The sequence below is a fragment of the Stenotrophomonas sp. YJH_SMC_21 genome (assembly GCF_059369555.1).
Genome location: NZ_JCAFSU010000001.1, coordinates 226,823 through 449,847, shown reverse-complemented (window position 1 = coordinate 449,847; position 223,025 = coordinate 226,823). Strand labels below are relative to the sequence as shown.

General features: G+C 66.7%; 211 protein-coding genes, 1 tRNA gene, 1 pseudogene and 2 riboswitches (2 of these 215 running past the window's edge). Of the genes and pseudogenes, 132 read left to right on the top strand and 81 right to left on the bottom strand.

Features of this window, described 5'->3' with window-relative positions; all coding sequences use genetic code 11:
- The 6 genes in view from AC5P67_RS02045 to AC5P67_RS02020 are tightly spaced (at most 34 nt apart) and all read left to right on the top strand, a layout consistent with a single transcriptional unit that may run on beyond the window.
- Positions 1-151: the final stretch of a CDP-alcohol phosphatidyltransferase family protein gene (locus AC5P67_RS02045; protein ID WP_005411264.1), read on the top strand. 467 nt of this gene lie to the left of the window's left edge; the window shows 151 of its 618 coding nt (coding positions 468-618); the start codon falls outside the window, past its left edge; it ends in the stop codon at positions 149-151.
- Positions 152-185: 34 nt separating this feature from the next.
- On the top strand, positions 186-1,937 hold the full coding sequence (locus tag AC5P67_RS02040; RefSeq protein ID WP_049459115.1) for a bifunctional alpha/beta hydrolase/class I SAM-dependent methyltransferase: 1,752 nt from the start codon (positions 186-188) through the stop codon (positions 1,935-1,937).
- Entirely contained in the window at positions 1,937-3,265 is a 1,329-nt protein-coding gene (locus tag AC5P67_RS02035) for a phosphatase PAP2/dual specificity phosphatase family protein (RefSeq protein WP_111174143.1), read from the top strand. Before AC5P67_RS02040 ends, AC5P67_RS02035 begins: the two co-directional genes overlap by 1 nt.
- Positions 3,262-3,699, top strand: a complete 438-nt coding sequence (locus AC5P67_RS02030) for a hypothetical protein (protein ID WP_033834060.1) — start codon at positions 3,262-3,264, stop codon at positions 3,697-3,699. Before AC5P67_RS02035 ends, AC5P67_RS02030 begins: the two co-directional genes overlap by 4 nt.
- A 13-nt stretch (positions 3,700-3,712) precedes the next feature.
- Entirely contained in the window at positions 3,713-4,342 is a 630-nt protein-coding gene (locus AC5P67_RS02025; protein WP_049459113.1) for a lysophospholipid acyltransferase family protein, read from the top strand.
- Positions 4,339-5,334 (top strand): phosphatidate cytidylyltransferase, encoded by a 996-nt coding sequence (locus tag AC5P67_RS02020; protein ID WP_005414654.1) that lies wholly within the window; start codon positions 4,339-4,341, stop codon positions 5,332-5,334. Before AC5P67_RS02025 ends, AC5P67_RS02020 begins: the two co-directional genes overlap by 4 nt.
- A 126-nt stretch (positions 5,335-5,460) precedes the next feature.
- Here AC5P67_RS02020 and fis read toward each other — a convergent pair whose 3' ends face one another.
- The 3 genes from fis to prmA all read right to left on the bottom strand — a co-directional run bounded on the left by fis (position 5,461) and on the right by prmA (position 7,584).
- Entirely contained in the window at positions 5,461-5,736 is a 276-nt protein-coding gene (fis, locus tag AC5P67_RS02015; protein WP_005419706.1) for a DNA-binding transcriptional regulator Fis, read from the bottom strand.
- 114 nt (positions 5,737-5,850) lie between these two features.
- Positions 5,851-6,621, bottom strand: coding sequence for a DUF3426 domain-containing protein (locus AC5P67_RS02010; RefSeq protein ID WP_308310015.1), 771 nt, complete (start codon positions 6,619-6,621; stop codon positions 5,851-5,853).
- A gap of 42 nt (positions 6,622-6,663) precedes the next feature.
- The gene (gene prmA / locus AC5P67_RS02005) at positions 6,664-7,584 is read right to left on the bottom strand and encodes a 50S ribosomal protein L11 methyltransferase (RefSeq protein ID WP_308310025.1); all 921 of its coding nucleotides are present in this window, start codon (positions 7,582-7,584) and stop codon (positions 6,664-6,666) included.
- A 164-nt stretch (positions 7,585-7,748) separates the two neighbouring features.
- Here prmA and AC5P67_RS02000 point away from each other — a divergent pair, with 164 nt between their 5' ends.
- Both AC5P67_RS02000 and AC5P67_RS01995 read left to right on the top strand, forming a co-directional pair.
- Positions 7,749-8,714: a hypothetical protein gene (locus tag AC5P67_RS02000; protein WP_032967023.1), complete on the top strand. Its 966-nt coding sequence runs from the start codon at positions 7,749-7,751 to the stop codon at positions 8,712-8,714.
- Positions 8,711-9,085 carry a hypothetical protein gene (locus tag AC5P67_RS01995; protein WP_005411254.1) on the top strand — a complete coding sequence of 125 codons (375 nt, stop codon included), beginning with the start codon at positions 8,711-8,713 and terminating at the stop codon, positions 9,083-9,085. The genes AC5P67_RS02000 and AC5P67_RS01995 overlap by 4 nt, the downstream gene beginning before the upstream one ends.
- A gap of 97 nt (positions 9,086-9,182) precedes the next feature.
- On the opposite strand, the gene accC is transcribed toward AC5P67_RS01995, so the two are convergent.
- The 4 genes from accC to AC5P67_RS01975 form a co-directional block, all read right to left on the bottom strand.
- Complete coding sequence (gene accC, locus AC5P67_RS01990) at positions 9,183-10,550, bottom strand: acetyl-CoA carboxylase biotin carboxylase subunit (RefSeq protein ID WP_005411253.1); 1,368 nt, start codon at positions 10,548-10,550, stop codon at positions 9,183-9,185.
- Between the two features lie 10 nt (positions 10,551-10,560).
- Positions 10,561-11,040: an acetyl-CoA carboxylase biotin carboxyl carrier protein gene (gene accB / locus AC5P67_RS01985; RefSeq protein ID WP_005411252.1), complete on the bottom strand. Its 480-nt coding sequence runs from the start codon at positions 11,038-11,040 to the stop codon at positions 10,561-10,563.
- 59 nt (positions 11,041-11,099) lie between these two features.
- Positions 11,100-11,543: a type II 3-dehydroquinate dehydratase gene (gene aroQ, locus AC5P67_RS01980; protein WP_005411251.1), complete on the bottom strand. Its 444-nt coding sequence runs from the start codon at positions 11,541-11,543 to the stop codon at positions 11,100-11,102.
- A 380-nt stretch (positions 11,544-11,923) separates the two neighbouring features.
- A complete protein-coding gene (locus AC5P67_RS01975; RefSeq protein WP_033834056.1) occupies positions 11,924-12,652 on the bottom strand; it encodes a DOPA 4,5-dioxygenase family protein in 729 nt (242 codons plus the stop codon).
- 166 nt (positions 12,653-12,818) lie between these two features.
- Between AC5P67_RS01975 and AC5P67_RS01970 the strand changes: the two genes are divergently transcribed.
- Positions 12,819-13,646 (top strand): isocitrate lyase/PEP mutase family protein, encoded by an 828-nt coding sequence (locus AC5P67_RS01970; RefSeq protein WP_495214274.1) that lies wholly within the window; start codon positions 12,819-12,821, stop codon positions 13,644-13,646.
- Positions 13,647-13,679: 33 nt separating this feature from the next.
- Here the strand turns inward: AC5P67_RS01970 and AC5P67_RS01965 are convergent, their stop codons facing one another.
- Entirely contained in the window at positions 13,680-14,216 is a 537-nt protein-coding gene (locus AC5P67_RS01965) for a hypothetical protein (RefSeq protein ID WP_005414649.1), read from the bottom strand.
- A 125-nt stretch (positions 14,217-14,341) separates the two neighbouring features.
- Here AC5P67_RS01965 and AC5P67_RS01960 point away from each other — a divergent pair, with 125 nt between their 5' ends.
- Together AC5P67_RS01960 and AC5P67_RS01955 are read left to right on the top strand one after the other, a co-directional pair.
- Positions 14,342-14,938: an NAD(P)H-dependent oxidoreductase gene (locus AC5P67_RS01960; RefSeq protein ID WP_099474004.1), complete on the top strand. Its 597-nt coding sequence runs from the start codon at positions 14,342-14,344 to the stop codon at positions 14,936-14,938.
- Between the two features lie 16 nt (positions 14,939-14,954).
- Complete coding sequence (locus AC5P67_RS01955; RefSeq protein ID WP_308310017.1) at positions 14,955-15,548, top strand: TetR/AcrR family transcriptional regulator; 594 nt, start codon at positions 14,955-14,957, stop codon at positions 15,546-15,548.
- A gap of 13 nt (positions 15,549-15,561) precedes the next feature.
- Here the strand turns inward: AC5P67_RS01955 and AC5P67_RS01950 are convergent, their stop codons facing one another.
- Entirely contained in the window at positions 15,562-16,356 is a 795-nt protein-coding gene (locus AC5P67_RS01950) for a D-alanyl-D-alanine carboxypeptidase family protein (protein WP_308310018.1), read from the bottom strand.
- A gap of 121 nt (positions 16,357-16,477) precedes the next feature.
- Here AC5P67_RS01950 and AC5P67_RS01945 point away from each other — a divergent pair, with 121 nt between their 5' ends.
- Together AC5P67_RS01945 and AC5P67_RS01940 are read left to right on the top strand one after the other, a co-directional pair.
- Positions 16,478-18,031, top strand: coding sequence for an alkaline phosphatase (locus tag AC5P67_RS01945; RefSeq protein WP_308310019.1), 1,554 nt, complete (start codon positions 16,478-16,480; stop codon positions 18,029-18,031).
- A 42-nt stretch (positions 18,032-18,073) separates the two neighbouring features.
- Positions 18,074-18,640 (top strand): GIY-YIG nuclease family protein, encoded by a 567-nt coding sequence (locus tag AC5P67_RS01940; protein ID WP_308310020.1) that lies wholly within the window; start codon positions 18,074-18,076, stop codon positions 18,638-18,640.
- 7 nt (positions 18,641-18,647) lie between these two features.
- Here the strand turns inward: AC5P67_RS01940 and AC5P67_RS01935 are convergent, their stop codons facing one another.
- Positions 18,648-18,791, bottom strand: coding sequence for a hypothetical protein (locus tag AC5P67_RS01935; RefSeq protein ID WP_308310021.1), 144 nt, complete (start codon positions 18,789-18,791; stop codon positions 18,648-18,650).
- Between the two features lie 98 nt (positions 18,792-18,889).
- Here AC5P67_RS01935 and AC5P67_RS01930 point away from each other — a divergent pair, with 98 nt between their 5' ends.
- Entirely contained in the window at positions 18,890-19,789 is a 900-nt protein-coding gene (locus AC5P67_RS01930) for a LysR substrate-binding domain-containing protein (protein WP_049460170.1), read from the top strand.
- 31 nt (positions 19,790-19,820) lie between these two features.
- On the opposite strand, the gene AC5P67_RS01925 is transcribed toward AC5P67_RS01930, so the two are convergent.
- The 3 genes from AC5P67_RS01925 to AC5P67_RS01915 all read right to left on the bottom strand — a co-directional run bounded on the left by AC5P67_RS01925 (position 19,821) and on the right by AC5P67_RS01915 (position 22,571).
- On the bottom strand, positions 19,821-20,537 hold the full coding sequence (locus AC5P67_RS01925; protein WP_049460169.1) for an ABC transporter substrate-binding protein: 717 nt from the start codon (positions 20,535-20,537) through the stop codon (positions 19,821-19,823).
- A gap of 62 nt (positions 20,538-20,599) precedes the next feature.
- Positions 20,600-22,123, bottom strand: a complete 1,524-nt coding sequence (locus tag AC5P67_RS01920; RefSeq protein ID WP_049460168.1) for a carotenoid oxygenase family protein — start codon at positions 22,121-22,123, stop codon at positions 20,600-20,602.
- Between the two features lie 25 nt (positions 22,124-22,148).
- Entirely contained in the window at positions 22,149-22,571 is a 423-nt protein-coding gene (locus AC5P67_RS01915) for a DUF2141 domain-containing protein (RefSeq protein ID WP_049460167.1), read from the bottom strand.
- 156 nt (positions 22,572-22,727) lie between these two features.
- Between AC5P67_RS01915 and AC5P67_RS01910 the strand changes: the two genes are divergently transcribed.
- Genes AC5P67_RS01910 through AC5P67_RS01900 form a run of 3 tightly spaced genes read left to right on the top strand, consistent with a single transcriptional unit; the run spans position 22,728 to position 24,857 of the window.
- Positions 22,728-23,828: a sensor histidine kinase gene (locus AC5P67_RS01910; protein ID WP_049448487.1), complete on the top strand. Its 1,101-nt coding sequence runs from the start codon at positions 22,728-22,730 to the stop codon at positions 23,826-23,828.
- Positions 23,825-24,463 (top strand): response regulator transcription factor, encoded by a 639-nt coding sequence (locus AC5P67_RS01905; protein WP_308310022.1) that lies wholly within the window; start codon positions 23,825-23,827, stop codon positions 24,461-24,463. The genes AC5P67_RS01910 and AC5P67_RS01905 overlap by 4 nt, the downstream gene beginning before the upstream one ends.
- 22 nt (positions 24,464-24,485) lie before the next feature.
- Positions 24,486-24,857 carry a VOC family protein gene (locus AC5P67_RS01900; protein ID WP_005411235.1) on the top strand — a complete coding sequence of 124 codons (372 nt, stop codon included), beginning with the start codon at positions 24,486-24,488 and terminating at the stop codon, positions 24,855-24,857.
- A gap of 65 nt (positions 24,858-24,922) precedes the next feature.
- Here the strand turns inward: AC5P67_RS01900 and AC5P67_RS01895 are convergent, their stop codons facing one another.
- Complete coding sequence (locus AC5P67_RS01895) at positions 24,923-25,762, bottom strand: arylamine N-acetyltransferase family protein (RefSeq protein ID WP_308310023.1); 840 nt, start codon at positions 25,760-25,762, stop codon at positions 24,923-24,925.
- A gap of 203 nt (positions 25,763-25,965) precedes the next feature.
- On the opposite strand from AC5P67_RS01895, the gene AC5P67_RS01890 reads away from it, so the two are divergent.
- Positions 25,966-28,503 carry a methyl-accepting chemotaxis protein gene (locus AC5P67_RS01890; RefSeq protein WP_005414634.1) on the top strand — a complete coding sequence of 846 codons (2,538 nt, stop codon included), beginning with the start codon at positions 25,966-25,968 and terminating at the stop codon, positions 28,501-28,503.
- Positions 28,504-28,579: 76 nt separating this feature from the next.
- Here the strand turns inward: AC5P67_RS01890 and AC5P67_RS01885 are convergent, their stop codons facing one another.
- The 5 genes from AC5P67_RS01885 to AC5P67_RS01865 all read right to left on the bottom strand — a co-directional run bounded on the left by AC5P67_RS01885 (position 28,580) and on the right by AC5P67_RS01865 (position 36,940).
- Entirely contained in the window at positions 28,580-31,099 is a 2,520-nt protein-coding gene (locus AC5P67_RS01885; RefSeq protein WP_308310024.1) for a sulfite reductase flavoprotein subunit alpha, read from the bottom strand.
- A gap of 714 nt (positions 31,100-31,813) precedes the next feature.
- Positions 31,814-32,377 carry a TlpA family protein disulfide reductase gene (locus AC5P67_RS01880; RefSeq protein WP_114618277.1) on the bottom strand — a complete coding sequence of 188 codons (564 nt, stop codon included), beginning with the start codon at positions 32,375-32,377 and terminating at the stop codon, positions 31,814-31,816.
- Positions 32,374-34,746, bottom strand: coding sequence for a protein-disulfide reductase DsbD family protein (locus AC5P67_RS01875; RefSeq protein ID WP_114618276.1), 2,373 nt, complete (start codon positions 34,744-34,746; stop codon positions 32,374-32,376). The genes AC5P67_RS01880 and AC5P67_RS01875 overlap by 4 nt, the downstream gene beginning before the upstream one ends.
- Positions 34,743-35,081, bottom strand: a complete 339-nt coding sequence (cutA, locus tag AC5P67_RS01870) for a divalent-cation tolerance protein CutA (protein ID WP_049396392.1) — start codon at positions 35,079-35,081, stop codon at positions 34,743-34,745. The genes AC5P67_RS01875 and cutA overlap by 4 nt, the downstream gene beginning before the upstream one ends.
- 68 nt (positions 35,082-35,149) lie before the next feature.
- Complete coding sequence (locus tag AC5P67_RS01865) at positions 35,150-36,940, bottom strand: endonuclease (protein WP_114618275.1); 1,791 nt, start codon at positions 36,938-36,940, stop codon at positions 35,150-35,152.
- A 312-nt stretch (positions 36,941-37,252) separates the two neighbouring features.
- On the opposite strand from AC5P67_RS01865, the gene AC5P67_RS01860 reads away from it, so the two are divergent.
- From AC5P67_RS01860 to AC5P67_RS01850, 3 genes are all read left to right on the top strand, one after another.
- Entirely contained in the window at positions 37,253-37,540 is a 288-nt protein-coding gene (locus tag AC5P67_RS01860) for a co-chaperone GroES (RefSeq protein WP_005411227.1), read from the top strand.
- An 81-nt stretch (positions 37,541-37,621) separates the two neighbouring features.
- Complete coding sequence (gene groL, locus AC5P67_RS01855; RefSeq protein ID WP_005411226.1) at positions 37,622-39,271, top strand: chaperonin GroEL; 1,650 nt, start codon at positions 37,622-37,624, stop codon at positions 39,269-39,271.
- Between the two features lie 134 nt (positions 39,272-39,405).
- Positions 39,406-40,017 carry a DUF6445 family protein gene (locus tag AC5P67_RS01850; RefSeq protein WP_005411225.1) on the top strand — a complete coding sequence of 204 codons (612 nt, stop codon included), beginning with the start codon at positions 39,406-39,408 and terminating at the stop codon, positions 40,015-40,017.
- A 43-nt stretch (positions 40,018-40,060) separates the two neighbouring features.
- On the opposite strand, the gene AC5P67_RS01845 is transcribed toward AC5P67_RS01850, so the two are convergent.
- Both AC5P67_RS01845 and AC5P67_RS01840 read right to left on the bottom strand, forming a co-directional pair.
- Positions 40,061-41,224: a serine hydrolase domain-containing protein gene (locus AC5P67_RS01845; protein WP_065183218.1), complete on the bottom strand. Its 1,164-nt coding sequence runs from the start codon at positions 41,222-41,224 to the stop codon at positions 40,061-40,063.
- Between the two features lie 67 nt (positions 41,225-41,291).
- Positions 41,292-42,221: a pepsin/retropepsin-like aspartic protease family protein gene (locus tag AC5P67_RS01840; protein WP_049396396.1), complete on the bottom strand. Its 930-nt coding sequence runs from the start codon at positions 42,219-42,221 to the stop codon at positions 41,292-41,294.
- 106 nt (positions 42,222-42,327) lie between these two features.
- Here AC5P67_RS01840 and AC5P67_RS01835 point away from each other — a divergent pair, with 106 nt between their 5' ends.
- The 7 genes from AC5P67_RS01835 to AC5P67_RS01805 all read left to right on the top strand — a co-directional run bounded on the left by AC5P67_RS01835 (position 42,328) and on the right by AC5P67_RS01805 (position 47,800).
- Positions 42,328-43,035, top strand: coding sequence for a response regulator (locus AC5P67_RS01835; protein ID WP_049396398.1), 708 nt, complete (start codon positions 42,328-42,330; stop codon positions 43,033-43,035).
- Positions 43,036-43,067: 32 nt separating this feature from the next.
- On the top strand, positions 43,068-44,366 hold the full coding sequence (locus tag AC5P67_RS01830) for a sensor histidine kinase (protein ID WP_114618307.1): 1,299 nt from the start codon (positions 43,068-43,070) through the stop codon (positions 44,364-44,366).
- 72 nt (positions 44,367-44,438) lie between these two features.
- On the top strand, positions 44,439-44,939 hold the full coding sequence (locus tag AC5P67_RS01825; RefSeq protein WP_005414623.1) for a MarR family winged helix-turn-helix transcriptional regulator: 501 nt from the start codon (positions 44,439-44,441) through the stop codon (positions 44,937-44,939).
- Positions 44,936-45,676, top strand: coding sequence for a DNA alkylation repair protein (locus tag AC5P67_RS01820; RefSeq protein ID WP_495214273.1), 741 nt, complete (start codon positions 44,936-44,938; stop codon positions 45,674-45,676). Before AC5P67_RS01825 ends, AC5P67_RS01820 begins: the two co-directional genes overlap by 4 nt.
- Positions 45,677-45,723: 47 nt before the next feature.
- Positions 45,724-46,062, top strand: a complete 339-nt coding sequence (locus tag AC5P67_RS01815) for a DUF6616 family protein (protein ID WP_111174075.1) — start codon at positions 45,724-45,726, stop codon at positions 46,060-46,062.
- 111 nt (positions 46,063-46,173) lie between these two features.
- Positions 46,174-46,431 carry a hypothetical protein gene (locus AC5P67_RS01810; protein ID WP_005411217.1) on the top strand — a complete coding sequence of 86 codons (258 nt, stop codon included), beginning with the start codon at positions 46,174-46,176 and terminating at the stop codon, positions 46,429-46,431.
- Between the two features lie 295 nt (positions 46,432-46,726).
- Entirely contained in the window at positions 46,727-47,800 is a 1,074-nt protein-coding gene (locus tag AC5P67_RS01805) for a 3-deoxy-7-phosphoheptulonate synthase (protein ID WP_049460250.1), read from the top strand.
- A 168-nt stretch (positions 47,801-47,968) separates the two neighbouring features.
- Here AC5P67_RS01805 and AC5P67_RS01800 read toward each other — a convergent pair whose 3' ends face one another.
- Positions 47,969-48,586 (bottom strand): trimeric intracellular cation channel family protein, encoded by a 618-nt coding sequence (locus AC5P67_RS01800; protein ID WP_005411215.1) that lies wholly within the window; start codon positions 48,584-48,586, stop codon positions 47,969-47,971.
- A gap of 82 nt (positions 48,587-48,668) precedes the next feature.
- Positions 48,669-48,774, bottom strand: a riboswitch (glycine riboswitch).
- A gap of 13 nt (positions 48,775-48,787) precedes the next feature.
- Positions 48,788-48,877: riboswitch (glycine riboswitch) on the bottom strand.
- 40 nt (positions 48,878-48,917) lie between these two features.
- Between AC5P67_RS01800 and AC5P67_RS01795 the strand changes: the two genes are divergently transcribed.
- From AC5P67_RS01795 to AC5P67_RS01780, 4 genes are all read left to right on the top strand, one after another.
- Complete coding sequence (locus tag AC5P67_RS01795; protein WP_114618274.1) at positions 48,918-49,193, top strand: GIY-YIG nuclease family protein; 276 nt, start codon at positions 48,918-48,920, stop codon at positions 49,191-49,193.
- Between the two features lie 21 nt (positions 49,194-49,214).
- A complete protein-coding gene (locus AC5P67_RS01790) occupies positions 49,215-49,757 on the top strand; it encodes a hypothetical protein (RefSeq protein ID WP_231347378.1) in 543 nt (180 codons plus the stop codon).
- Positions 49,758-49,825: 68 nt separating this feature from the next.
- Positions 49,826-50,257: a nuclear transport factor 2 family protein gene (locus AC5P67_RS01785; RefSeq protein WP_005411213.1), complete on the top strand. Its 432-nt coding sequence runs from the start codon at positions 49,826-49,828 to the stop codon at positions 50,255-50,257.
- 5 nt (positions 50,258-50,262) lie between these two features.
- Positions 50,263-50,718, top strand: coding sequence for a hypothetical protein (locus tag AC5P67_RS01780; protein WP_049450292.1), 456 nt, complete (start codon positions 50,263-50,265; stop codon positions 50,716-50,718).
- A 91-nt stretch (positions 50,719-50,809) separates the two neighbouring features.
- Here AC5P67_RS01780 and AC5P67_RS01775 read toward each other — a convergent pair whose 3' ends face one another.
- On the bottom strand, positions 50,810-52,090 hold the full coding sequence (locus AC5P67_RS01775; RefSeq protein ID WP_099473981.1) for an NAD(P)/FAD-dependent oxidoreductase: 1,281 nt from the start codon (positions 52,088-52,090) through the stop codon (positions 50,810-50,812).
- Between the two features lie 123 nt (positions 52,091-52,213).
- Here AC5P67_RS01775 and AC5P67_RS01770 point away from each other — a divergent pair, with 123 nt between their 5' ends.
- Complete coding sequence (locus AC5P67_RS01770) at positions 52,214-52,993, top strand: NYN domain-containing protein (protein ID WP_005411210.1); 780 nt, start codon at positions 52,214-52,216, stop codon at positions 52,991-52,993.
- A 142-nt stretch (positions 52,994-53,135) separates the two neighbouring features.
- Entirely contained in the window at positions 53,136-53,756 is a 621-nt protein-coding gene (locus AC5P67_RS01765; RefSeq protein ID WP_005414615.1) for a glutathione S-transferase family protein, read from the top strand.
- Positions 53,757-53,852: 96 nt separating this feature from the next.
- Here AC5P67_RS01765 and AC5P67_RS01760 read toward each other — a convergent pair whose 3' ends face one another.
- Positions 53,853-56,030 carry a primosomal protein N' gene (locus tag AC5P67_RS01760; protein ID WP_088611291.1) on the bottom strand — a complete coding sequence of 726 codons (2,178 nt, stop codon included), beginning with the start codon at positions 56,028-56,030 and terminating at the stop codon, positions 53,853-53,855.
- A gap of 413 nt (positions 56,031-56,443) precedes the next feature.
- On the opposite strand from AC5P67_RS01760, the gene AC5P67_RS01755 reads away from it, so the two are divergent.
- From AC5P67_RS01755 to sppA, 4 genes are all read left to right on the top strand, one after another.
- A complete protein-coding gene (locus tag AC5P67_RS01755) occupies positions 56,444-57,448 on the top strand; it encodes a hypothetical protein (RefSeq protein WP_049460254.1) in 1,005 nt (334 codons plus the stop codon).
- Entirely contained in the window at positions 57,441-58,025 is a 585-nt protein-coding gene (locus AC5P67_RS01750) for a DUF3106 domain-containing protein (protein WP_414491502.1), read from the top strand. The genes AC5P67_RS01755 and AC5P67_RS01750 overlap by 8 nt, the downstream gene beginning before the upstream one ends.
- Positions 58,026-58,260: 235 nt before the next feature.
- Complete coding sequence (locus AC5P67_RS01745) at positions 58,261-59,625, top strand: MATE family efflux transporter (protein WP_005414611.1); 1,365 nt, start codon at positions 58,261-58,263, stop codon at positions 59,623-59,625.
- 115 nt (positions 59,626-59,740) lie between these two features.
- A complete protein-coding gene (gene sppA, locus AC5P67_RS01740) occupies positions 59,741-61,663 on the top strand; it encodes a signal peptide peptidase SppA (RefSeq protein WP_049450300.1) in 1,923 nt (640 codons plus the stop codon).
- Between the two features lie 99 nt (positions 61,664-61,762).
- Here the strand turns inward: sppA and AC5P67_RS01735 are convergent, their stop codons facing one another.
- Complete coding sequence (locus AC5P67_RS01735) at positions 61,763-61,975, bottom strand: hypothetical protein (RefSeq protein ID WP_033835254.1); 213 nt, start codon at positions 61,973-61,975, stop codon at positions 61,763-61,765.
- Between the two features lie 111 nt (positions 61,976-62,086).
- Here AC5P67_RS01735 and AC5P67_RS01730 point away from each other — a divergent pair, with 111 nt between their 5' ends.
- On the top strand, positions 62,087-62,863 hold the full coding sequence (locus AC5P67_RS01730) for an SDR family oxidoreductase (RefSeq protein WP_005411202.1): 777 nt from the start codon (positions 62,087-62,089) through the stop codon (positions 62,861-62,863).
- A gap of 94 nt (positions 62,864-62,957) precedes the next feature.
- Here the strand turns inward: AC5P67_RS01730 and AC5P67_RS01725 are convergent, their stop codons facing one another.
- The 9 genes from AC5P67_RS01725 to AC5P67_RS01685 form a co-directional block, all read right to left on the bottom strand.
- Positions 62,958-63,704: a hypothetical protein gene (locus AC5P67_RS01725; protein WP_099527343.1), complete on the bottom strand. Its 747-nt coding sequence runs from the start codon at positions 63,702-63,704 to the stop codon at positions 62,958-62,960.
- A 22-nt stretch (positions 63,705-63,726) separates the two neighbouring features.
- Positions 63,727-64,416 (bottom strand): DUF4124 domain-containing protein, encoded by a 690-nt coding sequence (locus tag AC5P67_RS01720; RefSeq protein ID WP_099527342.1) that lies wholly within the window; start codon positions 64,414-64,416, stop codon positions 63,727-63,729.
- A 43-nt stretch (positions 64,417-64,459) separates the two neighbouring features.
- Complete coding sequence (tsaC, locus tag AC5P67_RS01715; protein WP_005411199.1) at positions 64,460-65,050, bottom strand: L-threonylcarbamoyladenylate synthase type 1 TsaC; 591 nt, start codon at positions 65,048-65,050, stop codon at positions 64,460-64,462.
- A gap of 129 nt (positions 65,051-65,179) precedes the next feature.
- Positions 65,180-67,672 (bottom strand): DNA topoisomerase I, encoded by a 2,493-nt coding sequence (locus tag AC5P67_RS01710; protein ID WP_154329621.1) that lies wholly within the window; start codon positions 67,670-67,672, stop codon positions 65,180-65,182.
- A 193-nt stretch (positions 67,673-67,865) separates the two neighbouring features.
- Entirely contained in the window at positions 67,866-68,798 is a 933-nt protein-coding gene (locus AC5P67_RS01705; RefSeq protein WP_012481369.1) for an RDD family protein, read from the bottom strand.
- Between the two features lie 49 nt (positions 68,799-68,847).
- Positions 68,848-69,600 carry a pilin gene (locus AC5P67_RS01700; RefSeq protein WP_476470820.1) on the bottom strand — a complete coding sequence of 251 codons (753 nt, stop codon included), beginning with the start codon at positions 69,598-69,600 and terminating at the stop codon, positions 68,848-68,850.
- A 39-nt stretch (positions 69,601-69,639) separates the two neighbouring features.
- On the bottom strand, positions 69,640-70,113 hold the full coding sequence (locus AC5P67_RS01695) for a DUF494 family protein (RefSeq protein WP_005411195.1): 474 nt from the start codon (positions 70,111-70,113) through the stop codon (positions 69,640-69,642).
- A gap of 43 nt (positions 70,114-70,156) precedes the next feature.
- Entirely contained in the window at positions 70,157-71,284 is a 1,128-nt protein-coding gene (gene dprA / locus AC5P67_RS01690; RefSeq protein WP_049419090.1) for a DNA-processing protein DprA, read from the bottom strand.
- Positions 71,285-71,451: 167 nt separating this feature from the next.
- Entirely contained in the window at positions 71,452-72,585 is a 1,134-nt protein-coding gene (locus AC5P67_RS01685; protein ID WP_164225333.1) for a LysM peptidoglycan-binding domain-containing protein, read from the bottom strand.
- Positions 72,586-72,711: 126 nt separating this feature from the next.
- On the opposite strand from AC5P67_RS01685, the gene def reads away from it, so the two are divergent.
- The 5 genes from def (at position 72,712) to AC5P67_RS01660 (ending at position 78,756) form a co-directional block, all read left to right on the top strand.
- Positions 72,712-73,224, top strand: coding sequence for a peptide deformylase (def, locus tag AC5P67_RS01680; protein ID WP_005411192.1), 513 nt, complete (start codon positions 72,712-72,714; stop codon positions 73,222-73,224).
- A 120-nt stretch (positions 73,225-73,344) separates the two neighbouring features.
- Entirely contained in the window at positions 73,345-74,268 is a 924-nt protein-coding gene (fmt, locus tag AC5P67_RS01675) for a methionyl-tRNA formyltransferase (RefSeq protein ID WP_024957899.1), read from the top strand.
- A gap of 3 nt (positions 74,269-74,271) precedes the next feature.
- Complete coding sequence (gene rsmB, locus AC5P67_RS01670) at positions 74,272-75,603, top strand: 16S rRNA (cytosine(967)-C(5))-methyltransferase RsmB (protein WP_059035547.1); 1,332 nt, start codon at positions 74,272-74,274, stop codon at positions 75,601-75,603.
- A gap of 24 nt (positions 75,604-75,627) precedes the next feature.
- Positions 75,628-77,349, top strand: coding sequence for an ArnT family glycosyltransferase (locus AC5P67_RS01665; RefSeq protein WP_164225332.1), 1,722 nt, complete (start codon positions 75,628-75,630; stop codon positions 77,347-77,349).
- Between the two features lie 117 nt (positions 77,350-77,466).
- On the top strand, positions 77,467-78,756 hold the full coding sequence (locus AC5P67_RS01660) for an O-antigen ligase family protein (protein ID WP_005411188.1): 1,290 nt from the start codon (positions 77,467-77,469) through the stop codon (positions 78,754-78,756).
- Here AC5P67_RS01660 and AC5P67_RS01655 read toward each other — a convergent pair.
- Together AC5P67_RS01655 and AC5P67_RS01650 are read right to left on the bottom strand one after the other, a co-directional pair.
- Positions 78,729-79,850, bottom strand: a complete 1,122-nt coding sequence (locus AC5P67_RS01655) for a glycosyltransferase family 4 protein (protein ID WP_111118258.1) — start codon at positions 79,848-79,850, stop codon at positions 78,729-78,731. The two genes, AC5P67_RS01660 and AC5P67_RS01655, sit on opposite strands and share 28 nt — an antisense overlap.
- A gap of 43 nt (positions 79,851-79,893) precedes the next feature.
- Entirely contained in the window at positions 79,894-80,712 is an 819-nt protein-coding gene (locus tag AC5P67_RS01650; RefSeq protein ID WP_111118257.1) for a glycosyltransferase family 2 protein, read from the bottom strand.
- Here AC5P67_RS01650 and AC5P67_RS01645 point away from each other — a divergent pair.
- Positions 80,711-81,769, top strand: a complete 1,059-nt coding sequence (locus AC5P67_RS01645) for a CDP-glycerol glycerophosphotransferase family protein (RefSeq protein ID WP_114618269.1) — start codon at positions 80,711-80,713, stop codon at positions 81,767-81,769. The two genes, AC5P67_RS01650 and AC5P67_RS01645, sit on opposite strands and share 2 nt — an antisense overlap.
- Positions 81,770-81,883: 114 nt before the next feature.
- Here the strand turns inward: AC5P67_RS01645 and AC5P67_RS01640 are convergent, their stop codons facing one another.
- The 4 genes from AC5P67_RS01640 to AC5P67_RS01625 all read right to left on the bottom strand — a co-directional run bounded on the left by AC5P67_RS01640 (position 81,884) and on the right by AC5P67_RS01625 (position 86,117).
- Positions 81,884-83,422, bottom strand: a complete 1,539-nt coding sequence (locus AC5P67_RS01640) for a PH domain-containing protein (protein ID WP_114618268.1) — start codon at positions 83,420-83,422, stop codon at positions 81,884-81,886.
- Positions 83,419-83,919 carry a PH domain-containing protein gene (locus AC5P67_RS01635; RefSeq protein ID WP_005411183.1) on the bottom strand — a complete coding sequence of 167 codons (501 nt, stop codon included), beginning with the start codon at positions 83,917-83,919 and terminating at the stop codon, positions 83,419-83,421. Before AC5P67_RS01635 ends, AC5P67_RS01640 begins: the two co-directional genes overlap by 4 nt.
- A 75-nt stretch (positions 83,920-83,994) precedes the next feature.
- Entirely contained in the window at positions 83,995-85,131 is a 1,137-nt protein-coding gene (gene ribA, locus AC5P67_RS01630; RefSeq protein WP_495214272.1) for a GTP cyclohydrolase II RibA, read from the bottom strand.
- A gap of 65 nt (positions 85,132-85,196) precedes the next feature.
- Entirely contained in the window at positions 85,197-86,117 is a 921-nt protein-coding gene (locus AC5P67_RS01625; RefSeq protein WP_308310051.1) for a lauroyl acyltransferase, read from the bottom strand.
- Positions 86,118-86,178: 61 nt separating this feature from the next.
- On the opposite strand from AC5P67_RS01625, the gene dtd reads away from it, so the two are divergent.
- The 17 genes from dtd (at position 86,179) to AC5P67_RS01540 (ending at position 101,640) form a co-directional block, all read left to right on the top strand.
- Positions 86,179-86,619 (top strand): D-aminoacyl-tRNA deacylase, encoded by a 441-nt coding sequence (gene dtd, locus AC5P67_RS01620; protein WP_005411180.1) that lies wholly within the window; start codon positions 86,179-86,181, stop codon positions 86,617-86,619.
- Between the two features lie 89 nt (positions 86,620-86,708).
- Positions 86,709-88,562, top strand: a complete 1,854-nt coding sequence (gene rpoD / locus AC5P67_RS01615; RefSeq protein WP_005411179.1) for an RNA polymerase sigma factor RpoD — start codon at positions 86,709-86,711, stop codon at positions 88,560-88,562.
- 590 nt (positions 88,563-89,152) lie between these two features.
- Positions 89,153-89,482 (top strand): hypothetical protein, encoded by a 330-nt coding sequence (locus AC5P67_RS01610; RefSeq protein WP_227843410.1) that lies wholly within the window; start codon positions 89,153-89,155, stop codon positions 89,480-89,482.
- Between the two features lie 40 nt (positions 89,483-89,522).
- Positions 89,523-89,598 (top strand) — tRNA-Ile (locus AC5P67_RS01605).
- A gap of 181 nt (positions 89,599-89,779) precedes the next feature.
- Positions 89,780-90,970, top strand: coding sequence for a tyrosine-type recombinase/integrase (locus AC5P67_RS01600; RefSeq protein ID WP_227860004.1), 1,191 nt, complete (start codon positions 89,780-89,782; stop codon positions 90,968-90,970).
- A 622-nt stretch (positions 90,971-91,592) separates the two neighbouring features.
- Positions 91,593-91,865 carry a helix-turn-helix transcriptional regulator gene (locus tag AC5P67_RS01595; RefSeq protein ID WP_227860005.1) on the top strand — a complete coding sequence of 91 codons (273 nt, stop codon included), beginning with the start codon at positions 91,593-91,595 and terminating at the stop codon, positions 91,863-91,865.
- A complete protein-coding gene (locus tag AC5P67_RS01590) occupies positions 91,862-92,065 on the top strand; it encodes a hypothetical protein (RefSeq protein WP_227860006.1) in 204 nt (67 codons plus the stop codon). Before AC5P67_RS01595 ends, AC5P67_RS01590 begins: the two co-directional genes overlap by 4 nt.
- Before the next feature lie 9 nt (positions 92,066-92,074).
- The gene (locus tag AC5P67_RS01585) at positions 92,075-92,359 is read left to right on the top strand and encodes an Ogr/Delta-like zinc finger protein (protein ID WP_088476048.1); all 285 of its coding nucleotides are present in this window, start codon (positions 92,075-92,077) and stop codon (positions 92,357-92,359) included.
- Positions 92,360-92,652: 293 nt separating this feature from the next.
- Positions 92,653-92,862, top strand: a complete 210-nt coding sequence (locus AC5P67_RS01580; protein WP_227860007.1) for a hypothetical protein — start codon at positions 92,653-92,655, stop codon at positions 92,860-92,862.
- The gene (locus AC5P67_RS01575; protein ID WP_227860008.1) at positions 92,859-93,074 is read left to right on the top strand and encodes a hypothetical protein; all 216 of its coding nucleotides are present in this window, start codon (positions 92,859-92,861) and stop codon (positions 93,072-93,074) included. The genes AC5P67_RS01580 and AC5P67_RS01575 overlap by 4 nt, the downstream gene beginning before the upstream one ends.
- Entirely contained in the window at positions 93,071-93,709 is a 639-nt protein-coding gene (locus AC5P67_RS01570; RefSeq protein WP_227860009.1) for a hypothetical protein, read from the top strand. Before AC5P67_RS01575 ends, AC5P67_RS01570 begins: the two co-directional genes overlap by 4 nt.
- Positions 93,696-94,538 (top strand): toprim domain-containing protein, encoded by an 843-nt coding sequence (locus AC5P67_RS01565; protein WP_227860010.1) that lies wholly within the window; start codon positions 93,696-93,698, stop codon positions 94,536-94,538. The genes AC5P67_RS01570 and AC5P67_RS01565 overlap by 14 nt, the downstream gene beginning before the upstream one ends.
- 58 nt (positions 94,539-94,596) lie before the next feature.
- Complete coding sequence (locus AC5P67_RS01560; protein WP_227860011.1) at positions 94,597-96,453, top strand: DUF927 domain-containing protein; 1,857 nt, start codon at positions 94,597-94,599, stop codon at positions 96,451-96,453.
- Positions 96,454-96,534: 81 nt separating this feature from the next.
- Positions 96,535-97,284: a hypothetical protein gene (locus tag AC5P67_RS01555; protein ID WP_227860012.1), complete on the top strand. Its 750-nt coding sequence runs from the start codon at positions 96,535-96,537 to the stop codon at positions 97,282-97,284.
- A gap of 385 nt (positions 97,285-97,669) precedes the next feature.
- Positions 97,670-98,722: a hypothetical protein gene (locus AC5P67_RS01550; RefSeq protein WP_227860013.1), complete on the top strand. Its 1,053-nt coding sequence runs from the start codon at positions 97,670-97,672 to the stop codon at positions 98,720-98,722.
- 1,272 nt (positions 98,723-99,994) lie between these two features.
- The gene (locus AC5P67_RS01545; protein WP_099539917.1) at positions 99,995-101,173 is read left to right on the top strand and encodes an ImmA/IrrE family metallo-endopeptidase; all 1,179 of its coding nucleotides are present in this window, start codon (positions 99,995-99,997) and stop codon (positions 101,171-101,173) included.
- Entirely contained in the window at positions 101,173-101,640 is a 468-nt protein-coding gene (locus tag AC5P67_RS01540; protein ID WP_099539916.1) for a PIN domain-containing protein, read from the top strand. The genes AC5P67_RS01545 and AC5P67_RS01540 overlap by 1 nt, the downstream gene beginning before the upstream one ends.
- 223 nt (positions 101,641-101,863) lie before the next feature.
- Here the strand turns inward: AC5P67_RS01540 and AC5P67_RS01535 are convergent, their stop codons facing one another.
- The gene (locus tag AC5P67_RS01535; RefSeq protein WP_099539930.1) at positions 101,864-102,085 is read right to left on the bottom strand and encodes a hypothetical protein; all 222 of its coding nucleotides are present in this window, start codon (positions 102,083-102,085) and stop codon (positions 101,864-101,866) included.
- Between the two features lie 237 nt (positions 102,086-102,322).
- On the opposite strand from AC5P67_RS01535, the gene AC5P67_RS01530 reads away from it, so the two are divergent.
- Together AC5P67_RS01530 and AC5P67_RS01525 are read left to right on the top strand one after the other, a co-directional pair.
- Positions 102,323-102,964, top strand: coding sequence for a hypothetical protein (locus AC5P67_RS01530; protein ID WP_308310027.1), 642 nt, complete (start codon positions 102,323-102,325; stop codon positions 102,962-102,964).
- A 61-nt stretch (positions 102,965-103,025) separates the two neighbouring features.
- The gene (locus tag AC5P67_RS01525) at positions 103,026-104,801 is read left to right on the top strand and encodes a serine hydrolase domain-containing protein (RefSeq protein WP_308310026.1); all 1,776 of its coding nucleotides are present in this window, start codon (positions 103,026-103,028) and stop codon (positions 104,799-104,801) included.
- A 16-nt stretch (positions 104,802-104,817) separates the two neighbouring features.
- Here AC5P67_RS01525 and AC5P67_RS01520 read toward each other — a convergent pair whose 3' ends face one another.
- Positions 104,818-105,210: a DoxX family protein gene (locus tag AC5P67_RS01520; RefSeq protein ID WP_012481352.1), complete on the bottom strand. Its 393-nt coding sequence runs from the start codon at positions 105,208-105,210 to the stop codon at positions 104,818-104,820.
- A 118-nt stretch (positions 105,211-105,328) separates the two neighbouring features.
- Between AC5P67_RS01520 and AC5P67_RS01515 the strand changes: the two genes are divergently transcribed.
- Both AC5P67_RS01515 and AC5P67_RS01510 read left to right on the top strand, forming a co-directional pair.
- Positions 105,329-105,748, top strand: a complete 420-nt coding sequence (locus tag AC5P67_RS01515) for an H-NS histone family protein (protein WP_099561662.1) — start codon at positions 105,329-105,331, stop codon at positions 105,746-105,748.
- 49 nt (positions 105,749-105,797) lie between these two features.
- Positions 105,798-106,205, top strand: coding sequence for a hypothetical protein (locus AC5P67_RS01510; protein WP_005411174.1), 408 nt, complete (start codon positions 105,798-105,800; stop codon positions 106,203-106,205).
- 23 nt (positions 106,206-106,228) lie between these two features.
- Here the strand turns inward: AC5P67_RS01510 and AC5P67_RS01505 are convergent, their stop codons facing one another.
- A complete protein-coding gene (locus tag AC5P67_RS01505; RefSeq protein ID WP_024957910.1) occupies positions 106,229-106,870 on the bottom strand; it encodes a glutathione S-transferase family protein in 642 nt (213 codons plus the stop codon).
- Positions 106,871-106,955: 85 nt separating this feature from the next.
- Entirely contained in the window at positions 106,956-107,759 is an 804-nt protein-coding gene (locus AC5P67_RS01500) for an AraC family transcriptional regulator (protein WP_099561696.1), read from the bottom strand.
- Between the two features lie 7 nt (positions 107,760-107,766).
- Here AC5P67_RS01500 and AC5P67_RS01495 point away from each other — a divergent pair, with 7 nt between their 5' ends.
- The gene (locus AC5P67_RS01495; protein WP_174522844.1) at positions 107,767-108,717 is read left to right on the top strand and encodes a DMT family transporter; all 951 of its coding nucleotides are present in this window, start codon (positions 107,767-107,769) and stop codon (positions 108,715-108,717) included.
- Between the two features lie 27 nt (positions 108,718-108,744).
- Here the strand turns inward: AC5P67_RS01495 and AC5P67_RS01490 are convergent, their stop codons facing one another.
- Positions 108,745-109,773, bottom strand: coding sequence for a hypothetical protein (locus AC5P67_RS01490; protein WP_308310173.1), 1,029 nt, complete (start codon positions 109,771-109,773; stop codon positions 108,745-108,747).
- Positions 109,774-110,033: 260 nt separating this feature from the next.
- Complete coding sequence (locus AC5P67_RS01485) at positions 110,034-112,868, bottom strand: TonB-dependent receptor (RefSeq protein ID WP_308310172.1); 2,835 nt, start codon at positions 112,866-112,868, stop codon at positions 110,034-110,036.
- Between the two features lie 554 nt (positions 112,869-113,422).
- On the opposite strand from AC5P67_RS01485, the gene AC5P67_RS01480 reads away from it, so the two are divergent.
- The 4 genes from AC5P67_RS01480 (at position 113,423) to AC5P67_RS01465 (ending at position 117,556) form a co-directional block, all read left to right on the top strand.
- Positions 113,423-113,875: a PA2169 family four-helix-bundle protein gene (locus AC5P67_RS01480; protein ID WP_005411167.1), complete on the top strand. Its 453-nt coding sequence runs from the start codon at positions 113,423-113,425 to the stop codon at positions 113,873-113,875.
- A gap of 317 nt (positions 113,876-114,192) precedes the next feature.
- Entirely contained in the window at positions 114,193-116,721 is a 2,529-nt protein-coding gene (locus tag AC5P67_RS01475) for an RHS repeat domain-containing protein (protein ID WP_111118250.1), read from the top strand.
- Positions 116,722-116,788: 67 nt separating this feature from the next.
- Positions 116,789-117,169, top strand: coding sequence for a hypothetical protein (locus AC5P67_RS01470; protein WP_005411165.1), 381 nt, complete (start codon positions 116,789-116,791; stop codon positions 117,167-117,169).
- Positions 117,170-117,193: 24 nt separating this feature from the next.
- Positions 117,194-117,556, top strand: coding sequence for a hypothetical protein (locus AC5P67_RS01465; protein ID WP_099484406.1), 363 nt, complete (start codon positions 117,194-117,196; stop codon positions 117,554-117,556).
- 77 nt (positions 117,557-117,633) lie between these two features.
- Here AC5P67_RS01465 and AC5P67_RS01460 read toward each other — a convergent pair whose 3' ends face one another.
- Together AC5P67_RS01460 and AC5P67_RS01455 are read right to left on the bottom strand one after the other, a co-directional pair.
- Positions 117,634-118,836, bottom strand: coding sequence for an ISL3 family transposase (locus AC5P67_RS01460; RefSeq protein ID WP_414491508.1), 1,203 nt, complete (start codon positions 118,834-118,836; stop codon positions 117,634-117,636).
- A 151-nt stretch (positions 118,837-118,987) separates the two neighbouring features.
- The gene (locus AC5P67_RS01455) at positions 118,988-122,350 is read right to left on the bottom strand and encodes an autotransporter domain-containing protein (RefSeq protein WP_308310171.1); all 3,363 of its coding nucleotides are present in this window, start codon (positions 122,348-122,350) and stop codon (positions 118,988-118,990) included.
- A gap of 188 nt (positions 122,351-122,538) precedes the next feature.
- Between AC5P67_RS01455 and AC5P67_RS01450 the strand changes: the two genes are divergently transcribed.
- Complete coding sequence (locus AC5P67_RS01450; protein WP_005411162.1) at positions 122,539-122,739, top strand: hypothetical protein; 201 nt, start codon at positions 122,539-122,541, stop codon at positions 122,737-122,739.
- A 156-nt stretch (positions 122,740-122,895) separates the two neighbouring features.
- Positions 122,896-123,246: a VOC family protein gene (locus AC5P67_RS01445; RefSeq protein ID WP_005411161.1), complete on the top strand. Its 351-nt coding sequence runs from the start codon at positions 122,896-122,898 to the stop codon at positions 123,244-123,246.
- Between the two features lie 15 nt (positions 123,247-123,261).
- Here the strand turns inward: AC5P67_RS01445 and AC5P67_RS01440 are convergent, their stop codons facing one another.
- A complete protein-coding gene (locus tag AC5P67_RS01440) occupies positions 123,262-123,891 on the bottom strand; it encodes a TetR/AcrR family transcriptional regulator (RefSeq protein ID WP_005414565.1) in 630 nt (209 codons plus the stop codon).
- A gap of 126 nt (positions 123,892-124,017) precedes the next feature.
- Here AC5P67_RS01440 and AC5P67_RS01435 point away from each other — a divergent pair, with 126 nt between their 5' ends.
- The gene (locus tag AC5P67_RS01435) at positions 124,018-125,490 is read left to right on the top strand and encodes an MFS transporter (protein WP_495214271.1); all 1,473 of its coding nucleotides are present in this window, start codon (positions 124,018-124,020) and stop codon (positions 125,488-125,490) included.
- Between the two features lie 10 nt (positions 125,491-125,500).
- On the opposite strand, the gene AC5P67_RS01430 is transcribed toward AC5P67_RS01435, so the two are convergent.
- Positions 125,501-125,806 carry a KGG domain-containing protein gene (locus tag AC5P67_RS01430; protein ID WP_308310170.1) on the bottom strand — a complete coding sequence of 102 codons (306 nt, stop codon included), beginning with the start codon at positions 125,804-125,806 and terminating at the stop codon, positions 125,501-125,503.
- 121 nt (positions 125,807-125,927) lie between these two features.
- Between AC5P67_RS01430 and AC5P67_RS01425 the strand changes: the two are divergent.
- From AC5P67_RS01425 to AC5P67_RS01415, 3 genes and pseudogenes are all read left to right on the top strand, one after another.
- A pseudogene (locus AC5P67_RS01425) lies at positions 125,928-126,208 on the top strand (S41 family peptidase); the annotation flags it as partial.
- 98 nt (positions 126,209-126,306) lie between these two features.
- Entirely contained in the window at positions 126,307-127,200 is an 894-nt protein-coding gene (locus tag AC5P67_RS01420; RefSeq protein WP_005414561.1) for an NAD-dependent epimerase/dehydratase family protein, read from the top strand.
- Positions 127,201-127,408: 208 nt separating this feature from the next.
- Positions 127,409-129,940: a methyl-accepting chemotaxis protein gene (locus AC5P67_RS01415; protein WP_043034588.1), complete on the top strand. Its 2,532-nt coding sequence runs from the start codon at positions 127,409-127,411 to the stop codon at positions 129,938-129,940.
- A 77-nt stretch (positions 129,941-130,017) separates the two neighbouring features.
- On the opposite strand, the gene AC5P67_RS01410 is transcribed toward AC5P67_RS01415, so the two are convergent.
- A complete protein-coding gene (locus AC5P67_RS01410; protein ID WP_024957921.1) occupies positions 130,018-130,404 on the bottom strand; it encodes a DUF2628 domain-containing protein in 387 nt (128 codons plus the stop codon).
- A gap of 216 nt (positions 130,405-130,620) precedes the next feature.
- Here AC5P67_RS01410 and AC5P67_RS01405 point away from each other — a divergent pair, with 216 nt between their 5' ends.
- On the top strand, positions 130,621-130,794 hold the full coding sequence (locus AC5P67_RS01405) for a hypothetical protein (protein ID WP_005411154.1): 174 nt from the start codon (positions 130,621-130,623) through the stop codon (positions 130,792-130,794).
- 60 nt (positions 130,795-130,854) lie between these two features.
- Here AC5P67_RS01405 and AC5P67_RS01400 read toward each other — a convergent pair whose 3' ends face one another.
- Positions 130,855-132,900: a TonB-dependent receptor domain-containing protein gene (locus tag AC5P67_RS01400; protein WP_049406997.1), complete on the bottom strand. Its 2,046-nt coding sequence runs from the start codon at positions 132,898-132,900 to the stop codon at positions 130,855-130,857.
- A gap of 496 nt (positions 132,901-133,396) precedes the next feature.
- Between AC5P67_RS01400 and mdoH the strand changes: the two genes are divergently transcribed.
- From mdoH to hemC, 5 genes are all read left to right on the top strand, one after another.
- Positions 133,397-135,322 carry a glucans biosynthesis glucosyltransferase MdoH gene (gene mdoH, locus AC5P67_RS01395; RefSeq protein ID WP_049395441.1) on the top strand — a complete coding sequence of 642 codons (1,926 nt, stop codon included), beginning with the start codon at positions 133,397-133,399 and terminating at the stop codon, positions 135,320-135,322.
- Between the two features lie 50 nt (positions 135,323-135,372).
- Positions 135,373-136,032 carry an alpha/beta hydrolase gene (locus AC5P67_RS01390; protein ID WP_043034590.1) on the top strand — a complete coding sequence of 220 codons (660 nt, stop codon included), beginning with the start codon at positions 135,373-135,375 and terminating at the stop codon, positions 136,030-136,032.
- 3 nt (positions 136,033-136,035) lie between these two features.
- Complete coding sequence (locus AC5P67_RS01385; protein WP_199556897.1) at positions 136,036-137,079, top strand: sensor histidine kinase; 1,044 nt, start codon at positions 136,036-136,038, stop codon at positions 137,077-137,079.
- Between the two features lie 10 nt (positions 137,080-137,089).
- Complete coding sequence (locus tag AC5P67_RS01380; RefSeq protein ID WP_012481330.1) at positions 137,090-137,821, top strand: LytR/AlgR family response regulator transcription factor; 732 nt, start codon at positions 137,090-137,092, stop codon at positions 137,819-137,821.
- Positions 137,822-138,389: 568 nt separating this feature from the next.
- Positions 138,390-139,301, top strand: coding sequence for a hydroxymethylbilane synthase (gene hemC, locus AC5P67_RS01375; protein WP_099527399.1), 912 nt, complete (start codon positions 138,390-138,392; stop codon positions 139,299-139,301).
- A 116-nt stretch (positions 139,302-139,417) separates the two neighbouring features.
- Here hemC and AC5P67_RS01370 read toward each other — a convergent pair whose 3' ends face one another.
- Both AC5P67_RS01370 and AC5P67_RS01365 read right to left on the bottom strand, forming a co-directional pair.
- On the bottom strand, positions 139,418-140,194 hold the full coding sequence (locus AC5P67_RS01370) for a DUF481 domain-containing protein (protein ID WP_005411146.1): 777 nt from the start codon (positions 140,192-140,194) through the stop codon (positions 139,418-139,420).
- Positions 140,195-140,300: 106 nt separating this feature from the next.
- On the bottom strand, positions 140,301-140,903 hold the full coding sequence (locus AC5P67_RS01365) for a LolA-like protein (protein ID WP_308310429.1): 603 nt from the start codon (positions 140,901-140,903) through the stop codon (positions 140,301-140,303).
- An 81-nt stretch (positions 140,904-140,984) separates the two neighbouring features.
- On the opposite strand from AC5P67_RS01365, the gene AC5P67_RS01360 reads away from it, so the two are divergent.
- Complete coding sequence (locus tag AC5P67_RS01360; RefSeq protein WP_005411144.1) at positions 140,985-141,956, top strand: helix-turn-helix transcriptional regulator; 972 nt, start codon at positions 140,985-140,987, stop codon at positions 141,954-141,956.
- Positions 141,957-141,982: 26 nt separating this feature from the next.
- Positions 141,983-142,777, top strand: coding sequence for a MetQ/NlpA family ABC transporter substrate-binding protein (locus tag AC5P67_RS01355; protein ID WP_012481327.1), 795 nt, complete (start codon positions 141,983-141,985; stop codon positions 142,775-142,777).
- A gap of 106 nt (positions 142,778-142,883) precedes the next feature.
- On the opposite strand, the gene glpK is transcribed toward AC5P67_RS01355, so the two are convergent.
- The 3 genes from glpK to AC5P67_RS01340 all read right to left on the bottom strand — a co-directional run bounded on the left by glpK (position 142,884) and on the right by AC5P67_RS01340 (position 146,819).
- The gene (gene glpK / locus AC5P67_RS01350; RefSeq protein WP_005414549.1) at positions 142,884-144,383 is read right to left on the bottom strand and encodes a glycerol kinase GlpK; all 1,500 of its coding nucleotides are present in this window, start codon (positions 144,381-144,383) and stop codon (positions 142,884-142,886) included.
- A 105-nt stretch (positions 144,384-144,488) separates the two neighbouring features.
- A complete protein-coding gene (glpD, locus tag AC5P67_RS01345; protein ID WP_495214270.1) occupies positions 144,489-145,994 on the bottom strand; it encodes a glycerol-3-phosphate dehydrogenase in 1,506 nt (501 codons plus the stop codon).
- A gap of 189 nt (positions 145,995-146,183) precedes the next feature.
- Entirely contained in the window at positions 146,184-146,819 is a 636-nt protein-coding gene (locus AC5P67_RS01340) for an OmpW/AlkL family protein (RefSeq protein ID WP_005411140.1), read from the bottom strand.
- A gap of 186 nt (positions 146,820-147,005) precedes the next feature.
- Between AC5P67_RS01340 and AC5P67_RS01335 the strand changes: the two genes are divergently transcribed.
- From AC5P67_RS01335 to lpdA, 3 genes are all read left to right on the top strand, one after another.
- A complete protein-coding gene (locus tag AC5P67_RS01335) occupies positions 147,006-147,521 on the top strand; it encodes a DNA-deoxyinosine glycosylase (RefSeq protein WP_005411139.1) in 516 nt (171 codons plus the stop codon).
- Positions 147,522-147,688: 167 nt separating this feature from the next.
- Positions 147,689-149,407, top strand: a complete 1,719-nt coding sequence (gene aceF / locus AC5P67_RS01330) for a dihydrolipoyllysine-residue acetyltransferase (protein ID WP_005414546.1) — start codon at positions 147,689-147,691, stop codon at positions 149,405-149,407.
- A gap of 108 nt (positions 149,408-149,515) precedes the next feature.
- On the top strand, positions 149,516-151,324 hold the full coding sequence (gene lpdA / locus AC5P67_RS01325; protein ID WP_495214269.1) for a dihydrolipoyl dehydrogenase: 1,809 nt from the start codon (positions 149,516-149,518) through the stop codon (positions 151,322-151,324).
- Positions 151,325-151,778: 454 nt separating this feature from the next.
- On the opposite strand, the gene AC5P67_RS01320 is transcribed toward lpdA, so the two are convergent.
- Entirely contained in the window at positions 151,779-152,597 is an 819-nt protein-coding gene (locus AC5P67_RS01320; protein WP_032967007.1) for a hypothetical protein, read from the bottom strand.
- A gap of 457 nt (positions 152,598-153,054) precedes the next feature.
- Here AC5P67_RS01320 and AC5P67_RS01315 point away from each other — a divergent pair, with 457 nt between their 5' ends.
- The 9 genes from AC5P67_RS01315 (at position 153,055) to AC5P67_RS01275 (ending at position 160,271) form a co-directional block, all read left to right on the top strand.
- The gene (locus AC5P67_RS01315) at positions 153,055-153,420 is read left to right on the top strand and encodes a hypothetical protein (RefSeq protein ID WP_006394654.1); all 366 of its coding nucleotides are present in this window, start codon (positions 153,055-153,057) and stop codon (positions 153,418-153,420) included.
- 31 nt (positions 153,421-153,451) lie between these two features.
- A complete protein-coding gene (gene atpB, locus AC5P67_RS01310; protein ID WP_005411134.1) occupies positions 153,452-154,252 on the top strand; it encodes a F0F1 ATP synthase subunit A in 801 nt (266 codons plus the stop codon).
- A 73-nt stretch (positions 154,253-154,325) separates the two neighbouring features.
- Positions 154,326-154,631, top strand: coding sequence for a F0F1 ATP synthase subunit C (gene atpE, locus AC5P67_RS01305; protein ID WP_005411133.1), 306 nt, complete (start codon positions 154,326-154,328; stop codon positions 154,629-154,631).
- 106 nt (positions 154,632-154,737) lie between these two features.
- The gene (locus tag AC5P67_RS01300; RefSeq protein ID WP_005419512.1) at positions 154,738-155,208 is read left to right on the top strand and encodes a F0F1 ATP synthase subunit B; all 471 of its coding nucleotides are present in this window, start codon (positions 154,738-154,740) and stop codon (positions 155,206-155,208) included.
- A 2-nt stretch (positions 155,209-155,210) separates the two neighbouring features.
- On the top strand, positions 155,211-155,738 hold the full coding sequence (locus AC5P67_RS01295) for a F0F1 ATP synthase subunit delta (RefSeq protein ID WP_005411131.1): 528 nt from the start codon (positions 155,211-155,213) through the stop codon (positions 155,736-155,738).
- A gap of 44 nt (positions 155,739-155,782) precedes the next feature.
- A complete protein-coding gene (gene atpA, locus AC5P67_RS01290) occupies positions 155,783-157,330 on the top strand; it encodes a F0F1 ATP synthase subunit alpha (RefSeq protein WP_005411130.1) in 1,548 nt (515 codons plus the stop codon).
- A 97-nt stretch (positions 157,331-157,427) separates the two neighbouring features.
- Complete coding sequence (atpG, locus tag AC5P67_RS01285) at positions 157,428-158,291, top strand: F0F1 ATP synthase subunit gamma (protein WP_005411129.1); 864 nt, start codon at positions 157,428-157,430, stop codon at positions 158,289-158,291.
- 37 nt (positions 158,292-158,328) lie between these two features.
- Positions 158,329-159,735: a F0F1 ATP synthase subunit beta gene (atpD, locus tag AC5P67_RS01280; protein ID WP_005411128.1), complete on the top strand. Its 1,407-nt coding sequence runs from the start codon at positions 158,329-158,331 to the stop codon at positions 159,733-159,735.
- Positions 159,736-159,848: 113 nt separating this feature from the next.
- The gene (locus tag AC5P67_RS01275; RefSeq protein WP_005411127.1) at positions 159,849-160,271 is read left to right on the top strand and encodes a F0F1 ATP synthase subunit epsilon; all 423 of its coding nucleotides are present in this window, start codon (positions 159,849-159,851) and stop codon (positions 160,269-160,271) included.
- A gap of 262 nt (positions 160,272-160,533) precedes the next feature.
- Here AC5P67_RS01275 and AC5P67_RS01270 read toward each other — a convergent pair whose 3' ends face one another.
- On the bottom strand, positions 160,534-160,917 hold the full coding sequence (locus AC5P67_RS01270; RefSeq protein ID WP_114618233.1) for a GtrA family protein: 384 nt from the start codon (positions 160,915-160,917) through the stop codon (positions 160,534-160,536).
- A gap of 84 nt (positions 160,918-161,001) precedes the next feature.
- Here AC5P67_RS01270 and glmU point away from each other — a divergent pair, with 84 nt between their 5' ends.
- Both glmU and AC5P67_RS01260 read left to right on the top strand, forming a co-directional pair.
- Positions 161,002-162,369 carry a bifunctional UDP-N-acetylglucosamine diphosphorylase/glucosamine-1-phosphate N-acetyltransferase GlmU gene (glmU, locus tag AC5P67_RS01265; RefSeq protein ID WP_111150955.1) on the top strand — a complete coding sequence of 456 codons (1,368 nt, stop codon included), beginning with the start codon at positions 161,002-161,004 and terminating at the stop codon, positions 162,367-162,369.
- The gene (locus AC5P67_RS01260) at positions 162,338-162,871 is read left to right on the top strand and encodes a GNAT family N-acetyltransferase (RefSeq protein WP_111196809.1); all 534 of its coding nucleotides are present in this window, start codon (positions 162,338-162,340) and stop codon (positions 162,869-162,871) included. Before glmU ends, AC5P67_RS01260 begins: the two co-directional genes overlap by 32 nt.
- Before the next feature lie 56 nt (positions 162,872-162,927).
- On the opposite strand, the gene AC5P67_RS01255 is transcribed toward AC5P67_RS01260, so the two are convergent.
- The 7 genes from AC5P67_RS01255 to AC5P67_RS01225 form a co-directional block, all read right to left on the bottom strand.
- Positions 162,928-164,280, bottom strand: a complete 1,353-nt coding sequence (locus AC5P67_RS01255) for a sensor histidine kinase (RefSeq protein ID WP_005414539.1) — start codon at positions 164,278-164,280, stop codon at positions 162,928-162,930.
- The gene (locus AC5P67_RS01250; RefSeq protein WP_111196812.1) at positions 164,277-165,623 is read right to left on the bottom strand and encodes a sigma-54-dependent transcriptional regulator; all 1,347 of its coding nucleotides are present in this window, start codon (positions 165,621-165,623) and stop codon (positions 164,277-164,279) included. The genes AC5P67_RS01255 and AC5P67_RS01250 overlap by 4 nt, the downstream gene beginning before the upstream one ends.
- 123 nt (positions 165,624-165,746) lie before the next feature.
- Positions 165,747-166,124, bottom strand: coding sequence for a PDZ domain-containing protein (locus tag AC5P67_RS01245; protein ID WP_024957071.1), 378 nt, complete (start codon positions 166,122-166,124; stop codon positions 165,747-165,749).
- A 16-nt stretch (positions 166,125-166,140) separates the two neighbouring features.
- Positions 166,141-167,358 carry an ABC transporter permease gene (locus tag AC5P67_RS01240; RefSeq protein ID WP_495214268.1) on the bottom strand — a complete coding sequence of 406 codons (1,218 nt, stop codon included), beginning with the start codon at positions 167,356-167,358 and terminating at the stop codon, positions 166,141-166,143.
- 20 nt (positions 167,359-167,378) lie between these two features.
- The gene (locus AC5P67_RS01235) at positions 167,379-168,677 is read right to left on the bottom strand and encodes an ABC transporter permease (RefSeq protein WP_043035642.1); all 1,299 of its coding nucleotides are present in this window, start codon (positions 168,675-168,677) and stop codon (positions 167,379-167,381) included.
- 10 nt (positions 168,678-168,687) lie between these two features.
- Positions 168,688-169,413 (bottom strand): ABC transporter ATP-binding protein, encoded by a 726-nt coding sequence (locus AC5P67_RS01230; RefSeq protein ID WP_005411118.1) that lies wholly within the window; start codon positions 169,411-169,413, stop codon positions 168,688-168,690.
- Positions 169,414-169,448: 35 nt separating this feature from the next.
- A complete protein-coding gene (locus AC5P67_RS01225) occupies positions 169,449-170,726 on the bottom strand; it encodes an efflux RND transporter periplasmic adaptor subunit (protein WP_005414536.1) in 1,278 nt (425 codons plus the stop codon).
- A 203-nt stretch (positions 170,727-170,929) separates the two neighbouring features.
- Here AC5P67_RS01225 and glmS point away from each other — a divergent pair, with 203 nt between their 5' ends.
- Together glmS and AC5P67_RS01215 are read left to right on the top strand one after the other, a co-directional pair.
- Positions 170,930-172,768 (top strand): glutamine--fructose-6-phosphate transaminase (isomerizing), encoded by a 1,839-nt coding sequence (glmS, locus tag AC5P67_RS01220; protein ID WP_012481313.1) that lies wholly within the window; start codon positions 170,930-170,932, stop codon positions 172,766-172,768.
- 446 nt (positions 172,769-173,214) lie between these two features.
- Positions 173,215-173,646, top strand: a complete 432-nt coding sequence (locus tag AC5P67_RS01215) for a CBS domain-containing protein (protein ID WP_005411115.1) — start codon at positions 173,215-173,217, stop codon at positions 173,644-173,646.
- A gap of 67 nt (positions 173,647-173,713) precedes the next feature.
- Here the strand turns inward: AC5P67_RS01215 and AC5P67_RS01210 are convergent, their stop codons facing one another.
- On the bottom strand, positions 173,714-174,142 hold the full coding sequence (locus tag AC5P67_RS01210) for a VOC family protein (protein WP_099524328.1): 429 nt from the start codon (positions 174,140-174,142) through the stop codon (positions 173,714-173,716).
- Between the two features lie 94 nt (positions 174,143-174,236).
- Positions 174,237-174,755: a lactoylglutathione lyase gene (gene gloA, locus AC5P67_RS01205; RefSeq protein ID WP_005414533.1), complete on the bottom strand. Its 519-nt coding sequence runs from the start codon at positions 174,753-174,755 to the stop codon at positions 174,237-174,239.
- A gap of 126 nt (positions 174,756-174,881) precedes the next feature.
- Between gloA and AC5P67_RS01200 the strand changes: the two genes are divergently transcribed.
- Complete coding sequence (locus AC5P67_RS01200) at positions 174,882-175,994, top strand: PLP-dependent cysteine synthase family protein (protein ID WP_005411112.1); 1,113 nt, start codon at positions 174,882-174,884, stop codon at positions 175,992-175,994.
- 138 nt (positions 175,995-176,132) lie between these two features.
- Here the strand turns inward: AC5P67_RS01200 and AC5P67_RS01195 are convergent, their stop codons facing one another.
- A complete protein-coding gene (locus AC5P67_RS01195; protein WP_049461475.1) occupies positions 176,133-176,537 on the bottom strand; it encodes a hypothetical protein in 405 nt (134 codons plus the stop codon).
- Positions 176,538-176,707: 170 nt separating this feature from the next.
- Between AC5P67_RS01195 and AC5P67_RS01190 the strand changes: the two genes are divergently transcribed.
- Complete coding sequence (locus tag AC5P67_RS01190) at positions 176,708-178,738, top strand: M3 family metallopeptidase (protein WP_495214267.1); 2,031 nt, start codon at positions 176,708-176,710, stop codon at positions 178,736-178,738.
- 103 nt (positions 178,739-178,841) lie between these two features.
- On the opposite strand, the gene AC5P67_RS01185 is transcribed toward AC5P67_RS01190, so the two are convergent.
- From AC5P67_RS01185 to AC5P67_RS01175, 3 genes are all read right to left on the bottom strand, one after another.
- The gene (locus AC5P67_RS01185) at positions 178,842-179,645 is read right to left on the bottom strand and encodes an SDR family oxidoreductase (RefSeq protein ID WP_012481308.1); all 804 of its coding nucleotides are present in this window, start codon (positions 179,643-179,645) and stop codon (positions 178,842-178,844) included.
- Positions 179,642-180,208, bottom strand: coding sequence for a DUF1415 domain-containing protein (locus AC5P67_RS01180; protein ID WP_043035533.1), 567 nt, complete (start codon positions 180,206-180,208; stop codon positions 179,642-179,644). Before AC5P67_RS01180 ends, AC5P67_RS01185 begins: the two co-directional genes overlap by 4 nt.
- A gap of 101 nt (positions 180,209-180,309) precedes the next feature.
- A complete protein-coding gene (locus AC5P67_RS01175) occupies positions 180,310-180,792 on the bottom strand; it encodes a YajQ family cyclic di-GMP-binding protein (RefSeq protein ID WP_005411107.1) in 483 nt (160 codons plus the stop codon).
- A gap of 126 nt (positions 180,793-180,918) precedes the next feature.
- Here AC5P67_RS01175 and AC5P67_RS01170 point away from each other — a divergent pair, with 126 nt between their 5' ends.
- The 3 genes from AC5P67_RS01170 to AC5P67_RS01160 all read left to right on the top strand — a co-directional run bounded on the left by AC5P67_RS01170 (position 180,919) and on the right by AC5P67_RS01160 (position 183,710).
- Positions 180,919-181,815, top strand: a complete 897-nt coding sequence (locus tag AC5P67_RS01170) for a DMT family transporter (protein WP_005411106.1) — start codon at positions 180,919-180,921, stop codon at positions 181,813-181,815.
- Between the two features lie 201 nt (positions 181,816-182,016).
- On the top strand, positions 182,017-183,024 hold the full coding sequence (locus AC5P67_RS01165; RefSeq protein WP_005411105.1) for a methionine ABC transporter ATP-binding protein: 1,008 nt from the start codon (positions 182,017-182,019) through the stop codon (positions 183,022-183,024).
- Positions 183,021-183,710 (top strand): methionine ABC transporter permease, encoded by a 690-nt coding sequence (locus AC5P67_RS01160; RefSeq protein ID WP_005411104.1) that lies wholly within the window; start codon positions 183,021-183,023, stop codon positions 183,708-183,710. Before AC5P67_RS01165 ends, AC5P67_RS01160 begins: the two co-directional genes overlap by 4 nt.
- A gap of 70 nt (positions 183,711-183,780) precedes the next feature.
- Here the strand turns inward: AC5P67_RS01160 and AC5P67_RS01155 are convergent, their stop codons facing one another.
- Entirely contained in the window at positions 183,781-184,383 is a 603-nt protein-coding gene (locus AC5P67_RS01155; protein ID WP_005411103.1) for a lipocalin family protein, read from the bottom strand.
- 128 nt (positions 184,384-184,511) lie between these two features.
- Here AC5P67_RS01155 and AC5P67_RS01150 point away from each other — a divergent pair, with 128 nt between their 5' ends.
- Positions 184,512-184,838, top strand: a complete 327-nt coding sequence (locus tag AC5P67_RS01150) for a hypothetical protein (protein ID WP_005414528.1) — start codon at positions 184,512-184,514, stop codon at positions 184,836-184,838.
- Positions 184,839-184,907: 69 nt separating this feature from the next.
- Entirely contained in the window at positions 184,908-187,004 is a 2,097-nt protein-coding gene (locus AC5P67_RS01145) for a prolyl oligopeptidase family serine peptidase (RefSeq protein WP_024957061.1), read from the top strand.
- Positions 187,005-187,131: 127 nt separating this feature from the next.
- On the opposite strand, the gene AC5P67_RS01140 is transcribed toward AC5P67_RS01145, so the two are convergent.
- Positions 187,132-188,325 carry a pyridoxal phosphate-dependent aminotransferase gene (locus AC5P67_RS01140; protein WP_172798044.1) on the bottom strand — a complete coding sequence of 398 codons (1,194 nt, stop codon included), beginning with the start codon at positions 188,323-188,325 and terminating at the stop codon, positions 187,132-187,134.
- A gap of 220 nt (positions 188,326-188,545) precedes the next feature.
- Here AC5P67_RS01140 and AC5P67_RS01135 point away from each other — a divergent pair, with 220 nt between their 5' ends.
- From AC5P67_RS01135 to hslU, 8 genes are all read left to right on the top strand, one after another.
- Positions 188,546-190,657 (top strand): S9 family peptidase, encoded by a 2,112-nt coding sequence (locus tag AC5P67_RS01135; RefSeq protein ID WP_111189692.1) that lies wholly within the window; start codon positions 188,546-188,548, stop codon positions 190,655-190,657.
- A gap of 54 nt (positions 190,658-190,711) precedes the next feature.
- Positions 190,712-191,137 carry a YbaN family protein gene (locus tag AC5P67_RS01130; protein WP_005414523.1) on the top strand — a complete coding sequence of 142 codons (426 nt, stop codon included), beginning with the start codon at positions 190,712-190,714 and terminating at the stop codon, positions 191,135-191,137.
- Between the two features lie 82 nt (positions 191,138-191,219).
- Positions 191,220-191,492: an LPS translocon maturation chaperone LptM gene (gene lptM / locus AC5P67_RS01125; protein WP_005411097.1), complete on the top strand. Its 273-nt coding sequence runs from the start codon at positions 191,220-191,222 to the stop codon at positions 191,490-191,492.
- A complete protein-coding gene (dapF, locus tag AC5P67_RS01120) occupies positions 191,485-192,336 on the top strand; it encodes a diaminopimelate epimerase (protein WP_033834522.1) in 852 nt (283 codons plus the stop codon). The genes lptM and dapF overlap by 8 nt, the downstream gene beginning before the upstream one ends.
- Complete coding sequence (locus AC5P67_RS01115; RefSeq protein WP_005411095.1) at positions 192,333-193,007, top strand: DUF484 family protein; 675 nt, start codon at positions 192,333-192,335, stop codon at positions 193,005-193,007. Before dapF ends, AC5P67_RS01115 begins: the two co-directional genes overlap by 4 nt.
- 13 nt (positions 193,008-193,020) lie before the next feature.
- Positions 193,021-193,917, top strand: coding sequence for a tyrosine recombinase XerC (gene xerC, locus AC5P67_RS01110; RefSeq protein ID WP_005411094.1), 897 nt, complete (start codon positions 193,021-193,023; stop codon positions 193,915-193,917).
- Between the two features lie 85 nt (positions 193,918-194,002).
- Positions 194,003-194,554, top strand: a complete 552-nt coding sequence (gene hslV, locus AC5P67_RS01105; RefSeq protein ID WP_005411093.1) for an ATP-dependent protease subunit HslV — start codon at positions 194,003-194,005, stop codon at positions 194,552-194,554.
- 103 nt (positions 194,555-194,657) lie between these two features.
- The gene (gene hslU / locus AC5P67_RS01100; RefSeq protein ID WP_005414521.1) at positions 194,658-196,031 is read left to right on the top strand and encodes an ATP-dependent protease ATPase subunit HslU; all 1,374 of its coding nucleotides are present in this window, start codon (positions 194,658-194,660) and stop codon (positions 196,029-196,031) included.
- A gap of 96 nt (positions 196,032-196,127) precedes the next feature.
- On the opposite strand, the gene AC5P67_RS01095 is transcribed toward hslU, so the two are convergent.
- Both AC5P67_RS01095 and smeT read right to left on the bottom strand, forming a co-directional pair.
- Positions 196,128-197,120, bottom strand: a complete 993-nt coding sequence (locus AC5P67_RS01095; RefSeq protein WP_065183237.1) for a Gfo/Idh/MocA family protein — start codon at positions 197,118-197,120, stop codon at positions 196,128-196,130.
- 45 nt (positions 197,121-197,165) lie between these two features.
- The gene (gene smeT, locus AC5P67_RS01090; protein ID WP_005411090.1) at positions 197,166-197,825 is read right to left on the bottom strand and encodes an efflux transporter SmeDEF transcriptional repressor SmeT; all 660 of its coding nucleotides are present in this window, start codon (positions 197,823-197,825) and stop codon (positions 197,166-197,168) included.
- A 224-nt stretch (positions 197,826-198,049) separates the two neighbouring features.
- Between smeT and smeD the strand changes: the two genes are divergently transcribed.
- The 3 genes from smeD to smeF all read left to right on the top strand — a co-directional run bounded on the left by smeD (position 198,050) and on the right by smeF (position 203,862).
- Positions 198,050-199,234 (top strand): multidrug efflux RND transporter periplasmic adaptor subunit SmeD, encoded by a 1,185-nt coding sequence (smeD, locus tag AC5P67_RS01085; protein ID WP_005411089.1) that lies wholly within the window; start codon positions 198,050-198,052, stop codon positions 199,232-199,234.
- Between the two features lie 12 nt (positions 199,235-199,246).
- Entirely contained in the window at positions 199,247-202,369 is a 3,123-nt protein-coding gene (gene smeE / locus AC5P67_RS01080; RefSeq protein ID WP_005411088.1) for a multidrug efflux RND transporter permease subunit SmeE, read from the top strand.
- Positions 202,370-202,461: 92 nt separating this feature from the next.
- Positions 202,462-203,862 (top strand): multidrug efflux RND transporter outer membrane subunit SmeF, encoded by a 1,401-nt coding sequence (gene smeF, locus AC5P67_RS01075; RefSeq protein WP_012481298.1) that lies wholly within the window; start codon positions 202,462-202,464, stop codon positions 203,860-203,862.
- A gap of 83 nt (positions 203,863-203,945) precedes the next feature.
- On the opposite strand, the gene AC5P67_RS01070 is transcribed toward smeF, so the two are convergent.
- From AC5P67_RS01070 to AC5P67_RS01055, 4 genes are all read right to left on the bottom strand, one after another.
- Entirely contained in the window at positions 203,946-204,368 is a 423-nt protein-coding gene (locus tag AC5P67_RS01070) for a low affinity iron permease family protein (protein WP_005411086.1), read from the bottom strand.
- A gap of 67 nt (positions 204,369-204,435) precedes the next feature.
- The gene (locus AC5P67_RS01065; RefSeq protein ID WP_005411085.1) at positions 204,436-204,771 is read right to left on the bottom strand and encodes a hypothetical protein; all 336 of its coding nucleotides are present in this window, start codon (positions 204,769-204,771) and stop codon (positions 204,436-204,438) included.
- Between the two features lie 75 nt (positions 204,772-204,846).
- Positions 204,847-205,107: a hypothetical protein gene (locus tag AC5P67_RS01060; RefSeq protein WP_005414515.1), complete on the bottom strand. Its 261-nt coding sequence runs from the start codon at positions 205,105-205,107 to the stop codon at positions 204,847-204,849.
- 198 nt (positions 205,108-205,305) lie between these two features.
- The gene (locus tag AC5P67_RS01055; protein WP_005411083.1) at positions 205,306-205,758 is read right to left on the bottom strand and encodes a nucleoside deaminase; all 453 of its coding nucleotides are present in this window, start codon (positions 205,756-205,758) and stop codon (positions 205,306-205,308) included.
- A gap of 80 nt (positions 205,759-205,838) precedes the next feature.
- Between AC5P67_RS01055 and ubiE the strand changes: the two genes are divergently transcribed.
- The 4 genes from ubiE (at position 205,839) to AC5P67_RS01035 (ending at position 210,281) form a co-directional block, all read left to right on the top strand.
- Entirely contained in the window at positions 205,839-206,600 is a 762-nt protein-coding gene (ubiE, locus tag AC5P67_RS01050; RefSeq protein ID WP_005411082.1) for a bifunctional demethylmenaquinone methyltransferase/2-methoxy-6-polyprenyl-1,4-benzoquinol methylase UbiE, read from the top strand.
- A 270-nt stretch (positions 206,601-206,870) separates the two neighbouring features.
- Positions 206,871-208,799 (top strand): M1 family metallopeptidase, encoded by a 1,929-nt coding sequence (locus tag AC5P67_RS01045; protein ID WP_049397127.1) that lies wholly within the window; start codon positions 206,871-206,873, stop codon positions 208,797-208,799.
- 127 nt (positions 208,800-208,926) lie between these two features.
- On the top strand, positions 208,927-209,658 hold the full coding sequence (locus tag AC5P67_RS01040) for a hypothetical protein (protein WP_005411080.1): 732 nt from the start codon (positions 208,927-208,929) through the stop codon (positions 209,656-209,658).
- Entirely contained in the window at positions 209,646-210,281 is a 636-nt protein-coding gene (locus AC5P67_RS01035) for an HAD family hydrolase (RefSeq protein WP_012481295.1), read from the top strand. The genes AC5P67_RS01040 and AC5P67_RS01035 overlap by 13 nt, the downstream gene beginning before the upstream one ends.
- Positions 210,282-210,599: 318 nt before the next feature.
- Here the strand turns inward: AC5P67_RS01035 and AC5P67_RS01030 are convergent, their stop codons facing one another.
- A complete protein-coding gene (locus AC5P67_RS01030) occupies positions 210,600-211,538 on the bottom strand; it encodes a carbohydrate kinase family protein (RefSeq protein ID WP_005411078.1) in 939 nt (312 codons plus the stop codon).
- 283 nt (positions 211,539-211,821) lie between these two features.
- On the opposite strand from AC5P67_RS01030, the gene AC5P67_RS01025 reads away from it, so the two are divergent.
- The 9 genes from AC5P67_RS01025 to AC5P67_RS00985 form a co-directional block, all read left to right on the top strand.
- Positions 211,822-212,868 carry a rod shape-determining protein gene (locus AC5P67_RS01025; protein WP_005411077.1) on the top strand — a complete coding sequence of 349 codons (1,047 nt, stop codon included), beginning with the start codon at positions 211,822-211,824 and terminating at the stop codon, positions 212,866-212,868.
- A gap of 121 nt (positions 212,869-212,989) precedes the next feature.
- Complete coding sequence (gene mreC / locus AC5P67_RS01020; RefSeq protein WP_495214266.1) at positions 212,990-214,255, top strand: rod shape-determining protein MreC; 1,266 nt, start codon at positions 212,990-212,992, stop codon at positions 214,253-214,255.
- Positions 214,252-214,737, top strand: coding sequence for a rod shape-determining protein MreD (mreD, locus tag AC5P67_RS01015; protein WP_005411075.1), 486 nt, complete (start codon positions 214,252-214,254; stop codon positions 214,735-214,737). The genes mreC and mreD overlap by 4 nt, the downstream gene beginning before the upstream one ends.
- A gap of 3 nt (positions 214,738-214,740) precedes the next feature.
- Entirely contained in the window at positions 214,741-216,816 is a 2,076-nt protein-coding gene (gene mrdA, locus AC5P67_RS01010; protein ID WP_308309943.1) for a penicillin-binding protein 2, read from the top strand.
- Entirely contained in the window at positions 216,813-217,925 is a 1,113-nt protein-coding gene (rodA, locus tag AC5P67_RS01005) for a rod shape-determining protein RodA (RefSeq protein WP_005411073.1), read from the top strand. Before mrdA ends, rodA (AC5P67_RS01005) begins: the two co-directional genes overlap by 4 nt.
- Positions 217,926-218,061: 136 nt before the next feature.
- Positions 218,062-219,156, top strand: coding sequence for a rod shape-determining protein RodA (gene rodA / locus AC5P67_RS01000; protein ID WP_033834551.1), 1,095 nt, complete (start codon positions 218,062-218,064; stop codon positions 219,154-219,156).
- Between the two features lie 989 nt (positions 219,157-220,145).
- Positions 220,146-221,291, top strand: coding sequence for a lytic murein transglycosylase B (mltB, locus tag AC5P67_RS00995; protein ID WP_012481291.1), 1,146 nt, complete (start codon positions 220,146-220,148; stop codon positions 221,289-221,291).
- Positions 221,288-222,559 (top strand): septal ring lytic transglycosylase RlpA family protein, encoded by a 1,272-nt coding sequence (locus AC5P67_RS00990; RefSeq protein ID WP_111117669.1) that lies wholly within the window; start codon positions 221,288-221,290, stop codon positions 222,557-222,559. The genes mltB and AC5P67_RS00990 overlap by 4 nt, the downstream gene beginning before the upstream one ends.
- Positions 222,560-222,659: 100 nt before the next feature.
- Positions 222,660-223,025, top strand: the 5' end (the start) of a protein-coding gene (locus AC5P67_RS00985) for a D-alanyl-D-alanine carboxypeptidase family protein (protein WP_005411069.1). 852 nt of this gene lie beyond the right edge of the window; only the first 366 of its 1,218 coding nucleotides appear in the window; the start codon lies at positions 222,660-222,662; the stop codon falls past the right edge of the window.

Here is a 223,025-nt window from a genome sequence, read left to right as displayed (position 1 = left end):
GATCGGTGCGCTGGGCCTGCTGCTGGCGTTCGAGTGGGTTGGCGCGATGACGGTCACTGGCGTGGCCGCGGTCATGGCGGTGCTGTGCGTGCTGACGATGGTCAACCGCGTCCGTCGGGGACTGCGGGAAGCAGCGGTTTCGCCGAATTAATCAAGCAGATACAAGAAGACAATCAGGAGATTGCATGCGTCAGGCGCAGGAACGGGAATTCCACAGCTTCGACCAGGTACCGCTGTTCTACCGGTACTGGGCGGGCACCACCGCAACGCCGGCCACCAAGGCCATCGTGCTGCTGCACCGCGGCCATGAGCACTCCGGCCGGGTCACCCACCTGGTCGATGAGCTGGGCCTGCCCGACACCGCCTTCTTCGCCTGGGACGCGCGCGGCAATGGCCGTTCGCCGGGCGCACGGGGCGATGCACCGGGCTTCCCGGCGCTGGTGCGTGATCTGGACAGTTTCATCGCCCACATCGGCGCCGAGCACGGCATTGCGGTGGAAGACATCGTGGTGATCGCGCAGAGCGTAGGGGCGGTGGTCGCCGCCACCTGGGTGCACGACTACGCACCACGCCTGCGCGCGCTGGTGATGGCTTCGCCGGCGTTCAAGGTGAAGCTGTACGTGCCGTTCGCACGCCCGGGCCTGGCGCTGATGCAGAAGCTGCGCGGCAATTTCTTCGTCAACAGCTACGTCAAGCCGCAGTGGCTGACCCATGACCCGGCGCGGGTGGAAAGCTATCGCACCGACCCGCTGATCACCCGGCCGATTTCGGTGCGCGTGCTGCTGGGCCTGTACGAGGCGGCCGACCGCATCGTGGCCGATGCGCAGGCGATCAGCGTACCGGTGCAGCTGCTGGTGTCCGGCTCGGATTTCGTCGTGCACCGTGGCCCGCAGGACCGCTTTTACGAGCGCCTGTCCAGCCCGATCAAGGAGCGTGTGCATCTGCCGGGCTTCTTCCACGACACGCTGGGCGAGCGCGATCGTGCACCAACACTGGCGCGCATCCGCAGCTTCATCCAGGCGCGTTTTGCCGAGCCGCTGCGCGAGCTGTCACGGCGCGACGCGCACCGTCACGGGCCAACCTTCGAAGAATCCGAGATCCTGGCCTGGCCACCGGAGCGCAACAGCCTGGCCGACCTGCGCTGGCGCGTGGTGCGTGGCGGCCTGCGCTTCGGCGGCACGCTGTCCGAAGGCATCGCGCTGGGCCTGCGGACCGGTTTCGATTCCGGTAGCACGCTGGACTACATCTACCGGAATGAGGCGCGCGGCAAGGGCCCATTGGGGCGGATGGTCGACCGCAACTACCTGGATGCAATCGGCTGGCGTGGCATCCGCGTGCGCGGCCAGCACCTGCAGGAACTGCTGCGCGACGCTGCCCAGCGCCTGCGCGGGCAGGGCACGCCGGTGCGTGTGCTGGACGTGGCCGCCGGCCATGGCCGGTATGTGCTGGAAGCGCTGGGCCAGGGCGAACAGCGCGCCGACCGTATCGTGCTGCGTGATTTCAGCGATCTGAACGTGACCCAGGGCCAAGCGTTGATCGAGCGCCTCGGTGCGGCCGACATCGCCCGCTTCGAGCAGGGCGATGCGTTCGATCCGGCGCAACTGGCCAAGGTCGATCCAGTACCGACACTGGCGGTGGTCTCGGGCCTGTACGAACTGTTCCCCGACAACGACGCCGTGCTGCGCTCGCTGCAGGGCATTGCCGCAACGGTGCCGGTGGGCGGCTACCTGGCCTACACCGGCCAACCCTGGCACCCGCAGCTGGAATTCATCGCCCGCGCCTTGACCAGCCATCGCGGTGGCGCGGCGTGGGTGATGCGTCGCCGTACCCAGCAGGAGATGGATGAGCTGGTGCGCCTGGCCGGTTTCGAGAAGGTGGCGCAGCGCATCGACGACTTCGGCATCTTCACCGTGTCGCTGGCGCGCCGGACCGCGTGATGGCGACGCTCGCCGCAACCCCGCTGGCCGCGGAAGGGCGCCCCTGGCGGCGCGCCCTGCTGTGGCTGGCCCTGCTGGGTCCGTTCTTCTTCGCAAGCTACGGCTTCGCCAACTGGATGGCCGGCCGCCACGCCACCCTGCCGGTGATGGCGTTCGCGTGGGAGACACGCATCCCGTTCGTGCCGTGGACGATCGTGCCGTACTGGTCGATCGATCTGTTCTACGCAATCTCGTTCTTCCTGTGCCGGCATCGCTTGGAACTGGACCGGCATGCGCTGCGACTGTTCAGTGCGCAGGTCATCGCGGTCACCTGTTTTCTGCTGTGGCCGCTGCGCTTCAGCTTCGAACGGCCGGAGATCGGCGGCGTGTTCGGTTGGTTGTTCGATGTGCTGCTGGGCTTCGACAAGCCGTTCAACCAGGCGCCGTCGCTGCACATCGTGCTGTTGATCGTGCTGTGGGTGAAGTTCGCGCAGTACCTGCATGGCGCGTGGCGCGGGCTACTGCATGTGTGGGCACTGCTGATCGGCGTCTCGGTGCTGACCACGTTCCAGCACCATTTCATCGATATCCCGACCGGCCTGCTGGCCGGTTGGCTGTGCGTCTGGCTGTGGCCGGAGCAGGGCACGCCACCGTTGCGGGCCTGGCACACCGCGCGTGATGCGAGGCGTTGGCGATTGGCAGCGTTGTACCTGCTGGGGGCCGCTGTATTGCTGGTGCCGGTGGTGCTTCTGCGTGGCGCCGCATTGTGGCTGCTGTGGCCGGTGGCGTCGTTGCTGCTGGTGGCGCTGGCCTATGCCGGGCTGGGTACAGCGGTGTTCCAGAAGCGCGCCGATGGCCGCCTGACGATGGCCGCGCGATGGCTGCTGGCACCGTACCTGGGCGCTGCCTGGATCAACTCGCGGCTGTGGACGCGGCGTGCGCCGCAGCCGGTGCCGGTGCTGGACGGCGTGTGGCTGGGCCGCATTCCCAACGGCGCGTTGCCGTCGCCACTGGGGGGCGTGGTGGATGCCTGCGCCGAGCTGTCCTGTCGCGCGCAGGGCGCCGCGTATGCCAGCGTGCCGATGCTGGACCTGGTGGTCCCTGCACCGGAACAGCTGCGCGAAGCGGCCGAGGCCATCGAGCGCCTGCATGCGCACGGACCGTTGCTGGTGTGCTGTGCGCTGGGCTATTCGCGCAGCGCCGCCAGCGTGGCCACCTGGCTGCTGTGCAGTGGTCGTGCGTCCGATGCGGACGCGGCGGTGGCGATCGTGCGTGCTGCGCGCCCTGGCATCGTGCTGGGTACGGCCCATCTGCGTGCCATCACCGACGCGGCAGGAGTGCGCGCATGAGCACGGTTCCCGATCTGGCGACCATGCAGCTGCTGCTGCGGCAGGGGCGTTGGCCGGCATGCCTGTCGCTGGGGCTGCTGCTGGTGGCATTGCTGCTGCTCGGCACCGAGCCGGGCCTGGCGATGATCGCTGCAGGGTTGCTGCTGGCCAGCATGTCTGCAGGGGTGGCCCAGACGTACCACGCGTGGCGGGTTGCGCTGGACGCCAGCCTGCTGCAGCTGCTGCGCGATGAGCGCCTGGACGGCGATGCCGCCGCGCGCCGCACTGATCAGCTGCTGCACGACAGTGGCCTGCGCCGCGCGTCGCCCGATGCGCCCCTGCGGGGCTGGGACGCGCGCTGGGCCGGCATGCGTCGCCTGCTGCTGCGCCAGTACCTGCTGACAGCGGTGCAGTTCGCACTGCTGGTGCTGGCCGTGTTGTGGCCGCAGACGTGAACGGGAGGGACCAATGTTCGCCGAACTGATTGCCCGCGCCTGCAGTGGTGCGATCCATGTAGTGACCGGTGCCCGCGCGTTGTGGATCGGTTGCGCGCCGTCCAGCGAGCGCCGTGTGTACTACGGCAACCACGCCAGCCATGGCGACTTCGTGCTGATCTGGTCGTCGATGCCGCCTGCGTTGCGGCGCCAGGTGCGGCCAGTTGCCGCGGCCGAATACTGGCAGCGCGACGGCTTGCGTCGCTACCTGATCGATGCGGTGTTCAACGGCGTGCTGGTCGAGCGCGAGGCCGGCCATCGCCAGCAGGATCCGCTGCAGGCCCTGCGTGACGCGGTGGACGAAGACTGCTCGCTGATCCTGTTTCCGGAAGGTACCCGCAACGTGGGCGATGAGCCGCTGCTGCCGTTCAAGAGCGGCATCTATCACCTGGCACGGCAACGGCCGGAGCTGGAATTCGTGCCGGTGTGGATCGACAACCTGAAGCGGGTGATGCCCAAGGGCCGGTTCCTGCCGCTGCCGCTGCTGTGCACGGCCACCTTCGGTACGCCGCTGCGGCTGCAGGCCGACGAGGACAAGGCGGCCTTCCTGGCCCGCAGCCGGCAGGCGCTGCTGGGCCTGGCGCCGAACGGGGGGCGCGCATGAGTTTCCTGATCGATGTGTCCGGCGATCTGGCAGCGCAGAGCGTGGGCCAGCAGACCGGCCTGCTGTTCGCTGGCGTCGGTGCGGTGCTGGTACTGGCCACGCTGGTGGCCGAAACGCTGCGATGGCGCCAGCGCGGCCGGCCCAGCGCGGTCATCGCCAACCTGGTGTCGCGCATCCGCGCCTGGTGGGTAATGGCGATCGTGGTCGGGCTGGCGCTGTTCTTCGGCCGCGCCGGGGTGATCGTGCTGTTCGCGATCATCTCGCTGTTCGCACTGCGCGAGTTCATCACCCTGGCGCCGACCCGCTCAGGCGATTACTACGCGCTGCTGGCCGCGTTCTACATCGTGCTGCCGTGGCAGTACTACCTGGTGTGGATCGACTGGTACGGCATGTACACGCTGCTGATTCCGGTCTACGCGTTCCTGTTCCTGCCGATCCTGTCGACCATCGGCGGCGATACCACGCACTACCTGGAGCGCACGGCGAAGGTGCAGTGGGGGCTGATGATCTGCGTGTTCTGCATCTCGCACGTGCCGCTGCTGCTGAACCTGCACGTGCCGGGCCATGACCCCTCGCGCAACGTGCTGCTGTTTGCTTTCCTGGTGATCGTGGTGCAGTCCTCGGACGTGCTGCAGTACATCTGGGGCAAGTTGTTGGGCAAGCACCTGATCGCGCCGAAGCTGTCGCCGTCGAAGACGGTGGAGGGCTTCGTCGGCGGCGTGCTGAGTGCCAGCGCACTGGGCGCGGCGCTGTGGTGGATCACCCCGTTCACGCCGCTGCAGGCGTTCGGCCTGTCGCTGCTGATCAACCTGATGGGGTTCTGGGGCGGCCTGGTGATGTCGGCGATCAAGCGTGACCGGGGCATCAAGGACTGGGGCCACATGATCGAGGGCCATGGCGGCATGCTCGACCGGCTGGATTCGGTGTGCTTCGCCGCGCCGGTGTTCTTCCACGTGGTGCGGTATTACTGGAAGGCGGGCGGCGGCGGTTGATTCTGCCGGGCTTCCATCCACGCATGGCGCGGTTCTACCGGTAGTGCCGGCCGCTGGCCGGCAACTGCAACATCCTGCCACCGTTCGTGGGGTTGCCGGCCAGCGGCCGGCACTACCCGTGCGCGCTTACGCGCTGATGCCGTATTCCTTCAGCTTCTTGCGCAGGGTGGCACGGTGGATGCCCAGCATCGCGGCGGCGCGGCTCTGGTTGCCTTCGCAGTGGTTGAGCACTTCCACGAACAGCGGGATCTCCATCTCGCGCAGCACGATCTCGTAGACATCGTCCGCGTCGCAGCCATCGAGGTCACGCAGGTAACGGCGCACGGATTGGGCGACATGTTCACGCAGCGGTGGCCGGGGAGCGCCACGACTGTTGTCAGGACGAGAGAGGACAGCGTTCAAGGGGGTTCCCGATTCGGTGGGCCCGTGCGCGCGGTGCGCGCGGCCGGACGAGGTGGTGGCGGCCAGTCTAGCGCGAGCGTGCCCGGCCTGCCACGGCCGGTCGCCTTTTCACGTTCAGAGGAAGTCGAAGGTGAATGCGACGGTGGATGCGGCGGGCTCCTGCACACGGAAGGCGACGCGCGCGCTCTGGCCCGGTTCCAGCAGCGCGGCGCCGGGGTTCTCGCCAAGGTACTGCGCAGGCGTGAACACACCGCTGCCGATCACCCGGCCATCAGCATCGGACAGTGACAGGCGCAGGTCCGGCCAGGCCTGTGCCCAGCGAGCGTCGTTGCGGATGCTGGCCTGCACCTGCAGCACGCCGGCCCGGCCGGGCAGCGGCCGGATCTCGCGGCTGGTCATGGTAAAGGCAGTGGGTTCATGCCAGGCCGGCAGGCTGCAGCGCAGGACGCCGCAGAGCGTGCCCAGCCATGCACGGTTGCCGGCGTCGGCGGCCAGCCGCGCACGGTCGGCAAGCACGCTCTGCAACAGCAGCAGCAGCGCCAGCCCCGCAACCAGCAGCCAGTGCCAGCGGGGTGCCGGCAGGTTACGGGGACGCGCACTGCCAAGGAAACTCGGCGCATCAGCGGCAGCCACCGGTGCCGGCACTGCAACCGGTGCCGGCGCTACGGCCGCAGTTTCATCAACGATGACAGGCGCATCGTCGTGCCGCATCTCTGCCGCCGCCACATGCGCCGCTTCGGCAGGCCCGGTTGGCGTCTGCATGACAGGCGGCGCGTGTTCGTCCGGGGCCTGCGTGCGCGCATCGGTCGCAGGCACAGGCTCACCTTCCGGCGCGGTGCGCAGGAAGGTCGCCAGGGGGCGTCGCGGTGGGTTCGGCTCGGACATGCTCAGGGTGCGGGCTCGGATCCAGCAGTCATTCAACCACGATCAGGCGCGGCGCACGCCGGTGATGCGCATCCAGTCGCCATCCTGGGTGGCCTGCAGGTCATCGAACCATGCGGCATAGCGCTGCAGCAGTTCACCTTCCTGGCCGTGCAGGATGCCGGACAGGGCAATGCGGCCACCGGCAGCGACGCGCGCGGCCAGCAGCTCGGCCAACGCGTCCAGTGCCGAGGCAAGGATGTTGGCGACCACGATCGGGTAGGTGGCGACTGGTTCGTCCTGCGGCAGGTACACGTGCATGCGCGCCTGCTCGCCGTTGCGCTCGGCATTGTCGGCGGTGGCGACCAGCGCCTGCGGATCGTTGTCCACGCCGATGGCCTCAGCGGCGCCCAGCTTCAGCGCGGCAAGCGCAAGGATGCCGGAGCCGCAGCCGAAGTCGAGCACGCGCTGGCCCTGCAGCAGGCCATCCACGGCCAGCTGGTCCAGCCAGCGCAGGCAGAGCGCGGTGGTCGGGTGGGTGCCCGAGCCGAACGCCAGGCCCGGGTCCAGCCGCACCACGGCGGCGTCGGCAGCCTGTGCGGCCTCCGGCAGTTCATGGTTCCACGGCACGATCCAGGTGCGGCTGCCGAAAGCCATCGGCTGGAACTGGTCCAGCCAGGCGCGTTCCCAGTCCTCGTCCTCGACCGCGCGGAAACTGCCGCTGCTCCAGTCCAGTTCCGGGTCGAATGCTTCCAGCGCGGCCAGCAGCAGCAACGCGTTGCTGTCGGCGGGAAACAGCGCGCTCAGCACCAGGGTGTCCCATAGCGGGGTCTCGCCCACGCCCGGCTCGAGAATGGCCTGTTCGTTGCTGGTATCGGCCTCGGCATCAAGCAGCGTGACGGCCAGTGCGCCGACATCCTCCAGCGCATTCTCATAGCGGGGCTGGGTAGCTTCGGTGCAACGCAGGGTCAGTTCCAGGAACGGCATGGCGGTGGGGGCAATCGCGGGAAAGGGGGCCATGCTAGACCATCGGAGCGTCTCCGTATTGCCTGAGATGCCGCTTGGAGATGAACGGAACCGATTCAGACAGGCCTGGCGGGCCTTGCTAAACTTGCTGCTTTCCTGTGCGCCATGAACGCTCACTGCCGCCAATGGCCTTTGCTCCGACCCTGAAAACCTGGTTGCTCGTGCTGCCGGCGGTGGCCGTGCTGGGCGTGGCCGGGTATCGGGCCAGCGGCCATGCCGGGTCGGTACCGGTGACCGCAGGCGAACTGCCGACGGCGCAGGTTGCGGCGGACGATGCGGCGCCCCTGCCGGTCGTGCCGGAAGCGTTGGCGCGTCGCCTGGCGGCGTTCGAGCGCGGCAACGCGCTGCCTTCGGGCCTGCCGCTGGACCTGCGCGCGGACATTGAGGATGCCACCGATCTGTACGCCTATGCGCAGCGCCTGCGCGTGCAGGCCGACGACGGCAATCACGAGGCGCGCTGGATGCTCAGCCGGGTCTACGACTACTGCGCGCAGTACGCCATCGATCCAGGCGGTTATCGGTTGGACAACAATGTGCTGGCCGGACTGGGCCTGACCGCTGCACCGGCGATGGTGCAGGCGCGCGAGCGCGTGGCGCAGCGCTGTGGCGGCTTCGTGCCGGGCGACAAGCTGGGGTCCGCGCTGGTGCTGGCCGAGCGCCGCAAGGCAGCCACGCAGGGCAACCTCGCAGCGGAAGCATCGCTGTTTGCCGAAGGCGAGCCGCTGAATGACAGCCCCGAGTACCGCCGTGACCTGGTCGAGCGGGTGCGCACATCGCGCGATCCGGAGGCCTTCATGGCCATTGCACCGGGCATGGGCGTGCGCGCGGCGGGCGACCAGGCGCTCACTGGCCTGGTGGCGGGAGAACAGCTCAGTGAACTGGCGTGGCGGGTTGCGGCCTGCGAGCTCGGTCTACCGTGTGGTGCCGACAGCGTGCTGGTCAACAGTTTTTGCGCGAATGGAGGGATCTGTTCGCAGGATGGGACGCAGGATTTCCGGGATTTCGTGTATGACGCTGCGGTTTCGCGGCAAGGTGCGGGGAAAATGAAGCAGTGGATCAAGCGATTGGTTGGAAAGAGGGGCGGGCAATGAACTACCGTCGATTCCTGCATGGGGCCAAGTTCTGGTTCTGGGTGGCGCTGTTCGTGGCCTATTCGGCCGGCGCGGTCGGGCTGTTGATGATCGACACCTATGAAGATCGTTACCGGCATCTGTCGAAAGTGGAACTGACCACGGTGAAGGCGCAGGAAGATGTGCGCCGCGTGGGTGCCAGCCAGGTCGCTGCGGTCTATCGCGCGCAGAGCGGCATGCCGTTCGCTTCGTTGCCGGCAGGCAGTACCTTCCAGGTGGTGTGGCCCGATGGGTCCACCGAGACGATGGTGATCGTCGACCCGAGCTCGCCCAATGGTGTACGCCCGCTGGCGAATTCGCAGATTCCGGCCGAAGCTGCCGACAAGCGCTGATGCACCTGCTGCAGAGCCGAGCCCACGCTCGGCTCTACGGCAATGGAAAAAGGGCGGGGATATCCCCGCCCTTTTCATGTCCAGTACCTGCTGCCGATCAGGTCAGTGCGATCGGCTTGTTCTTGCGCTCGGCAAGACGCTTTTCCAGGTAGTGGATGTTCTGGCCACCGGCCTGGAAGCCCTTGTCGCGCATGATCCGCTGCTGCAGGGCGATGTTGGTCTTGATGCCGTCGACCACCATCTCGCTCAGCGCCACCCGCATGCGGGCGATGGCGGTTTCGCGGTCCGGGCCGTGCACGATCAGCTTGCCGATCATCGAGTCGTAGTTCGACGGCACGCGGTAGCCACTGTAGATGTGGGTATCCACGCGCACGCCGGGGCCACCCGGCGGATGGAAGCCGGTGATGGTGCCCGGGCTGGGCACGAAGGTCTCGGCGTCTTCGGCGTTGATGCGGCACTCGATCGCGTGGCCGGTCAGCACCACGTCGCTCTGCTTGATCGACAGCTTCTGGCCGGCGGCGATCTTCAGCTGCTCGGCCACCAGGTCGATGCCGGTGACCATTTCGGTGACCGGATGTTCCACCTGGATGCGGGTGTTCATCTCGATGAAGTAGAAGCGGCCGTCTTCGTACAGGAACTCGAAGGTGCCGGCGCCGCGGTAGCCGATGCGCACGCAGGCTTCGGTGCAGACCTTGCCGATCTGCTCGCGCTGTTCGGCGGTGATGCCCGGTGCCGGCGCTTCTTCCACCACCTTCTGGTGGCGGCGCTGCATCGAGCAGTCGCGCTCACCCAGGTGGATGGCGTTGCCCTGGCCGTCGGCCAGCACCTGGATTTCCACGTGGCGCGGGTTCTCCAGGAACTTCTCCATGTAGACCTCGCCATTGCCGAACGCGGCCTTGGCCTCGCTCTTGGTGGTTTCGATCGAGGTCTTCAACGAGGCCTCGGCATGCACCACGCGCATGCCGCGACCGCCACCGCCACCGGCCGCCTTGATGATGACCGGGTAGCCGATCTCACGGGCGATCTTGGTGTTGGCGACGATGTCATCGCCCAGCGGGCCGCCCGAACCGGGCACGCACGGCACGCCGGCCGACTTCATCGCGCGGATGGCTTCGACCTTGTCGCCCATCATGCGGATGGTGTCAGCCTTGGGGCCGATGAAGATGAAGCCGGATTCTTCCACGCGCTCGGCGAAGTCGGCGTTCTCCGACAGGAAGCCGTAACCGGGATGGATCGCCTGCGCGTCAGTGACTTCAGCGGCGGCGATCAGCGCCGGAATGTTGAGGTAGCTCTGCGGCGACGGCGCCGGGCCGATGCAGACCGACTCGTCGGCCATGGCCACATGCTTGAGGTTGCGGTCGACCGTGGAATGCACGGCCACCGTGCGGATGCCGAGGGTGTGGCACGCGCGCAGGATGCGCAGCGCGATCTCCCCTCGGTTGGCGATGACGACTTTGTCGAGCATGGCGTGCCCCTCAGCCGATCACGAACAGCGGCTGGTCGAATTCCACCGGCTGGCCGTTCTCGCCGAGGATGGCGACGATGGTGCCGGACGTGTCGGCTTCGATCGGGTTGAACATCTTCATTGCTTCGATGATGGCCAGGGTCTCGCCTTCCTTGACCTGCTGCCCCACGGTGACGAAGGCCGGCTTGTCCGGTGCGGACGACGCGTAGAAGGTGCCGACCATCGGCGAGCGCAGCACGTGGCCTTCCGGCAGTGCCGGGCCCGGCTTGGCGGTGCCGCCGGTGGAGGCTTCGGTCGGCGACTGCATCGGCATCGCCTGCGGTGCCGGGGCGGCCGGAGCGGCGTACACCGGGGCGGCGACCGGGGCGGCATAGCCGGCCACCGGGGCACGCGACAGGCGCACCGACTCTTCGCCTTCCTTGATTTCGATTTCAGCCAGGTTCGACTCTTCCAGCAGGTCGATCAGCTTCTTGATTTTGCGCAGATCCATGAGGGCCTCTTTGGTTTCTATCTAGGTGAGGAGAGCGCCGTGGGCGCCCGGGTCGACAATCAGGTGGCGGATACCCGCAGCAGCGCCGCGTCCATCGCGTAGCGGTAGCTGTCGGCACCGAAGCCGCACACCACGCCCACCGCCTTATCACTGAAGTAGCTGTGCTGGCGGAACGGTTCGCGGGTATGCGGGTTGGACAGGTGGATCTCGATGAACGGCACCGCCACCGCGGCCAGCGCATCGCGCAGGGCGACCGAGGTGTGGGTGAAGGCGGCGGGGTTGATCAGGATGAAAGCGGTTCCGTCGTCGCGCGCGGCCTGCACGCGGTCCACCAGCACATGCTCGGCGTTGGACTGCAGGCTCTCCACCGCGTGCCCGGCGGCCGATGCCTGGCTGGCCAGGGCCTGGTCGATGTCGGCCAGCGTGGTGTGGCCGTAGACCTCCGGCTCGCGTGTGCCGAGCAGGTTGAGGTTGGGGCCGTGCAGGACCAGCAGCTTCGCCATGGGATCCGGAAGACGGGAAAGGGCGGCAGTCTGGCGGAACCGGCGGATGCTGTCCAGTTCGGCGAAGTTTGCAGCGTTTCAATCGAACGTTTGAAATCTGCCGGAGCGCTTGTGGCCGTATGGCGGGCGCTGGATCAAGGCGCGCTGAATGGCTCGCAGGCCGGGGATGCATGCACGTAGGCCGACGATGGCGGCAGGCATGGGCAGGGGCTGTCATGGGTGGTGCTGCAGTAGATCCACGCCACGCGCGGATGAGGCCACCATTCAATAGATCCACGCGATGCGTGGATGGAGGACGTTCGGTACGCAGCACGCTACGCACCCACCGAGGGGCAGCCCAAGGTGCGCCGCACGCCTACTGCCCCCCGCCACGCCCCCGCTCACGTCTCCAGCGGCACCGTCGGCACCACGTTCGGGAACACCTCTTCCAGCGGTTCCCGTTCTCCAGGCTTCGGTGCCGGCCAGTTGTAGGCATTCACCGGCTGCGCGCGGTTTACCCACAACGCGTAATACAGGTGGTCGGCGCGGCCATCACCGGTATTGGGGTGGATCAGGATGGTCAGGCCCAGGCTGTTGAGCTGCAGCCAGGGCACCAGCACCGGCAGCAGGTCGTTGGTGAAGCCGAAGTAGAACGACGGGGTGACGTGCGGCCCGCGTGGTTCCAGGTTCCAGTTGCCCAGCTCCACCGGGAAGCGCTCGGCCGCCCAGCGCCGCAGCAGCGCAGCCTTCTCGAAGCTGTCCTCGTCGAAGTAGATGTGCGCGTGATAGCTCTTGATGTCGGTGTAGGCGCGTGGGGTCACGGGCAGGGTGGCCTCGCCGGGACGCACGCTGGCCGGGCGCGGGGTCGGTTCGCTGGCCGTGGCCTGGCCCCAGGGGCTGCGCCCTTCCGGTGCTGGCGGCACGATGGCACGGAAGCCGGGGCGGCCAGGCTCGGTGGTATTCACCGCGTCGTTGCCGCGCGGTGCTGCGGCGGCGGTCGAGGCACTGGCCAGGCCGCCAGCGGCCAGACCCGCCGAAGCGATCAGGCGGCGCCGTGCCGGCGAAAGCAGGTCGGCCCAGTGGGCGTCATCATCGCCGGCGTCGGTGAGGGTCTGCGGGTCCGGGTGCATGAAGGGCTCCGTGGCGGCATCGTGTGGGCAGGCAAGCACGCTCGGGCACCCGCATCCACAGCGTCCAATAAGCAGGGGGCATCACCTCATGCAGGTGCGCCCCGTTGTCGTTGAGCGTGGCCGCTGGGCGGGCTAGGGTGCAGGTCTGCCGCCCCGGAGCCCTTCCATGATCTCGCCCGATGCCGACACACAGCAAAAGCGCGCGTTCTTCCGCCAGCTGCACGCGCAGGGTTGCTTCGTGCTGCCCAACCCATGGGATGTGGGCAGTGCCCGCTACCTGCAGCGGCAGGGCTTCCAGGCACTGGCCACCACCAGTGCCGGCTGCGCCTGGAGCGAAGGACGGCCGGACGGAGCGGTTTCGCTGCAGGCCACGCTGGCGCATCTGCGCGTGATGGTGGCAGCGACCCCATTGCCGTTGAATGCCGACTTCGGTGATGGCTTCGGCGTCACGCCGCAGGCGGTGCAGGAGGCGGTGGCCGCGGCGATCGACACCGGCATTGCGGCATTGTCGATCGAGGATGCCAGCGGCGTGGCCGATGCACCGCTGCGTCCGATCGACCAGGCGGTCGAGCGCCTGCGCGCTGCCCGTGCAGCCATCGACCGCGCGGGTGGCGACGTGCTGCTGGTCGGCCGCGCCGAGAACTTCTTCGTTGGCGTGCCGGATCTGCAGGACACCCTGCAGCGCCTGCGTGCCTACGCAGAGGCCGGTGCCGACGTGCTGTATGCACCTGGCATCAGCACGCGCGAGCAGATCAGCGCGGTGGTCGCCGCTGCCGGGTCGAAGCCGGTGAACCTGCTGGTCGGTGGACCGACGTCGCTGAGCCTGCAGGACATCGCCGCGCTCGGCGTGCGCCGGGTCAGCCTGGGCGGCGCGCTGGCCCGTGCTGCGTGGGGCGGGTTGATGCAGGCGGCACAGCCGATCGTGCAGGACGGACGCTTCGATGGCCTGCAGCAGGCGGCCTCCGGGGCTGCCTTGAACGCGCTGTTCCGCTAGATCCACGCCGTGCAAGGCGGGAGGGGCCGGCGACTACAGCGCCTCGATCTCCCGCTTGGGTAAGGTCACGTCGGGTTCCAGCGCTGGCAGCAGTTGGCGAAGCAGGTTTGGATTGCCCTGCAGCCCGGTGCCATCCAGATACGTCCAGCCGGAACCACCAACGCGGCGCACGGCCACCATGAACGTGGTGCTGCGCATTGGGGTTTCACGCACCCGTATCAGGGATTGGCGTGGCACGAAGCAGACTTCTTCCTCTCCGGCAGCATAGGTCCGGGTCGGCACACCTACATCTTCGCTGATGATCACTACACCGGCGTTGTGCTGCTTCTTCAACGCATCACGGGTGATCGCCTGGAAGGCGTCATCGCCGCCGGCCAGTCGCTTGAGGCTGGGATGGGTACGTTCGATGAGGAAGTCCGCATCGCCGCGGGCGTATGCAGCCATCATGGCGCGCACATCTTCGCGCAGAGCCTTCGCATCACTGGGACTGAGTTCACCTGCGAAGGCGGATGGCAGCAACAGCAACAGCGACAGCAGCATCAGCATCGTCAGGGGCAGGCGTCGATCCATGTTCGGGTGTCTCACAGGGCACCGCCGCACTATACGGTGGATGCGAAAACAGCGTCCCATCGATGGCGCTGGTATCCCGAAAATCACTACTTACTATTGGTAGGTATTGATTTCTGGAGACCCCCATGCACAGCCTCATTGTCATCGCCCACCCTGAACCCGGTTCGCTGACCCATGCGATGGCGCATCGCATCGGCGATGCCATCACTGCTGCCCACGCCCGCAACACCGTGGCCTACGCCGATCTGATGGCCGAAGGCTTCGATCCGCGCTTCAACGCTCAGGACCAGGCCTTGTTCCGCAGCACCGGCGCGGTACCGGCCGACATCGCCGCCGAGCACGCACGGCTGGAGGCCACCGATACGCTGGTGCTGGTGTTCCCGTTGTACTGGTGGTCGTTCCCGGCACTGCTGAAGGGCTGGATCGACCGTGTCTTCACCAACGAATGGGCCTACGCACAGGATGCGCAGGGCAAGCTGGTGAAGAAGCTGCAGCGCCTGAACGTGCATCTGGTGGGGCTGGGCGGTGCCGATGCAGCGATGGTCGAACGACGCGGCTACGATGCGGCGATGAAGACGCAGATCGACATGGGCATCTTCGACTACTGTGGCGCACGCGTGCTGACGTCCGACCTGCTGCTGGATGCCGATACCGGTGCGGCTGGAGCGCATCTGCAGACCGCGCTGGCGATCGGCCGTAAAATAGGCACTCCGATGCGCTGATCGCCGTGTTCCGCCGATGCCCGCCAACGCCGCTCCCACGCGCCGCCGATTGACCCGCGAGCAACGCGCCCGCCAGTTGCTGGACGTGGCCTGGGCGCTGGTTGGTGCAGAAGGCACCGACGCGTTGACGCTGGGACGGCTGGCCGAGGCGGCGGGCGTGACCAAGCCGGTGGCCTACGATCACTTCGTGACCCGCAACGGCCTGCTGGCCGCGCTCTACGATGACTATGACGGGCGGCAGACGGTGGTCTTCCACGAGCGTATCGGCCGCGCCCGCGCGCAGCTGGCCGACCGTGCGGCGGCCATCGCCTCCGGCTACATCGACTGCATCCTCAGCCAGGGCAGTGAAGTGCAGGGCATCCTCGCCGCGCTGGTGGGAGCGCCGGAACTGCACGAGGTGCGGCGGCGTTACCAGCAGGACTTCATCGACAACTGCGACGTATGGCTGGGTCCGTTTGCCGCCGATGGCACGGTGCCACTTGCTGGGCGCTGGGCGATTCTCGGTGCGGCTGAAGCCCTGTCCGAAGCCGTGGCGGCAGGCGCGCTGGACAAGACCAACGCCGAGGCCGAGCTGCAGCGGCTGATCGTGGCGACGGTCAAGCGGCGCTGAGCGGCTTCGGGAGTCAGGCCCCGGCGGTGGTGCTGGCCAGCGTGGCGAATCCTGCCGCCAGCTGATCGCGCACTAGGGCATCGCGCGCGTCGCGGCTTTCAGAACCCAGCACCACGGTGATCAGGCGTACCGGCTGATCCCGCCCGGGCACCGCCCGGCATGCGGTGGCGGCCAGACAGAAGCCTGCTGCCTGGGTGTAGCCGGTCTTCAATCCATCCACGCCGTCATCGCCAAGCAGCGCATTCTGGTTGTTGCGGCTGAAGCTGCCATGCACGAACGCGCGCTGCGCGGTGATTGCCAGTATCTGCGGATGGTCATTCAGCAGGCAGGCGGCCAGCACCGCCATGTCGCGCGCGCTGGACGCATGGTGCGGCGTGGTGATGCCGGAGACGCTGGCGAACCAGCTGCTGCGCAGGCCGAGCTGGCGTGCGTGCCGGTTCATGCGCTCCAGGAACGCAGGCTGCGATCCGTCCAGGTGGCGCGCGATGGCCAGCGCCGCGTCATTGCCGGAGACGATCATCAACCCTTCCAGCAGGCGCGCGAGCGTGACCGTTTCGCCGGGCACCAGGCCCATGCGCGTTTCATCGTCGGCGACCGCATGCACGTCGTCGGCGGCGATGGTGACTTCGGCGCCCCACGAGCGCCCGCGCTCCTCGACACATTCGTAAGCCGCGTAGGCGGTCATCAGCTTGGTCAGCGAGGCCGGCTGCCTGGCGATATCCGCATTGTGCTGGTGAATCACCACGAAAGTTGCCGCATCGAGGGTGATGGACGACAGCGGTGCACGCGCAGGAGCAGGAGACGGCATGGAAGCGACGATGGCAGTGGGGACCCAGGAGGATAGTGTGCGGCGGCTGCACGAAGCTGAAATAATGCAACGATATAACGTATCGCCATTGTGGGCCGCCGATGGCCCGACGGGACATCCGATGACTGCACGCATTCCACGCCGCTGGCTTCATTCTTCGTTGCTGCTCGCGCTGGCCGCACTTGGCGGCTGCCAGCCCAGCCTGCGCGCCGAGGCTGTTTCCACCGCCGAAGCCGGTCCGCTCAATGTGATCGTGATGATCAACGACGGTGCCGGCTGGGGTACCTGGGACGCCGCCGCCTACTGGCAGTACGGCAGCCGTGACGGCGCACCCTATGCGGATTTCCCACTGCGCCTGGCGGTGACCACCTTTCCGTTGAACGCGAGCAGCCAGCCGACCGGTGACAACGCGCAGACGCTTGGCTACGACCCGGGCAAGGCCTGGGATGACGCGCCGGTTCCTGCGCAGGACCTGCCCTTTGCGGGCTACCAGTACCTGGCCGCGGTGGCTACCGACAGTGCGGCGGCGGGCACTGCGCTGTCCTCGGGGATCAAGACCTACAACAACGCCATCAACTTCAACAACGATGGCCAGCCGGTCGAGTTCAATACGCTGCGCGCCAAGCGCCTGGGCATGGCCACCGGCGTGGTCACCTCGGTGCCGTTCGCGCATGCCACGCCGGCCGCGTTTGCGGCGCAGAACGAATCGCGCAGCAACTATCACGCCATCGCACACCAGATGCTGGCGCAGGGCCACATGGACCTGGTGATGGGCACGGGTGGCCCGGGCTACAGCGTCGACGGCCGCGCCTGCCATGAAGGTACGGACGCCGCGAAGGCGGAGGGCTGTGCGAATCCATGGGAGTGGGTGTCGCAGCAGGATTGGCAGCAGCTGGAAGCGGGCAGCACCATCGGCGGCAATCCGGCGGGACCGTGGCGCCTGATCCGCAGCAAGGAAGCGTTCGCCGCACTGGCGCAGGGACGGTTGCCGGTCGACCGGCCGCTGATCGGTGTACCGCGCGTGGCCAACACACTGCAGCAGGCGCGCCAGCTGCAGGTGCTGGGCAAGGATGCAGGCACGCCTTCGGGAGTGAGGAAGATCGACAGCGTGCCCGATCTGGCGACCATGACGCGTGGCGCACTGCAGTTCCTGCAGCAGCGCTCGTCCAAGGGGCTGTTCCTGATGGTGGAAGGCGGCGCCACCGACTGGGCCGCACATACCAGTGCGTGCGGCACCGAATGGCACTACGGCCAGTGCAGCGATCAGCCGCAGCATGGCCGGCTGATCGAAGAAACCGTGGAGTTCAATGACGCGGTGGCGGCGGTGGTCGACTGGATCGAGCGCAACGGTGGCTGGGAGCGCAACCTGTTGATCGTCACCACCGATCACGACAACAGCATGCCGATGGGCCCGGATGCACAGGACGTGGCTTTCGCGCCGGTACGCAACAACGGTCGCGGCCGCATGCCCGGATTCAGCTTCCGCCCCACCGGCAACCACTCCAACGCGCTGGTGCCGCTGTGGGCCAGGGGCGCCGGCGCGGAGCTGCTGGGCAAGCGCGTGCGGGGCGTCGATGCCGGCTACCGTCAGCACGTGCGCTGGAACGACGGCAGCTACATCGACAATACCGACGTGGCTGCCGCAGTGCAGGAAGCGCTGCAGCGTCCACGGTAACGCCCGGTTGCACGCGGGCTGTTGTCGAGGCAGCCTGCGTACATGCAGTCGGATATCCGCATCGACGGTCGTGTCTTCGCCTACGTCTTCCCCTGTGCGTGGGAAGACTACGCGAAGATTGGTTTCTCACGTGATCCGCTTGGGCGCATCAGCGCATTGCACCGGCGTTGGTTCGAGTTCTTCGATCTCGACGCCGGTGCACTGGTGGAAGCGGAAAGCGAGCGCGATGCGCGGGATCTGGAGCTGCAGCTGCGTTCGCCGTTCAAGGCGCACCGCGCGCCGGCGCCGATGACGGTCCAGGACAAGGCTGGAGGCCGCACCGAATGGGTACGTGGTGCCAACCACGCTTTGTCGCTTGTGGTTGCCGGCCTGGGCGAACAGGGCTATCGCTGCTATCCACTGAAGGGGTGGCTGCGAGCCGCGCTTCGCCTGCGCATGGACCGGTTGCACGACTGGGCGGCGGTGCAGCTTCCCGAAGACGAAGGCCTGCGGATCCCCGGTGGCCCCGGCGAAAGAGCGCTGCGTGACACCCTCGACGGTTGTCAGGCATTGGACATCGATCCGATGCCGTGGCTGCCTGAACACGTCCAACGCTGGTATGCAAGTTGAGGAGCGTTCAACGGACTCGCGGCGGCTGAACCGGCGCGGCCGGTTGCCGCGTGCACTGCGGGGCAGGTGTGGACGGGCTGGCCAGCTGGCGTGCCAGCTCGGCGCTGGCCACGTGGCCCTGCAGGAACAACAAGCCGCCGAAGATGTTCATGAGCGTGCCTCCACTTGAGTGGATTGCACGATACGGGCAGCATGGACGGGCAAAAAGCGACATTTCCGCAAGCATGACTTGAGAGAATTTCAAGCCTTATGTCCCGCCCTCCGCTCCATGCCCTCCAGGGCTTCGTGGCTGCCGCCCGGCTTGGCAACCTGTCGCGCGCGGCGGCGTCGATGAACCTGACCGTCAGCGCGCTCAGCCACCAGATGCGGCAGCTGGAAGAACGGCTCGGGCAGCCGCTGCTGATCCGCCAGCCGCGTGGTATCACCCTTACCCTTGAGGGGCAGCGCCTGCTCGAGCAGGTGGGGCCGCATCTGGATGCGATAAACGAAGCCTTCCAGCCCTATGCCGCGCGTGCCGAGCACGTGCTGACGATCAGTGCGGTGCCATCGATGGCATCGGCCTGGCTGGTGCCGCGCCTGGGTCACTTCGTGGCTGAGCATCCGCAGATCGAGATCAACCTGCAGTCGAGTGAGCGCCTGATTGATTTCGAGCGGCAGCGCCAGTTCGACGCCGCGCTGCGGCTGGGCAGCGGGCAATGGCCGGGCCTGGTGGTGGAACCGCTGTTCGACGAGTGGCTGGTGCCGATGGCGAGCCCCGCGCTGATCGAGCGCATGGGGGGCATCGACCGTGTACCGCTGACCCAGTGGCCGCTGCTCGGTGATCCCGACGGCGCGTGGGGCGCCTGGTTCGCGTTGAGCGGGCAGAGCCCGCCATCGCGCTTCGTGGCGGTGCTGGATGATTCGGAGGCGCACCATCGCGCCGCACTGGATGGCGTAGGCGTGGCCCTTGGCCGGGTGACCCGGGCACGCCTGCTGCTGGAATCCGGCCAGCTGGTCGCGCTGTCCAGCCAGCGCCTGAAGACGGCGTGGCCGCATTGGCTGGTGTACCCGCAGCGCTCGGCCAGCCATCCCGGCTTCCTCGCGTTCCGCGACTGGCTGCATGCGCAGGCCGCCGAGCATGTGCAGCACATGGCGGACGCGCATCTGTAACGCCGCGCGGTGCTCGATCTCGACTCTACAGTCACTGCACCAGGGTGACCGCCTGCCCGGCACGCGCGAACGCTTCCTCCAGCAACGGGCCCGCCTTGATCGCTTCCACTTCCTCAAACAGCGCCCGCAGCGCATCGGCGGGGCGTGAGGCCGGTGCCGCCACTGCCTGCTGGATCGCGGTGAAGCGATCGGCCAGCACCCGATGGCCGGGATGTGCCTTCGCCCAGGCCGCCAGCGGCTGGCGTACACCGGCGGCGGCATCCAGGCGGTGCTGGTCGAACAGGGCGATGGCCGCTGCCGAGGTGTCCGCCCGCTCGATCGTGGCATGGCGCAGTTCCCGGCTCAGGAACAGGTCATAGGCCGCGCCACGCCCCACCGCGATGCGCAGTCCGTCGCGGTCGAGGTCGGCCACTTGCTGCGCTGGGCTGTCTTCGCGCACCAGGTAAGTGCCTTCGATCTCCACATACGGAGCGCTGAAGGCGATGCGGTCGGCACGCGCCGGATCGATCGCCAGGAAGGCCAGATCCCAGCCGTCTTCGCCCGCTGCGGCGACCACCGAGGCTGCGGCACCGTGGCAGGTGAAGCGTGCCTGCACCCCCATCCGTTGCGCCAACGCGGTAGCCAGTTCCAGCGAGGGGCCGCGCGGTGAGCGCGCATCGCCCTGTGCCAGCACCGGGTTGCCCAGGTTGATCGCCACGCGCAGGAAACCGTGCGGTGCCAGCGTACGTCGGTGGTCGGCCAGGGACATGCAGGACTCCACGGGGCAGGGGAGACCCAGCATGCCAACAACGCTGTCCGCGTGGCGTGGACTCAGCCGCGCGCGGCGAAGGTGCCGTGGAAGCCCAGTGGCACCGCATACGGCAGCCACGCCTGGGCCAGCGGACCGTCATCCACATGGCGCGCATCCAGCACGGCCAGACCGCTGCGCTGGTTCACCGGATCGAGCAGGGTGCCGATCAGCCAGCCGTCATCGGCGTTGCGGCTGCCCGGGCGCGGTACGAACACATGCTCTTCGGCCATGATGTCCGCCCCGTAGTTCCAGAGTTGGCGGCGCCCGTGCTCGATCTCGAACGCGGCCACCGCGTTGAAGTACGGCGCAGTGGCCGTGCCGTCGATGGTCGGCGCATACAGCCGTGCGCCACGTGTGTTCGCCGAGCGCGGGTCGAACAACGGGAACTCCACCGCGCTGATGCCCAACGTCTGCCAGCGGGCCTGTCCACGACGCAGGTCCAGATGCAGCTCGACCAGGCTGGCGCCACTGTTGGCCGCGTGTGCGCCATCACCGGCCATCGCTTCCTTCATCGGCGAGCGCGCCTCGTTGATGTCGTCGTGGCGCACTGCGCGCAGCACGATGCCGCCATCGCGGGTGAACGCGTCGCCGAAGTGGTAGATCGCCGCGAACGGGGCCTCGAACCATTGCGCCTTGTCCGGGGCATACTTGGCGACCACCGCGATGCGCACCGGACGCTGCGGTGCGAACTGCATGCGCTCGAAGAAGCTGCCACCTGCGCCGGTGAAATCGAACGGCATCATCACGAACACCAGGTGCTGGTCGGTCATCGCGAAGGCATGCAGGTAGCCATGCTCGGGTGTTTCGATCACATTGGCGCTGCGCAGCTGGCCGTCCGCACCGATGTGCCAGACCAGCAGGCCATGGCCCCCCATCAGGCTGATCGAGCCGAAGTTCCAGAGGCTGCCGTCGTGGTCGGTCAGCGGGTGCGCCGAGAACGGCAGCGCCGCCAGGTCCGGACGCCAGGTGACCGGGCCAAGCGTCTGCAGCGAATCCGGGTCCACTTCGAACGCCGAACCGGATTCGCACAGGGCGAACAGGCGGCCATTGATCATCGTCACCGAGGTGTTGGCCACGTTGGCATCATCGTTGTTGCGTACCGCCAGCGCACCGGGAATGCTGGTGCCGGCGGCCGGATACTGGAAGCGGCCGGCCTTCTGTTCACGGGTGAATTTCGGCGTGGCAACCATGCGCCCGTGATGGGTCAGGCTGCCATCACCATTGAAGCGCCAGCCATGCACCATGCCGTCGCCGTCGAACCAGTGGTCGTAGCGGAAGCCATCGCGCTCGGTCCACGCCGGACCGTTGCGGTACAGCGTGCCGGCCAGGCCTGACGGCAGCTTTCCCTGCAACTGCACGGTGGCCGGACCGAGGCTTTCGCTGCCGACGCTGCGCCAGCCGAGCAGCCATGGGTGTTCCTGCATGCCCTGCGCGAACCGCGTCGGGTCGCCGGCGAAGGCGGGAGCGCTGCGCAGCGCGGTGGCGCCCAGGGCCAGGCAGGCACTGCTGCTGAGCAGGGTACGAAGGAAGCGGCGACGGTCCATGGTGGCCTCGGGTCTGGATGCGGAATCAGCGCAGGGTGATGTCGATGGCGGTGCCAGCGACCGGCACGTCGACGCGTGCTTCGTCGAAGGTCGGCTTGCGCATCACCTGCGGGTTGTTGCTGAAGCCGTAGCCTTCCACCGGCATGCCGACCAGGTTGGTGTCGAGCTTGCCGTTGTCGTTCTCGTCGTGGGTGAGCAGCACGGCATAGCTGCCGGCCGGCACGCCCTTGAACGTGAAGTGGGCGCTGTCGCCGTTGGGCGCCGCCTGCTGGGCCTGCACGGGCCTGGCCTTGCCGTCCCAGGCGGCAGCGCTGTCGACCAGCGCAACGCGCAGGGTGCCGGTCTGCGCGCGGACGTCATGCACGGTCACGGCCAGGTCGGCGGCGTGGGCACTGCCGGCCAGGGCCAGGGTAGTCAGGGCGGTGCTGAGCAGGGCGGTACGGATCATGGCAGTGGCTCCGGAAGTGTGTGTGGCGGTGTGGAGCCAGTCTGCGTGGGGCGCTGCACTGGGTTCAGGGCCAGTGGTCATCGATTCGACGTGCCAGAAGTCACTTTCTGCGCCGGACCCATTGCCGCCGGCGTGCGCGGCGGTCAGCATCTGGCCATGCCCAGCCTGTTCCGCCATCTGTTGCGTCCCCTCAGCCTCGCCGGCCTGGCCACCGTGCTGGTGGTGGGCCTGTCATTCGCGGTGCAGCGCAACGGTGCCGGGCTGAGCCTGCTGCTGCTTGCCGTGTTCCTGCTGCTGTTCGTGGTGCACGGCTGGGCGTCGGTGCCATCCCGCGTGCGCGCTGTCGCGGCGGTGTTGCAGGCGTTGCTGGCGGTCGTGCTGGTTGCGCTGCAGCCGCGTACCGGCACCGCACCGGTACTGCTGGTGGTGCTGGTGGCGCAGCTGGCCGAGCATTGGCCACCGCGCTTCGTGCTGGCTGTTGCACTGCTGGCCAATCTCGCCATGTATCTCGTGCTGCGCTACAGCGGCTTCAGCCAGCCGCTGCTGGTGGTGCTGCTCTATGGCGGCTTCCAGGCCTTTGCTGCACTGACCGCACACTATGCCCGCAGCACGGCGCTGGCCCGCGATGACCTGGCCCGCGTCAATGCCGACCTGCTGGCCACCCGCGCGCTGCTGGCCGACAGCGCACGCGATGCCGAGCGCCTGCGCCTGGCGCGCGAACTGCACGATGTGGCCGGGCACAAGCTCACCGCGATGCGCTTGAACCTGCGTGCCCTTGCGGCCGACCCTGTGTTGGCCAGGCGCGAAGGATTGGTGCTGGCCGAGCAGCTGTCCGGCGAGTTGCTGACCGACATCCGCCAGGTGGTGCAATCGATGCGCGATGATCGCGGCCTCGATCTGGCCACCGCATTGCACGCGCTGGCCGCGCCGTTCCCGCGCCCGAAGCTGCAGCTGCAGATCGGCGAGTGCGTGCGCATAGTTGACCCGCTGATGGCCGAGACCGTGCTGCGCCTGGTACAGGAAGCGCTGACCAATGCCGCCCGGCATGGCAACGCAGACACTGTATGGCTGACGATCAACGAGGAGGATTCCCGGTTGCGTATCGACATCCGTGACGACGGCCAGCGCGCCGAGCGTATCCGCGAGGGCAACGGCATCGCCGGCATGCGTGAGCGCCTGGCCGCAGTGCGTGGCCAGTTGGAACTGGCCCGCACCGCACAGGGCGGCATGCACCTGACCGCCTGGGTGCCGGCATGAACGGCAGCGCGATCCGTGTTGCCCTGGCCGACGACCAGGCGCTGGTCCGCGCCGGGCTGCGTGCGTTGTTGCAGGGGTTGGGCGTGGACGTGGCGCTGGAGGCCGAGGAGGGCCAGGCGTTGCTGGACGCGCTGTCCACCCAGCGCGTGGATGTTGTGCTCAGTGACATCCGCATGCCCGGGATGGACGGCATCGAGGCAGTGCGCCAGCTGCGCGCGCGCGGCGATGCCACGCCGTGGCTGCTGCTGACGACCTTTGATGAAGGTGACCTGCTGCTGCGCGCCAGCGAGGCCGGCGCACAGGGCTTCCTGCTCAAGGACGCCGCACCCGCAGACCTGCGCGAGGCGATCGAGCGCGTCGCCGCTGGCGAAACCCTGCTGCTGCCGGTCAGCACCGAGCCGGTACGCGCCCGCTACCGCTTCCACGATGAAGCACCGCCCACCGATACCTTCGGGGAACGCGAGGTGGCGATCCTGCGCTTGCTGGCCGGTGGCTACAGCAACAAGGAGATCGCGCGCAGCCTGTTCCTGGCCGAGGGCACGGTGAAGAACTACGTGTCCGCCATACTCGACAAGCTGGGCACCCGCGATCGCACCCGTGCGGTGCTGAAGGCGATTACCCTGCGCATCATCTGAGTGGACCGAGCAAGGAGTGCCAGTGAACCCGATCCTGCATGTGGAAATCCCGGCCAGTGACCTGGACCGTGCCATCACGTTCTACCAGCGGTGGCTGCAGGTCGCGGTGGACGAACCTGTCGTGCTGCACGACTGCCGGATGGCCTACCTGCCGTTCTCCGATGAGGCCGCCGGTGCCAGCATTGCGCTGGTGCTCGGCGCGGACTACCGGCCTTCCGAACAGGGGGCGCGCGTCTACATCGGCGTCGATGACCTGGATGCGAGCCTGGAGCGAGCACTGCAAGCGGGCGCCGAGCTGTGCTTCGGACCCGCCGATGCGGGCGACTGGCGCGTGGCCGAGATCCGCGACAGCGAAGGCAATCGCATTGCGCTGCAGGCGCGCGCTGCTCTGTAGAGCCGAGACCACGCTCGGCTGCTGTTGGCCCAGCCGCTCCAGCTCAGCCGAGCATGGGCTCGGCCCTACAAGGTCGCGGCGCGCGAGCGCTGCAGCCAGTCATTGATGGCCGGGTCCAGTCGCGGGTCGTCCGGTAGCTGCATGCCGAAGCGCTGTTGCAGCACGGCACGCACATCACCCACATCATGCAGCGGGCGCTTGTCCGGTGCCTGCCCGGGGCGATACTCGGTGTAGTTGCCGCTGCCGATGGTGCGGCGCCAGTCCGGCCCGGTCAGCGACGCGCGCAGCTGCCCGGGGAAACTGGAATCGGGATGGGTGCACACGTACCAGTTGCCCACCACGTTGTCGATCGGTGCCGGCGCCTGCAGGTCGAACCGATACATCGCCCGCCAACCATCGTTGGACTCGGCCGACAGCACGAAATCACCCTCGTCGGGCAGGCGCTGCAGCAGATAGCGTTCGTGCGGCGTGGCCTGCGGCTGCGGATCATGCAGGCGCAGCGGCACGGTCGGGGTCAGGCTGCCGAAACCGGCATCCACCAGCCAATCGTCGCTGTCTACGTTCACGCGCAGCAGCAGGTGGGTACGCGGGGTCAGTTCGCCGTCCTGGGCGGCCAGCAGTACCCGCGCGCTCAATGGCTGCGCATCGAAGCCCAATGCCTGCAGCAGCGCCAGCAACCCGCCATTGAGTTCGAAGCAGTAACCACCGCGGCGCTCGTCGAGCAGCTTGCGCTGCACGCTGTCCAGGTCGATCGGCACCGCATCGCGCAGCAGGCAGCTGAGGGTCTCGAAGGGCAGCAGTGCGTTGTGGCGCTGCTGCAGCAGGGTCAGGCCGGCCAGGGTCCGCGGTGGCGGTGCATCCAGCTGCAGGCGCTGCAGGTAGCGGGGGACATCGAGCGTCGTCATGGAGACACCGGGCGGGGGAGGGGCGTCCACTGTGTTCCCCAAACCGGGGTTGAGGTCAAGCGCGGTGGCCGTGTCATGCCTCCGTCGCCTGCACCCGGTACAAAGGCCGCGTCCACCAGCGATGGGGGGACGCAGACGAAGAAAGCGCTAAAGTTGTCCTGAGTCAGGCCGATACAGGTGCGTCTTTCCGCCTGGAGTCTGTCATGTCGGCCGTTGTCCCCCACCTCCGGTCCCTGCGCACGCGCCTTGCTGCGTTGCACTCGGCGTCCCCCGGGCTGCTGCGCTGGCTGCAGCCACATCGGCTCAGCGTGGCCAACAAGCTCAAGGCCACACTGTGGATCTGCGGCCTGGGCCTGGTGGCGATCGCTGCTGTCTACGCCTGGACTGGCCATGCCAACGCACTGGCTGCGCGCAGCCAGGCCAGCTACCAGCGCGGCAGCGATCTGGCTGCCAGCCTGTCCACGCGGGTGGCCGAAGCGCGTCGCCTGCAGACCCAGTATGCACGCAGTTTCGATGATGCCGACCGCGCGCAGCTGTTGGCCACGCAGAAGGCGTTGCAGACCGATCTGCAGGCGCTGCGCGCGATGCCGATGGATGCGGGCCGGCGCAAGGCCCTGCAGGCGCTGACCGAAGCCGCCGACGCGTTCTCGCAGGGTGTGGCCGCCCTGTTCGAACGGGTCGACGAGATGGGCCGTGGTGATGCCGGCCTCGCCGCGCAGCTGCAGCAGGCAGCCGACACCCTGCAGGCGCAGGTGGATGTGCAGCAGCGGCCCGCGCTGGCGCTGTCCCTGCAGAAGATGCGAAGGCAGGAGGCACTGCTGCTGCTCGACGGTGATTCCACCCACGCCGACCGCGCCAGCGAGGAGAAGCTGCCGTTCGACCTCGCGCTGGCGGGCCTGCCTGCGGATGTGCAGGACACCCTGCGCACCGGGATGGAGGCGTATCAGGCCGCACTGCTGGGGTATACCGCTGCCCGCGTCGGCCTGGATGTGGAAGCGCAGTCGCTGCTGGATACCGCCACGGGCGTAGCGCCGGCGTTGGCCGCATTCCAGCAGGCACAGGTGGCGGCGCTGGCCAGGGCGCAGGCACGCCAGCAGGCCGGCGCGCGCACCATGAGCGTGGTGTTCGCACTGACCCTGCTGCTGGTGGCCGGCGTGCTGATCACCAGCCTGGTGCTGGTGCTGCGTGCGGTGCGCCAGCCGATCCAGGACACCCTGCGTTTCGCCAGCGACATCGCCGACGACCGCCTCGACACCACCCTGCGCGTCTACAACGCCAACGATGAAATCGGCCAGCTGGCCCAGCGCCTGGTCGACATGCAGCAGCGCCTGCGCGCGCGCATCGAGACCGAGCGTGCGGTGGCCCGCGGCAACACCCGCGTGCGCCAGGCATTGGACAGCGCACAGGCCGGCTTGATGGTGATCGATGCCGAAGGCCTGGTGGCGTACGCCAATCCGGCGCTGCTGGAGCAGCTTGCACTCCGGCTTGAAGATCTGGTGGGGAGCGATGCGGTACGCCTGCATCCGGCACTGGCCAGCCTGGCTGGCGTGCGCCAGCGCGAGGAGCGCGAGATCGGTCATGCCGGCGTCCGCTACCAGTTGATCGCCAATGCCATCACCGACGAAGGGCATTTCCTCGGCGTGGCAGTGGAGTGGCGCAGCCGCGCGCTGGAAACGCTGCTGGAAACCGAAGTGGCAGCACTGGTCGACGCCGCCGCACATGGCGACCTGCACGGCCGCATCGCGCTGGAGGGAAAACAGGGCTTCGTGCGCACGTTGTCGACCAGCATCAACCGCCTGCTGGCGACCTTCGAGACCAACCTCGGCGATCTGCAGGCGCTTCTGGCGGCGCTGGCCCGTGGTGACCTCAGCGTGCGCATGGAAGGTGAGCTGCAGGGCGTGTTCGCACGAATGCGCGACGATGCCAACGCCACGGTCGCGCAACTGGGCCGCATCGTCACCCGCATCCAGCAGGCGACGTCCAGCCTCGACACCGGCGTTGGTGAGATCGTTGCCGGGCACCATGATCTGTCGCAGCGTACCGAACAGCAGGCGGCCAACCTGGAAGAGACGGCAGCGTCGATGCACGAGTTGACCGACACCGTTGGCCGCAATGCCGATGCCGCGGGCCGCGCCGATGCCCTGGTGCAGGGGGCGGCCGCGGTGGCCCAGCGCGGTGGCGAGGCCGTCGGCCAGGTGGTCGCGACCATGCATGGCATCAGCGAGGCGTCGCGGCGGATCGGCGACATCACCCAGCTGATCGATGGCATCGCTTTCCAGACCAACATCCTCGCGCTGAATGCCGCGGTGGAAGCCGCGCGTGCAGGTGAGCAGGGCCGCAGCTTCGCCGTGGTGGCTGCGGAAGTGCGCCTGCTGGCCCAGCGCAGTGCCGAAGCGGCCAAGCAGATCAAAGGACTGATCGAGGATTCGGTGGCGCGTGTTGGCCAGGGCAACCAGCAGGCCGAGCAGGCGGGCATCACGATGGGCGAGATCGTTGGCAGCGTGCAGCAGCTGGCCGAGCTGCTGGCCGGTATCCGCAGTGCATCGCAGGACCAGCATGCCGGCATCGCGCAGGTGAAGCAGACCGTCGTGCAGATGGAAGCCAGCACCCAGCGCAACGCCAGCCTGGTGGAAGAGGCTGGTGCCTCCACCGCGCAGATGCAGGCGCAGGTACACGCGCTGGCCGAAGCGGTGGGCGCGTTCCAGTTGCAGTCGATGCCACAGGCGCGCGCTGCGGCCTGATCGTGCTCCGGTATGCCGGCCGCTGGCCGGCACGCCCCTGATCATGCCGGCCGGCGGCCGGTACTACCCTTGTGGCTCAATACACGTCGCGACGGTAGCGCCCGGTCTCCAGCAGCGTTTCCACTTCTTCATCACCCAGTGCTTCGCGCAGCACCTGGCCCACGCCTTCGGCCATGCCCAGCAGCGAACCGCAGACGTGGATGACCGCACCACGCTGCATCCAGTCGCGCAGGGCATCGGCTGCTGCACGCAGGCGATCCTGCACATAGCCGCCCTCACCATCGCGCGAGAACGCCAGGTCCACCCGCGCGAGATGGCCATCGGCCTGCCACGCTTCGATCTCATCGGCGAACAGGAAGTCGTGCGCGCGCTGGCGTTCGCCGAACAGCAGCCAGTGCCCGTGCTCACCTGCATGCGCGGCTTCGCGCAGCAGGCTGCGCAGGCCCGCGATGCCGGTGCCATTGCCGATCAGCACCATCGGCGCACCGCCAACGCGATGGAAACCGGGGTTGCGGTGCACGCGGGCCACGATGCTGGCACCGACCGGCGCATGCAGCGACAGCCAGCCCGAACCCAGGCCGGTGCGTCCGGTTTCGTCATGGACCAGCCGCACCACCAGCTCGACCGCACCGTCATCCGTACAGGATGCGATGGAGTACTCGCGCCCCGGCAGCAGTGGCAGCCCTGCCAGCCAGAGGCACGCATCCTGCACCGCCAGCGCAGCATCGGCATCGGGCAGCTCGCGCTCGCTGGCCAGCGCCAACAGCGTGCGCGGCTGGCCGTCAATCAGCAACGGCTGCTGGGGATCCAGCCCATGTGCCTTCAGCACCGCAGCGGCGTGCCGCGCGTTGTGGCGGGGCGCGACGTGCAGGATGTCGCCCGCCTGCCACTGCACATCGGCCGGTGGCGCAAGACGGATGCGCCAGATGGCGCCGCCCATGCTGCCTGGATTGAGGCGGTCACGGCCGAGCAGGCGCCACTCGTGCATCTGCGTCGCGGCCGGCAACACGCTGTCATCGGTGGCGATGCCGGTCAGCGCGCCGAGATGTTGCTGCCACTGGCGCAGCGCCGGTATCGCGGCGGCATCGACATCGATGCGCTCGAACAGCGCACGTGCGCCGTTGCCCAGCAGCCAGCCATCGAACTGGCGGCCAAAGCCGCAGTAATTCGGGTACTGGCGGTCACCCAGGGCGAGCAGGCCGAACTGCAGGCCCGACAGATCGGGCGCTTGTGCCAGCAGCCGTCGCGCAGCGCCCCGTGCCGCATCCGGCGGTTCGCCATCGCCGAAGGTGCTCAGCACGAACAATGCCTGCGCAGTGCGCGCGAGCTGCGGGGCATCGACCCGGGCCAATGGCAGTACCTGCACGCCATGGCCAGCGGCCTGCAGCTGCGCGGCGGCACGCCAGGCCAGCTGCTCGCCCAGCCCGCTCTGGCTGGCATGCACGACCAGCCAAGGTGCGTGGCCATCATCGGTGGCAACCGGCAGCGACCGGCGCAGCCCGCGCGCGGCACGCTGGCTGCGGCGGCGGTCCAGGTACAGCATCCAGCCGGTGATGAAGAACAGGCACATGACCAGACTGCTGAGCATCACCACCACACGCCCGGGCATGCCGAAGTAGCTGCCCGAGTGCAATGCGAACACGCTGGTGGCCAGCTGCGCGCCGGCGCCCTGGCGCGCGTAGGGGCGCGAATCGAGGATTGCCCCGCTGGCCGGATCCAGCTGCAGCAGATCATGTGCACGGTCATGGTGGCCACCGCGCTGTGACGGATCGCCAGCCATCACCCGCACGTTGAGCGCCTGGCCAGGCTTTTCCGGCAGGCGCAGGTCGATGTAGCCGGTGTGCACGCCGGGCAGGGCATACAGCGTGGCTTCGATGCGCTCCAGGTTCAGGGCGGCGCCGGTGGCGACCTTGTGCTTGGCGGCCGGTGCGACGCCCAGCAGCGTATTGGCGGCACTGCGATACCAGTCGAAGGACCACCACAGGCCGGTCAGCGCACTCATCAGATAGATCAGCAGCACCCAGGTGCCGACCACGGAGTGCAGGCTCCACAGGAAGCCACGGCCGCTGCGTTTCCATTCCACCGCCAGCCAGCTGCGCCAGTGCCACCAGCGGCGCGGCCAGCGCAGGTAAAGACCGGACAGGGTGAAGAACAGCAGCGCGATCGCACAGCTGCCGGTGATCCACTTGCCGCGCTCGCCCGCGGCGAGGTGGCGGTGCAGGTCCTCGACGAAGTCGAAGAACGCCTGCCCACGCAAGGCACTGAAGCGCTCGCCGCTGTACGGGTCGAAGTAGACCCAGTGTTCCTTGCCACCAGCGAAGCGTGCCACCGAGGGCCGCTGCCCGGTGGCGTCCACGCGCAGGCGCTGCAGGGGGCGATCACTGCCGGCCTGCAGCAGCGGCACCAGTTCGCTGAGTTGAAGCGGAAGCTGGCCGTCGGCATGGTGCTCGGCTATTTCGGCGAAGCCGGGGTTGGCCGCGCGCAGCAGTTCGTCCTCGAAGGACAGCACGGCGCCGCTGAGGCCCATCACGGCCAATACGGCACCGGCGGTGATGCCCAGCAGCCAGTGCAGTTGGAACAGGACGTTCTTGAACATGGAAGGAGGAGGGCCTGGAAGGCTGCCGCCCGCATCCTGCGCAACAGCAAATGAGAATTAGTCGCGGAATTCTCCGTGGCGGACGGGCTACGGTCAAGGAGGGTTTTGTTGCAGGGCTTTGCAGCCCTGCACCCGCTACAAGCCGGAGCAACGTCAACGTCAAAAGCTGGCTTCCCGTGGGTTGGCGGGGTGGGTCCGGTTGAGGGGGACGCTGCAAGTCCCCCTCCGGGGCCCGGCCCAGCCGCTGGCGGCTGTGCGTTCGGGCGCTTGCGAAGCAGTGCTTCGCAAGCAAAGCGCCCTCACCCATGTAAGCTCGGTCGCCGCATCCATGCGGCTCACGCCCCCTCAACCGGACCCACCCCGCCTTCGACAGTTTCCTGCGATCTGTCGGAACGGCGTTCTGCTTTGGTAGGTGCCGACCGTTGGTCGGCACGGGGTCTGATTCCGTTCTGAATATCGATATCTGACAGATGTGTCGACCAAGGTCGACACCTACCAACAGCCGCCGGAATCTGTCGAAGGTGGGGCGGTGTGGCTGTGCAGGACCGTTGGCGCCATGGATGGCGCCATCGAGCCCCCACGGACGGGTTTACGGCGTGTCCTGCACAGCCACAGCGCCCCGCCATCCCACGGGAAGCCCGCTTTGGCTTTGGCTCTGGCTGTTGCCGTTGCATTGAGCAGGGTGCAGGGCTGCAAGCCCTGCAAAAAACACCCTCACTTCACCCAGCTGTCGATCTCGCCGTGGGCGAACGGTCCCAGCTTGGCCTTCACCAGCCGCCCCTGCGCATCGAACAGCACGCTGTAGGGCAGCAGGCCCTGGGTATTGCCCAGCTGCACGCTGGCATCGCGCGGCCCCGGGGTCTCGATCACGATCGGATAATCCACCGGTACCCGCTGCAGGAAACCGCGCACGTCCTCCGGCGTATCCAGCGCCAGTCCCAGCACCTGTACACCGTGCTCGCCCTGGACATGTGCGAAACGCGCCAGTTCGGGCATTTCTTCCACGCAGGGCGCGCACCAGCTGGCCCAGACATTGATCAACAGCGGGCGACCGCCAGCGTGCTGGCGCAGGTCCAGCGGCCGGCCTTCAAGATCGGGCAGCGACAGCGCGGGCAGGCTGTCGCCGACCTGCAGGGCCGGTGCCGCAGCCGCCACAGCAGGCGCCGCTGGCATGGCCTCAGGCCCAACCGGCGCAGGAGCCAATCGATGCCCGGCCCACAGGCCAAGGCCGGCGGCCAGCACCGCTGTCCACAGCAGCGCTGGCCGTTGCCACTTCATCGTGCGGTGCGCAGCAGCGCTTCCTCCACCACCGCCTGGGTCAGCAGGGTCGGCAGCACGGTCGGCGGTGCGCCGGGGCCGTACACCACGTACAGCGGCACGCCGACGGCTTTGTGCTCTTCCAGGAACGTGGTGATCTGCGGATCGACGTTGGTGTAGTCACCGCGCATGTACACCGCGTTGGTGCGCTTGAGCAGGTCCTTGAACTCCGGCCGCGACAGCACGGCACGCTCGTTGGCCTTGCAGCTCACGCACCAGTCGGCGGTCATGTTGACGAACACCACGCGGTTGTCGGCGCGCAGGCGGTCCAGCAACTGCGGCGAATACTCCACCACGTTGTCGCTGGCGGCCTGTGCGGCGCGTGCCGGCGCTGCCAGCTGGGTCACGCCCCAGGCCGGTACCAATGCGCCGATCGCCAGCAGTACGCCGAGCAGCGTCACTGCACGCGAGCCGGTCCAGCGGTTGCGCTCGAACAGCCACAGGCCGAAGGCGAACAGCAACAGGCCACCCAGCACCAGCGCCATGCCGTCCACGCCGCGCTGCTTGCCCAGCACCCACAGCAGCCACAGCGCGGTGGCGTACATCGGGAAGGCCAGCACGTGCTTGAGCGTTTCCATCCACGGGCCGGGCTTGGGCAGGCGGCGCGCCAGCGCCGGCACGAAGCCGATCAGCAGGAACGGCAGCGCCAGGCCCAGGCCGAGGAACAGGAACACGGTCATCGCCTTCAGCGGCGGGGCAATGAACGCGTAGGCAATCGCGCCACCCATGAACGGGCCGACGCAGGCACTGCCGACCACGCAGGCCAGCGCACCGGTGAAGAAGTCACCGGCCGGGCCGCTGCGGCTGGCCAGCGACTGGCCCAGGTTGCCGATGCCGCCGCCCAGGGTGAACACGCCGGACAGGCTCAGGCCTACCGCGAACATGATGTAGGCCAGCGCCGCCACCACGCCCGGGTGCTGCAGCTGGAAGCCGATGCCGACGGCGTTGCCGATTGCGCGCAGGCCCACCATCAACGCACCGATCACCGCGAATGCGACCAGCACGCCCAAGGTGTACCAGAGCGCGTGGCTGCGTGCGCGCTGCGGGCTTTCGCCACTCTGCGCCAGGCTCAGGACCTTCAGCGACAGGATCGGCAGCACGCAGGGCATCAGGTTCAACACCAGGCCGCCGGCCAGCGCCAGCAGCAGCACCCAGACGAACGAACGGTCCGGGTTCGGTGTGGTCGCCGGCGGGCGCGTACGCAGCGCGTTGTCACCGCGCGCATCGGCGGCGAATTCATTGCCGTCCACGGTGCCTGCGACGGCCGGGGGGGCGGCATCCGTATTGGGCACCGTCGGCAGCAGGCGCAGGGGGGCGCCGTTGGCGCCTTCGCGTGGCGCCACAGCCAACGGGCTGATTACCTCGTTGCGCGGCGGTGCCTGGTCGGCGCTGGCGCTGACCTTGCCGGCCGGGATCGACAGCTTCACCCGGCGGGTCATTGGCGGGTAGCAGATGCCATCGGTCTGGCAGCCCTGGAAGGTCACCACGAGGGTGCCGTCAACCGCGTCGGCAACCGTGCGCCGCAACGGCAGCGGCACTTCCACCTGGTTGAAGTACACCGAGACATCGCCGAAGTGCTCGTCGCGATGCGACTGCGCGGCTGGCCAGCGCGGCGTGCCGGCCTGCACGCCGGTGCTGCCTTCCAGCTTCAGCGAGGTGCGGTCGCGATACAGGTAGTAGCCCGGTGCCGGGCTGAAGCGCAGCAGCAGGGTGTTGCCGTCGCTGGCGATGGCATCGAAGCCGAACGCCTGCTCCGACGGCAGCGGCAGCGCCTGGCTGTTGCTGGCCGCACCTGGCAGGCGCAGGCCGCCGCTGTTGCCGGCACCGGCCAGCGGGTTGTTGAACGGACTGGCCGCACCGGCGCGCGCGGCAGGGGCCGCGGCCTGTGCACCGCTGCCGGGCAGGGTGACCTGCACCACGCGCTTCTGCGGCGGGTAACAGACACCGGCATCTGCGCAGCCCTGGTAACGCACTTCCAGGCTGATGGTGCTGGCGGCCTCGGTCGGCGTGCCGGGCAGGGTGGCCTGCAGGCGCTCGCGATAGGTTTCGACCTCGCCGAAGAAATCGTCGTGGTGCTTGTCGCCCTTGGGCATCTGCAGCGCGCCGGCATTGAAGGCCGGGTCGGCCTTGACGCTGGTGCGGTGGCGATACAGGTAATAGCCGGGCGCGATCTTGAACTGCAGTTGCACCTGGCCACGTTCGGGGGCGGTGGCGGTCAGCGCGAATGCCTGGTCCACCGGCAGCAGGTCTTTCTCATCCAGGGCGAACGCCGGCAGCGAGAGCCACATCAGGGCGCACAGGGCGGCGCCACGCGCAAACAGAGTCTTCAATCAGTGTCCTCCCGGGTCTGTGCCCGGATCCAGTCCAGATACGCCGGCAGGCCGGCCCGGGTTTCGACCGCGATGCACTCCGGGAGTTCATACGGATGCAGTTCGACGATCCGGGCGATTGCGTCATTGACGCGACTCGCGGTGGTCTTCACCAGCAGCTGCAGCTCGGCGTCGGTGGTCACCTCGCCCTGCCAGCGGTAGGTCGACTGCGCGCCATCGAGGCGGGTCACGCACGCGGCCAGGCGCTCGCCAACCAGCGCGTGCGCGATGCGCTCGGCACTGGCCCGGTCCGGGCAGGTGGTCAACAGCAGCAGGACGGGATCGACGGTCGACATGACCGTCGAGTATAGGGCCGCCGCCGGGTCAGGACCCGGCGGCGGCCGTGGACCGCTGCGTTGCGCGGTCAGTTGGCCAGCTGGCAGGTGGTCGGCTTGGCCGAGGTGAACAGGCCAGGGGTCGCCCACTCGGGGTGGTCGATGAACGGGTTGCGGTTGCCCTGGAAGCTGTAGATCACGTCATTGCGCGCACGCTCGGCATCATCCGGCGGGTCGGACAGGTGCCAGTCGATCAGCGTCGACAGCAGGCCCATGTAGGCCGGCGAGCTGCTGGTCTTGACGATCCTGCTGCGGTCGTCGGTCAGCTCCAGGTCCGGCTCGGACTGGCCAGTGGCTGCATCCTTGCCGCCCTCGTAGCGGATCGCCATGTACATCACCGCACGCGCCATGTCGCCCTTGCGCTTGCCCCACACCTCGAACGTGCCGGTGTTGCCGTCCGGCGTGCGCACCCAGTTGGAGTTGCCCGGATAGCCACCACTGCCGCCACCCTGGCCGTTGTTGGCCTCGGTGGCGCGCTCGCCGCAGCTGGCGTCGCACTTGCCGAACGGCTTGTTGCCACGGTCGGCGTTCCACTGTGCATCGGTCAGGTACAGCATGTGGGTGTCGGTATACGGCGCGTACGGCAGGCCCTTGTCACCCGTGGTGGTGGCAAAACCCAGCGAGTTCGGCCAGGTGTGCTCGCGGTTGTACTTCAGGCCACTGCCGCTGCCGGCGCGATCGGTCACCTTGGCGTAGCTGCGGTTGCGATACGCGTCGAGGATGCGGTTCGGGTTGTTCGGGTCCTCGTCTGCGATCTCCAGGATGGTCCAGGTACTGGTGCCCGAGCCGCTGTACGGGTAGGCGGTGTGGCCCTTGATTGTCGCGTGCAGCGAGCAGCGCAGCTGGCTCGGGCTGCTGGTGTTGACCTTGGAGTAGTAGCCGGCCGGCACGCCAGGGTTGCCCGGGTCCGGATTGCCGCCGGTGCTGGCCACGGTGAAGGCGATGCGGCTGTCGGCCGCCGGGTGTGCGCCCTGCAGGTCGGTGATGCGCGCGGCGCGGATGTCGAAGCGGCAGGCTTCACCGGCCACCAGCGCGGTGTTGGTGGACAGCTTCACGCTGCGCCCGCTGGCCGGGAAGGTCAGCGGCACGCTGCCGGAGGTACCGCAGCTCAGCGCGAAGGCGCCGCTGGCGAGGTTCACGGTTTCGCTGAACACCACTTCCAGATCGGCGGCGGCCGGGAAGGTGCTGCTGCCCTGCGCCGGGGTGGTAGTGGACACCGACGGCGGCGTGTTCGGGCCGGGGGTGGTGCCGCCGCTGAAGGTCTGGCCGTTGTTGCAGCTGCCGAAGGTCTGCCTGGCCGACTCGGCCCAGGTGAAGTGGGCGTACTGGCTGCCGCTGCCGGTCAGCTGCAGCGAGGTGCCGGGGGCCGTGCTGTTGGTCTCGGCCACCGGAATGTTCTGGCTGGTCAGGCCGGCGGCAGGGCCACCGGAGGCGGTGATGGCGCCCTCGTAGCTGAGGAACTGGACCACCTTGCCGCTGGCGTCGACCAAGGCGATGCCGTCGTTCGGGCCGTTCTGGATGCCGTTGGTCGGGTAGTTGACCACGGCGATGCTGGCGCTGCCGCAACCGGCGGCGGTGCCGGCCGGGACCGGGTTGTTGGCGTAGACCGTGGCGGCCGAAGGATTGCTGCCGTTGTAGAGGTAGAGGCGGTAGCCGGACAGGTCTTCACCAGCGGTAGCGACCACTTCGATGGCTTCGCCGACGTCACCGGCGGCGGTGCTGTCGTCGTAGTGCAGTTCATTGATGAAGACCTCGGCCTGGGCCGGCGCCGCGGCCAGTGCCAGCAGGCAGGCGGCGGCAAGCGGGGACAGCAATCGCATCGACTACTCCTTGTGATTGGGAATGCGTGACCGAGCCTAAGGCCGATCCAGTGACACTTTGTCGTAAATGAACGTCAGATATCTGACAGTGCGACGCTTGTCACCGAAATTGTCCAGGACCGACGCCTTGGCCGAGGCGCGCGGGTGGAAAAATTTTTTTCATTCCGCCCTTGAAAGGGGGCGGCGGGGCTCCATCTCTGCCCTGCTCCCGACGTTGTCGGGTTTCTTCACGTGCGGTTCTGGCACTCGCCTGGGGTGAGTGCTAACATCGCCGGACTTTTTTAGACCAATCAATCACTTAAGAGGTCTCCTATGAGCATCAAGCCGCTGCACGACCGCGTTGTGGTCAAGCCGATCGAAGCCGACGAAATCTCCGCCGGTGGCATCGTCATCCCCGACTCGGCCAAGGAAAAGTCCACCAAGGGTGAGGTCGTGGCCGTCGGCCCGGGCAAGCCGCTGGACAACGGCAACGTGCGCGCGCCGTCGCTGAAGGTCGGCGACAAGGTCATCTATGGCCAGTACGCCGGCAGCTCGTACAAGAGCGAAGGCGTCGAATACAAGGTCCTGCGCGAAGACGACGTGCTCGCCGTCATCGGCTGAGCCTCGGCGCGACCTGTTTCAACCTGATCCCAAACTCCCAGCCGCCGGGCATCGTCCGGCGCTACCAATGAGGTAAATGCAATGGCTGCCAAGGATATTCGTTTCGGTGAAGACGCCCGTTCGCGCATGGTGCGCGGCGTCAACGTTCTCGCCAATGCCGTCAAGGCCACCCTGGGCCCGAAGGGCCGCAACGTCGTGCTGGAAAAGAGCTTCGGCGCCCCGACCATCACCAAGGACGGCGTCTCCGTCGCCAAGGAAATCGAACTGGCTGACAAGTTCGAGAACATGGGCGCGCAGATGGTGAAGGAAGTTGCTTCGCGCACCAACGACGATGCCGGCGACGGCACCACCACCGCCACCGTGCTGGCCCAGGCCCTGATCCGCGAAGGCGCCAAGGCCGTTGCCGCCGGCATGAACCCGATGGACCTCAAGCGCGGTATCGACAAGGCCGTTTCGGCCGCCGTCGCCGAGCTGAAGAACATCTCCAAGCCGACCGCCGACGACAAGGCGATCGCCCAGGTCGGTACCATCTCGGCCAACTCGGACGAGTCGATCGGCCAGATCATCGCTGACGCGATGAAGGAAGTCGGCAAGGAAGGCGTCATCACCGTTGAAGAAGGCTCGGGCCTGGACAACGAGCTGGACGTGGTCAAGGGCATGCAGTTCGACCGCGGCTACCTGTCGCCGTACTTCATCAACAACCAGCAGTCGCAGACCGCTGACCTGGATGACCCGTTCATCCTGCTGCACGACAAGAAGATCTCCAACGTCCGTGACCTGCTGCCGGTGCTGGAAGGCGTCGCCAAGGCCGGCAAGCCGCTGCTGATCGTGGCCGAGGAAGTTGAAGGCGAAGCGCTGGCCACCCTGGTCGTCAACACCATCCGTGGCATCGTCAAGGTCGTGGCCGTCAAGGCTCCGGGCTTCGGCGACCGTCGCAAGGCGATGCTGGAAGACATGGCCGTGCTGACCGGCGGCACCGTGATCTCCGAAGAAGTCGGCCTGTCGCTGGAGAAGGCCACCATCAAGGACCTGGGCCGCGCCAAGAAGGTGCAGGTCTCCAAGGAGAACACCACCATCATCGACGGCGTCGGCGACAAGGCCAACGTTGATGCACGCGTGGCGCAGATCAAGACCCAGATCCAGGACACCTCCTCGGATTACGACCGCGAGAAGCTGCAGGAACGCGTGGCCAAGCTGGCCGGCGGTGTTGCCGTGATCAAGGTCGGCGCCTCGACCGAAATCGAAATGAAGGAAAAGAAGGATCGCGTCGACGACGCCCTGCACGCCACCCGTGCGGCCGTTGAAGAAGGCGTGGTTCCGGGCGGCGGCGTTGCCCTGGTCCGCGCGATCACCGCGCTGGCCGGCCTGAAGGGCGCCAACGAAGACCAGAACCACGGCATCCAGATCGCCCTGCGTGCGATGGAAGCCCCGCTGCGCGAGATCGTTGCCAACGCCGGTGACGAGCCGTCGGTCATCATCAACAAGGTCAAGGAAGGCACCGGCAGCTTCGGCTACAACGCCGCTACCGGCGAGTTCGGCGACATGCTGCAGTTCGGCATCCTGGACCCGACCAAGGTGACCCGTTCGGCGCTGCAGAACGCGGCCTCGATCGCTGGCCTGATGATCACCACCGAAGCCATGGTTGCCGAAGCTCCGAAGAAGGACGAGCCGGCCATGGGCGGCGCCGGTGGCATGGGCGGCATGGGTGGCATGGGCGGCATGGACTTCTAAGGCCCACGCCCGCGTCGGACGTTGCCGGCCCTGGTCGGCGCGTCTCCCCGATGCAAGGAAAAACCCCGCCGCGAGGCGGGGTTTTTTTGTTGTCCGGTTGCCGCCATGGCGCCGCGTCGCTACGCTCGCAGACCATGCCTACCTCGTTCATCGTCGTCGACGACTTCCTCTCTCCAGCCGATGCACACGGCCTGCGCCAGGCCGGCCTGGGCCTGACCTATCCGGCGCAGGAGGGGGCATTCCCCGGGCGTAATTCGCTCGAACGGCTGGAGCTGGACGGCCTGTCCGAGGCCGCGTCGCGGTTGGTCAACGAGCCGCTGCGGCCGGTCAATCCGTTGCAGTCGCACGGCAAGTTCCGGCTGACCCTGGCCAGCGATGTGGGTCGCGCCAAGGTGCACACCGACCATTCGCACTGGTCCGGCATCCTCTACCTCAGCGCCCCGGAGCACTGCGAAGGGGGTACCGAGTTCTTCCGCCATCGCCGCACCAACACCGAGCGCATGGCGCTGAACGCCCACGAGCTGGCTGCGCTGGGCTACGCCAACGGCGGCGACATGCATCGGGACATCATCGAGCGCGACAGCGTCGACGACAGCCAGTGGGAAATGACCATGCGCATCCCGATGCGCTTCAACCGCCTGGTGCTGCTGCGCCCGTGGTTCTGGCATACCGCCGGCCCGGCCTTCGGCGACCGGCCGGAGAATGGGCGGCTGGTCTACCTGATGTTCTTCGAGCAGGCGCGTTGAAGGGAGGTCATCCACGCATCGCGTGGATCTACTTCACGAATGCCTACTTCACGAATGCCTTCGCTGCGCCGTACTCCCACTGCCACGGTACGCCGATGTCGCCGAGCACGAAGGCCACCAGCGCCGGGAAGGTCGCCTCGGCGCGCACATCGTTGCCCAGGATCACCACGCAGCGCTGCTGCTGCTCGACGCACACCAGCGTATTACCGACCGCATCATCGTGGCCGCCCTTGTAGAAGCCCGCGCCTTGCGGGCCACGGAACGTCACCACTCCCAGGCCGGCCGCCAGGTCCTTGCGCTGCAGCGCCTTCGGCAGCTCCGGCTGCAGGGTGGGGAACTGGCTGGCGGTGGTGATCGGCAGCTGCGGCCGCACCAGCTCCTTGCGCATCGTCGCTGACAGCCCATCGCCGCGCACGTAGCCGGCGGCGAAACGGGCCATGTCGGCGATGGTGGTATCCATCGAACCGGCCGCGCGCACGCGGCTGCGCTCATCGTGCGGCTCGGCGGTGCCCTCCATGGTCCAGCCGTCGGCCAGGTTGGCGGCGAAGTCCCCGCGCCACATCATGCTGGTGCGGGTCATGCCGAAGCGGTCGAATACCCGCTGCTGCATCAACGCACCCACATCCTCGCCCAGCCGTCCGCGTTCGATCACGAACTGCAGCAGGATCAGCCCTTCGCCGGAATAGCCGTAGCGGCTGCCTGGATCGAAGTGGAACTTCAGCCGGCCGTCCGGTTCAAGAAACCCGAAGTTGGCAAAGCCACTGGCGTGGTTGAGCAGCAGGCGTGGGGTGAGCTGGCGCCAGCGCGCATCATCGGCCAGCACGCGGTAGTCGGCGTACTTCTTCGTTTCGGGCGGATAGTCCGGCAACGGCTTGTCCAGCGCTGTGGCGATGCTGGCATCCAGATCGATCCTGCGGTCCTGCGCCAGCTGCGCGACCAGATGGCCGAATGCCATCTTGGTCAGCGAGGCGGCGTACATCACCGTATCGGTGCGCAGTGGCTCGCCTGCGGTATTGCGCTCGCCGTAGGCGGCGACGTGCACCACCTTGCCGCCGTCGATCACCGCCAGTGCCATGCCGCGCGCCTGTGCGGCCTGCATCAACCGCTGCGCTTCGGCATCGATGCGGGCCGGCGAGGGTACCGGGGGAGGTGCAGCCAGCACGGCCAGCGGGAACAGCGTCAGCAACATCAGGGCAGCACGGCACATGCGTGGAATTCCTGGTGGGGCGCACGGTGATGCTACGCCAGGCTGCCGCTGGCGTCATTGCCGGATGTCAGCTGGCCTGCGGCTGGCGCAGGCAGATCCGGGACGCGCCGGCACCGATGTCCACCTGGCCGCCGCGCATTGCATCCGCACCAAGGATCAGCGCCGGCCGGCCCTCCAGGCCGATCGCCTTGAACACTGGCAGTTCGCTGATGCGGACCTCCATCGATGGGTGCTGCCAGCCGTTGCCGGTCATGCCGGGCAGGGTGTAGAGCCAGGTTGCCTGCTTTCCGCCGCCCAGGCCTTCGGTGCCCTTTTCACGCACCCGCACCCGTGCGTCGCTGCCGTCGGTGCGCAGCCCCAGTGCGCGGGCTGCTTCGGCGTTGAGGACGGTCTGCGCGGCACCGGTGTCGACCACGGCGATGGCGTCCACCGCGGGCGCGCCCAGTGCAAGCATGATGAAGCCGAACTGGCGCAGGCCGTCAGTGCGTCCGGGCAGCGCATTGGGCTGGCAACCCGGTCCTTCCAGGTTCAATCCGCCGGGTGTCCACAGCGCCAGTTGATTGCGGCCGAAGTCCCAACGGGTGTCCCAGCGTCCGGTCAGATCGTTGCCGATCAAGCCGTCAATGGCCGGATCATCGTCCTTCGGCAACGACGACAGATCGACCTTCATGGCTTGGGCCTGCAGCTGCCAACTGCCCAGCTGCCAGGACGTTCTGCGTATGCGCTGCAGCCGCGCGGAGGCTGCACTTGCCCCTTGGGCCTGTGATACCTCCGCATCCGCATCTCCCAGACCGTAGCGCCGCACGACGCGGTCATCGACCAGCGTGGCGCCTGCCGCGCTGTCGACCACGAAGCGCAGCGGTTCGGCACGCCCGTCCAGCGACACGGCCACGGCCGGATGACCGCCCTGCATCCACATCGGCAGGATGTGTTCGGGGGAATCGGACGCCAGCGCAGCCAGCGGGGCAGCAAGCAGGACGAATGGGATGAGGCGCAAGGCAGGTCTCCGCAGTGATCATGGGTGACCATTGGCGCGCAGCGGCGTATCGCGGGAACATCGGCGTTGATACCGTCCTGATACAGACCTGCCTGATACTGCCTGCATGACGACTCCCGCCCGTGTCATCGTTGTCGATGACGACGCCAGCATCCGTGATGCCATCGCCGATTGCCTGTTGCTGCATGGCTACCAGGTACGGGTGGCAGCGGACGCGACGGCGCTGGACGTGCTGCTGCAGGTCGATCGCCCGGACGTGATCATCCTCGACTGGATGATGCCCGGTGAGGATGGCCTGTCGGTCTGCCGCCGGCTGCAGGCACGGGCCATTCCGATCCTGATGCTGTCGGCGATGGGCAGCGCACCGGACAGGGTGATCGGCCTGGAGATGGGCGCGGACGACTATCTGGCCAAGCCGTTCGATCCGCGCGAGCTGCTGGCGCGGGTACGCGCGCTGCTGCGCCGGCAGGACAAGCTGCGCGCGCAGGTAGCCAGTGAACTGCGCTTTTCTGGTTGGCGGTTGCTGCCGGAACAACGTCGCCTGCTGGCGCCGGATGGGAACGAGCTGGTGCTCAGCCGTGGTGAATTCAGCCTGTTGCTGGCGCTGGCCGAACGCCCCGGGCGGGTGCTGGGGCGCGAGCAGCTGCTGCAGCTGAGCCGTGGCGAACCAAGTGACAGCGTCGACCGCGCGATCGACCTGGCGATCAGCCGCCTGCGCCGCAAGCTCGGGCAGGCCTCACCCGGTGCGGAAGCCCTGGTGCAGACATCGCGTGGCGAAGGCTATCGCTTCCACGCCGAGGTACAGGTGCTGTGAACAGCCGGTGGCCGACCGCGCGTTGGATCACGATGCTGGCCCTGGCCAGCCTGCTGCTGGCGACACTGGTCAGCGTGGCCGTGGTTGGCTGGATGCCTCGGCCCGCGCCGCCACCGATGCGGTTGGACCAGGCCGTGCAGGTGCTGCGGGGGGAGCAGGCCGCGGCACCACTGGGCCTGCATCTGGCGACGCAGGATGCGCCACCACAGGGCAGTGCCAGTGACTGGCTCACCCAGTTGGCGGCGCTGCAGCTGGGTTTGCCGGCGAAGGAGGTGCGCCTGGTCTGGAGCGGACAGGGCAAGGCGCCTGATGTGCAGGTCATCGAAGGCGGCGCTGTGCTCGACGGCACGGCGCGGGTCGGTGTACTGAAGGCGCAGGCCGCGCTGCTGACCGCGATGCAATGGCCGCCGTTTGAACTGGGCGTGCGCCAGGCCGATGGCCGATGGCAGGTGGTCGGCAGCGATCACAGTGATCTGGCAGCTTGGCGGCGACAGGTGATACTGGCGCTGCTGGGCGGTGCCGTGTTGCTGGCGCCGCTGGCGGCGTGGGCATCGATCCGGCTGGGGCGTCCACTACGACGCTTGGCCGATGCCAGTGCACGTGTGGACCTGCAAGCCGACACGCCCCTGCCGGATGATGGCCCGCGCGAGGTACAGATGCTGGCCGCCGCGATCGGCACCGGTCGAGAGCGCCTGCGTGCGCAGGCCCAGGACATGACCCATATGCTGGCTGCAGTGGCGCACGACCTGCGCACACCATTGACCGGCCTGCGACTGCGCGCCGAGTTCGCGCCCACACCACAGGCGGCCCGGATGGTGGCGGACATCGAGCGCATGGACACGATGATCGAGCAGGTGCTCGATTACGCACGCGGCGAATTGCAGCCGTTGCAGATGCGCCCGCTGGATCTGGCCGCGCTGCTGGAGGAGTGCGTGCAGGCAGCGTTGCTGCGCGGTGTCGAGATCTCCATCCAGGGGCCGGACAGTCTGCCCTGGCACGGCGACGCGCTGCTGCTTCGGCGCGCGTTCGACAACCTTATCGACAATGCCGATCGCTATGCCGGGGCGATGGAACTGCGGCTTGCCGTGGTTGAGCGAGGGGTCCAGCTGGAGGTGATGGATCGGGGCCCAGGTATCGCCGAGGGCGACCGAGTACGCCTGCTGCAACCGTTCCAGCGCAGCGAGCGTTCTCGTAGTCGCACCACCGGTGGAGCGGGACTTGGGCTGGCAGTGGCCGCCAATGTGGCGAGGCGGCACGCGGGCGAACTGCAGCTGCTGCACCGGGAGGGCGGCGGGCTGATTGCGTGCCTGCTGCTGGGAAAGTTCACCTGATATCGGCTGTGGTTTACAGGCAGCGGCTGTTTTGCTGTATGATTAGGCGCCTAACCATATCACGTGCGTGAGATGATCGAAGCCAAGCACCATGCCCTGATCGAGGAAGCGCAGCGACGCGGTCACGCCAACATCGCGCCGCTGCGCCTGTGTTTCCAGCTGCTCTCGCTGTCCTCGTCGATCGATCGCGACTGCGCCGCGCGGCTGGCACCGCATGGGCTCAGCGAGGGTCGCTTCATCGTGCTGTTCCTGTTGCACGGGGCCGGTGGCGCACTGCCGCCGCATGTGCTGGCCGAGCGCGCCGGCGTGACCCGCGCCACCATCAGCGGCCTGCTCGATGGCCTGCAGCGCGAAGGCCTGCTGCAGCGTCGCAACGATGACGGGGATGGCCGCCGCCTGCAGATCGTGCTGACCGCACCGGGAAAGCGTTTGGCCGAATCGCTGTTCGAGCAGCACACGCAATGGATCGGTGGGCTGTTCAACGGCCTGGATGCTGATGAACAGCAGCAGCTGTCACAGCTGCTGCACAAGGTCTGGCAGCACACGGACGCCGGGCGGGAATCCGCAGCATGAGCACGGCCATTCCTGCGGAACGCCGGCAAGCACTCAACACCGGCCGCGTCCCCGCCACCCATCTGGCAGAATGCCTGGCAGTGGATTTTGCCGCGCTGCTGCAGGTGGTGGCGCCTGTGCTTGCACCGGAGGCGCAGCAACGCATGCGGGACGCCTCAGGCAAGGGCATCACGCTGCGCATGGCCCTGGCTGCGCAACTGCTGCGTGAGGCGGGGCAGGGGGCGCCTGCGCTTTGGCAGCATCACAGCTCCGATACCGTGCGTGGCTGGGCCTGCTACCTGATCGGCAGCGATGCCCGCGCAACGCTGGCAGGGAAACTGCAGCAGATGCGCACACTGGCCGATGACCCCCATTTCGGTGTGCGCGAATGGGCGTGGCTGGCACTACGCACGGACATCGTTGCCGCACCACTGCAGGCGCTGGAGCACCTGCAACCGTGGTCACAGGAAACATCGCCGTACCTGCGCCGCTTCGCCTGCGAAGCACTGCGTCCGCGCGGTGTCTGGGCCACGCATATCGCACTGTTCAAGCAGCGCCCGGAACATGCATCCGCGCTGCTGGAAGCACTGGCCGACGATCCGGAACGCTATGTGCAGGATTCGGTCGGAAACTGGCTCAACGATGCCGGCAAGACTCAGCCGCAGTGGCTGCGCCAGCTGTGTACGCGTTGGCAGCATGAGCGCCACAGCGACGCCAACGCCTACATCCGCAAACGCGCGCTGCGCTCGCTCCGGTAGTGCCGGCCGCTGGCCGGCAACCCCCGAACCCTCAAGGAAGAACCACCATGTCGCACACCCTCATCGAGCTCTACACCGCCACCCCTGCCTGGACCACACTTCCGCCCGAGCAGCGGAACGCCTTCTTCGCCCGTATCGGCGCCGGCATGCAGCAGTTCGATCCGGTCCGCATCACGCCGCTGGCGATGGGCCGCATTGCCTCGGGCGTACCGCACGGCAGCGATGAGCAGTTCTATGCGGTCTGGCGCTGCGCAAGTCGCGAGGAGGTCGATGCGTTGATGGCCGGCATTGCCGCTACCGGCTGGCATGAGTACTTCACCACCACCCAGGCGGTAGGCGCGATGGACAGCATGGCCCAGCACCTTGCCGACCTGGCCGCCTTGTAGCGGCGCGGCAGACGCCGGCAGATTCCGTGCTGGGCATGGGTGGCACATGCGCCTGTCACCCAGACGCGGTAAACAGGACATTGCCCATGCCCATCCGCAGGAAAGTCGATCATGCAGAGCACGCTCCAGGTCACGCTGTTCGGCCCTCTTGGCGACAGCCCGGCGTTGCAGTTGCCGGGGCTGGAGGGGCCGTCGGTGGCCATCCAGGAATCGGCCCTGCGGCGCTTGGTTTCCGATCTTTACACCGCGCGTTCCCTGCTCAACCCCGAGCAGCTGGACGAGGCCCGGCAGGAACTGGATCGCGTGCTGGAACGCTGGGCCGACATCCATGAGGGCCTGCTGCTGGACGTGGAAGTGCATGGCAAATGAGCGACGTTGCGTGGTTGCCGCCGCGTGGGCAGGGCCGGCGCGCATCTCGCTGAACCGCGTCCCCAGTTGCGGATGAAACATTTTGCACTGCGCAAAAGCTGTGCTATCAATACAACCCATGAACGCAGCCGCCACCCGCTTTTACTGGTATTACTTTCCGAAGCCACTGGCGGAGGAAGGACTGCGCTCACCCTGAAGAAAGCTTCAGACGCATTCCCGAAAGCCGCCAGCGAACCTGGCGGCTTTTTTCATGCTGCCACGCTGGGGACCCCCAACGTTCCGGAGACCTCCCCCAATGCCCCCGCACACCGACGACCTGCGTATCCGCACCATCGAACCGCTGACACCGCCTGCCCAGCTGCTGGCGATGCTGCCGTGTGACGATGAAGCCTCCGACACCGTCAGCGCCTCGCGCGCGGCCCTGCACCAGATCCTGCATGGCCGTGACGACCGCCTGGCAGTGGTGGTTGGCCCATGCTCGATCCACGACCCGAAGGCCGCCATCGAGTACGCCCAGCGCCTGAAGCCGCTGCGTGACGCGCTGGCCGGGGAACTTGAAATCGTGATGCGCGTGTACTTCGAGAAGCCGCGCACCACGGTGGGCTGGAAGGGCCTGATCAACGATCCGGACCTGGACGGCAGCTTCAGGATCGACAAGGGCCTGCGCATCGCCCGTGGCCTGCTGCGCGACATCAACAAGCTCGGCCTGCCGGCCGGCGTCGAGTTCCTCGACGTGATCTCGCCGCAATACATCGCAGATCTGGTGGCCTGGGGCGCCATTGGTGCGCGCACCACCGAAAGCCAGGTGCACCGCGAACTGGCCTCGGGGCTGTCGTGCCCGGTCGGCTTCAAGAACGGCACCGATGGCAACGTGAAGATCGCCGCTGACGCGGTGGGTGCGGCGTCCAATCCGCATCACTTCCTGTCGGTCACCAAGCAGGGTGGCACCGCCATCGTGTCGACCACCGGCAACCCGGACTGCCATGTGATCCTGCGCGGCGGCAAGCAGCCGAACTACGATGCAGGCAGTGTCGCCGAGGCCTGCCAGGCGCTGGCCAAGGCCAAGCTGCCGACGCGCCTGATGATCGACGCCAGCCATGCCAACAGCCTGAAGAACCCGGACAACCAGCCGAAGGTGATCGAGGACATCGCCGTTCAGTTGGAAGACGGTGAACAGCGCATCGTCGGTGTGATGATCGAGAGCCATCTGGTCGGTGGTCGCCAGGAACTGGTGGAAGGCCAACCGCTGGTCTACGGGCAGAGCATCACCGATGGCTGCATCGACTGGGACACCACCGTGACGGTGCTGGAGCGACTGGCCGCGGCCGTGCGCGCCCGTCGCGAAGTGAAGGTGTCCGAAGCCGCTTGAGTGCGGCACGTGTGTGGATGGCGGCCAGCGCCTGCGGGGGTGCGGCCGCGATCAGGGCCGGTCGGAGTTGGAGACCGGCCCATCTGCACCGGCGATGCGCCTGGCGCTGCGCATGAGCGACAGCGCCAGGTACATCGCCGGGGTGGTGCGGATTCCGCCGCGCGAACCTCAATGCACTTCGTCGTGGTACACGAACTTCGGCATTTCCCAGCGGTAGTGGATCGCCAGCAGGCGCAGCGCGAAGCCGCCGCCGAGGCAGCACAGGATCGCGGTGGCGTCGGCCACGCCCCAGTGCAGCAGCAACAGGTAGGCCGCGCCGGTCAGCAGCGCGATGATCGCGTACAGCTCCTTCTGGAAGATCAGCGGCACCTCGTTGCAGAGGATGTCGCGCAGCACGCCGCCGAACGCGCCGGTCAGCATGCCGGCGATCAGCACGATCGGCATCGCATGGCCGGCTTCGCGCGCGATCGAGCAGCCGATCAGGGTGAAGGCGATCAGGCCCAGGCCATCGAGCACCAGGAAGGTGCGGCGGAAGTGGTGCATCCAGCGCGCCACCCAGGTGGCGATCAGCGCCGCGCACACGGTGAAGCCCAGGTACTCGGGATGCTTCACCCAGCCCAGCGGGTAGTGACCGAGCAGGATGTCGCGCAGTGAACCACCACCGAGGGCGGTGACGCAGGCGATCATGACCACGCCGAACAGGTCCATGCGGCGGCGGCCGGCGGACAGCGCGCCGGTCATGGCTTCGGCGGAAATGGCGATCAGGTAGATGATGGACAGCAGCATTGGGCAGGCTCCGGGCGCGGTGGGGCCGGCCATGCGCGACTACCGCCACTGCCTGCGCAATGACGGGATGACGATGACCGGTGCCGCTCCCGCTGTCCTTTTGCCTGAGAGTTCAGCGGCATGGGCCGCGTGCCCCTTCGGCGGATCGTCCCGGGCATGCCCGGTGACCTCTCTCCAGCTCGGCGAGTCGAATGCATGGTTGGTGGGATTCCAGCCCACCGGCCTGAGCGATCATGGGAGCCTGCGCCTTCGGCGGGCGCCAGCGCGGCGCCTCTCTCCTGCATTCGGGCGCCAGTATATCCGCTGCAGTGCAGCACGGCATAATCCGGGCATGGCCCCGTCCCTCCGCCCGTGGTTCCTGTACCTGCTCGAATGTCGCGATGGCAGCTATTACGCCGGCATCAGCACCGACGTGGACGCGCGTTTCGCCACCCATCAGGCTGGCAAGGGCGCGCGCTACACCCGGGCCCGGCCGCCGCTGCGGGTGCTGGCCGTGCGCGAGTACCCGGACCGGGCCGCCGCCTCGCGGGCCGAATGGCAGCTCAAGCAGCAGCCGCGCGAACGCAAGCTGGCCTGGCTGCAGGCGCCGGATCCTGCGCTTCTGTAAAGCCGAGCCCACGCTCGGCTGTTGTTGCTGCTGCCTGATGGTGAAGCCGAGCATGGACCCGGCTCTACAGTAGATCCACGCCATGCGTGGATGGGCGCTTCCAGTCATGCCATGATCGCCACACCCATCGACACATGGATCCGTCCGATGAAGAACTGCGGGATACTGCTGTTGACTGCCTGCGCGGCCCTTCTGGCCTGCACCCAAGCACCGTCGCCACCGCCACTGCAGCATGGGCAGATCGGCACCGCTGCTGAGCTGGCTGCGTATGGCCCGAGGACACCCGAACTGATCCACCTGCGTCGTGACCGGGTCCCTCCCGATCTGGTCGATCTGATCCCGTTCGCGGAAAAGTGGGGGATCGGCGATGACGTGCTTCGCAATGAAATGCGGGAGCGCGCCACTGACGCGGAAAAGCAGGCATTGATGGATGCGCTGGCGGGGCGCCATGCGCGCATCACCGCCTGGTTGGACAGCTTCCCGCAGGGGCAGCCCATGTCTGAAGAAGCCGCTGCGTTCATGTACATGCAGCTGGGCACCGACGAAATGGGCCTGATGCCGTAGATCCACGCCATGCGTGGATGCGGCTTGCATATGCCATGATCGCCCAGCCCTCAGCGCTGGAGACCCGGATGTCCACCGTCGCCCTGTTGTTCGCTCTCTCCGCGTCAACCAGTCCCGCTGCCGACCCGGCCACCCTCGCGGCCATCGAAGCCACCTGCCATGACTACGTCGACGGCCAGCTGGAGGCCGACCCGCAGCGCGTCGCCCGCTCCCTGCACCCGGACCTGGCCAAGCGCGCGGTCCTCGGCGATACGCCCGACGAGCGGCTGGGCCTGCGCCGCATGTCGAAGGAAGAACTGGTCGCGCTGACGAAGCAGGGCGCGCTGAAAACCCCGAAGGATCAATGGGACCGCCGCTGCACGGTGCTGGACGTGACCGGCAATGCCGCCTCGGTGCGATTGGAAACGCCGTGGTTCGTCGATTACTTCCACATGGGGCGCTTTGACCAGCGCTGGGTCATCGTCAACGCGTTGTGGTACCCGAAACCGAAGGCGAAGTGAGCACGATGCGTGCCGCCGGTAAGGCATGGGTCTCCGTCGTCGTACTGGCCGCCGGCATCGCACTGCTGCCTGGCCTGCTGTACCTGCTCGGGCTTGCCCTGGTGGGCGGTTGGCCGAAGCCAGCAGACCGTGCGCCCAGTGGTGTGGCTGCGTGCAGCAGTGAACCACGAACAGGATTTCAGCCGATGAATCCCTGGAGTTTCGCTGCGCAGTTCTTCGACGACGACGCGATGAAGAAGAAGGTGCCAGAGGTGGAACGGGAGGCGTTCTGGATTGCCCGCCGCCATCTTTGGCGGCAGCCACGGCACGACATGCTGCGCTGGCATCTGAGCAGCACGGCACTGACGATCTGGATTACCCGCAACTGGAGTGCCGCGCAGATTGCCGACACCGCAAGGAAGGAGGACTTCTGCCGCGCATGGTCGAAACGGCGGGTGCCCGGCGGCCCGATGAAGCGGTAGATCCACGCCATGCATGGATGATGTTGACGGAGTCAGAGCCCTTTCCTGCGGAGAGGGGACGGACCGCGCGGCAGCCGGCCAGCGGCCGGCACTACCGTCGGGGTCGCCGGTCTTCCTGGTCATCACCGAAGATGATGCGCGCGCTGCGCTGGTAGCTCCAGTACGCCACGGCCCAGTTCAGCAGCACTACGATGCGGTTGCGGAAGCCGATCAGGAAGAACACGTGCGCGGCCAGCCAGAACCACCAGGCCAGCACGCCCGACAGCTGCAGCCGGCCCAAGTGCACGATCGCGGCCATGCGACCGATGGTGGCCAGGTTGCCGTAGTCGGCGTACTTGAACGGGCCGGGCTCGGGCTTGCCGTGCAGGCGTGCGCGGATCACCTCGGCCACGTATTTGCCCATCTGCTTGGCAGCGGGTGCCACGCCGGGTACCGGCTTGCCGTCGGCCTGGGTCAGTGCGGCCAGGTCACCGGCCACGAACAGCTCCGGGTGATCGGGCAGGGTCAGGTCCGGTTGCACCGGCACGCGGCCGGCGCGGTCCAGCGGCACGTCCAGCGTGCGCGCCAGCGGTGAAGCGGCCACGCCGGCGGCCCAGACCACGGTGCGGGCCGGTACGAACTGGTCACCGAGCGTGAAGCCCTGGCTGTCGATGTCGCTCACCGGGGTACCGGTCAGCACTTCCACGCCCAGCTTTTCCAGCTGGCGGCGTGCTTTCAGCGAAAGTACTTCCGGGAACGAGGACAGCACGCGCGGGCCGGCCTCGACCAGCCGCACCTTGGCGCTGGCCGGGTCGATGTGGCGGAATTCGTTGCGCAACGTATGCCGCGCGATCTCGGCCAGGGTGCCGGCCAGTTCAACACCAGTGGGACCGCCACCGACCACCGCGAAGCTCAGCCATGCGGCCTTCTTCGTCGGGTCCGGTTCTGCTTCGGCACGCTCGAACGCCAGCAGCAGCTTGCGGCGCAGCGCGATCGCATCGTCCAGCGTCTTCAGGCCGGGCGCATCATCGGCCCACTGGTCGTTGCCGAAGTAGGCGTGGGTGGCGCCGGTGGCCAGCAGCAGGCTGTCGTAGTCCAGCGTGCTGCCATCGGCCATGCGGATCTGCCGGGCCTGCTTGTCGATGGCGACCACTTCGCCGAGGCGGACTTCCACGTTGCGCTGGTGGCCGAGGATATGGCGCAGTGGTGCAGCGATATCCGGCGCGGACAGGCCGGCGGTGGCCACCTGGTACAGCAGCGGCTGGAACAGATGATGGTTGCGGCGGTCGACCAGGGTGATGCGTATGCGCTCGCGGGCCAGGGCACGGGTGGCCCAGAGACCGGCGAAACCGCCGCCGACAACAACCAGGTGGGGAACGCGCTCGCGACTCATCGACTCACTCCAGTGGGGGCATTGGGGGAAGCGCCTGGCATCTTCGCACGGCGGCCGCCTGTCACGTCAGCGCCCGCGTGGATCGGCGATACTCGGGTTCAGGCAACCGCCCGCGAGGAGTCCATGAGCGAACCGGAAAAGCGCATCGCCCTGTTGATCGACGCCGACAATGCGCCGGCCTCGAAGATCGACGAGGTGTTGGCCGAAGTGGCCCGCTATGGGGTGGCCAACGTGCGCCGCGCCTATGGCAACTGGAAGAGCCCGCGACTGAAGGGGTGGGAAGCGGTGCTGCATGAGTATGCGATCCGTCCCATCCAGCAGTTCGCCTACAGCAAGGGCAAGAATGCCTCGGACATGGCGATGGTGATCGATGCCATGGACCTGCTGTACGCGCGCAACCTGGATGGCTTTGCCATCGTCTCCAGCGATGCGGACTTCACCCCGATGGTGATGCGCCTGTTGACCGATGGCGTGAAGGTGTACGGTTTCGGCGAGAAGAAAACACCCGAGCCGTTCGTCAACGCGTGCTCGAAATTCACCTACCTGGAAGCACTGGGCCAGACCCACGCCAGCGTGCCGGATACCGAACAGGCATCCAGCGAACAGGCCTCGAACGAACCGGTGGCCAACGACGATGCGCGCCCGCGCAAGAGCGGTGCGGAAATGCGCAGCGACACGCGGCTGGTGAAGATGCTGCGCCGCGCGGTGTCCGCGGCCGAGGGCGAGGATGGCTGGTCGCACCTCGGCCCGGTCGGCAGCCAGATCGGCAACCAGGCGTCGTTCGACCCGCGCAACTACGGCTACGGCAAGCTCAGCGATCTGCTGGCGGCGATCGGCCTGTTCGAACTGAAGAAGGATGGCAAGTCGTCCTACGTGCGCGCGCTGCCGAAAAAGAATCGGTAATGCCGGCCGCTGGCCAGCAAGGAACCGGTAGTGCCGGCCGCTGGCCGGCAATCCCCGGATGCCAGATCCCGCATCCGGCATGCACACACCCCGCCCGATCAGGGGTATCGTTGCCGCTCGCATTGCCAGCAAGGAATACCGCATGTTGAAGATCTGGGGCCGTCGCAATTCCAGCAACGTCCGCAAGGTGCTGTGGTGTGCCGAGGAAATCGGCCTGCCGTACGAGTCCATCGAGGTCGGTGGCAGCCACGGCGGCACGCAGACGCCGGAATACCAGGCGATGAATCCCAATGGCCTGGTACCGGTGATCGAAGACCACGGCCTGCCGCTGTGGGAATCGAACGCCATCGTGCGCTACCTGAGTGCGCGCTACGCGCTGGGCACGCTGTACGCCGAAGACCCGATGGAACGCGCCCAGGCCGAGAAGTGGATGGACTGGAGCACCTCGCGCATGGCGCCGCTGTACACCGACCTGATCTGGGGCATCATGCGCACCGCTCCGGCCGACCGCGACGAAGCGCGGATCAATGCCGCCATCGTGCGCGCCGGCGACTACCTGGCGATGGCCGATGCCACCCTGGCCAAGCAGCCGTGGCTGTCCGGCGAGACATTCGCGATGGGTGACATCCCGCTGGGCTCGCTGATCTATGCCTGGTTCGAACTGCCGATCCAGCGTCCGGAACTGCCGCACCTGGCCGACTGGTACGCCCGTCTTCGCGAGCGCCCCGCCTACCAGCGCGGCGTGATGTCGCCGCTGACGTAAGCGAAAGCGTCCGGGGTCAGAGCCCTTTTCTGCGAAAAGGGATCCGACCCCAGGGCATCGGGGTCGGATCCCACCCGACGGGTAGGCTCTGACCCCTCAATAAAGATCCGTCGGATCCACATCCAGCGACCAGCGGACCTTGCGTGCTTCCGGCAGCGCATACAGCTGCGGTACCAGTTGCGAAAGCACCCCGTGCAGCGGTGGCCGCTGCGCGGCAGACAGCAGCAGCTGGGCGCGCTGGTAACCGGCGCGCCGTGGCATCGGCGCCGGCATGGGTCCATAGGCTTCCACCACGTCCTGCTCGCCCAGCAGCTGTCGCGCTGCCAGCAGGAATGCATTGGCATGCTCCACCTGCTGCGCTTCGGCGCGCATCAGCGCCAGATGCGCGAACGGCGGGAATCCTGCGGCCTGGCGCTGGTTCAACTCGGCCTGCGCGAACGGGTGGTAGCCACCGCTGACCAGGGTCTCCAGCAGTGGGTGCCCCGGGTGATGCGTCTGCAGCCAGACTTCGCCCGGGTCGCGCGCGCGTCCGGCGCGACCGGCGACCTGGATCAGCTGCTGCGCCAGTTTCTCGCTGGCGCGGAAGTCGGCCGAGAACAGGCCCTCGTCGATGCCGACCACCACCACCAGGGTCAGCTTGGGCAGGTCGTGGCCCTTGGCCAGGATCTGCGTGCCGACCAGGATGCCGGGCTGGTCGCCCAGTTTCGCCAGCTGTTGTTCCAGTGCATCGCGTCGCGAGGTGGTGCTGCGGTCGATGCGCACCACCGGGAAGTCGGCGAAGGCGGCGGTGAGATGTTCTTCCAGGCGCTCGGTGCCGATGCCCTGCGGTTGCAGCGCCAGACTCCCGCACGCGGGGCATGCCAGCGGCGCCGGTTGCCGCGCACCGCAGTGATGGCACTGCAGGCGACGACCGCCGCCATGCACGGTCATCGGTGCATCGCAGCGGTTGCATGGCGCGGTCCAGCCGCAGTCGTGGCACAGCAGTACCGGCGCATAGCCACGGCGGTTCTTGAACACCAGCACCTGCTGGCCGCGCTGCAGGTGCTCGCCAATGCCGGCCAGCACGTCGGCCGAGAGGCCGTCATGCAATGGTCGCTTGCGCACATCAAGGATGCGCACGCGCGGTGGCCGCGCATCACCGGCACGCTGCTTCAGGCGCAGGTGGGTGTAGCGCCCGGCATAGGCGTTGTGCAGCGTCTCCAGTGAAGGCGTAGCGCTGCCCAGCAGAACCGGAACGCCCAGCGCCTTGCCCCGGACCAGAGCGAAATCGCGTGCGTGGTAGCGGATGCCGTCCTGCTGCTTGTAGCTGCCGTCATGCTCCTCGTCGACGATCAGCAGGCCGGCCTGCGGCAGCGGCGTGAACACCGCCGAGCGGGTGCCGACGATCACCCGTGCCTCGCCGCGCGAAGCCGCCGCCCAGACCCGGGCGCGCTCGTTGTCGTTCAACCCCGAATGCAGTGCATGCACGGCGATGCCGAGGCGGCCGCGGAAGCGTGCCAGGGTCTGCGGGGTGAGGCCGATTTCCGGCACCAGCACCAGCGCCTGCTTGCCTTGGGCCAAGCAGTGGATGATGGCCTGCAGGTAGACCTCGGTCTTGCCGCTGCCGGTTACGCCATCCAGCAGGAACGGTTGGAAGCCCTCGACTGCGTTGATCGCCGCCACGGCCTCTGCCTGCTCCGTGTTGAGGGTGGGGCCAGGCAGTGGCTGCGCGTGCTGCGGAGCGACGCGCAGCGCCACGCGTTCGGCCAGCTCGCGCTTGGCCAGGCTGCGCGCGGCGGTGCGCCAGTCGTCCATGCGTTCGCCCAGCACGTCCTCATCGACGATGGCGTCGGCCAGCAGCTCGGCCAGCTGCCGGGGGCGGCTGCCGGCGCGCAGTTTTTCGCGCTGGGCGCGGCCTTCGGCGGTCAGCTGCCAGCCCCAGTGATGGGTGTCGGGCAGGGCGTCGCCATGGCGCAGCGGGCCCGGCAGGGCGGTGCTCAGCACCTCGCCCAGTGGCGCATGGGTGTAGCGCGCCAGCCACTGCAGGCTGTGCCACAGCTCGCCCTGGAGCAGCGGTTGCGGGTCGCACCAGGCCAAGGCCTGGCGCAGTCCCTGGCCGTCATCGGTCTGGCCGTGCCCCACCACTACGCCGACCAGCTCGCGGTTGCCGAACGGCACCTTCAGGCGGCAGCCGACCGCGACCGTGGGGCCATCGCCCTCTGGTGACAGGTAGTCGAACAGGCGCGGCAGCGGGACGGGCAGGGCGACCTGCAGGGTCGGAATGGGTGAAAGCATCGGGCCAGTGTAACGGGCCATGCGCGCGCGGATGGCAGGGGCCAGAGACTGCCGGGGGGCCCTCGTCGAATCATAAATGTCACCTAAATATCGGTGTCCATTGGAGATTCAGTCTTATCCACATGTTCTGTGGATAACGTTGTGCGTTACCGGTCGACGGGAACGCAGGAGGCCGATGGCGACGAGCTCACGCTTGGGTTGGTCAAAAAATCGCCACACTTCAAAGTCATTCAAAATCAACAACTTGAGTGTGAAACATTGCTGAAACAGAGTGAATTCAGCTGGATGCCGCAGTTTTCCCCGAGGCGGGCGTGGTGCTGTGCACAACCTGCAGCACGAAGTGCCTGCGCGCGCAAGTCCTACGGGTGCCGATGGGCTGCCGCTATCATGCCGGCAGACCTTTGGAGTGACCGATGACGGCTGTGCCCGCCCCTGTTTCCTCGACCGCGGCCGGCGCGCTGTCGGCGTTCCTGCGCGGCGTCGAGCGCCGTGCCCTGGTGGTGGCTGAGCTGCAGTGCGGCGATGCCGCGCGAGCCGAGCAGACCCTGGTGGCGGTGATGCGCGCCTTCGCCGCGGTCGCCAGCGACCTGCCGATGGCGCAGTGGCCGATCCGCTTCTGGACCCTGCTGGGCCAGCGCCAGGCGCTGCGCGAGCCGGTGGGCGGCCAGTGGCTGCCGCCGTTGGCCGCGCTGGGCGAAATGGGGCCGCTGCCGCGCTTGGCACTCCTGCTGCGGGTGGGCGGCAGTCTGGACGAGGGTATCGCCATGCGCGTGCTCGACCAGGACGAAGCGGGCTACCAGCACCTGCTGGCCGATGCCTGCCCCCGTGATGCGCACGGCCAGCCCGATGCGTCGGCATGGCGCCAGCTGGCCGAACAGGTGCAGCTGCGCATCCGCGACCTGCCGGCCAAGCGCCTGCAGCAGCTTCAGCAGCCGGCTGCGCCGGCCGCCAGCAATGAAGCTCCCGCGACCGGCTGGCGCGCACCGCAGCGCGATGATCGTGCGGCCGCCCAGGGCAAGCGGCGGCGTCCCAATGCCAGGCCGCGCTGGCGCGGCCCGGTGATCCTGCTGGTGACGGTCGCGGTGCTGTTGGCCGCGGCACTGGGCTGGCGCTACTGGCAAGGACATTCATCCGGTAGCGACGCTCCACTGCCGGAAGGGGTAGTGGGCGAAGCTGGCCCGGTCACGGTGGAAGCTCTTCCGCCGAGCAAGGTCAATGCCACGCCGGATGCGACCCCGGCCCAAGCCTCCGACGACGCCATGATGCTGGCCGACCGCGACTATCCGCTGGTGGCCGATGCCGATCTGTATGCCTGGACCGCCGCCGGCGGCCCGTTGCCGGTGGACGAATCGCAATCCAGGCCGAGCCGGCCCGAGCCCGCCAGCGCCACGCTGGAAACCGCTGCCGCCGATGAATAAGACCCTGTTCGCCAGCCTGCTGCTGGCCCTGCCGTTGTCGCTGTCCGCCGCGCCGCAGACCTTGAGCGTGCCGCTGCCGCCGCCAGTGCCGGGCAGTTCACCGGCGGCTCCCGCTCCGGCCACCACAAACACGACGCCCGCTGCGTTCACCCAGCTCGACGCCCAGCAGCAGCGTCAGCGCCGTGCCGACTACGCGGCCTGGCGCGCCCTGCCGGAGAGCGAGCGGGAGCGCATCCGGCAGGCTGCGGCGCGGTTCAATGCGCTGCCGGCGGACCAGCAGCAGCGCCTGCGCGAGCAGTTCCAGGCGCAGGACCAGGCCTTCCGCGAGGGCTGGCGGCTGGGCCCGCAGCTGGGACTGGCGTTCCCCAAGCTGCACGGCCTGTTCGGCTTCGTGCCACCGGAACAGCGCGAGGCCGCGCTGGCCGTGCTGCGCCAGCTCAGCCCGGCGCAGCTGGCCCAGCTGACCCTGGTCGCGCAGCGCACGCCACCGCAGGAGCGTGACACGGTGCGAGGCGCGTTCCTCGCCGTGCCGGCCGCCGAGCGCGACGCCTGGCTCAAGCGCCAGGCGGGCCAGTAAACAAAGGGGACGGAGGGGATTAAGCCGTGTTCGGCACGGTCGTGCTTGAAACGACTTAATCCCCTCCGTCCCCTTTTCTGTTCGTAACGCGATCGCAACGCGTGATGCCGGGGCCTGCCGGAACCCAGCATTCACGCCATGTCATGGGAATGCGCGCGCTGCGCGCGTAAGATGACCGGTCGCAACCCGGTGCCTGTGCCCTTCGCGCGCAACCGTAGTTCGCGTCAAGCACCTTATGTCTACTGCAACCTCCACGCCGCGCTTCAGCAAGGAAGTCGGCGCCACCGGTCTGCTCGCCCTGCCGCTTGTGCTCGGGCATGTGTCCACCGGTCTGATCTCCTTCGTCGACAACGTCATTGCCGGCCACCACGCCACCGCGACCCTGGCCGCGGTGACCATCGGCACGGCGCTGTTGTGGCTGCCGATGCTGATCCCGATCGGCACCCTGATCTCGCTCACCGCCTCGGTATCGCAGCTGCACGGCGCCGGCCGCGAGCGCGAGATCGGCCCGCTGTTCCGCCAGGCACTGTGGCTGGCGCTGGGACTGGGGCTGATCATGTTCACCTTCCTCACGGTGGTGCCGCCGCTGCTGCCATCGTTCGGCATCGCGCCGGACATCGTGCCGGGGGCGACCGCGTTCCTGCACGCGGTGCGCTGGGGTGGGCCCGCGCTGACCCTGTACTTCTGCATGCGTTACCTGAGCGAAGGCATGCACTGGACGTTGCCGACCATGCTGCTCGGCTTCGGCGGCCTGCTGGTGCTGGCGCCGATGGGCTACGTGCTGGCCAACGGCAAGCTCGGTTTCCCGGAACTGGGTGCTGAAGGCCTGGGCATCGCTTCGGCGGTGATGATGTGGCTGCAGGCCACGGCGTTTGCCCTCTACCTGTGGCGCACCAAGCGCTTCGCCCACCTGCAGCTGTTCTCGCACTTCGAAGGACCGCGCTGGAAGGCGATCTGGGACCTGCTGCGCACCGGCCTGCCGATCGGCATTACCGTGCTGATGGAAGGCGGCCTGTTCATCGTCACCGCGCTGCTGATCGGCCGCCTGGGTGCGAATGAAGCGGCCGCGCACCAGATCGCGATCAACGTGGCGCAGCTGTGCTTCATGATCCCGATGGGCGTGGCCGAGGCCACCACCGTGCGCGTCGGCCATGCGGTTGGCCGTGGCGATGGCTTCGGCGTACGGCGTGCGGCCTGGGCCGGCTACGCGATCATCATGGGCACGCAGACGCTGTCGGCGGCGGTGCTGCTGTTCGGCCACGATGCCATCGTCGGTGTCTACACCAACGACCTGGCGGTGGCCGGCCTGGCCTCGACGCTGCTGCTGTACGCGGCCACCTTCCAGTTCCCGGATGGCATCCAGGTACTATCGGCCGGCGCGCTGCGCGGCCTGAAAGACACCCGCGTGCCGATGTTCATCGCCATGTTCGCGTACTGGGGCCTGGGCATGCCGCTCGGCGCCGGGCTCGGCCTGGGCCTGGGCATGGGCCCGCAGGGCATGTGGATCGGCCTGATCGTTGGCCTGACCGCCGCTGCCATCCTGATGGGCTGGCGCCTGCGCCGCAGCAGCCTGCGCATCGGCCAGTCGATGTTGTCCTGACCTTTGCGCCCGTCATGCCGACCCATGGCGGGCGATCCCCTGACTTGTGTCCGATGCCGCATCACGCGGCACCGGCTATGCTGGTACCACGGCAAGAAGCCATCCGGAGCGTTCCATGAATCAACCCGTGCCCCCGCTGCCCCCGGCGCGTCGCAACCCCGTCGCCAGTTTCTTCATCGGGCTGTGGGACGTCATGAACTTCACCCGCCGGTTGATCCTCAACCTGCTGTTCTTCGGCCTGCTGTTCCTGCTGCTGGTGATGTTCGTCATCGCGGCGGGCATGGGCGCCGGTGCCAGCAAGTCGCTGCAGGACCGCACCACCCTGGTGATTGCCCCGGAAGGCCGCCTGGTCGAGCAGTTCAGCGCCGACCCGGTCAGCCGCGCACTGGCCAAGGCGGTGGGCGACAACGGCGCCGAAGAGATCCAGCTGCGCGACCTGCTGCGGGTGATCGAGTCGGCCAAGGAAGACAAGAAGATCGAGCGCGTGGTGCTGGAGCTGGACAAGCTGCAGCCGTCCGGCTTCGCCTCGCTGCGTGAAGTGGCCACCGCGCTGCAGGACCTGCGTGCCTCCGGCAAGCAGCTGGTGGCCTACAGCGAGAGCATGGGCCAGTCGCAGTACCTGCTGGCCGCACAGGCCGACGAGGTCTACCTGGATCCGATGGGGTCGGTGGTGCTCGAGGGCCTGGGCCGCTACCGCCAGTACTTCCGCACCGGCCTGCAGGACAAGCTGGGCGTGGACGTGCACCTGTTCAAGGTGGGCGAGTACAAGTCCGCGGCCGAGCCGTACGTGCTCGATGCGGCCTCGCCGGCCTCCAAGGAAGCCGACCTGTTCTGGATGAACGACGTGTGGCAGCGCTATCTGGCGGACATCGCCAAGGCGCGTCGCCTGGACCCGGCACAGCTGGCCGCCGGCATCGACACGCTGCCGGAAGGCATCGCCGCCGCCGGTGGCGACCTGGCCAAGTTCGCGCTGCAGCAGAAGCTGGTGACCGCGCTGAAGACCCGCGAGGAGTTCGAGGATCTGATGATTGAGCGCGGCGTGGCCGACGACGATGCTGACGGTGGTTTCCGCAACGTCGACTTCGGCACCTACCTGGGCCAGCTCGATGCGCGCCGCAACCCGGTGGACAACCGTCCGCAGGTAGCGGTGGTTGTGGCCGCCGGCGAAATCAGCGGCGGCGATCTCCCGGCCGGCCGCATCGGTGGCGAATCGACCTCGGCGCTGCTGCGTGCCGCGCGTGACGACGAGAACGTGAAGGCGGTCGTGCTGCGCGTGGATTCGCCGGGCGGTGAAGTGTTCGCCTCCGAGCAGATCCGCCGCGAAGTGGTGGCCCTGCAGGCCGCCGGCAAGCCGGTGGTGGTGTCGATGGGCGACCTGGCCGCCTCCGGTGGCTACTGGATCAGCATGAATGCCGATCGCATCTATGCCGATCCGTCGACCATCACCGGTTCGATCGGCATCTTCGGCATGGTGCCGAACTTCAGCCGCGCGCTGGACAAGATCGGCGTGCACACCGATGGTGTCGGCACCACCCGTTTCGCGGGTGCGTTCGATGTCACCCGCCCGATGGATCCGGCCGTGGGCCAGGTCATCCAGTCGGTGATCAACAAGGGTTACGCCGACTTCACCGGTCGCGTCGCCGACGCCCGCAAGAAGCCGGTCGAGGCCGTCGACGAAGTGGCGCGTGGCCGCGTGTGGAGCGGTGCGCAGGCCAAGGAACGTGGCCTGGTCGATGCCTTCGGTGGCCTGAAGGATGCCGTGGCCGATGCCGCCAGCCGTGCCAAGCTGGGCAAGGCTGATGCCTACCGCGTGCGCTACATCGAGAAGGCGGCGACGCCGTTCGCGCAGTTCGTCAGCGGTTTCGCCGGCAGCCGCGCCGGCGCCTGGATGCTGTCCGACTCGGGCATGGCGCGGATGGTGCTGGCGCGCGCGATGCCGGAAGTGGATACGCAGCTGCGCTTTGTCGAGAACGCGGCGCGCGAGAAGGGCAACGGCACGCCGGTGAAGGCGCTGGCCTACTGCTTCTGCGGGTTCTGATCGGCAACGGTGACGAATGAAAACGCCCGGCCCTGGCCGGGCGTTTTCGTTGGTGGGGGTCGGATCCCTTTGCCCCGCAAAGGGCTCTGACCCCACAGGTCACTGCGTCGCGTCGGCCTCGGCCTTGCGTTCGCGTGCGGCGGCTTCTTCCACTGCTTTCTGCGCGCCCTTGGCGCGGTCCAGCGGTTCCTGCATCGCACGCGACATCGCTTTGGGCACCGGTGGCTTCTCCGGGTTCGGCGTCGGCGGCCGCTGGCAGGCCACCAGCAGCACGCCGGCCAGCAGGGACGAGAACAGGGTCGGGATGCGCATGGCGGCTCTCCGCAGTGGGCGTACGTGCAGTGTCGCATCCTCGGCAGAGGGCCGCCGTGAGCGCGTATCCTTGCCGCATCGAAATGCAGCGGGCGCGGCCCCGGAGGACACATGACCCAGCAACGGTGGCGCCTGGACGGGCAGACCGCCCTGATCACCGGTGCCAGCGCCGGTATCGGCCTGGCCATCGCGCACGAACTGGCCGGCTTCGGCGCGGACCTGATGATCGTCGGGCGCGATATCGACATGCTGGAGACCGCGCGCGACGAGCTGCTGGATGTGTATCCGCAGATGCAGGTGCACGCGCTGGCCGCCGATGTCTCCGACGACGAGGACCGCCGGCAGATCCTGGACTGGGTGGAAGACCACAGTGATGGCCTGCACATCCTGGTCAACAACGCTGGCGGCAACGTCACCAAGGCGGCCACGGAGTATTCAGAGGACGAATGGCGGAAGATCTTCGAGACCAACCTGTTCTCGGCGTTCGAGCTGTCGCGCTACGCGCATCCGCTGCTGGCTCGCCACGCATCGTCGTCGATCGTCAACGTCGGCAGCGTGTCCGGCCTGACCCATGTGCGCAGCGGCGTGGTCTACGGCATGAGCAAGGCCGCGATGCACCAGATGACCCGCAACCTGGCCGTCGAGTGGGCCGAGGATGGCATCCGGGTCAATGCAGTGGCGCCGTGGTACATCCGCACGCGGCGGACCTCCGGTCCGTTGTCGGACCCGGACTACTACGAGGAAGTGATCAACCGCACGCCGATGCGTCGTATCGGCGAGCCGGAGGAAGTGGCCGCCGCGGTGGGCTTCCTGTGCCTGCCGGCAGCCAGCTATGTCACCGGTGAGTGCATCGCGGTGGATGGCGGCTTCCTGCGCTACGGGTTCTGATCTTTCAGGGGGTAGTGCCGGGCGCTGGCCGGCAACTGCAGGATCTTCAGATGATTGCAGTTGCCGGCCAGCGGCCGGCACTACCGGGTGGCGGTCACCCCGGTACCGGGCAGTTGCTGGCCTCCAACACCGCCTGCAGCCGCTCGCGTTCACCGCGCGCGGTATCGCGGTTTTCCGGTGCGGCGAAGCGTTCACGGCCGCGGGCATCGCGGAAGCGCTGCTGCCAGCTGCCGCATCGCTGTGCTTCGGGAAGTTCCTCGCAGCGGTCGCGTACGACTTCGCAGCCGGCCGCGTTCATCGGCGTGACCCCGCCCAGGCCCTGCACCGTCATCGGTTCGCAGCGACCAGGTGATGCTTCGTACTCGTGCAGATAACCACCGCCCTGTCCGTTGGTGCACTGGAAGATCGGGGGAAGCGGCGGCTTTGGTGGACCGTTGCCTGCTTCGGCACGGGCATCGGCATCACGGCGCAGGGTCGCACTGTCGAGAATCTGGTTGGCACCTTCGCGTTCAACCATTCCCGCTTCCATGATGGTGCGTCCTTCGTCCGCGCGTCGTGGTTTCGCTGGGGCCGCAGGGGCAACGGCCGGTCCGGCCGGCACCGGCGCGGGTGTTTCGACGGGGGCGGGTGCAGGTTCCGCAGCCACAGGTGCAGCGGCAGCCGGCTGCGGGTTGGCCGGGCCGGGCACGCGCAGCACCTGCTGCCTGCTGCCGGTGGGGCACGGCGTGCGCTGCAGGGTAGGGACGTCACTACTGCTGGAGGTACAGCGGTAGATCACGCCCTCTTCGGCCAACGCGCTTCCGGGCAGCAGCGCCAGAAGCAACCAGATCAGTCTGTTCATGCTCACAGCGTACAGGCTGCGCTCAACGCTGGCAGTCGCGTGACAGGCGCGCGTCGATGCCACGCTGTTCGTTGTTGATGGCGGTGCGCTCGCTCTGCAATGCGCTGTTGTAGCGACGGTCCAGTTCCCAGCGGCGGTCGCGCAGGCGCGCACAGACCTCCTGTGGCGGCAGCGCGTGGCAGCTGTCGCGCACCAGCACGCTGCCGGCCGGGACCTGCACGCCTACGCCGACGGCGGGCGGCCGGTAACCGGGACCCTCGCCGACGGGCGGACCGATCGGTGTGCCGATGGCCGTGCGCGGACCCGGGTACGATGGGCCCCGATGCCCGTGTGGCAGCCAGACGCTGGTCCACAACGGCACCCAACGCGGATTGCCCTCGTTGCTGTCGCTGGTATAGCGCTGGCCATCGTCGCGCACGCATTCGTAAAGCGGCTGGGGCGGCTGGATGTAGACGTGGCGGACCTCGCGGTCACGCATCACCGGAGATTCGTCCGGCGGTGCGGGCGGCGCATCGCTGCGCACCACCCGCGGCGCTGGATCGCGCGGGCGCTGCAGGTCGCGGACTTCCTGGCGGCCGCTGTTGCAGGGCCTGTCCTGCAGGGCCACGGCGCCGTTGCTGGCGACGCAGCGGTAGACCCGCACATCCTCGGCCGCCGGTGCCGTCGATGGCAGCAGCAGGCACAGGCCCAAAGCGGTGCGCAGCAGGTTCATGACGGCAGGGTGCGCGATTGTCCGGGGCAGCGCAATCGGCCGCTCAGGAGCGCAGCACGTTGCCGCTGAGCGCGTCGCGGATCGGGGTGGGCTGGGCCAGGCCGCCGGTTTCGCCATCCAGGATGCCATCAAGCAGGCGCAGCAGGCGTGGATCCAGTTCTTCGCGGCGGCGCGCCGGTGGTTCGCCGGCCAGGTTGGCGCTGGTGGAGACCAGCGGGCCTCCCCAAGCACGGCAGAGTTCGGCCACCAGCGGGTGGGCGCTGATGCGCACGGCGATGCCGCTGTGCTCCCCGGTGACCCACGGCTGGGCACGGGGTCCGGCCGGCAGGATCCAGGTGTTGGCGCCGGGCCAGCTGGCCAGCACCGCGCGCTGGCGTGCGTCCGGCAGGGCCTGCAGGCGCACCCAGCCTTCCAGCTGCGCCAGATCGGCCGCGACCAGAATCATGCCTTTTTCGATCGGGCGTTGTTTCAGTCGCAGCACCATGTGCACCGCCGCCTCGTGCGAAGGGTCACAGCCCAGGCCCCAGACCGCTTCGGTCGGGTAGGCGATCACGCCGCCCGCGCGGAGCGTGGCGACAGCAGAGTCCAGGGTGAGTTCTTTCATGGCGGCGACCGGCCCGGCGTGGGCCTTCATTATCCCCCTGCTGCGTGCAGAAGGGGTGGACCCTGGCACCCGGTAGTGCCGGCCGCTGGCCGGCATCTGATGCTTCTGGGGTTGCCGGCCAGCGGCCGGCACTACCCCTCATCCACCTATGGCGTGGAGTTACTTCGCGGCCTTCTTGACGGCCTTCTTCGCGGGGGCCTTCTTCGCGGCGGCTTTCTTTACTGCTTTCTTTGCAGCGGCCTTCTTGGCAGGCGCTTTCTTTGCAGCGGCCTTCTTCGGCGCGGCTTCCTTCTTCACTGCCGCCTTCTTGGCCGGGGCTTTCTTCGCGGCGGCCTTCTTGGCACCGAAGCCCTTGCGCACCGGCTTGCCGGTTTCTTCCATCAACTGCTGCACTTCAGCCAGGGTCAGCGACGCCGGTTCGCGATCCTTGGGGATCTTGCCGTTCATCCTGCCGTCGCTGATGTACGGGCCGAAGCGGCCGTTCAACACCTGGATGTCGCTGCCCTCGAACTCCTTGATGATCCGGTTGCGCGCGATCTCTTCCTTCTCTTCGATCAGGAACACGGCGCGCGCCAGGTCGATGGTGTACGGGTCGTCCTCCTTCTTCAGCGAGGCATAGGTGCTGCCGCGCTTGGCGAACGGGCCGAAGCGGCCGATGCCGACGCTGACCGGCTCGCCGTTGTCCTCGCCCAGTGCGCGCGGCATCAGGAACAGTTCCAGCGCGTCTTCCAGGGAAATGGTGTGCATCGACTGGCCGGGGCGCAGCGAAGCGAACTTCGGCTTCTCCTCGGCATCTTCGGCGGTGCTGCCGATGGCGGCATAGGGCCCGAAACGGCCCAACCGCACGCTGACCGGCTTGCCGGTCTTGGGGTCGGTGCCGAGCTCGCGCGCGCCACTGGCCTCGGCGCGGTCGACCGATTCCTTCTTGTCTTCGACCAGTTCCTTGAACGGTTCCCAGAAGCGCGACATCAGCGGGATCCAGTCTTCTTCGCCACGCGAGACGGCATCGAGCTCGTCTTCAAGCTTGGCGGTGAAGTCGTAATCCACGTACTGGGTGAAGTGGCTGGACAGGAACTTGGACACCGCGCGGCCCACATCGGACGGGCGGAAGCTGCGGCCTTCCATTTCCACGTACTTGCGGAACAACAGGGTCTGGATGATCGAGGCGTAGGTCGAGGGACGGCCGATGCCGTACTCTTCCAGCGCCTTCACCAGCGCCGCTTCGGTGTAGCGCGGTGGCGGCTGGGTGAAATGCTGTTCGGCCTGGATGCGTTCCAGCGGTACGCGGTCGCCGGGCTTCATCGCCGGCAGCTTGCGGCCTTCGTCCTCGTCCTCGGCACTCTTGTTGTCCTTGCCTTCCTCGTACACGGCCAGGAAGCCGGGCACGACCACGGTGGTGCCGCTGGCGCGGAACACGTGTTCGCTGCCGGCCGACAGGTCGACGCTGACCGTGTTGAGCGTGGCCGGAATCATCTGGCAGGCCACTGCACGCTTCCAGATCAGTTCGTACAGGCGGCGCTCGTCGTCGGTGAGGAAGCGGGCGACCTGGGCCGGGGTGCGCAGGGCCGAGGTCGGGCGCACCGCTTCGTGCGCCTCCTGGGCGTTCTTCGACTTGGTCTGGTAGGTGTTGGGCTGGTCGGGCAGCGAGGCGATGCCGTAGTCACGGGCGATCACGTCGCGGATCTCGGCCAGCGCATCCTGCGACAGGTTCACCGAGTCGGTACGCATGTACGAGATCAGGCCGACGGTGCCTTCGTCACCAATCGCCACGCCTTCATACAGCTTCTGCGCCACCTGCATGGTCTTGCGGGTGGTGAAGCCGAGCTTGCGCGAGGCTTCCTGCTGCAGGGTGGAGGTGGTGAACGGCGGCGCCGGGCGGCGCTTGCGCTCCTTGCTGGCCACGTCGGTGACGTGCAGCGTGCCCTGCGCGGCCTGCTGGATGCGCATCCGCGCCGCTTCAGCGGTGTCGCCATCGGTGATGGTGAACTGCTCGAACTTCTGCCCGTCCAGCTTGATCAGCTTGGCGTTGAAGTGCTGCGACGGGTGCGCGCACTCGGCGGCGATCGACCAGTACTCGCGGGCGATGAAGGCTTCGATCTCTTCCTCGCGCTCGACGATCATGCGCAGCGCCGGGCTCTGCACGCGGCCGGCGGACAGGCCGCGCTGGACCTTGCGCCACAGCACCGGCGACAGGTTGAAACCGACCAGGTAATCCAGCGCGCGGCGCGCCTGCTGGGCATCGACCAGGTCGCTGGCGATCGCGCGCGGCTGGCTGATGGCTTCCTTGATGGCGCGCGGGGTGATCTCGGTGAACACCACGCGCTGCATGGGCTTGTCCTTGACCAGCCCGCGTTCCTTCAGGATCTCGGCGATATGCCAGCTGATCGCTTCACCCTCGCGATCCGGGTCGGTCGCCAGCAGGATGTCGTCGGCGCCCTTGGCGGCCTTGGCGATCGCATCGACGTGCTTCTCGTTCTTGTCGATCACGTCGTAGTGCATGGCGAACCCGTTGTCTGGGTCGACCGCGCCTTCCTTCGGAATCAGGTCACGCACATGCCCATACGAGGCCAGGACGGTGTAGTCCTTGCCGAGGTATTTGTTGATCGTCTTGGCCTTGGCCGGCGATTCGACGATGAGCAGGTGCTTGGGCATGGCAGCAGGGTCTGTGGGGCGAACCGTGGGGAAGGGGCCGCTAGGGTGGAGCAAATGGCCGCATTAGTGAAGCGGCCACGCGCAAATCCATAAACTGAACGCCCGGTAATGTGCCGGGCGTTCAGGTTTCACCTTATTAGAGGAATCACGCCCGGCCAGCCCGTGTCAAGCAGCCAGCCGTGAGGATGGCCGTTCAGGAGGCCATCTTGGCGATGAAGCCGACCGCGAACACCAGCAGCGCCAGGCCCACCAGCGACAGTACCGCGGTCAACACCAGTACCAGCACGGTGACGGTGCCCAGCTCGCGGCGCTGCAGGTGGGGCTGGTCGGTATAGGCCCAGCGGTCGACCACCAGAGTGTCGCAGATCATGTCGTGCAGGCCCTGCTTGCGTTCGGTGAAGGCCGCCATCAGGAAGCCGATGCCGAGGGTGAAGCTGCTCAGCAGCATGGCCCAGTAACGACCGAACGCGCGGGCCTTGGTCAGGCGCTCGCCGTTGCCGCGGACGACCTTGATGCCGACCGCCATCTTGCCCAGCGTGGCGCCGCCCTTCGAGGCATGGAACCAGGTGTAGTACGCCATGCCGATGCAGAGGTTGATCAGGGCACTGGCCAGCTGGGCCACGATCTCGATGGCCGATTCGCCACTGCCCACCGCGCCCATGCTGGCGCCCAGGATCGCACCGAGGATGGCCCCGATGATGCTGCCGGGGATGACCAGCACGAAGTAGTCGATCATGTAGGCCGCCACGCGCTTCCAGAAGCCTGCGTAGACCACTTCACCGCCAACCACAGGCTGTGCGTGGCCACCGCTGCCGACGGCGGCTGGAGCGCTGTATGGCGAGCTGCTGAGCGCGCCGGTGCCGGGCAGCGGTGCGGTGCCGCTGTCGATGGCGGCATAGTCGCTGCGCAGGTCGAACCCGCCGCTGCTGGTGGCAGTGGTGGCATCGGCCAGCGTCTGCAGGCCGAGCTCGTCGACCACCTGGCGCAGTGCAGCCCACTGGGCCATGCCCTCGCGCCAGACCAGGGTGTCCAGGTTCAACTGGCCGCGCTGGAAGCGCTGGCGGATCTCCTGGACCGGCAGCGGGCCCTGGCGTTGCTGTCCTTCGGCGTAGTACCACTCAGTCATTGCATGTTCCCTGTTGAATCATCCTTGGAGGTGCTGGCGTGCGCGTGGCTCAGCCGCGGCACGTCGGCGGCAGGTACTTGTCGTTGCTTTCGCCACTGCATTCCCAGCGGCCGCTGTCGCGATCGTATTCCAGCCACAGCAGGTCGCCGTCGATGCCCTTGCCTGGTACCGCCAGCGTTGCTTCGATGCCGCAGTGACCGTTGTTGAAGCGGCCGATGTTCACCGCCGACAGGCCCGCGTTGGCGAAGTCGCCCGGGGCCGGGAAGCCGGCGTCATTGGCACCCGGGCAGCGGCCTTCGTCATCGGCGAAATGCTGCACCTGGTCCTTCAGCGGCTGCAGCGCGGCCACGGCGCCGGCGACTTTGCTGCGCACGGTGTAGTCGTTGTAGGCCGGCAGCGCGATGGCGGCCAGGATGGCCACGATCGGGACCAGTACCAGCAACAGGGCACCACCGATGATGGCGGTCAGCGCACAGCCGGACAGCTTCTTTTTCGGTGCAGGCAGGACGGTGGCCGATGCACTGGCGGCGTAGGGCGTGGACGCCGGCAGTACCGGCGGCTGCGGCGGAGGCGGTGCGACGGGTTCCGGTTCGGGTTCGACCGGCGGTACGGCGGCGTCCAGCGCCGGCACGATCAGGCCGAGTTCGTCCACGACGGTGCGCAACGGCTGCCATTGCGGCAGTCCGTCGCGCCAGACCAGGGTGTCCAGGGTGATCTGGTTGTTTCGGAACAGCTCGACCAACTGTTCCGCCGGCAGCGGACCTTGCTGCCGGTTGCCTTCTGCATGGAACCACTCGCTCACGGGGACGCTCCTGAATGCGCTATGCCCCCAAGTGTACGGTCAGTGCAGGGGTTCTGGCTCGTCCATGAACATCTGCGTCTCCATCCAGGCATAGGCCGCTTCGGAGCCAGGCTGGTTGAACAGCACCATCAGTACGACCCATTTCAGGTCGTCCAGGTCCAGTTCGTCCTGGTCCAGAGCCATCGCCCGGTCCAGCACCAGTTCGCGCTGGTCGGCGTCGAGGATGCCGTGCTGTTCCAGGTACAGCAGGAAGCCGCGGCATTCCACGTCCAGCTTGTCCAGCTCGGGGCCGTGGTAGACGCGCACGGGGCCGTCGACCCGTGCTTGGGCCACGCTCGGCCGCTGCGCGGCCAGGGCGTCGAGCCAGTCGAACGCCTTGTTGATCTCGGTTGGGCTGAAACCGGCCTGGATCAGGCCGTTCTGGAGCGAATCGCGGTCACGGATCAGGTCCGCGTCTTCGCTGAAATAGTGTTCAAACAGGTACAGCAGTACGTCCAGGATGCTCTCTTTCATTGCCCCTCGGCCTGCGTCGCGCGACGCTGTGGAGGTGAAGAAACTAGGGAGTTCGACAGTAGCGGCCGTGTACGCACACCACGATTCCCGCCAGTTCCATGGCCAGCAGCATGGAGGACACCTGGGGCGCCGTCAATCCACAGCGCGTGATCAGTGAATCCATACTGCTTGGGTTGTGGTCCAGGGCCCGCCACAAGCACTGGTAGTCAGGGTCGTCGGCCCAGCGCGCCGGCAGGAGTACCGGCGGTGCCTGTTCAGTGGGGGTGGCCAACCGTGATTGCAAGCCCGGCAGCTGCTGGCGAAGGGCGGGGGCCAGCAGCTCAAGGACTTCCTCCGGGCGCTCGACCAGTGCGGCACCCTCGCGGATCAGCCGATGGCAGCCCGCCGCGCGTGGATTGAGCACCGAGCCGGGCAGGGCGCAGACCTCGCGGCCGGCCTCGGCGGCCAGGCGTGCGGTGATCAGGGCACCCGAGCGCTGGGCGGCCTCGACCACCACCGTTGCCAGTGCCAGCCCGGCCACCAGCCGGTTGCGCGCGGGGAAGTGGCCCGGGCGTGCCGGTGTGCCGGGCAGGTACTCGCTGAGCACCGCGCCCTCGGCGGCGATCCGCCCCTGCAACCGTTGGTGGCTGTCCGGATAGGCCCGATCAGGGCCGGTTCCGATCACCGCCACGGTGCAGCCGCCTGCCTCCAGTGTGGCCAGGTGGGCGGCCGCGTCGATGCCGGCCGCCAGGCCACTGGTTACGGCCAGTCCGGCCTCGACGAAGCAGCCGGCAAAGCGCGCGGCCAGCGCGCGTCCTCCCGGGGTTGGCGAGCGGCTGCCGACCAGCGCCACCGAGGGGCGCCAGGCCAGGCTCGGATCGCCCGCCACGAACAGCGCCAATGGCGGGTTCGGGACGTCCAGCAGGGGCGGCGGAAAGGCCGCATCGGCGAAGGACAGCAGATGGTGGTCGTCGTCTTCCAGCCAGTGCCGCGCCACGGTCCAGGCGCGGGCGTCGGGGTGTTCCAGTGCAGCGCACTGCTCTGGCGTGCAACCGTGCGCGCGCCAGTTCGCGGCGCCCTGCGCGATCGCGGCCTCCGCGCTGCCCGCGGCCCGCAGCAGGGTCCGCCGTGGCGCCAGCGCGCCGCCTGCCATCACCAGGCGCAGCAGCGCCTCATCAGCTTGCTTGGTCATTCCCCCACTATCGAGCGCATGCAACAAAGGCGCCCTAGGGCGCCTTCGCATGTGGTTGTCAGGTTTTGCCGGAGACCGCCCCTGTAGAGTCGACTGTCAGTCGACTACCGCGCGCAGCGCGGGCGCTTTCGGGGGGGCGGTGAAGAGCAGTCGACCAACAGTCGACTCTACCGCGCATCCGGGTGCAGGGCGTTGTACCCCACGCGCACCTGCTTCACGCCCTGCATCACCAGCGCGTAGCTGACATTGTCGAAGGTGCGGAACACCATGGCATGCGCCGCGTACTCGTCCGGCAGCGAGACCCGGCCGGCGCCGGTGCTGAGCGAATCGTCCGTGCGCGACGAGTTCGGGTACTTCATGCGGTGCGCCACATGGCGGCCCGGGCGCCACAGCGAGAACACGGTTCCATTGTCCACGCCCTGCGTGCGACCAGCCGAGATCGCGATCACGTCGCGGGGGCCGCCGGCGGTGAACATGTCGGTGACGGCCAGCACGCGTACGTCGACGCCCTCGACGCCTGCGGCGGGGACATGGGGCACGAACTGCAGGTCGTACGGCCTGGCCTCGATCGGCACCAGGCGGTCGCCGGCACGCACCTCACGGCCGCCTTCGTTCTTGTCCAGCACCAGGGTGGACGCCTCGACCTTGCCTCCGGCGACATGGGTGATGGTGCCGGTGGCGACCTGGGCCAGCTCATAGCCGAGCACGCCGCGGCGGTGGTTGGGTGCGCTGTAGGCGCGCCACAGGTTGCCGCTGCCCGGGGTGACGTCGCCGTTGGCGGTCAGGTCCTCGGTCGGCTTGGGCTGGGCGTAGCGCACGGTCGGGCGAACAACCGCCCAGCGCTGGCCCACCTGGGCGTCGGCCAGGCGCACATAGACGGCGTGGCCGCTGGTGGCGCGCAGGCGTTCCTCTTCCAGGCCGGCCACGTAGGGCAGCTGCTCGATGCTGTCGACTACGCTCAGCTGCTTCAGGAACGGCTCGACCTGGGCCAGCGGAATGGCGTCGATCGGGGCCTCCTGGCGCGGGCCGGGCCGGGCCGCCACGGTCACCCGGTCCAGGTAGGCCAGGCTCAGGACGTCACCGGGATAGATCAGGTGCGGATTGGCGATCTGCGGATTGGCCTGCCAGATCTCCGGCCACAGCCACGGCTTCTGCAGGAAACGTGCGGCGATATCCCACAACGTATCCCCTTTTCGGACCACATAGGTGTCCGGGTGCCCGCCATTCACTTCCACGGCGGTAGCATAGGCAGCCACGGTCAGCATCGCCGCGGCGACGACCGTACGAAAACGAAGCAACATAGGTGTGAAGCCCTGATTCCCCAACAGGTCCGCGCACTATAGTCCAGAAACCGGGGCGCAAGGCAAGCGTTGGAGCTAGAATCTGCGACGTATGCCGGCGTGCCGGCCCCCTATCCGGAAACAGCCATGGCCCTTCTCCCCATTCTCGAGTTCCCCGATCCGCGCCTGCGTACCAAGGCCGCGTTGATCGAAGCTGCCGAAGTCACCACGCCGGCCTTCCAGGAACTGATCGACAACATGTTCCTGACCATGTACGACGCCCCGGGCATCGGCCTTGCCGCCACCCAGGTGGACGTGCACAAGCGCTTCATGGTCATCGACGTCAGCGAAGAAAAGAATGAACCGCATGTGTTCATCAATCCGGAAATCGTCGCCAAGGACGGGGGCCGGGTGTACCAGGAGGGCTGCCTGTCGGTTCCGGGCATCTTCGCCGACGTGACCCGTGCCGACACCATCACCGTCAAGTACCTGGATCGCAACGGCCAGGAACAGCAGATGGAGGCTGGTGACGTGCTGGCCACCTGCATCCAGCACGAGATGGATCACCTGGACGGCAAGCTGTTCATCGACTATCTGTCGCCGCTCAAGCGCGAGATGGTGCGCAAGAAGCTGGCCAAGCAGCGCAAGCACGTGGCGTGATCGCCAATCCGGGCCACCCTTCGGGTGGCCCGTGCCTGCGCGGCTCGCGCGGGCTCTACGGCGCCGGCCGACGGCGCCGTTTTCTTTCCTGCACGAATCCATCCTGCAAGTGGGGTAGCCATGAGGATTGTCTTTGCCGGTACGCCGGAGTTCGCGGTGTCGTCGCTGCGCGCGGCTGCGCGCCACCATGAGGTCGTGGCCGTCTATACCCAGCCTGATCGCCCGGCCGGCCGAGGCCGTGGCCTGGCGCCTTCGCCGGTCAAGCTCGAAGCCGTGGCCCGTGGCATTCCGGTCTACCAGCCGGAGTCGCTGAAGGACGCGGCTGCCCAGCAGCAGTTGCGCGACCTGCAGCCGGACCTGATGGTGGTGGTGGCCTATGGCCTGATCCTGCCCAAGGCGGTACTGGCCATCCCGACCCATGGCTGCTGGAACGTGCATGCCTCGCTGCTGCCGCGCTGGCGCGGCGCTGCGCCGATCCAGCGTGCGATCCAGGCTGGTGACGCGAAGACCGGGGTGTGCCTGATGCAGATGGAGGCTGGCCTGGATACCGGCCCGGTGCTGCTGCACCAGGAGCTGCCGATCGCCGCCACCGATACCGGCGGCCAGCTGCACGACAAGCTGGCCGAGCTTGGTGCCCAGGTGTTGTCTGATGGCCTGGGCCTGCTGCGCGCGGGCATCAAGCCGATCGCGCGACCGCAGCCGGAACAGGGCGTGACGTACGCGCACAAGCTGGACAAGGCCGAAGCCAGGCTGGACTGGGCGCAGGACGCCGACGCGCTGGCGCGTACCGTGCGCGCGTTCAATCCGTGGCCGATCGCCGAGGCAACGCTGGCTGGCGAACGCGTGCGCATCCATGGTGCGGTGGCACTGGAGGCAGACCACGGCCAGGCGCCGGGCACCGTGCTGGCCGCCGGCCGCGACGGCATCGACATTGCCTGTGGCCAGGGCGCGCTGCGCCTGCGCGTGCTGCAGCGTGAAGGCGGCAAGGCGATCACCGCTGCCGATTACCTCAACGCTCGCCGCGACCTGCGCGTGGGGGCATAAGCGGTGTCCAAGCAGAACGATTTCTCCGTCGCCAAGGCGGCACCGGGCGCGGCCACGCGCATGCTGGCCGCACGCGTGCTGGCACAGGTGTTCACCCGTGGCCGTTCGCTGAAGGCCGAACTGGCCTGGGCGCTGCCGAAGCTGGCCGACAGCCGCGACCGCGCGCTGCTGGAAGCCCTGTGTTTCGCTGTGCTGCGCCGTCGCAGCACCTATGACGCGGCCTTGCAGGCCTGGATGCAGAAGCCGCTGTCGGCGCGCGATGCCGACCTGCGCACGCTGCTGATGGTCGGTTTCGCCCAGCTGGACGTGCTCGAACTGCCTGCGCACGCAGCGCTTTCGGCTACGGTCGATGCGGCGCGCGCGCTGGGCCGTGAGCGCCAGGCAGGCCTGGTCAACGCGATCCTGCGCCGCGCCCAGCGCGAGGGGTTCCCCGAACAGCCTGCGCGCGACGCCTTCCCGGAATGGTTGGCTGATGCGATCGAGCGCGACTGGCCGGCGCAGGCCGAAGCGATCTTCAGCGCCAGCCTGCAACCCGCGCCCTTGTGGCTGCGTGCCAACCGCCAGCATGGCGGTCGCGACAAGGCCCTGGCGACGCTGGCCGAGGCCGGCATTGCCGCTGAAGCCACTGCACTGTGCGCCGATGCGTTGCGCCTGGCGACCCCCGTTGCCGTGAACCAGCTGCCGGGCTTCGGCGATGGTGCACTGTCGGTGCAGGACCTGTCGGCGCAATGCGCGGCCGATGCGCTGGCACCCGCGACCGGTGCCCGCGTGCTGGATGCCTGCGCGGCACCCGGCGGCAAATCGGCGCATCTGCTGGAGCGTGACCCGAGCCTGCGCCTGCTGGCGCTGGATATCGACGCGCGCCGTCTGGCCCGGGCACGTGACACTTACACCCGCACCGGTGTGGGCGAGCATGCGCAGACCCTGGTCGCCGATGCCAGCGATCCCGGTTCGTGGTGGGACGGCGTGCCGTTCGACGCGATCCTGCTGGATGCGCCATGTTCGGCCACGGGCGTGATCCGCCGCCAGCCGGATGTGATGTTCCACCGTCGCGCCGAGGACGTCGATGCACTGGTGGGCGTGCAGGCGCGCCTGCTGGAAGCCTGCTGGTCGATGCTGCGCCCGGGCGGGGTGCTGCTGTACGCCACCTGCTCGATCCTGCGCGCCGAGAACATCGATCAGGTGCGTGCGTTCCTGAAGTGGCATCCGGACGCGGTGGCGCAGCCGCTGGGCGATGCGTTCGGCGTGGATTGCGAAGGCGTGGCACGCCAGCGACTGCCTGGTGACAACGATGCTGACGGTTTCTTCTACGCGCGTCTGATAAAAGCAGCCTGACCCCCCGCTGCCGTTTCGAGTCCCATGCTGAAGACCCACGCGTCGCGCCAGACGTGGTTGTTCGTGGTGGTGGCCCTGCTGGTGCTGGGGGCCGGGCTCGGTCTCCGCGATCCGTGGCCCTCTGACGAACCACGCTTCGCGCTGGTGGCCAGGCAGATGGTCGACAGCGGTTACTGGTTGTTCCCGCATCGCGGTAACGAGCTGTATTCGGACAAGCCGCCGATGCTGATGTGGTGGCAGGCCTCGCTGTATGGCCTGGTTGGCCACTGGCGCGTGGCCTTCCTGCTGCCCTCGCTGCTGGCCGCATTGGGCACGCTGTGGTGCGTGGTCGATCTGGGGCGCCGGCTGTGGACGCGGCAGGTCGGGCTCTGCGCGGGGTGGGCACTGCTGTTCGCGCTGCAGTTCACCTTCCAGGCGAAAAAGGCGCAGATCGATCCGCTGCTGGTGCTGTTCATCACCCTGGCCAACTATGGCCTGCTGCGCCACCTGCTGCTGGGCCCGGCCTGGCGCTGGTGGTGGCTGGGCTGGTTCTTTGCCGGTATCGGGGTGATCACCAAGGGCGTGGGCATGCTGGCGCTGCTGATGATCGTGCCGGCGGCCATCGCTGCAGCCCTGCAGTGGCCCCGCGTTTCCCTGCACGCACACGATGGCCGCTTCTGGCTGGCACCGCTGGCCTTCCTGCTGGCCATATCGCTGTGGCTGGCGCCGATGCTGCTGGCCGCGCTGGGCACCGGATCGGACGAGTACCGCGGCTACATCAACGACATCCTGGTGCGGCAGACGGCCCGCCGCTACACGCAGTCCTGGGACCATCACCAGCCGTGGTGGTACTTCTTCGGTGTCATGCCAACGATGTGGATACCCGCGTTCCTGCTGCTGCCGTGGGCGCTTCCGGCGTGGCGGCGGCGCCTGCGCCGACGTGACCCTCGCTACCTGCTGCCGCTGGCCTGGTGGTTGCTGGTCGTGCTGTTCTTCTCGATTCCCCAGGGCAAGCGTGATGTCTACATCCTGCCGGCGCTGCCGATGTTCTGCCTGGCGCTGGCGCCGCTGCTGCCCGGGCTGCTGAAGCGGCGCGATGTGCAGCGCGTGCTGGGAGGGTTTGCCGCGTTGCTGGCACTGGGATTGAGCCTGGTCGGGGCGCTCGCGTTGCTGGGTGATCCGCGCTTCGAGGTGAACCTTGCCCATGGACGCGGATTGCCGCCGGGCGCGACCGATGCATTGGCGTGGACGATCCTGGCGATGGGGCTCTGGGGTGGCTTGAGCCTGGTGGTGACCGGCTGGCGTCGAAGCCACCTGGCGCTGCTATCGACCCTGGCCGTGGCCTGGGTGCTTTACGGCCTGTTCGGCTACCCGTTGCTGAATGATTCAAGCTCTGCGCGTGGTCTGATGCGTGACGTCGGCGCGCGTCTCGGGCCCGGCGCGGAACTGGGGCTGGTGGCCTGGAAGGAACAGAATCTGCTGATGGCGGACCGCCGCGCGGCGACCTTTGGATTCGAGAACCGCTGGCATGAACAGCTGCAGGCGGCCGTGCGCTGGCAGCGCTTGTCCCCCCGGCACCGCTGGTTGCTGGTGAATGACGATGCCATGCAGGAGTGCATTGATCGTTCGCAGGCGCAGATGGCCGGCATATCCAACCGCCGTCGCTGGTGGCTGGTTCCCGCCGGGGCGGTGTCCGGGGCCTGCGTGCCTGACCTGAAGGAGCTCGAGCGCGAGTACCGGCTGCAGGGGCCACCGGATGCGGACTGAACGAATGAGCGACGGACATGGCCAATCTGCGTCAACCAGCGGCCTGCTCTGTCCTAGAATGAGGGCCGCTCCCGGCACCGTGCCGGTCTATCGCCATCGACCTGCCGACCGCACCACGTGACTCCGCTTTCCTTGCCTACTTCCCGCACGACGGGCTTCCTGGCCGGCGCCTACGCCGTGGTGCTGGGGGCGTTGCCGACGCTGCTGATGATCACCATGGAGGGCGGCAGCGCGGGGTTCTACCTGGCGATCCTGCTGTCGATCGTCCTGCTGCTGGTGCCCTCGGCCGCTCCGCGCCTGCTGCCCGGTTCCGCCCGGCGCTATGCGTGGATGGGCATCGGCATGGGCGTGATGCTGGTCGGCGTGCTGATCAGCCTGGGCGTGCATGGCATCTGGAAGGGATCGGAGGTCGAAAAGGCCGCACGCCTGTTGTCGATGCTGCTGATCCTGTTCGCCGCGCTGCGGGTGCCGCGCAGGATCCTTGCGCGGGCGATGCTGGGCACCCTGCCTGCGGTGTGGTCGGCAGCAGCCATCATTGGCTGGTTGGCGCTGGAAACCGGCGTGCGGCCTGCCACCCAGCAGTTCAATGCGGTGACCTACGGCGACCTGACCCTGTTGTTCGGTGTGCTGAGCCTGATGTCGCTGGGCCTGCCGGTGACCCGTTTCACCCGCATCGAAGCCACGCTGAAGCTGCTGACCGGCATCCTTGGCCTGGTCGCATTCCTGTGGACGCAGACCCGCGGTGGCCTGCTGGCGATTCCCTGCTTCCTGCTGATCGGCCTGCTGGTGATGGGGCGCCGGCTTGGCCGGATGAAGATCCTGCTGGGCCTGGTACTCGCGGCCGGCGTCGGCATCGTCGCCACCCATGATGGTGCGTTGCGCGATCGCATCGATGCGGGCGTGAGCGAGTATGGCGATTGCAGTGCCGACCACCTGGCAGATACCTCGGTCTGCATCCGCCTTCAGTTGTGGACCGCGGCTGGCTACATGATCCGCGAGCAGCCGGTGTTCGGTGTCGGTGGTGGCGACCGCTTCCGCCAGGAGCTGGAACGACTTGCCGGACAGGGAAAGGTGTCGGCGATGGTCGCGCGTGATTTCGGCGAGACCCACAACGACCTGCTGTATTTCCTGGCCACCTACGGCGTGCTGGGGGGACTTGGCCTGGTGCTGGTGTACGTGGCCCCGGCGCTGGTGTTCGTGCCACGCCTGTGGCGTGGCGACGAACGGTCGCGGTTGCATGCCGCGGCAGGGTTGAGCATCTGCGTGGCATTCGCCGTCTTCGGGGTCACCGAAATGATGCTGCGTGACATGCGGACCGCCTCGTTCTATGCCGCCTGGGTTGCCCTGCTGCTGGCCCTGTCCGAGCCGCGCCGGTCAGATCAGGCTGAGGCCAGCACCGCTTCGTAGCTGGCCAGGGTCGCCCCGGCGAAGGTCTGCAGGCCGAACTCACGCTCTGCATGGCGGCGGGCGGCCATGCCCATCGCCGGCAGCGCCTGGCGTTGTTCATACATCGCCTGCACCTGTGCGGCGATGGCGGCCACGTTGCGGGTGGGCACGACCCAGCCGTCGACTCCCTGCTCGATGTTTTCCGGCAGCCCCGCGTAGTCGCTGACCAGCATCGGCCTGGCGCTGGCCATCATTTCGCGGCAGGCGAAGGAAATTGTCTCGATGTCGTTGGACAGCACGAAGCCGACGTCGCCGGCGGCGATCAGTGGGCGCGTATCGGCCAGCAGTCCGGTGAAGTGGACCTGCGTGGCGACATCGCCGAGGGCCTGCACCTGCGCGCGTTGCTGCGCGTTGGGCAGGTGACCTGCGACCGCCATGTGTACGTGCGGCCGGATCGCGTCGGGGAGCAGGGCAATGGCCTGCGCGAGGTCGATCCAGCCCTTGTAGTCATCGGTGCCGGCGTTGCTGACCAGCAGCAGCGCATCCGGGTCCTGCGTCCATTGCTGCCGCATTGCCTGGCCGGCGTCGGCCGGCAGCGGCGCGAAGCGGTCCAGGTCGACGCCGTTGCGGACCACATCGATCGGGCAGCGCCGGTACGGGCCCTGCTCCAGCAGGCGCCCGGTGTGTGCCGAAACCGCAATCACGCGGTCGGTGGCCCAGCGGGCCCTGAAGGCATTGCCAAGCGTACGGGTGGGCTTGCTGTTGTGCTTGGTCAGGATGATCGGCGGGCGGCGCATGCCGAGCAGTCCCTGCATCACGAAGCGGTGATCACGAGCACCGTTGACGTGGACCAGGTCGATGCCCTCGTCCCGCACCAGCCGGCGCAGCGCATGCTGTTCGGCCAGTTGTCGTGGCAAGGTCGGCAGGCCGCTGCCAAAGGCCATCGGCAGCGGGGTGGCGATTCCTTCCTCGGCCACCGTGCGCAGCAGGCGGCTGTCGGCGGGGGCTGCGACATGGAGCGTGTGCTGGCCATGCAGGGCGCGCGCCAGGGACACGATGTACGTGGTGTGGCCGCCACCGTCGCCATAGTGGAAGTTGGTGTACAGGATTTTCATGGGGGATCTTCAGGCAACGCGCGGCAAGTGTGACACAGCCGGCTCAGGGCCGTTCCGCAGGGGCTGGAGGATCGGCCACCGCCTGGCCGTTGCCCAGCATCCACAGCATGATGGTCTTCTGCCGTACGTAGTTGGCACGCACATAGGCATAGACCAGGCCGTGCCAGCCGTCGCGGAAGCCGCCGCGGAACAGGAAGCCACGCCAGAACCGCCAGGCCGGCGCCAGCACCAGCTTGCCCAGCGTGGCGCGCTTGCCACGCGCGAACTCGTGCTCGGCCATCATCCGCGCATACTTCTCGGTCTTGGCCAGCTGCTGCTGCAACGATCGATAGGGATAGTGGATGAGATCGCCGCGCAGGGTGCCGACGCTGCCATCGACGCTGGCCGCCTCGTGGATCTCGCGCTTGCCGCGCCAGCCGCCCTGGCGGCGGTCGAACAGGCGCATCACCCGGTCCGGGTAGGCATTGCCGTGGCGCAGGAACCTGCCAAAGTATTCGGACAGGCGGGCGAAGCGGTAGCCGGCGTGGCCGGCGAAGCCGCCGTCACGGGCCTTTTCGATGGCCGCACGCAGCTCGGGGCTGATGCGCTCGTCTGCATCCAAACACAGTACCCAGTCGTGGCTGGCCTGCTCGACGCAGAACGCCTTCTGGCTGCGGAAGCCCTCGAACCGACGCTGCAGCACGCGGGCACCGGCAGCCTCGGCGATGGCCACGGTCGCATCGGTGGACTGCGAGTCCACCACCACGATCTCATCGCAGAAGGCCAGCGAGGCCAGGCAGTCGCCGATGCGCCCGGCCTCGTTGAACGCGATAATGCACGCCGAGATGCGAGGCCGTTCGATGGGAGCGGTCGTGGAGGACATGATGGCCGGGTACCTGTTGTTTGCGACGGAGCGCTATGCGCTGCCTATTCTCGCCCCGTTGGCGCAGGCGTTGCACGCGTCCGGGCAGGAGGTTGCGGCCTGGTTCGAAGGCGGCGCGGCCGGCAGCAGCCTGCCGGGGGTGGCCAACGTCGGCCTGAAGCAGGCCCTGGCAATGCGCCCGCGGGCGGTGTTCAGCGCGGCCAACTGGGTGCCGACCTTCCTTTCGGGGGCCAAGGTGCAGCTGTTCCATGGCTTCAACGTGGAAAAGCGCGACAGCGCGCGCGGCCACTTCCGGGTGCGCGGCATGTTCGACCTGTACTGCACGCAGGGGCCGGCCACCACGACGCCGTTCCGCGAGATCGCGGCCCAGCAGGGCCACTTCGCGGTGGCCGAGACCGGCTGGCCGAAGCTGGACCCGCTGTTCCGCGATGACGGTGGCGAGAGCGCCGCACTGCGCGCGCCGGCCGGCGATCGCCCGGTGATGCTGTTTGGTTCCACCTTCACCGAGCGGCTGAGTGCGGCACCGCACCTGCATGCGCAGATCGCCGCCGATATCGCTGCCGGTGGGCGCTACTGGCTGCTGACCCTGCATCCCAAATGTCCGCCGGAACTGTTCGAGCGCTACCGCGCGCTGGCCGGTGCCAATGCCCGCTTCATCGAGCCGGAGCAGGTGATGGCCGCGCAGCGCGCCGCCGATGTGCTGGTGTCGGACACCTCGTCGATCGTTTCGGAGTTCATCGTCCAGCACAAGCCGGTGGTGACCTTCCGCAACCGCGTGCCGAAGCCGCACATGATTGATTTCGACGACCCGGCGCAGCTGCCGGCGATGCTGCAGCGCGCGCTGCAGCCAGACGCCGCGCTCCAGGCGGAAATCGTGCGTTACGCCGATGCCATCCATCCGTACCGCGACGGCCTGTCCAGCGAGCGGGTGATCGCGGCCACCGAGGATTTCCTGTCCGGTGAAATGGGTGCGCTGCGCCGCAAGCCTCTCGGCAGCTGGGTGCGCGATCTGCAGATCCGAAGGGACCTGGGCTATTGGGGCCCCTCGCAGCGATGATGCCTCGCTGACCCTGCTCGCGGTAATGCCGGCCGCTGGCCGGCAACCTGGGGGATGTGCAGTTGCCGGCCAGCGGCCGGCACTACCTGATTCAGGCCGGGACCCGACCCCGCATCACCAGCGCAGTTTGCGCCGCGCCAGCGCGGCCGCCAGTTGATCCATCGCCTGCTGTGCCTGTGCCTGCGGCAGATGGTGCAGGGTGAGTGCCACGTCGCCATGCGCACCGGCGGTATCCAGTTGCAGGCTGCTGGTGCCCAGCACCTTGTCCAGCGGTGAACGCTGCAGGCGCAGGCCCTGCACCTTGTCCAGCTCGGCCCAGCGCCACCAGCGTTTCCACCAGCCGCCGCGCACGGCCACATAGTGCTCGTCCAGATACCAGCCCATGCGTGCCATCTGCCGGTGTGCGACCAACAACGCGACCGGCAGCCAGGCCAGCACGACCAGACCCCATGGGCCCCAGCGCCAGTACGCGGCGGCGGCCAGCAGCGGCACCAGCAGCAGCGCGCCCAGGCACAGCCGCCACCAGCCACGCTGCGGGATGGACTGCCATTGCGCCGGTGGCCAGTGCAGCTGGGGGAGCAGGTGCTGCACCAGTTGCGTGCAATGCTCGCGGGTTGCCAGCGGCGCCAGTTCGCGCAGGGCGCGGTCCTCATCACGCGAAGGGCCACCGGCGGCACTGTCGATGCGCAGCTGGCGCAGCCCGAACCAGCGCGGCAGGGTGCCTTCGCGCAGCGTCCAGGCCTGGATGCGGCGACGTGCCACGCTGCTGCGGGTGCGGCTGAGCATCCCGGCCGACACCGTCAGGCGGCGGTCCTGCTCGACGAGGGTGAAGCCGTGGTAACGCAACAGGGTCAGCACCACCGACAGCACGCGCAGCGCCAGCCAGCCCAGCAGCAGGGCCGCCGCCGCCAGCAGCAACGCGCCGGTCACGCCGGGATGCAGGTGGCTGGCATAGCCGAAGGCCTCGCGGCCGCCGCGCTGGATGGCATCGTCCATCACCGGCCGCGGCACTGTCTGGAACAGGACGCCGAACGCGGCCACCGCCAGTGCCCAGCCGCGGTTGGAGAGCAGTCCCATGCGCACCACGTCCCAGCTGGACAGTCGCAGCAGTACGCGTTCGCTGTCGACGTCGGCAATGGGCGGTGCATCGACGGCGTCGTTGGCCTGCCGCGCCTGCCCGCGCTGGCGGACCAGCCGTTCCAGCGCCAGTGCCTGGTCCAGCTTCAGTACCCGCATCTCCGCTTCAGGGCGCACACCGCCGGCCGATTCCAGGCGCAGTTCGGCCACGCCGAACAGGCGGTGCAGCGGGTTCTGCCGCACTTCCACGTTGTGGATGCGGGCGAACGGGATCTCGCGGCGGTTGCGCGCCAACAGGCCACTGCGCACGGTGATCGCATCGCTGCCGATGCGGTAGCGGTAGCTGAGGTACTGCATCACCGACACCAGGACCAGGGCGGCAATTGCCGTCAGCGGAATCAGCTGCGCCCACATCGGATCGCGGTCGCCGCGCTGGCCGAACACCAGCAGCGCGACCAGTGGCAGGAAGTAGTGGCGCAGCTGCATCAGCAGCACGAACAGCCACGACCACGGGTGCAGGCGGTGGTCCTCGGTACCGGTGGGCGGCGGTGCAGGCAGGGGCGGCGGCAGGCTCACAGGGCGTCGGCGTCCTGGTCGAGCTGGTGGGACAGGGTGTCGCGCAGGCGCTCGGCATCCGCCTCGTCCAGGCCGCTCACGGTCACCGCGCTCATGCGGGTGCCGGCGGTGTGCACGATCAGCGTGGCCAGGCCGGCACGGCGCTCCAGCGGGCCCCGGCGCAGATCGAGATGCTGCACTCGCGAAAGCGGGATGCGCGTCTCCAGCTGCCACATGAGGTCGCGGCGCAGGCCCAGGCCCTGTGCGTCCAGCCGCCAACGGGTGCGGACCAGGCGTCGACGGCCCAGCCACGCACCAAAAGCCACACCCATCAGCAGCCCGGCTGCAGCGGTCCACAGGCCACCGGGCAGATCGAAGAACCACGCCGCCGCCGCCAGTGGCAGGCCCGGGACGAACAGGCCGCCAAAGGCACCTTCCAGTGCGGCCAGGCGGGCTGCGCGTTGCGGCAGTGACTGCCAGTCGGTGGCGGGTGGTGCAGGAATCGTGGCGTCGGTCACGCGGGCTCCGTCAGGCAGCAGGGCGGGCGGTAGCGGCCGTGGCCGCACCGCGCAGACGGTAGCAGGTCGGCTGCGTTACTGGGCAGCCTGGATCAGCGCATCGACATCCAGCAGGTGGCCGGCACGGTCGGCCTTGGTGCGCAGGTAGTTCTCGTTCTCGGCAGTGATCTCGCCGGTGACCGGAATGCAGTCCAGCACTTCGATGCCGGCATTGCGCAGGCGCTGTGCCTTGGTCGGGTTGTTGCTGAGCAGCGCCACGCGCGAAATGCCCAGGCCACGCAGCATCGCCACCGCGCTGCCGTAGCGCCGCTCGTCGGCACCGAAGCCCAGCTGCGCATCGGCGTCGATGGTATCCAGGCCGTCGTGCTGGTAGCCATAGGCGCGCATCTTGGCGGCGATGCCGGTGCCGCGGCCTTCCTGGTCCAGGTACAGCAGCACGCCACCGCCCAGGTCCTTCAGCTTGCGCAGGCCACGCCGCAGCTGGTCGCCGCAGTCGCACTTGAGTGAACCGAACAGATCGCCGGTCAGGCACGAAGAATGCACGCGTACCGGCACCACTGCCGACAGGTCCGGCTCGCCGACGATGATCGCGACCTGGTCGCGCTGCGCCACGCCGCCGCGGAAGACTGCAAAGGTGGTCATGCCGACGTCGCGCAGCGGAACCGGCGAACGCGCCACCAGTTCGTAGTCGTGGGCCGCATGTGCTGCGCCTTCGGCCAGGTCGCACAGGGCCACCTCGGCCGCACCGTCGAAAGTGTGGTCATCGAGGTCCAGGCGCACCGCGACCATCGCTGGCAGCAGCAGACCCAGGCGGGCAAGCTCCACCGCGCCGGCATCGAAAGCGTCGCCGGCGCTCCAGCTTTCGGGCATCGGCCCGGGTTCGCGCAGGTAGCCCAGCGAGGGCAGGGCCTCGAAGGCCACGCCGCTCAGCGGCAGGCGCGCGCCCAGTGGTGCCTCCACGCCGAGCACGCGGGCGCGGGTGGCGGTCAGGAACAGGTAATGGCGCTCGCGGGCGGCAGCGGCGAAGACGGCGAAGCTGCTGGTCGTGGCGCTGTCCAGCGCGATCACCGCCAGGCGCTGGCCCTGGCCATCGTGGAGCAGCACCGGACGACCGGCGCGCAGTTCGGCCACCGCGCGTTCGCAGCGGATCGCGGCCGGATCGCCGAACAGGGAAGAAGCAGCAGGCATGGCAGGACCGGGGGAGGCGGACATCGCAGTCTCTATGGGGGCGCCGGCGTCGTATTCAACGTGGTGCGGCCAGTGGTCGCAGGCGGCCGTCAGTGGGGGTGTTCCTCAGTTGCGTACGGGTCTTCCTCGCTACTGCCCGGTGGCCGCAGCGTATAGCGCTTGTAGGTCCACTGGTACTGCGCCGGGTCGCGGCGGGCGATGCGTTCGATGCCGGCGTTGAGGGCGGTGGCCGCCACCAGCGGGTCCGGATCGGCCACGGCCGGGTCGGTCGGCTCGATGTGCAGCGCGAACTCCATGTCCGGCCCGATGCGTTCGCACCAGCCATAGAGCACGGTGGCACCCGTGCGTTCGGCCAGCCGGTTGACCAGGGTCATGGTCAGCGCCTGCACGCCGAAGAACGGCACGAACACGCCATCGCCGGCCTTGGGCTGCTGGTCGGGCAGGATGCCGGTGGCGCCGCCGTCCTTGAGCACCTTGAACAGCTGGCGCACGGCCGGGCCTTCGGCGCGCACCTGCTGTACGTTCTGGCCGCCGCGCACCAGCTGCAGGAAGGCATCGCTGGCCTCGTCCTCCGGCGGCTTGTAGACGATGGCGATCTGCCCGCGCGAGGCCAGCCACTGGTTCAGCAGCTCCCAGTTGCCGAAGTGCGGCGCGGCCACGATCACGCCCTTGCCGCTGGCCAGGGCGGCGTCGTACAGGGCCTCGCCATGGCGCTGCTTCAGGTGCCGGCGCAGGTTGTCGGCCGGCGCCTGGCTCCACAGCCGCAGGGTTTCGATGGCCTGCAGCGCGGTGGAGCGCAGCAGATCACGGTGCAGGCGGTCGCGCGCGGCGCCATCCAGCTCCGGGTAGGCCAGTTCCAGGTTGCGCCGGGTGACGCGGCTCTCACGGGCATCGAGGGCGATCCACGCCCACGCCAGGGCGCGCGCGAACGCCCGCAGCAGCGGCCAGGGCAGGCGGGCGAACAGGGTGGTGGCGCGGTAGACCAGCCGGGCTTTGCGTTGCGGATTCATCGGCGCCAGTTTAGCCAAGGGCGCTGCTATCGTGGCCGGCCCTGTTCATTGGAAGCCCACGATGCTCGTCCTGATCCAGCGTGTCAGCCAGGCCGCCGTCCATGTCGACGATGAGGCCGTGGGGCAGATCGGCCCTGGCCTGTTGGCCCTGGTCGGCATGGAGCCGGGCGATACCGAGGCCCAGTTGCGGCGGATGGCCGAGCGCCTGCTGGGCTACCGGGTATTCGCCGACGAGGCCGGGAAGATGAACCGCTCGCTGCGCGATACCGGCGGCGGCCTGCTGCTGGTCAGCCAGTTCACCCTGGCCGCCGACACCCGTTCGGGCATGCGGCCGAGCTTCACCACGGCCGCGCCGCCGGAAGAGGCTGAACGCGGGTTCAACCGTTTTGTTGAGATCTGTCGTGAAAATCACGCGCCAGGGGTGGAAACGGGCCGATTTGGTGCCCATATGGTCGTCAGCCTGGTCAATGACGGTCCCGTGACCTTCCTTCTCCGGCCCTGAGCCTGCGGGACCACCGCCCGGCAGGCAGGGCCCCGGGCTGGTATAATGCTACGTTCCCTATTTCTCCCTGCCGGTGGCGCGAGCACTACATGGCCAACGAACGTCCTGCCCAATCCGAAATCAAGCAACTGATCAGCAAGGGCCTGGAACAGGGCTACCTGACCTACGCCGAAGTCAATGACCATCTGCCGGACGACATGGTCGACCCGGAACAGATCGAAGACATCATCGGCATGATCAACGGCATGGGCATCGATGTCCATGAAGTTGCGCCGGATGTGGAAACCCTGCTTCTCAACGATGGCAACACCGGCAACCGCGAAGTCGATGACACCGCGGCTGAAGAAGCTGCCGCCGCGCTGAGCGCGCTCGACACCGAAGGTGGCCGTACCACCGACCCGGTGCGCATGTACATGCGCGAAATGGGCACCGTCGAGCTGCTGACCCGCGAAGGCGAAATCGCCATCGCCAAGCGCATCGAGGAAGGCCTTTCGCAGGTCCAGGCGGCCCTGGGCCAGTTCCCGGTTTCGGTCGAGTCGCTGCTGAACGACTACGAAGCCCACAAGGAAGGCAAGAAGCGCCTGGCCGAAGTGATCGTCGGCTTCAACGACCTGGTCGACGAAGAGCCGGCGCCGCCGGCGGTCGCTGCCGATGACAGCGCCGATGCGGACGCCGAAGGCGACGAGGACGAGGACGACGATGTCGACGGTGGCGATGAAGAAGCCGCACCGACCGGTCCGGATCCGGAGGAAGTCGCCGCGCGCATGCAGGCGCTGAGCGATGCCTTCAACGCCTTCAAGAAGGCCGCGACCAAGGGCGACAAGAAGAACCTGCCGCGCCTGCGCGAAGAAATGTCGGCGGTGTTCGTCACCCTGAAGCTGCCGCTGCCGCTGACCGATGTGCTGACCAAGCAGCTGCGCGACACCATGGCGTCGATCAAGGCCCATGAGCGCCGCGTGCTGAACCTGGCGACCGTTACCGCCCGCATGCCGCGCAAGGACTTCATCCGTTCCTGGGAAGGCAACCAGACCAACCTGGAGTGGGTGGAAGACGCACTGAAGCGCAAGCAGAAGTGGTCCTCGGCGCTGCGCGAAGTGAAGGACCAGATCATTGCCGAACAGCAGGCGACGATCGACATCGAGACGCTGACCCAGCTGGACCTGGAAGAGCTGAAGGAAATCAGCCGTGCCATGGCCTACGGTGAAGCCAAGGCGCGCAAGGCCAAGAAGGAAATGGTCGAGGCCAACCTGCGCCTGGTGATCTCGATCGCCAAGAAGTACACCAACCGTGGCCTGCAGTTCCTCGACCTGATCCAGGAAGGCAACATCGGCCTGATGAAGGCCGTGGACAAGTTCGAGTACCGCCGCGGTTACAAGTTCTCGACCTACGCCACCTGGTGGATCCGCCAGGCGATCACCCGCTCGATCGCCGACCAGGCGCGCACCATCCGTATTCCGGTGCACATGATCGAGACGATCAACAAGTTGAACCGCATTTCCCGCCAGATGCTCCAGCAGTACGGCCGCGAGGCTACGCCGGAGGAGCTGGCCAAGGAAATGGACATGCCGGAAGACAAGATCCGCAAGGTGATGAAGATCGCCAAGGAGCCGATCTCGATGGAAACCCCGATCGGCGACGACGAGGATTCCCATCTGGGCGACTTCATCGAGGACACCAACGTGGAGTCCCCGATCGAGAACACCACCAACATCAATCTGTCTGAAACCGTGCGCGACGTGCTGGCCGGCCTCACCCCGAGGGAAGCCAAGGTGCTGCGCATGCGCTTCGGCATCGACATGAACACCGACCACACGCTGGAAGAGGTCGGCAAGCAGTTCGACGTTACCCGCGAGCGCATCCGCCAGATCGAAGCGAAGGCCCTGCGCAAGCTGCGTCACCCGAGCCGCTCGGAGCAGCTGCGCAGCTTCCTGGATATCGATTGATTTCCAGCGGCTGTTGAAGCGTTGAGAGGAACCCCGCCTGGTGCGGGGTTTTTCTTTTTGGGCGTTGCGCGTGCCTTTCCTGCTTATCTGTAGAGCCGAGCCATGCTCGGCTGCTGTTCGCGATGACGTATCCGGCAGATCTTCTCAACAGGTGTCGGTTGCTTGCCGCACCTTGTGACGCAACTGGCCTGAGAATTGTTGAACCCTTCGCTGCGATTCATCGTCGCAGGAGACCGTCATCCGGCCGAAGTCCAAGTGGCTCAACGATCCAAGTACCCAGCTTCGAGTGCTGCGCGCAGACGGTGTCGCAATCGCCAATTGAAGCCACTACCTTCTCTTCCACACAGTCCTACGCAGGTGCTCAACACACCGTCGTAGGCGGACTGTCTGCCGCAACAGCAGGCAATCCAAGGTCAATCCGCAACACTCTCCATTCCGGTGAGCCCAAGGGTTTCTGGCCGGGTGGCGCGCAGCCATACAAGACCCTGCAAGGGGAAAAGCTGCGGGCGGCCCTACGACCGTGTTGAAGCACCCGGTCGCCTCTCTCAACAGGAGGCGGAAGAGGTTCGACGAATCGTAGGAGAGTGACTATGGAGCTGAAGGAGATTGCTGCCGGGCACGGTAGGCGTGAATCGGACGCGCATGACTGCGCGTTTGCGCCGCTACTGGATTGGGAAGATGTGATGCGCGACGAGCGCGAGGATTCACTGGGATTCGCCCGAAGAGCAACATTGACGTTGCTGACGCAGTCGGGTGCTGGGTTGCTTGCGGGCTTCGGCGGCGACAAGCAGAAGGGGCTGGAAGAGGCCAGGAGGACGGTGGCGCTGTTCCACGCACACCTGCGGCGGCAGGTGTGGTTTGCGGAAGTGGCGGAGAAGCGGTTGGGTCGTGTTGCTGAGGCTCTTGCTGCTGCCGGGTAGCCGATCGAGCGCGGCCTCCACTACACTGTGACGCTGCGCCGGGCCTATAGCTCAACGGTTAGAGCAGGGGACTCATAATCCCTTGGTTCCAGGTTCGAATCCTGGTGGGCCCACCAACTGATAATCCTATGTTGTCCGATGAAGGCTGAAATATCCTGAAAAATCAGGTGTTTCGGCCTTTTTTGCGTCTGATTGCGTCCTATGCGATCCAGCAGAATCCAGACTTCTCTGGCGGTATCTTTGGCGGTAACCTCCACCCGCTCCACACTTGTTACCGCCAAGTCAGTTACCGCCAACATGCCATTGACCGACACCGCCATTCGCAAGACCAAGCCCACCGCTGTCGTGCAGAAGCTGCGAGACGGCGGAGGCCTGTACCTCCTGCTGAAACCTGATGGCGCCAGATGGTGGCGCTGGGACTATCGGCGTCCTGTGACCGGCAAACGCAACACGCTGTCTCTCGGCACCTATCCAGAGGTGAGCTTGGCATCTGCGCGCGAGCGCCATGCTGCTGTGCGAAAGCTGTTGGCTGAAGGTGTTGATCCCGGTGAGCAGCGCAAGGCGCAGAAGGTGGCCAGCCTGGAACTGGCCACCAACACGTTTGAGGCGCTGGCACGTGAGCATCTGGCGATGAGAGCCAAGAAGCTGTCTGCCGGGTCGGTGAAGCGAGAGACGCGCTTGATCGAAAAGGATCTGACGCCGTACATCGGCCAACGACCCATTGCAGCGATCACAGCACGTGAACTGTTGGAGACGCTGCGCAAGATCGAAGGGCGAGGGGCTGTCGAGACCGCACATCGGGCGCGGCTGTTGGTCAGCCAGGTATTCCGATACGCGATAGCGACGGGCCGTGCCGACAGGAACGTGGCGGAAGATCTGAAAGGGGCCCTTGCTCCACCCGAGGGGCGTCACTTCGCCAGCATGACGGAGCCCAAGCTGATTGCTGACCTGTTGCGTTCAATGGACGGCTACCAAGGTTCGCCGATTGTCATGGCTGCGTTGCGTCTGGCGCCCTTGGTCTTCGTGCGCCCCGGTGAGCTTCGTCGTGCGCGATGGGCGGATATCGACCTTGAAAGTTGCGAATGGCGTTTTACGGCGAGCAAGACTGGCCAATCGCACGTTGTTCCTCTGGCTTCCCAGTCTGTGGCGATTCTTAGATCGGTGCACCCGCTGACGGGACGGAAAGAGTTCGTGTTCCCCAGTGTTCGCGGCAAGGGGCGCCCGATGAGCGAGAACACGATCAACGCAGCGCTACGTCGCCTTGGCTACGACTCTGACACGATGACCGGGCACGGCTTCCGCGCGATGGCACGAACGGTGCTGGATGAGGTGCTGGGTTTCCGTCCGGACTACATCGAGCACCAGCTCGCACACGCTGTGCGTGATCCAAACGGACGGGCATACAACCGTACGGCTCACTTGGTCGAACGGGCGAAAATGATGCAGGCCTGGGCGGACTATCTGGACGGCCTTAGAAGCACCCACTGACCTCCCGTTCTTCCATCTATCATTTCTGACTTGCTGTTTTTGCTGGTTACAGTGGTAACGCTGGTTACACCGCCGCCAAAAGTCTTCTAAATCAGTCGGTTGCGTCCATTTTCGGAGCGCCGCATTCACTGGTTACAGCTGGTTACGCTGGTTACAGTGGTGCCCTATCGATCCACATTGGACGTATGTGGATCGATGGCGCGCGCCGATTGAATTGCTCTGCCGCAGCCTTTCCGGCCAGCGGGCGGCTTTGAGGGCCGCCGAGTTGTCGCCATGACGCCCGATTACCAGACTCAACCCGCCGGTAATCGATAGTTCGCTCGCCGCACATTCTGCGCCGTTGGCCTGCAGCAGCAGGTTGCCAGGGCGCGTCCGTTTGTCCTGCGCAACCAGTCGTGGCGGCCTGACTGCTGCGCTCGCTTGTCAGCTCCCGCCAGTTGTCTGGAACGTCGCAAGGTTGAGGTGTCAAGGGGAATTGGTCATGTGTAATTTTACAAAATACTGTAAAAATTTTCCCTACACACCGAGCTGCGTGAGTTGAGCGGCAGCTGTCTCTAGCCTTCTAACCAAGCCCACAACACAGGGCGGCGGTTGACGAAACGTCAGCCCCGCGACCTCTCACATGCTTGGTTCCCCCGCCGCTCCCGCGACCGCACCTGGTCAGCCTGCCGATCATTCCCGGCCTGACGCCGTACGCGGTGAACGCTTCCTGCGCAAGCCCGAAGTACTCAGCCGCACCGGCATTTCCCGCTCGCACCTGTACTGGCTGATGAAGCGCGGCCGGTTCCCCGCATCGATCCCCCTTTCCCCGCGCGTGACTGTCTGGTTGGAGTCGGACGTGGACGCGTGGATTGCCACCCACATCCCCGACACCCATCTGCGAGTGCAGCCATGAAAGACACCATCGTCCTGACCATCTCCAACCAGAAGTTCAGCCTCAGCCCGGCAGAGGCCAAGTTCCTCGCCGAGCATCTGCGCACGGCTGTGGCGCAACCGAATCTGGCGCTGAATTTCTCCCAGAGCCGGACTGAGCAAGGCGGCCGCATCGCACTGACGCGTGGTGTCGCGGGCAGCCGTTCCATCACTGACTGCTGAGGCGCTGCGATGACCAGTTCAAGAGCCTTCCTGCGCTGCCCGCATTGCGATACGGCCGCCATCGTGCGTACCAGCGTGCTGCATTCCAAACTGCTGCGCGAGTCGCTGCTCCAGTGCCGCAACGCGCTGTGTGGTCATACGTTCTCGGCCTACACAGAGATCGTGCGTACGCACGCACAGAGTGCCTGCCCGAGCGGCGACATCTGCCTGCCCATCAGCAGCCCCGCAGAGCGTGCCGCGCTCAGTGCACAGGTCGCGCAAGAGCCCGTGACGCCTGGCAAGGCACGGCGATGACTCACCTATTGACAGCGCCAGCGAAACCGGCGCAGCATTGCCCTGTCGCCGCACAATCGGCGACCGGGATTGGCGTCCCGAATCACAAGGCGCACCAGCGCCCATCGACCGATGCACGGCGCTTTTTTATTGCTCGCTGTGTTGTCGCGGGCGATTGCTTGCCACTTCTACGGCGGGCGGTGCGCGGGGGGCTTCGGCCCCACCGGTCCTTGTGCCGGCACGCCAACCGCGTACCGTCCGTCACCCCAATTGGCGTTGGGGCGGCGGATTCCAACTTACACAAGGAATCAGCCATGTCTCATGACACTCTGGCCGCGCCGTCGCGCTTTGCCACCCGTCTCGCTCACCACCTCGGCGAAATCGCCGACACCCTCGACTGGGATCATTCTCATTGGCTTGCGCTGACTGCGCGCCTGGACGCCATCGGCAAAGCGCCCGAGGCGTTGACGCTGGGCGAGGTGCAGCTCGCCATTGCCGCCACCGTCCAGGAGGCCGCGCGATGAACGTCTCTGCCATGAATGTCGCCGTCGCCAATGACGATGCGGCCACGCATGACCTGTTTAGCGCTGCGCGCCAGTTGCAGCGCATCCACACGATGCCGATGGCTGCACTGTCGCAGCTGGTAGCCGCCTTGGAATGCCGCCCTGGTGCACTGGAAGCACTCTCCGTGGGCCAGCTGCTGGCTATGGTCCGAGACGCGGAGGTGGCTGCATGAACACGGAAACCGTGAGTGTGTCCGGCGTGCCGGGCGTCGCCGATGGCGTGCTCAGTGCCACCATCACCGATACCTGGTTCGATGCCGAGCGTACCGTCCATATTGTTGAGGTGGCCCGTCGCGTAGAGCGCCTCCACAACAAGGCCTCACGTCGTCTGGCCATCCTCAGTGGCGAACTGGATGAGGCGCTGGAAGGCCATCCGTTGGAGGACCGCCTGCGCGAACGTCTGCTGTGGCCGCTGGAGCGCGATTGCGTGGAGCTGGCCACCGTTGCGGCGCGGGTGCGCGTGCGCCTGTCGTTGTTTGCACCTGCGCAGTCGCAGGAGCAGTTTGATCGAGGCATGGCCTTGCAGCTGGAGGATCTGCAAGCAAAGCCGGCTGCTGCCGAGCCGCCGCAAGCGCCCGCGCCCAGGGCCGCACGCATGCCCTTTGGCTACTGGATCAGCGAGGACAGCTTCAATCGCCTGGAGCGCGCGCGTTCGGCCGCGCTGCTGCTGGCCAGCGTTGATGAGCGCATGGCTGTGCCGTTTGACGCTGTAGCGTTCAGCGCCGCCTATGTGCATGAGGATCTGGCCACTGTGGTGGCCAGCGCCAAGCACCGCAGCCAGCTGGAGGCCGACGATGATGCGGCCTGACAGCTTCCTGGCCACCCTGCGCTCGGCGGGGCTGATGCTGGATACGGCGGTGGCAGATGGCCGTCTGCGGCGTGTACGGGCCGAGGGCGATGGCAACGGTCAGCGCAGCGGCTGGTATGTGCTGCACGCAGGCCCGCCGCAGGCTGGTGCTTATGGCAACTGGAAGACCGGACTTAATGAGTCCTGGTGCGAAGTCGGAAGCGAGGCGCTGAGCGAGGCCGATCGCGCGACGCTTCGCGAGGCCGTGGTGCGCGCACAGCGGCAGCAGCAGGCCGAGCGTGCCCAACGCCAGGCTGTGGCTCGGCAGCAGGCGCGAGAGCGCTGGCAGCGCGCCACCGCCGCTGCCCCCGATCATCCCTACCTGGTGGCCAAGGGCGTGGGCACTCACGGTCTGCGGCAGCTGGATAGCCTGCTCTTGGTGCCCTTGCGCGATGCACAGGGACGGCTGTGGAGCCTGCAAACCATCGCCACCGATGGCAGCAAGCGCTTCCTGGCCGGTGGCCGTAAGCGCGGCTTGTACTACGCCGTGGGCCGCACGATTAGCGACGTGGTGTGTATCGCCGAAGGCTATGCCACCGCCGCCAGCATCCATGAGGCCACTGGTCACCCCACCGCTGTGGCCTTCGATGCCGGGAACCTCGAGCCGGTGGCCTGTGCGTTGCGCGCCAAGTTCCCCACGGCAGTGATCGTGGTGTGCGCCGATGACGATGCGGCCACTGCCGCGCGGCTTGGTATCAATCCGGGCGTGGCCAACGCCCAGCGCGCCGCCGATGCCGTGGGCGGGGTGGTGGCCATGCCGCCGCGGCCACGCCATGAGGCTACTTCCTGATGATTTTCCTCTTTATCCCGAAGGCGCGTAACGCCGACGCGGCACCGGAGCCCCGTGCATGAACAACGTCACTTCCGTCGATTTCAATGATGCCGCCAAGAGCGCCGGTACCGGTGCCGTACGCGGATCTATTCAACGCGCCGTGCGCAAAGGCACAAAGGGCAAGACCAAGGGTGAAAAGCGCGTCGCCGACAACGACAGTGGCAGCGCTGTGCGCGCCCACTACCAACTTAACGAGACCGGCGTGTACTACGTCGGAGTCACCGAGGACGGTGACCTGGCCGAGCCGGTGTTTGTGTGCTCGCCGTTGAAGGTCGAGGCCAAGACCCGCAACGGTCAGAGCGAGGAATGGGGGCGGTTGCTGACCTGGACCGATGCCGATGGACATCCCCACCAGTGGGCGGCACCTGCGGAAATGCTGGTAGGCGATCCGCGCGAGTTCGTACGACAGCTGGCCGCTGGTGGCGTGGAAATGTCGGCCCACCGCAACACCATGCAACGCCTGTTGGCCTACATCATTCAAGAGCGCATCGACACCCGCGCCCGCAACGTCGCCGTGCCAGGCTGGCATGAGGGCCGGTACGTGCTGCCCAACGGAGAGAGCTACGGTAGCGGTGACGAACGGCTGGTTTACCAGCACAGCGGCGGATTGCAGCATCACTATGCAGCCGTTGGCTCGCTGGAGGACTGGCGACGCGACGTGGCCCGGCGCTGCCAGGACAATTCGCGCTTGGTGCTGGCGGTGTCGGCCATGTTCGCTGGGCCGCTCCTGCACTTCACTGGTGCTACGGGCGGTGGCTTCCACCTGGTAGGTGGCAGCAGCAGCGGCAAGAGTACGGCGCTGCGCGTGGCGGCCAGCGTGGTAGGTCCGCCGGAATATGCCCGCGAGTGGCGTAGCACGGCCAACGGGCTGGAAGGCGTGGCGGTGCTGCACAACGATGCCACGCTTATCCTGGATGAGCTGGCGCAGATCGATCCCAAGCAGGCCGGCGATGCGGCCTATCTCCTGGCCAATGGCAACGGTAAAAGCCGCGCCAACCGGGCCGGCGAGGCCCGTGCGGCGGCACGATGGCGGGTGCTGATCTTGTCGGCCGGGGAGGTCGGGTTGGCCCAGCACATGGCCGAGGTGGGCAAGCAGGCACGGGCGGGCCAGTCCGTGCGCCTGGCCGACGTACCAGCCGAGGCCGAGGGCGGGCACGGCGTGTTTGAGCGCCTACACGATGCCAGCGATGGAGCGGCGCTGTCGGCTCTACTCAAGGACGCCGCCGCACGCACCTACGGCGCACCATGGCCGCTCTGGATGGGTTACCTCACCCAGCAGGACAGCCCGACGCTGACCGCCCAGCTGCGCGAATCCACCGACCGATTCCTGGCCACCTACGTACCCGAAGATGCCTCCGGGGAGGTGCGCCGGGTGGCCGAGCGCTTTGCTGTTGTCGCCTTTGCCGGGGAATTGGCCAGCAGCTGCCGTCACCGCATCACCGGCTGGCCAAAGGGTGAGGCCACACGCAGTGTCGCCGCGTGCTTCCAGGCTTGGCTGCAACGTCGGGGCGGTTCCGGCAGCGCCGACACCGACGAACTGCTCTCGCGCGTGCGTGCGTTCTTTGAGGCCCACGGCGAAAGCCGTCTTGAGCCGCTGCGCAGCCCTGAAGGCACTGTGCCGGTGCGCGATCGCGTAGGTTTCCGGCGCTTCGATGAAGTTGGATTGACGGAATACCTGGTGCTGCAGGAAGCGTTCAGACGGGAGCTATGTGCGGGCTTCGATGTGCGCTTGGCCGCACGCACGCTGGCTGAGGCCGGATGGCTTAAGCGCAGCGCTGACGGCAGGCCCTCCCAAACCGTACGTGTCCCAGGCTTGGGCGCCATCCGCGTCTTCGTCTTCGACCCTCGCAAGGTTCACGACAGCGGCCTGTGAGCGGCGCTGTTTTTCATACAGCTCGCCGACACAGTGTCGGGTGAGCCTACCCCCGCCAGATCTTTTCAATGGAGATTCAACATGAGCGACAACCAGAGCATCAACACCACTACTTCCGAGCCGGCCATTCGATTCAGTGAAGGGAGCGAGGTTGCGCCGGTATCGGAGAACAGGCAGCGGTTGAACGAGCTGGCACAGCAGTTGGCCAGTGCAGTGCAGCGCAAGCGCGCACTGGTGGCCAAGGTCGATACGCTGCAGCGCGCCAAGCTGGCAGCACAGGGCGATGCCGTCGCTGCTCGCCAGCAATGGAGTGCAAAGCTGCGTGATGCCGATGGGAACCTTACCCGCGATATTCAGAAGCTGCGCGCCAACGAGAGCTCTGCGCTCTCGCTGGCTGAGGAATATGTGGCGATGGAGGACGAGATTGCGGCCGAGCTGCCGAAGCTGGAGCTGGAATTGGCCGAGGTGGCTGACCGTTACCTCAGCACGGCAGAGGGTGTCACCAGCGATGCTGCTGGCCAAGCGTATGAGCAATTGCTTGCGCAAGCCGGCGATAGCCTAGCGGTGGCCTTCGCTCTGTTCTCGAAGGCAGAGAATGGGGGCGTGCACTATCGGCAGTCGGCGAGTGCCGATGAATTGGCCAGCAAGTTCTTTGGTCGCCTTGGCTACGCGGTGCGCCATCGCCTGAATGATTCCTCGGTGACCGATCTGGTGGCGCAGCGGCTGGCATTGCCCCTGTTGGATTTGAGCGCGGTGGATATGGGGCTGGTTCGTAGCCCGGCACGCCGTTCACAGTTGCAGGCACAAATCAGTGCCGGGGGCGCGGTGTAATGGATACCTATGCGGATGCCGCTACCGGGGAAGTTGTGCCCCGCCTCGAGCGGGCACTGCCAGGTCGGTCAGTGCTTTCTCCTTATGCAGACGGTGCCGAACATCCTCCGCTTACAGGTTCCAATAGGCCCATCGATTCGGCGCTACGGCCTTCTCAATCCGTTAGGCGCGGAGAATTCTGCCAATGGCTTTACGGCTGGCTGCTGTGCCCTCCCGCATCCCGTCCTGTTCCTCGCCTATCGAGTAGCCTCTCGGTACTGGGAAAGAGCCACTGCGGACGTTGAGGCAGATCTTGTTTCACGGACCCTCCGGGCACAGTACTGTTAGAGATGAGCGATACCATTTAGCACCTAACTGGGATGCGTCCGGCCAAAAAGGAGTTGCCATGATGGCGATAGATGGAGCAAGAGGGGATTACACCCCACTGCGTCAGATGCTGTACGACCACATCGATCAACTCGATCTGGCGTTGGATCAGCTGGCGTTGAAGGACAGGAATTTTGACCGCTTTGCAATCATGCTGGTGGATAATGTGGTTGAGCTAACGTTGCATAGGCATGCACAAGAGCAGAAAGCCTATGTAAATATGTGGAACGCAACGGGAAAGCCTCCCGTCAATCCTAGGGTTCTCGCCTCTGCATTGGAGCAAAAGTTTGACGCAAAAGTGTCGCTCGCATTGCAGACCGGCCTTCTAACGAAGCCGATGAGTCAGTCTATAAATTGGCTGCACTCCTTCCGCAATAGCTCATACCACGCAGGGTTGAGACATGAGGGTATTCTTCATTCACTAGCCAACTTTTACCTGCGTACCTGCTGCGATCTTCTCGCTCGGTATAGACCCACGTCCTGGTCATCCGGTGGCGAAAAGATGTCTCATCGCGTGGCGAAGTATCTTGGGGAGAGCGAATCGTCATGGTCGCCATGGACCAAGGACAATGCATTCGACCACGCTTGGGGGAGGTTGAAGATCGTTGCCTCCGGCATGAGATGCAACTTGATCGATGATCTGTACCGAGACATGGAGAGCGTGATCGATTCAGTTGATGGGCAGATAGCGTTCTACGTCGATAACGCACCAATGACCAAATGCCACACTAGGGACGCTGCGATCATTGAGGCTCAAATTTGGCCTCTGGCCTTCTCTGATAAAGGCGTGCAGTACGCGCAGCAGAACGGGTGTAAGGGCCCAGTTCGTATCGGGCCACGTTTGGCTGAATGGCTTAGGGGCAATTACAGGCCTCCTGTCGCCTCGGATCCAGTCCCTAAGTGGAGGGATCGGCTGCAGTCGCTTCGACAGGAGCAAGACGAGCATCGTGCCCTGGAGAAGTACTGCAACTTCCTCAAACAGACGCTCAGTATTCGGGGGGAGGTGCTCCGACAGAATGATTCGTTGTGGCAGCACATCGAAGAGATAAGCGACCGGGCTAGAGAAAGGTAAGGCGCGGCGCCGTGATAGCTTAGCGGCTAGATGATGGTCAGCCTGATTGCGCGCCACGCCCCAACTCAAGCGAAGTGGTGAGGCCGGATGACCCACTGAGGGTGTGGGTCGCCTTGCGGACCAGCCAGGCGGTGCCGTCAATCTCCGGCTTGAAGCCGTTGACGGTCAGCTCTGCTCGGGGTAAAGAACCGCCCTGTCTGGCGCAAGGGTGTAGGACTGCGCGACGGTTCCGTGATCAAGCTGCTTCAAGTCAGACTCCGCGTGCTGCTTGGCTTTGCCCCCGGTCGCGTTGGCGGCCTTGCATCTTCTCATCGTTCTCTGCGGTGCTAACGAGCGCGCCCTTGCGCTGCGCATCGTTGCGGTTGGCCCAGTGCCCGGCTGGCAGTGCGATGCCTAGTGACCATTCCGCAGATCGGCGCGATGTGCAAGGGCTACCGTTCGCGCGTGGAGACATGGTGCCGCTGGCCAACCCGCTGTCGCCCGATTTGGGGGTCATGCGGCGCCAGTGCGCCATGCGCCTCTGCGGTCTTGGCTGTAACCAGTGTAACCAGTGGTTCCCAGCGGCTGGTACGCATCCGGATCAATCATAAGTAATTGATATATATGGGGTTGATCAAGGGTGTAACCAGCGTGCCGTTGTAACCAGTAAAAACAGTGGGTCGAAATCGAGAACAGGAAATGGTAGACAGCAAAACAGCAGGTAAAACGGCGAAACCATTGTGAGACTGGGGTGGCGCTGGGAGATAGGGGAAGTAGTGCCTGCACAGGGCTGTAACCAAAGAAGTGTTCCACGGCCTCATTTCGTAGCCTTCCTGAAACACCGTAAGTAGTGGGCGCTTTCTTCTTGGACTCTATTGGATGCCCTCTCTCTCCCTCCCCTGATCACTGCGCGTCTGGCTTCAATTTGATCGCTCACGACCCCGCCGGTGACCCCTTTGGGTGCAGGGATTCGCAGGGAGTCGCAAGACTTCTCAATGCCGTCGGGAGCCTTGCTGGGTCTTTTCTGGCCTGTGTGCAGGCAGTGCAGAAAAGGCAGGCTATGAAGTGCACAGGCGTGGCGGGGAGACGAGTGCGCTCGCCGGGGGAGCTGGGGCGGCTCCCATCACTGCCCCCTCCGGGCGTGCTAGCGCAGCCGGGAGGCAGTCTGACTGGCCCGCATCGGCCCGGTCCTTGGCTGGCGCGGTCTGGCAGAATCGTCCGAGAAGGCCCTGGGGAGGCACTGGCGCGGCGTACCCAGAGCCGCGATACTTCGCCCGCTAGGAAGGAGTAACAATGAGAGGCGAGCCAGTTGTGGGCATCCAGCCCAGCGTGATGCGCTGGGCTCGAGAGAGCGCCGGAATGTCAGTGGATGATGTGGCGACCAGGCTCAAGCGGCAGCTGGCCGAGGTGGAGTCGTGGGAGTCCGGCGACGGTGCGCCCACTTACCCGCAGCTTGAGCGGCTTGCCTATGAGCTTTACAAAAGGCCGTTGGCCGTCTTCTTCCTGCCAGAGCCGCCGCAGGAGGTCAGCCCAAGGCAACAGTTTCGTACTCTGCCGGCCGAGGAGCTGGCGAGTCTGTCGCGGGATACGTATCTGCACCTACGAAAGGCGCGCGCCTATCAGGTAGGTCTGGAAGACCTGTACAGCGAGACCAATCCTGCTCCGAGGAAGATCTGGCATCACGTGTCGCTGCAGCGTAACCAGGACGTTGCCGCTCAGGCTATGAACATTCGTCGCGAACTCGGAATAGATAGCCCAACCCAGGCGCAGTGGGGGGGCGACGATCAAGCCTTGAAGGCTTGGCGATCGGCGATAGAGAGGATGGGTGTATTCGTCTTCAAGGACAGCTTTAAACAGAAGACCATCTCTGGGTTCTGCCTGCGAGATCACGAGTTTCCACTGATCTATATCAACAACAGCACCACGAAGACCCGTCAAATCTTCTCGCTGCTACATGAGCTTGCGCATATTCTTTTCGACGTGAGTGGCATTTCAAAGTTCGACACCTCTTACATCAGGGAATTGCCAGTCCGAGAGCAAGAGTTGGAAGTGTTCTGCAACGCAGTGGCTGCTGAGGTGCTGATCCCATTTGACGAGTTCTCGCGTGTAACCGCTGGCGTTCCTTCCAATGTAGACGCATTGGACGATGCCTACTTTTCTGGTGTAGCTCGGCATTTTGGTGTGAGTCGTGAGGCCATCTTGCGACGCTTCTTGGATGCGGGACGAGCAACGCGGAATTTTTACGAGAGCAAGGCCAGGGAGTGGACGGATCAGATGGTTGAACGTGACGGGGGCGGGGGCAGCTGGTATGCCAGTAAAGGAGCGTATCTTAGCGATACGCTTCTGCAGGAGGTCTTTGCTCGGCGCCTGCGAGGACAGCTCTCTTCTGAGCGTGCCGCTGAGTATCTTGGAGTGAAGCCCGCGAACCTGCCTGGTCTGGAAGACCTGGTTTTGCATAGGACGCGCAACTGATGTATGTCTTCGATACAGGCTCTTATAGCAAGCTAAAACACTACTACCCGCAGGTTTTTGGGTCGTTGTGGCGCCACCTTGGGGCTCTCGCTCAAAGTGGCTCTATAGTCTCCACCCGCGAGGTGCGACGGGAGTTGGGCAATGGGTCTCCTGTGCCATACGTCACGGAGTGGCTTGATGCCAACGCTCAGATGTTTACGACACCGAGTGCGGGGGAGCTTCAGTTCGTCGCTAGGATCCTCGCTATTCCTCACTTTCAGAGCATCATCGGTGAGCAGCAGCGTCTAACCGGTACTCCTGTTGCCGATCCTTTTGTAATCGCGGCTGGCGCCGTCCGCAGCTTCACAGTGGTGACGGAGGAGCACTTCAAGCCCAACTCCGCGAAAATTCCCAACGTTTGCCAGCATTTCAGTGTTCCCTGCATCAACTTGGAACAATTTATGGCTCAGGAGCGGCTCAGCTTCTGATGCGGTGGCTTGCGCGCCATCCAAGCCCCCTCCCATCTAGGTAGCCACCAGGGGCGTGCCCGAGCCAGCGAACGGATTCAAGATCCGCCCGCGTTGCAGATCCTCCCCTCGCGCATCAACCAGGTCGGCTTGCTGGTCATATCGTGCGTGTCGGCCAAAGATCCGTGCCACGGTCGAGTCACATCGGTGGGTTTCACCAAATCGCACACATGCTGTAAGTGCATCAGATGAGGTCGATTAGATACTGTTCGTCTTCTCTTGCTGCGTGCAGACCCAATGCAGCATTCAGAGCGTCGATGGTTGTCCATATCCCACCTTGGCCATCGTACTTGTACCGAATGCCTTGTGATTGGGCCCAACGCTCCACCGTAGACAATCGTGGCGACGGACCATTAGGCGCACACAGTTTGCGTAGATCCTCGAATGTCAGCACTTGTGTGCTCATACTCCCCTGTTCACGGGCCCGCATTGTCGTCTCCTAAAGGAACTCTTGATGGCGGTAACTTTGGCGGTAACAGGAGTGAAGGCTAGTCGCGAAAGCATTGCAGGGCAATGAATGACGTGCGGTATATCAGTCCTGGTGGGCCCACCAACCGACCTCGCCTGACCGGTCGCAGGTCTCATCGCTCCCCAGCGCGACCTGCAGCGTCGGTACCATCTGATCCGCACACAGGGATCGACCATGGCCAGCACCGATACGCCGGTGGAAGACTTCACCAACGAAATCGAAGACAGCCGGCACCTGTTTGCCTGGTGCCTGGTCCACTATGGACAGGTGCCCGAGGCGCTGGCACTTGAACAGGCACGCCAACGCTATCCCGACCAGAGCCCCGGCCGCGATTACGAACACGCGCTGATCTTCCACGACGAGCCCTGGCATTGGGCGATGCTGCAGGTGGAAGGGGAAGGTTATTGGCACCGGCGCCCGGAACTGGCGCAGCCATCGCTGGACTATGAAGCCGAATCGGACGCACTGTGCCTGGCCCGCGGTGAGCGGGTGCCACTGCTGGATGAGGACGAGTACCTTGGCGCGCTCGCGCATGCGCGCCACATGCGTGCATGGACGCTGGTCCATCAGACAGGTCGTTCGCCGGATGAAGCGCGCCAGGAGGCGCTCGGCCACTACGCGTATCATCCGCGCCATCATCGCGGTCGATTTCAGGTTCATGATCCGCGTGATGGCTGGCGTCATGTGATGAGCGTATTGCATGGCAACGATTACTGGGCGCGACCAGAGTTGCGGGAACCGCCACAGGCCTATTGGAGCGAGTCCCGCGCCTTTGTTTCGGCGCAGGGAATCCGCTTGCCGGACCCTCCGGGCTGAGGCCTGCTCGGCCGGCGAAGGCGCAGCACCGTCGATCACCGCACTCTGTGCCGAATGACACATGCCCCGCCATTTCTGCTGGCGGGAAGATGGCGGCATCCCGAAGTGGAGTGATCTGATGCCTGGTACGCTCAGTCGTCGCGCCTTCCTGGCCAATGTCGCGGCTGTTCCGGCGGCCACGCTCATGCCCACCGGTGTTGCCACGGCGGCGCAGCCCACCGTCACCACCGGGAACCTGATCGAAGCGGAGCGCGGCGTGATCCGCTCGGCCATGCAAGGCAGCGGCATCGGTGCCGCTGCCGTCTGCCTGGTCGAAGGCGGGCTGGTGCGCTGGACTGAAGGCTTCGGTCACGTATCAGGCCAGGGTAGCGCGGCCGCGGACGCCAGCACGATGTTCAGCATCCAGTCCACCTCGAAGAATTTCGCGGCGGTGGCGGTGCTGTTGGCCGTGCAGGACGGCATTCTTGATCTGGATGCGCCCATTACCCGCTATCTGCCGTCGTTCACCGTGCGCAGTCGCTTCGAGCATTCCCCGCAGGAGCGCATCACCCTGCGCCTGCTGCTTGCCAACCGCGCGGGATTCACGCACGAGGCGCCGCTGGGCAACAATTACGAACCGGCGTCACCGGGCTTTGATGCGCACGTCCGCAGCATCTCGCAGACATGGCTGCGCTTTCCGGTGGGTACGCGCTATCGCTATTCCAACCTGGGCTTCGACCTTGCCGGTCATGTCCTTGAGCAGGTTGCGGGCATTGGCTATCCGGCATGGCTGCAACGCCGGATCTTCGAGCCGCTGGGAATGCACGACAGTACGGCCGATGCGTCGGTCTACCTGGCAAGCAAGGGTCGGGCACTGGGAACCCAGGAGGGCTATGCGCAGGTGCCGCCAGTGACACCGCTGGTGGTGTCGGGAGGCGTCTGGACCAGTGCCGCCGACATGGCGAAGTATCTTGGCTTCCTGCTCGGTGGCGGCCAAGCCGGCGCGCAGCAGCTGCTCGAGCCCCATCTCTGGGACGAGATGCATGGCTTCGGCCTGGGTGGTGACTACGGGCTCGGCGTAATGCGCAGCGAACGTCTCTACGGCAGTACGCCGGTGCGGCTGCTTCACCATCGCGGTGGAGGCTTCGGATTCGGGTGCGTGTTCACCTACTGCAGGCAGGCCAACGCTGGATTCGCCGCGATGTTCAACCGCGCGACGTCCGCGGGGTACGGCATCGGCGAGCGTCTGCTCGACCAATTGCTGTCGGCGCGTTTCGGGCCCCGTCAGCCGCGTGTGCCGCTATCGTCCCTGGCGCCGATCAGGTTGAACCAGGACCAGATGCAGCGGATGGCGGGAGACTGGATAGGGCGCAGCGGCAAGGCGAAGATCGTGGTTGCCGGAAGCGGTGAACTGCAACTGCATCGTGGGGCGCAAGCTGTGGGCAGACGGTTTGCGGCCATCGACAGCGACCAGCTGTTCACCGCGGACACCGATGGAGAGGTTGCGACGTACCGTTACCATGCGGCGACGGAGAGGCTGCCGGCGCACCTGGAATGTACGAACGGCGAGGATGGCCTGGACCAGAACGATCCCATCGATGGGGCCACAGGGCCGCAGGCGTCCCATTGGCGACCCTGGCTGGGGCGCTATCGCATCGACCAATGGGGGAAACCGGCGATGTCCGTTGTGCTGGAGCAGCGACAGGGCTGGCTGTACATCGATGGCATCCGCCTGGTCACTGAAGTGGAGCCAGGCCTGCTGTTCACCAGCGATGGCGAAGCGGTGGATTTCCGCAGCTCCCAGCCGACATGGCGCAACCTGCGTCTGCAGCGCGTCCAGCCCGTGGGCCGGGGATGATGGCGGCATGCCGCCATCATCCGCGCCGCCCACGCCCATCGATGCTGTAGCGCCCCGCCCCGGTGCAGGCCAGCAGCAGGAAGCCACCGGCAAGCCCCAGGTTCTTCAGGAACATGATCTGCTGGGTCGGGTCGGCAACGTTGTGGTGGAAGATGAAGGCGGTGACCAGGCTGAAGCCTGCCAGCACGATCGATACCAGCCGGGTCTGGAAGCCCAGCAGGATGCACAGGCCGCTGCCGATCTCGAAAGCAATGGTAGGCCACAGCAGGATGCCGGGTACCCCCATCGCTTCCATGTAGCCCTGGGTACCGCTGAGGTCGCCGAGCTTGCCGATGCCGGACACCAGGAACAGTGCCATCAGCAGGATGCGCGCAAGCAGGTAGGCGAGCGAATGCGATGAGTTGCTCACGTCGAAGTCCTCGGAGATGGCTGCCGAAGGCGATCGGAGCCCACCGGCAGTGAAGCCCGTGTCTACGTACCGGGCAAGGCGGCTTGACAGCTGGCCGGCCGCAGGACACCTTTCCACCATGACGATCGATATTGAATCGCTCAGCCTTCGGGAGCTGGGCGCCTTGGTGGTTGCCGCTGAACAGCGGAGACAGCTCATTTCCAGCCGCCGTCCGGCCAGCGCGGTGCGGCGGATGTTGAAGGCTGCCGCGGCCGAAGCCGGCTACACCCTCGAAGAACTCTTCGGTGGCGAAGCCTCGGAAACACCTGCGCCCGCCCGCAAACCCACCCGCCGTAAATCCGGCAAAGTCGCGCCCAAGTATCGCGACCCGGAATACAAGCGCCTGACCTGGACCGGTCGCGGGCGCATGCCGCGCTGGTTGGCGTCCAAGGTGTCGATGGGCCACAAGGCCACCGATTTCCTGATTCCTGGCTTGGCCAGGCCGACCGCTGGCAAGACCAGCACCATCGGCAAGCGGACTGTCATCAAGAAGGGATGAGGCTGCAGCACTGCTACCCTGCCCGGGTCTTTCAACCAAGGAGCACCGGATGGCACACGAGGGTGGCATGACGATCACGCCGAAAGTCCTGTACACAGCCGCAGGCGTGGCCGTGCTGGTCAGCCTGTTGGCCTGGGCGGTGGAGTGGAGCGGGATGGCCTATGTCTGCCCATACTGCCGCGTACAACGCACTGTCATCGGTGTGCTGGGCGTGCTGACATTGTTCGCGCGGCCGGGGAGCCTCATCGTGCCCTGGTTGTCGTACACAGCGGGCGGCTTCGCGTTCGTGGTTGCAGCGATGCAGCACTTCAACGGCTGGAAGCGCATTTCCGCCGGTGATTTCAGTTTCAACGCGCAGTGGTACATCGACCCGTGGCTGCTGTCAGGCGGCGCGATGCTGATCCTGGTAGCGCAGCTGATGCTGGTGCAGGCTGCCTGCCGGCGCAGCCTGCGCTGAGTGTTTCCACCCATGGCGTGGAACTACCCGTTCTGGAATACCGCCAACTGCGCAGCAAACGCGCGCTGATAGGCGGGACGCTGCGTCGCCCGTGCCACATAGGCCACCAGCAGCGGGTACTCGTCGAGCAGGCCACTGCTCTTCAGGCGCAGCAGCACCGAGACCATCATCAGGTCGCCCACGCTGAACCCGCCGTCCAGCCACGCCGCCGCGCCCAACCACGCGGACAGTTGTGAGAGACGCATCCGCACGCGCTCGTCCAGCATCACCAATCGCCGTGCATACCAGGGCTGTTCGCGCTCCAGCACCCAGGCCATCGAGCGCTCGACGATGGGTGGCTCCACCGTATTCAACGCGGCGAACACCCACATGACTGCGCGCATGCGCGCATCCGGACCGACGGGGAGCAGGCCGGCATGCTGTTCGGCCAGGTGCAGGACGATCGCGCCGGATTCGAACAGGACCTGGTCGCCCTCCTGCCAGGTGGGAATCTGTCCGAAGGGATTCCGCGCCAGGTGGGCAGGTTGCTTCATTTCGGCGAAGGTCAGCAGCTGCACGTCATAGGGCACGCCCAGTTCCTCCAGCGCCCAGCGCACGCGCATGTCACGGGCCAGGCCCTGGCCGCGGTCGGGGGAGGTGGCAAAGGCGGTGAGGATGGGGGACATCGCGGCGCTCCTGCAGGCGGGAAGGCCTGGCTCTTCTGTTCCGACGAACGACGAGGGCGGAAATCGACATCCCTCGATGCGCTCTTCACCCCGCCCGATGCAGTTTCCGGTACTGGTCCGGCGTGCAGTGCGCGTGCCGCTTGAACATCTCTGCGAAGGCGCTGACGCCGGAGTAGCCCAGCTCCTCGGCAATCCGGCTGATCGGCCGGCGTGTGCACAGCGCTTCGGTGGCGCGCACGAACTTAACCCGACCGCGCCAGTCACCAAGTGACATGCCCAGCTCGCTGCGTGCCATGCGCTCCAGCTTGCGTACGCTCATGTGGTGCCGCTGCGCGATATCGGCGACCGACTCGGCTGCGGACAGGTGCTTCTCGATGTACGCCATCACCTGTTTCAGGGCATCGCTGCTGGCGATCGGCAGGAAGCTGGGCAGCACTGCGGCATTGAGGATCTGGTCGATCACCACGGCGGCCATGCGCCGCTGGGCCGGCGTCCGCGGATCGGTCACGCCCTGTCGCGCCAGCTCGTGCAGCAGCTCGCGCAGCAATGGGCTGACTTCCAGCGCACTGCAACGCTCGGGCAGGCGGCGTGACAACGCCGGCGACAGGTAGGCCGAGCGATAGGCCAACCGCGACCGGTTGCGCGAATAGTGGGGCATTCCCGGTGGGATCCAGATCGCGTAATGGGGCGGGGACACCATCCACTCGCCGTCGATCTTCATCTCCATCACCCCTTGTGCGACGAAGTTGAACTGGCCCCAAGGATGGCTGTGCGTGCCCCAGTCGGTGGGCTCCATCGCACCCTGCCGGAAGTAGACCGGACCGGGCAGCTGGCGGAAGATGGGGATGGGCTCCATCGGTTGCCGCAACCCGGGGTCGGAGTGACGCATTTTCAGGATGTCCTCGATATGCGCCAAGCGTACGCTGGCCATTCCCCCACGTACACCCACGCTCTTGAACTACCTCTTCCCAATCCTTGCCTGCCTGCTGTGGGGCGCGAATACCATCGTGACCAAGCTGGCCTCGGGCGCGGTCGGTCCCATCGATATTGGTTTCTTCCGCTGGCTGGTGGCGGCCATTGTCCTGTTGCCCTTCGCGCTGCCGCGGCTGCGCAACAACCTGCAGACCGTGCGTGCCAACCTTGGCCGCTTCCTGCTGCTGGGGTGCCTGGGCGGGGTGATGTACCAGTGCCTTGCTTACTATGCGGCGCACTTCACCTCGGCCACCAACATGGGCGTGATCCAGGCATTGATTCCACTGCTCGCATTGGCGTTGTCACGCGTGTTCATGGGCCATCCGGTGCGCGGTACCTCCATTGCCGGTGCGGTGATTTCCACTGTCGGGGTGGTGGCGGTGGTCTCGCAGGGCGACCTGGCACGATTGGCCGCTCAGGGCGTGAACCGCGGTGATGCGATCATGCTGATCGGTGCGTTGGCCTTTGCCGCCTACAACGTGCTGATGCAGCGCTGGAAGATCCCGCTGACGGTGCTGGAATCGTTGTTCCTGCAGGCCACCGCCGCGTCGCTGATCCTGTTGCCGGCGCAGCTGCTGGTCGGTACCGGGGTGAACAATCTCACCGCGGTCGGCTGCATCGGGTTTGCGGCAGTATGCGCGTCGATCCTGGCCCCACTGACCTGGATGACCGGATTGTCACGGTTGGGCGCAGCGCGTGTCTCCGGCTTCTTCAACCTGGTGCCGATCGTGACCGCCGCACTGGCCGTGCTGCTGCTGGGCGAATCGCTCAGTGGCTGGGTACTGGCAGGGGGCGTGCTGGCGGTATCCGGTGTGGTCTTCGCCGAGTACGCAGCGAAGCGCGCGACGATGGCGAGTGGGGGCGAAGCGTCCTGACGCGGTCGGGCCGGACCCGCGCGGACCTCAGCCGCGGCGTGTCGTCCCGCATAGCGCCTGCTCCACCTCCTGTTCCAGCGCGTCGGCGTCGTAGCCGCGCTTGCCCTGCAGGCTCAGGTACAGCGACAGCGGGTCCACGCGGTCACCGCTACCGGTGAAGGCAGGCGGATACGACCATATCTGCAACGTTCCACTGCGCGTGCAGTCGGGGCCGGCTGCAGGCAGTGCCCCCAGCTTCCGCCAGGCATCGATGTACAGGGCGCGCGTGATGCCGTGGTCTTTCGACGGCACCGCAAGCATTGCTTCCGTCCCTGCCTGGGGGGCGGATTGAGCATGTCGGGCCAGAACGTCGGCGACCTGTTCCCAGCAGACCTCCACTTCCTTCAGCACGGGGGAGCGCAGGAACGGCTGCGCTCTCGCCCAGACCTCGCCGCGGCTGCCGGCGAGTCTCAGGAAGCGTTCGCGTCCGCCGGTGGAGCGTTCGGCCAGTCCGCGACCGACCAGTTCAGCGGAGAGCCTCGACGCGGTCATCGAGGTGTATCCGGCAGCACGGCTGACCTCACGCGGTGACCACCAGCGTGCCTGGCCGGACAGGAGTACGTGGATGAGCATGGCCTGCGCCGAAGGCAGCAGCGAAATCGCCTTCTTCTCGTGGTCGGGCGCATCGCGGAACTCGATCGCCAGGCTGGGGGCGTACAGCTGGTTGTGCGGTACCACGAAGTCGATATGGTTCTCGACCAGGAACCTGCGCTGGGTGGGGGTGAGGTACGGCGAGACATACAGCACCATGGCCTTTGCCGCTGAGCGCAGCACTTTCACATCCTGGATGACGCGGCTGCTGGATTCGCCCGGGACGCGTGGAACTGCCAGCATCGCCGGCGTTTCACCATAGAGGGTCAGCTCGGCGATGTGATAGCGCGAGGCCATGGTCTGCGGGATGAAGCGTGCCGCAGCCACGGGGCCGACCACCGAGGCCAGGCCGGGCAGGATCCGGCGCAGGTAGCGCTGCGCATCCATGACCAGATCGGTCAAGCCACTGTGTACTGCCGTTGTCATCGCTTGCTTCCCTTGGACCAGCCTCATCCCCGCAGCGGGGAGGGGGTGGTCCATCGCATTCAGTGGTGAATCCGGAGAGGTCGGGCGAGGTGGATGCCGCGCGGGCGATCCTCGCTTGCCTGCTCCATCTGCTGCCGTTGCGCCAGTGTTGCCGGGGATGTTGGAGATTGGGTCGAAGTAGCGTGGAGATTGGGTGGAGGTTGTGTGCGGCGTGGCCGGCGGAACTCCCCTTCCGCCGGCCACGTGCACGGACGCTACGGTCAGAAGCGCTGCGAGTACTTCACGTACACCGTGCGGCCGATATCGAAGCCGCCGTAGTAGGGGAAGGAACTCTGCGGCTTGGAGAACATGATCGGGCCGCGATGGTCGAACACATTGTTCGAGCCCACTGCCACGGTGCCATCCCAGGGCAGCCTGTAGCTGACCTGGATGTCGTGGAACGCATTCGAGCCGACCCTGCGCACGGCATCCGGTTCGCCGTTGGCGATGCGTTCGGGCGCGGTGCAGGGCCGGTTTGGCATGCAGCCTTCCATCATCCCGGAGTAGTAGCGCACCGTGTACTGGGCCGAGAGGTTGCCCAGCTGCCAGTTGACGCCGAGATTGGACCGCAGGCGGAACACCCCCGGGCGTCCAATACGACCGTCCATGATGGTGTCACCGGCCGAGTTCTGCTTCTCCTCGTCGTACTTGGAGACGTAGCTGTTCTGCAGGTCAAGGGTGAAGCGACCGAACGCGTACTCCGGCAGGCGGTAACGGATGCCCAGGTCCCACCCCTCGGTCTTCATCGCGCCGAGGTTGGTCAGGCCGTAGAACATGCTGGTGATGTGGCCATCAGCGGCACGCTTGACGCTGCCGCAGCGCGAGGCATTGCCCAGCACGTAGCAGTCACGGAGGATGCGATCGACGTTGTCCTCGATGATCATGTTGGTGATCTTGTAGCTGTACCAGTCCAGGTTGATGTCCAGACCGTTGACCCAGCGCGGGCTCCAGACCACACCGACGGTCTTGCTCTTGGACTCTTCCGGGCGCAGGTTCGGGTTCGAGCCCGTGGTGAACTCGTTCGGGGTGGCGCACGGGTAGCTGGTGCAGGGCTTCAGGCCCTGGGCCAGCTGCTCGTAGCCACGCGGAACACCGGCGGCGTTGCAGGCCGCGTTGCCGTTGACGCTGTTGGTGGCGCCGATGCCGCAGGGGTCCACGTAGGTTTCGAAGCTGGTGCCCAGGCCGCCATACAGGTCGGAGATGCTGGGAGCACGGAAGCCCTCGGCGAAGGTGCCGCGGACCATCAGCTCCTCGACCGGGCGCCAGGCGAAGCTGGCCTTGGTGTTGGTGGTGCTGCCGAAGTTGCTGTAGTCGGAATAGCGTGCCGCAACGTTGACGGTCAGCTCCTTGGCGAACGGAAGGTCACGCAGCACCGGCACATTCACTTCGGCGAAGACTTCATTGAGGCTGTAACCGCCTGCAGTGGTCTGTGCCCCCAGTGCAGTGCTCTGGCGCGACTGGGCAAAGGCGTCGGGAACGTAGCGTCCTTCTTCCTTGCGGTACTGGTAGCCCATCGCCACCGAGAGCTCGCCCGCCGGCAGTTCCAGCACCGGGCCGGAGATGTTGGCGAAGTAGCTTCGGGTCTTGGTGATGCCGGTATCGGTGAACGTGGGGAACAGGAAGCGCTGCAGTTCCGGGTCGGCAAGCGAGCCGGCGCCAGCAACGCCGTACGGCAGCAGCGGATTCCAGGCCAGGCAGCCGGCGATCGGTGCACCTGCGCTGCCACAGCGTGCTACACCGTTGCCATCAACAAAGGACTGTCCCAGCGCTTGGCGCGAGGCGATCAGGCTCATGTCACCACGGCCGGTCTTGGTCACCTCGTTGCGGTTGAACAGCGCGCCCACCTCCCAGTCGAACGTTTTGCTGGCCAGTTCGAAGTAGCCCGACAGCGTCGGTGCCATGCGCAGCGACTTCAGCTTGCTTTCGGTCGTGCGCGGAAGCTCCCACAGGCGGCGGTTGAAGGCGATGTCATGGCCGACCGGATTGAACGCACTGTTGCCGGCCAGCGGCGTCCCGAACTTGGTCGATTCGTAGGGGTAGCCGGCAATCTGCTGGTCCGAGATGCGCTCGTTGTAGCCGATATCGGTGGTGAAGGTGATCTGGTCACTCAGTGCATAGTCGGAGCTGAGGAACAGCGACCGGCGCTCGATGCCGGTCTGCACATGCATCTGCTCGTTGCCGTTGGAATACTCGGCCGGCGTGATCGGATGGTAGTCGTTCGGGTTCTTCGGGTCGCCACCACGATTGAGTGTCTTGAACACGGAATTTCCGGTGGCACAGTCGTAAAGCGCCGGGTCACACCAGGAGCCGTTCTGGCTGAGGTCGCTCCAGCCCGCGCGCGGATAACCCGGCCCCGAACCACCATGCTTGGAGAACCAGCGGTCGCGGGCGAACACCGGGTCGGCCTTCTGGTATTCCAGGGCCAAGGTGTAGCCACCTCGCTCGCCGCGCGCGCCGGTAACGAGCGAGAACGTGCTGTCCTTGCCGTCGCCCTGGCTGAACTGGCCATGCTGCGCCGAAAGCTCCAGCCCCTCGACGCTCTTGCGGGTAATGATGTTGATGACACCGGCGATGGCGTCGGATCCGTAGAGCACCGAGGCGCCATCCTTGAGCACGTCGATGCGCTCGACCGCGCTCATCGGAATCTGGCTCAGGTCCTGCAGGCCGCTGGTGCTGGCGCCCAGGCGCTTGCCGTTCACCAGCACCAGGGTGCGGGTGGCCCCGAGGTTGCGGATGTTTGCGTAGCTGCCGCCGACGTCTTCGCCGGACGACAGCGTGCGCGAACGCGAGAGCGCTGGTGCGCCGGCCGACGTGAGGTTCTGCAGGACGTCGGCGATGGTGGTGAAGCCCTGCTGCTCGATCATCTTGCGCGAGATGGCAAGCACCGGCTGCTGGGTTTCCACATCCACGCTGCGTATCGCCGATCCCGTCACCTGGATGCGGTCCAGGTTCTTCGGAGACTTCGCAGCATCGTCCTGTGCATTGGCAGCCGGCGAGAAAACGGCAGCCAACACGGCGCCGATCCCTGCCGAAAGCAGAGTGTATTTGTAGTGCATTGTTTCTCTCTCCAAATCCGTTGTGTGGTCGCAATGCGCGCGGCGCTACGACCGGTCTGCATTCCGTTACCCGGAATCGAGAGGAACCTAACATCCCGCTCACATTTGAACTGCGTTATGGACGCGTTATCTTCGCGCGCCTTTGGCCGCTGTCCTGCACGGGGAGTGCACGTCGCGTCGACGTTGTGCAATGTCGTTTCGCTTCAGTCTGGCAGCTCCTTTCCCGGCATACACAGGAGGCCGCCGATGAATACGCCTGGCAAGCCGAAACCCAGCTGGAAGCAATGGCATGTGCTGCTGGTGATTCTGGCAATTGCGCTGCTGATCAGCCTGATCATCGTCATCGCGCCATGGTGAGGCAGGCATCGCATGCGTCTTTTCCGTGAACATTCAATGATGACGGCAATGAAGAAGTCAGCACGTGTTCCGCATGGTGATGTGTACATCAATTCGTACTCACCCGGCCGGCACACGAGGACGATGATAGTGAGGTCGAAGGCAGTGCCGACGCGCTGCCATTCTCCACTGACTTTCGAGCACACAGGAGCGACGCCATGAGCACCCAGTCCACCATCGAACATCGCCTCAACGACCTGATCGAGATCGCCCGTGATGGCAAGTCCTTCTATGAGGAAGCCGCAACGAAGGTAAAGGATGCCGAACTGTCGGCACTGTTCACCCGTATCGCCGGGGTCAAGGCGCGGATCGTCGCGGCGCTGAGTGGTTCGGTTGCCGCCAGCGGCGGCAAGCCGGCCGAGCACGGCACCATGGTCGGTTCGATGCAGCAGTTCTACGGCAAGGTGCGCGCCGCGTTTGGTGATACCAACTACGGCTACGTGGCCGAACTGGAAGAATCCGAAGACCGCCTGCTGGGCGCGTTCAAGGATGTGCTGCAGGACAACGATCTGCCGCCGGCGGTGCGCCAGGAAGTGACCCAGCTGCTGCCGGATGTGCAGGAGTGCCACAACGTCATGCGGGCACGCAAGCACGCCATGAAGGCCGCCTGACGTCCCGCGCCGGGCGGCCGATCGCGGCCGTCGAGCCCCGGGGGCGCGTCATGGCCCGGGAACCTTCGCAGCCCGGCAGGGCCGCGAAGGACCGGGCGTCCGGCCCCGTTTCCATGGTTATACTTGGCCGAGTCCAGGGAACAGGCGCGGCATGACGAAGGGGGCTTCGTCCAGCATCAACGTCAATCGCCAACCGGATGCAGCCGCGTCCGGTTCTGTGCGTGTGCGCGGTTTGCTGTGATGTGCGCTTCGCCGGTCTTTCCGTTGCCTGGTCCTGGTTGTCCCATCGCCATCCATTGCGAACAGGCCCACTGACGATGCGTCGAGTCAATGCACTTTCCGCGATGATGTTGCTGGGCACGGTTGTGGGAAGTGCGGGGGCGCAGTCCTACAGCAAGACCAACGTCATCACCTATCACGATGATCTGTCGAAGTGGGTGCTTGGCCAGGTCCGGACGTCGGTCAACCAGGACACGGGCCGGACCGAGTCCCAGGTGGATTATGACCCGGCCACCGCGAAGCCCCAGCGGATCCATGCCTTCGGCCAGCTCCAGCAGACCATTCACTACAACAGCGACGGTACCGTTCGCGCCGTGGTGGATGGGCGTGGCAATACGGTGAGCCTGTCCGGCTGGAAGCGCGGCATCCCCGGGAACATCCAGTATGCGGATGGTTCGACCCAGTCTGCCGGCGTGGATGACAATGGCTGGATACGCTGGATCACCGATGGCCGGGGCAACACCACGCGTTACGACTACGACGCGATGGGGCGCATGTCGCTGGTCGACTACCCCGACGGCGATACGGTGGACTGGGCGTCCACCACGACACAGTTTGCCCAGGTGGGCGGCGCCGAGTACGGCATTCCTGCCGGTCATTGGCGGCAGACGGTCAGCACCGGCAATGCGCGCAAGGTCACCTACTACGATGCGCTGTGGCGCCCATTGCTGGTGCGCGAGTACGACGCGGGCAATGAAGCCGGCACGCAGCGGGCCTCGGTGACCGCCTATGACACGGAGGGGCGGGTCACCTTCCAGTCCTATCCTGTCGCGGGGGTCGGTACGGTCCAGGACGCCGGAACTGGCGTCCGTACGACGTACGACGCACTTGGGCGGGTGGTCCAGGTCAGCCAGGATTCCGAGATTGGCGCGCTGGTCAGCACAACCGAGTACCTGCCGGGGCGGCGCGTGCGCACGACCAATGCCAGGGGTATCCCGACCGTCGTGACCTACACCGGTGCAGATGCCGCGAAGCTTGACTGGCCGGTACGTATCGAACTGGCAGAGGGAGCCGTGCTGGATATCCCGCGGGACGTCTTCGGCAAGCCGACGTCGATCACCCGCAGGGCCAGCAATGGCTCGGTGACGTCGACCCGGCGCTATGTCTACGATGCGGCGCAGCGGTTGTGCAAGACGATCGAACCGGAAACCGGCGCCACCGTAATTGACTACGACGCCGCATCGAACCCGGTTGGAAGCGCGCAGGGGTTGGACCTGTCCGATGCAGGCAACTGCAACCAGGACATTGCCGCGGCGAGCGGGCGCCGGGTGGTGCGTTCCTATGACGCACGCAACCGGCTCGCATCACTGCAGTTCCCCGACGGCAATGGCAACCAGCGCTGGAGCTACTGGCCCGATGGCCTGGTCAAGCAGGTCACCACGTTGAACGCCGGGGTGGAGACGCACAACAGCTATGCGTACAACCGTCGCGGGTTGCTCATCGGTGAGGTGCAGAGCCCTACCGATGGCGAAGCGCTGGCGATGGGGTATGCCTACGACGCACTGGGCAACCTGTCCGCGCATCGCTATCCCTCCGGCAACGTGGTCGCGTATGCGCCCAACGCACTGGGACAGGCCGGGCAGGCGGGCTCCTACGCCGCTGGCGTGGTCTATTACCCCAACGGGGCGATTCGTCGGTTCACCTATGGCAACGGTATTGTCCACACGATGGTGCAGAACGCGCGCCAGTTGCCGGATGAAAGCCAGGACACCCTTGGCGCAACCCGGATCCTCAGCGACGGCTACGACTACGATGCGGTCGGCAATGTGATGGCAATCACTGACGGTGCCACGGGCCGCAACCAACGTGGCAACCGCAATCTGGGCTATGACGCGCTGGATCGGCTCGTTTCGGCTTCCTCGCCCATGTTCGGCTCGGCGAGCTACAGCTATGACGCGTTGGACAACCTCACGCGGGTGACGATTCTCGGCCGTGACCATCACTACTGCTATGACAACGCCTGGCGCTTGACCAACGTGAAGATCAACGGGTGCGGAGGGTCAACCGTGGTCGGCCTGGCCTACGATGCGCAGGGCAATCTGCGGGCGAAGAACGGACAGCCGTTCGCCTTCGACTTCGGCAACCGGCTGCGTGCGGCGGCAGGTTCCGAGAGCTACCGTTACGATGCTGACGGTCGCCGCACACAGACAGACTCATCGTTCGGACGGATCACCTCGATGTACGACCACGCCGGCGTCCTCCGCTACCAGGCGAGCGAGCGCGAGGACAAACGGACCGACTACATCACGCTGGGCGGAAGCCTGGTCGCCAAGGCAGCGGTGCCGATGCGGCGTTCGCCGGCCGCGAAGGACTTCGTTGGGTGGTCGCCTGTGGCCTCTGCCGTCCGCTACGTCGTCGAGGAAAGCGTGGACGGGGTGACCTGGACCACGGTCTACGAAGGCAACGCCGCGAACTGGACGTCGGCCGCACGCCCTGCCACCAGCTATGCGTATCGCGTGCTTGCCTGTGGCGCCACGGGGAGCTGCACGCCGGTGTCCGATGTCTCGCATGTCCAGCGTCCGCAGGGTGACATCGTGCCCCTGCTGTACCAGCTGCTGCTGGGCTGAGCGTAGCGGACTGCACGGGGCGCAGTGCACCGTCAACCGGTTGTTCATGACAGGGGAAAGGAAGAACATGGCTGGAGTACGTGCTGTATCGCGCCCGCGTGGCGCCATCGGCGGCAAGGTCCTGCTGGCGGTGGTGGCAGTGCTGGGAACTGGCCTGGCCTCAACGGCAAATGCTGAGCCTTACAATCTGGAAGGCCATCGGATCGTATCCGTCGCAACTGGCTGGGGCGGGGAAGGGTTCTACCTGGTGACGCAAGGTGTGCTTCCAGCGGGCTCGGATTGTGGGGGTGGCAATCGCTTCATTCTCCTCAATGATCATCCGATGCAGAGGGAGATGGTCTCGATGCTGCTCATCGCCTGGCAGAACAAGCTGCGTGTCGGATTGCGTGTCGACGGCTGCACCTCCGGGGTAATGCAGCTGAGGGCCGTGACGATGCCTGAGGCCTGATGTCTGAATCCACAGGGGAACTACATGATGATGAGTGACGCGACGCCGGGCTTCCGCAGGAGGTTGGGAGCGGGGTTGGCCTTGACGTTGGCCTTGTGCCTGTCTGCACCACTGAAGGCGGAGCCGTCCGGCGACAATCTGACGATCCTTTCGCTGCGTCCGTACATTGGGGGCACCGCGGGAGTCGTGTACGTGCACGTTTCGAGCATGGACCTCTGCAGTACGGACATCTTCACCATCGATATGTCCATGCCGGGCGCAAAGGAAGCGTATGCGGCGGCACTGGCGGCGCTGACATCGGGGAAGAAGGTCCGGCTTGAGGTCTTGAATTCCACCGGTTGCAATGGTTGGGCGACCGGGCTTCAGTCGGTCACCATTCGCGCTTGATCTGCCACGGATGGATCCAGGACGCGATGATCCTGGGGTATCGCGCACAGCCCTGGGGCGTGGATAAAAAAGGTTCTTCACCCAACTCCGGGGAAGGCTGCACGGATTTTGAGGAAGAAATAGGCGTCGTCTCGGTATCCGTAGGCGACGCGCTTGATGACCTTGATCTTGTTGTTGATTCCCTCGACCAGCTTCGTTCCAAGGGGCCATCGGCAATGAGCCAGGATGCCTGGCAGATAGGGCTGTAGGCGACGGACAAACGTTCGCAGGGGCTCCAGGCGGCTACGCAATGCGCGCTGTCGCCAGCTCTTCCACGCTTTTGCTGCCCAGGCCTGGCTACGGTAGCGCCAGAGCTGCTTCAAGTCGTCTTTCAGCACATAGCTCGTCAATAGGGCCTTGTTGGCAGCCAGCAGCTCCTTGAGCTTCACTCGTTGATCGGCCGGGACGTTCTGCCGGTTGCGAAGCAAGAGCCAGCGAGAGGTCTTCACCACACGCCGGGCAGGTTTGTCCTGACGCAGCCTGTTGGCTTCATCCACGCGGACCCGGTCGATGACCTCCCGACCGTATTTGGCCACCACATGGAACAGGTCGTAGACCACTTCGGCGTTTGGGCATTGGGCTTTCACTTCCAGGTCGAATGCCGAATTCATGTCCATAGCAACCGCCTGGATGCGTTCGCAGCCGTCCTTTCCGAGTAGCTCAAAGAAGGGACGTACGTCTGCGCGGCTGCGTCCTCGACCGACCCAAAGCACGCGCTTGCGTGATGGTTCGACCACCACCGTGGCGTAGCGATGCCCCTTTTGGATCGCAAACTCATCCATCGCGATCACCCGGACGTTCGATAGGTCCACCGGACCCAGCGTCCGCACCAGATGCCTGAAATCAAGCGCCTTGACCGTCTTCCAGTCCAGGCTATGCCACTTTGCGGTGGCATGGATGGAGGCCGTGGCACACATGCGTGCCACGCTCTGCGCCAGCCGTTGTGTTACCCGGGCATGTCGCTCCAGCCAATCCAGATGCTCAAGTTTTGGCCCGCAGCGAGGACAGGCCAGCCGCTGGCGCTGGACTTCCAGCTCGACCGGCTCATCGAACACGGGTAGATCACGGACCCGCCGGAGCGTCTGGTCATGGATGGCCACCACCCACTTGCCACATCCGCTACAGCGTCGGCGGCGGCGTGAATCAGGCAGCAGCGAAAGCACCAGCCAAGTGGCTCCGCCACGCGCCTCCCGCCGCCATCCATCCAGGCGATATCCCGCCCAGCATCCCAGCAACGGCATACAATCCAGCTTGGCCACGGCCGGCCCCAGTTTGTAGTCTCGACAACCACAATCTAGCGGGTCGGCCGTGAGCCTCTCCCCTCAGATGGGAGAAGAACCATAAAAAAGGGGCGGCCCTGAGGCCGCCCCAAACCGTCAGGAGAACACGCGTCTAGAAGCGAACCGACCAGCGCATGTTGGCGCTGTGGTCGCGGCTTTCACTGCCGTACTGGCCGCTGTAACCCAGCTCCAGCTGCTGGCGCGGGGTCAGCCAGGCCGACAGCCCCAGCTCGGCCACAACGGCGCTGTCGGCAATCGGGGCGCCTTCGACCGCGAAGGTGGTGGTGCTGTTGGCGAATGCGAGGTCGGCCAGCTGGCTGCGGTCACCCGAGGCACGGCGATAGCCCACGCCACCACGAAGGTGCAGCCAGCTGTCCTGCTGGAACGATGCCTTCAGGCCCTTGTCGAAGCGCAGGCCCGCGGTGGCGATCGTGGTGCCGGTGTCATCCACCTTGCCGTGCAGGGCGGCTGCACCACCGCGCTCGTTGATCGGCTTGAGGTCCACCTCCACGCGCGCGACCTGCAGGTAGGGTTCCAGCCCGGCCTCCGGGCCACCAAAGCGGTAGCCGGCTTCGATGAAGGCCTGGCGGGTATGCGCGTTGTAGCGGGCGCTCAGGCTGTCGCTGAACCCTGCGAAGTCGACATCGCGGGTGCTCTTCACCTTGTGCTTGCTCCAGGCGACGCCGCCACGCAGGCCGAGGCCGCCCCAGTTGTGACTGGCATATGCACCGAAGTGGGTGTTGTCGATCTTCGACTTGGCACGAAGCGCCTGCTGCTTGACGTCGGCGCGGCCGGTGCCAGCCAGCACGCCGACCTGCCAGCCAGAGAACTCGTGGTCGATACCGGCCAGCAGGCCGTTGCTGTTGGCTTCGGTGCGGGCGGTATTGCTGTTGCCGTCCAGCCTGCTGTTGCCGCCCAGAGCCTGCACCCAGGCGCCGGTGGCGTCGCCCGCATCGGCGCTTGGCGCGACTGCACCTGCACGGCGGGACAGCGCGGCATCGCGAACGTAGCGGCTGCCTTCCACCAGTGCGAGCGGCGTGGCTGCGTGCAGTTCGCCGCTGAGGCCGTCGAGCACGCCGCCGACCTGCTGCGGGAACAGCTGGGTCAGCGGTTTGGGCAGGCCCTGGTTGATTGCCAGCAGGTCCGCCGCGGCGGCCACCGCGCGCTGGTTCGGGGTGGCGGCGGCGCTGGCCAGCGAGGCACCACGTGCCACGTCGATGCGGGTGCCATTGGTGCCGTAGGCGAGGCTGAACTGCAGGAACGGCGAGAACGCGCTGAAGTCGGTTTTCGCGAACTGGCCGTTGATGCCACCGTCGGCGCGGATGAAGTTGAACTGCTCGCCGAGATAGTAGATGCCTGGTTCCGGCAACGCGACCAGCGTGCCGCCGAGGGTGGCGGTACCGGTCACGTGCAACTGGTCGCTGCGCCCGCCAGGCGCGAGTTCGGCGGCGTAGACGCCGGTCGCGCCCTGCACGTAGTCGCCGTTGATGGTCAGCGTGCCGATCGAATTGCCGGGCGCGATGGTGCCGTCCACTCGGGTGCTGCCCAACGTGCCGATACCCTTCAGCAGGCCGTTGCTGCCGACCGTGGTGGTGCCGCCGGTCTGCATGCCATTGAAGGACACCACGCCGCCATTGACGGTCAGGTTCCCGTCCTTCAGAACGCCGCTGGCGCTGACCGTGCTGACGCCACCGGTGGTGGTGAGTGCGGTGGAGACCAGGCTGCCGTTGAGCAGGAACCGGCCGCCTTGCACATCGACCGCCGAGGTGAGGGTGTTGCTGCCGTTCAACTCCAGCGTGCCCTCGCGCAGCACCGCGCCGTTGAAGCTGTTGTCGCCGCTCAGGCGCAGCCAACCGATGCCGGATTTGGTCAGCGTGCCGGGGCCGCCGATGTCATTGGTCCAGTCGTCCCAGGCATCGCCCTCCCACACCTTCAGGCCGCCGGCCCTCTGGTTCATCACCACGTTGGTATCCACGCGCAGCGAGCCATAGCCCTCGATGGCCCTGCGCAGGTCAACCATGCCCCAGCCGTAGATCGGGTCGACGCCTGCCGCACCGAGATCGCGCGCGGTGGTCAGCAGGACGTCGCGCACCTGGGCGTTGTCCAGGTAGGGGAAGCGCTCCATCAACAGGCCGAGTGCGCCGGTGATATGGGGGGCGGCCATGGACGTGCCGGTCTTCAGGCCGTAGTCGTACGTGGGATTCTGGCTGTCGATGAGAAGACGGACGTAGTCTGCGGTCTTCTCCAGCCGCCCCTGGATGTCACCGGAAACGATGGTGCTGAGGATTGCCGTGCCGGGTGCGGAAATGCACCAGTTGGCGGCAGCGCCACAGATGCTCGAGCCTGCGTTGATCACGTAGTCGGTTTCACCATTGGCTGTATTGGGCTGGCGAACGTTGGCGACGGCCAGCCAGTAGGGCTCGATCTCCGGCTTCCAGCGCGGCAGGGCCGCGGTGATACCGGCGACGGCGCCGCTGCCATTGCCGGCCGACCAGACCTGGATCAACTGCGAAGCGGGGGCGTTCGCACTGTCCTTGTAGATGCTTCCGTATACGTCGTAGCCGGCACCGATGCGTGCGTACTGGGCATCCAGTGCGGCCACGGTCATGTTCCGGGTGGAGATGCCCCAGCTGTGATTGATGGCACGCACGCCTTGTGCCTGCAGCTGCGCGTACATGTCCAGCCTTGCGGCCCCATCGGGATCCGTCCGTTCCACGGCTTCAGGCAGGTAGCCTCCGCTCGCCTGGCGCCTCCATTCGTAGTAAGTGTCACCAAATACACGGGCGGTCGTCAGATCGGCACCGAAGGCGACGCCGTGCATCCCCGTGCCATTGCGGTTGGCGCCAATGGTTCCGAGGACATGCGTGCCGTGATCGGCATAGCGGAAACCCCATTCACGGCCTGCGGCAATGATGTTGGCCTGCAGGGAAGCAGGCACGCCCGCGCCGAGCGTGTAGTAGTTGATACCCGGTTGATCACCCTGTGTCTGGCTGCACGCGCCGGTACCGCCGACGGTTCCCGGTGACGCACAGTTCGGGCCGATGGTGATGCTGGAGGTGTTGCGGCCGGCGAATTCGGGGTGAGCCAGTGCCGAGCCGGTGTCGAACAGCGCCAGGCGCACGCCCTTGCCGGTCAGGCCGCGGGCATACGCGTGGTCGGCCCCCATGGCACCCAGGCCCCAGTCGGCGTTGAATTCATCGCTGCGCCAGCTGGCGGCATCGCCCGGATTGCCGAGCAGGGCGGTGCCGGTTGCCGCGGGCGTGGCGGCCGTCGATGCTGCAGGCGCGCTGACGGCGGGCTGTGCCCACGCCGCCTGCAGCTGGCGCTGTTGCTGCCATGCGTCCAGCGCCTCGCCGGCCATGGCGGGCGCGGCAGCGGCAAGCAACAGGGAGCTGGACACGGCCAGCGCGAGGCGGCTGTGCAGCGGGGAGCGGGAGCGGGAGTGGGACGAACGGCCGTGCAGCGGGTGATTCATCGGGCAACTTCCTTGGTGGACGGGCAACAAGGCCGTTAACGCCAATCCGTGGCGACATCCCCCATGCATGTGAAAGGAAAATTGTGAACAGGTTAAGTGTGCGTGACAGTGGGCTTCACTTCGTCTCCCCGTGTCCTCGCTAACGTGGGCCGGCCTGGGCTCACCAGGCTTATCAAGGAGTGATGGCGATGCGTGTTGTCAGGAAGGTGATCGCAGTGGCGGTGTTCGCGTTGGCGTGTACCGGTTCGGTGGCGGTGGCAGGGCCGGTCGAGCCCTGCGACCAGCCGTGCTGGCGGGCCTATCAGATGTGCCTGGCCAGTGGCACCGATGCCGGTGAATGCCAGCAGGCGTACAACACCTGCGTGGTCGATCTGTGCATGGGCGTGTGAGTCGCGCCGTTTGAGCCGTACGCGGAGCCCCGTCATCGACGGGGCTCTTCTGTTCCAGCGATCGCCTCAGATGGCGATGCGGGCATCTGGCCTGAGCCCGCTTGCGGGCCATGCATGCAGCGGCGAGGATGGGAAATCGCACCGGAGCCGCTGCACATGGCCGTCAAACGCATTGTCGCCAACATCGCCACGCCCGACCCGGCGCGTGCCGCAGCGTTCTATGGCGGGCTGCTGGGCATGCCGGTGGTGATGGATCATGGCTGGATCGTCACCCATGGCGGGCAGGGCAGTGCGCTGGCGCAGGTGAGCTTTGCCAGCGAAGGGGGTTCCGGCACCGCGGTGCCCGATCTGTCGATCGAAGTGGACGACCTGCAGCAGGTGCTGGAGCGCATGCACGCGGCCGGCATCCCGCTGGAGTATGGCCCTGCCGACGAGCCTTGGGGAGTGCGTCGTTTCTTCGTCCGCGACCCGTTCGGGCGGCTGTTGAACATTCTCGCCCACACCTGAGCGGGAAGCGTTCCTTCAGCGGCGTCTGCCGCTGCGCGTCGGCGCTGCCGGAACGCCGACCATGCGCAGGCAATCCGCTTCCACAGCGGCGATGAAGGCATCGGCATCCTGTGCGGGTGTGGCAATCAGGTCGTCGGTGGCACCGTGCACGCCGGCATAGATCAACGAGGCGGTGACCTGTGGAGCAGGCAGCTGCCACAGTCCGGCTGCGTTGCCCGCTTCGAGGATGCCCAGCAGCTGCTGCTGGATCGCATTGCGCTCGGCATTGCCCCGCTGGTGGTGGTGATGGTTGGCGTACACCACGTCATGCAACGCGTGGGTGCGCGCGTAGATCTCGATGTTGGCGCGGATCCAGGCGCGCAGGCGCGCTGCGCCATCACCGGCAGGGTGCTGCTGCACTGCCTGCTCGACCTCGTCCATGAACTGCCGCGTGTAGCGCTGCGCCAGCGCCTGCAGGATCTCGGTGCGGGAGGCGAAATAGGTATAGAAAGTGCCCTTGGCCACGTCGGCTGCGGCGACGATGTCGCTGATGGTGGTGGCGTCCACACCCTGCGAAAGGAACAACGCCTGCGCGGCGTCCATCAGTTCCTCCTGGCGGGTTTCGGCGGGCTTGGTGCGAGGCCTGGCGACAGCTGGGGTCTGCATGGTGGGCGGTATCCGGGTGTGACGGACGCCATTCTAGCTGCCCCTTCGCACTGACTGACCGCCAGTCATTGACCGACGGTCAGTCAGTCGATAGGATGCGCGCACATCCTCCCCCCGGATCCACGCATGAGACGCCTCCAACGGCCCGCCCTGGTGCTGGCGGCCTACCTCGGTACATTCCTCGCTTCGCTGGACATCAGCATCGTCAACGTGGCCCTGCCAACCCTGCAGCAGGCGCTGCAGACCGACATGGCGGGCCTGCAATGGGTGATCAACGCCTATGCGATCGCACTGTCGGCGCTGATGCTGTCGGCCGGTCCGTTGGGGGATCGCTACGGTCATCGGCGGATGTGGCTGCTGAGCGTCGCCACCTTCACCATGGGCTCGCTGCTGTGCGCCTGCGCCAACGACCTTTCGACCCTGGTCGCCGGGCGCGCGGTGCAGGGCGTGGCAGGTGCGCTGTTGATTCCCAGTGCGATGCCGATCCTGAGTCACGCATTTCCCGATCCGGGCCAGCGTGCACGCGTGATCGGTGGCTGGTCCGCCTTCAGCGCGCTGGGCCTGGTGCTTGGCCCGTTGCTCGGCGGTGCGCTGGTGCAGCGGGCCGGCTGGCCCAGCATCTTCCTGATCAACCTGCCTTTGGGGTTGCTGGCGTTTGTGCTTGGCGCCTGGGGCATCGCCGAGCGACGGCACCCGCAGCACGCCGCGCTGGATCCGGCCGGGCAGCTGCTCAGTATCGGCGCGCTGGGCGCGCTGTGCTATGGCCTGATCGCGATCGGCGAGCAGGGCCTGCTGGCCCCGGTGACGCTTCTGGCGCTGGGCGCCGCAACTGCGGGGCTGATCCTGTTCGGCATCGTCGAGCGGCGGGTGGCACGGCCACTGCTGCCGCTGGACCTGTTCGCCGACGGTCGCTTCCGCATGCTCAACCTGGCCTCGTTCGTGCTGGGCTTCACCGGCTACGCGAGCCTGTTCTTCCTGTCGCTGTTCTTCCAGCAGGCACAGGGGCACAGCGCCGCGCTGGCAGGCTCGCAGCTGGCTCCCCAGTTCCTGTTGATGGGTGTTGTCTCGCTGTTGTTCGGGCGCCTGGTTGCCCGCCTCGGGCTGCATGCCGCGCTGGTGCTGGGCTACGTCCTGGCCGGTGTGGCGCTGTGCGCAATGGCCACGTTCGAACCGGCTACTTCGCGCGCTCATGCCACTGCCGTGCTGATGCTGCTTGGCATTGGAATGGGGCTGGCGGTGCCGGCGACCGGCATGGCGATCATGGCCAACGCACCGGCCGAACGTGCAGGTATCGCGTCAGCCACGATGAACGCGCTGCGCCAGGCAGGCATGAGCCTGGGCATCGCGCTGATGGGCAGCCTGATGGGCCAGCGTGCCGTACAGCAGTTCACCGCCTGCGCACAGGCCGCAGGGCAGCAGCGGCTTGTTGCGCAGGCGCGTGAACTGATCCTGCACCCGGGCTCGATGCACGCCACGCCGCAGGTGCTGACCTGGTACCGCAGTGCGATGGCCAGCGGGTTCGGTTGGGCGATGGCGGTGGCGGGTGCGCTGGCCCTGCTTGCGGCGCTTGGGCTGCATCGGCAGCGTGCATCGGCTTGACGCGCAGCATTCAGCTCTGCTGGCGTTGCGGGTCCCCTGCCGTGCGTTCGATCGCCTGAGGCTGTTGTTGCTGCTGGCGCGCGTTGGCGTGGCGTGCGTGTCCACCTTCGCGTCCGATCGTGGCCATGTGCTGGCGGTCGCGGCTGATCGCTTCGCCGCCCTTGCGGCCTGCGACACGTGCTTCGGCCGGACTGAATTCGTGCGCATTGCCGGAGGCATGTGCCGCGCGCCCGCCCTTGGCGGCGATCGCGCGCTGTTTGTCCTGGTCCATCGAGGCGAAGCCCCGGTTGGAGCTGCGCGGTTTCTGCTCAGTCATGTGAAATCTCCTGCAGTGTGGACGCCGCCTTCGTGGACGACGGCGTCCATGCTTGGCCATCGCACGCTAAGTCCAGGTCGCCATCTTCGCCCCGGTTTTCACGCGCCCTGCGCACCGGGATGATCACGCAGCCGGCCCGGCGGCCGCATTCGTCGCGTATTCACTGCCGGCCCTCGGATGCGCGGCAAGGCCGGCGGCCGCAGTGGCGGTGCCGCACATATGTTCGATGATCCTGTGCTGCTGCCCGATGGCTATCAGATCAGCGTTCCGGACCGGCAACCGATCAAACTGCGGACCGGTGTCAACTGCGAACGGACCGGTGTCGCGCCCGACGCGGCAGGCGGCGACGATCCACTCTCCATCGCACGTCAACTGCTGGCTCCGCCGAAGTCGTCAAGATGAACGCACAGTTGCGCGGTCGTCCTATCGCAGATGTTCCGTTGCATGCCTAGAATCGAAGCATCCCGGTAGTTCCCGGGCGCTTCGAGTGAATGGACTCAATGAAGATTCTGTTGACCGGCAGTTCCGGGCGGATCGGGCGCGCGATCTTCGGCGCGCTGGCGGCTGCCCATGAAGTGGTGGGTCTGGACCGCAGTCCGTTTGCCACCACGCGCATCATTGCCGATGTCACCGATCATCAAGCCGTCGTGCGCGCGGTGCAGGGCGTCGACGCGGTCATCCATACCGCGGCCCTGCATGCGCCACACGTCGGCCTGGTACCGGACGCGGTGTTCCAGCAGATCAACGTGGACGCGACTGCGCACCTGCTGCAGGCGGCGCGCGAGGCAGGCGCACGACGGTTCGTGTTGACCAGTACCACCGCGCTGTACGGCCACGCGGTGGTGGCAGGGGGATGCCGCTGGATCGATGAGGATACCGAGCCGCTGCCGCGAACGATCTACCACCGCAGCAAGCTGCAGGCCGAGGCCCTGGCTGAAGCTGCCGCCGCACCGGACTTCGGGGTGCGCGTGCTGCGGATGGGGCGCTGCTTCCCGGAACCGCCGGAACGGATGGCGATGTTCCGGTTGCATCGTGGGATCGACGCCCGTGACGTGGCCAGTGCCCATGCCGCGCTGCTGCTGGATGAGGGGCCGGCCTTCGCCCGCTACATCGCCTGCGCCGCGACCCCGTTCCGGCGCGAGGATTGCCTGGAACTGGCCACCCAGCCGCGCAATGTACTGGCCCGGCGCGTACCGCAGCTGCTGGCCGAGTTCGAGCGCCGCGGCTGGCCGTTGCCGCTGAGCGTCGACCGCGTCTACGACAGCGCCCGCATCCGCAGGGAGCTGGGGTGGCAGCCGCGTTTCGGGCCGGACGCCGTGCTGCAGCAGTACGCCGCAGGCAGCATCGAGGTGTTGCCACGCGCGGAGTGGATCAAGGATCGGGTGGCCGAATAGGGGACGCGGGGACGGATCCCTCCCCGTCCCTGAGTGGATTCAGGAATGTGTAGGCCGGTCGCCTCAACCTCGTTGGCAGGCGGCCGCTAACCCGGTGCGCTTCCTGCGCCGGGCGGGTCCCGGCGGCCGGTGGCCTGCGCGACGGATCGCGCGCCTGCGCGGTGCCCTCCCGGCGCCGGTCGTCCTGAACTGCCTTGCGGACCCCTCCATGCCTTCTTCCCGTTCCGCCGCTGCCCGCCGCCCGGGCAGCATCGCCCACAAGCTGATGCTGGGCACCGCCGTCATCGCGCTGCTGTGCTTCGGCCTGACGGCGTTCCTGATCTATCGCCAGGCCAGTGCCAGCCTGATCGATGCCTCGCGCCAGACCATGACCAGCGAGGCCAATGCCGAAGCGCGCCAGGTCGCCGCCGACCTGGGCACGGCGTTCGCCAGCAACGATGCCATGGTCGAAGCCGTGCTCGCCCAGCGTGCGCGGGGCGACGTGCCCGATCGCGCCAGCCTGGCTGCCGTGCTGGGCGAGCAGCTGCGCACCCACCCGGAGTGGCTCGGCAAGAGCACCATGTGGGAGGCCGATGCCTTCGATGGCAAGGATGCCGAGTTCGCCAATACCGCGATGCACGATGCCAGCGGCCGCTACATGAGCTACTGGGCCTGGCATGACGGCAAGCCGCAGCAGTCGACCATGACCGACTACACCGAAGCCGCCGACGGCTCGGCCGACTGGTATGTGGTACCCAGCCGCGACAAGCTGCCCAAGGTCAGCGAGCCCTATGCCTACGACATCGCCGGCCAGCAGGTGCTGATGAGCACGTTGAGCTCGCCGATCGTCGAAAACGGTACCTTCCTCGGCGTGTTCACCGTCGACTTCTCGCTGGCGGCGCTGCAGAAGCACCTGGCGACGCTGACGCCGATGGGCGCAGGCCGCGTCGAGCTGCTTTCGCCCAACGGCGTGGTGCTGGCCTCGGCGAATGCCGCCGAGATCGGCAAGCCGCGCACCGACGCATTGACCCGCAGCATGCTGGCCGACATCGCCGCCGACCGCCGGTTCGAAGCCTTCACGCCCGATGCAGCCGGCAACGTGCGCGTCTACGTGCCGCTACGCGTGGGCAATGCCCCGCAGCGCTTCGCGCTGGGCGTGGTGATGCCGCACGCGGTGATCGTGGCCGAGGCGCGCCAGCTGCTGTGGTTGACGCTGCTGGTGGGCGTGGTGGCCGCGCTGACGCTGAGTGCCGGTGTCTATGTGCTGCTGCGCCGCCTGGCGATCCGCCCGTTGGCCGAAGCGGTGCGGGTGGCGGGTGACGTCGCCGCCGGCAAGCTCGACAGCACCTTGCCTGCGCGCAGCAACGATGAAGTGGGCCGCCTGCTGGACGCGATGCAGGGCATGCGCGGGCAGCTGCAGGCGGTGATGGCGGCGCAGGCGGAAATGGCGCGCCGCCACGATGCTGGCGAGCTGAGCTACCGCATGGACGCCACTGCCTTCCCCGGCGAGTACGGCCGCATGGTGGCCGACAGCAACCAGCTGGTGGCTTCCAGCAATGCGGTCACCCAGCGTCTGGTCGAGGTGATGCAGCGTTACGCGGTGGGTGACCTCAGCGTGGACATGGAAGCGCTGCCGGGCGAGAAGGCGGTGTTCACCGCAGCGATGGCCACCACCAAGAGCAACCTGGCCGCGATCAACGAGCAGATCCAGCAGCTGGCCGCCGCCGCGGCGGCCGGCGACTTCGCTGTACGCGGTGATGCCCAGCGCTTCGACCACGATTTCCGCCGCATGGTGGAGACCCTCAACATCATGATGCAGGTCAGCGATCACAACCTGGCTGAGCTTTCGACGCTGCTTCGCGCGATTGCCGCCGGCGACCTCAGCGCACGCATGCGCGGTGATTTCCATGGCGTGTTCGCGGTGATGCGCGACGATGCCAACAGCACCGTGCAGCAGTTGACCCAGATCGTCGGCCAGATCCAGCAGTCGGCCGCCAGCATCCGCCTGGCGGCGGGTGAGATCGCTGCGGGCAACAGCGATCTCTCGCGTCGTACCGAGCAGCAGGCCGCCAACCTGGAAGAAACCGCCGCCTCGATGGAGGAGCTGACCTCCACCGTGCGCCAGAACGCCGACCACGCGCTGCAGGCCAATACCCTGGCAGGATCCGCCGCTGACGTTGCCAGCGAGGGCGGGGAAGTGGTCAACCAGGTGGTGCAGACCATGGAGCAGATCGAGGCTTCCTCGCAGCGCATCGCCGAGATCATATCGGTGATCGACGGCATCGCCTTCCAGACCAACATCCTGGCGTTGAATGCGGCGGTGGAAGCGGCGCGGGCCGGTGAGCAGGGCCGCGGCTTCGCGGTGGTCGCCAGCGAAGTGCGCGCGCTGGCGCAACGCTCGGCGGGCGCAGCGAAGGAGATCAAGGAGCTGATCGACGCATCCGTGGCGCAGGTCGGTGCCGGTGCGCAGCTGGTGCACGGTGCGGGCCGTACCATGCAGGCCATCGTCGGCCAGGTGGGGCGCGTCAACGAGATCATGGCCGAGATCTCGGCTGCGTCGCGTGAACAGTCCGCCGGCATCGAGCAGGTCAACCAGACCGTGGTGCAGATGGATGAGACCACCCAGCAGAATGCCGCGCTGGTGGAGGAAGCCAGCGCCGCGGCGCGGGCTATGGAGGAGCAGGCCGAGCAGCTGGCCGTGGCGGTCTCGCGCTTCCGCCTGCAGGCCGAACCGGAGGCCATGGCCCGCCGCGCGGCCTGATCCCGGAAACGAAGACGCCCGGCGGGGGCCGGGCGTCGGTTGCATCCTTGCCGCGCATCCTGCGCAGGTCTGATGGCTCAGAACATTCCTTCAAACGGGTTCCAGCTGGTACGTCCTTCCACCTTCTCCAGGTAGTAGCTGTAGTTGGTGCTGGAGGCGACCAGCAGGTTCATGGCGATGAACAGCATGCGCCCGACGACGTCCGGAAGGAACATGGTGATGATGGCCAGCGCGATGTTGATGCCGATCACCACCAGTGCCTTGCGCCACATGCCAAGAATCAGCAGGTAGATGGCACCGAAGAACAACGCGAAGAAGTTCAGGTTGATCTTCAGGCGGTCACCAAAGGACAGCGCCTTCCAGGCCTGCTTGAAGCCGGGGTTCTTGGGGGCGCCGTGCTGGCGGAAGAAGTTGAAGCGGAACTGCCACTTCGGGCTGAACTGGGACAGGTCAGTGGTATTCATTGGGGGAGACATCCCTGTGAGAAAACGTTTTCATGATAGGACAAGTCCTATTCAGGATCCAAGCGTCACCGTCAAAAATGTGACGCCGGCCTTGTTCCGGCTGCTGCGGCAGGGGCGCGCACCGTCACCCGCCCGCCTTGTTTTTAGGATAGGGTGCGCAGTTCCGCTGCCGCACCAGCTGAATCCGTGCGGCGGCGGGATGTCCATGGAGGTTGCATGACCACACCTGCTACACCGGAAAACGCACCGGGACCGGTGCTCCTGCCGACACCTGAAGTGGTGCAGGCACAACAGCTGCTCGCACGCCAGCAACTGGCGGTGGCGATGGACCGTGCACGCACGGCGGCTACGCAGAGCGCGGCGCCTGCCGCCGCATTGGAAAGCGAGTAATCCGCAACACCGCCGATCGCGCTGGCCCGTCGCCAGCGCGATCGCGGCGGACGCTCTTGGTCAGAACCGCGCGGTCATGCTGAGGAAGTAGCTGCGCCCGGCCACGAAGTAATCGGTGGAGCCTTCCGCATACAGCTTCTTGTCGGCCAGGTTGCTGACGCCGCCACGCAGGGTCAGTACCTCATTGACGTTCCAGGCCGCAGTCAGGTCATACAGCGTGTAGGCCTTGAGGAAGGTCGTCGCCGTGCCGGCCTGCCTGCCGGTGTACTGCGCCGACAGGCTGCTGGAAAACACCGCGTCGGGCGTCCAGTCCAGCGACGAATAGCCCGAGAATTCAGGGGTATCGATCAGGTTGCGGCCGGTGGTCAGGTTCCTGGCTTCCTTCATCCACGTCGCCGAGGTGCGCCAGCGCCAGTGCTCGCCGAAGCGGACATTGAAGTTGCCTTCCATGCCGCTGGTGCGTGCGCGCTGCACGTTGCTCATCCGCGTCCACCAGATGCCGTTGAACCTGCCCAGCGGTGCGTACTCGATCTTGTTCCTGAAGTCGGTGTGGAAGTAGGTCAGGCCTGCATCCACCAGATCGTTGTCGAAGCTGATGCCGATCTCGCGGTTGGTGCTGGTTTCCGGGTCCAGGTCCGGGTTGCCGGCCATGTAGCAGCCGCCGCGGGTATAGCCCAGCGGAATCAGCGAGGTGCAGCCACGGCCACCGGACTGGGTGGCGGCGCTGGCGGAGTTCTCGGTCAGGCTGGGGGCGCGGAAGCCCTTGGAAACGCCACCGCGGATGGTCCATTGCTCGGCCGGATGCCAGACCAGGTAGGCGCGCGGGCTGACGTGGCCACCGAACTTCTCATGGTGATCCAGGCGCGCGCCCAGGGTCAGTGCCAGAGTGCGGTGCAGCTTCAGTTCGTCTTCGACGAACAGGGCCCAGGTATCCACTTCCAGATCGGAGCCGCTGACGGCATTGCCGGCATAGTCGATCGGCGCGCGGCCGATGGTGTCGGTGTTGGTCAGCTCCTGGCGCTTCCACTGGCCGCCCACGGCGAACTGGTGTTCAACGCCGAGGGTGAACGGCGTGGTCAGGCTGCCCTCGATGATCGTATCGGTGGCTTCGGAACGGCCGGTAGCACCGATGTCGTTCCTGTACTCGGTCCAGTACGCACTGATCTTCGAATTGCCGAAGCTCCACTTGCCATCGTGGTTGAGCGCCAGCGAGCTGCGCTTGAGTTCGCTGGCACCCCAGGCGCCTTCATCCTGCTTTTCCAGCGAAGCGTCGATGAAGGCCTGCTGCACGCCATGGCCGGCTTCGAGCGACAGTTCCTGCGCGTCGCTCAGTTTCCACTGCAGCAGCGCATCGACATTGCGGTCCTTCTCGCCTGCATACGCGTTGCCGTAGACACCACCATTGGAGCGATCCGAATCGCGGCGCATGCTGTTGGCACCGATGCGCAGGCCGAAGCGCTCGCCGAGCGGGCCGGAGAACGTCGCACCGATCTGCTGGGTGTCGCCGCGCTTGCCGTCGCCCGGGCGGGTATAGCTGTGGGTGGCGCTGCCGCTCCAGTCATCACCGATGCGCCGGGTGATGATGTTGATCACGCCGCCCATGGCGTCGGAGCCATACAGCGACGACATCGGTCCGCGCACCACTTCGATGCGCTCGATCTGGTCGGGCGAGATCCAGTTCAGGTCCTGGCGGCCCAGGTCCGGCCGGTAGTTGGTCGAGGCCGAGCTGCCCATGCGCTTGCCGTCCACCAGCACCAGCGTGTAGTTCGACGGCATGCCGCGCAGCTTGATCTTGGACTGCTCGCCAACCGCACTGAGGCCACCGGTCACGCCGGGCACGCGGCTGAGCAGGGTGGCCAGGTCGTGCACCGGCTGGCGCGCGATGTCCTCGCGGCTGATCACGCTGATGCTGGCCGGCGCATCCTTGATCCATTGCTGGTTGCCCGAGGCGGTGACCACCACGGTATCCAGGTCCTTGGTGGAGGCATCGGCGCTGGCCTCTGCAGCGGCCACGCCGGGCAGGGCCAGCAGGCAGGCGGTGGCCAGGGCACTGGCCAGGCGGGTGCGCGGCAGGCGCGCGGAACGGGAGCGGAACGGCTGGGACATGACGGCTTCCATCGAATGAGGGGGGACCGGATGGAAGCAGCGGGCACACGCAGACAAGCAGGCAGGCCCCCCTTCCATGGGTCGTAGGGCGCACGGTTCGGGCCGGCGCAGCTGGGTGGGTCTCGGCCGTACGGAAGACGGCGACCTGCCTGGTTAATGAAATGATAACTGTTCGCGTTTGTTACGATCCAGTACCCGGCGCCACGAAGCGACATTCCGCTGCGCGGTCCACCATCGCCTGCTGTTTGCTGAATGGGGATAAATCCCGGCGTAGACCTTCGCACTCGGCTTACATCCGGCGCCCTAGACTGGGCCGCATTTTCGATTCCGCCCCGTTGGAGATCGTGTGGGTTCCGGTAGTGACAGACAGCGACTGTGCGGCCAAGGGCCGGTACAGCCAGGACAAGTGCGGGCGCCGGGAAGGCGCGCCGGGAACCTTCGCGCATGCAGCCCGGCCGGGACGGCCGGCCATGCCGATCGTGGGGAGTAAGCGGTGATGGGGGGTCACACCATCCACGCGGAAGCGGATGCGCCCCGGCTCGACGCCGGCTGGGCGCTGCTGCCGGCCGAATCTCCGCTGCCGATGCCCGAACAGACCCTGCGCGAAGGCAAGCTGAAGGTCCGTCGGCACCGTACCTCGCCACGCCTGATCGGTCTGCGCCGGTTCTACATCTTCGGCGGCACCCTGGCCATGACCGCCATCGCCACCCGCATGATGTGGCGGGTGCTGTCGGCCAATGGCATCAGCGTGCTGGAAGCCTGCCTGCTGGTGCTGTTCGTCGGCCTGTTCGCCTGGATCGCGCTGTCCTTCGCCAGCGCCGTGGCCGGCTTCCTGACCGCCGTGTTCGACCGTGGCTATCGCCTTGGCATCGACCCGGACAAGCCGCTGCCGACCGTGCACAGCCGCACCGCGCTGCTGATGCCGACCTACAACGAGGATCCGCGCCGACTGCTGGCGGGCCTGCAGGCGATCTACGAGTCGGTGGCCGCCACCGGCCAGCTCGAACGCTTCGACTTCTTCGTGCTCAGCGATACCCGGCGCGAGGACATCGCACGCGCCGAGGAGCAGGTATTCGCCGAACTGCGCGAGCGCGTGCCGGACGGCCAGACGCGGCTGTTCTACCGCCGCCGTGGCGACAACAGCGGGCGCAAGGCCGGCAACATCGCCGACTGGGTGCGCCGCTTCGGTGGCGCTTACCCGCAGATGCTGATCCTGGACGCCGACAGCCTGATGACCGGCGACAGCATCGTGCGCCTGGTGGCCGGCATGGAACACAACGCCGATGTCGGCCTGATCCAGACACTGCCCTCGGTGATCGGTGGCCGCACCCTGTTCGCACGCATGCAGCAGTTCGGCGGTCGCGTGTACGGCCCGGTGATCGCCCGTGGCGTGGCCTGGTGGCATGGCGCCGAGAGCAACTACTGGGGCCACAACGCCATCATCCGCACCCGTGCCTTCGCCGACCACGCCGGCTTGCCAGCGCTGCCGGGGCGCAAGCCTTTCGGCGGCCACGTGCTCAGCCACGATTTCGTCGAAGCGGCGCTGATGCGCCGTGGCGGCTGGGCCGCGCACATGGTGCCGTACCTGGGGGGCAGCTACGAAGAAGGCCCGCCGACCCTGACCGACCTGCTGGTGCGCGACCGTCGCTGGTGCCAGGGCAACCTGCAGCACGGCAAGGTGGTCGGCAGCCGTGGCCTGCACTGGATCAGCCGCACCCACATGCTGATCGGCATCGGCCATTACTTCACCGCGCCGATGTGGGCGATGCTGATGCTGATCGGCATTGCGATCCCGCTGTTCCAGGAAGGCATCGATTTCAATGCCCTGCTGCACCTGTCACCCAGCGTGTACTGGCGGGCCCAGGACGAGGAGCAGGTGGTGCGCCTGTTCGCCGCCACCATGGCGGTGCTGCTGCTGCCCAAGGTGCTGGGCTATCTGGCGATGCTGCTGGACCCTGTCGACCGCCGCGGTTGCGGCGGTGCGATCCGTGCGTTCGTGTCGATGCTGGTGGAGACCGTGCTGGCCGCACTGATGGCACCGGTAGTGATGTACGTGCAGTCGCGCGGCGTGGCCGAAGTGCTGTCCGGCCGCGATTCCGGCTGGGACGCACAGCAGCGTGACGATGGTGGCATCTCGTGGATGGCCTTGATCCGTGGCTACGGCGGGTTGGGCGTGTTTGGTGCGTTCATGGGGGTGCTGGCGTGGGCGGTGTCGCCGTCGCTGGCAGCCTGGATGGCGCCGGTGGTGATCGGCATGGTGCTGGCCGTTCCGGTGGTGGCGCTGACCTCCTCGCGCGGTCCGGGTGCCTTCCTGCATCGCCTCGGCCTGCTCGACATCCCCGAAGAGAACATTCCGCCACCGGTGCTGGTGCGCGCCGCGCAGCTGCGCCGGGAAGCCGCCGAGCAACCGCCGCTGTACTGATGGCCCTGCACCAGCGGCATAATGCGGCTCGAACTTGAAGGAGCCGCATCATGCTGCAAACGGTGGAACAGGAAACCGGCGCCTCGCCACAGTGGTCGGTGATCTGGCTGCACGGGCTTGGCGCCGACGGCCACGACTTCGCGCCGATCGTGCCGGAACTGGTGCGTCCGCACTGGCCGGCGCTGCGCTTCGTGTTCCCGCACGCACCGGTGCGGCCGATCACGATCAACAACGGCGTACCGATGCGCGGCTGGTACGACATCGTCGGGATGGACTTCCGCTCGCGTGCCGACATGGCCGGCGTGCAGGAATCGGTGCTGCAGCTGGATGCGCTGATCGCACGTGAGATCGAGCGCGGCGTCGCGCCGGAGAAGATCTTCCTGGCCGGCTTCTCGCAGGGCGGGGCGATCATCCTCACCGCTGCACTGTCGCGCATCGCGCCACTGGCCGGCCTGATCGCACTGTCCACTTACCTGCCGGAAGCCGAGAGCGCCAGGCGCGTTGACGGTGCGGTGCAGGTGCCGGTGTTCATGGCCCATGGCAGCAGCGACCCGGTGATTCCGCAGGCGGTGGCCGTACACAGCGCGCAGGCCCTGCAGGCGCTGGGCCTGCAGGTGGAGTGGCACAGCTATCCGATGGCCCACCAGGTCTGCGCCGAAGAGATCCAGGCGCTGGGTGACTGGCTGCAGGAACGATTGGGCGCTGCCTGAGCCATGCCCCCGGCCAGCACATCGCCGTGGATGCCGGAACTGTGCCGCCTGCCGCGGCTGGCGGCGATGCTCGGCCTGGCCCAGCTGGTGGTGGTGGTGCTGGCGCTGGCGCCCGATGGCAGCCGCCACTGGACCTTCGGCGAGCTGCTGTCGGCCAGCGGCTTCGCGCTGTGGCTGGCGCTGGCGGTGACCGCCAGCCTGTGCCTCCTGCGGCAGGCACTGTCGAGGCTGCCGCAGGTGCTGGGCGCTGTCGCGGCGATCGTGCTGGCGACCCTGATCGCGGTGGTCTGTGCCGGCATCGTGCATGCACTGTACGCGGTGCTGGGCGACAACTTCGCCCGCGGCATCAGCTTCTGGCGCTTCACCCTGGGCAGTGCGGCAACCACGGCACTGATCGCCGCACTTGCCCTGCGCTACTTCTATGTGAGCGATCGCTGGGCCGCGCAGGTGCAGGCCAACGCGCGTGCCCAGGCCGACGCGCTGCAGGCGCGGATCCGGCCGCACTTCCTGTTCAACAGCATGAACCTGATCGCCAGCCTGCTGCATCGCGATCCGGCGGTGGCCGAACGCGCGGTGCTGGATCTGTCCGATCTGTTCCGTGCTGCCCTCGGCGCGGGCGAGGGCGACTCCACCCTGCGTGACGAATGCGAGCTGGCCGAGCGCTATCTGTCGATAGAGTCGCTGCGCCTCGGCGAGCGTCTGCAGGTGCGCTGGCAGCGCGATGAGCCGCTGCCGTGGGACCTGCCACTGCCGAGGCTGGTACTGCAGCCGCTGGTGGAAAACGCAGTGCTGCATGGCATTTCGCGGCTGCCCGAAGGCGGCACCATCGAATTGCAGCTGGTGCGCGAGGGCAGCGAGCTGCAGATCCGCGTGCGCAATCCCGCGCCCGATCCGCAGGCGCCGGGGTTGGCGCTGGCGCGTGGTGCCGGCCATGCCCAGCACAGCATCGCTCATCGGCTGGCCTGGCGCTTCGGCGCCGCCGCGCGGATGACGGCTGGCTGGAGCGAGGGCTACTATGCCTGCCAGGTGACAGTGCCGATCCAGTGAGGGGACGACCGTGAGGGTAGTCATCGCCGATGACGAACCGCTGGCGCGGGAACGCCTGCGCAGCCTGCTGGCGGCGCAGGACGGGGTGGACGTGGTGGCCGAGGCCGGCAACGGCGAGCAGGCCCTGCATGCGTGCGCGGAGCTGCAGCCGGACCTGGTCCTGCTGGATATCGCCATGCCCGGGCTGGACGGCCTGGAAGCCGCCCGCCACCTGGCCAGCTTCGAGCCGCGCCCGGCGGTGGTGTTCTGCACGGCTTATGACGCGCATGCGCTGTCGGCGTTCGAGGCGGCGGCCATCGATTACCTGATGAAGCCGGTCCGCGCCGAGCGCCTTGCCGCAGCGATCGCACGTGCACGCACGTTCCTGGCCGGCCGCGATGGCCAGCCGCAGGACAGCGGCGGGCAGCAGGCCCGCAGCATGCTGTGCGCACGCCTGCGTGGCAGCCTGCGGCTGATCCCGCTGGACGACATCCACTACCTGCAGGCGGAAGAGAAGTACGTGGTGGTGCACCATGCGCGCGGCGAGGACCTGATCGAGGAGTCGCTGAAGTCGCTGGAGGAAGAGTTCGCCAGCCGCTTCATCCGCATCCATCGCAACTGCCTGGTGGCGCGCCACGAGCTGGTGGAGCTGCGCCGCGGCACGGGTGGTCAAGTGCAGGCGGTGCTGCGGCATGGCAAGCAGCCGCTGGAAGTCAGCCGCCGCTGCGTGGCGACGCTGAAGCAGGAACTGCGGCATCTGTGAGTGGTCCCGCGCGGCCTGCGGCCGCGACTGCTATGAAATCAACAGCAACAGCAACAGCAACAGCGGGTCATGGCTCGTTGTTTCTACGTGCTGGGTTGGGCCGGGGTGGGGCGGCGGGACACGCTGCAAGTACATCCATGTAGCTCGATGGCGCCATCCATGGCGCCAACGGTCCCGCCGCCCCACCCCGGCCCAACCCTCTCGTTTTTCCCGCGTCGGACGGCAAAGGCATTGTTGTTATCGGGTGGGGAAAGAGGGGTCAGATCCCTTTTCCTGCGGAAAAGGGATCTGACCCCGGAAGCCGTCGGCTGTTGCTTTTGCTTCTGCTTTTTTCTTTTGATCTTCCGTGGCTGACGCGCACTGAAGCTGTCAGAGGCCGGGCGGGGTGGGGTCGCGGGGGTGTCCGCGGCATGGATGCCGCGGCCAAGCCTCCACGGACGGATTCACGGCGTCCCCCGTGACCCCACCCCGTCCGGCCAAGCGCGGCTGTTGCTTTCACGACCCCTCCGCCAGCCACGAGGGGCTCCGCCGTTGGCCGTATCCGCGCCGGAGGCGCGATAATGACCGGATGGAAACCGTCCGCATCGCCACCCGCAAGAGCCCGCTCGCCCTCTGGCAGAGCGAACACGTCGCCGACCGCCTGCGCCAGGCCCATCCCGGCTTGCATGTGGAACTGGTGCCGATGAGCACCCGCGGCGACGAAGTGCTCGACCGTTCGCTGGCCGCCATCGGTGGCAAGGGCCTGTTCCTGAAGGAGCTGGAGCTGGCCATGCTGCGCGGTGAGGCCGACTGCGCCGTGCACTCGCTGAAGGATGTGCCGATGGAACTGGACGAACCCTTCGCGCTGCCGGCGATGCTGACCCGCCACGATCCAGCCGATGGCTTCGTCTCCAACCTGTACGCCTCGCTGGACGCGCTGCCGATCGGTGCGCGGGTCGGCACCTCATCGCTGCGCCGCCAGGCCCAGCTGCGCGCGCTGCGCCCGGATCTGGAATTGCTGGACCTGCGCGGCAACGTCAACACCCGCCTGGCCAAGCTCGACAATGGTGGTTACGACGCCATCGTGCTGGCCGTGGCCGGCCTGGAGCGTCTGGGTCTGGGCGAGCGCATCGTCGCGCGCCTGCAACCGCCGCAGTGGCTGCCGGCCCCGGCGCAGGGCGCGGTGGCGGTGGAGTGCGATGGTGGCAATGCGCGGCTGATGGCGTTGTTCGCCCCGCTTGATGACGCGGCCACGCGTGCCTGCGTGGAAGCCGAGCGGGCGATGAACCGTGCGTTGCATGGCAGCTGCCACGTGCCGGTGGCGGCCATCGCGCAGTGGCAGGGCGACGACCTGCACCTGCAGGGGCTGGTTGGCAGCGCCAGCGATGGCCGTGCCGTGCGTGCCGAGGCGGTGGGTCCGGCCAGTGACCCGGAAGCGCTGGGCCAGCGCGTGGCGAAGCTGCTGCTGGATGAGGGCGCCGGCGAGCTGCTGAACGTCTGAGCCACCGCAGGTAGTGCCGGCCGCTGGCCGGCAACCTCGTGGCCCAGTTGAATGCAGTTGCCGGCCAGCGGCCGGCACTACCGGAAGCAGAACGGGCGCCCTGGCGCCCGTTCTGCTTATTTGAACTTGTAGACCACGTTCATCGTGGTCAGCGTATCGGTCTTGCGCTTGTCCTCGGCCACGTCACTGTTGTAACGCGCCTGCCAGCCGGCCTTCAGCGCCAGGTGCTCGTTCATGCTCACCGACACGCCGAAGTCGTTCTGGCCGAAGGTGTTGTACGAACCGGATTCGACCAGCAGGGTGTTGACCAGGTCGGTGTTGTCGGTCAGCGAGTACTTCATGTCGAACAGGCCGCGGCCGATCATGCCGGTGCGGGTGCGGTCGTCCTCGGTGCTGTGGGTGCGGCGCACACCGGGGCCGATCTGCGCGTCGAACGAGAAGCGCTCGGTGTTCCACAGGCGGGTGCCGTAACCCAGACCGAACGAGCTCTGGCGGTCGTAGGTGGCGAAGTCGTCGCGCTCGGTACGCACCGTGGCCGTCAGCTGGCGGTGCTCGCCCAGCTGCAGCGCGCTGCCGGCACTGCCGGTGTAGCGGTTGGCGGTGGTGTTGTTGCGGCGGGTGGTGGTGCCGTCGTCGCGGGTCTCGGTTACCTTGGAGCTGGAACGCAGGCCGGCCAGGTCCATGCTGTGCACCCAGTCGCCGTCGGTGTAGCGCAGGCGCAGGCGGCCGTTGAAGCTCTCGGTGCTGCTGTTGCCGCGTGCCGAAGCGAAGCCGAGCTCGCCGCCACTGCCGCTCCACGGCGAAGACATCGCCGCCAGTTCGGAGGCATCCTGTGCATACGCGAGCGGCGCGCACAGCAGCAGGGGGATCAGCAGGGACACGCGCAGGGACATCGGGGCTTCTCCGAAGCGGTTGACAGCCGGTGATGATACTGGAAGCGTGATGGCGGTCAGAATCGATCCAAGGCGCGCTTCAGCAGACGTTGCCGCGGACGCCTATTCAGGGCAGATCGATACGCAATGCCGGGTCGTTGAAGCGCGAATAGCGCAGGCGCAGCTGGAAATTGCGGCCATTGCTGCTGCCGCTGCGCACGATCTGCCGTGGCAGGCCCTGGGCGTCCACCCAGTACTCCAGGCGTTCGCCGGCCTGCGCGCCGCGCAGGCGGTAGTGACGGGTCTCGACTCCATCCAGCGATTGGCTGCCCAGGTCTTCGGCCTGCAGCTCGGCAGGCAGGGCGTCGGCCGGCAAGGGATTGCGCCACTGCTCCAGCAGGCCCGGCGGGGTGGGAACCTGGCGGATCGCACCATCGGCCTGCAGGAACATGGTGTCGCCAATGATCGTCTGCGGCCCGCCCGGGGTCTGCACCCGGAAGCGGTCGGGGGCGACGAAGTCCATGGCACTGCGCACCGGCTGCGGCGCGCCCAGCACCTCCAGCTCGGCATGGAAACTGCCCAGGGCCGCAAAGCGTTGGCTGGCGCCCAGTACGGCCTGGGCCGGATCTGCCGCGGGCACGGGGGCTTCGGTCCCGGCCGGCGCCGGTGCGCGATCGCAGGCAGCCAGCAGCAGGCAGGCCAGCAGGGACAGGGCGGGCAACCGGCGCATCGGGCATTCCATGGGGGTGGGGGCGACCACGATAGCCCAAACGTCCCACACAAGACCCGCGACTCGGACATAATCGGGGGTATGGACCGATACGAACGCATCACCGCCCTGCATCGTCTGCTCAAGTCCGCGCGCTATCCGGTGACGGTGGCGACTCTGCAGGACAAGCTCGGTTGTTCCCGTGCCACCGTCTACCGCGACCTGGCCTTCCTGCGCGATGCGCTGATGGCACCGATCGAGGGCGACGGCGAGGCCGGCTTCCGCTACCAGGCCGACGAGAGCGACCGCTTCGAACTGCCTGGCCTGTGGCTCAGCTCGGAGGAGCTGCACGCCCTGCTGGCCTCGCAGCACCTGCTGGCGCGTACCGGCGGCGGCGTGCTGTCCTCGGTGCTGGCGCCGCTGCAGCAGCGTATCGAGAGCCTGCTGGCTGCGCAGGCCGGTGTCTCCAACTGGCCGGTGGACCGTGTGCGGGTAATCCCGCACCGCGGCCGCAAGTTCGATGAAGGCAGCTTCCGCAGCGTGGCCTCGGCGGTGCTGGAGCGCCGCCAGCTGGCGTTCGAGTACCGTGCCCGTTCCACCGACGAGCCGACCAAGCGCACCGTCTCGCCGCAGCGCCTGACCCATTACCGCGACAACTGGTACCTGGATGCCTGGGACCATGACCGCGAAGCCCTGCGCAGCTTCGCCGTGGACCGCATCCACAAGGCGCGCGTGGTCGACAGCACTGCCCGTGACGTCGCCGACAGCGAGCTGGACGAGCAGCTGGGTGCCAGCTACGGCATCTTCTCCGGTGCGCCGAAGGGCTGGGCGACCATCCTGTTCAGTGCCAAGGCCGCGCGCTGGGTGGCCGACGAGCATTGGCACTCCAAGCAGCAGGGCCGCTTCCTGGCCGATGGCCGCTATGAACTGAAGGTGCCGTACAGCGTCTCCCGCGAGCTGCTGATGGACGTGCTGCACTACGGCTCGGATGCCGAGATCGTCGAGCCGGTGATGCTGCGCGAGCAGGCCAAGGCGCTGCTTGAGCTGGCCCTGAGCAACTACGAAAAATCCTGACACTCCCCCCGAGAACTCCTCCGCCCATGAAGAAGACCCTGTTGCTGCCCCTGCTCGCCGCTGCGCTGGCCCTGACCGCCTGCGGCAAGTCCGGCGAGCCCTCGCAGAAGCTGGTGGTGGCCGCCACGGCCGTGCCGCATGCCGAGATCCTTGAGGTGGTCAAGCCGATCCTCAAGCAGGAAGGCGTGGACCTGGACGTGCGCGTGTTCAACGACTACGTGCAGCCCAACGACCAGCTGGTGCAGAAGCAGGTGGACGCCAACTACTTCCAGACCGAGCCGTACCTGGATGCCTACAACCGCGATCGCAAGACCGATCTGGTGAAGGTGATCGGCGTGCATATCGAGCCGTTCGGTGCCTATTCGCGCAAGGTCAAGTCGCTGGCCGAGCTGCGCGACGGTGCCGACGTGGTGATCCCGAACGACCCGAGCAACAACAGCCGCGCGCTGATCCTGCTGCACAAGGCCGGCGTGATCGAGCTGAAGGATCCGGCCAACGCGCTGTCGACCCTGCGTGACATCACCGCCAACCCGAAGAACCTGAAGTTCCGCGAGCTGGACTCGGCGATGCTGCCGCGCGTGCTGGACCAGGTCGACCTGGCCCTGATCAACACCAACTACGCGCTGGATGCGGGCCTCAACCCGACCAAGGATGCACTGGCGATCGAGAGCAAGGACTCGCCGTACGTGAACTTCCTGGTCGCGCGGCCGGACAACAAGGACGACGCCCGCGTGCAGAAGCTGGCCAAGGCCCTGACCAGCCCGCAGGTGAAGGCTTTCATCGAGACCAGGTACAAGGGCGCGGTGCTGCCGGCGTTCTGACCGGCGCTCCGGGCGTTCTGGCCATGCGGTAGTGCCGGCCGCTGGCCGGCAATCTGCAAACGCCGCCAAGGATCATGGGGTTGCCGGCCAGCGGCCGGCACGACCTTCAGTCGACGTGGAAGGCGAGGGTGGCCGCCACGGCCTGCTGCCAGCCTGCATAGAGTTTCTCGCGCCGCGCCACTTCCATCTGTGGCTCGAAGCGCCGGTCCAGGCCCCATTGCGCGGCGATCTGCTCGCGGCTGGACCAGAACCCGACGGCCAGACCGGCCAGGTAGGCCGCGCCCAGCGCGGTGGTCTCGGTCAGCCGCGGCCGCAGCAGAGGCACCCCAAGGATGTCGGCCTGGAAGCCGGCCAGGAAGTCGTTGCCGATCGCACCGCCGTCGGCGCGCAGTTCGGTCAGCGCGATGCCCGCATCGGACTGCATCGCATCAAGCACGTCGCGGGTCTGGTAGGCCATCGCCTCCAGCGCGGCACGCACGAAGTGTGCCTTGCGGGTGCCACGGGTCAGGCCGAACATCGCGCCGCGCACATCGCTGCGCCAGTAGGGCGCGCCCAGGCCGACGAATGCCGGCACCAGATACGCGCCGCCGCTGTCCGGCACCTGCGCGGCCAGTGCCTGGCTGTCGCTGGCACGCTCGATCATGCGCAGGCCGTCACGCAGCCACTGCACCACCGAGCCGGCGATGAAGATCGAGCCTTCGAGTGCATATTCCACGCGCCCGTCCAGGCCCCAGGCAATGGTCGTCAGCAGGCCGTTGCGCGAGCGCACCGCCTGCGTGCCGGTGTGCATCAGCATGAAGCAGCCGGTGCCATAGGTGTTCTTGACCATGCCCGGCTGGAAGCAGGCCTGGCCGAACAGCGCCGCCTGCTGGTCTCCGGCGATGCCGGCGATCGGGATCGGGTGGTCGAAGAAGAACTGCGGCCGGGTGTGCGCATACACCGTGCTGGAATCGCGCACCTGCGGCAGCATCGCGCGGGGTATGTCCAGCAGCGCCAGCAGGTCGTCATCCCAGTCCAGCGTGTGGATGTTGAACAACAGGGTGCGTGCGGCGTTGCTGTAGTCGGTCACATGCGCCTGGCCGCCACTGAGGTTCCATACCAGCCAGCTGTCGATGGTGCCGAACAGCAGCTCGCCACGCTCGGCGCGTTGCTGCGCACCTTCCACGTGGTCGAGGATCCAGCGCACCTTGGTGGCGGAAAAATAGGCGTCGATCAGCAGGCCGGTGCGTTCGCGGACCAGTGCCTCATGCCCGTCGCACTTCAGTCGCTCGCAGATGGCATGGCTCTGCCGCGACTGCCAGACGATGGCATTGTGGATCGGCTGGCCGGTGGCGCGGTCCCAGACCACGGTGGTCTCGCGCTGGTTGGTGATGCCCAGCGCGGCGATATGACGCGGGTCGATCTGTTCGCGGCTGAGCAGTTCGGTCAGCGTGGCATAGACACTGGTGAGGATCTCGCGCGGGTCATGCTCGACCCAGCCGGGTTGCGGGAAGATCTGCGCGAACTCGCGCTGCGCACTGCCGACGATGTCGCCAGCACGGTCGAACAGGATCGCGCGCGAACTGGTGGTGCCCTGGTCGATGGCCAGCACGTAGCGGGGCGTCATGCAGCGTCTCCGGTGGCGATGGGGAAATCCTAATGCATCGATCGCGTCGCGCGCGGCCACCCTGGTAGCTGCCAACCTTGGTTGGCACACGTGGCAACACGGGGGTCAGAGCCCTTTCCCTGGGAAAGGGATCCGACCCCCCATCCACGCCTGCAGCCGCGCCACCTGCGCCGCATCCAGCCGCAGCCCCAGCTTGCTCCGCCGCCACAGCACGTCCTCGGCGCTACGCGCCCATTCGTGGTCGCGCAGGAAAGCCACTTCCCGCGCATGCAGGCCGCCGCCAAAGTCCTCGCCAAGATCGTTCATACCCCGCAGGCCCTGCAGCAGCTCCGCGCTGCGGCTGCCGTAGGCGCCGGCCCAGCGGCGCGCAATCTCTGCGGGCAGCCACGGTGCCAGTGCCTGCAGGCGCGAGCACGCCTGCGTGGCGTCGCCCCAGTCGCTGCCCGGCAGTGGGTGGCCCGTTGCCGTCCATGCCGGTCCCATCTGCGGCAGGGCGGGGCGCAGCAGGTCCAGCGCTTCTTCGGCCAGCACGCGGTACGTGGTCAGCTTGCCGCCCAGCACATGCAGCGCGGGCGCCGGGCCGGACTGCAACTGCAGGCGGTAGTCACGGCTCAGCTTCGCTGCACGCGGATCTGGATCGGCAAGTAGCGGGCGTACCCCTGCGAACTGCCAGACCACGTCCTGCGGGGTGATCGGCTCGCGCAGGTAGTGGTTGGCGGCCTCGCACAGGTAAGCCACCTCCGAAGGCAGCGCGCTGCACCGGGCCGGGTCGCCGCGGTAGTCGGTGTCGGTGGTGCCGACCAGCAGGTGGTCGTGGGCGAACGGCAGCAGGAACACCACGCGGCCATCGGGCTGCTGAAGCAGGCAGGCGCTGTCGTCGGGCCAGGGCCGGCGCAGCACGATGTGGCTGCCCTGTACCAGGCGCAGGGCGGGGCCGCCATCGCGCGCCTGCATACGTTCCAGCAGGCCTCCTGCCCAAGGGCCGGCTGCATTGGCAACGGCCTGGGCGATCACCGTTTGCTGTCGGCCGTCGGTGGCTTCCAGCGTGGCCTGCCAACGGCCCAGCACAGGGCGCAGTTCAATGCAGCGGCTGCGCACATGTACCCGTGCGCCACGCCGGGCGGCGTCCAGCGCATTGAGCAGTACCAGCCGCGCGTCATCGACCTGCGCATCGGCGTAGCTGAAGGCCTGCCGCAGCGCCGGGGAGAGCCAGGGGCCAAGCGGGTCGCGTTGCAGGTCCAGTGCGCGCGAGGCGGGAAAACTCGGGCTGCGCCGGCCCAGATGGTCATACAGCCACAGGCCCGCGCGCAGCATCCAACGCGGTCGCAGGTGGGGTTCCCATGGCAGTACGAAGCGCAACGGACGGACCAGATGGGGGGCTTGGCGCCGCACCACTTCGCGTTCACCCAGTGCCTTGCGCACCAGTCCGAACTCGCCCTGTTCAAGGTAGCGCAGGCCGCCGTGGATCAGTTTGCTGCTGGCGCTGGAGGTGTGCGCGGCCAGGTCATCCTGCTCGCACAACAGCACCCGCAGGCCGCGGCCGGCCGCATCACGGGCGATGCCGGCGCCGTTGATGCCGCCACCGATCACCAGCAGGTCGACGTCGTCCATCGCGTCTCCGTGTCCTGTGTGTGCGTAGAGTCGACTGTCAGTTGACTGCCTCTTGTAGAGTCGAGCCATGTTCGACTTTTTGAAAGAGCGGTCGACTGACAGTCGACTCTACAGAACGCGGGTGACGGAAACGACGACGGGCCCCGCAGGGCCCGTCGCGTTACATCAGTGAAGCCGGTGCTGCCTGGATCAGAAGCGGGCACCGATGCCGAAGCCGACGGTCCACGGATCCATCTTGGCTTCGCCGATCTTCTCGCCGCCGACCTTCACGTCCGGACGCGAACGCATGTAGCGGGCATCGGCACGGGCGAACCAGGTGGAGTTGATGTTCATGTCCACGCCGACGGTGCCGATCACGCCCTTGGCGTCCTTGAGGCGGATGTCGGAGCTGCTGCCGTCGGCCAGCGTTTCATTGCTGAAGCTGGACTGGTAGTAGCCCACGCCCACGAACGGACGGAACACGTTGTCAGCCTGGCCGAAGTGGTACTGGCCGCTCAGCGCGACCGGCTGCTGCTCGACGTTGCCCAGGCGGGCATTGTTCGGGCCCTTCACCTTGTGGTCGAACTTGTCGGCGGCGCCCCACAGTTCAACGGCCCAGTTGTCGTTGATGTAGTAGCTGAAGCTGACGGTCGGCGCCGGGCCACCATCGACCTTCTTGATGCCGTCGATCGGATCATTCTTCGGCTGCAGCAGCGCGACGCCGCCAACCACGGCAAAATGCTTGCCCGAAGCGGTATCGGTGGAGCTGCTGTCCTGGGCGAAAGCGGCCGGCGCGAAGGCGGCGGAGGTCAGCAGGGCGAGACTCAGGATACGGATGGAGCGCATGGGGGTATCTCCTAATGTTTCTTGTTTTGGGCCCCCGGTTGCGGGGCGAGCACACCGTAGTCGCCTCAACATGAATCGAATCCGACGCGCGTTAAAAAATAGTTTTCCTTGTTCAGCGATCAGCGCGAAAAGCCTGTATCCATGGGGTTTCTGGTCGTCAGTGGCATTCATTCAGTTGGAGAAGATGTGAGCGCGGCAACGCTGTGCGTCGGCCTGCAAGCGCAGGTGAACGTGGATTGCAGGGTGCTGCTGCTGGGTTCGATGCCAGGCGTGGCATCCCTCCAGGAGCAGCGTTACTACGCGCATCCGCGCAACCGCTTCTGGCCGCTGATGGCCGATATCTGCGGTTTCGACGCGGCTCTGCCCTATGTGCAACGGCTGCAGGCGTTGAACGCCGCGGGCATCGGCCTGTGGGATGTGATCGGCCGCTGCGAGCGGCGCGGCAGCCTGGATGCCGACATCGTGCGTGGCACGGAAGTGGCCAATGCGCTGCCGGAACTGATCGCCACGCTGCCTGAGCTGAAGCTGATCGGCTGCAATGGTGGTGCCTCGCTGCAGGCATTCCAGCGCTGGGTGCTGCCACGGCTGGAAACCCCGCCGAAGCTGGTCGCATTGCCGTCGACCAGCCCTGCCAATGCGGCGTGGTCGTTGCCGCGCCTGCGCCAGGCCTGGCAGCCGGTGGCCGACGCGCGGGCGACATGAAGCGGACATCGTCCGGACAATACGCTACCGACTGGTCGCGGCCGCGACCCATGGGCAACAGCCTGTCCCGGCTGCGTGCGTACTGAAAACACCTGTAACGGTTGGCGCTGGACCCCGCTGGCCGCACAATAGACGTTTCCCTACACCAGATTGCCGGAGTTATCCCCATGGCCGAAATCAAGGAAGCACTTGTCCCCGATATCGGTGACTACAGCGATATCCCGGTAATCGAGGTGCTTGTCGCCGTCGGCGACACGGTCAAGAAGGACCAGGGCCTGGTGACGCTGGAAAGCGACAAGGCGACCATGGAAGTGCCGTCCTCGGTGGCTGGCGTGGTCAAGGAACTGAAGGTCAAGGTCGGCGACAGCCTGTCCGAAGGCAAGGTCGTGGCCCTGATCGAAGTGGCCGCAGGCGAAGCCGAAGCCGCCAAGCCGGCGGCTGCCGCGCCGGCACCGGCCAAGGCCGCTGCCCCGGCTGCCGCCACCCAGAGCGCACCGGCCCCGGCCGCAGCTGCGCCGGCCGCCCCGGCTGCCAGCGGTGGTGCGGTTGAAGCGCTGGTGCCGGATATCGGCGACTACTCCGGCATTCCGGTCATCGAAGTGCTGGTCGCCGTCGGCGACACGGTCAAGAAGGACCAGGGCCTGGTCACGCTGGAAAGCGACAAGGCCACCATGGAAGTGCCGTCGTCGGTGGCCGGCGTGGTCAAGGAGATCAAGGTCAAGGTCGGCGACACTCTGTCGCAGGGCAATGTGGTCGCCATCATCGAGGCCGAGGGCGCTGCCGCGCCGGCGCCGACCAAGGCGGCCGCTGCGGCCGCTCCGGCTGCCGCCGAGACCGCCACCAAGGTCGAGCCGGTCGCTGTGCCGGTGCAGCCGGACAAGCTGGCGGCCCGCGAGATCGCCTCGGCCGGTACCCCGTCCAGCCCGCCGGTGCAGTTCAACGCCGATGGCGTGCTGCCCGCCAAGGTGCCGTATGCCACCCCGGCGGTGCGTGTGTTCGCCCGCGAACTGGGCGTGGACCTGCTGCAGATCAACGGCACCGAGAAGGGTGGCCGCATCACCAAGGGTGACGTGCAGAAGTTCGTCAAGGCCGCGCTCAGTGGTGGCGTGCCGGCTGCCGGCGGTGCTGCTGTCGCTGCCGGTGGTGGCCTGAACCTGCTGCCGTGGCCGAAGGTCGACTTCAGCAAGTTCGGCGAGACCGAAGTGCAGCCGCTGTCGCGCATCAAGAAGATCTCGGGTGCGAACCTGGCCCGCAACTGGGCGATGATCCCGCATGTCACCCAGTTCGAGCAGGCCGACATCACCGACCTGGAAAGCCTGCGCGTGGCGCTGAACAAGGAGAACGAGAAGGCCGGCATCAAGCTGACCATGCTCGCCTTCCTGATCAAGGCCAGCGCCGCAGCGCTGAAGAAGTTCCCGGAGTTCAACGCCTCGCTCGATGCCAGCGGTGAAAACCTGACCCTGAAGAAGTACTTCCACATCGGCTTCGCCGCCGACACGCCGAACGGCCTGGTCGTGCCGGTGATCCGCGACGTGGACAAGAAGGGCGTGGTGCAGATCGCGCAGGAAACTGGCGAACTGGCCAAGAAGGCGCGCGACGGCAAGCTCGGCCCGGCCGACATGAGCGGCGGCTGCTTCTCGATCAGCTCGTTGGGCGGCATCGGCGGCACCGCGTTCACCCCGATCGTCAATGCACCGGAAGTGGCCATCCTCGGTGTCTCCAAGTCGTCCATCCAGCCGGTCTGGAACGGCAAGGAATTCGCACCGAAGCTGATGCTGCCGCTGTCGCTGAGCTACGACCACCGCGTCATCGACGGCGCCCTGGCCGCACGCTTCACCACGTACCTGTCCCAGGTACTGGCCGACATGCGCCGCGTGCTGCTGTAAGGCACCCGCTTCGCCCCCACCGTGCGGCCGCAGCCCCTGGCGCGGCCGCGTGAACAGATGCAGTGACAGCCCACCGGCCATGCCGGGCGGGCATGAGGAAAACCCACCATGGCCACGATTGAAGTCAAGGTTCCCGACATCGGCGATTACAGCGATGTGCCGGTGATCGAAGTGTTGGTCGCCGTCGGCGACACGGTGAAGAAGGACCAGGGTCTGGTGACCCTGGAATCGGACAAGGCCACCCTGGAAGTGCCGTCCTCGGCTGCCGGCGTGGTCAAGGAGATCAAGGTCAAGCTGGGCGACACCCTGTCCGAAGGCGCCGTGGTCGTGGTGCTGGACGCTGAAGGCGCCGCCGAAGCCCCGGCCAAGGCCGCTGCGCCGGCTCCGGCTGCAGCCGCTCCGGCCAGCAAGCCGCCGGTGACCCCGTCGCACCGCGCCCCGGCCGAACCGGCTGCGCCGAAGCCGGCGCTGTCCAGCGGCAAGCCGGCCGACATCGAATGCGAGATGGTCGTGCTGGGCTCGGGCCCGGGCGGCTACACCGCCGCCTTCCGCGCTGCCGACGTCGGTCTGGATACGGTGCTGGTCGAACGCTACGCCAGCCTCGGCGGCGTCTGCCTCAATGTGGGCTGCATTCCGTCCAAGGCGCTGCTGCACGCCGCAGCGGTCATCGACGAAGTGGCCCACGCCGGTGATTTTGGCGTCGAGTTCGGCAAGCCGACCATCACCCTGGACAAGCTGCGCCAGTACAAGGAAAAGGTCGTCAACCAGCTGACCAAGGGCCTGGCCGGCATGGCCAAGCAGCGCAAGGTCCGCAACGTGCAGGGCGTCGGCAAGTTCATCTCGGCCAACGAGCTGGAAATCACCGCTGCTGACGGCAGCACCCAGCTGCTGCGCTTCCAGAAGTGCATCATCGCCGCCGGTTCGCAGGCGGTGAAGCTGCCGAACTTCCCGTGGGACGACAAGCGCGTGATGGATTCCACCGACGCGCTGGAGCTGGCCGAAGTGCCGGGCTCGCTGCTGGTCGTTGGCGGCGGCATCATCGGCCTGGAAATGGCCACCGTGTACAGCGCGCTGGGCAGCAAGGTCACCGTGGTCGAGTTCATGGACCAGCTGATGCCGGGCGCCGACAAGGACCTGGTCAAGCCGCTGGCCGACCGCCTGAAGAAGCAGGGCATCGAAGTGCACCTGAAGACCAAGGCCTCGGGCGTCACCGCCGATGCCAAGGGCATCACCGTCACCTTCGACGCCGCCGAGGAAGGCCAGGCGCCTGCGCTGGCGCAGGGCACCTTCGACCGCGTGCTGGTGGCCGTGGGCCGTTCGCCGAACGGCAGGAAGATCGATGCCGAGAAGGCCGGTGTGCAGGTCACCGACCGTGGCTTCATCCCGGTCGACCGCCAGATGCGCACCAACGTGCCGCACATCTTTGCCATCGGCGACATCGTCGGCAACCCGATGCTGGCCCACAAGGCCACGCACGAGGGCAAGCTGGCCGCTGAAGTGGCAGCCGGCCACAAGAAGGAGTGGGTCGCCCGCGTGATTCCGTCGGTGGCCTATACCAACCCGGAAATCGCCTGGGTTGGCGTGACCGAGACCGAAGCCAAGGCCAAGGGCCTGAAGGTCGGCGTGGCCAAGTTCCCGTGGGCCGCCAGTGGCCGCGCGATCGGCATCGGCCGCACCGAGGGCTTCACCAAGCTGATCTTCGACGAAGAAACCCACCGCGTCATCGGCGGTGCGATCGTCGGCGTGCACGCCGGTGACCTGCTGGCCGAGATCGGCCTGGCGATCGAGATGGGTGCGGAAGCCGAAGACATCGGCCACACCATTCATGCCCATCCGACGCTGAGCGAGTCGGTGGCGATGGCCTCGGAAATCTACGACGGCACGATCACCGATCTGTACATGCCGAAGAAGAAGTAAGGCGCCCGCGCCGTTCCGAACGAAAAGCCCCGGTTTCTGCCGGGGTTTTTTGTTGGCTGCAGGAATGTCTTCGGCTGTTGTCATCGCGAGGGTCCGGGCCACTGCGCGGGTGGCAGGCATTTCGACAAATGTCCCCCGTCGCCCGCCTGCGGCGGTCGCCTCCTCCTTTACTTTGTCCAAACGCCTGCCACCCGCGCAGCGGCTCGGCTTGCGGATAGTCAGAGCCAGTGCCAAAGCCGCCCGGATTCCTGACACGCGGGGGGAGAGGGGCTTGTGTGCGAAGTAAAGGAGGAGGCGTCGGCCGTAGGCCGGCGCCGGGGGACATTCGCACGCAAGCCCCTCTCCCCCCGCGCTCGACCAACCTGCTTCTCTGCTCGACGATGCCACAAAAAACGCGGCCCCGATGTTCCGGAGGCCGCGCCAGGAGAGAGGGTGCCGTGGAAGGGGCGGGGGATCAGAACACGAAGCTGATACCGGCCACCGGGCCCTTGAATTCCTGCTTCAGGCCGACAGTACCGTCGCTGCCCTTCTTGTCCACGTCCAGCTTGAACCAGTCGTAGCCGGCGAACACGCCGAAGTTCTTGGTGAAGCGGTAATCGACGATGGCATTGGCGCGGCTCAGGTCGCCCTTGTAGTCATCGAAGCTGCCCCAGCGCGTGTTGAGGTACTGGCCCTGCAGCGTGATCATCCAGCGCTCGGACGGAGTGAAGGTCATGCGGGCGCCCACCACAGGTGCCACGCCATCGGCCTTCTCGTCGAGGAACTGGCCTTCGTACACCGTGCCCAGGTCGGCGTAGCCCTTGGTGCTGACCTTGGCGTATTCGCCACCGATCTGCAGGCCGAGGTCGAAGGTGTCGGTATCAACCACCGAGTAGTCATAGACCAGGCTGGCCACCTGGTACTTCAGCTCACCCTTCACGAAGCTGCCGGCCGGCACGTTCTCACCGCCGAAGGAAATGCCCTGGTCGAGGGTCTCGCGGCGGTCCTTGTCGTACTTGAAGTAGTTGAACAGGAGGCGCTGACGGTTGCTGATGCGGAACATGCCGTCGATGCGCGGCTCCCATTCCTTGCCACCCAGCTTGAAGTCCTGGTTCAGGGAGATGTCCTGGCCGGCCACGGTGGTGCTGCCGCGGAGGGTGTTGTCCGAATCGATGTTCATCGCACCCAGACGGATGGCAAAGCGGTCATCGCCTTCGGCGGCGTGGGCCGCATTGGCGAACGAGGCGCCGGCAGCGAGCAGGGAGAGGGCGAGCAGGGTGGGTACGGGGCGCATCGAAGAGTCCTTGCAGTGGTTCATCAGAATGAAGGCCACTGTGCCGGACAGGCCCGTCCACCATGCGTGAACGTATGGTCCATGGCATGTGTACGGTTCAGTGCTGTCGCGACGATGCAAAAAGATGGCCCCGGAGCCGGGCTTCGGGGCCATCGTGGGACCTGCGGGGCGGAGCCGACGAGGATGCTGCAGGCAGGTCGAATGATCGGACCGGCATGTCTGACGAAAGTTCCGCAGCCTGCGACCAAAGTTCAATAGTGCGTCGCAACATGGTGCGGACGTCATTGTCCCCCTGGTGGCACGCAAAAATGTAACCGTTACCGCAACTTGCGGCTTCCAGGGATGAACAGGGAGCGGTTGTCTCGCAAATTGTCCCATTGCTATAATTTGGCGGCTCGATGAGGCCCCCCTGCTGTAGCCGCCTCAGCCCTCCACTTGCAACCACGCGGGACGTCCTGTGCTGAACTCCGTTGATGCGGGTCGGCGACTGATGCTGCGCGCCGCGGTCTACCCGCTGGCCGCAGTGGCTGTCCTGGCCCTGGCCTTCCTGCTGGTAGGTCCGAAATACGCCCTCGGCGCGCTGGCGTCCGGTGTGGCCATTTCGGCCGGTGGCTGGGTGGCGGCACGGATGGCACTGGGCGGTGGGGCACTGGCCGCAGGATCGGCGATGGCTCGCCTGATCATTGCGATCGTGGCCAAGTGGGTCGTGGTTTTCGGCGTCCTGCTGGTGGGGTTCCTGGTCTTCAAGCTGCCTGCATTGGCGCTGTTGGCCGGTATCGCCGTCGGCTTGATGTTCCAGGTCCTGGCGATGGCCAGGCGTTGACAGAATTCAATTAACTGAAGGTTCCGGACACATGGCGGGCGAGGCTCTAACCCCTACCAGCTACATCCAGCATCACCTGCACAACCTGACCGCGCCGGTCGGCAAGGGTGAGGGTATGTTCTGGCATATCCACGTCGATACCTTCCTCACCGCGGTCCTGATGGGCCTGGTGATCGTTGTCGCGTTCTGGCTGGGCACCCGCAAGGCCACCGCCGGCGTGCCGGGCAAGTGGCAGGCCTTCGTTGAAATCTGCCTGGAGTTCGTCGACCGCCAGGCCAAGGACACCTACCACGGCAAGAGCAAGCTGGTCACGCCGATCGCCATCACCATCTTCTTCTGGATTCTGCTGATGAATCTGCTGAAGATGATCCCGGCCGATTTCATCGCCAAGCCGCTGGAATGGGCGGGCGTGCACTACTGGAAGCCGGTCCCGACCGCTGACGTCAACGCCACCCTGGGCATGGCCATCAGCGTGTTCTTCCTGATGCTGTTCTTCGCGCTCAAGTCCAAGGGCCTGGGCGGCTTCATCAAGGAATTCCTGACGGCCCCGTTCGGCAAGTGGATGATGCCGTTCAACCTGATCCTCAACATCGTCGAGTGGCTGAGCAAGCCGATCTCGCTGGCGATGCGACTGTTCGGCAACATGTTCGGCGGCGAAATCGTGTTCCTGCTGATCTGGGTGCTGGGTGGTGCCGGTTTCTTCGGTGCCATTGCCGGTGGTGTGTTCGGCCTCGGCTGGATGCTGTTCCACCTGCTGGTGATCCCGCTGCAGGCCTTCATCTTCATGATGCTGTCGATCGTGTACCTGAGCCTGTCGGAAGACGCTCACTGAGTTTCAAGCTTCAACGCGTTTCAACCTTCATCCGTTTCATCACCCTTAGCAACTTAAGTTCCTGGAGATAACCATGTACTTCGCCGTCCTGACCAACTTCGCGCAGATTCAGAGCTCCACCGCCCTTGCCGTCGGCATCATGATCGGCCTGGCCGCGCTGGGCGCCGGTCTGGGTCTGGCCATCATGGCTGGTAAGTTCCTGGAGTCGGCCGCCCGCCAGCCGGAACTGATCCCGGTCCTGCAGGTCCGCATGTTCATCACCGCCGGCCTGATCGACGCCGCGTTCATCATCTCGGTCGCCGTTGGCCTGCTGCTGGCCTTCGCCAACCCGCTGTCGGCTGCCTTCGCTGGCGCCGTCACCAAGGCTCTGGCCGGCTGATACAGCGGTTTGAGACGACCGGGTGCTGATGCACCCGGTTTCGGATGAAGGCCGGATGTGCCGCTACGGCGGCGCGTCCACCCCGAAACCAGCGATCGAGCTAACCATGAATATCAATTTCACCCTTCTTGCGCAGGCGCTGGCCTTCGCTGGTCTGATCTGGATCATCGCGACCAAGATCTGGCCGCCGCTGATGAACGCGATCGAAGAGCGCCAGCAGAAGATTGCTGAAGGCCTCGCTGCTGCCGACCGCAGCCAGAAAGATCTGGCCCAGGCGCAGGAGAAGGTCAACGAAGCGCTGAAGGAAGCACGCACCAAGGCCAACGAGATCATCGATCAGGCCCACGCGCGTGCCAACCAGATCGTTGATGCTGCCCGTAACGAAGCGATCACCGAAGCCACCCGTCAGAAGGAACTGGCCCAGGCTGAAATCGACGCCGCCGCCAACCGTGCCCGTGAAGATCTGCGCAAGCAGGTGTCCGCGCTGGCCGTGACCGGTGCCGAAAAGCTGCTCAAGCGCGAAATCGACGCCAACGCCCACAAGGCGCTGCTCGACGAGCTGGCCTCGGAGATCTAAGGATGAGCCAGGCCCTCACGCTTGCCCGCCCGTACGCCCGCGCCGCGTTCGCGACCGCGCGCGACGAAGGCGCGTTCGCGCCGTGGTCGGACGCCCTGGCGTTCTCCGCCCACGTCGCCGCCGACCCGCGCGTGGCGGCCCTGCTCGCCAACCCGGAGCTGGGTCGTGACGACGCCGTCGCCCTGCTGGCGCCGGTGTCCCACGGCGAGACCTACTCGCGCTTCCTGGCCATCCTGGCCGAATCGCATCGTCTGCCGCTGCTGCCGGAGATTTCCGGCATGTTCGACGCCCTGCGCGCCGAAGCCGAGCACGTGGTCAAGGCCACCGTCACCTCGGCCGCCGAACTGTCGGCCGGTGAGCTGGACGCGATCAAGGTCGCGCTGCGCAAGCGCTTCAACCGCGAGGTCGACGTGACCACCGCGGTCGATGCCTCGCTGATCGGCGGCGCCGTGATCGACGCCGGCGACGTGGTCATCGATGGTTCGCTGAAGGGCAAGCTGGCCCGTCTGCAGACCGCGCTCGCTAACTGAATTCATTTAACGTCCGGCCCCGCTGCCGGCACTAGGACTTGACGATGGCAACCACGCTCAACCCCTCCGAAATCAGCGAACTGATCAAGAACCGCATCGAGAAGGTCAAGCTGGCCGCGGAATCGCGCAACGAAGGCACCGTGACCAGCGTGTCCGACGGCATCGTGCGCATCTTCGGTCTGGCCGACGTGATGCAGGGCGAAATGATCGAACTGCCGAACAACACCTTCGCCCTGGCCCTGAACCTGGAGCGCGACTCGGTCGGCGCCGTGGTGCTGGGTGACTACGAGCACCTGCGCGAAGGCGACGTCGCCAAGACCACCGGCCGCATCCTGGAAGTGCCGGTCGGTCCGGAACTGCTGGGCCGCGTCGTGAACGCGCTGGGCGAGCCGATCGACGGCAAGGGCCCGCTGGGCACCGACCTGACCGCTCCGGTGGAGCGTGTTGCGCCGGGCGTGATCTGGCGTAAGTCGGTCGACCAGCCGGTGCAGACCGGCTACAAGTCGGTCGACTCGATGATCCCGATCGGCCGTGGCCAGCGCGAGCTGATCATCGGTGACCGCCAGACCGGCAAGACCGCGATGGCGATCGATGCCGTGATCAACCAGAAGGGCACCGGCATCAAGTGCGTGTACGTTGCGATCGGCCAGAAGGCTTCGACCATCGCCAACATCGTGCGCAAGCTGGAAGAGAACGGCGCGCTGGCCCACACCATCGTGGTGGCCGCGACCGCTTCCGAATCGGCTGCCATGCAGTACATCAGCGCCTACTCGGGCTGCACCATGGGTGAGTACTTCATGGACCGCGGCGAAGACGCGCTGATCGTGTACGACGATCTGTCCAAGCAGGCTGTCGCCTACCGCCAGATCTCGCTGCTGCTGAAGCGCCCGCCGGGCCGTGAAGCCTACCCGGGTGACGTGTTCTACCTGCACTCCCGTCTGCTCGAGCGCGCTGCCCGCGTGTCCGAGGAATACGTCGAGAAGTTCACCGAAGGCAAGGTCACCGGCAAGACCGGTTCGCTGACCGCGCTGCCGATCATCGAAACCCAGGCCGGCGACGTGTCCGCCTTCGTTCCGACCAACGTGATCTCGATCACCGACGGCCAGATCTTCCTGGAAACCGACCTGTTCAACGCCGGCATCCGCCCGGCCGTGAACGCCGGTATCTCGGTGTCGCGCGTCGGTGGCTCGGCCCAGACCAAGATCATCAAGAAGCTGTCCGGCGGCATCCGTATCTCGCTGGCCCAGTACCGCGAGCTGGCTGCGTTCGCGCAGTTCGCCTCGGACCTGGACGAAGCGACCCGCAAGCAGCTGGAGCGTGGCCAGCGCGTCACCGAGCTGATGAAGCAGAAGCAGTACGCGCCGATGTCGATCGCCAACCAGGCACTGTCGATCTACGCCGTCAACGAGGGTTACCTCGACGACGTGCCGGTCAACAAGCTGCTGGCGTTCGAAGAAGGCCTGCACGCCCACTTCGCCAACACCCAGGGCGAGCTGGTCAGCAAGGTCAACGCCACCGGCGGTTGGGACAACGACATCGAAGGTGCCTTCAAGAAGGGCATCGCCGAGTTCAAGACCACCGGCAGCTGGTAATCGCGGTCCTGTAGAGCGGAGCCGCTGGCTCCGCTGGACCAGATGACAAACGGTTGAACAACGCGGGGCAGCAGCCCCGCGCCACGGGAAACAAGAGATGGCAAGCGGACGCGAAATCAAAACCAAGATCAAGAGCGTGCAGAACACCCGCAAGGTGACGCGCGCCCTGGAAATGGTCTCGGCCTCCAAGATCCGCAAGGCGCAGGATCGGATGAAGACCTCGCGTCCGTACGCGCAGGCGATGAAGCAGGTGATCGGTCACCTGGCCCAGGCCAGCACCGACTACCAGCATCCGTTCCTGGTCGAGCGTGAGCAGGTCAAGCGGGTCGGCTTCATCGTGATCTCCTCCGATCGCGGCCTGGCCGGCGGCCTGAACAACAACTTGTTCCGCAAGATGCTGGGCGAAGCCAAGGCATGGCAGGACAAGGGTGCGGAAGTGGACCTGGTGACCATCGGCCAGAAGGCTTCGACCTTCTTCCGCCGCGTGAAGGTCAACATGGTCGGCAGCGTGACCCACATCGGCGACGTGCCGAAGCTGGAATCGCTGATCGGTGTGATCAAGGTCATGCTCGACGCCTTCACCGAAGGCAAGATCGACCGCGTGTACCTGGTCTACAACCGCTTCGTGAACACCATGGTGCAGAAGGCCAGCTTCGATCAGCTGCTGCCGCTGCCGCCGGCTGAGAAGCAGGTCGCTCACCACGACTGGGACTACCTGTACGAACCCGATGCCGCGACCGTGCTCGAGCACGTGATGACGCGTTACATCGAGTCGCTGGTGTATCAGGCACTGCTGGAAAACGTCGCCTCCGAGCATGCGGCACGCATGGTTGCGATGAAGGCGGCGAGCGACAACGCCAACAAGCTGATCGGCACCCTGCAGCTCGTCTACAACAAGGCGCGCCAGGCAGCGATCACCCAGGAAATCTCCGAAATCGTCGGCGGCGCGGCAGCAGTCTGACCGCGTTCGTTCAAAGCACACATTAGAGGATGCAGCAATGAGTCAGGGCAAGATCGTTCAGATCATCGGCGCGGTCGTCGACGTCGAATTCCCGCGTGAATCGGTGCCGAAGGTGTACGACGCACTGAAGGTGGAAAACACCGAGATCACCCTCGAAGTCCAGCAGCAGCTGGGCGACGGCGTGGTGCGTACCATCGCCCTCGGTTCCACCGACGGACTGAAGCGCAACCTGGTTGCCGTCAACACCGGTCGCGGCATCTCGGTGCCGGTCGGTGCTGGCACCCTGGGCCGCATCATGGACGTGCTCGGCCGTCCGATCGACGAAGCCGGCCCGGTGGCCGCCAGCGACAGCTGGGAAATCCACCGTGCGGCCCCGTCGTACGAAGACCAGTCCCCGGCCACCGAACTGCTGGAAACCGGCATCAAGGTCATCGACCTGATGTGCCCGTTCGCCAAGGGCGGCAAGGTCGGCCTGTTCGGCGGCGCCGGCGTCGGCAAGACCGTCAACATGATGGAGCTGATCAACAACATCGCCAAGGCGCACAGCGGTCTGTCCGTGTTCGCCGGCGTGGGTGAGCGTACCCGTGAGGGCAACGACTTCTACCACGAAATGAAGGACTCCAACGTCCTCGACAAGGTGGCGATGGTGTACGGCCAGATGAACGAGCCGCCGGGCAACCGTCTGCGCGTCGCCCTGACCGGCCTGACCATGGCCGAGTACTTCCGCGACGAGAAGGACGAGAATGGCAAGGGCAAGGACGTCCTGCTGTTCGTCGACAACATCTACCGTTACACCCTGGCCGGTACCGAAGTGTCGGCACTGCTGGGCCGCATGCCGTCGGCCGTGGGTTACCAGCCGACCCTGGCCGAGGAAATGGGCGTCCTGCAGGAACGCATCACCTCGACCAAGAACGGTTCGATCACCTCGATCCAGGCCGTCTACGTGCCCGCGGACGACCTGACCGACCCGTCGCCGGCGACCACCTTCGCCCACCTGGACTCGACCGTCACCCTGTCGCGTTCGATCGCCTCGCTGGGTATCTACCCGGCCGTCGATCCGCTGGACTCCACCAGCCGCCAGATGGACCCGCTGGTCATCGGCCACGAGCACTACGACACCGCCCAGCGCGTTCAGCAGACCCTGCAGAAGTACAAGGAACTGAAGGACATCATCGCGATCCTGGGCATGGACGAACTGTCCGAAGAGGACAAGCAGGCCGTGTCGCGCGCCCGTAAGATCGAGCGCTTCTTCAGCCAGCCGTTCCACGTGGCCGAAGTGTTCACCGGTTCGCCGGGCAAGTACGTTCCGCTGAAGGACACCATCCGTGGCTTCAAGGCCATCGTTGATGGCGAGTACGACCACCTGCCGGAGCAGGCGTTCTACATGGTTGGCGGCATCGAAGAAGCGGTCGAGAAGGCCAAGAAGATGGCCGAGAAGGCCTGATCCGGGGCGGGCGGGAGCGATCCTGCCCGACCTGACGCCGGCGCCGGGCAACCGCCCGCGCCGGTGGACTCCCACGGTGGCATTGCGCCGCCGCGAACAGCGAAGAGATTTGCATGAGCACGATCCGTTGCGACATCGTCAGCGCCGAGCAGGAAATCTTCCGTGGCGAAGCGACCCTGGTCGTGGCCACCGGTGAGCTGGGCGAACTGGGCATCGCGCCCAAGCACGCGCCGCTGATCACCCGCCTGAAGCCGGGCAAGGTGGTGGTGACCACGCCGAATGGCGAGCAGCTGGATTTCGCCATTTCCGGCGGCATCCTGGAAGTGCAGCCGCAGGTGGTGACCGTGCTGGCCGACACCGCGATCCGCGCGCAGGACATCGACGAAGCCTCGGTCCGCAAGGCCAAGGAAGAAGCCGAGCGCATCCTGGCCAACCGCGGTGAAGCCATGGAAGTGGCCGAAGCCCAGCAGAAGCTGGCGGAAGCCGTCGTCCAGCTGCAGGCCCTGGAACGCCTGCGCAAGACCCTCAAGCACTGAGGTTCCGCGCTGCATCCACGAAAACGCCGGCCCTGCGCCGGCGTTTTTGTTCGGGTGGCTGGGTAGAGCCGACCGGGTAGATTCGACTGGGTAGAGTCGACTGTTAGTCGACTGCTCTACGTTCAGGCCGCGAAAATCCCGCGCTGCGCGCGTTAGTCGACTACCAGTCGACTCTACCAGTCCCGGTCCCCAGTCCCGATCCCGATCACCGATCCCGGTCCCCGATCCCGATCCCGATCCCGATCCCGATCCTGGTGCCGTCTCAGCGATACACCACGTACCGCATCAGCAGGAACGACACACACGCCAGGCCGCCTTCCACCAGCGGTTTGGCAAGCCAGGTGTACTGCAGGCCCAGCGCATGGTCCACCAGGCTCACCAGCAATGTGCTCGCCACGGTGAGCAGCAGCCATAGACTGAAAAAGCGTGCAAATCGCTTCCATCCCAGCTTGCGGGTGCCGGCCTCGGCAAAGGTGTAGCGGCCGTTGAGCCAGAAGCCCAGCAGCATGCCGGCCAGGCGCCCGGCGATGTTGGCCGGCGCCACGGGCATGCCCAGTGCGGTGGTGACCACGAACACGAGCCAGTCGAGCAGCAGCTGCACGAGCCCGATGACGAGGTAGGCGCTTCCCTGGCGGACGAGGCTCATCGGCATGGCGAAGGGAGGAGGGATGCCCATGTTAACGGCGCACGCTCTAGAATCACCGGCAACGAACCACGGACCGCCGTTCCCATGACCCAACCCCTGCACGTCATCATCCTCGCTGCCGGCGCAGGCAAGCGCATGAAGTCGGTGCTGCCGAAGGTGCTGCAGCCGATCGCGGGCCAGCCGATGCTGGCGCACGTGATCGACGCGGCCCGTGAGCTCCAGCCGGCGGCGATCCACGTGGTCCATGGCCACGGCGGCGAGGCGGTGCGCCAGTACTTCGCCGGCCAACCCGACCTGCAATGGGCCGAGCAGGCACAGCAGCTCGGCACCGGCCACGCGGTAGCGCAGGCGATGCCCCAGGTTCCCGACCTGGCGCAGGTGCTGGTCCTGTACGGCGACGTGCCGCTGATCCGTGCGCAGACCCTGCGCGACCTGCTCGCACAGCCGGGCCGGCTGGCGGTACTGGTGGCCGATGTCGATGACCCGACCGGATATGGCCGCGTGCTGCGCGATGCCGAGGGCAAGGTTGGCGCGATCATCGAGCAGAAGGACGCCACCGATGACCAGCTGCGCGTGCGCACGATCAATACCGGCATCATCGCGGCCGAATCGACTGCGCTGCGCCGTTGGCTGTCGCAGCTTTCCAACAGCAATGCACAGGGCGAGTACTACCTCACCGATGTCTTTGCGTTTGCCGCCCATGAATACACGCCGGCCGAAATGGCGCTGGTGGCCGACGCGCAGGAGGCCGAAGGGGCAAACGACCCCTGGCAGCTCTCGCAGCTGGAGCGCGCCTGGCAGCGTCGTGCGGTACGGGCCCTGTGCGCACAGGGGGCGCGCGTGCGCGATCCGGCCCGGCTCGACATCCGCGGCACTGTCACCGTGGGCAGCGACGTGCTGGTCGACGTCGATGTCGTGCTCGAGGGCAACGTGGTGCTCGGCGACGGCGTCACCGTCGGTCCGTTCAACCGTTTGAAGGACGTCAACCTTGGGCCGGGCACCGAAGTGCGTGCGCACTGCGACCTGGAGGGCGTGGTTACCGAGGGCGCCGCGCAGATCGGCCCGTTCGCGCGCCTGCGACCGGGCACCGTGCTGGCCGATGGCGTGCACGTCGGCAACTTCGTCGAGACCAAGAAGGTCACGCTGGGTGTCGGTAGCAAGGCCAATCACCTCACCTACCTGGGCGATGCGGTGATCGGCAGCAAGGTGAACATCGGCGCTGGCACCATCACCTGCAACTACGATGGCGTGAACAAGTCGACCACCACCATCGGCGACAACGCGTTCATCGGCTCCAACAGTTCGCTGGTGGCACCGGTGACCATTGGCGACGGCGCGACCATTGCCGCCGGTTCGGTCATCACCCGCAACGCGCCGGACGGCAAGCTGACACTGGCGCGTGCCCGACAGGAAACCATCGATGGCTGGAAGCGCCCGCTCAAGAAGTCCTGAGCCCCGCATTCCCCGCGCCGATGAACTCGGTGTGCTGCCCGGCATCGAGCAGCGCGCCGGCGAGGTGTTGAGGGGCCATGAGGCCTATCCGGTGTTCGCCGGGCATGGCCTGGACCTGCCGACACTACAGGATGGCCTTGAACGCGGGCAGCTGTGGGTGGTGGATGCGGCTGACGGTGGCATCGCCGGCTATCTGCTTGCCGGCGAACTGGCAGGTGAGTTCCACGTGCTGCAGATGGATGTGGATCCTGCACACGCGCGGCAAGGTCATGGGCGCACGTTGTTGCGCCATGCATTGGTACAGGCCCGGGCGGCGGGCTATCGCTCGGCCGTGCTGACCACGTTGTCCGACGTGCCGTGGAATGCGGCCTTCTATGCCAGTGAAGGGTTCGTCGCCGCACCGGAGGCGGAGTGGGGTGCAGGGCTGCAGGCGGTGATGGCCGAAGAGGCCGCGCTGGGGTTTCCGATGCATCTACGCGTGGCGATGCGGCAGGCCTGGTAGATGCCGGCCTCGGTCGGCATATCCACGCATCGCGTGGATCTACCCGATCGGTCCGCTCAACCCACCGGCAGCAGGATCGACACGCACAACCCGCCATCGCCGCGGTTCTGCAGTGACACCCGTCCGCCGTGGGCCTCCACGATCTCCCGCGTCAGCGCCAGCCCCAGCCCGGTGCCATTGCGCTTGGTCGAATAGAACGGCATCAGTGCGTTCTGCAGCACCTGCTCGTTCATGCCCTTGCCGCGGTCAAGCACGTCCAGGCGCAGCCACTGCGGCAGCCGGGTCAGCTGTACCTGCACATCGTCGTTGGGCGGCTCGGCTTCAGCGCAGGCTTCGTGCGCATTCTTCAGCAGGTTCAACAACGCCTGCCCGAACTGCGCGATGTCGATGCGGCTGCTCAGCTCCTCGTCCGGCTCACGTTCCATGCCGAACGGGATCTGCTGGCGCAGGCTGGACAGGAACGGCGCCCAGTGCACGGTCTGCAGCTGCGGCTGTGGCAGCTTGGCAAAGCGCGCATAGCCACGGATGAAGCCTTCCAGATGGCGTGCGCGATCCTCGATGGTGGTGAAGATCTCGGGCAGCCGGTCAAAGCGTTCACGCTGCACCAGCACGCCGCCGGAATGGGCGAGCGAAGCAATCGGCGCCAGTGAGTTGTTGAGCTCGTGGCTGATCACCCGGATCACCTTCTTCCAGGTCTGCACTTCCTGGCGGCGCAGCTCGGCGGTCAACAGGCGCACCAGCAGCAGGTCGTGCGGACGACCGTTGAGCTGGAAGGCACGCCGCGAGAGGTGATAGACCTGCTCGTCATCCTCATCGCCGTCCTCCCCCTCGGCGTGCACCGCGAACAGGCTGTCACCGCCACGGGCGATGGCATCGCGCAGTTCCACCGGCACCTGTTCCAGCACGTCTTCCAGGCGCTGGCCTTCCAGCTTCCAACCGCCGTGCAGCAGCTTGCGCGCGGCCAGGTTGGAGAACACCACGCGGGCGATGCCATCACCGCCGGAGGCGATCAACAGCATCGCAACCGGCGTATTCTGCACCATGGTGTCCAGCAGCAGCTCACGTTGCACCAGGCCCTGCCGCTGCTCACGCAGTACATCACCCAGCTCCCGGTGTGCCTGCACCAGGTCGCCGAGCTCGTCATTGCCGGGCCAGTGCACGCCGAAGTTGTATTCGCCGTCGCGATAGCTGCTGGTGGTGCCCGCCAGGGCCCGCATCAGTGACCGCACCGGGGCGGTGGCCCGACGCAGCGTCCACCACATCAGCGACAGCAGGATCAGCGCCGACACCGTGGTCACCACCCAGCCATGGTCCATCCAGTAGGCCAGCAGCCACGGCAGTGCCGCAGCCAGTGCCAGCACCGGCAGCAGGCGCAGGAACAGGCGGAAAGTGAACGAGCGCCGCTTCATTCGCGTGGAATACCGTGGCGGTCCATGCGCCGGTACAGCGCCTGGCGGCTCAGGCCGAGCTCGGCGGCAGCCTGGGCGATGACGCCATGGTTGCGCGCCAGCACATCCTCGATGCGTGTGCGGTCGGGATCATTGCCTGCGCTGGGTGCCGGTCGTGGTACGACGGCTGCGCGCGGCAGGTTGAGATCGGCCACTTCGATGCGGTTGCCGGTGGCCAGCAGTTCGGCACGCTGGATCACGTTGCGCAGCTCGCGCACGTTGCCTGGCCAGGGGTGCCGCTGCAGTGCTGCGGTGGCGGCGCTGGACAGCGGCTTGCCAGCGGTCAGGAATCGCTCGGCCAGCGGCACGATGTCGCCCGGGCGTTCGGCCAGCGGCGGCAGCACCAGTTCCACCGTGTTGAGGCGGTAATAGAGATCTTCGCGGAAGGTACCGTCGCGGATCATCGCCGGCAGGTCGGCATTGGTCGCGCTGACCACGCGGACCTTGACCTGGCGCTCGCGGTTGGAACCCAGGCGCTCGAAGCGGCCGGTTTCCAGCACGCGTAGCAGCTTCATCTGCCCGCCGAGCGACAGGTTGCCGATCTCATCCAGGAACAGGGTGCCACCATCGGCGGCCTCGAACTTGCCTTCGCGCGCCTTGTTGGCGCCGGTATACGCACCGGCCTCGGCACCGAACAGTTCGGCTTCGATCAGTTCCGAGGGCAACGCGCCACAGTTGACCGCCACGAACGGGCCCTTGGCCACCAGCGAATTGGCCTGGATGATCTGCGCGATCTTCTCCTTGCCGGCACCATTCGCGCCGGTGATCAGTACCGGCAGTTCCGAGCGTGCGACCTGGCAGGCGAGGGCGATGACGCGCTCGCTGGCGGGGTCGGCGAAGACCGCGCCGCACAGGTCGTACTTCTCTTCCAGCGCGTTGCGCTGGTGCAGTTCACGGCTGCGGCGCCGGTCCAGTTCGCGGCGTGCCTCGGACAGTTCCAGCAGGTTGTTGACCGTGGTCATCAGCTTGCGGTCGTCCCAGGGCTTGGCCAGGTAGTCGGCCGCACCGGCCTTGACCAGGTCCACGGCACTGCTCAGGTGGGTCCAGGCGGTCAGCAGGATCACCGGCAGGTCCGGATGGCGCGCACGGATCTGCGCGAACAACGCTTCGCCCTCCTCACCGGAGGTGGTGTCCTCGCTGAAGTTCATGTCCTGGATCACCAGATCGACCGGCTGCGACTCGAGCAGGGCCAGCCCATCGGCGGGCGTGTGCGCCTGCAGGGTGTCGATGTCGTGCAGGGAGAACAGCACGTCCAGCGCAGTACCCACGCTGGCGTTGTCGTCGATGATCAGGATCGCAGGCATCAAGCGGTTCTGCAGAAAGGGATGGGCGGCGCCGATGGAGCCGTTCGTGTCCACGCACCGGGAGAGCCCGACGCCACCCATCAAGCATAGCCAAACCTGTGGCCGTGCAGGAGCGGATGATGCTCAGCGCCCGGGTGGGGCTGGCGGAGGTGGTGGCGCGGGTGGTGGCGGGACCTCCAATGCCTGTCGCCACGCAGCGGCGTTGACCGCCACCGTCAGTTCGCGCTTGTCGCGGCGCAGCAACAGATAGGCGCTGGCCGCGTGGGAATGGCGCAGTGCCTCGGCCAGATGTTCAACCCGGCGCACCGCCGTGTCGTCCACGCGGAGGATGCGATCGCCACTGCGCACGCCGAAGCGCACTTCCGGGCTGGCGGCCTCCACATGCACCTGGCCTTCGGTCGAGCGCAGCGACAGCCGCGCTCCATCGCGGCGCCATTCCAGCGTCTGTGCGCTGCCACCACCGGCCAGCGCCGGCAGGGGCAGGAGCAGCATCAGGCACATCGCGCAGGCACGCATCTCACGCGCCCCGCGTGGCGACCGCAGGCGGTACCGCCGCCGCACGCCGTGCCGGACCGAACACCGCAATCTGGCCCAGTATCCACAGCAGCAGCGCACCCAGCGGCAGGTAGTACAGCGGCATGCGCGGCAGCTCGTACAGGTTCATCAGGGCCAGGTTGATCGCGTACGCCGCCAGCATGCCCAGCACGATGCCCAGCGAGGCCAGCAGGAAGTTCTCGGTCTGGAAGTAGCGCAGGATCTGCCCGCGGGTGGCGCCCAGCGCACGGCGGATGCCGATCTGCTTGCTGCGCTGCTGCACCCAGAAGCTGCCCAGGCCGATGATGCCCAGCGCGGTGACCACCAGCAGCGAGATGCTGACGGTGATCAGCAGGCCGACCATCGCGCGGTCGTTCTTGAAGAAGTCCTTGCGCTGGTCTTCATAGGTCAGCTTGTCGCGCATCAGGCGGTTGGGGTCATTGCGCTCCAGCGCGGCGGCACCGGCATCGAGCACCTCCTGGCGGCGTTCCGGCGAAGTGCGCAACACGTACGTGCCCCCCTTGTCGAAGCTGACCCGGATCGGCAGCAGCATCGAGTTGGTCCAGTTGTCATTCCAGCCATTGGGTGTGCTGAGCGTGTCTACGATGCCGACCACATGCAGCGACTGCTTGCCCATGTAGTAGGTCTTGCCCAGGGCGCTGCCGTTGGGCTCCATCTTGGCGGCGGTGGCCTGGGTGAGGATGACCGGGATGGCCTTTTCCTTGGCGCCACCCTTGCTGACGTCTTCGAAGTTCTGGTACTCGTCGGGCAGGAAATCGCGGCCGGCGATCAGATTGATGCCCATCGTGGCCAGCCCGTTCTCGGACAGGGTGTACATCGAAGCGTTGGTGGTCGGCCGTTCCTGGTCGATCACCCGCGAGATGCTGCTGCTGGAGGAGCCGTTGCGGAAGGGAACCTGGTTGATGATGGTGACGTTGCTGACGCCGGGAATCGCGCGCAGCGATGCCAGGTCCTCGCGGGTGCGGGACATGGCGTCGGTCTGCTTGCCGATGCCGCTGACGCGCAGCATCACCAGTTCGCTCTCGGCGATACCGCTGGGCATGCTGATTTTCTCCACGCGCTGGCTGACCAGGAACAGCGCGTTGCAGACGATGGCGCAGGTCAGTGCGACTTCCAGCACGATCAGAGCGGCAGCGGTCTTGTGCCGGCGCAGTGTGCTGAGGATGGGGCGGATGTCCATGGGAGTCCTCGTTCAGGTGCTTACTGCGACTTGAGCTGGATGGCCGGGGTGACCTGCATCGCGCGCCAGGCGGGCAGGAATCCGGCGGCGAGGCTGGCGAACAGGGTCAGGCCCAGCGCGAGCAGCAGCATGTTGCCGTCCAGGTGGGCCAGCTTTGCGTATTCCACCGGCTGCTGGCGCACCGCGAACAGGCCAAGCAGGGCCAGGCCGATACCCAGCACGCCACCGACCACGCCCACCGCGCCGGCTTCCACCAGGCACTGCAGGAAGATCTGGCCACGGCTGGCACCGAGTGCACGGCGCACGCCGATCTCACCACTGCGGCGCAGGAACTTGGCCAGCAGCAGGCCTACCGTGTTGACCAGGCAGACACCGAGGAAGCCCAGCGCCAGCCACAGCTGCAGGCGCACGTCGCTGGGCACGGCACCATTGAAGTCCAGCCATTCCATCACGGTGCGCAGGCGCACGTTCGGTGGGTGCTTGAAGCGGCCTGCCTCGCGCTGCTGGGTCGAATAGTTCTCCAGGTAGCGGCGGTAGTCGCCGGCCTTGGCCGGGTCCATTTCCACCCAGTACTGCAGCCACGCGCACGGTGCATTGAGCGAGTAGCTGTTGCCGTCCGGGTTTTCGCCGAAGCAGTTCATGTTGCCGTTGTTGCCGAGCTTCAGGTCGAACGAGGTGGAGATCGGCAGCAGCAGGTCTTCGTTCTTGCCGTAGCTGCCGGTGGTCAGGTCGTAGAAGTGCGGCTCCGGGCTCCATTCCTTCATCACGCCGACGATGCGGTAACTCTGGCCTTCCATGCGCAGGTCGCGGCCCACGCTGTTGGCGCCCTGGTACAGCTTGTCGTTGAGCGCCTTGGAGATGACCACCACGCGTGCGCGGCCTTCATCGTCCTCGCGCGTCCAGGGGCGGCCGTACTGCATGGGCACCTCGAACATCGGGAAGAAATCGGCCGAGGTCCAGCGGGTGTCGATGCTGAAGGGCTTGAGCGTGCTGTTGTCCGGTTCGATGGTGCCGCCGCCGCCGCTCATCAGCGCCTGGCGCTCGCCCTTGGCCTCGCGCAGCAGCGCTTCACCGTCGAAGCGGGTCAGCTGGGTTTCCGGTTCCTCGCCGGCGACATAGGCGCCGGTCGCGGCATCGAGCTGCACGTAGAACAGGCGGTCACTCTTGCCCGGAATCGGGTCGCCGGACAGCACGTGGAATACGGTCAACGTGGTCATCGAGGCGCCGATGCCGAGCGCGATGGCGATCACCATCAGCGCGGTCAGGACCTTGTTGCGGCGGAAACTGCGCGCCGCCAATCGGGCGTAGTAGGCGAACATGGTCGGGCCCTCACTCGTTGACGGCGACGATGTGGCGCAACGGCGTGGCCAGCACCGGCTCGCGCACCAGGTCGGTCACCTGGCCATCGACGATGTGCACGTTGCGCTGCGCACGCGCGGCCAGTTCCGGGTCGTGGGTGACCATCACGATGGTGGTGCCGGCGGCGTTGATCTCCTCCAGCAGCTCCATCACGCCCCGGGCCATCTGCGTATCCAGATTGCCGGTCGGTTCGTCGGCCAGCAGCAGGCGCGGGCTGCCGGCCAGCGCACGCGCGATGGCCGCGCGCTGCTGCTGGCCACCCGACAGTTCATTCGGATAGTGCTTCATGCGCGAGCCCAGGCCGACCTGGGTCAGTGCCTTCTCGATGCGTTCGCGGCGCTCGTTGGCGCTCATCCTGCGATAGCGCAGCGGAACGTCGACGTTGTCGAACAGGTTCAGGTCGGGGATCAGGTTGAAGCCCTGGAAGATGAAGCCGATCTTCTGGTTGCGCAGGCGGCTGCGGGCGTCGTCGCCCAGCGTGCTCACGTCCTGGCCGTCCAGCATGTAGGTACCGCTGGTGAAGGTTTCCAGCAGGCCGGCGATGTTGAGGAAGGTGGTCTTGCCGGAGCCGGACGGGCCGGTGACCGCGACGAACTCACCTTCCTTGACCTGCAGTTCCAGCGAGCGCAGTGCGTGGGTTTCCACCTGTTCGGTGCGGAAGACCTTGGCGACCGAACGCATTTCGAGCATGTACATGGGGTGTCCTCTCTCCAGGATTCAGGTATCAGGTATCAGTTGACGGAGACGCGTTCGGCGTCCTTGAACAGGTCGCTGCCGGAGACCACGATGCGGTCGCCCGGCTGCACACCCGACTTGATTTCCACTTCGCCCAGGCTGCTGACGCCCAGTTCCACCGGACGGCGCACGGCGGTGCGGCCATCCATCACGTAGGCCATGCCATTGCCCTGTTCGACGAACGGGCCGCGCTCGACCTTGAGCACGTTCCTGCGGGTATCGAGCAGCACGCGCACTGACATCCGCTGGCTCTGGCGCAGGCCTTCCGGCTGCGCGCTGGCAAAGCGCACGCGGGCATTGACCTCGCCGTTGACCACTTCCGGCGACACCGCGCTGATCTCGCCCGGGAAGGGCTGGCCGTTGCCACCGGTCAGCTGTGCGGGCATGCCGATCGCCAGGTCGCGGGCGAAGCTCTCCGGCACCTTGATCTCGACTTCGAACTTGGACAGGTCGACCACGCCCAGCACCGGGGCATTGGCGGCCAGGTTGGTGGACTGCACCGCCTGCACCTGGCCGACCTGGCCATCGAACGGGGCACGCAGCGTCAGCGCATCGACCTGGCGCTGTACTTCGGCCACCACCGCCTTCTGGCGATCGGCCAGCAGGCGCTTGTTGCGGGCATCCAGGTCCGCGCCCTGGCTCTGCAGGCGGGCATCGGTGGTGGCGTTGGCCAGGGTGATGTCGGCCTTCTTCAGCGAGTCCTTGGCCTTGGCCAGGTCGATCTGCGGCACCGCCCCGCCGTCGTAGCCGCGCTGGTAGCGCTGCAGGTCGCGGTCGGCGGCCTGCCGTTCGATGGTGGCCTGGTCGGTTTCCTTGCGCGACTTGGCGCGGGCCAGGGTGGCGTCCAGCGCGGCACGGCTGGCCTCGGCCTCCAGGCCGGCCAGGGTGGCCTGTTCCTGGGCCAGCTTGCTGCGCAGTTCGGGGCTGTCGATGACCGCCAGCTCCTGCCCCTTCTTCACCACGTCACCGGCGACCACCTTCAGGTCCACGGTGCCCGCAGAGATGGCATACAGGACCGGGCTGTTGGCGGCGATCACGCGGCCGTCGGCGGCGATGTCACGGACCAGGTCGCCCCGCTTCACTTCGGCGATGCGCACGCGGCTGCTGTCGAAGGAGCGGCTGGCGTTGGACCAGGCGTGCACGGCCCAGCCGATGCCGGCGAGCAGGGCGATCGTGCCCAGCGCCGGCCAACGGTAACGGAGCCAGTTGGCGCGCGGAGCGCTGGCCGGAGCGGAGGAAACGATCTGGTCCTGGGCGGAAGTGTCGCGGATCATCGGGTGCGTGCCTGACGGTGGTAGCCAGTACCAAGCACGTAGCGTGCCAACTTTAATTCCTTATGGGTCAATGAGTTGGGGTGTGATGTGAAGTGTCCGGGTGTCCGCGGACACCTTTCCGGACACTTTCATTAAGCGGACAGGAGGGGGAGCGCGGGCACGCAGGCTAGAATGCGACGATCGTCTTCAAGGAAACGCGTGACATGTGTGGAATCGTGGGTGCGATCGCTGATCGCGACGTAGTGCCGGTGCTGATCGAAGGCCTGAAGCGGCTGGAGTACCGTGGTTACGATTCCTCCGGCATCGCGGTGATCGACCAGGGTGAGCGCCGCGATGTACGTCGCGTGCGTCGTACCGGTCGTGTGTCGGAAATGGCCACGGCGGCCGAGGCCGAGGGCTTCAACGCGGTGCTGGGCATCGGCCACACCCGCTGGGCCACCCATGGGGGCGTCACCGAGGCCAACGCGCATCCGCACATCAGCCATGGCGTGGCGCTGGTGCACAACGGCATCATCGAGAACCACGAAGAGCAGCGCGAGAAGCTGCGTGCGCTGGGCTACACCTTCGAGTCGCAGACCGACACCGAAGTCATCGCACACCTGATCCACCATCACCTGAAGAGTGGTGACGACCTGCTGGTGGCGCTGCAGCATACGGTGAAGGAGCTGACCGGTGCCTACGCACTGGCCGTGGTCAGCCGCGCCGAGCCGGAACGCTTCGTCTGCGCGCGGATGGGCTGCCCGCTGCTGATCGGCCTGGGCGAGGGCGAGAACTTCGTTGCTTCCGACGTCTCGGCGGTGATCTCGGCCACCCGCAAGGTGATTTTCCTGGAAGAGGGCGATACCGCCGAGATCCGTCGCGATGGCGTGCGCATCTTCGACGAGCACGACCGGCCGATCGAGCGCGACGTGCATCTGTCCGATGTGTCGCTGGCATCGCTGGAGCTGGGCCCGTACCGCCACTTCATGCAGAAGGAGATCCACGAGCAGCCGCGCGCGCTGGGCGACACCATCGAGGCGGCGATCGACGCCGGTGGTTTCCCGGCCGGGCTGTTCGGCAAGAACGCCGAAGCGGTGCTGTCGGGCATCGAGGGTGTGCAGATCATCGCCTGCGGCACCAGCTACTACGCCGGCCTGACCGCGCGCTACTGGATCGAAGCCATCGCCGGCCTTCCGTGCAGCGTGGAGATCGCCAGCGAGTACCGCTATCGCGCGGCCTACGCGAACCCGAAGCATCTGATCGTCACCATCTCCCAGTCCGGCGAAACGCTGGATACGATGGAAGCGCTGAAGTACGCCAAGTCGCTCGGCCACAAGCACACGCTGTCGATCTGCAACGTGCCGGAAAGTGCGATTCCGCGCGCCAGCGAACTGGTGTGCTACACCCGTGCCGGTGCCGAGATCGGCGTGGCCTCGACCAAGGCCTTCACCACCCAGCTGGCGGCACTGTTCCAGCTGACCGTGGTGCTGGGCAAGCTGCACGGCCGCATCGACGCGGCGCAGGAAGCGGACTACCTCGAGCAGCTGCGCTTCCTGCCGGGCAGCGTGCAGCACGCATTGAACATGGAGCCGCAGATCGCTGCCTGGGCCGAGCGTTTCGCACGCAAGAGCAGCGCGCTGTTCCTGGGCCGTGGCCTGCATTACCCGATCGCGCTGGAAGGCGCGCTCAAGCTCAAGGAAATCTCCTACATCCACGCCGAGGCCTACCCGGCAGGCGAGCTGAAGCATGGCCCGCTGGCGCTGGTGGACGAGGACATGCCGGTGGTGGTGATCGCGCCGAACGACAGCCTGCTGGAGAAGGTGAAGTCGAACATGCAGGAAGTGCGCGCGCGTGGCGGTGAACTGTTCGTGTTCGCCGACCAGGACAGCAACTTCAACGAGTCCGAAGGCGTGCACGTGATCCGTACGCCGCGTCATGCCGGCGTGCTCAGCCCGATCGTGCACACCATTCCGGTGCAGTTGCTGGCCTACCACACCGCGCTGGCGCGCGGCACCGACGTGGATAAGCCGCGCAACCTGGCCAAGAGCGTGACGGTGGAGTAACACCCGTCAGCTCGGTTGGAGGTTGCAAGCGAAGGGGGCCGTGTGGGCCCCCTTTCGTTTGTGCCGGTGGCAGCGGCAAGTGGGACAGTCACAGGGTGTTCTGTCCACCGTCGGCAGCAGGCAATCAATCTTTAACGCGTGGCATCGCGTGTATTCAGCGGCGGTTTCAGCCGCGGTGCCATTCTCTGGATCGTCGGTTGGTTCCCACGACGAACTGTCCCATCGATGCCGGTAGTGACCGATGGTCGCAGTCGTAGAATCGATTTGACCGAGGTCCGGGTTGAGCGGTTGAACCCACCTCGTTCGCGTTGCAGCACGTCGTCTGCCGATCCGTTCCAAGCGGCAGCCGGGTGCGCCAGACGTGCGCTGAAAGGTCTGTTCCCGGGGAGGGGGCGTATCGGAAGAGCACACTTTTTGACTTCAGTGACCTGCACCAGGAAACAAGAATGAACGTCCGCGAACTCCTGCAATCCAAGAAAGAAGCTGTCATCACCATCGATGCCGAAGACACCATTGGTGCCGCCGCCCACAAGATGAGCGCGAACAGGATCGCTGCACTGGTGGTGATGAAGGACGATGCCCCGGTCGGCATCATTTCCGAGAAGGACATCGTGCGTACCCTGGCCGACGACGGCCCGCAGGCCGGCCGCCGGGTGATTTCCAGCCTGCCGTCCACCGGCCTGGAGGGCATCGCCCCGGAGGCCACCCTGAAGCAGGCCATGTCGTTGATGACGTACTCGCGGCGCCGTCATCTGATGGTCACCGAAGGCACTCGTCTGGTCGGCATCCTCAGCCTGGGCGACATCGTGAAGAACCTGCTGGGCGAGCTGGAGCTGGAAAAGGCCGTGCTGCAGGACATCTACATGGCCGCCCACTGAGGGCTGCAGAGCTGGAAGCAGAGAAGCCGGGCATTGCCCGGCTTCTTCGTTCACGGCATCGGTGAAATCAGAAAGTGACCTTCACCGAGTCGGCGCTGTAGTTGGCTGGGCCGTGGTAGACCACTTCGATGTTGTTGCCATCCGGGTCGAGCACGAACGCGCCGTAGTAGCCCGGGTGGTAAGGGCGTTCACCGGGCGCGCCGTTGTCGGTGCCGCCGGCGGCGATCGCGGCGGTATGGAAGGCATCGACGGTGGCGCTGTCGCGGGCCTGGAAGGCCAGATGGTGGCGGCCGGTCAGCTGGCCGGTAGCGGCCGTGCTGCTGGCGCTGGAAATGAACAGCTCATCGGCCCAGAAGTAGTCATCGCCTTCACCGGCGATCGGGATGCCGATCGTATCGAACACCGCCTGGTAGAAGCGGCGGCTGGCCGCCAGGTCGTGCACTACCAGCTGGATGTGGTCGATCAGGCGGCCACGGTGCAGTTCCATCGTTTCCATACCAACCTCGCAGAAAAAGGGGACGGAGGGGATTAAGTCGCTTCCAGCCCAATAATGCCAGAAACGACTTAATCCCCTCCGTCCCCTTTTCGGGTCAGACGTTGGCGATGATCTCGACCCAGTAGCCGTCCGGGTCCTTGATGAAAGCCAGGTTCTTCATGCGGCCGTCGGTCAGGCGCTTCTGGAAGGTCACGCCCAGATCCTCGAAGCGCTGGCAGGCGGCCTCGATGTCCGGCACCGACACGCAGATGTGGCCGAAGCCGCGCGGGTCGCTGTTGCCGTCGTGGTAGACCGCGCCGTCCTGGGTTTCGGTGCCGTGGTTGTGGGTCAGTTCCAGCACGCCCGGCAGCCCGGCCATCCACAGGCGGCGGGCGTTGTCATCTTCCGGCACCGTGACGCCAGCGGGCACGTAGGCCAGGAAGTACAGGCTGAACTGGGCCTCGGGGAAGTCGCGCTTGTCGATCAGCTGGTAGCCGAGCACGCGGGTGTAGAAGTCCAGCGAAGCGGCAATGTCCTTCACGCGCAGCATGGTGTGGTTGAACACGAAGCCGGTGGTTTCGGCCGGGGCCTGGGCGGCGACGCCGGGAACATCGCGCAGGGCGGGAATGGTCATGGGGGGAGGTCCTTCAGACAGGGCCGTTGCCGGCCGGATTGAGCCATTCTACCGGCCAGCACCTGACGGCACTGCGACGTACAATGGCCGGATCGCACCGTTCCGTCCTGACAACGATTGCCCGCCATGTCGCAGCGTGAATGGGTGGCTGCCGCCATCCGCAAGATCGAAGCTGATTTCAACCGTTCCGCCGATACCCACCTGATTCCGCTGGCGCTGCCAGGGTTCGAGGGCATCGACCTGTACCTGAAGGATGAGTCGAGCCATCCCACCGGCAGCCTGAAGCACCGGCTGGCGCGCTCGCTGTTCCTGTATGCGCTGGCCAATGGCTGGTTGCGTGAAGGGCGTCCGGTGATCGAGGCCTCCAGCGGCTCGACCGCCGTGTCCGAAGCCTATTTCGCGCGGCTGCTCGGCCTGCCGTTCATTGCGGTGATCCCGGCCTCCACCTCGCCTGAAAAGATCGCCGCGATCGAGTTCCACGGCGGCCGTTGCCACCTGGTCGAACGTGCCTGCGACCTCAACTGTGATTCGGAAAAGCTGGCCCGTGAAACCGGCGGCCACTTCATGGACCAGTTCACCTATGCCGAGCGCGCCACCGACTGGCGTGCCAACAACAACATCGCCGAGTCCATCTTCAAGCAGATGGCCGAGGAGCCCAGCCCGGTTCCGGAATGGATCGTGTGCAGCCCCGGTACCGGCGGTACCGCAGCGACGCTGGGCCGCTATGTCAGCTATCGCCGGCATGACACCCGCATCCTCTGTGCGGACCCGGAAGTGTCGGTGTTCTTCGATGGCTACAAAGCCGCCGTGGCCGGTGAGCAGGACTGGCGCGGCCTGACCTGCAGCGGTGGCTCGCGCGTGGAAGGCATCGGCCGGCCGCGGGTAGAGGCGAGCTTCATCCCGACCAGTGTCGATGCGATGGTGAAGGTGCCCGATGCGCTGAGCCTGGCCGCGATGCGCCATGTCAGCCGCCAGCTGGGCCGCCGTGTCGGTGGCTCCACCGGCACCAACTTCATCGGTGTGCTGCAGGCGGCGCAGTGGATGCGCGAGGCGGGCCACCAGGGCAGCATCGTCAGCATCCTGTGCGACAGCGGCGAGCGCTACGCGCAGAGCTACTACGATCCATCGTGGTATGCGCGCCAGGGCATCGATGTCGACGGCGCCGATGCGCAACTGGCGGCGGCGGTGGCCGGGCAGGGACTGCCCGAATTGCCGTGGTGCAGCCTGGAAGCGTTGTAACGCGGCAACGCACGGCCGGCTGTGCGTCGGCTGGGGAGAGTCGACTGTTAGTCGACTGCTCCAGGTTCAGGTCGCGAAAATCCCGCGCTGCGCGCGAAAGTCGACTAACAGTCGACTCTACCCGGTCGCCGGGGCGTCTCAATATCCCGCTGCAGTGAACGCGTCCAGCACCGCGTCGCGCAGTGCATCGGGCAAGGCCTCGATGTCCATCGCGCGATCATCCAGATGCAGGCTCGGGTCCAGGATGCTCGCTCGGCCCTGGGCCAGCGCCTGCAGCCACAGCAGCACGCAGATCGCGAACTCGCGCTCATGGCCCAGCCGCAGCTGGCTGGCGCCGCGTTCGATCACCTCGAACGGGTACCACTCCTGCGCATCGTTGAACGTGCCGCCCTGCTGCAGCACTGCCTGCAACTGCTGCAGATGGCGCGGGGCGTCATCGCCGGCATCGCACAATGCGGCGATCCAGGTCAGTTCGGCCGGGCTGGCGGACAATGCCAGTGACCGGGCCGGTGAGGCGGATGCAACTGCAGCCAGACCTTCCATGTAGGGCCTCATTCGGTGCGTACCGCTGCGGACTCCCCCGCAGCCAGAGCTTCGGTGCGCGACCGTAAGGCCGACGTGAATGCCGGGCCGTGCCCCCTTGTCAGCCCCGCCTGCCAGCGCCATATCCTGCATGCTGCCCGCCTGCCGGGCCCGTACCCTGGAGATCTGCCGTGACCGTTGCCAACCCCCTGCTCGATTTTTCCGGCCTGCCGCGCTTCGAGGCCATCCGCCCCGAGCACGTGGCGCCGGCGCTGGACGTGCTGCTGGCCGAGGCCGAAGCCGCCGTCAGCGCCGCCGAGCAGCTGCAGCCGGTCACCTGGCAGACCTTCGTTGCCCCGCTGGATGACGCCACCGAGCGCCTGTGGCGCGCCTGGGGTCTGGTCGGCCACCTGCAGGGCGTGGTCAACACCCCGGAACTGCGTGAGGCCTACAACAGCAACCTGCCGCGGGTGACCCGCTTCGCCAGCGCGCTGGGCCAGAACCTGGCGTTGTACCGGCAGTACCAGACGCTGGCCGCCAGTGCCGAGGCGGCGCGCTTCGACGCGGCCCAGCGCAAGGTGCTGGACAACACCCTGCGCGATTTCCGCCTCGGTGGTGCCGAGCTGGCGCCGGAGGCGCAGCAGCGCTTCGCGGCGATCAAGGAAGAACTGTCGGCCCTGTCGGCGAAGTTCTCGCAGAACGTGCTCGACGCTACCGATGCCTGGTCGCTGATCATCGAGGACGAAGCGCGGCTGAAGGGCCTGCCGGAAGACGTGAAGGCCGCCGCGCATGCCGCAGCACAGAAGGACGGCAAGGCCGGCTGGAAACTGACCCTGCAGATGCCGTGCTACCTGCCGGTGCAGACCTGGGGCGAGGACCGCGACCTGCGCGAGATGCTGTACCGCGCCAGCGCACAGCGTGCGTCCGAATTCGGCGATGAGTCCCTGGACAACAGCGGCAACATCGATCGGATCCTCGCCCTGCGCGCTGAACTGGCCGCGCTGCTCGGCTTCGATTCGTATGGCGATTATTCGGTAGCGACCAAGATGGCGCAGGACCCGGCCGAAGTGCTGGGTTTCCTGCGTGACCTGGCCGCGCGCGCCAAGCCGTTCGCGGCCAGGGACCGGGCCGACCTGGAGCAGTTCGCACGCGAGCAGCTGGGCATCGACAGCCTGCAGGCCTGGGACCTGGCGTTCGCCGCCGACCGCCTGAAGCAGGCCCGTTACAGCTATTCCGAACAGGAAGTGAAGCAGTATTTCACCGAACCGAAGGTGCTTGGCGGCCTGTTCTCGGTGATCGAGCAGCTGTACGGCCTGCGCGTGCAGGAGGACAGCGCACCGGTGTGGCATGACGACGTGCGCTTCTTCCGTCTGGTCGATGCGCAGGGCGCGCTGGTTGGCCAGTTCTACCTGGACCTGTACGCGCGCGAAGGCAAGCGCGGTGGCGCGTGGATGGATGATTGCCGCAACCGTCGCGTGCGCGCAGACGGCAGCGTGCAGACACCGCTGGTCTACCTGGTGTGCAACTTCGGCCGCGGTGCCAATGGCAAGCCGGCCACCTTCAGCCATAACGAAGTGACCACGCTGTTCCATGAGATGGGCCACGGCCTGCACCAGCTGCTGACCCGCATCGGCGAACTGGGCGTGGCCGGCATCAACGGCGTGGAATGGGATGCAGTGGAGCTGCCCAGCCAGTTCATGGAGAACTTCTGCTGGGAATGGGACCACCTGCAGGCGATGACCGCGCACGTGGACAGTGGTGAGCCGCTGCCGCGCGCGCTGTACGAACGGATGCTGGCGGCGCGCAACTTCCACAGCGGCATGGCCACCGTGCGCCAGCTGGAGTTCGGCCTGTTCGACATGCTGTTGCACAGCCAGTTCGAACCGGCGCAGGACAGCGTGCTGGCGCTGCTTGATCGCGTGCGCGCGGAAGTGGCGGTGAATCACCCGCCGGTCTGGAATCGCTTCCCGCACCAGTTCAGCCACATCTTTGCTGGCGGCTACGCGGCCGGTTACTACAGCTACAAGTGGGCTGAAGTGCTCAGTGCCGACGCCTATGCGGCGTTCGAGGAAGCGCCGCAGGCACTGGCCGAGACCGGTGCACGCTTCCGCGATGAGATCCTGTCGCGCGGTGGCAGCCGCCCGGCGGCGGAGAACTTCAAGGCCTTCCGTGGGCGCGCGCCGCAGATCGACGCGCTGCTGCGCCACTCGGGCATGGCGTAAACCGTTGTGGTGGGTGCCAACCCTGGTTGGCACTTCACCGCCATCCACGCATGGCGTGGGTCTGCCGGAATGCCGGCCAGCGGCCGGCACTACCGAAGACCGGTCATTCGGCGTAGATCATCTTCCGGGTCATGCCGCCGTCGACGATGAAGTCCTGGCCGGTGCTGAAACCGGACAGCGACGACAGCAGGTACACCGCCAGTGCACCGATATCTTCAGGGCGGCCGACCCGGCCGACCGGATGCTGTGCGTGGTCGATGGCCGAGTACTCTGGTTCATGGCGCCGTGAGGGTGCCTGCCACGCAGTGGTACCGACCCAGCCGGGGCTGATGCTGTTTACCCGCACCGCCGGGCCGGCGCTGATCGCCAGCGCATGGGTGAAGGCCACCAGGCCACCCTTGGCCGCCGCATAGGCCTCGCTGTGCGCTTCGGATTGCCAGGCGCGGGTGGAGGCGATGTTGATGATCGCGCCCGCAGCACTGTCCGTCAGCGCCGGCAGCGCGTGCTTGCTGCACAGGAAGGCGCCATGCAGCGACGACAGCCGGCGTTGCCATTCGTGCCAGTCCATGTCCTGCAGCCGCGTGCCGTGCGGCCCGGCGATGCCGGCATTGTTGACCAGCCCGTCGATGTGGCCGAAACGCTGCAGCGCCTCGGCGATGAAGTCGCGCACGCTGGCTTCGTCGGTGATGTCCAAACGCTGGAACGCGGCATCCTCACCGCGCTGCCATTCGTCCAGGCAGGCCTGGCCGGCCTCCCTATCGAGGTCGCCGATCAGCACGCGTCCGCCGGCACCGAGCACGGCCTGGGCAATACCGCGACCGATGCCGTTGGCGCCGCCGGTGACCAGCACCACCTTGCCCGACAGTGGCGCGGCCGGCCATGCGGCAATCGGCGGCACCGTGCTCACGTCAGGTCTTCGCCGCGCAGGCGACGATGCCAGCCGTCCACGCCGATGCGGTCCAGGGTCTGGATGTTGCGCTCGACAATCACGTCCGGGTCCGGATACACATCCACCGCGCGCGCCACGCTGTCTTCGCGCAGCAGGTGCAGGGTGGGGAAGGGCGCGCGGTTGGTGTAGTTGCTGGCGTCGTCGGCGGCCACGCCCTCGAACTGGTAATCCGGATGGAAGCTGGCCACCTGCAGGATCCCCTGCAGGTCCAGTGCCTCGATCGCCGCATCGGCGTTGTCGAGGAAGTCGTTGTAGTCGAGGAAATCGCTCAGCACCTGCGGATGCACGATCAGCGTCGTGTCGATCTGCTCGGCCGGCGTGTCGCGCAGCAGCACCAGCTCCTCGGCCAGCTGTTCAACCAGCGCTTCTGTCGTGGTCGCATCGCTGAGCACGATGCGGACCTGGTCCTTCACGTATACCGCCTTGGCGAACGGGCACAGGTTCAGGCCGATGACGATGCGCTCCAGCCACAGGCGGGTCGCGGCGATCGGGTCATCGATGGGCAGGTCGGAATCGGTCATGGCGGGCACGTCGGCTGGCGGGGCCGACATTGTAGGCGCGTCGCTGGCAACGCGCCGTCGTACCTGCGGCTGGCAGCGCCGGGGGATTCCCGGCAGGTGGCTCAGTCGCGGAAATTGTTGAACTGCAGCGGCAGCTCGAACTTGCCGGCCTTGAGCACGGCGATGGCGTCCTGCAGGTCATCGCGCTTCTTGCCCTGCACGCGCAGCTTGTCGCCGTTGATCTGGCTTTCCACCTTCAGCTTGGCGTCCTTCAGGGCCGCCGCGATCTTCTTGGCGATCTTCTGCTCGATGCCCTGCTTGACGGTGATCTTCTGCCGGGCCTGGGCCAGGTTGGTCTCGATGTCGCCGAACTCCAGGCTGAGCACGTCGATGCCGCGCGCGGCCAGGCGAGCACGCAGGATGTCGTTCATCTGCTTGAGCTGGAATTCGGTCGGCGCGAACTGATTGATGACATCGCCGTCGCGCTCGAACTTTGCGTCCACGCCCTTGAAGTCGAAGCGGGTGGCCAGTTCGCGGTTGGCCTGGTCGATGGCGTTGGTCAGCTCGTGGGTGTCGACTTCGGACACGACGTCGAAGGAAGGCATGGGCGATGCTCCGCAGGTTTCAGTGGCGATCATTCTATCGTGCCGGCCCGCGTGCCCGCTTTCTGTGGAGCCCGGCCCATGCTCGGCGGCCGCCCTACAATCCGGTGCGGTCGGCGATAATGGGCCATGAACGTGCAACGCTCCCCTTCGCGTGCGGTGGCCTGGATGGTCGCTGCGGTCGCCTGTTTCTCGCTGATGGACGCTGGCATGAAGCAGCTGTCGGCCAGCTATCCGACCCTGGAAGTGACTTTCCTGCGTGGTGCGGCCTCGTTGCCGTTCGTGCTGGTGTGGGTGCTGGTCAGTGCCGGCCCACGTTCGCTGGTGCCGCGGCGCTGGGGCCTGCACCTGCTGCGTGGCGCGTTGGGCATGGCGATGATCGGCTGCTTCGTGTTCGCCCTGCGCGACCTGCCGCTGTCCACCGCCTACACCATCTACTTCGTTGCCCCGCTGCTGATCGCCGCGCTGTCGGTGCCGTTGCTGGGCGAGCGGGTCGGGCCGCGGCGCTGGGTCGCCATCGGCATTGGCCTGGTGGGCGTGCTGGTGGTGCTGCGGCCGGGCGTGGATGGCTTCATTTCGGTGCCCGGCCTGATGGTGCTGGCGGCGGCAACGGCCTATGCCGTGGCGGCGATCACGGTCAGCCTGCTGACCCGCACCGATACCTCGCAGTCGATGGTGGTCTGGTTCCTGGTGATCATGGCCATCGGCGCCGGCCTGCTCGCCATTCCCGGCTGGGTACCGCTGCAGCTGGCACACGCGCCTTTGATTGCCGGCATGGGCCTGGCCGGGGCGCTGGGCCAGATTGCCCTGACCAAGGCCTTCCAGCTGGGCGAGGCCTCGATGATCGCGCCGCTGGAGTACAGCGGCCTGGTCTGGGTGATCGGCTGGGATCTGGCCTTCTGGGGCCAGCTGCCGGACGGCTATACCTGGGTGGGAGCGGCGATCATCGTCGCCTCGGGGCTGTACCTGCTGCATCGCGAGCGGGTAAACCGGCAGGAACCGCCGAAGCCGCTGGATCATCCCTGAGCCCGGGGGTAGTGCCGGCCGCTGGCCGGCAACCCCTTGCGCCGGAGGGACCGCTGCAGGTGCCGGCCAGCGGCCGGCACTACCGGGGACAGTTTCTTAGAACCAAAAGGAATAACATTCTGGGCCATGGCGCGGGCGCGCGACCGCCTGCGCTGGTAGGCTGCACGCCCCCTTCCGTCACCCAGCCGGTGAGCCACGCCCGTGATCGAGTTCCAGCGCCTGCACAAATCCTATGCCGTTGCCGGCCGCGAAGTCAGCGCGCTGCAACCGTTGGACCTGACCATCGAGGCCGGTGAGGTTTTCGGCATCATCGGCCATTCCGGCGCCGGCAAGTCGACACTTATCCGCATGATCAACCGCCTGGAAGAACCCAGTGGTGGCCGGCTGCTGATCGGCGGTGAGGATGTCACCGCGCTGGACGCGGACGGCCTGCGCGCGCTGCGCCGGCGCATCGGCATGATCTTCCAGCACTTCAACCTGCTGTCCTCGCGCACGGTGGCCGGCAATGTCGCCTTCCCACTGGAACTGGCCGGCACGCCGAAGACGGAGATCGACGCGCGCGTGGCCGAGCTGCTGCAGACTGTGGGCCTCGAAGCGCATGCGCAGAAGTATCCGGCGCAGCTGTCCGGTGGCCAGAAACAGCGCGTCGGCATCGCCCGCGCGCTGGCGACCCGTCCGCAGATCCTGCTGTGCGACGAGGCCACCAGTGCGCTCGACCCGCAGACCACCGCTTCGGTGCTGTCGCTGCTGTCGAAGATCAATCGCGAGCTGGGCCTGACCATCGTGCTGATCACCCACGAGATGGACGTGATCCGCCGTGTCTGCGACCGCGTTGCGGTGCTCGATGCCGGCCAGATGGTCGAAACCGGTCCGGTCACCCGGGTGTTCCTGCACCCGCAGCACCCGACCACGCGCCGTTTCGTCAGCGAATCGGAGCATGTGGACGAGGGCACGCTGCACCGCGATTTCGATGCCGTCGGTGGCCGCATCGTGCGCCTGACCTTCCTCGGTGGCGACACCTACGAACCCCTGCTCGGCCGCGTCGCGCGCGAGACCGGGGTCGACTACAACATCCTGTCCGGCCGCATCGACCGGATCAAGGACACCCCGTATGGCCAGCTGGTGGTCGCCCTGGTGGGCGGCGACCAGTCCGCCGCGCAGGCCGCGTTCGTGGCCGCCGGCGTGCATGTTGAGGAGCTGCGTCGATGATCATCGCTACTGCCGGCGGATTCTTCCGCCACCTGGACGCGGGCAAGTGGGCCGACATCGGCCAGGCCACCATCGACACCCTGCTGATGCTGCTCGGTTCGCTGCCGCTGACCCTGGCCATCGGCCTGCCGCTGGGCGTGCTGCTGTACCTGTTCGGTGCACCGCAGATGAAGCGCCGTCCGTTCGCCTATGGCGTGCTGGCGCTGGTGGTGAACCTGCTGCGCTCGGTGCCTTTCATCATCCTGATGATCGTGCTGATCCCGGTCACCCTGTTCCTGATGGGGACGTCGCTGGGTGTACGCGGTGCGATCGTGCCGCTGGTCATCGGTGCCGCGCCGTTCTACGCGCGCCTGGTCGAGACCGCACTGCGCGAAGTGGACCGTGGCGTGATCGAAGCGACCCAGGCGATGGGAGCCACCACCTGGCAGCTGGTCACCCGCGTGCTGCTGCCGGAAGCGCGCCCGGGCCTGATCGCTGGCGCAACGGTCACCACCGTCGCGCTGATCGGCTTCACCGCGATGGGCGGTGCGATCGGCTCCGGTGGCCTTGGCGACCTGGCCTTCCGCGACGGCTACCAGCGCTCGCACACCGACGTGGCGCTGGTCACCGTGGTCCTGCTGCTGATCCTGGTGCAGCTGCTGCAGATGCTTGGCGACCGCCTGGTCGCGCATTACAGCCGCAGATAACAGAATGCCGGGCGGCGCCCGGCATCTCGTTCGGGTAGTGCCGGCCGCTGGCCGGCAATCCCACGTGCGGTCAACGCACGTTCGGTACTTCGTAACCCAGCTTCCCGACCTGCTCCGGGTGCTGCGGCACGCGCTTGAGCTTGTCGGTGTTCACCCCGTACTCGTCACGCAGGCGTTCGGCCAGCTCCTTGTACAGGGCTTTGTCCATGTCCGGCGTACGCGAGAAGATCCAGGCCATCTCGCGGCCCGGGTAACCGATCAGTGCCCACGAGTAATCCGGTGCCACTTCCAGCACCCGCGAATGGGTAGGCACGACGCGGTAGAACCAGGTGCGCCAGCCGTGGTTGCCGCTGTCCGGGTCGACGCTGGCGCGGGCACGCACTTCCTGCAGCGGTTCGCCGAAGCCATCACGGTAGCGGTAGGTGATGCCGACCTTGTGCTCGTCGCGCAGTTCGTAGTCGTTGACGCTGGCCACATGGCCACGTTCGATGAAGTTCGGCACGCGGCCGATCACGTACCAGGTGCCCATGAAGCGCTTCAGGTCGATCGGCGCATCCGGGTCGGTCGCGCGCGGGGTGCTGGCGCGGGGCGATGGCGGCTCACTGGCGGCCACGGCGGGGCCCGCCAGGGACAGGGCCAACAGCATGGCGCAGAGCGGGCGGATCGAAGTCATGCGGGAGCGGGCTCAGAAGGGCTTTGCCTGAGCATGGTCGACTGAGCGTGCGCGATCCGTCAATGGTGTCGCAACCTGTGAGAAGGGCCTTGCCCAAGCTGTGTTGCATTGTCCACCGGAGAAGCCCCATGAACGCACGTTCCGTCCGCCGCCCTGCAACTGAACGCGTCATCATTGAACGCGCCGATCCGCGCCTGCTGCGCAGCGTGCGGCAGGTGGCCCTGGCCGGCCTGGCGCTGGTACTGGTCTGGCCAGCCGCGCGCGGCAGCAACGCCTGGCTGGGCTGGCTGCCGATGTGGCTGGTGGGCATGCCGCTGGTGGCCTGGTGGGCGCTGCTGCGCTTCCCTGTGCCGCGCCTGTCGTGGCTGCGGCTGGCCCGTCGCACCGGTGGACAGGCACATCGTCGCACCGCCGGGACGCCCCGCCGTCGCCGCCGCGCTACGGCCACGGCCTGACCTTCGACACGGGGGCGGCTGCAGCGATCCATGCTAGCGTTCCACGGCTTATGACTGCCTGGAGCTGCAATGTCTCGACTCGCTTCCGCCTGCCTGCTGGCTGGCATGATGACCGCTGCCTCGGTGGGGACCGCCGTGGCTGCTGAAGACACCGATCGCTACGCCTGGCTGGAGGACGTCACCGGCGACAAGCCGCTGTCCTGGGTCAAGGAACAGAACGCCAAGTCCGAGGCGCGCCTGGCGCAGACCCCGGCCTTCAAGCAGATGGAGACCAGCATCCGCGAGGTGCTCGACTCCGATGCCAAGATTCCCGCCGTGCAGAAGATCGGTGACTACTATTACAACTTCTGGAAGGACCAGCAGCACGAGCGTGGCCTGTGGCGCCGCACCACGCTGGCCGAGTACCGCAAGGCCTCGCCGCAGTGGGAGACCGTGCTTGACCTCGATGCCCTGAACAAGGCCGAGGGCGAGAACTGGGTCTGGCACGGCGCCGACTGCCTGCGCCCGGATTACAGCCGCTGCCTGATCGCGCTGTCGCGCGGTGGTGCCGACGCCGACGTGACCCGCGAGTTCGACCTGGCCAACAAGACCTGGATCAAGGACGGCTTCTTCCGTCCGGAGTCGAAGGGCGGCCTGAACTGGATCGATCGCGACACCGTATTCGTCTACACCGACTTCGGTGCCGGCTCGATGACCACCTCCGGCTACCCGCGCGTGGCCAAGCTGTGGAAGCGTGGTACGCCGATGGCCTCCGCCAGCGTAGTGTATGAAGGCAAGCCGGAAGACATGTACATCGCGGCGATGCACGATGACACCCCGGGCTTCGAGCGCAACCTGGTCAGCCGCACGCTGGCGTTCTACAACAACGAGATCTACCTGCGTGGCGACGATGGCACGCTGACCAAGATCGATGCGCCGAACTCGGCCGAGAAGGGCCTGCACAAGCAGTGGCTGACCCTGGAGCTGCGTGATCCGTGGACCGTGGGTGGCAAGACCTATGCGTCCGGTTCTCTGCTGGCGACCAGGCTGGATGACTTCCTGGCCGGCAAGCGTGAGTTCGACGTGCTGTTCACCCCGACCGCGACCACCTCGCTGGCCAGCGCCACCTGGACCAAGAGCCACCTGGTGCTGAACGTGCTGGATGACGTCAAGAACCGCCTGTCGGTGCTGACCCCGGGCGCCAATGGCTGGCAGACCAGCCGCTTCGTCGGCGCGCCGGCCTTCGGCACGCTGGGCGTGGCTGCGGTCGACAGCAACGACAGCGACGCGGTGTGGCTGACCGCCACCGACTACCTGACCCCGACCACCCTGGCGCTGGCCGAGATCGGGCAGGCCCCGGAAACGCTGAAGACCATGCCGGCCTTCTTCGATGCCAAGGGCAAGGTAATCGAGCAGCACTTCGCCACCAGCAAGGACGGCACCCGCGTGCCGTACTTCGTGGTGCACGACAAGGCGATGAAGCTGGACGGTTCCAACCCGACCCTGCTGTACGGTTATGGTGGTTTCGAGATCTCGCTGACCCCGGGCTACTCCGGTGGCATGGGCCGCGCCTGGCTGGAGAAGGGCGGCGTGTACGTGGTTGCCAACATCCGTGGCGGCGGCGAATACGGCCCACGCTGGCACCAGGCGGCGCTGAAGCAGAACCGCCACAAGGCCTATGAAGACATGGCCGCAGTGGCACGCGATCTGGTCAAGCGCAAGATCACCAGCGCCAGGCACCTGGGCGTGCAGGGCGGCAGCAACGGTGGCCTGCTGACCGGCAACATGCTGACCCAGTACCCGGAACTGTTCGGTGCGGTGGTGGTGCAGGTGCCGCTGCTGGACATGAAGCGCTACAGCCATCTGCTGGCCGGTGCCTCGTGGATGGCCGAGTACGGCAACCCGGATACCAGCGACTGGGCGTTCATCAAGACCTTCTCGCCGTACCACCTGTTCGACGCGAAGAAGAAGTACCCGCCGGTGCTGTTCACCACCTCCACCCGCGATGACCGCGTGCACCCGGGCCACGCCCGCAAGATGGCGGCGAAGATGATCGACGCCGGCAAGGACGTGACCTACTACGAGAACATCGAAGGTGGCCACGGCGGTGCAGCCAACAACGCGCAGGCCGCACACATGTCGGCGCTGGCCTACAGCTTCCTGTGGGAGCGGTTGGGCGGTAAGTAAGCAGACAGGCAGAACGGAAAACGCCGCCCCAGGGCGGCGTTTTTCTTTATCCGCTAGTGCCGGCCGCTGGCCGGCAACCGCATCATTCACGCATTCCCGGGTTGCCGGCCAGCGGCCGGCACTACCGTCAACGTGATCCCTGCCAGCGCTGCAACCCACGCGCGATCCGTGCCACCGCCTCCTGCAACCGCGGCACTTCCTGGGTATAGGCCAGGCGCACGTGCTGGTTGGCGCGATGGAAGCCGAAATCCAGCCCGGGCGTGAATGCCACGTGCTCGGTTTCCAGGAAGTGGGCGCAGAACGCCTGTGCGTCATCGGTGAATGCGCTGACATCGGCGTACAGGTAGAACGCACCCTGCGGCTCGACTTCGATGCGGAAGCCCAGCTCGCGCAGCGCGGGCAGCAGGAAGTCGCGGCGCTGGCGGAACGCTTCGCGACGCTGCTCGAAGATCGCCATCGACTCCGCGCTGAAGCAGGCGAGCGCGGCATGCTGGGCGATGCTCGACGCGCTGATGTACAGGTTCTGCGCGAGTTTCTCCAGGTCCGGCACGGCTGCTGGCGGTGCCACCAGCCAGCCCAGCCGCCAACCGGTCATGCCGAAGTATTTGGAAAAGCTGTTCAGCACGAATGCGCTGTCATCCACCTGCAGCACGCTGGGTGCATCCAGGCCATAGGTGAGGCCGTGGTAGATCTCGTCCACCACCAGGTGACCACCGCGCGCGTGCAGGGTCTTCGACAGGGCGGCCAGTTCGTCGGCGGAGAGCACGGTGCCGGTCGGGTTGGCCGGTGAGGCAACCAGCGCGCCGACGCTGTCGGCATTCCAATGCTGTTCCACCAGCGACGGTGTGAGCTGGTAGGCAGTGTCCGGGCCGACCGGCACCAGCTGTGCGCCGCCTTCAACGAGGCGCAGGAAGTGGCGGTTGCACGGATAACCAGGGTCGGCCAGCAGCCAGTGGCGGCCGGGATCGACCAGCAGGCTGCTGGCCAGCAGCAGCGCACCGGAGCCGCCGGGGGTGACCAGGATGCGTTCGGGGTCGACGTCCAGCCCGTAGTGGCTGCGATAGAAGCCGCTGATCGCCTGGCGCAGGGCGGGCAGGCCACGTGCGGCGGTGTAGCGGGTATGGCCGGCGGCCAATGCGGCCTGGCCGGCACGCACGATCGGTTCGGCGGTGGTGAAGTCCGGTTCGCCGATTTCCAGGTGGATCACGTCGTGGCCGGCCTGTTCCAGCGCCTGCGCGCGGGCCAGCAGGGACATCACGTGGAACGGAGCGATTTCATGGCTGCGCCGGCTGTAGCCCGGCGTATGGGGCAGGGTACTCATGCAGCCCATGGTACGCCGCGTACCGGGGTCACGCGCTCTGGCAGTGCCGGCCGCTGGCCGGCAACCGACCCACCCGCAGGCCGTGAGGGTGCCGGCCAGCGGCCGGCACTACCGGCAGGCATGGCCACCATGACGTTCCGCAGGGTTGCCCACCGTCCTTCCGCAACCCAGACTCGGGCGCAAGGACGCCATTGCATTGCCCCTCAAGGAGCCCTATCTCATGAAATCCACCCTCTGCCTGTTGCTTGCCAGCCTGATGACCACCACTGCCACCGCCGCCACTCCGCCCGTTCCGCCGGATGCCGCCAAGCATCCGCATGTGGTCAAGGCGCCGTTCGGCGCGACCCGCAACGATGACTATTACTGGCTGCGCGACGACAAGCGCGGGAACAAGGACATGCTGGCCTACCTGCAGGCCGAGAATGCCTATGCCGACCAGCTGCTGGCGCCGCTGAAGCCGCTGGAAGACACCCTGTACAAGGAGATCGTCGGCCGCATCAAGCAGGACGATTCCAGCGTGCCGGCGCGCGAGCGTGGCTACTGGTACTACAGCCGCTTCGAAACCGGCCAGGACTACCCGATCCACGCACGCCGCAAGGGCAGCATGGAGGCCGCCGAGGAAATCCTGCTGGACGTCAACGCGATGGCTGCCGGCAAGGGCTATTTCAGCGTCGGCTCGATGGAAGTCAGCCAGGACAACCAGCTGCTGGCCTGGGCCGATGATGATGTCGGCCGCCGCCAGTACACCATCCGCTTCAAGGACCTGGCCACCGGCAAGGTGCTGCCCGATGTGATCACCGGCAGCTCGGGCGACCTGGTCTGGGCCGACGACAACCGCACCGTGCTGTACGTCGAGAACGATCCGGAAACGTTGCTGACCGTGCGCGTGAAGAAGCACGTGCTGGGCACCCCGGCCAGCGCCGACACCGTCGTCTACGAAGAGAAGGACGACAGCTTCTACATGGGCATCGGCCGCACCCGCGACGATCGCTTCATCACCATCGGCGTGCACAGCACCGTGTCCTCGGAAGAGCGTTACGCGCCGGCCAGCGACCCGACCCACTTCACCGTGCTGGCGCCGCGCCAGCGCGATGTCGAGTACGACGCCGACCACTACGATGGCCGCTGGGTGATCCGTACCAATGACGGTGCGAAGAATTTCAAGCTGGTCACCGCACCGACCGATGCGACCTCGCGTGCGCAGTGGAAGGACTGGATCGCGCACGACGATGCGGTGTTCATCGAAGGCTTCGAACTGTTCGATGGCTACACCGCCATCGCCGAACGCTCCGAGGGCCTGGAACGCATCCGCCTGCTGTTCAAGGATGGCCGCAGCGACTACGTGAAGGCCGACGAGCCGGCGTACTCGATGGGCCTGGGCGACAACACCGAGGCTGATACGCCCTGGTTGCGCTACGTCTACACCTCGATGACCACCCCCACCACCGTGTTCGAACTGAACACCGCCACCGGTGAGCGCCGCCAGCTGAAGGTGCAGCCGGTGATCGGCTATGACGCGTCGAAGTACGAAACCGACCGCGTCTGGATCACCGCGCGCGATGGCGTGAAGGTGCCGGTGTCGCTGGTCTACCGCAAGGGCTACCAGAAGGATGGCAAGGGCGCGTTGTTCCAGTACGCCTATGGCAGCTACGGCATGTCGATGGATCCGTACTTCAACCAGACCGCGGTGAGCCTGCTCGACCGCGGCGTGGTGTATGCCATCGCCCACATCCGCGGTGGCCAGGAAATGGGCCGCGACTGGTACGAGAACGGCAAGCTGCTGCACAAGCAGAACACCTTCAACGACTTCATCGACGTCACCCGTGGCCTGGTGGCACAGGGCTGGGCGGCGAAGGATCGCGTGGCGGCATCCGGGGGCAGTGCCGGTGGCCTGCTGATGGGCGCGGTGGCCAACCAGGCGCCGCAGGACTACCGCGTGATGGTGGCCCAGGTGCCGTTCGTCGACGTGGTGACTACCATGCTCGACCCGACCATTCCGTTGACCACCAACGAGTACGACGAGTGGGGCAACCCGGAGCAGAAGCAGTTCTACGACTACATGCTGTCCTACTCGCCCTACGACAACGTCAGCAAGCAGGCCTATCCGGCGCTGTTCGTGGGCACCGGCCTGTGGGATTCGCAGGTGCAGTACTGGGAACCGGCCAAGTGGGTGGCCAAGCTGCGTGACGACAACACCGGCCACTACCCGATCCTGTTCCGCACCAACATGGAAGCCGGCCACGGCGGTAAGTCGGGGCGCTTCCAGCGTTACCGCGAGCTGTCCGAGTCGTACGCATTCATGCTGCAGCAGCTGGGCATCGCCCAGCCGTGATCGCGACAGGGTGCCGGGCACTGCCTGGCACCCTGAACCGGTATCCTTGCGGCCATGAGCGCGCCAGATCCTTCCGTCCCTCGCGATGCCACCACGCCTCCGCGCGTGGTGCGTTTCCGCTGGGCGTGGTGGCTGCTGGCCTATGTCAGCCTCGGCACCGGCATCGTCGGCATCTTCGTGCCGGGCCTGCCGACCACCGTATTCATCCTGATTTCGGCCTGGGCCGCCTCGCGTGGCTCCGAACGCCTGCACAACTGGCTGCTGCAGCATCCACGCTTCGGCCCGGCCATCGCCAACTGGCAGGCACACGGGGCGGTCAGCCGCTACGGCAAGTGGATGGCCACGATCACCATGGCGGTATGCGCCGGCATCATGCTCTGGTGCGTGCCGATTGCCTGGGTGAAGTGGTTCTCGATCGGCAGCATGACCGTGGTGGCGATCTGGCTGTGGACCCGGCCACTGCCGCCCCCCGCGGATTGAGCACCTGCGGTAGTGCCGGCCGCTGGCCGGCAACCCGATCCCCTGCACCAACCGCTCAGCCGCCAATGGCTATACTCGGGGCATGAAGATCCCCCATCGAAACGCCATCCTGATTCCGCTGGCAGCTGCTTCGCTGCTGTTCCTCGCCGCCTGCGGCAACAAGGGCCCGCTGGTACTGCCGCAGAAGCCGGTGCCGGTGGAAGAAACCGTCGAACCTGTTGCCGAGCCCGCTACCGAAGCGACCCCGGCGCAGACCGAAGGCAGCGGCACCCCGGCCACGACCGTGGAGCCGGCTGCACCGACCACGCAACCGGCGCCTGCGCCTGCGAAGAAGGTGGGCGGCGGGAATGAGTAAGGCCGGTTCCAAGGCCCTGCGCTTCAGCAAGATGCATGGCGCGGGCAATGATTTCGTAGTGATCGACCTGCGTGACGGCACCGCGCCGCCCACGCCTGAACTGGCCGCGCAGCTGGCCGACCGCCACACCGGCGTCGGCTGCGATCAGATCCTGACCATCGAAGCGCCGCGTGCGGAAGGCTCGGTGGCGTCGTACCGCATCTGGAATGCCGACGGCTCCAATTCCGAACAGTGCGGCAATGGCGCGCGCTGCATCGCCGCCTGGCTGGTGCGCGAAGGCAGTGCGCAGGGCGACCGCTTCGTCATCGACAGCCCGCTGGCCAGCCATGAGGTGGAAGTGCTGGGCGATGGCCAGTTCGCGGTGACCATGGGCGTGCCGGCGTTCGAGCCGGCCAACGTGCCGCTGGTGGGTTTCGCCCACGCGCGCGAGGAATACCTGCTGCCGCTGCAGGGCGAAAGCGTGCGTTTCGCTGCGGTGTCGATGGGCAACCCGCATGCAGTGATCGAAGTGGGCCTGATCGATGCTGCACCGGTCGAGCGCGTCGGTGCGCTGCTGCAGCAGCATGCCTCGTTCCCGCGCTCGGTGAACGTGGGCTTCGCCCAGGTGATGGGCCCGGCGCATGCACGTCTGCGTGTGAATGAACGCGGCGTCGGCGAAACCCTGGCCTGCGGCAGTGGCGCCTGCGCCGCTGCGGTGACCCTGATGCAGCGCGGCCGCCTGCAGCGTGATGCACGCATCAGCCTGCCCGGTGGTGACCTGCGCATCCAGTGGCCGGGCGATGGCCAGCCTGTGGTGATGGCCGGCCCGACCGCATTCGTCTTCGAAGGGGAGTGGATGGCATGACCGAAACCGTCGACAAGCTCGGGGCCCACGAAGTCGCTGCCTGGTTGCGGCGACATCCCGGCTTCCTCAAGCAGTTCCCGGACCTGGCCCTGACCCTGGTGGTGCCGCGTGACGACGGCCCGACCGCGTCGCTGGCCAGCTACCAGCTGGAAGTGCTGCGCGAGAAGAACCGCGAGCTGGCACGACGGTTGGCCGACCTGGGCGCGACTGCCCAGGTCAACGAACGCCTGGCGGTGCGCACACACCAGCTGACCCTGGCGTTGATGAAGCAGGACAACGCCGCCGACACCCTGCGTGCGATGGCGGCCTCGCTGCAGGAAGATTTCGCCGGCGACCTGGTGCGATTGGTGGTGCACACGCCGGTGGCCGGGCTGGAACAGGCCGACTGGTTGCAGGTGATCGCCGCCGATGATCCGCAGCTCGGCCCGTTCCGCGACTGCCTGAAGGACGGCGAGCCGATCTGCGGCCGCCTGCAGCCGGAAAAGAATGCCGTGCTGTATGGCGTGCGCAGCGAGGAAGTGCAGACCACCGCGCTGCTGCCGTTGCCGGGCGTGGGCCTGATTGCGGTGGGCAGCCACGATCCGAACCGTTTCTATCCGGGCATGGGCACGCTGTTCCTGCGCATGATGGGCGACGCCCTGGTCGCCGGCCTGAAGCGCTTCCCGGGCTGAGCAGGACACGACGATGAGCGCGGTACAGGCCTTCCTGCAGCATCTGCAGGTAGAGCGGCGGATGTCGGCGCATACGCTCGATGCCTACCGCCGTGACCTGGACGCGCTGTCGGTCTGGGCCGAGCCGCGCGGTGTTGCGGTGGAGGCACTCGATGCCGACGCGCTGCGCCAGTTCGTCGCCGATGAGCACCGCCGTGGCCTGTCGGCCAAGAGCCTGCAGCGCCGCTTGTCCGCCTGCCGCAGCTTCTATGCCTGGCTGCTCAAGCACGGCCGCATCGAGGTCAGTCCTGCAGCAACGCTGAAGGCGCCGCGCGCGCCGCGCCGGTTGCCTCAGGTCCTCGACGCCGATGAGGCCGTGCAGCTGGTCGAGCTGGAGCCGGAAGGTGAACTTGGCCGCCGTGACCGCGCGCTGCTGGAACTTTTTTATTCTTCCGGCCTGCGCCTGAGCGAAGTCTGCGCGCTGACCTGGCGCGATCTGGATTTCGACAGCGGGCTGGTCAACGTGCTGGGCAAGGGCAATCGGCAGCGCCGCGTGCCGTTCGGCCGGCCGGCGCGCGAAGCGCTGCAGGCGTGGCGCGCCGAAAGTGGCGGTGGTCCGGCCTCGCCGGTATTTCCCGGCCGCAACGGACCGATCAGCCAACGCGCGGTGCAGATCCGCATCCGCCAGCTGGCGCAGCGCCAGGGCCTGTTCAAGCACGTGCACCCGCACATGCTGCGGCACAGTTTCGCCAGCCATATCCTGGAATCATCCGGTGATCTGCGCGGCGTGCAGGAGCTGCTGGGCCATGCCGACATCGCCACCACCCAGATCTACACCCACCTGGATTTCCAGCACCTGGCCAAGGTCTACGACGCGGCGCATCCGCGCGCGAAGCGTCGAAGCAGCAGCGAGGGCAGCGGAGAAAGCTGAACGTTGCCCGTGCGGCAGCCGCTCGCGGGTGGCTTGAAGGGCGCAGGGCAGTCCCCACCTCTGGTTCTGTCACCCCGGAGGCATCATGGACCCCAGTCAGAACCCCAACGTTTTCCACGCCACCACCATCGTCTGCGTCCGTCGCGGCGAGCACGTGGCCATTGCCGGCGACGGCCAGGTCACGCTGGGCCACACCGTGATGAAGGGCAATGCGCGCAAGGTGCGCCGCCTCGGTCGTGATGGCCAGGTGCTGGCCGGCTTTGCCGGTGCCGCCGCCGATGCCTTCACCCTGTTCGAGCTGTTCGAGGCCAAGCTGGAAAAGCACGGCCAGTTGCAGCGCGCTGCGGTCGAACTGGCCAAGGATTGGCGCACCGAGCGCCGCCTCGGAAAGCTTGAAGCCCTGTTGGCCGTGGCCGACAAGGAAACCTCGCTGATCATCAGCGGCACCGGCGATGTGATCGAACCGGAGGACGGCATCATCGCCATCGGCTCGGGTGGTTCCTATGCGCTGTCGGCTGCACGCGCGTTGATGGCACACACCGAACTGGATGCGCGCACCATCGCCAGCGAAGCGATCGGCATTGCCGGCGATATCTGCATCTACACCAACCGCAACGTGGTGGTCGAGGAACTCTGAGGGTCGCGCCGGCTGCTGGCCGGCAACCTCATGATCCCCCACACGCGTGCCTGGTTGCCGGCCAGCGGCCGGCACGACCGACAACGAATTCGTGAGCACATCCATGTCGAAGATCGAAGTTTCCTCCGCCACCATGACCCCGCGCGAGATCGTGCAGGAACTGGACCGGCATATCGTGGGCCAGCACGACGCCAAGCGCGCCGTGGCCATCGCCCTGCGCAACCGCTGGCGCCGCATGCAGCTGGTGCCTGAGCTGCGCAATGAAGTGATGCCGAAGAACATCCTGATGATCGGCCCGACCGGCGTCGGCAAGACCGAGATCGCGCGTCGCCTGGCCACGCTGGCCAACGCGCCGTTCGTGAAGGTCGAAGCCACCCGCTTCACCGAAGTCGGCTACGTCGGCAAGGACGTCGAGCAGATCATCCGCGACCTGGCCGATACCGCAGTGAAGCTGTACCGCGAACAGGCCAAGGTGCGCGTGCGTACCCAGGCCGAGGAACGCGCCGAAGACCGCATCCTCGATGCGCTGCTGCCGCGCCGCAGCGGTGGCATCGGCTTCGATCCGGAAGTCGCCCGCAACGAACCGTCGGCGCAGGACAACGAGACCCGCATCAAGTTCCGCAAGATGCTGCGCAACGGTGAGCTGGACGAGCGCGAGATCGAACTCGACCTGGCCGCCAATGTCAGCATGGACATCATGACCCCGCCGGGCATGGAGGAAATGGGCCAGCAGCTGAAGTCGATGTTCGCCAACCTTGGCGGCGGCGCGAAGGCGCACAAGCGCACGCTGACCATCAAGGCCGCGCGACCGCTGCTGATCGAAGAAGAGGCCGGCAAGCTGGTCAACGAGGACGATATCCGCACTGCGGCGATCGAGGCCTGCGAGCAGCACGGCATCGTCTTCATCGACGAGATCGACAAGGTCGCCAAGCGTGGCGATAACGTGGGCGGCGGCGATGTCTCCCGCGAAGGCGTGCAGCGCGACCTGCTGCCGCTGGTGGAAGGCTCCAACGTGTCCACCAAGTACGGCACGATCAAGACCGACCACATCCTGTTCATTGCATCCGGTGCGTTCCACCTGGCCAAGCCCAGCGATCTGATTCCGGAGCTGCAGGGTCGCTTCCCGATCCGCGTTGAACTGGGTGCGCTGAGCAAGGGTGATTTCGTGCGCATCCTGACCGAGCCGAAGGCCGCGCTGACCAAGCAGTACGAAGCGCTGCTGGCTACCGAGGGCGTCAAGGTCAGCTTCACCGCCGACGCCATCGAGCGCCTGGCCGAAATCGCGTTCCAGGTGAACGAACGCCAGGAGAACATCGGTGCCCGTCGCCTGCATACGGTGCTGGAGCGCCTGCTGGATTCGCTCAGCTACGAGGCACCGGACCGCGATGGCGAAAGCCTGGCGATCGACAGCGCCTACGTCGACAAGCACCTGGGTGAGCTGGTGCAGGACCCGGACCTGAGCCGCTACATCCTGTAATGCCCGTTGGAGTCGGATCCCTCGCCCCAGCGAGGGCTCTGACTCCGCCCGCTGCAACAGAAAGGGCCGCCGCAGGGCGGCCATTTTCTTGTGCGGTCAGCGCGACTGCCGGGTGCGGTAGTCCCGCAGCACCTGGTCGATCACCGCACTGGTGCGGGCGGCGCTGATGCCGCTCGAGGGCGAACGGCCGTTGCCGCGCAGTTCGTCCACGAGGTGCGCGATCAACGGCTGCTGGACCGATGGCGGGTTCGGGATGTCGAATGCCTGCATGCCCGCTTCGGTCTCCAGAACCACTGGAACGTCCTCGAAGGTGGCAAAGCGCAGCTGCCCGCGGTCGCCGGTGATCTCGACCTCATCCTGGCGCCGGAACGCGCAGAAGCTCCATTGCGCGATGCCGTGCGCCCCACTGCCGGTACGGAAGCACATCGAGACACTGTCCTCGGCGGCGTAGGCGCCGGTCAGCGAACTGGCCAGGCCACGCACGTCGCCCAGCGGCCCCAATAGATGGTCGAGCAGGTCCAGGGTATGCGAGCCCAGATCGACGAACAGCCCGCCGCCGGCGATCGACGGATTGGTCCGCCAGAAGTCGGGCGATGCGGCATTCGCCGAATGCGGCCGATGCAGGGTGGCGCGCACGCTGCGCGGCGTTCCGATCGCGCCGTTGTCCAGCAGCTGCTTCACCTGTGCGAAGCGGGGCAGGGCACGGCGGTAGTAGGCCACGAACACGGGCACGCCGCTGCGGGCGCTGGCCGCGATGATGCGCTGGCACTCGTCGTGGTCCATGGCCATCGGCTTTTCGATGTAGACCGGCTTGCCCGCGGCGATCGCCTGCAGCGCGTAATGCATGTGCGTCGAGGGCGGCGTTGACACGTAGACCGCGTTCACTTCGGGATCGGCGATGAGTGCGTCGGCGTCGGCGTACCAGCGCGGAATCGCGTGGCGCCGCGCATAATCCTCGGCCAATCCCGCATTGCGGCGCATGACCGCTGCCACCCGTGAGCCGGGTGTGCTGGCCAGGGCGGGGCCGCTCTTCTTCTCGGTGACGCTGCCACAGCCGATGAAGCCCCACACCACGTTGTCCAGGATCACGGGGCTGTCCTCAGATGGGCGCGGCGGTGGCGGCAGCAGCGCCACTCACGCTTCGGGCAGCGGCTCGGGCACAGTGCCCGGCACGAACACGCCGTCCTTCACGTAGGCGGCCAGGGTCATGTCCAGTGCGAGCATGCCGTCGCGCTTGAGATCCATCAGGTCCGGTTCGACCATCGCCCCGTGCAGCACGCCCAGCACGGTGGCATGCAGCATGCGCGCGGCGATCTTGGGGTCGGCGCCTTCGCGCAGCTGGCCCAGATCGCGGGCGCGGCGCAGGGCACGCTCCATCCGGTCCAGCGCATCGCGGAATCCGGCCTGCTGCATTTCGGTCAGCACCCTGGTGTCGGCCGAGGCATCGCTGCGCAGCATGATCTCCATGGTCTTGCGCAGGCGCTCGTCTTCGGACAGCTCGATGAAGGAGTGGATCATCACCGCGCGCAGGTCGTGCACGGGGGTGTCGCGCTGGTCGGTGGAGGTGCGCTCCAGTTCCTGCATGAAGGGCAGGTGCACCCGTTCGACGATCGCGGCCAGCACCTCGCTCTTGTTCTTGAAGTGCCAGTAGACCGCGCCACGGGTATAGCCGGCGCGGGCGCCGATCATCTCCAGCGTGGTACGGGCCACGCCGTGTTCATGGAAGCAGGCTTCGGCGGCGTCAAGGATGCCTTCCCGGGTTGCCTGGGTGTCCTCTTTGGTCTTGCGGGCCATGTAGGTACGAGTGCGGGTGAAACGTGGCTGAATTGTACCGGTTTACAAACAAACAAGCATGTATGTATATTTCGCTCCCATCATTCCCGTCGTGTGCGTGGCAGGCCGGTCCGGCTCCCGCTCCACCCGGGTGGGCGCTGTTCTCACGGTCTTCACCTTTACCGGTCGAAGGGTCCGCCGTATCAGCGCCGGCTGAGATCCTTTCCTTCAAGAGCCTTTCCGTCATGTTGCTGAGCCGAATCCGACCCTTTGCACTGTCGCTGGCCATCGCCGCAGCCGTGGCTGCCTGCGGCGGCCAACCCCAGGCCCCCGAGCAGGGCCCGGGTGACGTCACCGTGGTCACGCTGAAGTCCGAGACCGTGGGCCTGACCCGCGAACTGCCGGGCCGTACCAACGCCTTCCTGGTCGCCGAAGTGCGCCCGCAGGTCAACGGCATCGTTGCCAAGCGCCTGTTCACCGAAGGCGGCATGGTCAAGGCCGGCGAGCCGCTCTACCAGATCGAGGACGCCAGCTACCGCGCCCAGGCCAACAGCGCCCGCGCCCAGCTGGCCCGCGCCGAAGCCACGGCCAACGCCGCGCGCCTGAGCGCCAAGCGCATCACCGAGCTGGCCAAGGTCGACGCGGTCAGCCAGCAGGATCTGGAAAACGCCGTGGCCGCGCAGAAGCAGGCCGAGGCCGATGTCGGTGCCGCCAGGGCCTCGCTGGATGCGGCCAACGTCACCCTCGGCTATGCCCGCATCACCGCGCCGATCAGCGGCCGCATCGGCAAGTCCAGCGTTACCCAGGGTGCGCTGGTCAGCGCCGGCCAGGCCAATGCACTGGCCACCGTGCAGCAGCTGGACCCGATCTACGTCGATCTGACCCAGTCCTCGGCCGAGCTGCTGCAGCTGCGCCGCGAACTGGCTGCCGGCCGCCTGCAGGACAACCAGACGCTGCCGGTCAGCATCCTGATGGAAGACGGCAGCACCTTCGAGCACAAGGGCACGCTGGAGTTCTCTGAAGTGAGCGTCGATCCAGCCACCGGCAGCTTCGGCCTGCGCGTGAAGGTGGACAACCCGGACGGCCTGCTGATGCCGGGCACCTACGTGCGCGCGGTGATCGGCGGCGGCGTGCGCAGCGATGCGGTGCTGGTACCGATGCAGGGCATCGCCCGCGATCCGAAGGGCGACACCACCGCGATGGTGGTCGGCAAGGACAACAAGGTCGAAGTGCGCCCGGTCAAGGTCAGCCGCACGGTCGGCGACAAGTGGCTGGTCGAGGACGGTCTGAAGGCCGGCGACAAGGTCATCGTCGAAGGCCTGCAGAAGATCGGCCCCGGCATGCCGGTCAAGGCCACCGAGAAGGGCGCTGCTCCGGCCAAGCCGGCAGCGGCCGCCCAGCCTGCCGCCCCGGCCGGCGACGCGAAGTAAGCGGAGAACCCCATGGCACGCTTTTTCATCGATCGACCCATCTTCGCGTGGGTGATCGCCATCATCATCATGCTCGCCGGCGGCCTGGCCCTGTTCAAGCTGCCGGTCTCGATGTACCCCAACGTCGCACCGCCGGCGGTGGAAATCAGCGCCACCTACCCGGGTGCATCGGCCAAGGTGGTCGAGGACTCGGTGACGCAGATCATCGAGCAGAACATGAAGGGCCTTGATGGCCTGATCTACTTCTCCTCCAACAGCTCGTCCAACGGCCAGGCCACCATCACCCTGACCTTCGAGAGCGGCACCAACCCGGACATCGCCCAGGTGCAGGTGCAGAACAAGCTGCAGCTGGCCATGCCGCTGCTGCCGCAGGAAGTGCAGCGGCAGGGCATCAACGTGGCCAAGTCCAGCTCGGGCTTCCTGAACGTCATCGCGTTCGTGTCCGAGAACGGCAGCATGGACGCCAACGACATCGCCGACTACGTCGGTTCCAATGTTGTCGATCGCCTGAGCCGCGTGCCAGGCGTGGGTAACATCCAGGTGTTCGGTGGCAAGTACGCCATGCGCATCTGGCTGGATCCGAACAAGCTGCATACCTATGGCCTGTCGGTTGCGGAAGTGACCGCAGCGATCAAGGCACAGAACGCGCAGGTGGCCATCGGCCAGCTTGGCGGTGCACCGTCGATCAAGGGCCAGCAGCTCAACGCCACCATCAACGCGCAGTCGCGCCTGCAGACCCCGGAACAGTTCCGCAACATCATCGTGCGCGGTGCGCAGGACGGTGCCGAGCTGCGCCTGGGGGATGTCGCCCGCGTCGAGCTGGGTGCCGAGTCCTACGACTTCGTCACCCGCTACAACGGCCAGCCGGCCAGCGGCCTGGCGGTGACCCTGGCCACCGGCGCCAACGCGCTGGATACCGCTGCTGGTGTGAATGCCGCGCTGGAAGACATGAAGAGCTTCTTCCCGGCCGGGCTGAAGGCGGAGGTCCCGTACGACACCACCCCGTTCGTGCGCGTGTCGATCAAGGGCGTGGTGCAGACCCTGATCGAAGCGATCGTGCTGGTGTTCGTGGTGATGTACCTGTTCCTGCAGAACTTCCGCGCCACCCTGATCCCGACCATCGCCGTGCCGGTGGTGCTGCTGGGTACCTTCGGCGTGCTGGCCATGCTCGGCTTCTCGGTGAACATGCTGACCATGTTCGCGATGGTGCTTGCGATCGGCCTGCTGGTGGACGATGCCATCGTGGTGGTTGAGAACGTCGAGCGCATCATGTCCGAGGAAGGACTGTCGCCGCTCGAGGCGACCCGCAAGTCGATGGGCCAGATCACCGGCGCGCTGGTGGGCATCGGCCTGGTGCTGTCGGCGGTATTCGTGCCGATGGCCTTCATGAGTGGCTCCACCGGCGTGATCTACCGCCAGTTCTCGGCCACGATCGTCTCGGCGATGGCATTGTCGGTGCTGGTCGCGATCGTGCTGACCCCGGCGCTGTGCGCGACCATGCTCAAGCCGCTGAAGAAAGGTGAGCACCACGTCGCCCACCGCGGCCTGGCCGGTCGCTTCTTCAATGGCTTCAACCGTGGATTCGACCGCACCAGCGAAAGCTACCAGCGTGGCGTGCGCGGCATCATCCATCGCCCGTGGCGCTTCATGGGCATCGTGGCGGCGCTGTTCGTGCTGATGGGCGTGTTGTTCGTGCGCCTGCCCAGCTCATTCCTGCCCAACGAAGACCAGGGCGTGTTGATGGCGCTGGTGCAGGCCCCGGTGGGTGCTACCCAGGAACGTACGCTGGAATCGATCGCGGCGCTGGAAAACCACTTCCTGCAGAACGAGAAGGATGCGGTGGACTCGGTGTTCTCGGTGCAGGGCTTCAGCTTCGCCGGCATGGGCCAGAACGCCGGCATGGCATTCGTCAAGCTGAAGGACTGGAGCGAGCGTGACGCCAACAATGGTGTGATGCCGATCACCGGACGCGCGATGGCGGCCCTGGGCCAGATCAAGGATGCCTTCATCTTCGCCTTCCCGCCGCCGGCCATCCCGGAACTGGGCACTGCCTCGGGCTATACCTTCTTCCTGAAGGACAACAGCGGCCAGGGCCACGAGGCACTGGTGGCCGCGCGCAACCAGCTGCTCGGCCTCGCCGCCGGCAGCAAGAAGCTGGCCAACGTGCGCCCGAACGGCCAGGAGGACACGCCGCAGTTCCGCATCGACATCGACGCGGCCAAGGCGACCTCGCTGGGGCTGTCGATCGACCAGATCAACGGCACGCTGGCCGCCGCGTGGGGCAGCTCGTACATCGACGACTTCGTCGATCGTGGCCGCGTCAAGCGTGTGTTCGTGCAGGCCGACCAGCCGTTCCGCATGGTGCCGGAGGACTTCGATCTCTGGTCCGTGAAGAACGACAAGGGTGAAATGGTGCCGTTCAGTGCCTTCGCTACCAAGCACTGGGATTACGGTTCGCCGCGCCTGGAACGCTACAACGGTGTGTCGGCCATGGAAATCCAGGGCGAACCGGCCCCGGGTGTCGCCTCCGGTGATGCCATGGCCGAGATCGAACAGCTGGCCAAGCAGCTGCCGGCGGGCTTCGGCATCGAATGGACGGCGATGTCGTACCAGGAGCGCCAGGCTGGCTCGCAGACGCCACTGCTGTACACGCTCTCGCTGATGATCGTATTCCTGTGCCTGGCCGCGATGTACGAAAGCTGGAGCGTGCCGACCGCAGTGCTGCTGGCGGCCCCGCTGGGCATCCTCGGCGCGGTGCTGGCCAATACCTTCAAGGGCCTGGAACGCGATATCTACTTCCAGGTGGCGATGCTGACCACGGTGGGCCTGACCAGCAAGAACGCGATCCTGATCGTGGAGTTCGCCAAGGAGAACCTGGAGAAGGGCGCAGGCCTGATCGAATCGATCATGCATGCCGTGCGCGACCGCCTGCGTCCGATCGTGATGACCTCGCTGGCCTTCGGCATGGGCGTGGTACCGCTGGCGATCTCCACCGGTGCCGGTTCCGGCGCCAAGCAGGCGATCGGCACCGGCGTGCTCGGCGGCATGATCGTCGGCACCGTGCTCGGCGTGTTCTTCGTGCCGCTGTTCTTCGTGGTGGTGCAGCGCGTGTTCAAGCGCAAATCCACGACGTGACCTGTAGCGGTCATGCCGGCCTCAGGCTGGCGTTGTCGAAACGGTAGTGCCGGCCGCTGGCCGGCATGACCTCCTGCCATCCGGCAGTACCGATGGAAGTCATTCCCATGAAAAGTGCATCCCTGTTCCTTTCCATTGCCGCTGTGCTCGCGCTCGCCGGCTGCTCCACCCTGGTGCCGAAGAACACCGCTGTCGCCCCGGCGATCCCGGCGCAGTGGCCGGCCGAGGCCGCGCAGGGCGAGGTGGCCGATGTCGCCGCCGTCGGCTGGCGCGACTTCTTCACCGATGCGCGCCTGCAGCAGGTGATCGACCAGTCGCTGCAGAACAACCGCGATCTGCGCGTGGCCGTGCTCAACGTTGAGCGCGCGCGCGGCCAGTACCGTGTGCAGCGCGCTGATCGCGTGCCCGGCGTGGCCGTTACCGGCCAGATGCAGCGCCAGGGCACCGACGCCGGTGTCAACGAACAGTTCACCGCCGGTGTCGGCGTGGCCGAGTTCGAGCTGGATCTGTTCGGCCGCGTGCGCAATCTCAGTGAAGCTGCGCTGCAGCAGTACTTCGCGGTGGCCGCCAACCGCCGCAACGCGCAGTTGAGCCTGGTGGCCGAGACGGCCACCGCATGGCTGACCTACGGTGCCGACGCGCAGCGGCTGAAGATCGCCGATGCCACGCTGAAGACCTACGAGGATTCGCTGCGCCTGGCCGAGGCCCGCCACGAACGTGGTGGCAGTTCGGCGCTGGAGCTGACCCAGACCCGTACCCTGGTCGAGACCGCGCGTACGGACGCCGCACGCCTGCGTGGCCAGCTGGCCCAGGACCGCAACGCGCTGGCGCTGCTGGCCGGTGGCCAGCTGGATCCGGCGCTGCTGCCGGACAGCATCGAGCCGCAGCTGCTTGCACTGGCACCGCCGCCGGCCGGCCTGCCCAGCGACGTGCTGCTGCAGCGCCCGGACATCATGGCCGCCGAACACCAGCTGCTGGCGGCCAACGCCAATATCGGTGCGGCACGCGCGGCGTTCTTCCCGAGCATCTCGCTGACCGGCAGCATCGGCAGTGGTTCGAGCGAACTGTCCAACCTGTTCGACAGCGGTACGCGCGTGTGGAGCTTCCTGCCGAAGATCACGCTGCCGATCTTCCAGGGCGGCAAGCTGCGCGCCAACCTGGCCATCGCCAACGCGGATCGTGATATCGCTCTGGCGCAGTACGAGAAGTCGATCCAGGTGGGCTTCCGCGAAACCGCCGATGCGCTGGCGTTGAATGTCAGCCTGGACGAGCAGGTGAGTTCACAGCAGCGCCTGGTGGAAGCGGCCGAACAGGCCAACCGCCTGTCGCAGGCGCGCTACGACGCGGGCCTGGACAGCTTCGTGACCCTGCTTGATGCGCGGCGTACGGCCTACAACGCACAACAGACCCAGCTGCAGGCGCAGCTGGCGCAGCAGGCCAACCGCATCACCCTGTACAAGGTGATGGGCGGTGGCTGGCACGAGCGCAGCTGAAGGACAGCCGGCCAGCGGCCGGCTCTACCCTGATGATCGATGGTAGTGCCGGCCGCTGGCCGGCATTGTCATTTCAGGACCTGCTACACCGCTTCATCGTCGCGCCGCGCTGCATGGCAGGCGCGCACCCGCGCGAGCGCATCGCCGGCTTCGCGCGCCATCTGCTCGTACTCGGCGCGGATCTCTTCCAGGCGCGCTTCGTCAAGTTCTTCCAGATCCAACAGTTCGTTGTTGGCTTCGGCCGTCGCCCGGATCAGCTCGTCCAGCTTGATCTGCATCGCGGCGGTGTCCGCGTTCTGTGTGTGCTGGATCAGGAACACCATCAGGAAGGTGATGATGGTGGTGCCGGTGTTGATCACCAGCTGCCAGGTGTCGTTGAAACCGAACACCGGGCCACTGATGCCCCAGATCACCACGATCGCTACTGCAGCCAGGAAGGTCCACGGCGAGCCGGTGGCGGCCGCGGCCTTCTTGGCGATCGTATTGAACAGGTTTCGTACTTTCATCGTCGTCGTCCCACTCAGGTGACGAGGATGATCGGCAGTGGCCCGTGCAGGCGCCGTGCAGCGGCGGTCAGGCGCGCATGCGCTGCAGCCGCGGTGCCTGCAGGCTGCGCACCGGACTGCTCTGGTAGACGTGCTGCCAGCAACGGTCGACGAATTCGCGGGCCTGGGCTTCACTCAGTCGCGGCATGATCTGCAGGGCGTACTGGGTCTGGAACATCTCGTCACGTTCGGCCTCGCTGGCGCGCGGCTGGGTGATCAGCGAATCGCAGGCAAACTTGATCCACGGCACGTACGAGCCGAACGAGTTGTGCGGCAGTGCGCCTTCGGCATGTTGGCGGCGCCAGTGATCCAGCTCGGCGTCAACGTTGATGACCGGAGGAATGGTGGGGACTTCAGCGTGCATGACAATCCAGTTCGGTTGAGTGGAAAGGGAGTGGGGGTTCATCGGAGTGTGGCGTATGTGGCGGTGCATGCCGCGTCAGCGCGATGTGGAGCTGGCGTTGGCATGTCCAATCAACTGCGCGTGCTCGACGGCACCGAGATCTTCGGCCAGGGTGGCCATCGCGTTGCACAGGCGCTCGTGGTCGAGCGGATGGCGACGGACCAGCTCCAGTTGCATGCGCTGGTAGGCGGTCCAGAACAACGCGCCGCGCCGGTGCAGTGCATATTGCCGCTGCAGGCGTTCGCGGATCGGGTCGAGGATCGAGTCTGGTGCAGGTCGTACGGCGTGCGCGCACATGGCTGGCTCCGCCGGGGAAAGAAGTCCCGGTAACCCCACCCTAGGCGCGGCAGCCGGGCGGGGTGTTATCGCAGCGTGTGCACGTTGCGCAGCTGACTGTGCACTGGTTCACGGCAATGGCCGCAAACGCTGCCGGCACTAGGGCGTGCCGGCACTGAAGCGTTCATTAAACGGGTTCAACAGGACACTGCGTGGTGATCATTCACCGATGTCTTCATTCCAGATCTCCGGGTGCTGCGCAATGAAGCCGCCCAGCAGGTCCACGCATTCCTGGCTGTCCAGGTCGATCACGTTGACGCCATTTTCCCGCAACCAGTCGATGCCGCCCTGGAAGGTGCGCGATTCGCCCACCACCACGGTGCCGATGTTGAACTGGCGCACCAGGCCAGAGCAGTACCAGCACGGTGCCAGGGTGGTGACCATGATCGTGTCCTGGTAACGGCGCTGGCGGCCGGCCTTGCGGAACGCATCGGTCTCGCCGTGCACCGACGGGTCGCCTTCCTGCACGCGGCGGTTGTGGCCGCAGCCAAGCAGGCGGCCGTCGTTGTGGTACAGGGCTGCGCCGATCGGCACGCCGCCCTCGGCCAGGCCCTGGCGGGCTTCGGCGATGGCGGTCTGCAGCAGGGCCTGGTAGTCGGGCGTGGTGATCATGCGGGGCTCCGGTAAGTCGTGGCCCGCCATGATACGGGCAGGGGGTGCCGCTGGCCCCCGGCGGTGCGATAATCGGGGCCATGAGCGAATCCCCCTACAAAGCCGGTACCACCCATTTCGGGTTCCGCGACGTCGCCGCCAAGGACAAGCAGAAGCTGGTCGGCCAGGTGTTCACCTCGGTCGCGCGCAACTACGACCTGATGAACGACCTGATGAGCCTGGGCGTGCACCGGGCGTGGAAGCGCTACTACGTGGCCACCGCGCAGGTGAAGCCGGGCGACCGCGTGCTCGATCTGGCGGGCGGCACCGGCGACATCGCCGCCCTGCTGAAGGAGCGCGTCGGCGCCGAGGGCTCGGTGGTGCTGGGCGACATCAACGCCGGCATGCTGTCGGTCGGCCGTGATCGCCTGACCAACCGCGGCCTGGTGCTGGGCCTGGACTACGTGCAGTGCAACGCCGAGGCCCTGCCGTTCCCGGACAACAGCTTCGACCTGGTCACCATCGCCTTCGGCCTGCGCAACGTGACCGACAAGGACGCCGGCCTGCGCGAGATGTACCGCGTGCTGAAGGTCGGGGGCCAGGCCCGCGTGCTGGAGTTCTCCGAAGTCACCGCGGACTGGTTCAAGCCGATCTACGACTTCCACTCGTTCAAGATCCTGCCGAAGCTGGGCAAGCTGTTCGCCAATGACTCGGACAGCTACCAGTACCTGGCCGAGAGCATCCGCAAGCACCCGCCGCAGGATGAACTGAAGGCGATGATGGGGCAGGCCGGGTTCGAGCGCTGCCACTACAAGAACCTGACCGGCGGCATCGTTTCGATCCACTCCGGCTACAAGCTGTAAGCCCCGCTCTGGTGGGTGCCAACCGTGGTTGGTGCTCGCCCGCTGCGGTGATCCGATCTGGTAGCTGCCGACCTTGGTCGGCACGGGCCTGCCGCATGCGTTGATGGGTCCGTGCCAACCAAGGTTGGTACCTGCCTGTAGATGCCGACATTGGTTGGCATGCGCCCGAGGCGCAGGATCGGCTTGCCTGCCATTACCCCGCACCGCGCAACGCCTGCCGGGCCGGAGGGAGGTACCATTGGGGTTTGATCCCCGTAACGGTCCCGATTCATGCGTAATCCGCTGATGCTCCTTCCGCTGGCCGTGGCCCTGGCCGCCGGCTGCTCCCAGGAGGCGGCCGCGCCCGCCGCCGCCCCGACTGCCGCAAAGGCCCCTGCCGCCCCCGTGAACGCCGAGAACCGCAGCCACGACGAAAGCTCGTACGCCGAGCCGGACAAGGTCGTCATCAAGGACATCGCGCTGGATCTGAAGCTCGACTTCGACCAGAAGCAGATTGGCGGCACCGCCACCTACACCCTGGAATGGAAGCAGAAGGACGCCAGGCAGCTGGTGCTCGACACCCGCGAGCTGACCGTGTCCAAGGTCGAGGCCGTCGCCGCCGATGGCGCGCGCAGCCCGCTCAAGTTCGAGCTGGCCGCCGCTGACAAGGTGTTCGGCAGCAAGCTGACCATCGAGGCCCCGGAACAGCCGGCCAAGGTGGAAGTGACCTACCACACCGCGCCGACCGCATCGGGCCTGCAGTGGCTGGCACCGTCGATGACCGAGGGCAAGAAGCTGCCCTTCATGTTCAGCCAGTCGCAGGCCATCCACGCCCGTTCGTGGGTGCCGCTGCAGGACACCCCGAGCGTGCGTTTCACCTACAGCGCGCACGTGGTCTCGCGCCCGGACGTGATGGTGCTGATGAGCGCCGACAACGATCCGAAGGCGGCGCGTGACGGTGACTACACCTTCAAGATGCCGCAGCCGATTCCGTCCTACCTGCTGGCCATCGCGGCCGGCGACCTGGTGTTCGAGCCGATCTCCGGCCGCTCCGGCGTCTGGGCCGAGCCGACCATGGTCAACAAGGCCGCCAAGGAATTCGAAGACACCGAGAAGATGATCGGTGCCGCCGAGAAGCTGTACGGCGAATACCGCTGGGGCCGCTACGACATGCTGGTGCTGCCGCCGTCGTTCCCGTTCGGCGGCATGGAAAACCCGCGCCTGACCTTCGCCACCCCGACCGTGATCGTCGGCGACAAGTCGCTGGTCTCGCTGGTGGCCCACGAGCTGGCGCACAGCTGGTCGGGCAACCTGGTGACCAACGCCAGCTGGAAGGACATCTGGCTCAATGAAGGCTTCACCACCTACGTCCAGGGCCGCATCACCGAAGCCCTGTACGGCAAGGAAATGGCCGAGATGGAGAAGCAGATCGACCAAACCGACCTGCTGGCCGAAGTGAAGGACATGAGCCCGGCCGACCAGGCACTGGCGCTGCCGCCGCTGAACGAGCGTGATCCCGACGAAGCGCTCAGCCAGGTCGCCTACGTCAAGGGTTCGTGGTTCCTGGAGTTCCTGGAACAGCGCTTCGGCCGCGAGACCTTCGATCCGTTCCTGCGGGGCTGGTTCGATGACCACGCCTTCCAGAGCGCGAACACCGACCAGTTCGTCGAGTACCTGAAGAAGAACCTGCTGCCGAAGAATCCGTCGGCCGTGACCGAGGCCGAACTGAAGGCATGGCTGGACGAGCCGGGCATCCCGGCGTTCGCAGCCAAGGCGCAGTCGCGCAACTTCAGCAGCGTCGATACCGCGCGCATCGCATTCGCCAGCGCCGGTACCGTGCCCAGCAGCCAGGTCATCGCCGACTGGAGCACCCAGGAATGGGTGCGCTTCATCGACGGCCTCGGTGCGACCCAGCCGCTGGACAAGCTGGCCACGCTGGACAAGGCCTTCCACTTCACCGGCACCCCCAATGGCGAGATCGCCATGCGCTGGTACCCGCTGGCGATCCGCAGCGGCTACGAGCAGGCCAATGAAGGGGCGGCTGCATTCATCGAGCGCGTCGGCCGTCGCAAGCTGATCCTGCCGATCTACGCCGAACTGGTGAAGACCCCGAAGGGTCTGGAACTGGCCAAGCAGGCCTTCGAAAAGGCCAAGCCGGGCTACCACCCGATCACCACCGCCTCGGTCCAGGACATGCTGGCCAAGGCTGAAGCCAAGTAAGCGGTAGTGCCGGCCGCTGGCTGGCAACCGGTCACTGCTTCACCACCAACGGCGGGGAAACCCGCCGTTGGTGTATCCGCTTTTCGCTGCCGATAGAATCGGGATGCACTCGCATAGGACCTCCGCCATGAAACGACTGATCCTGCTCACCGCCTGCACCCTGGCCCTGGCCGCCTGCAGCAACCCGGAAGAGGAACGCAAGGCGCAGGAAGCCGCTGCGGCCGCCGCGCAGGCGCAGAAGGAGGCCAAGGCCGAAGACGTGGCCAAGCAGTACGACATGGCCGTGGCCGCGCAGGACTGGGAACGCGCGCGCCTGCATGGTGCCTCGCTGCTGGACCAGTACAAGGACACCGCCGCCGCCGAGCGCATCGCCGCAGGCTTCGACGAGGTCAAGGCCAAGGGCGACGCCGCGCGCGACCTGCGCCGCATGCAGGGGCTATGGCAGTACAACCAGATTCCGGTGGGCAGCAAGGGCAACCAGGTCTCGGCGCAGATCTACAGCAAGGAACGGGTGGACGTGGATGGCAGCGGCGCCAAACCGGTGCAGCTGGTGTTCCGCGATCATCCGGAGTGGAAGCGGCATGCCTACCTGGTGCTGCAGGCCGGTGATTTCCGTTGCCCGCAATGCACGGTGAAAGTGACCGTGGATGACGGCAAGCCGGTACCAATGGCGGCCTGGCGCCCGAAGACCGATGAAGCCATCGCCCTGTTCATCACCGATCAGAAGGCACTGTGGAAGCTGGCGCGCAAGGGCAAGTCGATCAGCATCGAGTTTCCGGTCAAGGCCGGTGGCACGCGAACGGCCGTGTTCGAAACCGGCGGTGTCGACGCCAGCCGCATGCCGCAGTGGTGGCAGTGAAGGTTGCGACGGGCAGCGCAGTGCACGCGTTGTCCGCGATCCGGCACTGGGTGTTCGACATGGACGGCACACTGACGGTGGCCGTGCATGACTTCGCCGCGATCCGCCGCGCGCTGGAGATCGCCGCGGAGGAAGACATCCTCGACCATATCGCGGCATTGCCCGACGCACCGGCGCAGGCCAAGCGCGCGTGGCTGCTGGATCACGAGCGCGCCCTGGCCGAGGACGCGCTGCCAGCGCCGGGGGCGGTGAAGCTGCTGCGCGCGCTGTCGGCGGCAGGTTGCCGGCTGGGCATCCTGACCCGCAACGACCATGCGCTGGCGAAGCTGACGCTGGAGGCGATCGGGGTCGGGGCGTTGTTCGACGACGCCGACATCATCGGCCGCGATGAAGCGGTGCCCAAGCCCTCGCCGGATGGCCTGCAGCAGCATCTTCGTCGCTGGGGCATCGGGGCTGCGCACGCGGTGATGGTCGGTGACCACGCCTACGACCTGGAGTGCGGGCGCGCCGCGGGCGCTCACACCGTGCTGGTCAATCTGCCGGAGAACCCATGGCCGGGCCGGGCCGACTGGCATTTCGCCGATTGCCGCGCCTTGCTGGCGGCCTGGCAGCAAAAGGGGTAGTGCTGGCCGCTGGCCGGCAGTGTCGACCAAGGTCGACACCTACCAGAACACCCGTGGCCAGGCTGGCGGCCTGGCAGCAGAAGGGGTAGTGCCGGCCGCTGGCCGGCAGTGTCGACCAAGGTCGACACCTACCAGAACACCCGTGGCCAGGCTGGCGGCCTGGCAGAAGGGGTAGTGCCGGCCGCTGGCCGGCAGTGTCGAACAAGGTCGACACCTACCAACAGCATTCCCAGCAGCGCATCGGGTGGAAAGCCCCCTTGTTGTTCAAGGGGGCGCGCCGAAGGCGCGGGGACAAGGTGGGATGCGCGGGCAGTTCGTTTACGCGCCCAGCGCGTAACCGAACTGCTGCTTGAACTGCTCGTTGAACTCATCGAAGGTGAAGCGCTGGTTCTGCGTGCCCGGGTGCTCGACCTTCAGCGCGCCCATCAGGTTGCCCATGCGGCCGATGGTCAGCCAGTCGTAGCCCTTCTGGATGCCGTAGATCAGGCCGGCGCGGAAGGCGTCACCACAGCCGGTCGGATCGACCACGCGGCGCTCGTGCGCCGGCGGGATGTCGTAGCTCTTTTCCGGGGTGTGGATGACCGCACCCTTCGGGCCACGGGTGGTGATGTAGGCCTTGACCCGGCTGACGATCTCCTTCTCGTCCCAGCCGGTGCGCTCCTGCAGCAGGTTCGATTCGTAGTCGTTGACCACCACGTAGTCGGCCTGATCGATGAAGGCGCGCAGCTCGGGGCCGTTGAACAGCGGCATGGCCTGGCCCGGGTCGAAGATGAACGGAATGCCGTCCTCGTGGAATTCCTGCGCGTTCTGGATCATGCCTTCGCGGCCGTCCGGGCCGACCAGGCCCAGGGTCACGCCCGGTACGCCACGCACGTGGTTCTCGTAGGAGCGCATCATCGCGCCCGGGTGGAAGGCGGTGATCTGGTTGTTGTCGTGGTCGGTGGTGATGAACGCCTGCGGGGTGAACAGCTCGTCGATCACGCGCACACGCGACAGATCGATGCCCAGGCCTTCGAAGTATTCGCGGTACGGGCCGAAGTCCGAACCCACGGTGCCCATCGGGATCGGCTGGCCGCCCAGCAGGTGCAGGTTGTAGGCGATGTTGCCGGCGCAGCCGCCGAACTCGCGGCGCATGCGCGGCACCAGGAAGGACACGTTCAGGATGTGCACCTTGTCCGGCAGGATGTGATTCTTGAACTGGTCCGGGAACACCATGATGGTGTCGAAGGCAAGAGAACCACAGATCAGAGCGGACATCGATGTAAGCCTATGCGGTGAATTTTGGGGTGGGCCGGCCCGGTTCAGCGGGCAAGCAAACGGCGCCCTTGGGCGCCCGACGGCGCAAAGGTTACCCGCTGGTGCCGCTCAGGGCCAGAACCGGGTGATGCCCGATCAGGCCGAAAGCCTGTGAAGACGCGGGTTCAGCTAGTTTTTTCCTTGCTCGGCGGCAGGCGGGTTGCTAGGCTTGTCGGCCTCGATTTCTGCCCATTTTTTCGCCATCCCGCGGCGGGCACGACACCCCTCAGGACTCCTTCCTCAGATGTTCAAGAAACTCCGTGGCATGTTCTCCAACGACCTGTCCATCGACCTGGGCACGGCCAACACCCTCATCTACGTGCGCGGGCAGGGGATCGTGCTGAACGAGCCGTCGGTCGTGGCCGTGCGCCAGGACCGTGCCATCGGTGGCACCCGCTCGGTGGCAGCCGTTGGCGCCGAGGCCAAGCAGATGCTCGGCCGTACCCCGGGCCACATCACCACCATCCGCCCGATGAAGGACGGCGTCATCGCCGACTTCACCTACACCGAGGCGATGCTCAAGCACTTCATCAAGAAGGTGCACAAGTCGCGCGTGCTGCGCCCGAGCCCGCGCGTGCTGGTCTGCGTGCCGGCCGGTTCGACCCAGGTCGAGCGCCGCGCGATCAAGGAATCGGCCGAGGAAGCCGGTGCCCGTGACGTGTACCTGATCGAAGAGCCGATGGCTGCCGCGATCGGCGCCGGCATGCCGGTCACCGAAGCCCGTGGCTCGATGGTCATCGACATCGGCGGCGGCACCACCGAAGTGGCCGTGATCTCGCTCAACGGCATCGTCTATTCGGCCTCGGTCCGCATCGGCGGCGACCGCTTCGACGAATCCATCACCAACTACGTGCGCCGCAACCACGGCATGCTGATCGGTGAAGCCACCGCCGAGCGCATCAAGGTCGAGCTGGGTTGTGCCTACCCGCAGGCCGAGGTGCAGGAGCTGGAGATCTCCGGCCGCAACCTCGCCGAGGGCGTGCCGAAGATGATCAAGATCAGCTCCAACGAGGTGCTTGAAGCCCTGCACGAACCGCTGTCGGGCATCGTCAGCGCGGTCAAGCTGGCGCTGGAGCAGACCCCGCCGGAACTGTGTGCCGACGTTGCCGAGCGCGGCATCGTGCTGACCGGCGGCGGCGCCCTGCTGCGTGACCTGGACCGCCTGATCTCCGAGGAAACCGGCCTGCACGTGCAGGTGGCCGACGATCCGCTGACCTGCGTGGCCCGCGGTGGCGGTCGTGCGCTGGAACTGGTGGACATGCACGGCAACGAGTTCTTTGCGCCGGAATAAGCCGTCCCGGCCGTTCCTGCCCGCCGCGCCCTTCCGGGGTGCGGCCCGCCGCGATGGCGGGCCGGCACCGGCGGGGCGTCCGCGTGTTTCCCTTCCGCCTTCTGCCAGTTGAATCGTTGCCGTGCCGCCCTACGCCGGTCCTCCCGTTGCCTCCCGATCCGGTGATGCCGCCAGCCCCCTGCGGTTGCTGGCCTATCTTGCATTGGCCATCACACTGATCGTCCTTGACGATCAGGCGGGTTGGCTGGCGCGCCTGCGCGAGCAGGCCAACAGCCTGGTGCAGCCTGTGTGGGCACTGGCGGGTCTGCCCGGCAAGCTCGGCAACCAGGTCAAGGAGTCCGCGGCCAGCCACACCCAGCTGGTCACCGAGAACCGTGAACTGCGCAACCAGCTGCTGCTGGCCAACGCGCGCCTGACCCGACTGCAGACCGCAGCGCTGGACAACGCCCAGCTGCGCGAACTGCTGAACGTGGCCGAGCGCAGTGGCCTGGACGTGCAGCTGGCGCCGATCCTGGATATCGACCTGGACCCGGTGAAGCAGCGCCTGGTGCTCGACGCCGGCAGCCGCGAAGGCGTGCATGTCGGGCAGGCGGTGATCGATGCCGGTGGCCTGATGGGGCAGGTGATCAGCGTCACCGGCGGTACCTCCACCGTGCTGCTGCTGACCGACCCCGACCACGCGGTGCCGGTCACCGTGGCCCGCAACGGCGTACGCCTGATCGTCTACGGTCGCGGCGACACGCTGGAGCTGCGCGACATCCCGCTCAGCGCGGGTGTGGAAGTGGGCGATGAGATCGTCACCTCCGGCCTCGGTGGCCGCTTCCCGGCCGGCTTCCCGGTCGGCACCATCACCGGCCTGCGCCCGGACGACACCCATGCCTTCCTGGTCGGCGAACTGAAGCCAGCCGCCCAGCTGGATCGTGGCCGTGATGTGCTGCTGCTGCGCCCCGGTGCGGCGATCCACATTCCGCCGGAACTGCGCCTGCAGCTGGAAGAAACCACTCCGGGTGGCCCGGCCACCGGCGCCACCGTGCCTGCGGGAGCCGCGCCAGCGACAACGACGCCAGCTCCGGTCAGCTCCCCGGTAGTGCCGGCCGCTGGCCGGCAACAGCCCTCGTCGCAAGCGAGGACTGTTGCCCCCGCATCCTCGCTTGATCCTGCCGCTCCGGTAGTGCCGGCCGCTGGCCGGCAACAGCCCTCGTCGCAATCGAGGACTGTTGCTCCCGCATCCTCGCTTGATCCTGCCGCTCCGGTAGTGCCGGCCGCTGGCCGGCAACAGCCCTCGTCGCAAACGAGGACTGTTGCCCCCGCATCCTCGCTTGATCCTGCTGCCCCGGTAGTGCCGGCCGCTGGCCGGCAACCGACCACGTCGGAGGCCCAGCGATGAGCCGCCTGCGCGACAACCCGTGGGTATTGCCGGCCAGCCTGGTCGTAGCCCTGCTGCTGGGCCTGCTGCCGTTGCCGGCGCTGCTGCAGCCGCTGCGCCCGTACTGGCTGGCGCTGGTGCTGGCGTACTGGGTGATCGAGACGCCCGAGCGCGTCGGCCTGGGCATCGCTTTCGCCAGCGGCGTGGTCGCCGACCTGCTGTACGGCGGCGTGCTCGGCGAACAGGCGCTGCGGCTGGTGATGCTGGCCTTCATCCTGCAGCGTTTCCGCGCCCGCATCCGCTTCTTCCCGATGTCGCAGCAGATGCTGGCCATCGGTGGCCTGTTGTTCAACGACCGCATCGTCAGCGCGCTGGTCCACATCCTGGTGGGCGAGCCGACCCTGCCGTGGTCGTACTGGTGGGCCCCGCTGTTGGGCATGGGCCTGTGGCCGCTGGTGTTCGTGCTGCTGGACGCAGTGCGCTTCGGCAAGCGCGGGCGCTGAGCCATGATCCCGCGCCGCCAGGTCAAGAACCCGCACGCCGAAGCCGAACAGTTCCGCCGCCGTGCGGCGCTGGGTTTCCTGGGCGTGCTGGTCTGCCTGCTGGGCCTGGGCGGCTGGTACTTCAAGCTGCAGGTGCTGGATCACGACGTCTACGCCACGCGCTCGGAAGCCAACCGCATCAAGCCGCGGCCGGTGGTGCCCGGGCGCGGCATGATCTACGACCGCAACGGTCGCCTGCTGGCCGAGAACGTGCCAGCGTTCCGCCTGGACGTGACCCCGGACAAGGTCAAGGACATGGACGCCACCCTGGAAGGGCTGGCGCAGATCATCAGCATCAGCCCGGAAGAGCTGGAAGCGTTCAACAAGTCGCGCAAGGCGCGCCGCAAGTTCCTGCCGGTCACGCTGAAGCTGCGCATGAGCGACGAGGAGATGGCGCGCTTCGCCGTCGACCGTTGGCGCTTCCCCGGCGTCGAGCTTGAGCCCTACCTGACCCGGCGTTATCCGTACGGTGACCTGTTCGCGCACATCATCGGCTATGTCGGCCGCGTCGACGACAAGGATCTGGAGATCCTCGGCGAAGGCAATGCCGCGCTGACCCACATCGGCAAGTCCGGCCTGGAGCGCTATTACGAGCAGCAGTTGCGCGGCAAGGTCGGCTACGAGCAGGTCGAAACCAACGTGCAGGGCCGTGCCATCCGCACCATCGGCCGGGTGGCCGCGCAGTCCGGCGCCGACCTGCGGCTGTCGATCGACGCGGACCTGCAGCGTGCCATGGTGGCCGCCTTCGGCGACCAGGAAGGCTCGGCAGTGGCGATGGACCCCCGTACCGGCGAGGTGCTGGCGATGGTCAGCCTGCCGTCCTACGACCCCAACCTGTTCGTCAACGGCATTTCCCATGCCGACTTCAAGGCGCTGAACGAGAACCCGTCGCGGCCGCAGTTCAACCGCCTGGTGCTCGGCGGCGTCGCTCCCGGTTCCACGCTGAAGCCGCTGATCGGCCTGGCCGGCCTGGACTCGGGCGTGCGCCGCCCGGAAGACAAGGTGCTGTCCACCGGCATGTTCTACCTGCCCGGCACCAGCCGTGGCTGGGGTGATGCGCATCGTGGCGGCCATGGCTGGACCGATCTGCGCAAGTCCATCGCCGAGTCGGTCAACACCTACTACTACAAGCTGGCGCTGGACCTGGGCATCGAGCGCTTCGACCATTACATGGAGTACTACGGCTTTGGCCAGCCGACCGGTATCGACCTCACCGGCGAAATCGGCGGCATCCTGCCGTCGCCGGCCTACAAGCGGAAGACCCGCAAGGAAGCCTGGTACCCCGGCGATACGGTCAACATCAGCATCGGCCAGGGCGACTGGAAGGTCACCCCGCTGCAGTTGGCGCGCGGCGTCAGCGCGCTGGCCGACGGGCAGCTGCGCACCCCGCACCTGGTGATCCAGCAGCGCGACGGCTTCGACAGCGACTGGACCGCGACGCCGCCCGGCGAGAGCAAGCCGGTCAGCCCCAACCCCAACAACGTGCAGGCGGTGCGCGAGGGCATGATGGCGACCATGCGGCCGGGCGGCAGCGGCTGGCGCGTGGCGGTCGGTGCGCCGTACGTGATGGCCGGCAAGACCGGTACCGCGCAGGTCATCAGCCGCAAGGGCACCGCAGCGGTGAACCCGAAGAGCCTGCCGATGCACCTGCGCCACCGCGCGCTGTTCGTCGGCTTCGCGCCGGTCGAAAACCCGGTGATCGCGATCGCGGTGGCGGTGGAAGGCGGTGGCTATGGTGGTTCGGCTGCTGCGCCGATCGCCCGCAAGGTGTTCGATGCCTACCTGCTGGGCAAGATGCCCGAGGGCATGCAGCCGCTGGACAGCGAGCGTGGTACCACCGCCATCGGTGCCACCGCGTTCGACAACGAAGACGCCGGCGCACGCCAGGCCGGTGATCTGGCGGCCGCGCAGCTGGGCGAACACCCGGTGCAGGTGGGTGCCCCCACCCCCGAACCGGCCCCTGCGCCGCAGCCGGGCACGCCGGCCGCTGCCGCAGTGCCGGCCACGCCACGCCCGACGGTTGCGGAGCCCGCACGATGAAAGTGTTCCTGCGCTGGGCCGGCGACATGCTGCGCCGCTTCTTCAGCACGCTGGACTGGGTGTTGTGCCTCGCCCTGGGCGCGCTGATGGTGATCGGCCTGGCCACCTTGAAGAGTGCCGGTGGCGACGGCCTGGTGATGGCCCAGGGCGCGCGTTTCGCGGTGGGCATGGCTGCACTGTGGGGCATCTCGCGGGTGCCGATCCTGCGCATCCGCTCGGCCACGCCAATGATCTACGCGATCTCCATGATTCCGCTGCTGGCGGTGTTCGTGCTCGGCACCGGCAAGTACGGCCGGCAGTGGCTGGACCTGAAGTTCTTCTACCTGCAGCCGGCCGAGCTGCTGAAGGTCAGCCTGCCGATGATGGTGGCCTGGTACCTGCACAAGATGCCGCTGCCGCCGCGCTTCAACACCGTGCTGGTGGCCTTGATCATCATCGGCGTGCCGACCGGCCTGGTGATGTTGCAGCCCGACTTCGGTACCGGCGTGCTGATCGCCGCCAGCGGCGTGTTCGTACTGCTGCTGGCAGGCCTGCCGTGGTGGTGGGTCGGGCTGGGCGTGGGCGGCGTGGCTGCGGTCGCGCCGGTGGCCTGGTTCTGGCTGCTGCGGCCGTACCAGAAGGACCGCATCATGATGTTCCTGGACCCGGAGATGGATGCACTGGGGGCCGGCTGGAACATCATCCAGTCGAAGATCGCGATCGGCTCCGGCGGCTTCGATGGCAAGGGCTGGGGCGAGGGCTCGCAGTCGCACCTGAACTTCATTCCCGAACAGACCACCGACTTCGCGTTCTCGGTGCTGAGCGAGGAGTTCGGCTGGATGGGTGTGGCCCTGGTGCTGACCCTGTACCTGGTGGTGATCGGGCGTTGCCTGTGGATCGCCAGCCAGTCGCGCGATTCCTATTCGCGCCTGTTGGCCGGCGCTACCGGCCTGGCGTTCTTCGTCTATGTACTGGTGAACGGCGGGATGATTTCCGGCCTGCTGCCGGTGGTGGGCGTGCCGATGCCGCTGATCAGCTACGGCGGTACCTCGGCGGTGTCATTGCTGGCCGGCTTCGGTCTGGTGATGGCCGTGCGCAGTCACAACCCGGTGCACGGCGGCTACGGCTAGCACCGGTCGCGCGCTTCGTCGCGCTTCCATCTGCTCGACTGCTTCCGCCGTTCTGTAGAGTCGAGCACGGCTTGACTCTACAAGCGCACGCGCACCCTGACAGCTTCACGCAAGCACGCATTGCTACCGTGCCCGCGTGGAATGGAAACGACTGCTTGGCGGCTGCCGTGAGGTGGCGCGCACGATCGATCTGCCATTGCTGATCGCGCTGCTGATCCTGATGGGCGCGGGCCTGGCGGTGCTGCACAGCGTGTCCGGTCCGGTGGCTGGGCAGGCGGCGCGTTTTGCCGGTGGCCTGGCGTCGATGTGGCTGCTGTCCCGCGTTTCGCTGCTGCGGCTGCGCGCGTGGACGCCGGCAATCTATGCGCTGTCGATGCTGCCGCTGATGGCGGTGTATGTGATCGGTACAGGCAAGTACGGGCAGCGCTGGCTCAATCTCGGCGTGTTCTACCTGCAGCCGTCCGAACTGCTCAAGCTCAGCCTGCCGCTGATGATGGCCTGGTACCTGCATCGGCAACCGCTGCCACCGTCGCCGCGCACCGTACTGACCACCACCGTGCTGATCGGCGTACCCGCCGTGCTGATCCTGATGCAGCCCAACCTGGGCACCGCCACGCTGGTTACCGCCAGCGGCGTGTTCGCGCTGCTGTTGGCTGGATTGCACTGGGGCTGGGTGGCCACTGGCGCGACGGGCCTTGCCGTTGCCGCGCCGCTGGCCTGGTTCGGCCTGCTGCGGCAGTACCAGAAGGATCGCGTGCTGACCTTCCTTGATCCGTCGGCGGATCCGCTTGGCACCGGTTGGAACATCCTGCAGTCGCGCATCGCGATCGGCTCCGGTGGCTGGGACGGGCGCGGCTGGGGGCAGGGCACCCAGGCCACGCTGGACTTCCTGCCTGAGTACACCACCGACTTCGCGTTCTCGGTGCTGGCCGAAGAGTTCGGCTGGATCGGCGTGGCCACCGTGTTTGCGCTGTACCTGTTCGTGGTCGGCCGCTGCCTGTGGATCGCGGTGCACGCCCGCGACACGCACGCACGGTTGCTGGCCGGCAGCCTGGGCTTGGCGTTCTTCGTGTACGTACTGGTGAACGGCGGGATGATTTCCGGCCTGCTGCCGGTGGTGGGCATTCCGATGCCGTTGATCAGTTATGGCGGTACCTCGGCGGTGTCGCTGCTGGCGGGTATCGGGCTGGTGATGGCGGTGCGCGGGCACCGGCCCGTGCACGGGGGATAGGGTTTCCAGCCAACGGCGCAGCCCTCGTGGGTGACCGCGCAAAGCAGTTCATGGGTGGGGCCGGGTAGATGGGCCGCGCAGGGGACGCTGCAAGTACATCCATGTAGCTCGGTCGCCGCATCCATGCGGCTCACGCCCCTGCGCAGCCCATCTACCCGGCCACGGACAGGTTCCGTGCGCGTCTACCCACGGAGAAGAAAGAGAAGATCAAAAGCAAAGGCGGCCCGGCGGGTCGCTTCATTGCCTTGTGTGGAGCCGATCCATGCTCGGCTCACGAGCAAGCGCAGCGTCGCGACCCGCTTTTGATCTTCTCTTTCTTCTCCGTGGGTGGCAGACCTCCGAAATCTGTGAGAGGCCGGTCGGGTTGGGTACGCGGGGGTGTCAGCCGCATGGATGCGGCTGCCAAGCCTCCAGGGACGGATTCACGGCGTCCCCCGCGTACCCAACCCGACCGGCCCACCCGCGGCTTCTGCTTTCCGCGACCACCCCAGACACCACCCACGAGGGGCTGCGCCGTTGGCTGGAAACTTCCTGACTCTGCGCAACGCTCGCTGTGGAAGCGTTCTCATAACGATGCAGGACAGCACACTCGCTGACCAAAGTCCGCAAAAAACGTTAGCTGGTTCACACTTTTACGCCGCGTTGATCTTGATCAATGGACTTGTCGTAATCGGCCTGCACAATGGCGGCCCGTTCGGCACGGCGCGCCGTCTATCGTTGCAGCGCGAGGGGCGTCGGGCGGGAAGCAGTACTGATCCAACGGATACAAGGAGCGCGGGGCACTGCCACTGGGGAGCGGCAGCCGCGCAGGTATCGACCGGATCCGGTCGCCGGTTGCGTCTGCGGGGATGGGGACGCAACCGGCCACCTCTCTCTGAATGGGGAAGCACGATCACGACGCCTTCACATTTCCCGCTGAACACGGGCAAATCGTTGTGATTCATGGTGTTAGGGGTTTTAATTCATCCATGACCTGCTAACCTGCGACGATGATTCGACGCACTCTGGCCTGCATGCTCACCCTCGGCCTGGTCGCCTGCGCGACCCAGCCGAAGTCCCCACCGTCTTCACCCCAGGCCAGCAGTACGCCGCGCCAGCCCGCCACCAAGGCCCATGGGCCGGCCGAGGCTGCACCCGAAGCAACTGCGGCTACCGCGCCGCCGGTCGATCTCACCCCGGTGCCGTTCGAGGTCGCGCGGGCCCGCTTCATTGCCGATACCGCCAAGCGCTATGGCCTGAAGCCGGAGCAGATCAGCAGCGTGCTCGACCAGGCGCAGGTGCGCCAGCCGATCATCGCCGCGATGTCGCGCCCGGCCGAGCGGGTCAAGCCGTGGAACGAATACCGGCCGATGTTCATCAGCAAGGCACGCATTGATGGCGGTCGCGCGTTCCTGGCCGAACACCGTGCCGAACTGGATCGCGTGCAGCAGCGCACCGGCGTGCCGGCCGAAGTGATCGTGGCGATCATCGGCGTGGAAACCAGTTACGGAAAGAATGCCGGCAGCCATCGCGTGCTCGATGCGCTGTACACGCTGGCGTTCTACTACCCACGCAGCGGCGACCCGGCCAAGCTCGAACGCGAAGTGCGCCGCGAGCTGTTCTTCCGCGATGAGCTGGCCAAGCTGTTCGAGCTGGGCCGCGAAGAAAAACTGGACATCACCACGCTCAAGGGCAGTTATGCCGGTGCGATGGGCATGGGCCAGTTCATGCCGTCCAGTTACCTCGATTACGCGGTGGACGGCAATGGTGATGGTCGACGCGACCTGTTCAACAGCTACGACGACGTGTTCTCCTCCATCGCCAACTACTTCGTGAAGAAGGGGGGCTGGGTGCGTGGTGGCCAGGTTGCGGTACCGGCCACGCTGGCCCCGGGCCGCGAGGAGTTCAACCCGACCGAATGGATGCCCACCTGGTCGCTGGCCGACCTCGCACAGCGCGGCTACCAGCCGAGCACGCCGGTGCAGCCGGGCGCCACCGCCACCCCGATCACCCTGGAAGGCAGCACCGGCAAGCAGTACTGGCTGGGCTTCCAGAACTACTACGCGATCACCCGCTACAACCTCTCGAAGATGTACGCGATGGCCGTGTTCCAGCTGTCCCAGGCCATCGCCGGACAGGAGCTGCCCCCGGCATGAACATCAGATGGTTGGTCCCGAGCTTGATCGTCTTCGCGCTGGCGGCCTGCAGCAGCGCGCCGAAGCAGCCGGCCACGGCCGGCCATGGTGGCAAGTCCAGCGGGACGGTGGTGCAGGGCCGTGGTTCGCGACCGGCGCACTGCCCGGAAGGTTCGCCGTATGCAGCGGCCAAGGAAGACCTCAGCACCCGCGGCAATTACACCGCTGGTGGCCTGTACAAACCAGGCGTGCGTGACAGCACGCCCGACTACATTCCCAACGTGGCCTGCATCCCCGAGCCGGAAGTGACCGCCGAGGAACGTTCGGCCATCGGCAACAAGTCGCCGTACGTGGTGCTGGGCAAGTCGTACAAGGTGCTCGACGACACCCATGACTACGTCGAGCGCGGCACCGCGTCGTACTACGGGGCCAAGTTCCATGGCCGCCTGACCTCCAACCGCGAGGTCTACGACATGTACCAGTTCACTGCCGCGCACAAGACGCTGCCGCTGCCCAGCTTCGCCCGCGTGACCAACCTGGACAACGGCGAGTCGGTGATCGTGCGTGTCAATGATCGTGGCCCGTTCCATGACGGCCGCGTGGTCGATCTCAGCTATGCCGCCGCCGTGCGCCTGGGCATCACCCAACGCGGTACCGGCAATGTCGAGGTGCGCGCGCTGCAACCGGGCGAGAGCAACCTGATGGCGCAGAAGCCGTCGCGTCGCGAGCGTCGCGCGGCTGAAGCGGCCGCCGCCACCGCGGTGGCCAGTGCGCGCCCGGCGCCGCCACGTGCTTCCACCGACAGTGATATCGATCGCCTGGTCAACCGCTTGCCGACCGATGGCGCCCCGGCGCGCGGCCAGCCGGCCACCACCCGGGGCGTGGCCAGCACCGCGCCGGATGTGGCGGTCAGCAGCCTGCCGCCAATCGCGCCGGTGGTGCGCAACTCCGCGCCGGCTCCGGCCGTTGTCGCCAGCACGGCCCCGCGCGCGGTGGCACCGGCACCGGCACCGGTGCGTGCCGCCGCGGCGGCGCCGAGCCTGTCGCAGCAGATGGTCGGCGCGGTGATGGTGCAGGTCGCCAGCTTCTCCAACCGCGACAACGCCAACCGCGCGATGGGCCAGCTCAGTGCCGCCGGCATCGTCGGCGCGACCATCAGCGACATCGCCGCCGGTGGCCGCACCCTGTTCCGCCTGCGTGTTCCGGCAAGCGACCATGCCAGTGCGGCGGAACTTGTCGGTCGCATCGCCGGTCTGGGCCTGGGTTCGCCGCAGATCGTCAAGGACTGATCCGCCCGGGCCGGTGCTGCCGGCCCATGCTCCCCCGGCCTTACAATGGCCGTTACGTTCCACCCTCCATTCCCGGCCGTCCCCTGGAGCCTGCTGTCCAATGAATTTCCGTTCCGCCGCCACCGCCCTGGCCGCCACCCTGGTGGTGGGCCTGGCTTCCGCCCAGACGCCGCTGCCGACTCCGGCCACGCCGGCGCCCGCCGCCGCCGCCGCCCCGGCCACCGTCGCCACTCCGCCGGCCCCGGCGCCAAGCGTGTCCAAGGCCTGGGTGCTGATGGATTACGCCACCGGCCAGGTGCTGGCTGGTGAAAACATCCACGAGCAGCTGGCCCCGGCCAGCATCACCAAGGTGATGACGTCCTACGTGATCGCCGCCGAGGTCAAGAACGGCAAGGTCCGTGCGGATGACCAGGTGATGATGAGCGAGCGCGCCTGGCGCGAAGGTGGCGCCGGCACCGATGGCAGC

What these genes read in the sequence shown, in the direction of transcription:
- AC5P67_RS01685 (WP_164225333.1), bottom strand. Translation starts at nt 72,585, where the DNA reads ATGTTGCTTCGTTTTCGTACGGTCGTCGCCGCGGCGATGCTGACCGTG.
- AC5P67_RS01465 (WP_099484406.1), top strand. Translation starts at nt 117,194, where the DNA reads ATGATGATGAGTGACGCGACGCCGGGCTTCCGCAGGAGGTTGGGAGCG.
- AC5P67_RS01810 (WP_005411217.1), top strand. Translation starts at nt 46,174, where the DNA reads ATGCAGAGCACGCTCCAGGTCACGCTGTTCGGCCCTCTTGGCGACAGC.
- AC5P67_RS01490 (WP_308310173.1), bottom strand. Translation starts at nt 109,773, where the DNA reads ATGACAACGGCAGTACACAGTGGCTTGACCGATCTGGTCATGGATGCG.
- AC5P67_RS01940 (WP_308310020.1), top strand. Translation starts at nt 18,074, where the DNA reads ATGCAGTCGGATATCCGCATCGACGGTCGTGTCTTCGCCTACGTCTTC.
- AC5P67_RS01355 (WP_012481327.1), top strand. Translation starts at nt 141,983, where the DNA reads ATGAAGAAGACCCTGTTGCTGCCCCTGCTCGCCGCTGCGCTGGCCCTG.
- AC5P67_RS01880 (WP_114618277.1), bottom strand. Translation starts at nt 32,377, where the DNA reads ATGAAGTGGCAACGGCCAGCGCTGCTGTGGACAGCGGTGCTGGCCGCC.
- AC5P67_RS01400 (WP_049406997.1), bottom strand. Translation starts at nt 132,900, where the DNA reads ATGTCCCAGCCGTTCCGCTCCCGTTCCGCGCGCCTGCCGCGCACCCGC.
- AC5P67_RS01025 (WP_005411077.1), top strand. Translation starts at nt 211,822, where the DNA reads ATGTTCAAGAAACTCCGTGGCATGTTCTCCAACGACCTGTCCATCGAC.
- AC5P67_RS01175 (WP_005411107.1), bottom strand. Translation starts at nt 180,792, where the DNA reads ATGCCTTCCTTCGACGTCGTGTCCGAAGTCGACACCCACGAGCTGACC.
- AC5P67_RS01970 (WP_495214274.1), top strand. Translation starts at nt 12,819, where the DNA reads ATGATCTCGCCCGATGCCGACACACAGCAAAAGCGCGCGTTCTTCCGC.
- AC5P67_RS01625 (WP_308310051.1), bottom strand. Translation starts at nt 86,117, where the DNA reads ATGAATCCGCAACGCAAAGCCCGGCTGGTCTACCGCGCCACCACCCTG.
- AC5P67_RS01865 (WP_114618275.1), bottom strand. Translation starts at nt 36,940, where the DNA reads ATGCGATTGCTGTCCCCGCTTGCCGCCGCCTGCCTGCTGGCACTGGCC.
- AC5P67_RS01455 (WP_308310171.1), bottom strand. Translation starts at nt 122,350, where the DNA reads ATGAATCACCCGCTGCACGGCCGTTCGTCCCACTCCCGCTCCCGCTCC.
- AC5P67_RS01445 (WP_005411161.1), top strand. Translation starts at nt 122,896, where the DNA reads ATGGCCGTCAAACGCATTGTCGCCAACATCGCCACGCCCGACCCGGCG.
- hemC (WP_099527399.1), top strand. Translation starts at nt 138,390, where the DNA reads ATGGAAACCGTCCGCATCGCCACCCGCAAGAGCCCGCTCGCCCTCTGG.
- AC5P67_RS01250 (WP_111196812.1), bottom strand. Translation starts at nt 165,623, where the DNA reads ATGCCTGCGATCCTGATCATCGACGACAACGCCAGCGTGGGTACTGCG.
- dtd (WP_005411180.1), top strand. Translation starts at nt 86,179, where the DNA reads ATGCTCGTCCTGATCCAGCGTGTCAGCCAGGCCGCCGTCCATGTCGAC.
- AC5P67_RS01320 (WP_032967007.1), bottom strand. Translation starts at nt 152,597, where the DNA reads ATGCGCCCCGTACCCACCCTGCTCGCCCTCTCCCTGCTCGCTGCCGGC.
- AC5P67_RS01225 (WP_005414536.1), bottom strand. Translation starts at nt 170,726, where the DNA reads ATGATCCGCGACACTTCCGCCCAGGACCAGATCGTTTCCTCCGCTCCG.
- rpoD (WP_005411179.1), top strand. Translation starts at nt 86,709, where the DNA reads ATGGCCAACGAACGTCCTGCCCAATCCGAAATCAAGCAACTGATCAGC.
- AC5P67_RS01270 (WP_114618233.1), bottom strand. Translation starts at nt 160,917, where the DNA reads ATGAGCCTCGTCCGCCAGGGAAGCGCCTACCTCGTCATCGGGCTCGTG.
- atpD (WP_005411128.1), top strand. Translation starts at nt 158,329, where the DNA reads ATGAGTCAGGGCAAGATCGTTCAGATCATCGGCGCGGTCGTCGACGTC.
- AC5P67_RS01590 (WP_227860006.1), top strand. Translation starts at nt 91,862, where the DNA reads ATGAAAGACACCATCGTCCTGACCATCTCCAACCAGAAGTTCAGCCTC.
- atpE (WP_005411133.1), top strand. Translation starts at nt 154,326, where the DNA reads ATGTACTTCGCCGTCCTGACCAACTTCGCGCAGATTCAGAGCTCCACC.
- AC5P67_RS01040 (WP_005411080.1), top strand. Translation starts at nt 208,927, where the DNA reads ATGAAACGACTGATCCTGCTCACCGCCTGCACCCTGGCCCTGGCCGCC.
- AC5P67_RS01580 (WP_227860007.1), top strand. Translation starts at nt 92,653, where the DNA reads ATGTCTCATGACACTCTGGCCGCGCCGTCGCGCTTTGCCACCCGTCTC.
- smeD (WP_005411089.1), top strand. Translation starts at nt 198,050, where the DNA reads ATGTTGCTGAGCCGAATCCGACCCTTTGCACTGTCGCTGGCCATCGCC.
- AC5P67_RS01945 (WP_308310019.1), top strand. Translation starts at nt 16,478, where the DNA reads ATGACTGCACGCATTCCACGCCGCTGGCTTCATTCTTCGTTGCTGCTC.
- AC5P67_RS01595 (WP_227860005.1), top strand. Translation starts at nt 91,593, where the DNA reads ATGCTTGGTTCCCCCGCCGCTCCCGCGACCGCACCTGGTCAGCCTGCC.
- AC5P67_RS01765 (WP_005414615.1), top strand. Translation starts at nt 53,136, where the DNA reads ATGTTGAAGATCTGGGGCCGTCGCAATTCCAGCAACGTCCGCAAGGTG.
- AC5P67_RS01405 (WP_005411154.1), top strand. Translation starts at nt 130,621, where the DNA reads ATGACCACACCTGCTACACCGGAAAACGCACCGGGACCGGTGCTCCTG.
- AC5P67_RS02020 (WP_005414654.1), top strand. Translation starts at nt 4,339, where the DNA reads ATGAGTTTCCTGATCGATGTGTCCGGCGATCTGGCAGCGCAGAGCGTG.
- dapF (WP_033834522.1), top strand. Translation starts at nt 191,485, where the DNA reads ATGAGTAAGGCCGGTTCCAAGGCCCTGCGCTTCAGCAAGATGCATGGC.
- ubiE (WP_005411082.1), top strand. Translation starts at nt 205,839, where the DNA reads ATGAGCGAATCCCCCTACAAAGCCGGTACCACCCATTTCGGGTTCCGC.
- AC5P67_RS01385 (WP_199556897.1), top strand. Translation starts at nt 136,036, where the DNA reads ATGCCCCCGGCCAGCACATCGCCGTGGATGCCGGAACTGTGCCGCCTG.
- AC5P67_RS01600 (WP_227860004.1), top strand. Translation starts at nt 89,780, where the DNA reads ATGCCATTGACCGACACCGCCATTCGCAAGACCAAGCCCACCGCTGTC.
- AC5P67_RS01800 (WP_005411215.1), bottom strand. Translation starts at nt 48,586, where the DNA reads ATGCTGCTGTCCATCATCTACCTGATCGCCATTTCCGCCGAAGCCATG.
- AC5P67_RS01695 (WP_005411195.1), bottom strand. Translation starts at nt 70,113, where the DNA reads ATGAAAGAGAGCATCCTGGACGTACTGCTGTACCTGTTTGAACACTAT.
- AC5P67_RS01755 (WP_049460254.1), top strand. Translation starts at nt 56,444, where the DNA reads ATGACGGCTGTGCCCGCCCCTGTTTCCTCGACCGCGGCCGGCGCGCTG.
- AC5P67_RS02000 (WP_032967023.1), top strand. Translation starts at nt 7,749, where the DNA reads ATGGCCTTTGCTCCGACCCTGAAAACCTGGTTGCTCGTGCTGCCGGCG.
- atpA (WP_005411130.1), top strand. Translation starts at nt 155,783, where the DNA reads ATGGCAACCACGCTCAACCCCTCCGAAATCAGCGAACTGATCAAGAAC.
- def (WP_005411192.1), top strand. Translation starts at nt 72,712, where the DNA reads ATGGCCCTTCTCCCCATTCTCGAGTTCCCCGATCCGCGCCTGCGTACC.
- AC5P67_RS01470 (WP_005411165.1), top strand. Translation starts at nt 116,789, where the DNA reads ATGGCTGGAGTACGTGCTGTATCGCGCCCGCGTGGCGCCATCGGCGGC.
- AC5P67_RS01180 (WP_043035533.1), bottom strand. Translation starts at nt 180,208, where the DNA reads ATGACCGATTCCGACCTGCCCATCGATGACCCGATCGCCGCGACCCGC.
- AC5P67_RS01300 (WP_005419512.1), top strand. Translation starts at nt 154,738, where the DNA reads ATGAATATCAATTTCACCCTTCTTGCGCAGGCGCTGGCCTTCGCTGGT.
- AC5P67_RS01815 (WP_111174075.1), top strand. Translation starts at nt 45,724, where the DNA reads ATGTCGCACACCCTCATCGAGCTCTACACCGCCACCCCTGCCTGGACC.
- sppA (WP_049450300.1), top strand. Translation starts at nt 59,741, where the DNA reads ATGAATCAACCCGTGCCCCCGCTGCCCCCGGCGCGTCGCAACCCCGTC.
- mdoH (WP_049395441.1), top strand. Translation starts at nt 133,397, where the DNA reads ATGGGGGGTCACACCATCCACGCGGAAGCGGATGCGCCCCGGCTCGAC.
- AC5P67_RS01750 (WP_414491502.1), top strand. Translation starts at nt 57,441, where the DNA reads ATGAATAAGACCCTGTTCGCCAGCCTGCTGCTGGCCCTGCCGTTGTCG.
- glpD (WP_495214270.1), bottom strand. Translation starts at nt 145,994, where the DNA reads ATGGACGACGTCGACCTGCTGGTGATCGGTGGCGGCATCAACGGCGCC.
- AC5P67_RS00990 (WP_111117669.1), top strand. Translation starts at nt 221,288, where the DNA reads ATGAACATCAGATGGTTGGTCCCGAGCTTGATCGTCTTCGCGCTGGCG.
- aceF (WP_005414546.1), top strand. Translation starts at nt 147,689, where the DNA reads ATGGCCGAAATCAAGGAAGCACTTGTCCCCGATATCGGTGACTACAGC.
- AC5P67_RS01150 (WP_005414528.1), top strand. Translation starts at nt 184,512, where the DNA reads ATGAACGCACGTTCCGTCCGCCGCCCTGCAACTGAACGCGTCATCATT.
- AC5P67_RS01255 (WP_005414539.1), bottom strand. Translation starts at nt 164,280, where the DNA reads ATGAAGCGGCGCTCGTTCACTTTCCGCCTGTTCCTGCGCCTGCTGCCG.
- AC5P67_RS01115 (WP_005411095.1), top strand. Translation starts at nt 192,333, where the DNA reads ATGACCGAAACCGTCGACAAGCTCGGGGCCCACGAAGTCGCTGCCTGG.
- AC5P67_RS01130 (WP_005414523.1), top strand. Translation starts at nt 190,712, where the DNA reads ATGAGCGCGCCAGATCCTTCCGTCCCTCGCGATGCCACCACGCCTCCG.
- AC5P67_RS01070 (WP_005411086.1), bottom strand. Translation starts at nt 204,368, where the DNA reads ATGAAAGTACGAAACCTGTTCAATACGATCGCCAAGAAGGCCGCGGCC.
- smeT (WP_005411090.1), bottom strand. Translation starts at nt 197,825, where the DNA reads ATGGCCCGCAAGACCAAAGAGGACACCCAGGCAACCCGGGAAGGCATC.
- AC5P67_RS01210 (WP_099524328.1), bottom strand. Translation starts at nt 174,142, where the DNA reads ATGGAAACGATGGAACTGCACCGTGGCCGCCTGATCGACCACATCCAG.
- smeE (WP_005411088.1), top strand. Translation starts at nt 199,247, where the DNA reads ATGGCACGCTTTTTCATCGATCGACCCATCTTCGCGTGGGTGATCGCC.
- AC5P67_RS01905 (WP_308310022.1), top strand. Translation starts at nt 23,825, where the DNA reads ATGAACGGCAGCGCGATCCGTGTTGCCCTGGCCGACGACCAGGCGCTG.
- AC5P67_RS01915 (WP_049460167.1), bottom strand. Translation starts at nt 22,571, where the DNA reads ATGATCCGTACCGCCCTGCTCAGCACCGCCCTGACTACCCTGGCCCTG.
- AC5P67_RS01545 (WP_099539917.1), top strand. Translation starts at nt 99,995, where the DNA reads ATGAGAGGCGAGCCAGTTGTGGGCATCCAGCCCAGCGTGATGCGCTGG.
- glmU (WP_111150955.1), top strand. Translation starts at nt 161,002, where the DNA reads ATGACCCAACCCCTGCACGTCATCATCCTCGCTGCCGGCGCAGGCAAG.
- rodA (WP_005411073.1), top strand. Translation starts at nt 216,813, where the DNA reads ATGAAAGTGTTCCTGCGCTGGGCCGGCGACATGCTGCGCCGCTTCTTC.
- AC5P67_RS01650 (WP_111118257.1), bottom strand. Translation starts at nt 80,712, where the DNA reads ATGTCCTCCACGACCGCTCCCATCGAACGGCCTCGCATCTCGGCGTGC.
- prmA (WP_308310025.1), bottom strand. Translation starts at nt 7,584, where the DNA reads ATGCCGTTCCTGGAACTGACCCTGCGTTGCACCGAAGCTACCCAGCCC.
- AC5P67_RS01550 (WP_227860013.1), top strand. Translation starts at nt 97,670, where the DNA reads ATGATGGCGATAGATGGAGCAAGAGGGGATTACACCCCACTGCGTCAG.
- accB (WP_005411252.1), bottom strand. Translation starts at nt 11,040, where the DNA reads ATGGATCTGCGCAAAATCAAGAAGCTGATCGACCTGCTGGAAGAGTCG.
- AC5P67_RS02040 (WP_049459115.1), top strand. Translation starts at nt 186, where the DNA reads ATGCGTCAGGCGCAGGAACGGGAATTCCACAGCTTCGACCAGGTACCG.
- AC5P67_RS01510 (WP_005411174.1), top strand. Translation starts at nt 105,798, where the DNA reads ATGGCACACGAGGGTGGCATGACGATCACGCCGAAAGTCCTGTACACA.
- accC (WP_005411253.1), bottom strand. Translation starts at nt 10,550, where the DNA reads ATGCTCGACAAAGTCGTCATCGCCAACCGAGGGGAGATCGCGCTGCGC.
- xerC (WP_005411094.1), top strand. Translation starts at nt 193,021, where the DNA reads ATGAGCGCGGTACAGGCCTTCCTGCAGCATCTGCAGGTAGAGCGGCGG.
- AC5P67_RS01825 (WP_005414623.1), top strand. Translation starts at nt 44,439, where the DNA reads ATGATCGAAGCCAAGCACCATGCCCTGATCGAGGAAGCGCAGCGACGC.
- AC5P67_RS01720 (WP_099527342.1), bottom strand. Translation starts at nt 64,416, where the DNA reads ATGAACCTGCTGCGCACCGCTTTGGGCCTGTGCCTGCTGCTGCCATCG.
- AC5P67_RS01935 (WP_308310021.1), bottom strand. Translation starts at nt 18,791, where the DNA reads ATGAACATCTTCGGCGGCTTGTTGTTCCTGCAGGGCCACGTGGCCAGC.
- AC5P67_RS02030 (WP_033834060.1), top strand. Translation starts at nt 3,262, where the DNA reads ATGAGCACGGTTCCCGATCTGGCGACCATGCAGCTGCTGCTGCGGCAG.
- AC5P67_RS01725 (WP_099527343.1), bottom strand. Translation starts at nt 63,704, where the DNA reads ATGAACAGACTGATCTGGTTGCTTCTGGCGCTGCTGCCCGGAAGCGCG.
- AC5P67_RS01235 (WP_043035642.1), bottom strand. Translation starts at nt 168,677, where the DNA reads ATGTTCGCCTACTACGCCCGATTGGCGGCGCGCAGTTTCCGCCGCAAC.
- AC5P67_RS01500 (WP_099561696.1), bottom strand. Translation starts at nt 107,759, where the DNA reads ATGCGTCACTCCGACCCCGGGTTGCGGCAACCGATGGAGCCCATCCCC.
- AC5P67_RS01360 (WP_005411144.1), top strand. Translation starts at nt 140,985, where the DNA reads ATGGACCGATACGAACGCATCACCGCCCTGCATCGTCTGCTCAAGTCC.
- AC5P67_RS01665 (WP_164225332.1), top strand. Translation starts at nt 75,628, where the DNA reads ATGCTGAAGACCCACGCGTCGCGCCAGACGTGGTTGTTCGTGGTGGTG.
- AC5P67_RS01955 (WP_308310017.1), top strand. Translation starts at nt 14,955, where the DNA reads ATGCCCGCCAACGCCGCTCCCACGCGCCGCCGATTGACCCGCGAGCAA.
- AC5P67_RS01365 (WP_308310429.1), bottom strand. Translation starts at nt 140,903, where the DNA reads ATGCGCCGGTTGCCCGCCCTGTCCCTGCTGGCCTGCCTGCTGCTGGCT.
- AC5P67_RS01460 (WP_414491508.1), bottom strand. Translation starts at nt 118,836, where the DNA reads ATGCCGTTGCTGGGATGCTGGGCGGGATATCGCCTGGATGGATGGCGG.
- AC5P67_RS01910 (WP_049448487.1), top strand. Translation starts at nt 22,728, where the DNA reads ATGCCCAGCCTGTTCCGCCATCTGTTGCGTCCCCTCAGCCTCGCCGGC.
- AC5P67_RS01440 (WP_005414565.1), bottom strand. Translation starts at nt 123,891, where the DNA reads ATGCAGACCCCAGCTGTCGCCAGGCCTCGCACCAAGCCCGCCGAAACC.
- AC5P67_RS01145 (WP_024957061.1), top strand. Translation starts at nt 184,908, where the DNA reads ATGTCTCGACTCGCTTCCGCCTGCCTGCTGGCTGGCATGATGACCGCT.
- AC5P67_RS01555 (WP_227860012.1), top strand. Translation starts at nt 96,535, where the DNA reads ATGAGCGACAACCAGAGCATCAACACCACTACTTCCGAGCCGGCCATT.
- AC5P67_RS01485 (WP_308310172.1), bottom strand. Translation starts at nt 112,868, where the DNA reads ATGCACTACAAATACACTCTGCTTTCGGCAGGGATCGGCGCCGTGTTG.
- AC5P67_RS01240 (WP_495214268.1), bottom strand. Translation starts at nt 167,358, where the DNA reads ATGGACATCCGCCCCATCCTCAGCACACTGCGCCGGCACAAGACCGCT.
- AC5P67_RS01530 (WP_308310027.1), top strand. Translation starts at nt 102,323, where the DNA reads ATGGCCAGCACCGATACGCCGGTGGAAGACTTCACCAACGAAATCGAA.
- groL (WP_005411226.1), top strand. Translation starts at nt 37,622, where the DNA reads ATGGCTGCCAAGGATATTCGTTTCGGTGAAGACGCCCGTTCGCGCATG.
- AC5P67_RS01780 (WP_049450292.1), top strand. Translation starts at nt 50,263, where the DNA reads ATGCGTGCCGCCGGTAAGGCATGGGTCTCCGTCGTCGTACTGGCCGCC.
- AC5P67_RS01995 (WP_005411254.1), top strand. Translation starts at nt 8,711, where the DNA reads ATGAACTACCGTCGATTCCTGCATGGGGCCAAGTTCTGGTTCTGGGTG.
- AC5P67_RS01475 (WP_111118250.1), top strand. Translation starts at nt 114,193, where the DNA reads ATGCGTCGAGTCAATGCACTTTCCGCGATGATGTTGCTGGGCACGGTT.
- ribA (WP_495214272.1), bottom strand. Translation starts at nt 85,131, where the DNA reads ATGTCCGCCTCCCCCGGTCCTGCCATGCCTGCTGCTTCTTCCCTGTTC.
- cutA (WP_049396392.1), bottom strand. Translation starts at nt 35,081, where the DNA reads ATGTCGACCGTCGATCCCGTCCTGCTGCTGTTGACCACCTGCCCGGAC.
- hslU (WP_005414521.1), top strand. Translation starts at nt 194,658, where the DNA reads ATGTCGAAGATCGAAGTTTCCTCCGCCACCATGACCCCGCGCGAGATC.
- AC5P67_RS01275 (WP_005411127.1), top strand. Translation starts at nt 159,849, where the DNA reads ATGAGCACGATCCGTTGCGACATCGTCAGCGCCGAGCAGGAAATCTTC.
- AC5P67_RS01420 (WP_005414561.1), top strand. Translation starts at nt 126,307, where the DNA reads ATGAAGATTCTGTTGACCGGCAGTTCCGGGCGGATCGGGCGCGCGATC.
- AC5P67_RS01495 (WP_174522844.1), top strand. Translation starts at nt 107,767, where the DNA reads ATGTCCTCGATATGCGCCAAGCGTACGCTGGCCATTCCCCCACGTACA.
- AC5P67_RS01795 (WP_114618274.1), top strand. Translation starts at nt 48,918, where the DNA reads ATGGCCCCGTCCCTCCGCCCGTGGTTCCTGTACCTGCTCGAATGTCGC.
- AC5P67_RS01535 (WP_099539930.1), bottom strand. Translation starts at nt 102,085, where the DNA reads ATGAGCACACAAGTGCTGACATTCGAGGATCTACGCAAACTGTGTGCG.
- AC5P67_RS01575 (WP_227860008.1), top strand. Translation starts at nt 92,859, where the DNA reads ATGAACGTCTCTGCCATGAATGTCGCCGTCGCCAATGACGATGCGGCC.
- smeF (WP_012481298.1), top strand. Translation starts at nt 202,462, where the DNA reads ATGGAAGTCATTCCCATGAAAAGTGCATCCCTGTTCCTTTCCATTGCC.
- AC5P67_RS01160 (WP_005411104.1), top strand. Translation starts at nt 183,021, where the DNA reads ATGATCATCGCTACTGCCGGCGGATTCTTCCGCCACCTGGACGCGGGC.
- AC5P67_RS01295 (WP_005411131.1), top strand. Translation starts at nt 155,211, where the DNA reads ATGAGCCAGGCCCTCACGCTTGCCCGCCCGTACGCCCGCGCCGCGTTC.
- AC5P67_RS01430 (WP_308310170.1), bottom strand. Translation starts at nt 125,806, where the DNA reads ATGACTGAGCAGAAACCGCGCAGCTCCAACCGGGGCTTCGCCTCGATG.
- AC5P67_RS01245 (WP_024957071.1), bottom strand. Translation starts at nt 166,124, where the DNA reads ATGTGCCTGATGCTGCTCCTGCCCCTGCCGGCGCTGGCCGGTGGTGGC.
- AC5P67_RS01030 (WP_005411078.1), bottom strand. Translation starts at nt 211,538, where the DNA reads ATGTCCGCTCTGATCTGTGGTTCTCTTGCCTTCGACACCATCATGGTG.
- AC5P67_RS01965 (WP_005414649.1), bottom strand. Translation starts at nt 14,216, where the DNA reads ATGGATCGACGCCTGCCCCTGACGATGCTGATGCTGCTGTCGCTGTTG.
- AC5P67_RS02025 (WP_049459113.1), top strand. Translation starts at nt 3,713, where the DNA reads ATGTTCGCCGAACTGATTGCCCGCGCCTGCAGTGGTGCGATCCATGTA.
- AC5P67_RS01540 (WP_099539916.1), top strand. Translation starts at nt 101,173, where the DNA reads ATGTATGTCTTCGATACAGGCTCTTATAGCAAGCTAAAACACTACTAC.
- AC5P67_RS01805 (WP_049460250.1), top strand. Translation starts at nt 46,727, where the DNA reads ATGCCCCCGCACACCGACGACCTGCGTATCCGCACCATCGAACCGCTG.
- mrdA (WP_308309943.1), top strand. Translation starts at nt 214,741, where the DNA reads ATGATCCCGCGCCGCCAGGTCAAGAACCCGCACGCCGAAGCCGAACAG.
- AC5P67_RS01565 (WP_227860010.1), top strand. Translation starts at nt 93,696, where the DNA reads ATGATGCGGCCTGACAGCTTCCTGGCCACCCTGCGCTCGGCGGGGCTG.
- fmt (WP_024957899.1), top strand. Translation starts at nt 73,345, where the DNA reads ATGAGGATTGTCTTTGCCGGTACGCCGGAGTTCGCGGTGTCGTCGCTG.
- AC5P67_RS01560 (WP_227860011.1), top strand. Translation starts at nt 94,597, where the DNA reads ATGAACAACGTCACTTCCGTCGATTTCAATGATGCCGCCAAGAGCGCC.
- AC5P67_RS01230 (WP_005411118.1), bottom strand. Translation starts at nt 169,413, where the DNA reads ATGTACATGCTCGAAATGCGTTCGGTCGCCAAGGTCTTCCGCACCGAA.
- AC5P67_RS01410 (WP_024957921.1), bottom strand. Translation starts at nt 130,404, where the DNA reads ATGAATACCACTGACCTGTCCCAGTTCAGCCCGAAGTGGCAGTTCCGC.
- AC5P67_RS01370 (WP_005411146.1), bottom strand. Translation starts at nt 140,194, where the DNA reads ATGTCCCTGCGCGTGTCCCTGCTGATCCCCCTGCTGCTGTGCGCGCCG.
- mltB (WP_012481291.1), top strand. Translation starts at nt 220,146, where the DNA reads ATGATTCGACGCACTCTGGCCTGCATGCTCACCCTCGGCCTGGTCGCC.
- AC5P67_RS01170 (WP_005411106.1), top strand. Translation starts at nt 180,919, where the DNA reads ATGAACGTGCAACGCTCCCCTTCGCGTGCGGTGGCCTGGATGGTCGCT.
- AC5P67_RS01785 (WP_005411213.1), top strand. Translation starts at nt 49,826, where the DNA reads ATGTCCACCGTCGCCCTGTTGTTCGCTCTCTCCGCGTCAACCAGTCCC.
- AC5P67_RS01760 (WP_088611291.1), bottom strand. Translation starts at nt 56,030, where the DNA reads ATGCTTTCACCCATTCCGACCCTGCAGGTCGCCCTGCCCGTCCCGCTG.
- lpdA (WP_495214269.1), top strand. Translation starts at nt 149,516, where the DNA reads ATGGCCACGATTGAAGTCAAGGTTCCCGACATCGGCGATTACAGCGAT.
- AC5P67_RS01735 (WP_033835254.1), bottom strand. Translation starts at nt 61,975, where the DNA reads ATGCGCATCCCGACCCTGTTCTCGTCCCTGCTGGCCGGCGTGCTGCTG.
- lptM (WP_005411097.1), top strand. Translation starts at nt 191,220, where the DNA reads ATGAAGATCCCCCATCGAAACGCCATCCTGATTCCGCTGGCAGCTGCT.
- AC5P67_RS01645 (WP_114618269.1), top strand. Translation starts at nt 80,711, where the DNA reads ATGATGGCCGGGTACCTGTTGTTTGCGACGGAGCGCTATGCGCTGCCT.
- AC5P67_RS01820 (WP_495214273.1), top strand. Translation starts at nt 44,936, where the DNA reads ATGAGCACGGCCATTCCTGCGGAACGCCGGCAAGCACTCAACACCGGC.
- AC5P67_RS01135 (WP_111189692.1), top strand. Translation starts at nt 188,546, where the DNA reads ATGAAATCCACCCTCTGCCTGTTGCTTGCCAGCCTGATGACCACCACT.
- aroQ (WP_005411251.1), bottom strand. Translation starts at nt 11,543, where the DNA reads ATGGCGAAGCTGCTGGTCCTGCACGGCCCCAACCTCAACCTGCTCGGC.
- AC5P67_RS01515 (WP_099561662.1), top strand. Translation starts at nt 105,329, where the DNA reads ATGACGATCGATATTGAATCGCTCAGCCTTCGGGAGCTGGGCGCCTTG.
- AC5P67_RS01655 (WP_111118258.1), bottom strand. Translation starts at nt 79,850, where the DNA reads ATGAAAATCCTGTACACCAACTTCCACTATGGCGACGGTGGCGGCCAC.
- AC5P67_RS01155 (WP_005411103.1), bottom strand. Translation starts at nt 184,383, where the DNA reads ATGACTTCGATCCGCCCGCTCTGCGCCATGCTGTTGGCCCTGTCCCTG.
- AC5P67_RS02035 (WP_111174143.1), top strand. Translation starts at nt 1,937, where the DNA reads ATGGCGACGCTCGCCGCAACCCCGCTGGCCGCGGAAGGGCGCCCCTGG.
- AC5P67_RS01925 (WP_049460169.1), bottom strand. Translation starts at nt 20,537, where the DNA reads ATGTCCCTGGCCGACCACCGACGTACGCTGGCACCGCACGGTTTCCTG.
- AC5P67_RS01060 (WP_005414515.1), bottom strand. Translation starts at nt 205,107, where the DNA reads ATGTGCGCGCACGCCGTACGACCTGCACCAGACTCGATCCTCGACCCG.
- AC5P67_RS02010 (WP_308310015.1), bottom strand. Translation starts at nt 6,621, where the DNA reads ATGTCCGAGCCGAACCCACCGCGACGCCCCCTGGCGACCTTCCTGCGC.
- AC5P67_RS01975 (WP_033834056.1), bottom strand. Translation starts at nt 12,652, where the DNA reads ATGCACCCGGACCCGCAGACCCTCACCGACGCCGGCGATGATGACGCC.
- AC5P67_RS01215 (WP_005411115.1), top strand. Translation starts at nt 173,215, where the DNA reads ATGAACGTCCGCGAACTCCTGCAATCCAAGAAAGAAGCTGTCATCACC.
- AC5P67_RS01045 (WP_049397127.1), top strand. Translation starts at nt 206,871, where the DNA reads ATGCGTAATCCGCTGATGCTCCTTCCGCTGGCCGTGGCCCTGGCCGCC.
- AC5P67_RS01860 (WP_005411227.1), top strand. Translation starts at nt 37,253, where the DNA reads ATGAGCATCAAGCCGCTGCACGACCGCGTTGTGGTCAAGCCGATCGAA.
- atpG (WP_005411129.1), top strand. Translation starts at nt 157,428, where the DNA reads ATGGCAAGCGGACGCGAAATCAAAACCAAGATCAAGAGCGTGCAGAAC.
- AC5P67_RS01140 (WP_172798044.1), bottom strand. Translation starts at nt 188,325, where the DNA reads ATGAGTACCCTGCCCCATACGCCGGGCTACAGCCGGCGCAGCCATGAA.
- AC5P67_RS01450 (WP_005411162.1), top strand. Translation starts at nt 122,539, where the DNA reads ATGCGTGTTGTCAGGAAGGTGATCGCAGTGGCGGTGTTCGCGTTGGCG.
- AC5P67_RS01775 (WP_099473981.1), bottom strand. Translation starts at nt 52,090, where the DNA reads ATGAGTCGCGAGCGCGTTCCCCACCTGGTTGTTGTCGGCGGCGGTTTC.
- AC5P67_RS01260 (WP_111196809.1), top strand. Translation starts at nt 162,338, where the DNA reads ATGGCTGGAAGCGCCCGCTCAAGAAGTCCTGAGCCCCGCATTCCCCGC.
- AC5P67_RS01435 (WP_495214271.1), top strand. Translation starts at nt 124,018, where the DNA reads ATGAGACGCCTCCAACGGCCCGCCCTGGTGCTGGCGGCCTACCTCGGT.
- AC5P67_RS01920 (WP_049460168.1), bottom strand. Translation starts at nt 22,123, where the DNA reads ATGGACCGTCGCCGCTTCCTTCGTACCCTGCTCAGCAGCAGTGCCTGC.
- AC5P67_RS01525 (WP_308310026.1), top strand. Translation starts at nt 103,026, where the DNA reads ATGCCCCGCCATTTCTGCTGGCGGGAAGATGGCGGCATCCCGAAGTGG.
- AC5P67_RS01710 (WP_154329621.1), bottom strand. Translation starts at nt 67,672, where the DNA reads ATGCCCAAGCACCTGCTCATCGTCGAATCGCCGGCCAAGGCCAAGACG.
- AC5P67_RS01730 (WP_005411202.1), top strand. Translation starts at nt 62,087, where the DNA reads ATGACCCAGCAACGGTGGCGCCTGGACGGGCAGACCGCCCTGATCACC.
- AC5P67_RS01390 (WP_043034590.1), top strand. Translation starts at nt 135,373, where the DNA reads ATGCTGCAAACGGTGGAACAGGAAACCGGCGCCTCGCCACAGTGGTCG.
- AC5P67_RS01415 (WP_043034588.1), top strand. Translation starts at nt 127,409, where the DNA reads ATGCCTTCTTCCCGTTCCGCCGCTGCCCGCCGCCCGGGCAGCATCGCC.
- AC5P67_RS01340 (WP_005411140.1), bottom strand. Translation starts at nt 146,819, where the DNA reads ATGCGCTCCATCCGTATCCTGAGTCTCGCCCTGCTGACCTCCGCCGCC.
- AC5P67_RS01705 (WP_012481369.1), bottom strand. Translation starts at nt 68,798, where the DNA reads ATGACTGAGTGGTACTACGCCGAAGGACAGCAACGCCAGGGCCCGCTG.
- AC5P67_RS01930 (WP_049460170.1), top strand. Translation starts at nt 18,890, where the DNA reads ATGTCCCGCCCTCCGCTCCATGCCCTCCAGGGCTTCGTGGCTGCCGCC.
- AC5P67_RS01845 (WP_065183218.1), bottom strand. Translation starts at nt 41,224, where the DNA reads ATGTGCCGTGCTGCCCTGATGTTGCTGACGCTGTTCCCGCTGGCCGTG.
- AC5P67_RS01200 (WP_005411112.1), top strand. Translation starts at nt 174,882, where the DNA reads ATGTCGCAGCGTGAATGGGTGGCTGCCGCCATCCGCAAGATCGAAGCT.
- AC5P67_RS01890 (WP_005414634.1), top strand. Translation starts at nt 25,966, where the DNA reads ATGTCGGCCGTTGTCCCCCACCTCCGGTCCCTGCGCACGCGCCTTGCT.
- dprA (WP_049419090.1), bottom strand. Translation starts at nt 71,284, where the DNA reads ATGACCAAGCAAGCTGATGAGGCGCTGCTGCGCCTGGTGATGGCAGGC.
- AC5P67_RS01960 (WP_099474004.1), top strand. Translation starts at nt 14,342, where the DNA reads ATGCACAGCCTCATTGTCATCGCCCACCCTGAACCCGGTTCGCTGACC.
- tsaC (WP_005411199.1), bottom strand. Translation starts at nt 65,050, where the DNA reads ATGAAGGCCCACGCCGGGCCGGTCGCCGCCATGAAAGAACTCACCCTG.
- mreD (WP_005411075.1), top strand. Translation starts at nt 214,252, where the DNA reads ATGAGCCGCCTGCGCGACAACCCGTGGGTATTGCCGGCCAGCCTGGTC.
- AC5P67_RS01570 (WP_227860009.1), top strand. Translation starts at nt 93,071, where the DNA reads ATGAACACGGAAACCGTGAGTGTGTCCGGCGTGCCGGGCGTCGCCGAT.
- AC5P67_RS01505 (WP_024957910.1), bottom strand. Translation starts at nt 106,870, where the DNA reads ATGTCCCCCATCCTCACCGCCTTTGCCACCTCCCCCGACCGCGGCCAG.
- glpK (WP_005414549.1), bottom strand. Translation starts at nt 144,383, where the DNA reads ATGACGCCCCGCTACGTGCTGGCCATCGACCAGGGCACCACCAGTTCG.
- AC5P67_RS01885 (WP_308310024.1), bottom strand. Translation starts at nt 31,099, where the DNA reads ATGTTCAAGAACGTCCTGTTCCAACTGCACTGGCTGCTGGGCATCACC.
- AC5P67_RS01850 (WP_005411225.1), top strand. Translation starts at nt 39,406, where the DNA reads ATGCCTACCTCGTTCATCGTCGTCGACGACTTCCTCTCTCCAGCCGAT.
- AC5P67_RS01195 (WP_049461475.1), bottom strand. Translation starts at nt 176,537, where the DNA reads ATGGAAGGTCTGGCTGCAGTTGCATCCGCCTCACCGGCCCGGTCACTG.
- AC5P67_RS01770 (WP_005411210.1), top strand. Translation starts at nt 52,214, where the DNA reads ATGAGCGAACCGGAAAAGCGCATCGCCCTGTTGATCGACGCCGACAAT.
- AC5P67_RS01065 (WP_005411085.1), bottom strand. Translation starts at nt 204,771, where the DNA reads ATGCACGCTGAAGTCCCCACCATTCCTCCGGTCATCAACGTTGACGCC.
- AC5P67_RS01585 (WP_088476048.1), top strand. Translation starts at nt 92,075, where the DNA reads ATGACCAGTTCAAGAGCCTTCCTGCGCTGCCCGCATTGCGATACGGCC.
- AC5P67_RS01950 (WP_308310018.1), bottom strand. Translation starts at nt 16,356, where the DNA reads ATGCCGTCTCCTGCTCCTGCGCGTGCACCGCTGTCGTCCATCACCCTC.
- AC5P67_RS01745 (WP_005414611.1), top strand. Translation starts at nt 58,261, where the DNA reads ATGTCTACTGCAACCTCCACGCCGCGCTTCAGCAAGGAAGTCGGCGCC.
- glmS (WP_012481313.1), top strand. Translation starts at nt 170,930, where the DNA reads ATGTGTGGAATCGTGGGTGCGATCGCTGATCGCGACGTAGTGCCGGTG.
- AC5P67_RS01830 (WP_114618307.1), top strand. Translation starts at nt 43,068, where the DNA reads ATGCTGGCCCTGGCCAGCCTGCTGCTGGCGACACTGGTCAGCGTGGCC.
- hslV (WP_005411093.1), top strand. Translation starts at nt 194,003, where the DNA reads ATGGACCCCAGTCAGAACCCCAACGTTTTCCACGCCACCACCATCGTC.
- atpB (WP_005411134.1), top strand. Translation starts at nt 153,452, where the DNA reads ATGGCGGGCGAGGCTCTAACCCCTACCAGCTACATCCAGCATCACCTG.
- AC5P67_RS01480 (WP_005411167.1), top strand. Translation starts at nt 113,423, where the DNA reads ATGAGCACCCAGTCCACCATCGAACATCGCCTCAACGACCTGATCGAG.
- gloA (WP_005414533.1), bottom strand. Translation starts at nt 174,755, where the DNA reads ATGACCATTCCCGCCCTGCGCGATGTTCCCGGCGTCGCCGCCCAGGCC.
- AC5P67_RS01895 (WP_308310023.1), bottom strand. Translation starts at nt 25,762, where the DNA reads ATGACGACGCTCGATGTCCCCCGCTACCTGCAGCGCCTGCAGCTGGAT.
- AC5P67_RS01610 (WP_227843410.1), top strand. Translation starts at nt 89,153, where the DNA reads ATGGAGCTGAAGGAGATTGCTGCCGGGCACGGTAGGCGTGAATCGGAC.
- AC5P67_RS01835 (WP_049396398.1), top strand. Translation starts at nt 42,328, where the DNA reads ATGACGACTCCCGCCCGTGTCATCGTTGTCGATGACGACGCCAGCATC.
- AC5P67_RS01055 (WP_005411083.1), bottom strand. Translation starts at nt 205,758, where the DNA reads ATGATCACCACGCCCGACTACCAGGCCCTGCTGCAGACCGCCATCGCC.